Here is a 230686-nt window from a genome sequence, read left to right on the forward strand (position 1 = left end):
AGCGACAGCACCCCCACCCTCAGCGGCGGCGGCATGGAGCCCGGCTCCACCGTGGTGATCTCCGACGGCGACACCGAACTCGGCACCGCCACCGTGGACGCCGACGGCAGCTGGACCTTTACCCCTGACGCCCCGCTGGCCGACGGCGAGCACGCCCTTGTGATCGACGGCACCGACGCGAACGGCAACGCGGTGAACGACACCGTGAACGTGAACGTCGACACCAGCGAAACCGTACCGGGCCTGACCGACGACGCCGGCAACCCGGTCGCCGACGGCGCAAGCACCAGCGACAGCACCCCGACCCTCAGCGGCGGCGGCATGCAGCCCGGCTCCACCGTGGTCATCACAGATGGCAACACTCCGATCGGTGAAGCTACCGTAGACGCGGATGGCAACTGGACGTTTACGCCAGATACTGCGCTGGACGATGGCGAACACACGCTTATCACAGGTGGTATTGATGCCAGCGGCAACAACGTCAGCAATGCTGTAGACGTCATCATCGACACCAGCGCCACCGCGCCGGTCATGACCGACGACGCCGGTAACCCGGTCGCCGACGGTGCGACCACCAGCGACAGCACCCCGACCCTCAGCGGCGGCGGCATGGAGCCGGGTTCTACCGTAACCGTCTCCGACGGCGATGCTGAAATCGGCACCGCCACCGTGGACGCGGACGGCAACTGGACCTTTACGCCGGATGCACCGCTGGCAGACGGCGAGCATGCGCTGGTCATTGACGGTACCAATGCCAGCGGTAACGCGGTCAGCGACACCGTGAACGTGACGGTCGACACCAGCGCCACCGCGCCTGGCCTGACCGACGACGCCGGTAACCCGGTCGCCGACGGTGCGACTACCAGCGACAGCACCCCCACCCTCAGCGGCGGCGGCATGGAGCCGGGTTCTACCGTGATCGTCTCTGACGGCGACACCGAACTCGGCACCGCCACCGTGGACGCGGACGGCAGCTGGACCTTCACGCCGGATAGCGCACTCGCCGACGGTGAACACGCCCTTGTGATCGACGGCACCGACGCGAACGGCAACACGGTCAGCGACACCGTGAACATCACCGTTGACACCAGCGCCACCGTGCCGGGCCTGACCGACGACGCCGGTAACCCGGTCGCCGACGGCGCGACCACCAGCGACAGCACCCCGACCCTCAGCGGCGGCGGCATGCAGCCGGGCTCTACCGTGAACGTCTCTGATGGCGATGCTGAAATCGGCACCGCCACCGTGGACGCGGACGGCAACTGGACCTTCACGCCGGATGCAGCACTCGCCGACGGCGATCACGCGCTGGTTATTGACGGCACCGATGCGAACGGTAACGTCATGAGCGATACCGTGAACGTGACCGTCGACACCAGCGCCACCGTGCCGGGCCTGACCGACGACGCCGGCAATCCGATAGCCGACGGCGCGACTACCAGTGACAGCACACCGACCCTTAACGGCGGTGGTATGAAGCCCGGTTCCACCGTAACTGTCTCGGATGGCGACACCGAAATAGGCACCGCCACCGTGGACGACGACGGCAGCTGGACCTTCACGCCGGATACCGCACTGGCCGATGGCGAGCACGCCCTGGTTGTCGACGGTACAGACGCCAGCGGTAACCATGTCAATGACACCATCAATGTCGTGGTGCAAACCGCGCCGTCCATGGAAATCGTTGATGATAACGGTACCGCTATTCTGGATGGCGACACTATCAGTGACAGTACGCCAACGTTCAACGGTAAAAACTTCGAACCTGGAACCACTATTGTCATCGCTGACGGCGATACCACGCTGATCACTGTGACTGTAGGTGCGGACGGCAGCTGGACCTTCACACCAACCGCTGGATTGGCTGACGGTGCGCATGCCATCGAGGTCACCGTTACTGATCCACAAGGCGTCAGTGCCAGCGGAGTCTTCAACGTCACTGTCGATACCACACCGCCTGAAGGGGTTGATATCTCTACGGTCACAATGGTCGATAACGACGGTGCCACTATCACCGCAGCCGGTATCACAGCAGATAATACGCCAACCTTCAGTGGCACAGCGCTGGAGCCGGGAGCGACCGTGATTATTCGCGATGGTGAAACCGTATTGGGTGAAACCACGGTCAGCGAAGATGGCAGCTGGTCCTTTACGCCTTCAACCTCGCTTGATGATGGTGAACATCAGTTCACTTTCGAAGTCACCGATGAAGTCGGCAACAGCAGCGGTGCATCTGAAGCGCTGGACCTGTCAATCTCGGCAACCAAAGGCATCAACACGGGTGTTGTGGTGACAGATGATGCCGGCAATGTGATTGTGAATGGTGAAGCCATTAACGACAGCACACCGACCTTTAGCGGTCAGGATCAGACGCCGGATGTAACAGTCACCATCGCCGATGGCGAAACCGTGCTGGGCAGTGTCGTGGTTGCTGAGGATGGAAGCTGGAGCTTTACGCCTGACGCAGCACTGGCTGACGGTGATCATGCATTGATCGTCACCGTAACGGATGCGGAAGGAAACACCCGCAGCGATACCATTAACGTCGTGGTCGATACCGTTGCACCAGATCTGCTTGATGTGGCCACTGTGGTCGTCTCTGACGATGCTGGCAATACGTTCGCCGCTGGCAGTGCGATTAGTGATACCACGCCGACCTTTAGTACATCGGGGCAGGAAGCGGGCACCACTATTATTGTTCGCGATAATGGCACAGTACTGGGTGAAGCACAGGTTGCAGATGACGGCAGCTGGTCGTTCACGCCATCTGAAGCCCTGACTGAGGGTGATCACAGCTTTACGTTTGAGACTGTCGATGCTGCAGGTAACAGCAGCGGTGAGACTGCATCCGTAAGTTATCTCGTGGATTCTGTTGCGCCTGAAGGCGTGGACATTACTACGGTAGTGATCACGGATGAAGTGGGTGCGGCTATTAATACAGCCGAAACCCAGAGCGATAGCAAACTCACCTTCAGCGGCAGCGATCTTGAGCCTGGTGCCACCGTCACGATGTATGACAAAGGTCAGATCGTCGGCGAAACCACCGTCGACAAGGATGGTACCTGGACCATTACTGCCACTGACGGATTGTATGATGGCACCCATGAAGTGACCTTTACTGTCACGGACACGGCAGGCAACAGCAGCGATCCATCCGGCACGCTGGATCTGAATGTGCAGGCCATCACGCTGACGGCATCTGACAATGTCAGCTCAGGTGCTGCGGTAGGCTTTACCTATCCGGTTGATGTCAGTGAGGATCTGGGAACCATCCTGCAGGACGGCGGATTGATCGCGTTTAACAATAAGATCGTCAGCGATCCGATTGTGGTCGCAGACGGCACCATTATCGATCTTGATGTAACAGCGACCTCTTCTGCCTTCGTTAACGTCGCCAGTAACTCGACACTGGTGTTGCAGAAGTATGACTCGTCAACCAGCACATGGGTCACCGTGTCTGAAGAGAACAGCGGAAACCTGTTTGGCCTGTTCGGACTGGGCGCATCAACTTCCACCATCACGCTGACCGGTCTGACTGCCGGCCAGTATCAGCTGGTTTACACCACCAGCGGTATTAACGTTGGCGTAAGCTTTAATCTGGAAGCCTCTAAAACCGTCTATACGCTGGCTGAACAGGGCACACCGACCGACTACACCACAGCAACCGGCAATGTGATAACAGATGTCGACAACGTCTATGGGGCAGATGGTATTCCGCACAGTGCCTACACCTCAGTGAGCGCGGCGAGCGTGACCAACAGTGATGGCACCGTGACATCTGTCACGCTGGATGCCACCACCCAAACCGCCACGCTGGTCGGTCAGTATGGCACGCTAATCATCAACGCTGATGGCAGCTATGTCTACACGCCTGTTTCCGCTATGGAAAGCATCGGTAAGGTGGATACCTTTACCTACACCATTACCGACTCCGCTACGGGTCAGAGCTCATCGGCTCAGATTTACGTGCAGATTGGTACAACAAATGAGGCGCTGGATCTGAGCTGGGATGCTACCGATCCTTCTGCAACCGCCGTTACGGATATCGCTTCCAGCAACGAGGCGAATGCCAGCGTTACAGTGACTTATGAGTCATCCAGCGCGACGAATACCGACGTTAAGCTGGTCGCAGGCGGGACCGAGAACTACAGTTCCACCTTTACCCTGGCAGGGAATGATGACCTGGTTACCGGTTCGCTGTCGTTAAAAACCGAATGGGGAGCATTTGGCAACAACTTCTCCACACCATTAAACATCACTTACGCCGTGCAAATGCAGAACAGTGATGGCACGTGGACCACGGTGAAAACGCAGACTGCCGTCGTGGCAGCCGGACAGCATAACGATGAAGTTATCCAGAACCTGGAGATGTCGTCGCTGCTGGACGGCCTGGGTGAGGGAACCTACCGCGTAGCGATTTCAACCACAGGTGCAACAAACGTGGTGAAACTGGATATGTCAGTTCAGACAGTCAGTCCCACCGAATACGTTATCACCGCGAATGAGGTCGCAACCGGCAACGTTCTGACCGATGAAGGCACAGACGGTGCGGTTGATAAGCTCAGCTCCATCTATACACGGATGTATGCCAAAGCCGGTGACAGCACCAGCGATGTGACGGTCGATGACAGCTATACCTGGGTGACCGAAAGTGGCGTATCTATCGCGGGTCAGTATGGCACTCTGGTGATCTATAACAACGGTGCTTATACCTACACCCCTGCCACCACCACACTGCCAGCGGGCTCTGAAGACGTATTTACCTACGCGCTGAAAGGCGCAAATGGTGAAGTGGTTAACGCCACCGTCACGATCCATCTGGGCGTTGAGGTTGACGGCAGCAACGGCGGTGCACTGGTATTCCACGGCACCGAAGTCAACGATGTATTTGATGTGTATGACACGAGCTTTGCCTCAGTAGATGGCGCGGCTGGCGATGACACGCTGGCATGGCATGGCAATGGCAAGCTGGTCTTGAGCGACGTCGCGGCGAAAGTCAGCAACATCGAATCGATCATGCTGACCTCAACCACCAGCAGTGACAACCTGGTGCTGGATGCCCAGAGCGTAGAAGATGTGACCAGCGAAAGTAATGCGCTCTATGTTAAGGGCATCGCTGGCGACAGCGTGACGCTGGAAGGCACCTGGATCAACAGTGGCACGGTGATTGTCGACAGCATCACTTACACGCACTATACCAGCACCACCGCTGCCGGTACCCTGGTCGATATCTACGTGCAGCAGGGGGTTACTCTCTCCTCAACTCCCTATACGGATAGCCAGAATGGAACGGAATATACCGTTACCGCTGCGCAGGATGTCACAGGTACGGCGAGCGACGATATCTTCAACGTGAGCGACACCAGCTTTACCCACATTGATGGGGGTGAAGGTCTGGATACGCTGGTGTGGAGCGGTACCGGCACCCTGACGCTCAGCGAGCTGCAGTCGAAAATCAGCAACATCGAAGAGATCGAGCTGGTTAATGACAGCGCAGTGAATAATCTGGTGGTCACCGCACAAAACGTGGCGGACATCACCGATGCCGATAACACGCTGTTTGTTAAAGGTGCCATCACCGACACACTGACCCTCTCTGGCAGCTGGACGCTGGCAGGCAGCGAAGTGGTCAACAACGTGGATTACGTCCATTACGTCGGCACGACCGCTGATGGTCAGACGGTGAATCTCTACGTTGATCGCGACATGAAACTGAGCAGCACCGAAACCGCCTCTGAAAACAATGCGGCCGACGTGACCGGCGACGTTGCTCTGCTCAGTGACAGCGTGGCGCAGAGCACCACGATGAACACCGCAACCAGCAGCTTTACCAGTGAGAGCTTCACGGTTAACAGCATCAGCGATCTGCAGGAGATTAATGTCAGCGTGACCGGGACGTCGATCAATGCCAGCAATACTGTTTCGGTGAACTGGTCGTTGCAGGTTTACAACGAGCAGACGCTGCGCTGGGACAACGTGACCAGCGGCACGCAGGCGATCACCAGTGGCAGTCCGCTGAATGTCTCGCTGGAGGGTCAGAATGCGGGAACCTACCGCATCGTGGTCGACAGCACGCAGTCCGGACATCCCGGCTTCCTGTGGTCTACCAGCTATGACGCGCTCACCGTGAAAGTGGCAGTGAACATTGTCAGCACCACCGACTATAAAGTCAGCACCAGTTCCAGCGTCAATGGTTCGGTCTTTACCAGCGACAGCACCAGTGACAGTTCGCTGGTAGTGACGTCAATAACGGCGGGTATTGTGACCGGTGCCGCAAGCTATACGCTGGTTGCTGCTGCGGGAACCACTATCGCGGGGACTTATGGCTCGCTGACGATCAAAAACGATGGCAGCTATAGCTACACACTGAATAGTGACTCAGTGATCAAACTGACCGGCAGTGAAGATTCATTCACCTATGTTCTGGCGGATGGAAGCACCAAAAATCTGGTGATCACGCTGGGTGTCTCCGTGGATGGCTCTGAAGGTGGCGCGCTGATCTTTGCCGGTACCGTTGGTGATGACAGCTTCACCGTTCACGACACCCAGTTCACCTCGGTGGACGGGAAGTCGGGTCAGGATACGCTGGTCTGGAATGGCACAGGCGAGCTGAATGTCAGTGAGATTGCGGACAAAGTGAACAATATCGAAATCATCGATCTGCAGGATAACGCCCAGGCAACGGCGCTGCTGATTAGTGCCGATGATATTGAGAAAATCACGGATACCAACAATGTGCTGTATGTCAGGGGTGGCAGCAATGACTCCCTTTCACTGCAGGGCGTGTGGGCTGTTAACGGCGTGGAAACGCTGAATAACATCACCTACACCCTCTACACCAGCACGGCGCTGGATGGCACGGCAATCAAACTCTATGTTCAGCAGGGTCTGCAATTCAACGAAGTGGCAGAGCATCTTGCCGGCTCCATCGAGGATGTCTCCGCCGATCTGACCGTGGTATCGGTGAGCCAGAACGGTGAAACCACCGCGATCACTGACGATGCGGTGAGCTTCAAAGGTGCCTACGGCACGCTGGTTATCGATGAAGCGGGTCACTACAGCTACGTGGTGGATGATGCGTATGCGCACAGCGGAAACACTGACACCTTCACCTATGCCCTGTCAGACGGCAGCAATGCCTCTCTGAGCTTTAACCTGGGCGTTGATATTGATGGCAGCGAAGGCGGCGCAATTACCTTCACCGGCACCCGCGGTGCAGATGTTTTCGAAGTCTATGACACCGATTTCATCTCTATCAACGGTGCCGATGGTAACGATACGCTGGCCTGGCATGGCACGGGAACGCTGAACCTTAGCGATATCTCCGCCAGGGTCAGCAATATTGAAACCATCGACCTGATGACGGATGCCGGAAAAGACAATCTGGTAATAAGCGCAGAAAGTCTGCTGAAGGTCACTGATAACGATAATACGTTATATGTCAGAGGGGAAAATGGCGACACGGTGACGCTGAATGGTAACTGGGAGCAGGCAGACGGAATAGTGGCAAATGGGGTTAACTATAACCATTACACCAGTTCTGCAGCCGATGGCTCCGTGGTACAGTTATATATTGAAGACGATATCACCATCGGATAATTAATATCCGCATTAAAAGCAGGCTGGGTTATTTACACCAGCCTGCTACTTCCCCGCGATTTAATCCACCTTTTATGACGGAGATATATTTAATTATCTAAACATCATGAAAAAAATTATTATCATTTTGTACTGCATTCTTATTACCCAATATTCTTTTGCTGCCGATCAAAAACTTTTCTCAGGCAGCGAACCCGCCATTAATGAAGCACCGGCAGGTTTCTGGGGCGTATTTTCTAAAACACCAAATCCCGGCACCTTGCCTGCGGGCGGATCGGCGCTGGCAGACAAATTACAAATTAATCCGGCAGAAATTGAAATGCAGCCTGCGGCGTCGAACGGGGCTGAAAGCTTTCCGGCTGACTGGCAGGCGGCTATCCAGCTGGCGGTCAATCATCATCCCTCCATCAGCAGCAGCATTGCGACGCTGGAGTCATCAGGGTTCACCATTGATGCCGCAAAAGCGGGCTATCTGCCCTCTATAAAAGCGGGCATCACAACCGGTCGACAGCAGGATGAAGGCAGCGGCCATATCGCCACCGTCGGCCTCTCTCAGATGCTTTACGACTTTGGTAAAACTGGCAGCGCGGTCGATCAGGCCAGCGCGAAATATCTGCGCCAGCAGGCCACTGTTCTGATGCAGATCGACACCATTATTGAACAAACCGCACTGGCACTGAATGACGTTTATCGCTCGACGCAGCTGCTTGATAACTCCAGGAAAGAGGTGAAAGCCCTGCGGGATATCCTGGCGCTGACGCAAATGCGTGCCGATGCCGGAGCCAGCACACGGGTGGATCCGGTTCAGGCGCAGGCGCGGGTTGAAGCCGCCCAGGCAGAGCAACTGGATCTGGAAATCAAACTCCAGCAGCAGAAATACCATCTGCAATCCTTGCTGGGCCAGCCGGTTGCCGAAAAGAAAATATCCGCACCGATCTCGCTGCTGCCGCTGATTGAGCGTCAGAATGCCCGGATCGATTTAAACCGTAACCCGACTATTTTAGTCGCCCAGGCCGATGCCGCCGTGGCACTGGCTGAGTTACGTAATTACAAAGCGCAGCGCTATCCCACTTTATCGCTTGAAGCCAGCACCAATAAATATATCGGCGACATTGCGGATTATCAGCGCCATAGCCAGTACCAGAACGTTTATCTGTCTGTTAACAGTACGCTTTATCAGGGCGGCGCATTAGTGGCGCAGGAAAGTGCCAGTGCCCGCGCACTGGAAGCGGCCAGAACCACCATAGCCAGTAAAAAACTGGAGATCAGCGATCAGCAACGCAATTATTTCCAGAGCGTAAAGGGATTACAAAAAAATATCAGCCTGCTGACGCGCCGGATGAAAACGATTATGGAGACGCGATCCCTTTATCGTGAGCAATATTTATCGCTGGGTAACCGAAACGTACTCGACTTACTTAACGCCGAGCAGGAAATAAGCCGTGCTCAGCAGGATTTAATTAATGCCCGCTGCGATCTGTGGGCCTCCTCGGTTAATTATCTGGTAGTAACCGGTATGGCACGTGAAGCATTTGATTTAAATAATAAGGTCATTCAGGGACTGCGCATTGCGCCGTAATTCTGTCAGCAATTAAGAGAAGATGATAATGAACACGATATCTGACAGCGAAAATGCATCAGCACAGCCTCACGCGAAAAAGGCTTATACCCCCTGGCTCGACGCGCTGCTGCTGGTGGCGAAACATTACCGCCTTGATGGTTCACCTGAGCGGGTGAAAGGGGAAGCGGAATGGCACATGCAGCACCTTTCACAGGATGCCCTGATTGAAAATATGGCGCGCCAGCTCGGCCTGCTGGTCATTTTTGACGCGTTTGACCCGGATCAGCTCGATCCGTGGCGCATGCCGTTGATCGTCGATTTCGGTCCTCGCGGCGTCGGCGTCATCACCACGGTGGGCGAGGATGGCCAGGTCAGCGTGATGCTGAGTGGTGAAAAACAGCTGCAGACCACGCTGAGTATTGAAGATCTGTCGCAGCATGCACGGCGCGTACTGCTGGCTAAGCCGGAGTCTTCCGTGCCGGATGCGCGGGTGGATGACTATATTAAGCCACATCGTGCTGACTGGCTGTGGCAGACCATTCTTCGTGAGTGGCCAGCCTATTTAAACGTGATGTTTGCGTCGCTGATCTCCAACGTGCTGGGCCTCTCCGCGATGCTCTTTACCATGCAGGTGTATGACCGGGTGATCCCTTCCCAGTCGGTGCCCTCTCTCTGGGTGCTGTTTGGCGGCGTCATGATCGCCCTGACCTGCGTGTTTGTGATGCGTATCATCCGCACGCATATCTCTGATGCAGCCGGTAAAAGCGCGGATCTGCGCATCTCCGATCGCGTCTTTGGTCACGCGCTGCGGATCCGTAACGACCAGCGGCCCAAATCGACCGGATCGTTTATTGCCCAGATCCGCGAGCTGGAACAGATCCGTGAACTGATTACCTCGACCACCATTTCAGCAATTGCCGATCTGCCTTTTTTAATCATCTTCCTGTTTATCCTCTGGTTACTGGGTGGATGGCTGGTACTGGTTCCGCTGGCGGCGATTCCGCTGATTGTGATTCCGGGCCTGCTGGCGCAGGGTTCGCTGGCGAAGCTCTCCAAAGCGACCATGCGCGAGTCCGCAGTGCGCAGCGCTATGCTGGTTGAGACAGTACAGGGCATGGATGACATCAAGCTGCTGCGCGCAGAGCCCTACTTTCAGAACCAGTGGAATCACCTGAATGAGGTAATCAGTAAATCTTCACAGAAGCAGCGTTTTGTCAGCGGCCTGCTGATGAGCTGGACCAGTGAAGTCCAGACCGTTGCCTATGTCAGCGTGGTGCTGGTGGGGGCCTTTTTTGCCATGAGCGGTGACCTCTCTACCGGCGTGTTAATTGGCTGCTCGATGCTGGCGTCACGCATGATGGCACCGCTGGGCCAGCTGGCGATGATATTTGGCCGCTGGCAGCAGGCCAAAGTGGCGCGCGAAGGACTGGAGAACCTGCTCAACAGCGAGGTCGATCAGCCAGAGCGCAGCATCCGTATTCATCGCCCGCGCATTAACGGCGAATATGCGCTCTCTGACGTTATCTATCGCTACGACCCGAACTCCCCTGATCCGGTGCTGACGGTGAAAAAGCTGACCATTAAAGCCGGTGAGAAAGTGGCGCTGCTGGGGCGTAACGGGTCCGGTAAATCAACGCTGTTGCAGCTGATGGCAGGTCTGTTGCAGCCGGGTGAAGGTGTCCTGCTGCTGGATGGCGTGCGGCTTTCCTCCATTGACCCGCTGGATGTAAGGCGTGACGTCGGGCTGCTGACCCAGAACGCATCCCTGTTCTACGGCACAATTCGCGAGAACTTACGCCTGGGCATGCCGCTGGCGACAGAAGAGGAGATGCTTCAGGCCCTGGAGATCAGCGGCGCACTCGACTTTATTCAGCGCCTGCCGGAAGGCATGGATTATCTGTTACAGGAAGGCGGCAAAGGCTTGTCTGGCGGACAGCGTCAGCAGCTGTTGCTGGCACGCACCCTGCTCCGCCAGCCCAGCGTGCTGTTGCTGGATGAACCGACCGCCTGGCTGGATGATGCCGCTGAAAAACATCTGATTGAGCAGCTGATGACGTGGATGGGCAACCGTACGCTGATTATCGCCACGCATCGCCCGGCGGTATTGCAGCTGGTTGATCGCATCATGCTGATGGATAAAGGCAGGATTGCGCGGGATGGCTCAAAAGCAGAGATGCTGGTCACCCGGCCCGAAGCCAGTGCCGCGCCGCATCAGGGCAACGTCAATGTTAAACCGCAGGGAGCACAGGCATGAGTTTCTCCTTATTCCGTAAAAAGAAGCATCAGCGTTCCCGTCAGCGCGTCTCTTCCGGCGGCCTGATCATCATGTCGGTGCTGGTCATGCTGCTGCTGTTCTTTGTCTGGGCTTCTAACTTTGAACTGGATGAAGTCACCGTTGGTGTCGGCAAAGTGGTACCCAGCTCACACGAGCAGATCATCCAGTCACTGGAAGGCGGGATCCTCAAAGAGCTGAAGGTTCACGAAGGCGATGTGGTTGAGGCGGGCCAGGTGCTGGCCCTGCTGGATCCCACCCAGATTGACTCCGGTGTGCAGGAAAGCACGTCGCGTTTACGCGCAGCGCTCGCGACGGCGGCCCGCTTACAGGCTGAGACGGCAGGCACGCCGCTGACCTTTCCGCCGGAAGTTTTAGCGGATCCGTCCCTGGTGGCCGCTGAGACGGCGCTTTATCACTCGCGTCGTGAGAACTACAGCAAAACCATCAGCGGCCTGACTGAAGCGCTGAGTCTGATTAACCGCGAACTGCAGCTGACCTCTTCCCTAGTGGCAAAAGGCGCGGCAAGCAATGTGGAAGTGCTGCGCCTGAAACGTCAGGCTAACGACCTGCAAAGTAAGCTCAACGACGCGGAAAATAACTATATCGTGCAGGCCCGTGAAGAGCTGGCGAAAGCCAATGCCGAAGCGGCGTCTCAGCGCTCGATTATCATCGGGCGAGCGGACTCACTGAAGCGCACAGTCGTTGTCACGCCGGTCAGAGGGATCGTTAAAGATATCGAGGTGAACACCGTTGGCGGCGTGATTCCGCAGCGCGGCAATCTGATGGAAATTGTGCCGCTGGATGAGCAGCTGATGATTGAGGCGCAGATTGCCCCGCGCGATGTTGCCTTTATCACACCCGGCCAGCGTGCCGTGGTGAAACTCACGGCCTACGACTACAACATCTATGGCGGTCTGGAGGGCAAAGTGGCCTCTATTTCTCCCGACACCATTCAGGATGAAGTTCATCGCGACCAGTACTATTACCGCGTCTACATCCGCACCGATAAGGATTATCTGGTCAATAAAAAAGGGAAAAAGTTTCCGGTTTATCCGGGGATGATCGCGATGGGTGAGATCCACACCGGCAGTAAAACCATCATGGAGTATCTGATGAAACCGCTGAACCGGGCGAAGGAAGCGCTGCGGGAGAGGTAAACATAAGATTTGCTGCCCCTGCTGGTGGGGCAGCTAACCCCGGATTTCATGCACTGCCCCGCCCATCAGGCACCCACTCATCTTCCCCTTCCCTGTTCTGATATTCTTTAACCTCCTCTCAAAATATTTCGAAAATTCACTTTCAGGTGGTCAGCCTGACCGTCGGGTTGTGGCCATGTTTTAATATTTACATGGCATAGTGCCTTTGCTTAGATGATAACTGACAAGGTGAATAACTGATTAAGCGGACCCTGATGATGATGAAGGCGCTGACTGAGCGGCAACTGACGATTATGCGACAGCTTATTTCTCATAACAGTTATGTGAGCCTGAACGCTATTTCAGAGAAAACAGCCATCACCACCCGAACCTTACGCCGCGACATCGCGGATATTAATGAAAAACTCTCTGACCAGGGAATCAACCTCAGCGGAAAAAGTGGGAGAGGGATCACAATTAAATTCGCTGATGCGCAGTCAGAAATAGCCGCGCGCCGGATTTTTTCAACGGAAGTTGATGATTTCAGCAGTAACTTCAGGATGCTGAAAATAGCGTCTGATTTATTGATGCTATCACCCAAAAGTTCATCAATCAGTGAACTCGCAGATAAATATTTTATCAGCCGGGCTTCGATAGTGAATGATTTAAAAACATTAGAAGCCTGGTTGCATCAGTTTGATTTAACCTTATTAAAAAGTCGGGTCGGCACCAGCATAAAAGGCAGCGACCAGAATATTCGCATGGCGATGAAAGCGCTGGTATTAAAATCGATTTATAACCGTCAGGACATGATGGAAAGCCGCCTGGATGAAAGCACGTTGCAGGAGCTTTCAGAAAAATTTGGTCAGCAGGCTGTCCACTTTACCCTGCAATTAATTAATTTTATTGAACAGCAACTGCAATATACGATTAGCGATCCTTACTACATCAATTTATTTACCCATATTCTGGTGCTGATCCACCGGAGTCACTCGCCGATGCAAAGGACAGACGCCCGCGCGGTGACCATGAGCCGGGTCAGCGACCATCACGCCTGGCAGGTTTCGCTGGCGGTGATTGAACGCATCGAAACCGCTTACAACACGGTACTGGTGGCCGAAGAGTCGCACTCCATCTATCAGTATCTGGTCTCCTCCGGTAAGGCGGGCGGCGAGATGCCACAGCATGATGACTCGCTGATATCCGAACGTGAAACCCGCTTTGCGGAGGCGCTGATTGCCCGTGTAGCCCAGCGCATCAATATCGAAATCACCACGGACCAGAACCTGCAGGCTTCGCTGTCCTCGCATATCAAGCCGATGCTGAATCGCCTCCGATATCACATCCGGATTAAAAATCCGCTGCTGCATGATATCCGGACCGAGCTGGGAACGGTGTTCGCCGCCGTCAAAGCGGTCATCAGCCAGCTGACGCAGGAGTACAGCCTTGATGAGATCAGTGACGATGAGGTGGCGTACCTGACCGTGCATATTCAGGCCGCCATCGAAAACAGCATCAAGGTAAAACGGGTATTGCTGGTCTGCTCCAGCGGTCTGGGCACCTCACAATTGCTTTACGGACGGATTATCCGCGCCTTTCCTGACTGGAAGATTATCGACATCGTGCCAGGGAAAAACATCGCGGATTCCCTGAAACGACATGAGTGTGACGTGGTGATCTCCACCATCCGGCTGGAGCCGCTGGAAAAACCGGTGGTCTATGTCTCGGCCCTGTTTTCGGCGAAAGATATCGCAAGAGTAACGGAATGTCTGGTATCGAATTCGATTAATTAATAATGGAGAAGCAACATGACTACAGCCGTGGCTATTAATGAAGTCCTGAAAGAAGAGTGTATTATTCTCGATGTCGACTGCCAGACGAAAGAACAGATTATTTCTCAGCTGACCGACCTGCTCTGCCAGAGCGGCGCGGTCACCGATAAAGCCACGTTTCTGAACGATGTTTATCTGCGTGAAGAATTAGGCTCAACCGGATTTGAAAATCACATTGCTATTCCGCACGGTAAATCCGCTGCCGTCGCTAAAACCCGGATTGCCGTCGGGCGTTTACGCCGGGATATTCCGTGGGAGACCATCGATGGCACCAAAGTCCGGCTGGTTATTCTCTTCGCGGTGAAAGAGTCCGATAAAGATGTCGGCCATATCAAAATGCTCGCCAGAATATCTGTTGCGCTAGGTGATGAAGATGTGGTCGAGCAATTACTGAATGTGCAACACCGCGAAGAGATGTTTCATTTACTGTTATCCCGCTCGGGAGCCTGAATAAACCGGAGATATGTATGAAATAAAAAAACCAAAGGAGGTATTCCAGGTTGTAGCCATCCCTTCAGACCGAAAAACATAAATATAAAATTTTCACTGGAGAACGTTTATGAACATTATTGCCATTACCGCCTGTCCTACAGGTGTCGCCCACACCTACCTTGCCGAAAGTAATTTAAAAAAAGCGGCAAAAAAACTGGGCCTGAATGTATTAGTTGAAACCCAGGGCGCGATTGAAAGCGAATATATTTTCAGCGACGACGATATTCATCAGGCCGATGTGGTGTTAATCGCCGCGGATAAGAAAGTTGAGATGGCGCGCTTCCAGCACAAAAACGTGATCGAGGTCCCCGTCACCCGTGCCGCGAAAGACGCTGAAGGATTACTCAGCGCCATTGTGAACGGCGAGCTGGCGCCCAGGCTGATCGATTCCGCCCCACAGAACAATACGTCTGAACCGGCTAACAGCGCTCGCGAGGCGTCAGGTTCCCGTTCCTGGATCTCAGAGATTTATGTGCACCTGATCACCGGTGTGAACCTGATGATCCCGTTTGTGGTGGCTGGCGGCATTCTGATCGCCCTGAGCTTTTCATTCGGGATTACTGCGGCCACACCAGGGGACGCTAATTTCAGCCCGATAGCGAAGATGCTTTCGGACATCGGGGGCGGTTCGGCCTTTGCCCTGATGCTGCCGATTCTTGCGCTGGGGATCAGCCAGTCCATCAGCGGCAAAGCGGGCATTGTGGCGGGCGCTGTAGGTGGGATGATGGCAATTCACACCGGCTCCGGCTTCCTTGGCGCGCTGATTGCCGGCTTCCTGGCCGGGTACATCACGCTGCTGATCACCAACCATATTCACCTGCCCAAAGCCGTCGCCGGGTTAAAACCTATTTTAATCGTGCCGCTGCTGAGCGTGCTGCTGACAGGCGCACTGATGGTGCTGCTGATTGGTGAACCAATCAAAATGCTGCTCGGCTGGCTGACCGCCTTCCTCACTTCGCTGGGTAACACCAATGCGGCCATCCTCGGCCTGCTGTTCGGCATGATGGTGGCCTTTGATATGGGGGGCCCGCTCAATAAGACCGTCTGCATGTTTGCGATTGGCCTGATGTCGAGCGGGATTTACGGACCGATTGCGGCCTGTATGGCGGCGGGCATGGTGCCGCCGCTGGGCATCGCGCTGGCGACCACCCTCTTCCGCCGCAAGTTTACCGAGCAGGAGCGCGAGACCGGCAAGGTCACCTACATCCTCGGCCTGTCATTTATTACCGAAGGCGCGATTCCTTACGCGGTCGCCGATCCGCTGCGCGTCATTCCGGCCATTGTGGCGGGTTCCGGATTAGCGGGCGCCCTGTCGATGATGCTGGGCTGCGCTTCCCGCGCCCCGCACGGCGGCATTTTCGTCATCTTCATTCCTAACGTGATCAGCAACGTCATGGGTTATCTGTTTGCGATTGCCGCAGGCAGTCTGCTGACCGCGCTGATCCTGTTGTTCCTGAAAAAAGATATCTCCGTTCCTGCAAAACAAGGATAAAACCTATGCTTTACAACATGAAAGATCTGCTCAGCGTTGCCCAGCGTCATCAGTTTGGTGTGGGCGCGTTCAACATCGCCAGCGCAGAGTTTGGACGCGTGGCGGTTGAGACTGCCGAGCGACTGGATTCACCGCTGATTCTGGAGATCCATCCCGAAGAGATGGCGTTTACCGGCCCGGAGTTTATCGGCTATCTGCGGACGCTGGCGATTCAGGCGCGCGTGCCGGTGGTAATCCATCTGGACCATGGCCGCTCGCTGGAAGAGGTGATGAAAGCGATCTACGCCGGTTTTACCTCGGTGATGATTGACGCCTCGTCTCACCTTTTTGAGCAGAACATTGCGCTGACGAAGAAGATTGTCGAGATAGCGCACACGATTAATGTCTCTGTGGAAGCCGAGCTGGGCACCATCGGTGTGGCGGAAGGCAGCGGCGAAGGCGGCAGTAACGAGATTCTCTATACCGATCCGCAGCAGGCAGAGACCTTTGTGCGCGAGACCGGCACCGACACGCTGGCCGTCGCTATCGGCACCTCGCATGGTCTCTACCCTAAAGGGAAGCAGCCGAAGCTGGATATCGAGCGCTTGCAGCAGATCCGTAAAGTGGTGGATATCCCGCTGGTGCTGCATGGCGGTTCAGGCAACAAAGACAGCGAGGTCGCGGAGTCGATCCGTTATGGCGTCGGGAAAATCAATATCTCCAGCGATATGAAGAAGGCGTTCTTCGTGGCGCTGGAGCAGGAGCTGAAGCTTGGGGGTCACGAGCCTAATGCTCTGTTTGTTAAACCGATGCAGGCGGCAAGTGAAGTCGTCGCAGCGAAGATGGCGCTGTTTAGCTCGGTGGGGAAAGCGGGGCTGTATCGATAAAGGGTTGTTGTGAGTGGATGGCTGGGGTGAGGTTTAGTTACTCCCCAGCTGAAACGTCAGCTGGTGGCGCTGTTAGTTACTCCCCAGCTGAAACGTCAGCTGGTGGCGCTGAAAGAATAGCGCAGCGTTTATCCAGTAGCGACTCAACGGACGCCCGATTCCCCTTATCCCAGCCGCGCCGGGTGGTCAGCAGGATAAACCCTTTTTCTCCCGAGAAAGTCGACGGTATAAGCGCCACACCAGACTCCGCCAGCTGCGGCGAGGACAGATGGAAATAGCGCGCCACGGAGGAAACAGGATAGATCCCCATCGCCGTCGGCTGTATAACGCGACGGGCATAGTAGGTGTGATTCAGCAAACGGTCAGGCAAGGGCCGCCAGTCATTATGAATAAAGGGCCGCTCGGCCTGAAGCTGGCGATAGACATCTTCCCGCAGGCAGGTCAGATGAATATGTAGTTGATTCTGGCTGCGGCCATAAGCGGAATTCAGCGCCATGCCGAGCCGATCCTCAGGTACTTCAGCACCATAGGCCGCCATCAGACGATAGCGCATTAACCAGGCGTAGCCGAAATAATCGGGACGTCCGGGACGCGATAGCGCAATGCTCTCAATGCCGGACATCGCCACCGTGGGCACCAGAATAAAGTGCAGCTTATGGCGAGGATTCTGGATGATGCTGTAGCCCTGTGTGCTGTCCTGCGGCAGATAGATTTGCTGGCAGGGTGCCGGATCGCGACGATAGTGATAGTTATTCATGCAGAGGTCATGCGTGACCGTCCACAGCGCGTCAGAGCGGGCGCATCCTGTCAGTAGTAGCGCGATGATCAGCGGCAGAGATCGGCATCGCCACAACCATTTCCTGTTCAGTGGATCTCGTCCTGTCTGGCGACTCAATGCAGGTACAACCTCATCAGCAAGGGTTCATATTGGGGAGTTTTTATGCAGTTTAGCATGGAGCCGGTGGTGATCGGCTTCAACGGACGCAACTCACAGAATGTTCTCGTAAGCATGCATTGAATCTCATACTTTTTAAGAGCATGATCGCAATAATTATCCGTTGCTTAGCCCTGACTATGACTCCAGCCCAATCACTTCAGACTGCCATTTCCGATGTCGCGGTCTGGCGCAAAGGCGATCAATGCGCCCCTCATAAACCTCTATTGCTGCTCTATATATTATCCCAATACAGAAAAGGTCATTCGCGGCTATTTAACTATGGAAATGAGATTGACGAGCCGTTAACCAGGCTGCTGATTGAGTTTGGTCCGAAAAGGCGTGAGTACTATCCCAATATGCCTTTCTGGCGTTTGAGAACAGATGGATTCTGGACGCTGGAAAACACAGAGAATTGCAGACCTCGTAAAGGCAACATCCAGCCGACTAAGCGCGAGCTGATTGAAAATCAGGTTCGCGGCGGATTTGATGAGGAGAATTATCAAACGCTGCAAAAAAATCCAGCCCTGATCGACAAGCTAGCGCAGCAGATTCTGACTGAGCGCTTTCCAGAGAGTCTCCAGATTAAACTGGCCGAACTGTTAGGCTTCGATTTAGTCACGCTGATGAGAACTCGCGACCCTCGCTTTCGCGACATGATTTTACGGGCTTATCACTCGCAATGCGCCATTTGCGGGTATGACCTGCGACTGGATGGTGCGCTGGTCGGACTTGAGGCGGCGCACATACGCTGGAAGCAATATGGAGGCCCTTGTGAAGTCAATAACGGACTGGCCCTCTGCTCCGTACACCATTCTGCATTCGACAAAGGTGCTATCGGCATTGATGAAGACCTGAAGATTCAGATATCAGGTGGAGTCAATCGTAGCCCCATTGTGGACCAGCTTTTCTGGGCGCTTGAAGGACACAGGCTTCATCTGCCTAAAGATAAAATGCTGTGGCCTGCTGAGCGGTTTATTGAGTGGCATCAGACGCAGGTGTTTAAAACCTGAGGTGCATAAAGGTTTCCTCAGCCTCCCGTTAATTACGCGGATGGAAAATGTTGGCAGAGGCTGAATATTCGCTTTTATTAATAAATAGTATGCTGGCGCATTCGCTTTGTATGAAGTGGATATAACGTTGACGTCGGGGATGGTATTTCTTTGCAGTCGGGCATTGAGGCGTCAGGCTGCAATGCGTTAAGCGTGGCCAACAGTGAATAAAGTCCGGCAACGGATGCGCTGGTAGAAGTGTTCTGGTCCTGATAGTTAACCGCTCCCGATGTGATATCGGAAGCGGCTTTTCATTCAGACGACTTTCTGTTTACCAGATATAACCTGAATAAACTCCTGCACCTGCTTTTGTTTCCGCGCCGACAGCTTGCACACTTGGCGCAGAGACTGCATCAGTTCGCTCTCCTGTAGCGCGGTGAGCACAATACAGCCTTCCATTACCTTTACATCTACTGCTGTACCCGTAGCAAAACCGGCTGCTTCCAGCCATTGCCCTTTCATGGTAATAGCAGGGATCCGGCTGTAATCCGGATAGCGACTCGCGTAGCCAACCGTTAATTGACGGTTATTTGCCGGGGAGACTTCTGGTTCAATCTTTATTGACCAACTTAACGTAGAAAAAACCATTCTTAGGGAGGCGAGCCGACTTCATTTTAAGCATCACGCCGTAAAAAACAGTGATAACTGCGCTCATGAATCATCCCACTCACTGAGTAATCTTCCCCTCTTCAAAAGACATGTCATTATTAAGAGAAAAAATTCACATCCCTTAGATATATTACATTTCATCAATTTTACTTTTCCATTCATCTTCTTTTTTTTTCAGTTTTTCAGCTAATTTTGGATAATATATTTTACTGGAAAAATCAATTGGCCAACAAACTGATGTTGCATAGAAAAGTAATGCTAAAGAAACTAACAGACCAATAAGATAATGAGGTGTTGTTGGATCGCTATGCTTCGATTGTTCCCATAACCAATCAATGAACATTTTACTGGAACCATTTGACTTGGAAAAATACCACTCAATTGAAAAAACAAAAAAAGTCCCGAAAGCAATTATTTCCGATAATCGCCTATTTTTAAATTCTTCATGTCTTTTGTTTTTCTCTTCCGAGTAAATTTTAAATGACAGATCGTCTCCCTTACTTAAAGCATCATCCCGTAGCTCAGACATTGAAACTTCAGTTCGCGATTTTTGATAAATATTATCTTCGTTGAATGTTAATAATTTGCTATATTTTACTCTTATTAAAATAAGATTGAAAAACAAAGTTTTTATTTCCAAGACAACAGATGAAAATATCCCTAGAGCAATAATCATGCCTGCAAAATCTGCAATTGAGAGATCAAATTCCTTACCTAGCTTTATACCAAAAAGGCCATTTCCTTTTAGATAGAAAAAAAGAACATCAAAACATATAGTGAAATAAATAACCTTTGCTACTTTTGCTAAATCCCATAATCCATCAACAAAACTTAATACAGAAAGCGTAGAACCACTACTATTATTACTAGACGACATAAACCCTCTCTATACAATTTTATATACAATACATTTTAACAAATTAGTATCCTGCAAAAATTTTAGTGGCTAACATATTTTTATATTATCTCGGAGATTTAAATATGTTATGCGGGCTGTCGCCCGACACAACATATAAAAAATTATTTCGTTATTTAGGTAAGAAAATTCTCTTGTCTTATTATTCCTTTGATACTTCGGCCAAAATATCGTCCAAAGAACTCGCTACCACATAGCGCCCAGGATTCTCATAAAGAGTTCTACTATCCAAGGCAAGAGCCTGGAAATGCGCCTTGCCACATACGATCTTAGCGCTCTCTTTATCTCGCAGATCATCGGCAAACAGACTACTTTTGGTCTCCACCACAAAATACAGACGCTGCGCATCATCTTCCTCTACCAGCACAGCCCAGTCCGGATTGTAGCTACCCAGTGGAGTGGGGACCTTGAACCAGCCCGGTAATTTGGCATAGAGTTTGATCGCGTCGTTTTTCTCCAGCGCGTCGGCAAAGTCTCGTTCTGTGGTCGAGTCGTACACCACATGTTCGTATATCGACTTTTGGGTATCCATTAACATGTTCTGGAGATAACCAGTAAGTTCTTCTTTCTCGAACAACTCCTGCGCATACACGTGCTGATCACCTAACATCTGATACTTGATGCCATCGACCAAGGCTAGCCGTTTGCAGCGGTTTATAGTTTCGGCGGCCAATTCGATAAATTGCTGCGGGTTACGTTTGAAGTCATCCAGACGTCCGCTTCCGGTCAAGATACTAATGATAGTACGGCGGGTCAGTTGGGTACGATCCTGCAAGTCCGTCAGAATATCCGGAAGCTCAAGATCTGTTTCATCCAGCACTACCGTTGAAGCTCCAGCTTTCTCTGTCGCTTGAACACCGGCCTTACCAATAGCGATATCGGCCTTACGCCATTGCAGGCGTGCTTTGACAATCGTGGGGGCCTTTTGTAGGAGGCTAATACAGTCGGCGATCAACTTGGTGTTATCAAACTGCACGCGATAGGTGGTTTGATGCTTGATGCGGTCCCATAACGCCTTGAACTCGTCGCTGAGATAGATGGCTTTGCCATCCATGCCCTTGCGCAGCGGCACTGGCTTGCGTTCATCGGCATTTTTGATCTCAAGACGACCGGACACCTTACGCAACACCTCGGCAATTTGGCCTTTTTGTGCCTCAAACTCTGCCGGTAGTACCAAATTGCCCTCTTTCAGAGCCTTTTTCAAAGAGTCCTGAACTTTCCCCTTGGCGTCAATATGGCCAGCCGCTTTCAAGTGCTCCCATAGAACCTTAGATTGCTCGATACCCAATGGAACGGTCTGCCCATCGCTAGCCACCACAGCAATAACAGCAAACTGGTGCTGCTCGACAATGCCAAAACGTATACCTGTTTCTGCCTCTATTTCTTTCTGCAAGTTCTCAGCAAACTGCTCGTAGTTTTCAGTGGCCACCACGGTTAAAGTGTTAACCTCGAAACCACGTACCCGCTCTCCATGTTGGTTAACACATAAACGCAGTCCACGCCCAATGGTCTGGCGACGCTCACGTTCACTCTGTATGTCACGCAACGTGCAGATCTGAAATACATTGGGGTTATCCCAGCCTTCCTTGAGGGCTGAGTGAGAAAAGATGAATTTGAGCGGCGTATCAAAGGAAAGCAGTTTTTCCTTTTCCTTCATGATCAGGTTATAAGCACGCTCAGCATTCTCCCGGTTGCCTGCATTATTCTCGGCAGTGTCCGTCCACCGCCCTTTCTTGTCCCTAGAAAAATATCCGTTATGTACTTCTTCAGCGGCAGAGTTCAAGTCGATCTCGGCAAACAAACTCTGATAGGCCGGTAATCTGGCAGCCCGGCGGTATTCTTCTTCGAAGATACGAGCATAATCGCCTTTGACTGGATTGCCGTCCGTGTCGTACTGTCGATACTTGTCAACAGCGTCAACGAAGAACAGGCTCAATACCTTGATACCCAACGGACGCAAACGTTTTTCCTTATCCAGATGTTCGCGGATCGTACGTCGGACCATTTCACGCTGCACGGCCAATGCATCCACATCACCATGAGCTTGACCCTGTTTCAAAAACACTTCACCGCCAGGGTAGCGTAGTTCTATATATTCGCTCCCCTTAGCCGTGTTGATCTCACCGACGCGAAAATCCGCATAAATGGAACGTTTGGCAAGTTGCTCCAGATCGTCACCATCTGAAACGGTCAACTCTTGTCTCTTCACGCCACTGGCGGTGGTAACGTCCAGTTCGATCCTGGCACTAATGGTACCGCGCTTGTTGGCAACCGCCACTAACCGTACAAACGCTTTATTATGCGCGTCTTCAACTGTAGCAGAGGCTACCTCGATCTGTTTAACCAGCTTGCGTTCGTAGGCATCTACGGCATCAAGGCGAAACACCATGTGATGCTTATTCACATGAGTCGCTGAATAACGCAACGTGCACAGCGGGTTCATCGCATCCAGCGCTTCTTTTCCACGCCCTTCGAGACCGCCATCTACACTTTGTGGTTCGTCAACAATGACAACAGGCCGTGTTGCCTTAATCAGATCAATCGGTTTCTCACCGCCAGTCTTTTCACTTTCTTTGTAAAGGTTGTTCACATCCTTTTTATTGATAGCGCCTACCGTCACCACCATGATCTGGATGTTCGAACTGGTGGCAAAATTGCGCACTGGCCCAGGTTTGGTGGAGTCGTACAGAAAATAGTCAAAAGGGACACCGGCATAGAGCCCCTTAATATGATCCTCGGTGATTTGTAGGGTCTTGTAGACACCTTCTTTGATCGCCACCGAAGGCACCACAATCACGAACTTGCTAAAACCGTAGCGCTTGTTTAGCTCAAAGATGGTACGCAGATAAACATAGGTCTTACCGGTACCTGTCTCCATTTCCACGGTGAAGTCGCCAGAGGCTAATGTTTCAGATGGCGGCAGACCACCTCGAAACTGGATATCAGCCAAATTTTTGTGTAGCTCATCGTCAAGCAGGGTCAGGCGGTTACCAACGCCTAGATCAGACTCGGCCATACCCAATGTCAATTGCTCTGGCTGCGTTCCGGTAAGCAAGCCTGCGCCCGAGTGTGGGACCTTCATCGTCACAGTGAACTCGGTACGACAGATTTCCTGGCCACGAAACAAATCGCATACTGCTTCAATAGCCTGCATCTGATAATCGAGGTTAGGCTCGAAATGAAGTTTCATATATCTCCTCTCACAAACTGCGCACGTTCTGGATGCCATACTGTTCCAGAATGGCGGCGAGATTAGTTTTCGCCACATCATCAGCAAAAGCGCTATCGCGGAATACGCAAGTGGTATTACCAACTGGTGCCAACTCCTGATACCAACCGGTGATACCTTGAGCAAGGGCCTCCACTTGGTCCCGCTTGATTTGCTCTGCCAGGCAGGCCGTTAGCACACCACCACCGACGGTGTAAACCTCATGGCCAGCTATAGTACGCTGTTCGATAGGTACGCAAAGATCCAAGCCGAGTTTAAGCAGTAGCTCGTACAGTACATCGGCTTCGCTTCGACCCTCAAGCAAGTGATCTTCATAATCGAGCAATGTAGCTTCCAGATTTTCTGGATTAGGGTTCCAGGCACGGATATTGGAGCGATCAAGCTTGAAGACACGGAAACCGCTATCCCCTTGCCATTCTGGGTTGTCGGCTTTGATCTTGGCCGCGGAGCGGCGCAGACGTTCCTTGGTGATATCGGAGATACGCTGAAAAGAGTTATTAACTAATGGCTCAGGCAACTGAACTAAAATAAAACGCACAGGATTTTCAGAGCCCCCCCGTGAATAGGAAGCATGCCCTGTTGTTCCACTACCAGCAAAAAAATCAAGAACCAAATCATCTGGTGAGTCACAGCATAATTCAAGAATCCGTTTTATAAGCCTTACTGGCTTGGGAGAATCAAACACTTGGCTCCCATCAAACAAAGCCTTTAACTCTGTTGTCGCTTCCTGTGTATGGCCAACATCCTCATAATCCCAAACAGAACGTGGCACTACATCGTCCATTTCTGAAAGAAATAGCTTAGCTCTTGGAAACGCAGCTTTTCCATCAGCCCCCCAATACAATCTATTATCTGCCAGCTGTTCAGCTGTCACCTCTGGGCCATACTTCCAAACGGCCGTCTCTTTCGGCCAAACATCTTCACCAGTATTTGGATTTCGAATCGCATAAAAGAGGTTGGGTCGCTCATCCTTAGATTTATTACATGTATATGTTGCGGAATTCCATAGTCCCCGAGGGTCATTATCAGGATTCTTGTAGTTAGACAATTGTTGAGCATTTCTTGGTAACTTATTTGGCCGCCAAATATCTTTATTTTTCGCATAAACAATGACTAAGTCATGATCTGAACTAAACCATTTCGCATCATTTGCTGGAGAGACACGTTTTCTCCAAATTGCTGAAAGTACGAAGTTTTCCTCACCAAAAATCTCATTCATGATAAGCAGGAGATTCGCTGCTTCATTCTCGTCGATGCTTATAAAAATCGCACCATCTTCCTTAATTAGATTTCTGGCAAGCTTCAACCTCGGGTACATCATATTCAGCCAGTCAGTATGAAAACGCCCACTAGCTTCAGTATTGCTGCTGATCTTCTGCCCATCTTCTACCTGTCCGGTAAGTTCCAGATAATTTTTAATGTTGTCCTGGAAGTTATCCGGGTACACGAAATCCTTACCGGTGTTATAAGGCGGGTCGATAAAGATCAGCTTCACCTTCCCGGCATAGCTCTTTTGTATGAGCTTAAGAACTTCGAGATTATCTCCTTCGATCATCAGGTTCTGAGTGGTAGCCCAGTCCACGCTCTCTTCGGGGCATGGGCGCAGGGTGCCAGTGCTGGGCGTCAGTGCCAGTTGCCGTGCACGGCGTTTGCCATGCCAGTTGAGGCCATATTTCTCGTCGGCGTCATTGATACTTTTATCACCCACTAATGCTTTCAGCACATCTACATTCACAGCAACGCCATCAGGCCCTTCGGTAATCAGTTCAGGGAACAGAACCTTAAGCTGTGCAATATTGTCAGCCACCAAATCAGCAGACTGAGCCTCTGGGTTGTTGATGTCGACTTTCTTCATGGTCATAGCATGATTCTCAGTTAATTTAGTATTTTTAGGATCAAACATCCTGTGGGCCACCCATCTGGCGATCAAAGGACTGCCGAATCAGGCCCATGACATAGGGAAGTTGCTCAAAGCTGGACAATCCGATTTCCACATCGCCATTGCCCCAACGGCCAAGGTTTGTAACATCGGTACATAGCCCTTTAGGGTCATCTATCTCGCTGAACGGCATGTTAAGCGACAAGCGTAAACGCTTGGCCAGGGGAACAACATCTACAAAGTTGGTCTCTGCTTTGTAGGCAACGTAGAGCTTGAGATATTCTTCGTAAATGCATGGATCTAAATCTAAAATCGCTTTGCGCAAGGCATCAAATAAGGCGCTTACAGAGCCCTTGGCAAGGTATGGATGGTCAACAATGCTGTATTGCTGCCCTGTGTTAGTTACCGTGGAGCTATAGGCATTAAGGACGCTACTATCCAGCAATGGTAGCCCCCATACTTGGGTTGCGACTTTGGCAAGTCGCTCAGCACGTGCCTTGATTGTATTCTCGTCCCATCGACTCAGTTCACCCAGCCCCTCATTGATATTGAGGGCACTGTATTTGTAGCCAATCTTATTACCTTCGCTATTGGTGATCTGGTCACGCTTATAGGCGAATGAATAATCGCTGTATTCGCTGTTGTAGCCCGTTAAAGTGAGATTGCCCAAGGTATGTAACCATGTCTGCTGGATCGTTTGCCAATCTGGGCCGAGTTCTGCTTGCCACTCCGGTGACAACACTTTATTTTGCGGCAGGATGTGCTCGATGGTGTAATCCTCCAGCACAATTCGCTCCTTACGGCCGTGATTTTCCAAACGTCGTAACCAATAGCTGCGACTACGAAAATTATACAGATCTCGTTGTGTGATCTTGTGTTGGAATTCTTCATCATTAGGGAAGCGACGGTAAGATGGCAGTAGCAAAAACGCGGCCCGGACGCTCTCCAAGTAACGATCTTTCTTCAACGTGCGACTCAGGCTGGCAAAGGTTTTGTTGAGCGAGTTAGTGGGAATAGCGCAGATAGCGCGTCGAAACACATAACTTTCCACCAAACGAATGATGCTCACCAATTCGTCGGCTGACAGTCGAGCCATCTTGTAATCATGATAAGCATCAAGCAAGAAAGGATAAGCCACATCTACTTTGAGTTCACGCAGGTCATGGAAAGCTTGTTTTAATAGTGGCGCACTTTCTGCTCCAAGAGCCATAGCGCAGTAGTAACTTGCAAAGGCGTGTATATCGGCAACGAGTGCGGTAGTATCAACTTGGCTAGAGCGTGCGAAGGCCTTAAAGGCGATGTATACATCACGCACGTTCGGAATATCTCCCGTCTTAGCAGTGAGGTAGTGACGCATAAAAGGATCAAAATGCGTCACGTAGGCCGCCTGACCAAACGCCTTTTCCATTGGCCGCCAGTAACTCTGATAGAGCTCCGTCTGAAGCTTTGGCTCTAGCCCCATTAAGATGTAATTGCGAATCAGATCTGCCTGACTCAACTCAAGACCGGTGGAGTTCATGCTTTCGAAGATTAATTGCGGGTTATCCCGAGTACGATCAAGCGACACTTCTACAATGAGTAACTTGGCAAGGCCTTGGCAGATAGCTTCGAGCTCGCCCTGATGCTTTTCAATCAGCGCCTGGAAGAGCTTGTAATTCTGCTCAATGCGAGAACTCACCTCCATAGGCATCGGCGTTGATTTCAGGATTGCCAGCAGAGTTTCTTTGTCAGTTTCCGACAGGATGAGCTTATAGTGGCGTTCGCCGTCTTCATCTGGATTAAGTAAGTAGTAATTGCGCAACTTACGGGCGGAAAAGCTGTCGAGTAGTTCGGGAAGTTGATTAATTTCAAAGTGATTAGCTAACGCTGCAATCAGTAAAGTACTGGTGGTCAGGCGTTGCTGCCCATCGATGACCAACAGCGCTTCCTGAGTCGTCACAGTGGATAGACCTCGCTCCACATAGACGATAGATCCAATGAAATGGCCGTCGATATCCTTGTCACGGCCAGCGCGCGTTAAGTCAGACCAGAGCTGTTGACACTGAGCTTCCGTCCACGAATAGTTACGCTGATAAATAGGGATAACGAACTGTGGAGACTTGCGTAAGAACTTAAGCAGATTAGTTTCTGAGGCTTTCACTTCTTATTCCTTAGAGATATTGTGCGATCCGCTGACGCTCAGCCTGCAGTACTTGCAACCGAAGATTCACTTCAACTTGGCGTGCCATTTGTTTTTCTTTTACGGCTTGCCCCCGCAGACGGTTAATTTCGCCTTCGAGCCGTTCGTAATCGGCTAAAGCTTGCCGACGTGCCGCAGCCTGTTCCTGAGTTGTTGTCATCCGGTAGCTTCCCGTCAACCGAGCTGCCAGAAGTGCCTGTACGCAATCTATCCAGCCCTGGTAAAGGGTGTACAGCGTGACCTGTGGTTGACGTGTGACTGATAGAGACTGCATGAAGGCTTGCTCGACTTCCGAATATGTTAAATGAGTAGCCACCGTAGTTTCCGGCATAGCGCGGAATAGTGCGGCAGATACCAAGCCGCCTTCAAGTACGACTTTGCTGAACTCGTTTTGCGCCCAGCGTTTGTGAGCAAGAAAAAGGGTCTGCGTCTGCCCGTCAATCAGTTGCAGCAGTACCGGATAAGGCACTGCACGATGCACTAACTCAGCCAAGTGAGACCGATGTGTAGCTTTTACGGCCCCCTTTAAGGTCACAGCCAGTACCGCGACCTCGAGATATTCGCGCCGAGTATCCCGATAGCTTGGCACCCCGATGGTATTGGGTTTAAGTGCTGCAATCCACTGGATTTCTGCGATATTATCAATGATCAAACGCTTGTCCGCTACCGTAGCGGCACTGTTTTCAAGCAGCAATTTCTTGGGAACACGCTGACCCACTCGACAACTGTCGGGAAGGCCTAATGCCTGGATAAAGGTTCCCACGTCAATGACTGTCATGCTGACTCCCTCTCTGGCAAAATCACCATAAACGCTATTACCTCAAAATCATTGATCCCAGCAAACTCTCCTTTGATGGCGTGAGTCCCACCTGGAGTGAACAGGCTGGCGACTGCGCGCTCTTCATTTTTACCCGCTATTGAGGCAACCGCTGCAGCGAGTAGTTTTTGGGCATGGCTCATTTCTTCGCCTTGCCTAGTTTTTTTGTCAAAGCGTGAACAGGCCGTCTCGTCGGGAAGTTCACGCCCAAGCGCTAGACGCTTTAAGCTGTCAAGGATGCGTTTAGCCTGTAGGTAAGGAAGTAAAACGGCACCATCATCGCCAACGTGGACTAAGTAGTGTGGTGCGAGTGGGTAATCTGATGTTACTCGGTCAGTTTGTACCTTCTGCCCTACAGATTTACAGACTTGCAAACAGAAAATCACGCCGGGTGGAATTTCAGAGTCCAAGGTGGTGGTAACAGCATATACACCGAGAGGTTGGCTCTCCAACTTGCCTGGATGAGCTTTCATATACTCTGCTAAATCGATGCGGAAATCGGTTAGGGTTAGGTCGGTAATCGATACACCGTTTGAAAGGTCTTCCATATCGATAACCGTGTCCTGCAATTTGAGTAGCTGTTTGCGCCGATACTCTAAATCGTTCATAGGGTTACCTGACTGCTGCTCGATAAGATTCTCTTCGCCTGTGGCAGAGATATCAAGCAGCACCATACGGCCACTGACCCGCTGTTCCAGGTTTATATATTCCTCCAACTCCATGTTAGGCCAGAAATTTACAAGCTGGATACATTTGTTAGGTGAGCCAATACGATCAATACGACCAAAACGCTGAATAATACGCACCGGATTCCAGTGAATGTCGTAGTTGATTAGCCAGTCGCAGTCCTGCAGGTTCTGGCCCTCAGAAATACAATCAGTAGCTATCAGTAAATCGATTTCACCTTCACTAGTGAGATCCTCCGGGCGCTCCTTGGCTCTCGGAGCAAACGCGGACAATACTTCGCTCATGTTCTTACGTAAGCCCGGCAATGTAGTCTGTATGCCAGCACTCCCAGTGACCAATGCGGCATCGATCCCCAACCTGGCCTTGGCCCATGGGCCGAGTTGCGCATAAAGGTAGCTTGCGGTGTCAGAAAATGCAGTGAATACGATAATTTTTTGGTTACCGCTATTGATGGGATAGAGACATTTGTGTTCAATCATCTGACGCAGGGCTGCCAATTTAGCGTCACGGCCAGCATCAACCTGTTTGGCAGCTGACAAAAGAGTAGCCAAACGATTACGGTCCTCGATTAAGTCTTGCCTCCAGCGAATCAAGTCCACATCACCGAGCAATACCTTAACTTTGCGACCAACTAGTAGAGCTTCAAAGGAAGGATCGTCGATGTCTACATCAGTAATGTCGATTTCTTCAAGCTCGCTCGTATGGGATTCAATATGAGCCAAAGTTGCTTCAACATCCCTGAGTTGCCGTTGCACCGTCAGCGCGAATGACGTTACCGAACTTTCCATACGCTTCAGCACATTTACCCGCAGTAGGTTAATTAGGCTTTCTTCCCGGTCTGCTTGATGGAAAAAACTTTCCCCACCGCGAATCTGCGTACTGTACTTAGCATCGTAGGCCGCCTGCTTATGCGGCAAAACATAGCGAAGCGGGGCATAACTGGCCAGCGTGAGGCGGCGGATTTCATGATTAATCTCGCGAATAGCTCGGAATTCACCAGCAAGATCAACATCAGCCTTGATGTTTATCGGCGGTAAGCGATCAGGAAAGCGACCTGTCTCACTAGTGCCGTAGTATTTCTCCACATGCCTTCGCGAACGGGCGATAGTTAGATGGTCTAGAAGTGTAAAGTAATCAAAACCTAGCATCTCAACAAGTTTAGAAGGTTTTTTTTCAGACTCGTCCATTGCCAACCAACGGTTGAACTGAGCCTGGGCCTTTCGAGTAGTTGTCTCAACACTGGTTATTCCGTGTTCCTGTAGGGCCGCGTCATCACCTTCTGTAACAAATGCAATCTGATTACGCAAATCAGAAAGACGATTATTGACTGGTGTCGCTGACAACATGAGGACTCTGGTTTTGACGCCCTCCTTGATGATACGCCGCATCAAACGATCATATCGCGATTCTTTACCTTTATGCGTCACCTTATTACGGAAATTGTGTGATTCATCAATCACCACCAGGTCGTAGTTACCCCAGTTAATATGTGACAGGTCTATATCGCCCGAGCTCCCCCTATCGCGTGACAGATCTGTATGATTCAGCACATCATAATTGAAGCGATCAGCAGCAAGAATGTTACGTTTGTCATTAGTTTGGTAGAGAGTCCAGTTATCACGCAATCGCTTAGGTGCTAATACCAGAACACGATCATTACGCAGCTCGTGATATTTAATAATCGCCAGTGCTTCGAAGGTTTTACCTAGACCAACACTATCAGCAATGATACAGCCGCCAAAACGATTGAGTTTATCGATAGCACCTACTACGCCGTCGCGCTGGAACTTGAATAGCTTTTTCCAGACCACCGTATTTCGGATGCCGGTTGCAGATTTGACGATGCGCTCTTCGTCCATTCCATCATCGCTATCACGAAATAGGTTGTGCAATATGAGAGAATAAATGGTCGATGGATCACGGTGTTCACCGATGGAACGTAAAGCTGCAACCATTGCATCGCGATCACTTTCACCATTTACTGAATCACTATTTAACGCATCTTGCAAACTCAGCCATTGTTGATCGAACCACTGGGATAATATGGCAGCTTCACTGGAAGATTCTGAAGACTGAATCAAGCTAAGGGGGTTCCCTGGTGTCAGTCCAAGGCCAGCCGTAGTAAATGCGAATGAACCCAAGACCACTTGCTGAGGGGTAGCATCAGGTTTACGCATTACTATAGTACCCTGTGGCACCAGCCCATGTGCGCGGCGAAGCTCTACATTTTCACTTATCCATTCCGCACATTGATTGGCTAGCCAACGTGTCTGTAGGCAATTCCGCGCACCACGGTCACCTTCCTCTCCGAGGACGTCGAGTGCTTTATCGTCAGGTGATAAGATAAATTGAACCCTTTCAAGAACAGACAACGCATCACGTATCTCAGCAAAAGCATATAAAGAGAACGAAGGAGTTACGCAACCTAGTTGATTGCCACGCTTAATATGAGGTCGGATTAGGTCTATGACACGATCTGTACCTGAATTATGAATTATTTTCACGGACAAACTCCTTTATTACCTAACTCCCTTCGGTATTAGGTTATAATAATCATTATCGAGCACTGCATCACGGATTTTATATTTAGACCAAAGCTTTAAATCAAGACCATCTTTATCATACTATAATAAAATATGGGAACTTCAAGCTAATTTAATGAATTTAATAATATGACATTATCACACTTGTCATGAACTGCAATATTTAATGCATTTAGGTTGAAAATGAAACTAGCATTTTATTTTCCAGCAAAAAAAACCATATTAATCAAGTTCGCTAGCACAACAACTTCTGGATCTCACCTGACTTATAAACGCAATATCAATTTAAAAAATAACATAGAATTAAAATAATTACGTTATAGTTAATCAACTGCATTATTTCACGCCTACCATGTATAATCCAGCCAATTCAATATAACACTCTTAATGCTCTTACTCAGAAATGAAAATACTGATTAATTTAAAAGCTGACAGAAACCTATGACGTCTATAGAATGCATTAACGGTAACTGGTTGTTAAATGAATCAACGCTCTCAAATGAAATGTATTAATCATATTATTCCGTTTAGCACCCAGATAATTATACCACTACTACAACATTAGCACACGCTCTTAGCAGACTAAGTATTTCTATGCTTCACTTTTTTCAGTATGAAAATTAATATCATTCATACTCCTAGTTATCTTCTTTCAATATGCTTACGCTACTATATGTACATCATTGGACCAGCCTATATATTCAGCTCTGTATTCACAAGCATATTAATGTGTGAGGAACTCAAACTCACATCGGATAAATCAAAAGCAGACGTAATCCCTTGCAAGGTTTTAGATTTCAGACACAAAAAAAGCCGCCCTTAAGCGACTTTAATTTGCATATCTGGTGCCGAAGGCCGGAATCGAACCGGCACGCCTCGCGGCGGTTGATTTTGAATCAACTGCGTCTACCGATTTCGCCACTTCGGCACTGAAGGGTATGCGGAAAACGTTGAGGATTATACCGTTACCCCCTGTTTCCGCAACCCTTATCGGCAGGCAGTGGTGCAACTGCTGAAAAAACCGTCTTTCGGGTTCTAAGGGACACTGTGTGACACCCTTGTCAGAAATTCTTCACTCATCCTCGACCGCTGCAAAGCACTCACGTCACCCATCAAGTTTCACCGGCCTGACAAAAGCGCTAACCCGAAACAACCTTCACATCCGTCACCAGCGTCGGCAGATCCCACGTGCCGCCCGCATGGATATAACGACACATACCGGTCCCACCGTCATAGCTTTTGCGGAAAGCTTTGCCGTCCCATACCCAGCTTTCCTGGCTCATGCAGTCGCCGATGCCGCGGCCTTTCTGCACGCTGGTAATCTCGCCCTTGTCGTAATCGGACCCGGAAATGGTCACCAGTTCAGGCTTGCCTTTCAGCTGATTATCAATGACCCAGTAGCCATATCCTTCGTTATAAGCGGCACGCCAGCAGAGTGCTGAAAGCAAGGCGTGTGTGTCATCCAGTGGCGTAAGCGTGAGTCCGTCGGTTTCCGGATCGCTGTTTTCGGCCGGTGAATAGAGGCTGTCGCAGGTGTCATCGTCGTTATGATTGACCGTTGCAAGCAGTCGGGTTTTCAGCGCGTCGCTTTCTGCTGCAGTCAGCAAACGGGGTTCGCCGCCGAGGGTTTTAGCCGCCTGAATAACTGGTGCGGGCACAGCCTTAGCCACGCTGCTTTCCGGTTTATTGCCCTTTTTGGTGAGCGCGCCTGCCGTGCCGATACGGCCCTGCACGTCGTCCGCTTTCAGCAGCACGGCATACGCGCCCTCGCCGGAAAGCTGGAATGGCTTTGTGCCGCCTTTAAATTCCACTTTACCGCTGCCTTTCACGGCGCTGATTACCGCAGAAGTCTGACTGGCTGACATTCGCCAGTTGTCATCAGCCGCCACCAGATCGCCAGCGGATTTACCATTGATCCACAGCGTCAGATTTTCCGCCGGTTCGCTGTCATCTTCGGTGTCGCCCAGCGTCACTTCTCCCACTGTCTCCGTTCCCGGTCCAGCAGCACGGGTGAGCAGGATGGAGCCGGAGGGATCCTCTTCTTTGGCATAACCTGCAATGCGGCAGGTCCGAGTGTTATCACAGACAACTTCCCAGTCTTTGTGCTCAAGCGTTTTTCCACTCTGAGTGGCCTGAGCCGACAGGGAGAGCATCGCCAGCACGAAAAGCATCGGTTTACAGTTCACTTTAATCCCTCAGGTTTTATTTCTGTCCGGCCTGCACAGATAGCGCCTGATTATATCGAAGAGAATTTGACGTCGTTATCCGTTTTTATTGCCCTCCCCCACAACGCAAAAGAGCCAACCTCGCGGTTGGCTCTTCCTTGCATCTTCAGCATCGGGTATCAGCAATACCCATCAGCGCCTGTTGTTGTCAGGATGAGCGCCTCAATGCGTATGGTCATGATGCAGCTTGTTTTCGACCTTATCCTTCACTTCGCCAGCTTTATCCTTCACTTTCTCAGTCAGGCTCTCTTTGTGGTCATGGTTGTGCGCGCCGGGTGACTGTGTCGCTGCACCTGCTGCAGCAGGTTTTACCCCTGCTGTCGTACCCGGCAGCTCGCTCTCCAGACCACCGCGTGCATGGTCGATCTCCACTTCCTGACGACGCACCGTGTCATTAATGGTCTCGGTACGATCGCTGCCGTCGGTACGCACCACCACTTCTTCTTTCACGTGGGTCGTTTTGTTGATTACCGGCTGCTCATGCGTCTCAGCGACTTCGACGGTTTTCTCGGACCAGTCCACTTCACCGGCCAGCGCGGGTTCATTCACCGAGCGGCGGAAGATGTCAGCATGCTGCTCATGCAGCGAGATATCTTCAGAGACGGTATCGGTCACGGTATAGCGTCGTACGCGGGTGGAGCCTTCGCTCACCAGACGTTTACCCACTTCCACCTGCTCTTCGGCCAGACGCAGAATATCAGCCTCGCTCTCATCACCGGTCAGCGAGGTGCGTCGCGGCTCAGCCGGGCGGTCGTTGGTCTCACCGGCAAACTGCTTGCCTGCGGTCGGGTTAATGCCCGGTGCGGTGGTGCCGTTCCCGACTGAGCTTTGCATACGTGACGGCACATCTACCGAGTCATGAGAATGGAGAATCGTCATGGCGCGGGCCAGCTTCTCCTCCTCAGTACGGATGGTCAGCACGACGCCGCCCTTGTCCATTGCTCGGGTATACACATCCGCCTCATCTTTATCGACGTCGTGCCCAAACAGACGCTGCCACAGGCTCGGATGGCGGACAGACTGCCCTTCCTGCTGCAAACGTTCTCCACTGATAAGACTGATGTCCCGATCAGAAAAGCCTGCTTTCACGAGATTTCTTTTCGCGGCCTCTGCCTGAATTGCAGAATCGAACAGTGTTACGATTTTTTCCTGTGCCATGATAGGTTCCTCTCTGTTAGCTGATTTGATCGTCATCTCTCTCAACGTTCACCTGCTGCTCACGTCGGGTCACCACCTCCTGAAAAGGAACATTCTCCTGCACTTTTCGGATGTGGATTTCCTCTTTAAGCACCAGCTTTCTGACGATTTGGATTTCTTCCTCTACTACCGGGACAATCAGTACACCATTCTCTTCCCTGATTTCGGGCATCGTTTCAACGGGCTGCGCTTTCGCTACATGCTCAACCTCAACCTTCTCCTGGGTAAGCAGTGTACTGATGACCTCGTCATGTTCAGTTGTGGAACGGGTAACGCGGACATGTCCATCCACAATCTTTTGCTTCGTCAGGGCTATTTGCTCTTCAGCGAGTTTAAGCGTGACCTCTGCATTATTATTGTGCTCTGGCTGTCCAGCCATAATATCACTCCCGTTAAATTAAATATCTACCACAACTGCCTGACACAGTGATTAAGCATGAACACTCTCGCTGATTTCGCAAGCCGGAATAATAAAAACCCCCACCAACTCAATTTAATTACGGCACAGAAATCTGCATCAAAAAACAGCAAGTCGGCTTAAATCACCGCTACGCTAAAAATAAAAATAACTAAAAATACATGAGATTATATAAAAATAATTCCTCAGGTAAATATTACCAGACCAGACGCAATCGCTTAGAAAATACGCTATAAGCAAAGCGGTAACTTTAATTTAAACCAGGACGATTCCTGATAAATACCGTGAGAATATTAAAGAATGTTTCCGCGGGATGTGCTTATTACTGCCTTCAGTTAATCACTTCAAAGAATAATAACACCTACAAGCACCTGAATATTTTATCGCTCTTATTACAGAAGATTCCCAAAGTGCTATTTAAGACGCTTTTTATAAAAGGAAGTCAGGAACTTTCTGCCCGTCAGACTCTCTTAGCAAAACTGAATACGCAGATACTGAGGTTAAGATGAAACAGGCACAACGCAGTGCGTGGGGATGGGGACTGGCGGCACTTCTGGTGGCAGGCAGTGCATCAGCGGCAAGCTGGCAGGATCAGCTGAGCAGTGCAGCATCGCAGCTCAGCCAGCAGAACAACGGCAGCACCACCGGCACCACCCAGCAAAATGGCGGAATGTCACTGTCTGCTATTACCATCATGCTGGGCGGCGGCGACAAAGCGGTCAGCGCCAACAGCATGACCAACGCGGCCGGTGTGATGCAGTACTGCGTCGAACATAACGTGGTGAAAAACAATGTGCAGTCGGTTAAAGATCAGGTGCTGAGCAAGCTCGGTCTGAATACCACCACCGCGCAGGAACAGAAAACCGACTACACCCAGGGCGTGGCAGGACTGCTGAACACCGGGAACGGCCAGCAGTTGAATCTGCAAAGCCTGAGCAACTCGCCGATGGGGGAGAAACTGAAAACCAAAGCCTGTGACGTGGTGCTGAAGCAGGGCAAAAACTTTATCTCCTGATCTCCTTCCCTTCTCTCTCCCCTCTCTGCTCTGAGGGGAGCGTTAAACCCCGCTTTGCTGTGATGCCTGACATTCCCTTAACCTGGGGTTGAGCGCTATAGTGTTGTTTTGGTTTCTACAGGACAGCACGCATGAAAGGCATCAACATCGCACTTTACTTCGACCCCGATCAGATTCAGGCCTGCGTTCATGAACAGGACGGCAGCTATCTCAGCAAAAAATTCGAGTATGACGATGGCGTGATTGAAGAGATCTACCAGTGGCTGGAGCAGTACGAACCTAATCGCACCCACATCTGCCTGATTGAAAACGAAACCGCCGAGCTGCTGGCCGATGAGCTGGTCGACAGCGGTTATCGCGTCCATCAGGTCACCATGCACCAGCTGCTGAGCTGGTTCGCCGCTGAGCCGCCTTCCACGCCAGACGGCACGCCGATGCGCGCCATGCTGCGTTTTCTGGAAGATGAACATCCGCGTGAATATGAGTCGCGCACACCGCAGACCGAAGCGCTGATGGAGATGTTCGACGAGCTGGATGCGCTGGAGATGGTCGATGACGGCGATGACGAAGACGCGCTGCCAGGCGATCTGCTGCGCGCCATGAAGAAGCACAAAATCACCGCCAGCGCCGCGGCCCAGCGTCTGCTGCCGGACGTCAACGAACGTATCCGCGAGCATCTGATGCAGTACCCCGAACTGATGACGCCGGAAATCCTGCAGGACTTCTTCCCTGAGCTGTTAGAGGCGCTGGAGCGCCCGAAACACTAATCAGGGAGATCGGCTATGCTGGAACTGATTAAAGCGGTCAGCCTGGGGCTGGTGGTGATCCTGCCGCTCGCCAATCCGCTCACCACCGTGGCGCTGTTTTTAGGGCTGGCGGGTGACATGAATTTCGAGGAGCGCAACCGCCAGGCGCGCCAGGCTTCCATCTATGTCTTCGCCATCATGATGGTGGCATGGTACGCGGGCAGTGCGGTGCTGAATACCTTCGGTATCTCTATACCGGGTCTGCGCATGGCGGGCGGCCTGATTGTCGCCTTTATCGGCTTCCGGATGCTGTTCCCGGCTAAACCTGCCGGGCATTCAGTTGAAGCTAAGCAGAAACTGGATGAGCTGGATGGGGCTAAAGAGCCGGTGAATATCGCCTTTGTGCCGCTGGCGATGCCAAGTACGGCCGGGCCGGGTACCATTGCGATGATCATCTCTTCTGCCTCAACGGTAAGAAGTGGCGTCGATTTTCCCGCCTGGGTAATCAGCGTGGCACCGGTGCTGACCTTCCTGCTGGTGAGCCTGATTCTGTGGATCTCGCTGCGCAGTTCGGGTGCCATCATGAAGCTGGTGGGTAAAAGCGGTATTGAGGCGATATCGCGCCTGATGGGATTTTTACTGGTCTGTATGGGCGTGCAGTTCATCATTAACGGCGTGCTGGAAGTGGTACGCACCTTCCATTAATCCGGGTTTTCCCCTCCCCGGACAGGCAGAGGGGAAAGCGCGATTACTTCAGCGTTTTACGCACTTCAGCAACCTGATCTTTGCTCACCGCAGGCGCGGTGTTGCTCCAGCCCTGACGAACAAAGGTCGCCAGTTGCGCGACTTCATCATCATTCAGCCGCTGGGCAAAGCCTGGCATCGCCAGTTTAGACGGCGCTTTCGCGGTCGAAGGCTGCTGCGCACCGGCCAGAATGGTGTGGATCAAGCCGGTTGGATCCTTAGCATTCACGATGGTTGCGCCATCCAGCTCTGGGAAGATCCCGGGTGCGCCTTTGCCGGTCACGAAGTGACAGGCCCCGCAGTTATCCAGATAGAGACGCTCGCCTTCGCTGAGGTTCTTCGCGGCGGTGAGTTTCGCTTCCGTTGCCTGCTGCGCCTGCACGCTGAACGCCTGCAATGGCGGATTGCCGCCCAGGAACTTCAGGTAGGCCGCAATGGCTTTGAGATCGGCATCGGTCATGTGTGAGCTGCTGTGCTCGACCACCGAGGTCATCTCGCCGCCTACTGCCGCTTTATCGTTACGGCCGGTCTGCAGGTAGTCGATGACTTCCTGCTCGCTCCAGTGTGGCAGGCCACGCAGTGACGGCACATCCCAGTTGTTCAGGCTGCCGCCCGCCAGGAATTTATCATCACCGCTATCCAGCGCTTTCTCGTTCATGCCCAGACCGCGCGGCGTATGGCAGCTGCCGCAGTGACCCAGACTCTCCACGATATAGGCACCGCGGTTAACCTCGGCTGACGCGCCGCCAATCGGCTGGAACGGCTTATCGGACGTGAACGCCCAGTTCCAGAACCGCATGCCCCAGCGCTGACTGAACGGGAAGCTCAGATCGGTTTCCGGTGGCTGTTCCGCACTCGGCTGCACGCCTTTCATAAAGTAGACGTAGAGCGCGTGCATATCGGCATCGCTGATTTTGGCGTAGTCAGGATACGGCATGGCCGGATAGAGATGCGAGCCATCCGGTAATACGCCCTTGCGCACCGCGTCAGAGAACTGCTGCTCGCTGTAGTTACCGATGCCATGCTGCTTATCCGGCGTGATGTTGGTGGAGAAAATAGTGCCGAGGTTCGACTCAATCGCCAGTCCACCCGAATAGGCCGGTTTGCCGGGCAGCGAGTGGCACGCCATACAGTCGCCCAGGCGGGAGAGATACTCACCCTGCTTAATCAGTTGCGCTTCATCTTCGGCGTGAACCGGCAGCGCAAATCCGCTGGCCAGCAGCACCGCGTTGGCAAAAATAAAAGACTTCAGTTTCAGCTTATTCATGCGCTTATGCCTGTACCAGTGGACCGGGATTTTTCAGGTAGTGATCTTTGATCGCCTGCGCCGCCATCAGGGTAATCGCACCGATGGTATCGGTCGGGTTCGCCTGGAAGTTCTGCGGGAAGGCGTTGCCGCCGGGCACAAAGACGTTATGCACATCCCAGCTCTGCAGATACTTGTTCAGCGCCGAGGTTTTCGGGTTATCGCCCATCACCGCGCCGCCCACGTTGTGCGTAGAGACATATTTGGTGATATCGAAATCCGCGCCCATCGGCAGGAAGCTCATGCTCATGCTGTCCGGGTTCAGCTCTTTGGCGATGTTGCCGACGATGCCTTTCAGATGCTGCTGCAGCTTCAGCTCATTCTCTTTCCAGTTAAACGTCATGCGCAGCAGTGGCAGGCCACGGTGATCGTTGTAGTTCGGATCGAGATCCAGATAGATGTCGCGGTAAGACTGGCAGGTGGTGGTGATGCTGATCTTCATCGAATGACCGTACCACTCTTCCAGACCTTCCTTGTAGCCCATGCCCCAGGTCGGGGTGCCTTTTGGCAGCGCGGTGCTGATTGGCGTGCCGGTCGCCTGTGAGCTGTGGATCTTCGCACCGCCCAGGAAGCCGAGTGAAGGGCCGTCGAAGTTGCCTGGCGAGATATCGTTAAACATCTGGCCGGTCGCGCCCGCCGTCGCATACGGATTGAAGTTTTTATCTTTGAAGAACAGCGTTGCGCCGCCGTTCGACAGGAACGCGTAGTTACGGCCTACCACGCCCTCTTCGGTAATCGGGTTGTAAGGTTTGCCGATGCCGGAAAGCAGCATCAGACGCACGTTGTAGAGCTGGAAGCTGCTCAGCACCACGATTTTCGCGGGCTGGAAGCACTCGTTGCCTTGCGCATCGATGTAGATCACGCCTTTGGCGGTTTTCTTATCATCGTTCAGCACGACCTTAATCACTTCCGCATTCACTTCATAGGAGAAGTTCGGCATACGTTTCAGCGAATCCATCACCGCCGTCTGCGGCGACGCTTTGGAGTAGTTCAGGCACGGATATTTGCTGCAGTAGCCGCAGTAGTTACACGGGGCGATCTGGTTGCCGTACGGGTTTTTCCACGCACGCGACACACAGGCTGACGGATTCGGGAACGGGTGGTAACCGAGTTTCGTCGCTACCTCTTTGAACATCACGTTGTTCAGCGTGTCATCCAGCGCGGGCAGTGGGTAAGGTTCAGAGCGCGGGCCTTCAAACGGGTCGCCGCCTTCCAGGATTTTGCCGCGCAGGTTGCCGGTGTTGCCCGACTGGCCGCAAATCAGTTCGAATTTATAGTAATAGGGCTCGATCTCTTCCCAGCTGAACGGGAAGTCCATCACCCGCATATCATCCTGCAGAATGCCGGGCTTGTAAGCCTCGTCAACGTAGGTTTTAAGTTTGATGTCGGTCGGCGTCGGACGGATCAGTACCGCCGTCCAGTGCAGACCGGAACCGCCTACGCCGGTGCCCGGTGCAAACGCGCCCCATTTACGGGTTGGCAATGCCGTCTGGCTGCTGTTGTAGCGCACGGTGACCGCCACTTCGGCGGGTGTCGCAAACACTTTGTTGCGCACCGCATAGGCGTATTCATCCGCCGGTTTCGGGTAGGCGAACTCGTCGTAATCGCGATCGCCGCCGCGCTCCAGGGCGCGCACGTCCAGACCTGCCAGTGCCAGCTCGATGCTCATCAGCGAGCCTGCCCAGCCGAGGCCGCAGACCACGACGTCGACTTCTTTTTTAGTAACCTGTGCCATGATAATCCTGTTTACCTGATGTGGAAGCGCTTATGCGCGTTCACCTTTGATGCTGACCGGGCCGAGCGGATAAGGAACGTTGTGCTGTTTCACCCATTCGGTGAAGCTGGCACGCGCGCCGGGGAAGCCGATAGCGATCCAGGCTTTCATGCCTTTATTACCGCCGTACATCGGGTCGGCCAGGTAGCCATGCTTGGTATCGGAAAGCAGCTGGCTGAAGAAATGGGAAGGCTTAAGATCGGCTTCGCCCAGCGCGGCAAAGTCGATCTCGTTTTTGTTGACCTGGGTCAGCACCGCATCTTTCTCTTCCAGCGTCAGCGCATGAAACGCTTTCTGGTGCGTGTTCTGCGACCACTGATTGATCAGCCGGATACCGGTCTGATACATCTGCTGGGGACGGAACGGGATCTGATAACCCATCGTAGCGGGTGCTTTCGTGTTGAACGGCCCCTGCATATAGATTTCGCTGCCAAACGCTTCGCTGTGCAACTGCTGATCGATAAAGATCGGCACGTTAGTTTCCAGCGCGCCCGGTGCTTTGCCTTTGCCGCCCGCCGGAATCAGGCGGTCGGTGGCGGCCAGAATAAACTGCCACTCATCGGCACTAAAAAAGATCGGTTTGTAATCGGCTAACTCCGGTGCGGCCATCTCTGCAGCCTGTGCCGCAGTCATGCCTTTCAGGACCAGTTCACTTAATGGCAACGCCAGCAGTGAACCGAGCAAAAATTTACGCCTGGTGGTGGGTTTTTCTAAAAGCATATCCGCACGACTCTCATCTGCTAAATACCCGCTTACTGTGTTATGACGCTGAAAGGCCGGGTGCAGGCAGGAAACTCCCCGCAGAGATGAACGCACACAGCACAGACAACGGCAGAACAGAGAAGGCAGGTAGAATTATGGTTCGGTGACTAACGGAACATATCGGTTAATAACCTGGCAATATTAGGGATATAGATATGTCTGAATGTAAAAATTGAATTTAAAATGTGTCGTAGTGAAAGTTTATCATGGTGTTGCGGAAGGGTTGCGGATAGGTAAAAGATTTACAGCGAGGAAATTGCGTCTAAAACCGCATAAACATCGGGTATTTAGCCGTTTTAACGCAGGAGCGACGGATATTATTTTCGCCCTGTCATCATCACGCAGAATAACCGATAAAAAAATATCATACTTCCATACAAGAGAATCATTCTCATCGTTAACACTATAGTGACTTTGATGGTCATACAATCAGACAGTGCGCAAAGTGTGATCGCCTGAGTAAATCCTGCTTTATTCCGCCTGTTGTTAAATGACGCTGAAATAATTACTGACGGACATGACCTTAATTTGTCCTCTTGCCTGAATAACTAAGCATGTAATTGTGCAAAGCTCATAACAAACCGGCATTTTGAGATTATCCGGCGCCCGATAGAGTAGAGCGATCAACGACTCAGGATAACCCTCAATGCGCAAAACGCTACTCTCACTCTCTTTATTGACTGCACTGACACTGGTTCACCCGGCATACGCCGCGACGCCAGCGGACACGCTGGTAGTCGCCGTGCCACTCGATGGCATCATCAGTTTCGATCCGGCGGAAAGTTTTGAAACCGTCAGTAACAGCAGCCTGCGCAATATCTACCAGACGCTACTGGAACCGAATCATCAGAACCCACAGCAGCTCTCGCCACTCGCCGCCACTCGCTGGCAGGCCGGAAAAATGCCGCACAGCCTGGTATTTGACCTCAACCCGCAGGCCCGTTTCGCCAGCGGTCATCCGCTGACCGCGCAGGATGTGGTCTTCTCATTAACCCGCGCGGTAAAACTCAACAAAGCCCCCTCTTTTATCCTGGGTGAGTTTGGCTGGACGCCGGAAAATATCGATCAACAGTTCACGGTGATCAACGACCACCAGCTTGAACTGCGCTGGCCCGCTGAGATCGGCAGCGATCTGGCGCTGCGCCTGCTGACCGCGCCGGTCGCCTCCATCGTTGACAGTAAACTGGCCCGGGAACACGTCAGCAATAACGATTACGGCAATGCCTGGCTGAAAACGCACTCGGCTGGCAGCGCCGCCTATGCCATCAAACAGTTTGTCCCGCTGCAGGCGCTGGTGCTGGAAGCTAACTCTTACAGCACGCAGAAGCCGCATCTGAAGCGGGTATTGCTCAAGGGCGTAGCCGATGCCGGCAGCCGCCGACTGCTGCTCCAGCAGGGTGACGTGGATGTCGCCTATCAGCTTGGTCCGGACCAGATTGCCGCGCTGAAAACACAGGCTAATGTGCGGGTTGACGCCTTCCCGTCCAGCCTGGTTTATTACGTTGGCTTTAATACTCAGAGCGCGCAGCAACCGGCGCTGGGCAATCCGGCCCTGTGGCAGGCGGCACGCTGGCTGGTTGACTATGACAGCCTGGCGAACCAGCTGCTGAAAGGTCAGTATCGCATCCATCAGAGCTTCCTGCCGGATGGCTTCGATGGTGCACTGAACACCACGCCGTTCCATTACGATCTGAAAAAGGCGCAGGAAATCCTGCAGAAAGGCGGCATCAAACCGGGCACCCACATCGCGCTGACGGTGGTGAACCAGCCGCCTTATATAGACGTGGCGCAGGCGCTGCAGGCGAGCTTTGCCAAAGCGGATGTGCAGCTTGATATCCAGCCGGTGGCGGAATCGGAGCTGTGGAGCAAAATGCGCAGCCGCGACTTCCAGGCCATCTTCACTTACTGGGGCGCGGACTACATCGACCCTAACACCAATGCCAGCACCTTTGCTTCTAACGTGCCAGGTGGCGGCAAAACCCTGGCATGGCGTGTCGGCTGGACCATTCCGGCGCTGAGTGCACAGACCCGCGCCGCCGCCGGAGAGAGCGATGCGGCTAAACGCCGTAGCCTCTATACCGGGCTGCAAACCCGCATCCAGCAGGATTCGCCGTTTATCGTACTCTTACAGGGCGCGACCCAGGTGGCGGTGCGCAGCAATCTCAGTCACCTGCAGCAGGGCATCGGCGTCAGCCTGCTCAATTTCGAAGAGGTGCAGAAGTAATCCCGCGTTTCAGGCCGCTGCTCTGCGGGCAGCGGCCGCGTTTTTGACGAATTGTTCTCCTCCTGTCTATGCTCCGCTTGCTATCCTTCAGGCATAATCCTTTGACTGAGAGTGGAAAACCATGACTTCCCCGCTACTGATTGCCCGTACGCCAGACGTCGAACTTCATCTGTTGCCGCAAATGGCCAACCGCCACGGCCTCATTACCGGTGCGACCGGCACCGGGAAAACCGTTACGTTGCAGAAGCTGGCCGAATCGTTCTCCGCCAGCGGCGTACCGGTCTTTATGGCTGACGTCAAAGGCGATTTAACCGGCGTGGCGATGGCGGGCCAGTCCAGCGAAAAGCTGCAGGAGAGGCTGGCGAAAATCGGCGTCACCGACTGGCAGCCGCAGAGAAATCCGGTGGTGCTGTGGGATATTTTTGGCGAGAAAGGCCATCCGGTACGCGCCACCGTTTCCGATCTCGGTCCATTACTGCTGGCGCGGCTGCTGAATCTGAATGAAGTCCAGAGCGGCGTGCTGCAGATTATTTTCCGCATCGCCGATGACCAGGGCCTGCTGCTGCTGGACTTCAAAGATCTGCGCGCCATGACCCAGTACATTGGTGACAACGCCAAAAACTTCCAGACCCACTACGGCAATATCAACAGCGCCTCGGTCGGCGCGATTCAGCGCGGATTACTGACGCTGGAGCAACAGGGGGCGGAACACTTCTTTGGTGAGCCGATGCTGGATATCGCTGACTGGATGCGCGTCGACAGCAACGGCAAAGGCGTCATCAACATCCTCTCTGCTGAGAAGCTCTACCAGATGCCGAAACTCTACGCCACCAGCCTGCTGTGGCTGCTGTCGGAGCTTTATGAACATCTGCCGGAAGCGGGCGATCTCGATCAGCCAAAGCTGGTGTTCTTCTTTGATGAGGCGCACCTGCTGTTTACCGATGCGCCGCCGGTGCTGCTGGAGAAAATAGAACAGGTCATGCGGCTGATCCGCTCCAAAGGGGTCGGCGTCTGGTTCGTCACCCAGAACCCGGCGGATATTCCCGATCGGGTGCTGGGCCAGCTCGGCAACCGCGTTCAGCACGCCCTGCGCGCTTTCACGCCCAAAGATCAGAAAGCGGTGAAAACGGCCGCCGATACGCTGCGCGCCAACCCGGCGTTTGACAGCGTGGAAGCGATTCAGGCGCTGGGCACTGGCGAAGCGCTGATCTCCTTTCTGGATGCCAAAGGCAGTCCGTCGGTGGTGGAGCGCGCCATGGTCATTGCGCCAGTCTCGCGCATGGGTCCGGTCACCGGCGATGAGCGTAACGGCCTGATCAACCATTCGCCGCTCTATGGCAAATATGACACCGAAATCGATCGCGAATCGGCGTTTGAAAAGCTGCAAAAAGGCTTCCAGGCCGCCAGCGATGAGGCGAGTGCCCCCCCGGCCAAAGGCGACGCTGTGGCTGTCGACAATGGGATTCTCGGTGGTCTGAAAGAGATCCTGTTTGGTCACACCGGCCCGCGCGGCGGCAAACACGACGGCGTGGTGCAGACCATGGCGAAAAGCGCTACCCGCCAGATCACCAATCAGATCATCCGTGGGGTGCTGGGCAGCCTGCTGGGTGGCCGTCGCCGATGAACCCCGCTCTCTGCTAAGATCAGGTTATGGATAAACACTACGAACTGAAACGGATGAAACGCCTGGCGCTGCTGCTGCTGCTGCTCGCCGTCGCCACCTTTGTTGTCACCCTTTTCCTGCCGCCTGGCTTCTGGGTCAGCGGCGTCAAAGCGATTGCGGAGGCCGCGATGGTCGGCGCACTGGCGGACTGGTTTGCCGTGGTGGCGCTGTTCCGGCGCGTGCCGGTGCCTTTTATCTCGCGCCATACCGCCATCATTCCGCGCAACAAAGATCGTATCGGTGAAAACCTCGGGCGCTTTGTGCAGGAAAAGTTTCTTGATACCGACTCCCTGCTGAACCTGATTCGCCGTCACGATCCTTCAAACCTGCTGGCACAGTGGCTGAATGCACCGGGCAATGCCGACCGCGTTGGCCGCCATCTGCTGCAGGTGATGCGCGGCTTCCTGGATCTCACCGATGACGCGCGGATTCAGACCTTTATGCGCCGCGCGGTGCATCGTGCCATCGACAAGGTCGATCTCAGCCAGACCAGCGCCATGGTGCTGGAAAGCCTGACCAAAAATAACCGCCATCAGGCATTGCTGGACGCGGCCATCGACCAGTTGCTGAAGTTATTGCATAAGCCCAGTACCCGCGAGTTTATCGCCATGCAGCTGGTGCGCTGGCTTAAACGCGAGCATCCGATCAAAGCCAAAATGTTGCCGACCGAATGGCTGGGCGAACACAGCGCCGAGCTGGTGGCCAACGCGGTCGATTCTCTGCTGGATGATGTGGCGCTGGATCAGGGCCATGAGCTGCGCCTCGGCTTCAACCGGGCGGTTGATAAACTGATCGTTAAGCTGCAAAACGATCCGGAAATGGCCGAGCGCGCCGAAGAGATCAAGGGCTGGCTGAAAGAGGATGCCTCGTTTAACCGCTACATCGGCGAGCTGTGGAATGATATGCGCAACTGGCTCAAAGCGGATCTCAGCAGTGAGGATTCGCGGGTGCAGGAGAAAGTGCGCGGTGCGGCCCTGTGGCTTGGCGAAACCCTGGCCGCCGACCCGGCGCTGCGTGACTCCATGAACCAGCATCTGGAACAGGCTGCACGCAGTGTTGCACCAGAGTTTGCTGGCTTCCTGACGCGTCACATCAGCGATACTGTGAAAAGCTGGGATGCGCGCGACATGTCGCAGCAGATTGAACTCAATATCGGCAAGGATCTGCAGTTTATCCGCATCAACGGTACGCTGGTGGGCGGCACCATCGGGCTGATTCTCTATCTGCTGTCGCAGCTGCCCGCTGCCCTGCCCGCACTGTCAGGCTGGATAAATAGCGTGGCGTAACGCCGTTTCAGGCCACTGCAGTCACTCCTCCGGCTGGCAGACATAAAGCGATGGGCGTATACGCCTGTCGTAAAGCATTGCGGGTCATGGATAGCGTCTTTGTGTAAAGCGTATAATCCCTGAGCCTGCACTGTTAGCCAATAAAAAAGGCCGCTTGCGCGGCCTTTTCTTTTACTGCATTCATTGCGCTTAGCGCCGCTTAATCAGCATAAACAGACTGATCGCGAAGAACGCAAAGCTCGGCAGAATCGCCCCCAGAATCGGCGGTAAGCCGTAAACCAGACTCAGCGGACCGAAAATCTGGTCCAGCACGTAGAACAGGAAGCCGAAGCTGATACCGGTTACGACACGTACACCCATCGACACGCTACGCAGCGGACCGAAGATAAACGACAGCGCCATCAGCATCATCACCGCTACCGACAGCGGCTGGAAAATTTTGCTCCACATATTCAGCTGATAACGTCCCGCTTCCTGACCGCTCTGCTTCAGATACTTGCTGTAGCTATGCAGACCGCGAATCGACAACGCGTCGGGATCCAGCGCCACCACACCCAGCTTGTCCGGCGTCAGATTGGTTTTCCATTCACCATTCAGACTCTGTGAACCGGTAATCTGCTTCGGATCGGTCAGGTTTGACTCATCGACCTGAGACAGCATCCAGCGCTTCTTAGCCGCATCCCAGATCGCCGTCGCCGCGTAACGCACGCTCTGCAGACGACGCTGATCGTTAAAGTTATAGATGCTTACACCATCAATTTCATTGTCGCCTTTGATGCGCTCAATATAGATGAAGTTATTGCCATCTTTCGCCCACAGACCATTCTGCGTCGAGACCAGTGCGCCTCCATAAAGCTGCTGCGCCCGGTAGTTACGCGCCATCTGCTCGCCCGATGGCGCAACAAACTCACCAATCGCCATGGTCAGCAGCACCAGCGGAATTGCCGTTTTCATCACGGACAGCGCCACCTGCATGCGGGTAAAGCCCGCCGCCTGCATCACCACCAGCTCACTGCGCTGCGCCAGCGCGCCCAGTCCCAGCAGCGCACCCAGCAGGGCCGCCATCGGGAAGAAAATCTCAATATCTTTCGGCACGCTCAGCAGGGTGTAGTAACCGGCGCTCAGCGCGTTGTAGCTGCCCTGACCGGTCTTGCGCAGCTGATCGACGAACTTGATAATGCCGGAAAGCGACACCAGCATGAACAGCGTCAGCATGATGGTATTGAAGATAGTTTTACCGATATAGCGGTCAAGTACGCGAAACATCAGACCGACCCTCCGCGGGTAAAGCGGGCGCGAATCCGACGCATCGGCACCGTATCCCACAGGTTAAGGAGCACCGCCAGCAACAGATAGCTGATATTCACCACCCACATCCAGAGCGCCGGATCAAGCCGCCCTTTCGCCCCGCTCGACTTCAGCGAGCTCTGCAACAGGAAGAAGATCAGATAGAGCAGCATGGCGGGCAGCATCGACAGCACGCGACCCTGACGCGGGTTCACCACGCTGAGCGGCACCACCATCAGCGCCATTACCAGCACCGCGAACACCAGCGTCAGACGCCAGTGCAGCTCGGCCTGAAAATCCGGTGTCTTATTCGCGAACAGGTCGGTCATGCTGGCCTGCTCTGCATCGTTAGGATCGAGCGTTGCCGCTTTATATCCCACGGTGGCCTGATAGTTGGTGAAGTCGGTGATACGGAAATCACGCAGCAGTGCGGTGCCCTCAAAGCGGGTACCTTTGTCCAGCGTTACCACCTGCGAGCCATCTTTGTGCTGCTCCATGTGACCGCTGTCAGCCAGCACCACCGAAGGACGCGCGTTACCTTTTGGCCGTAACTGCGCCAGGAACACGTTACCAAAGTTGTTGCCCTTCACATCCTCGACAAACAGCACGGCGCTGCCGTCGCTGGAGGTCTGGAACTGCCCGGCAGCCATCGCTGCCGCACCTGGGTTTGCTTTGGCGTTCTGCGTCACCTCATCCTGATAACGGGATGACCACGGCCCCAGCCAGATGACGTTCACCGCAGCCACTATCGAGGTAAACAGCATCAGTACCATCGCCGCTTTCACCAGGACGGCCTTACTCAGGCCGCAGGCGTGCATCACGGTAATTTCACTTTCCGTGTAGAGACGCCCCAGCGTCATCAGGATCGCCAGAAACAGACTTAAGGGCAGTATAAGTTGTGCCATTTGAGGCACACCGAGTCCTAACAAGGTCAGAACGAGGTTTGTCGGCACTTCGCCATCCACCGCGGCTCCCAGGATCCTGACTAACTTCTGGCAAAAGAAGATGAGTAGCAGGATAAACAGGATAGCCAGCTGGCTTTTGAGCGTTTCCCGAACCAGATATCTAATGATGATCACGCTTAGTACGCCTGTGAAAACTTGTCTTTTTGCAGGAAAATCGCTAGTTTCAACGCTTATCAGCCATTTTTCTTCATCAATGGCCGTCGCCGTAGCTAAATTTGTATGAAAAACGCGTCCGGGTGGTGAAAAAACAACATCTTGTCACCCTGATTCATTATGACCTCCAGCGGCAGAATGTCATGCTGCGACGATGAATAAATGGGTCATGAGCGCGCTACATTCTAGCGGCAGCAGCGGCCGTTGTCTTTAAGATTCAGGAGAGTGCATGGAGTTCAGTGTAAAAAGCGGAAGCCCGGAAAAACAGCGCAGTGCCTGCATTGTCGTTGGCGTTTTCGAACCGCGTCGTCTGTCACCGATTGCCGAGCAGCTGGATAAAATCAGCGACGGCTACATCAGCGCCCTGCTGCGCCGTGGCGAGCTGGAAGGAAAAGTGGGCCAGACACTGCTGCTGCATCATGTGCCAAATATCCTGTCCGAGCGTATTCTGCTGATTGGCTGCGGTAAAGAGCGTGAGCTGGATGAACGCCAGTACAAGCAGGTCATTCAGAAAACCATCAACACGCTGAACGACACCGGCTCCATGGAAGCGGTCTGCTTCCTGACCGAACTGCATGTCAAAGGCCGCAATACCTACTGGAAAGTGCGTCAGGCCGTGGAGACCTCAAAAGAGGCGCTCTACAACTTTGATCAGCTGAAAAGCAACAAAGCAGAGCCGCGTCGTCCGCTGCGCAAACTGGTGTTTAACGTGCCGACCCGCCGTGAACTGACCAGCGGCGAACGCGCTATTCAGCATGGATTAGCGGTTGCTGCAGGCATGAAAGCCGCTAAAGATCTCGGCAATATGCCGCCAAACATCTGTAACGCTGCCTATCTGGCGTCGCAGGCGCGCCAGCTGGCCGACGCCTTCAGCAAAAATGTCACCACCCGCGTGATCGGCGAACAGCAGATGAAAGAGCTGGGCATGAACGCCTATCTCGCTGTCGGGGCCGGTTCGCAGAACGAATCGCTGATGTCGGTGATTGAATACAAAGGCAATCCGGATGCTGAAGCGCGCCCGATTGTGCTGGTGGGTAAAGGGCTGACCTTTGACTCCGGCGGCATCTCTATCAAGCCTGCCGACAGCATGGACGAAATGAAATATGACATGTGCGGCGCGGCCGCCGTCTATGGCGTGATGCGGATGGTGGCCGAGCTGAATCTGCCGCTGAACGTAGTGGGCGTGCTGGCGGGCTGTGAAAACATGCCGGATGGCCGCTCAATGCGTCCGGGCGACGTGCTGACCACCATGTCTGGCCAGACGGTTGAAGTGCTGAACACCGACGCCGAAGGCCGTCTGGTGCTGTGCGATGTGCTGACCTACGTGGAACGTTTCGACCCGGAAGTCGTCATTGACGTGGCAACGCTGACCGGAGCCTGCGTGATTGCGCTGGGACATCACATCAGCGGTTTGCTGTCGAATCACAACCCGCTGGCGCATGAGCTGATCAGCGCCTCGGAGCAGTCAGGCGACCGCGCCTGGCGTCTGCCGATGGCGGATGAGTTCCAGGAGCAGCTGGAGTCCAACTTTGCCGATATGGGCAACATCGGTGGCCGTCCTGGCGGCGCGATTACCGCTGCCTGCTTCCTGGCACGCTTTGCCCGCAAATATAACTGGGCGCACCTGGATATCGCCGGTACCGCCTGGCGTTCCGGCAAGGCCAAAGGCGCGACCGGACGTCCGGTGCCGATGCTGTCGCAGTTTCTGTTGAATCGGGCAGGATTGAACGGCGACGACTAAGCGCCCTCTTTTCTGACAGCAGGGGCGGATCTGATTCCGCCCTTGATCTTCTGATGAGCTAACCGATGAAAAACGCAACCTTCTACGTGCTGGAAACCGATGCCCCGAGCGATGGCCTGAGCGCCGTTGAAGCGCTGGTGTGCAATCTGGCGGAAACACGCTGGCGGGCCGGAAAGCGGGTGTTGATCGCCTGCGAAGATGAACAGCAGGCCATTCGTCTTGACGAAGCGCTGTGGCAACGACCGGCAAACGCCTTCGTGCCGCACAACCTGGCGGGTGAAGGCCCGCGCTACGGTGCGCCGGTCGAGCTGGCCTGGCCACAGCGTCGCGGCAGTTCACAGCGCGACCTGCTGATTAGCCTGCTGCCCCACTTCGCAGATTTTGCTACTGCTTTCCATGAAGTGATAGACTTCGTTCCTTACGAGGACGCTCTCAAACAACTGGCGCGCGACCGCTACAAAGCGTATCGCAGCGTTGGATTCCAATTGAATACGGCAGCGCCACCACAGCCGCAAACGACATAGCAGAAATGGAAAAGACATATAACCCGCAAGATATCGAGCAGCCGCTTTACGAGCATTGGGAAAAGCAGGGCTACTTCAAACCGAATGGCGATACCAGCCAGGAAAGCTTTTGCATCATGATCCCGCCGCCGAACGTCACCGGTAGCTTGCACATGGGTCACGCCTTCCAGCAAACCATCATGGACACCATGATCCGTTACCAGCGCATGCAGGGGAAAAATACCCTGTGGCAGGCCGGTACTGACCACGCGGGCATCGCCACGCAGATGGTGGTTGAGCGCAAAATTGCGGCTGAAGAGGGTAAAACGCGCCAGGACTATGGCCGCGATGCGTTTATCGAGAAAATCTGGCAGTGGAAAGCAGAATCCGGCGGCACTATTACCCGTCAGATGCGCCGCCTGGGTAACTCTGTCGACTGGGAGCGCGAGCGCTTCACCATGGACGATGGCCTTTCCAACGCCGTGAAAGAGGTGTTTGTTCGCCTCTATAAAGAGAACCTGATCTACCGTGGCAAACGCCTGGTGAACTGGGATCCTAAGCTGCGCACTGCGATCTCCGATCTGGAAGTGGAAAACCGCGAGAGCAAAGGCTCCATGTGGCATATCCGCTATCCACTGGCTGATGGCGCAAAAACCGCCGACGGTAAAGATTACCTGGTCGTTGCCACCACCCGTCCGGAAACCCTGCTGGGCGATACCGGCGTGGCGGTCAACCCGGAAGATCCACGTTACAAAGATCTGATTGGCAAATTTGTGATGCTGCCGCTGGTTGGCCGTCTGATTCCCATCGTTGGCGACGAACACGCCGACATGGAAAAAGGCACCGGCTGCGTCAAGATCACCCCGGCGCATGACTTCAACGACTACGAAGTCGGTCGTCGTCATAAGCTGCCAATGATCAACATCCTGACCTTCGACGGTGATATCCGCGACCGTGCTCAGGTGTATGACACCAACGGCGAAGCCAGCGATGCCTGTTCCGATGAGATCCCGGCGGCTTTCCAGAACATGGAACGCTTCGCCGCGCGTAAAGCCATTGTTGCCGCTGTCGATGAACTCGGCCTGCTTGAAGAGATCAAACCTCACGACCTGACCGTGCCTTACGGCGACCGTGGTGGCGTGGTGATCGAGCCGATGCTGACCGACCAGTGGTATGTGCGTACCGCGCCGCTGGCGAAAGTGGCGGTTGAAGCCGTTGAGAATGGCGACATCCAGTTCGTGCCGAAGCAGTACGAAAACATGTACTTCTCCTGGATGCGCGATATTCAGGACTGGTGTATTTCCCGTCAGCTCTGGTGGGGTCATCGCATCCCGGCGTGGTATGACGACAACGGTAACGTCTACGTCGGCCGCACCGAAGACGAAGTGCGCGCCGAGAATAACCTGGCCGCCGACGTCGCGCTGCGTCAGGATGATGACGTGCTGGATACCTGGTTCTCCTCAGGTCTGTGGACCTTCTCCACCCTGGGCTGGCCGGAAAACACCGAAGCGCTGCGTACTTTCCATCCGACCAGCGTGCTGGTCAGCGGCTTCGACATCATCTTCTTCTGGATTGCCCGCATGATCATGCTGACCATGCACTTCATCAAAGATGAAAACGGCAAACCGCAGGTGCCGTTCAAAACCGTCTATATGACCGGTCTGATCCGTGATGAAGAAGGTCAGAAGATGTCGAAATCCAAGGGTAACGTGATTGATCCGCTGGATATGGTCGACGGCATTTCGCTGGAAGCGCTGCTGGAAAAACGCACCGGCAATATGATGCAGCCACAGCTGGCTGAGAAGATTCGCAAACGTACCGAGAAGCAGTTCCCTGACGGCATCGAGCCATCAGGCACCGATGCACTGCGCTTTACCCTGGCGGCGCTGGCCTCTACCGGTCGCGACATCAACTGGGATATGAAGCGCCTGGAAGGCTATCGCAACTTCTGTAACAAGCTGTGGAACGCCAGCCGCTTTGTGCTGATGAACACCGAAGAGCAGGATTGCGGACAGAATGGCGGCGAAATGACGCTGTCGCTGGCGGATCGCTGGATCCTGACCGAGTTCAACAACACGGTGAAAGCGTACCGTGAAGCCCTGGATAGCTATCGTTTCGACATCGCGGCTAACCTGCTGTATGACTTCACCTGGAACCAGTTCTGCGACTGGTATCTGGAGCTGACCAAGCCGGTCATGAACAGCGGCAGTGAAGCTGAACTGCGTGGCACCCGTCATACGCTGGTTCACGTGCTGGAAGCGCTGCTGCGTCTGGCACACCCGATTATCCCATTTATCACTGAAACCATCTGGCAGCGCGTGAAGGGGCTGAAAAATATCAGCGACGACACCATCATGCTGCAGCCTTTCCCGCAGTACGATGCGGCGAAAGAAGATGCCGAAGCGAAAGCGGACATCGAGTGGATGAAACAGGCGATCGTGGCGGTGCGTAATATCCGTGCCGAAATGAACATCGCACTGAGCAAGCCGCTGGATGTGCTGCTGCGTGACTGCTCGCCTGCGGCACTGCGTCGCGTTGAAGCTAACCGCAACTTCCTGTCGCGCCTGGCGCGTCTGGAAAGCCTGACCATTCTGCCTGCGGGCGAGAAAGGTCCGGTGTCGGTGACCAAACTGGTTGAAGGCGCAGAGCTGCTGATCCCGATGGCGGATCTGGTGGATAAAACCGCCGAGCTGGAGCGTCTGGCGAAAGAGCTGGTTAAGCTGGATGTGGAAATCGAAAAGATCGAGACCAAGCTGGCGAACGAAGGCTTTGTTTCGCGTGCCCCGGAAGCGGTGGTGGCGAAAGAGCGTGAACGCGTGGCAGACCTGCAACAATCAAAAGCAAAACTGATTGAACAGCAGGCGGTCATTGCGGCATTGTAAGCGTCGTAGCTGACAGCTTATTCATAAAGCCGGGCTTGCCCGGCTTTTTTATTGACCTCGTACAAATCCGGAAGAGATGATGACGACCAGTACCATCCCGCATTTTGACCTCCAGGTGCGGCCAATTACGGCCGCCGATAATCCGCATATCGCCCAGGTGATCCGTGATGTTTCCGCCGAGTTCGGCCTGACGGCTGACAAGGGCTACACCGTTTCCGATCCGCAGCTCGACCAGCTGTTTGAGCTCTACAGTGCCGAACAGAGCGCCTACTGGATTGTTGAGTATCAGGGCAAGGTGGTCGGCGGTGGCGGTGTTGCGCCGCTCGCCTGCAGCGCGCCCGATATCTGCGAACTGCAAAAGATGTACTTTCTGCCAGAGGTGCGCGGTCGGGGTCTGGCGCGCGAACTGGCATTGCGGGCGATGGAGCATGCGCGCAACCACGGCTTCCGGCGCTGCTATCTGGAAACCACCGCCAGCCTGACGCGGGCGATTAAACTGTATGAGTCGCTGGGCTTTGAGCACATCGACAGTGCAATGGGCTGCACCGGCCATGTCGACTGCGAAGTACGGATGCTGAAGACCTTATAAACCGCGCTCCACGTAACGCATATCGTTGATGGACTCGATTTTGAACTGCCCGTTATCGGTGTAGCGCAGCAGCGTCACGCTGGCATTCTTAAGCTGCTCCCGTAATGAAGTATCGCCCAGCGCCTGCAGCAGAGTGGTGATAGCCATACCGTGGCTGACCACCAGCACATTGCCTCCGCCCTGCTGCTGCGCCTGCTTCGCGATTGTGGTGATACTCTTCATCATGCGCTTAGCTACCTGCTGATAGGTTTCGGCCTGGCCGGAGGATTTAATACCTGCCAGCGATGGCGTGCCTGCGGCTTCCGCCTCATGAATCGCGTCGATCATCCCATCCATATGAATTTTACCGGCGCTAAACGCTTCCAGAAGTGCGGTATCAGAAGCATAGCCCGCCTGATGCGCGGCAGCGTTAATCAGATTTTTATTCAGATCGCCTTCATAAAGGCCAAATCCCACCTCGCGCAGCCCTTTCAGCTCTTTCAGCACAGGCGGGTGTTTCCAGTTCTTCATTACCAGCTGCGCGGTTTCTCTCGCCCGTCCCGAATCGCTGGACCAGGCCGCGACGAAGGGTAACGGCTGCAATCCCCTTCCCAGTTGCTCTGCAACAGCTGCACCGGAAGCCGTCAGCGGCGTATCGGCCCATCCCTGCGCGCGATGTACCGTATTAAACATGGTCTTTCCATGCCGGGTAACATAGAGCATCACATCTGCGGCCCAGGCGGAGCCGGCAGTGCTGACGGAGATGACAGCTATTAACATGAGCGTTTTAAATTTTATCTTCATTTTTATTCTCCGGATCAAAAAAGATTGAATTTATATTGAACAACCACTTCAGCGGACAAACTGCGGGAACGCTGAGTTTTCCCCTGATTATTCAGATGCGGGGTCTCTTTACTGTTTTTATATGACCAGCCATAACCGGTCAGCGTGAATAGCGTCAGATTTTTGAAGGTGGGATGTTGATTACTGAATTGATTAATTAATGAAACCTCGCCGGTTCGCACAAGATTATTACGATAATGGAACTGGCCATAATTAAGCTGTATTCCAGTACTGATCCCCTTTGTAATTTCATACTGACTCAGAGAAACCAGTGCCAGCTCTCTATCGCGCATATAGTCTTTGCCCGCCGAAGTTAGTGACGTGAAACGTCCCCGGGTATTTTTAGTCAGGGGCCGGGCATAATATCCCACCGCCCTCTCCTTTGGAGCCGATGTCCAGCCAGCAGCCAGTCTCTGCGTCCAGGCGCCATGCTTCCAGGTCGTTTCCCCGACATAGTGCCACGCCTGTTTATCAAAGGTTCTCTTGCTGGCGGGCATCCTTCTATATTTCTCCAGCGCCTGGCTGCCATAGATTTGCGCGCCTAGTGACCAGTATGGCGAGAGGGTGTAGCCCGCCTCAATCACATGGCGGCGCTGATAGCGCTCAGCCTCGCCGAATGCGTAGGCAACCGCGTGACGTTCATCTTTGTAGCGCAGCGCAGCGGTGTAAATGGCGTCAATTTTTTGTCTGGCCTGGGTTTGCAACGCCAGCGTTTTTCCTGAATCATGCCGTATGGTTTTGTTAACGAAAGCAAGATCCAGCCGGGCATTCTGCCACGTCAGTGCTCCGCTATAGCCAGCATAGCTGTTGCGCGACAGGCGATCCGTGGTCGTCAGCACGCCGATATTTTTCAGTTCCTGCCAGCCTGCCTTTCCATCGAACCGTAGCCTGCGATTGCCGAGCTTTAGCTTAAGATAGCGCTGACTGAACTTGCTAAAGCCGTGGGCATCCCGCTTCTCCATGTTACCACCGCTGTCATAGAGCAGACCGCGCGTGGAGAAGTAGTCGCTTGACCCCAGGCGTACGGCGCGGGTATAAGTCGTATCAAATCCAAGCAGGTCCCACTGATAACCGGAACGAAAATCGACTGTCGCGGCCTGGCCCCAGGCATTGTGAACCGCGGTGGGCTGTGCTTCGTCCTCCTTGAGATACTTCCAATGGTTGCGCAGTTTGAAATCGAGCGCCGCGTCACCCCATAATTTATTCTGCGCGGAGGGGGCGTGAATGTCAGACGCCTTAACACTCCCCCCCAAAAAAAGCAGCAATAGTGAAAAAAATAAATGAAAATAGTATTTTTCTTTCATTTTTAAATCCTTCCCCTGGCGATAGTAAAAATCCGTCACGCCATGACAATAAGGGTGACCCGGTTCCGTTAACCCATAAAAAAACCCGACTCGCTGCCCTCTGTTAAAAAGGGTAGCGAGTCGGGTTTTGCTTAAAAAAATAACAATCCCGCACTGACTCCGGGACTATATTTATTTAACTTCAGAAAGTCAGCGTAAAAAAACCGTTATGTGATAGGTGGCACAAAATATCTTTGTACGTCAGTGTTACTTAAATTAAAGCGTTACACAGCACATTATATGAGACCACGCTGCACGGAAGAGAAATAAACGCGGTCAGGCATCCGGAAAAAGAGACACCCTGGCCAGGGCGTCCTCAGGGGTTTACCACGCAGGTACGCCGCTGTGAAAACGCAACTCCGTGTCCGGCTCGCTAATCAGCTTTGCTTCGACCCGGCCAATCGCCTGCACCCGCGGCGCAATATCCTTACCGGCAATCTGCGCCGCCAGCGTTAAATAGTCCTGATAATGCCGCGCCTCTGAGCGCAGCAGCGAAATATAGAACTTCGCCAGTTCATCATCAAGATACGGCGCCAGACTGGCGAAACGCTCGCAGGATCGCGCCTCAATGTAAGCACCACAAATCAGCTTATCCACCAGCGTCTCCGGCTCATGGGTGGTCACTTCGCGCAACAGCGATTTAGCATAGCGGCTGGAGGTGATCTTCTGATAGACCAGCCCGCGCGACTGCATAATTTCCCAGACCTGATAGAAGTGATGCAGCTCCTCTTTAATCAGTAGCACCATCTTCTCCACCAGCTCATCCGCCCACGGCAGCGCATTGCGCACAATGATGCGTTTCGTCAGGTTCTTATGGGCGTTGATAAAGTCGCTGTCGCCATCTTCCCGGAAGATAAAATCTTCATAGGGTTTCAGCCACGCCAGAATAGCGTCGCCGCTGGGTTTGTCGGCCACATATTTGCGGATCAGCCACACCGCAGTCTGGGCGGCTTTCAGCTCACACACCAGATGGTCGGTTAACAGCAGGGTCAGGTTTTCCGGCTTGCGCGCCTCATCAATCCAGGCCTGTGGCGTGCGGCAGTGCAGAAACTGATAGATCGGTTCGAGTAAGGGTGCGTAATTCATGATGTCAGAAAAGGGGTGGCAGAAGTGACAGGCGGAGAACTCTCCGCCCCGGCTACTTAGTGGCGAATACCATCATCATCTTCATCTTCGATGGCGTCGTCATCTTCGTCTTCATCTTCAGCATCAGGGTCTTCAAAATAGGTGCCCCAGCCGTCGTAGTCGACGTTGTACTTACCAATCAGGTTCACCAGCTGCTCAACCTGCACATCGATCAGTTCAGGCTTCAGCGCAGATTCGCTGATGATGTCGACGCACATCACGGTGGTACCATCTTCCAGCTCCAGCTCTTCCGGCTCGGTCACTTCATAACCCAGCTTGAACGCATCAACGGCCGCTTTTTCCAGCGAATCAAAATTATTGCATGAGAGATGATGCTCGATGGTATAGAGCGCATCAGGATCGCTGCCATCCTCCAGCAGCTCTTCGATAATCTGCCGCGTCTCTTCCTGCTGCTCTTCCAGTAATGCTTCATATGCCATGACAATGTCCTCTCTGAGTTCGGCAATAATCAATTATTTTCCCACACTGCCTGTCGCGCCACTACACAAAACGAAAAGTTTATTAGCTCCAGACTTGAAAATGAATATTCATACGGTTAAATTGAATTTTAATTCATTTTAATGATTACCGGAGTGTTGTATGAGCCAACTGTATCAACGCCATTTCCTCAGGCTTCTGGATTTTACTCCCGCCGAAATTGATCACCTGCTTTCCCTGTCCGCTGAGTTGAAACAGGCGAAAAAAAGCGCCAGAGAAATGCAGTATCTGAAAGGCAAAAACATCGCGCTCATCTTCGAAAAAGACTCGACCCGTACCCGATGCTCTTTCGAAGTTGCCGCTTACGATCAGGGTGCAAACGTGACTTATCTTGGCCCGAGTGGCAGTCAGATCGGCCATAAAGAGTCAATGCGCGACACCGCGCGGGTGCTGGGCCGCATGTACGATGGCATTCAGTATCGCGGTTACGGTCAGGAGCTGGTGGAGACGCTGGCAGAACACGCCGGTGTGCCGGTGTGGAACGGTCTGACCACCGAGTTTCACCCAACCCAGCTGCTGGCTGACCTGCTGACCATGCAGGAGCATCTGCCAGGCAAAAAACTCAGCGAAATGACACTGGTTTATGTGGGCGATGCGCGCAACAACATGGGTAACACCATGCTGGAAGCCGCCGCACAGGTCGGTCTGGATCTGCGTCTGGTGGCACCGAAGAGCTGCTGGCCAGAGGACGAACTGGTGGCGCAGTGCCGTGAAGCCGCACAGCAGACCGGTGGGAAAATTATCCTCACCGACAATATTGCCGACGGTGTGAAAGGCGCTGACTTTATCTACACCGATGTCTGGGTGTCGATGGGCGAAGCCAAAGCGGTGTGGGCCGAGCGTATTGCGCTGCTGCGTGACTATCAGGTTAACCGGGCGATGCTCGATCTGACCGGCAACCCGCAGGTTAAATTCCTGCACTGTCTGCCCGCCTTCCACGACGATCAGACCACGCTGGGCCAGCAGATGGCGGAACAGTACGATCTGCCCAACGGCATGGAAGTGAGCAACGAGGTGTTCGAATCACCACACAGCATTGTGTTCGACCAGGCTGAGAACCGGATGCACACGATTAAAGCGGTAATGGTGGCCACGCTGGGCCAGCGCTGACCGATCCGCTCCAGAGGCGCAAACGTTTTCCTCTTGCTGCCCCACCGCGAACGGGTATAATGCGGCCCAATTTGCCGGAGGAAATATGCGACAGCACAGCGGACAATTTGACGCTCAATCACGCCTGACCGCAGGCGGTGCTGCTGTTTCTTTCGGTCATCGACCCGATCTTAAAAAAGCCCCTTAAGCAGGGGCTTTTTTTTGTCCGCAATCCGGCCGCGCAGAGGAGAGAGCTATGCCTAACCCGCTATATCGCAAGCACATTATTTCAATCAACGACCTCAGTCGTGAAGAGCTGGAACTGGCACTGGACACCGCCGCAAAGTTGAAAGCTCATCCGCAGCCGGAACTGCTGAAGCACAAGGTGATCGCCAGCTGCTTCTTTGAGGCCTCAACCCGTACCCGCCTGTCGTTTGAAACTGCGATCCATCGCCTGGGCGCGTCCGCAGTGGGCTTTGCGGACGGCAGTAATACGTCGCTGGGCAAGAAAGGCGAAACCCTGGCCGACACCATTTCCGTCATCGGCACCTACGTTGATGCGATCGTGATGCGTCATCCGCAGGAGGGCGCGGCGCGGCTGGCGACCGAGTTCTCCGGCGGCATCCCGATTCTCAACGCCGGTGACGGCGCAAACCAGCATCCGACCCAGACGCTGCTCGATCTCTTCACCATTCAGGAGACGCAGAGCCGTCTTAATCAGCTGAATGTGGCGATGGTCGGCGACCTGAAATATGGCCGTACCGTCCACTCCCTGACGCAGGCACTGGCAAAGTTTGACGGCAACCGCTTCTTCTTCATCGCGCCCGATGCGCTGGCGATGCCAGCCTATATCACCGATATGCTGGATGAGAAGAACATCGCCTGGTCACGGCATGACAGCTTTGAAGAGGTGATGCCGCAGCTTGATATCCTTTACATGACGCGGGTGCAGAAAGAGCGGCTCGATCCCTCTGAATATGCCAACGTCAAAGCGCAGTTCATTCTGCGCGCCGCCGACCTCAGTACGGCACGCGACAATATGAAGGTGCTGCACCCGCTGCCGCGCATCGATGAAATCACCACCGATGTCGATAAAACCCCGTATGCCTGGTATTTCCAGCAGGCGGGTAACGGCATCTATGCGCGCCAGGCTCTGCTGGCACTGGTTTTAAACAGCGAACTCGCCCTGTAAGGAGACCCCCCATGACGCAGGACAACAAACTGCAGGTCGAAGCGATCAAACGCGGCACGGTCATCGACCATATTCCGGCGCAGATCGGCTTTAAGCTGCTTTCTCTGTTCCGGCTGACCGAAACCGATCAGCGCATTACCATCGGTCTGAATCTGCCGTCGGGCGAGATGGGCCGCAAAGATCTGATCAAGATTGAGAACACCTTTCTCACCGACGATCAGGTAAATCAGCTGGCGGTCTATGCGCCGCACGCCACGGTTAACCGCATCGACGACTACGAAGTGGTGGCGAAGATCGCCCCGACGCTGCCGGATCACGTTGAACGGGTGCTGACCTGCCCGAACAGCAACTGCATCAGCCGCAGCGAGCCGGTCTTCTCCAGCTTTGCCGTGAAGCAGCGCGCCGACGATGTGTATCTGAAGTGCAAATATTGCGAGAAAGAGTTCGCCCGCCATGTGGTGCTGGGTCACTGGTAATCGCCCTGCCCGACCTTATAATGGGCAATACCGGCGGCATCGCCGCCTGACGACATAATCAAAGGAGCCATGATGTCTCGTGAAATCAGTACTGAAAAAGCCCCTGCCGCTATCGGTCCCTATGTTCAGGGTGTCGATCTGGGCAGCATGATCATTACCTCTGGCCAGATCCCGGTGAATCCGGCGACCGGCCAGGTGGCAGATGACATTGCCGCACAGGCACGTCAGTCACTGGAAAATGTGAAGGCGATTGTTGAAGCCGCGGGTCTGAAGGTGGGTGACATCGTGAAGACCACGGTGTTCGTGAAGGACCTGAATGATTTCGCCACGGTCAACGCGACCTATGAAGCGTTTTTCACCGAGCATGAGGCTCACTTCCCGGCGCGTTCCTGTGTCGAGGTGGCGCGTCTGCCAAAAGATGTGAAGATCGAAATCGAAGCGATTGCCGTCCGTCGCTAAGCCTCACGCCGCCTCTGCCCGCGTAAGCCGGAGAGAGGCGGCGAATTCGTTACCGCTTAGCCGGTCGCCATAGCCACAGAACCGCAATCGCCAGCGCAAACAGTACGCCAAAACCGACGCCCGTCGCCACCGCAGGTGCACCCGCTTTTATCGCCAGCGTATAGAGCCCCAGCATGATCAACATGGCGCTGTTCTCACCCAGGTTCTGAACCGCAATCGCATTGCCTGACCCGACGCTCTCTTTGCCGCGCGCCTGCAGCAGCGCATTCAGGGGGACCACAAAGAAACCGCCCAGCGCACCAATCAGCATCAGCACTAAATAAGCATTCATCAGGGAGTGCTGCAGCGCGAAGACCACCACCATCACGCCAATCAGCACACCGGCCGGCATGCAGCGACGCACGGTCTCCAGCGTGACCAGCTTCGCCGCCGCTGCCGCGCCAATCACGATACCGATCGCGACCATGGCATTCAGCGTGGTTGGCGTGGTGTTGTCATTGATGCCCAGCGCCACCGGCACCCAGAGCACCAGCAGAAAACGTAACGTCACGCCTGCGCCCCAGAACAGACTGGTGCCGAGCAGCGAGAAGCGCGTTTCCGCATCACGCCACAGCAGCGTGGCGGCACTGAAGAAGCTGCGCGTCATCACGCCGAACTGCCAGCTCTGCCCCGGACGTGCCGCCTGCAGTTTCGGGATAAACAGGTTCGCGACTACGGCGATGCCGTAAGTCAGTGCACAGATCCCCAGCGCCGCCAGAATATGCCAGTCAGCCAGCATCCCGCCCGCCACCGAGCCAAGCAGAATGGCGGCGATGGTCGAGGCCTCCATCAGCCCGTTGGCTTTCACCAGCTTCTCGCCGTGGGTGATCTCACCGAGGATGCCATATTTGGCTGGCGAGTAGGCCGCTGCGCCCGCGCCCACCAGGGTGTAGCCGACAAAGGGATTGAAGCCGAAGCAGATCACCAGCGCGCCCAGCAGCTTCAGGCTGTTGGCGAGCATCATCACCCGCCCTTTCGCCATGCTGTCCGCCACCTGACCGACAAACGGCGCCAGCAGAATGTAGGCTGCGACAAACAGCATTTGTAATACCGGCTGGCTCCACTCGGGATAGAACTGACTTTTCAGCACAGCCAGCGTGGCAAACAGCAGCGCGTTATCGCCGAAGGCCGAAAAGAACTGGGCGATAATCACGGCGATCATGCCACGCGACATCAGCGGCGCATTACGATCAAGGCTCATGCCTGCTCCTCTTCCGCCATTTTTTTCAGGGTAACGTAGTCGGGTTTACCGCTGCCCAGCTGCGGCAACTGCTTCATGACACGGATATCACGCGGCAGTGCCAGCTCTGGCGCACCCAGCTCGCGGGCGGCTTTCTGCAGCCTGTCGCGCGCCAGCTCCGCATCGGTGGTAAACAGCACCAGTGCCTCACCACGCTGACCATCCGGGCGCAGCGAGGCGGCGTGCTGTTTGTCCGGTGACGCTTTCAGAGCGATCTGCTCGACGATTTCCAGTGATACCATCTCACCGGCAATCTTCGCAAAGCGTTTGGCACGACCCTGAATCTGGCAAAAACCGCCTTCATCGAAGCTGACGATATCACCGGTGTCGTACCAGCCCGCTTCCATGTTGCCTTCGCCATCGTCAGCGACCGGTGCTTCCAGCACGCCAGGATTTTCGACCCGCAGATAGCCTTTCATCACGTTCGGCCCGCGCAGTTGCAGACGTCCGCCGTGCTCAATGCCTGGCACCGACATCAGTCGTGAATCCATGCCCGGCAGAATGCGTCCCACGGTGTGCGTCTTCGCCGCCATCGGCACGTTAATCGCCACGACCGGCGCGCACTCGGTGACGCCGTAGCCTTCAAGGATACGAATGCCATACTTCTCAATGTAGAGCTGACGCGTGTTCTCCTGCAGCTTCTCCGCACCCGCTACCACATAGCGCAGGCGGGCAAAATCATAGGGTGCGGCAAAGCGCGCGTAGTTACCCAGGAAGGTTGAGGTGCCAAACAGCACGGTGCAGTTACGGTCATAGACCAGCTCTGGCACGATGCGATAGTGCAGCGGGCTGGGATAGAGGAACACCTGGGCGCCGGTCATCAGCGGCGTGAACAGCCCGACGGTGAGACCAAACGCATGAAACAGTGGCAGCGCAGACATAAAGCGGTCGCGCGGCGTGAAGTCGGCGATGGTGCGGATCTGCTCGACGTTCGCCAGCAGGCTTTTATGCGAATGCACCACGCCCTTAGGGTTGCCTTCAGAGCCGGAGGTAAACAGCACCATGGCGGCGTCTTCCGGCTGCTGAGGCAGCTGCGCACGATGCGGCATCAGCAGATGCGCGAGGATCCATAGCTTGTCTTTGCCGGTGACGGTATCTTTCAGATCTTCCAGGTAGATCCACTGTACATCGTCCAGCCCCTGCGGCAGATGCCACAGGTTGCCTTTTTCCAGGAACTGCCGCGACGTGAAGACGGTTTTGATCTGTGCGGCGGTCAGTGCCGCCCGCATGCCATTAACGCCCGCACTGTAGTTGAGCATGGCCGGAACGCGCCCGCGCAGGGTGGCCCCGAAAATCGCTGCCGCTGTCACGGTGGTATTCGGCAGCAGCAGCCCCACCACTTCTCGCGGCTGGCTGTAGCGTTCAAGAATACGGCCCACGCCCAGCGACTTTTTCAGCAGTCCGGTGTAGCTGTCAGGCTTGAAATTGACATCTTCGATGCAGCGCTTAAACGCGCCATAACGGGTACGCGCCGCCAGAAACGCCTCAAACAGGGTTTCACGCGGACGCACCGCCATGCGCGCTTCCATCATCACGTGATGCAGATGCTCACCGGCCAGCACGCGACGGTCGCGCGCCCGTTTCGCCTCCGGCATCGGAATGCGGGTCGCGGGCAGCACGGTCAGGGTGATGCGCGGGAACAGGCGACGTTTAAACACGCCAGCCAGACGACCAAACGGCGTGTATTCTGCGCCTTCAATGCGCATTGGCACCACATTCGCGCCTGAGCGCGCGGCGACAAAGCCGGCCCCGCTGTAGATTTTCATCAGCGAGCCGGTGACGGTAATGCGTCCTTCCGGGAAGATGACCACCGGACGGCCCGTATCAATCAGCCTTACCAGCTGCTTCAGCGCCATAGGCCGGGTCGGATCCAGCGGCACAAAGTCGATAAAGGGTTTAATCAGACGCATAAACCAGCTTTCGCTGATGGTCGAGTAGACGGCGAATACCGGTTTAATCGGTAAAAAGAACGCCAGCAACATGCCGTCGAGAAACGACATATGGTTCGGCGTGATTAATACCTTCTGCTTATGCAGTTCGGCTACGTCGCCACGCAGTTCGACCCGCCATAACAGGCGAAATATCAAACGTAAAATTTTGAAAGCCATGCCGGTTCCTTAGCATCGTGAAAATTAGCCCCTCACGATGCAGGATTTGACGCGGTTCGACAACCGAATTATCGGCAATCTGACGCGGCTTCAGGGGGCCTGCCAGCTACCGCCGAGCGCGGCAATCAGTGCCACGCTGCTGACCCACTGCGTGCTCTGCAGCGTCAGCAAACTCTGCTGCGCACTCAGGCTGCTGTTCTCCGTGGTCGCGACATCCAGGTAGTTAATCATGCCCGCCTCATACTGCAGACGCGTCACCCGCGCCGAGGTCTGTGCTGCATCGGTGGCGCGCTGCTGTGCGGCGATTTCGCCCTGCAGCGTGTTCAGCTCCACCAGCTTATCTTCCACTTCCTGCATCGCGGACAGCACCGTCTGACGATAGGTTGCAACGCTGGCATCCCAGCCTGCCCGCGCCTGATCGACTTTGGCAGAGGTCGCGCCCGCGTCAAGCAGCGTGCCGCTCAGCTCCGGCCCCAGCGACCAGACGCGATTCGGCAGCGAGAACAGCGAATGCAGCACGGAAGCGCTGACGCCCCCGCTGGCGCTGAGGGTCAGGTCGGGATAGTAACCGGCCACCGCCACGCCCACCGCAGCATTGGCCGCAGCCATGTTACGTTCGGCGTACGCAATGTCGGGACGGCGCTGCAATAGCTCGCCCGGCAGGGCCGCCGGAATGGCGGGCAGCGTGGCGGTCAGCGGCGCGGCGGCGAGACTGAAGTCGGCGGGGGCTTTGCCGACCAGCAGCGCAATGGCATGTTCCATCTGCGCGCGCTGCCACTGGTAATCCTGCGCCGAGGCGCTGGCACTCTCCAGCTGCAGCTGCGCCTGAGCCAGCGTGGCACGCGACGCAGTGCCCGCCTGATACTGGCTGTTAATGACGTTCAGGTAGCGCTGATAAGCGTCAACGCTCTGCTGATAGCGCGCGATTTTCTGATCCATGATGCGCAGCTGGAAATAATCCTGCGCCAGCTCAGACTGGGCGCTCAGGGTGATGTTGGCCAGTTCTGCCGCGCTGGCCGAGGCGCTGGCGCGGTTCTCCTCCAGCGTGCGTCGCAGTTTGCCCCACAGATCAGGCTCCCAGCTGGCACTCAGCTCCGCCTGATGGCTGCTGCTGGTAGTGCGAACGCTGCTGCCAGTCGCGTGGCTGCCGCTGCGCGTCACGCTGCCGTCATAGCCCAGTGAAGGAAACAGCGCCGCGCGTGACGCACTCGCCAGCGCCTGTGCCTGCCGGTACTGCGCGGCATAATTCGCCACGTTCTGATTCGAGATGCTCACCTGGCTCAGCAGCCCGCTGAGCGTGGCGTCATGATAAACCGCCCACCATTCGCCTTTGCTTTGCGCATCCAGCGGCGTCGCCTGCTGCCAGCCCCGGGCCTCTTTATAGTGGACCGGCATCGCCATCGCGGGGCGCTGATAGTCGGGACCGACGCTACAGCCGCCCAGCAGCAGCATCACAACAAAGGGAATAAGCGGTTTCATGGATCAGGATTCCGTAGGGCGCAGACGACGCCATTGACGTTGAGTGGCACGGCCCAGACGGTCGAGCCAAAGATAAACAACCGGTGTGGTAAACAGTGTCAGCAGCTGGCTGAGCGCCAGTCCGCCCGCGATAGCGATCCCCAGCGGACTGCGCAGATCGGCATCCCCGCCGCTGCCCAGCGCCAGCGGCAACGTGCCGAAAAAGGCGGCCAGCGTAGTCATCATGATCGGCCGGAAGCGCATCAGGCACGCCTGGGTAATCGCCTGCTGCGGCGACATACCCTGCCGCCGTTCCGCGTCGATGGCAAAATCGATCATCATGATGGCGTTCTTTTTCACGATGCCAATCAGCAGGATGATGCCAATCAGCGCGATCACCGTGAGCTGCGTGTTGGTCAGCAGCAGCAGTAACAGCGCGCCGACGCCCGCAGACGGCAGCGTTGAGAGAATGGTCAGCGGATGGATGTAGCTCTCGTAGAGCACGCCGAGCACGAGATAGACCGCCGCCAGCGCCGCCAGAATCAGCCACGGCATGGTGGCGGTCAGCTGGGAAAAGGCGGCGGCAGTACCGGCAAAACCGGCATGAAGGGTCGACGGCAGGCCCAGCTTCGCCATCGCCTGTTTAATGAGTAACTGCGCCTGCTCCAGCGAGACCCCCTCATTGAGGTTGAATGCTACGGTACTGGTCGCGGACTGGCCCTGATGCGCCACCGACAGCGGCACATTGCCGCCGCTGAAGCGGGCAAAGGCGGAAAGCGGCACGCGGTCACCGCTGTCGTTAATCACATAGAGCTGCTGAAGCGTCTCCGGATTCGCGGTGTCGCTGTCCTGCAGTGACATCACCACGTGATACTGATTCAGGGTGTTATAGAGCGTGGCGATCTGCCGCTGGCTGAACGCATTGTTCAGCAGCGTATCCAGCATGTTCACATTGACGCCCAGCCGGGTCGCGCGGTCGCGGTCGATGGTCAGCGCCACCTCCTGCCCGCCGGTCTGCGAGTCGGAGTCTACGCTGTTGAGCCCGGGGGTCGCCGCCAGCGCCGCCTGCACTTTCGGCGTCCAGATCCGCAGCAGATCAAGATCGTCTGCCTGCAGGCTGTACTGATACGTGGCGTTAGCGCTGCGTCCGCCAATGTGCAGATCCTGCGCCGCCATCAGGAACATCTGCGCCCCGGCGATGTGGCTGGTTTTACGCGTCAGCCGGTTGGCGACTTCGGTAGCCGTGGCATCGCGCTGGTCAAAATCTTTAAGTCGCACAAAGAAGTTGGCGCTGTTGCGGGAGCCAAACATCCCGCTGCCCATCGACGACATTACGCTATCGACCGCCGGGTCTTCCTGAATGATCTTCGTGAACATCAGCATTTTCGGCTTCATCGCCTGAAACGAAATGTTCTGATCGGCACGCAGCGCGCCCATCAGCAGCCCGGTGTCCTGATTCGGGAAAAAGCCCTTCTGCACCACGGTGAACAGAAAAACATTCAGCAGCACGGTCAGCAGCAGACTGAGCAGCGTCAGTTTCTGATGGCGCATCACCCAGGCCAGCCCGCGCCCGTAGGCGGCCAGCAGGCGGTTCAGCTGGTTTTCAATCAACTGATAAAGCGGATGCGGCCGCTGACTGACGGGCGGCTTTGGTTTCAGCAGGCGCGCGCAGAGCATTGGCGTCAGGCTGAGTGAGACAAACAGCGAGATCAGCAGCGACACGGTGAGCGTGACAGCAAATTCGCGGAACAGCCGACCGACAATGCTGCCCATCAGCAGAATCGGGATGAACACCGCGATCAGCGATACGGTCATCGACAGCACGGTGAAGCTCACCTCCTGCGCCCCGCGCAGCGCTGCCCGCAGCGGGCTCAGCCCGCGCTCAATGTGACGGGTGATGTTCTCCAGCACCACGATCGCATCATCCACCACGAAGCCGGTAGAGATAATCAGCGCCATCAGCGACAGGTTATCCAGGCTGTAACCCAGCAGGTACATCACCGCGCAGGTGCCGATCAGCGACACCGGCAGCGCCAGGGCCGGAATGATCACCGCCTGCAGATTGCGCAGGAAAACAAACACCACCGCGATGACCAGCAGCACCGCGATCAGCAGCGTCTCTTCGGTGTCATACAGCGAGGCGCGCACGCCCGGTGAGCGGTCAACCACCACCTTCAGCTGGCTGTCAGCGGGCAGGCTCTTTTCCAGCAGCGGCAACTGCGCTTTTATTGCGTCGATGGTTTCCAGCATATTGGCGCCCGCCTGACGTTTAATGCCGATCATTACCGCAGGCGTAGCATTCAGGAATCCCGCCTGATAGCGATCTTCCACCGAGTCATAGACCGTGGCGACGTCGCGCAGCCGCACCGCGTTGCCCTGCTGATAAGTGATGATCAGATCGCGGTAGCTGGCGGCCTTCTCAAGCTGGCCGTTGCTGTCCACCAGCCACAACTGGTCACTGCCCTGTAAGATCCCTTTGGGCAGATTGGTGGTGCTGTCGGCGACGGCGGCACGCACCGTCTCCAGCGAGATGCCGTAGTGGGTCAGCTTCAGCGGATGCAGATCAATCCGCACCGCGGGTAAGGCGCTGCCCATCAGCGACACTTCACCGACGCCCTGTACCTGCCCCATCGCCTGTTCGATTTTGCTCTCCGCCAGATCGTAAAGCTCGCCGGGCGTGCGGGTAGCAGAGGTCAGCGCCAGCATCACAATCGGCGCATCTGACGGGTTGGCTTTGCGATAAGTCGGCAGCGAGGCCATTGCGCTGGGCAGCAGGCTGCGCGCCGCGTTAATCGCCGCCTGCACGTCGCGCGCCGCGCCGTTGATATCGCGGTCCAGCTCAAACTGCAGAATAATACTGCTGGAGCCCTGCGAACTGCTGGAAGTCATCTCGCTGATACCGGCAATCTGCCCGAGCGAACGCTCCAGCGGGGTCGCGACGGTAGCCGCCATGGTCTCCGGGCTGGCCCCCGCCAGGCTGGCGCTGACCATGATGGTCGGAAAATCGACCTGCGGCAGCGGTGCCACCGGCAGCAGCCGGTAACCCAGCGCGCCGGGCAGCAGGATCGCCAGCGTCAGCAGCAGCGTCGCCACCGGACGAAAGATAAACAGCCGGGTCAGATTCATTGCCCGCTCCGCGCCTGCTGCTGACGGCGTTTCACCCAGGCACTGCCGCGCTGCGCCAGCCCGTCAAACCAGAGGTAGATGACCGGCGTGGAGAAGAGCGTCAGCACCTGACTGACAATCAGCCCGCCGACAATTACCAGCCCCAGCGGCTGTCGCAGCTCGGCACCCGAGCCGGAGGCGAGCATCAGCGGCAGCGCGCCGAGCAGCGCCGCCATCGTCGTCATCAGAATCGGGCGGAAGCGCAGCAGGCAGGCCTGATGAATCGCCTCACGTGCGCTGAGGTGCTGCTGATGTTCCGCCTCCAGCGCGAAGTCGATCATCATAATGGCGTTCTTTTTCACGATGCCGATCAGCAGGATGACGCCAATCAGCGCAATCAGGCTGAACTCCGTGCCCGCCAGCAACAGCGTCAGCAGCGCACCCACCGCCGCCGACGGCAGCGTAGAGAGAATCGTGACCGGATGGATAAAGCTTTCGTAGAGAATGCCGAGCACCACATACATGGTGATCAGCGCCGCCAGAATCAGCCACAGCGTGTTGCCGGTGGCGCTCTGGAATGCCGACGTTTCGCCCTGATAGCGCAGCGTGGTGCTCTCCGGCAGCTGCAGCTGCTGCCGCACGTCGGCAATTGCCCGCTGTCCATCCTCCAGCGAGTAGCCTGGATTCAGGTTGAAGGAGATCATCACCGCCGGGAACTGATTCAGCCGCATGTGCATCAGCGAACCGGTGCGCTGGTGGATAGTGGCGATAGAGGTAAGTTTGACCATGCCGCTGCTGGCAGAGCGGGTGTCAGAGGCTGAAGTGGACGTCGATGAAGACGAAGATGTTGACGAAGACGTTGACGCTGATGAAGTCGTGCTGGTGGATGATGACGCCGAACTGCTGCTGCCGGACGATTGCAGCCAGACATCATCAAACGACGCCGGACCCTGCCGGAAGGCCGGCGCCACTTCCAGCACCACCCGATACTGATTCGACTGGGTAAAAATCGTCGAGACCAGCCGCTGACCAAAGGCGTTATAGAGCGCGGTGTCCACGTCCGATGCGGTAATGCCAAAGCGCGCCGCTTTGTCCCGGTTCAGCTCCACGTAAGAGACGCGCCCCTGATCCTGCAGGTTACTCACCACGCCATTAAACTCGGGCCGCTGCTGCAACGCTGCCACCAGTTTCGGCGACGTGCGGACCAGATTTTCACTGTCGGCGTCGTCAAGGGTGAACTGATACTGACTCGGCGACACCTGGTCGTTGACGGTGAGATCCTGCGCCGGTTGCAGATAGAGCCGGATACCCGGCACATCGCTGGTCGCCTGGTTCAGCTGGCTGATCACCTCGCTGGCGCTGAGATCGCGGGCGCCAGAGGGCTTGAGGTTGATCTGCAGCCGTCCGCTGTTGAGGCTGCTGTTAGTGCCGTCGATGCCGATGGTCGATGAGACGCTCTCCACCGCCGGGTTTTTCAGGATCAGCGCAGAGAGCGCCTGCTGTCGCGTCGCCATTGTTTTAAACGAGACATCCTGGGAGGCGACGGTAATGCCCTGAATCAGCCCGGTATCCTGGGTCGGGAAGAAGCCTTTCGGCACCATCATGTAGAGCAGCGCCGTCAGTCCGAAGGTTGCCAGCGCCACCAGCAGCGTCAGTTTCTGATGGTTCAGCACCACGGTCAGCAGCCGGTCATAGCCGCGCACCAGCCGGTCGAACATCTCGCCGCCCTTGCGGGCAAAGGTTGACTGCTGCTCTGGCGGAATGTGCCGCAGCAGATACGCGCACAGCATCGGGGTCAGCGTCAGCGACACCCCCATCGACACCAGGATCGCCACCGCCAGCGTAATCGCGAACTCCCGGAAGAGTCGCCCGACCACATCGCCCATAAACAGCAGCGGGATCAGCACCGCAATCAGCGAAAAGGTCAGCGAGATAATGGTGAAGCCAATCTGCCGGGAGCCTTTCAGCGCCGCCTCCATCGGTGTCTCGCCCTGCTCCAGCCGCCGGGAAATGTTCTCCACCACCACGATAGCGTCATCGATAACAAAACCGGTGGCGATGGTCAGCGCCATCAGCGACAGGTTATTCAGGCTGAAGCCCGCCAGATACATCACGCCAAAGGTGCCAACCAGCGACAGCGGCACCGCCACACTCGGGATCAGCGTGGCGGCCACGTTGCGCAGGAACAGAAAGGTTACCATCACCACCAGCGCAATCGACAGCATCAGCTCAAACTGCACGTCGCTGATTGAGGCGCGAATGGTCTGGGTGCGGTCGGAGAGAATCGTCATCTTCACCCCGTCCGGCAGCGCCGCCTGCAGTGCAGGAAGCTGCGCCTTGATGTTGTCCACCACCTGAATCACGTTTGCGCCGGGCTGACGCTGCACGCTGATGACAATCGCGGGCTGGTTATTGGCCCATGCGGACTGGAAGCTGTTCTCCGGGCCCTGTTCGATGTGGGCGATATCTTTCAGGCGCAGCGCCGCGCCATTCTCATAGCTGAGGATCAGGTTGCCGTACTCGGTTGCGGTGCGCAGCTGGTCGTTGGCGTCGATGGTCACCGAATGATATTTACCGTCAAAGCCGCCTTTGGCGCCATTGACGTTGCTGTTGCCAATCAGCGTATTTACCGCCTCCAGCGTCAGGTGATGCGCCGCCAGCGCCAGAGGATTCATCTGCACCCGAATCGCCGGCTGATGCCCGCCCGCCAGCGTCACCATTCCGACGCCGGAGATCTGCGACAGCTTCAGCGCCACCTGGGTGTTAACCAGATCCTGCACCTCGGTCAGCGGCAGCGTGCCGGAGCTGGCCGCCAGCGTCACCACCGCGCTGTCCGCCGGATTGACCTTTTTGTACGTCGGCGGATTAGGCAGATCGTCGGGCAGCAGGTTATTTGCCGCATTGATCGCCGCCTGCACCTCCTGCTCGGCGACATCCAGCGACAGATCGAGGCTGAACTTCAGGGTTATGATCGACGAGCCGCTGGCGCTGGTGGAGCTCATCTGGCTCAGCCCCGCCATCTGCCCCAACTGGCGCTCCAGCGGTGAGGTGACCGACGACGCCATCACATCCGGGCTGGCGCCCGGATAGAGCGTGGTGACCTGAATGGTCGGATAGTCGACCTGCGGCAGCGCCGAGGTCGACAGGGATTTCCAGGCAAAAATCCCGGAGATCAGCACGCCGGCCATCAGCAGGATGGTGGCGACAGGACGCAGAATAAACAGGCGAGACGGGTTCATTTCGACACAGCACCGGCAGCGGGCGTCTCATCTGCCAGCGTGACTTTGCTGCCGCTGGTCAGACGATCGATCCCTTCCGTTACCAGCCGATCGCCCGGTGCAACGCCGCTGAGGATCGCCTGCTGATCGTCGCCGAAAGCCGGGCCGGTGGTGACCGCTTTACGCGTGACGGTATGATCTTTGTTGATCACAAAGACAAAGCTGCCGTCGCTGCTCAACTGCAGCGCCTGCGCCGGGATCACCGTCGCGCCTTTCAGCACCCGGGTCTGCAGCCGCAGATTCACAAACTGGTTAGCAAACAGCGACTCATCCTGGTTGGCAAACACCGCTTTCAGCGCCACGGTGCCGGTGGCGGTGTCGATCTGGTTGCTGATGAACTTCACTTCGCCGCTGGCGAGCGGATGCTGGTTGTCCTGATCAAACAGCGTGGCGGGCAGGCTCTGCCCCTGATGCAGCACGCTGACCAGCGCGGGGATGTCGCTTTGTGGCACGCTAAAGGTCACGGCGGCGGGCTGCATCTGCGTGATGGTCACCAGACCGGTGCTGCTGGAGCTCTGCACCATGTTGCCGGGATCGACCTGACGCAGGCCGACGCGCCCGCTGATCGGGGCGGTGATCCGGGCATATTCAATGCTCAGCTTTGCACTGGCAATCTGCGCCTGATCGGCGGCGACGGCACCGCGATACTGCCCGACGGTGGCAATCTGCGTGTCCAGATCCTGGCGCGCCAGCGCATCCTGCGCCGCCAGTTTGCGGTAGCGCGCCAGCGTCAGCTCGGCACTTTTCAGCAGCGCCTGGTTCTCGCTGAGTTCAGCCTGATACTGGTTCAGCGTCGCCTGATAGCTGCGCGGATCGATCTGCGCCAGCAGTTGACCGGCACTGACCTTCTGTCCTTCGGTGAAGAAAACCTGCTCCAGCTGGCCGTCAACGCGGCTGGTCACCGTCACGCTGGCGTTGGGGATCACCGTGCCGAGCGCATTCAGCCACACCGGCACATCCGCCGTGCTGGCAACCCCGCTGTGAACCAGCGTTGCACTGCCGCCCATCATGCCAGGCGAATCCGGTCTGCCCGGCGGCATTCCCTCACCCGGCCCGTGCCCCGAAGAGAGCAGACGCCAGATAACGCCCGCGACAATCGCCGCCACCAGCAACAGAAGCAGCCATTTAAGCCCAAAGGAACGCGCGGGGCGAGAAAGGTGAGTCATCGTCGAACTCTTCAGATAAGCAGAAAAAGAAATCCCGGAACGTGCGGAATGCGGCAGTGAGCGGCAGCGAGCAAAAAACCGCCAGGCTTCACGGCGGCCATTATCAGTGAAAGGCGACGCGCCTTTCTATTGGCAAACTGTCAGGGTTTCGTTAAGAACGATGTTGATTTAGCGGGAGTTTTTACAGCGGTAACGGCAGGCTCAGGCAAGCAGACAAAAAAAACCCACGCATCTGCGTGGGTCGGTGTAATAACAGGGTCTCACTGCCGAAGCAGTGTTGTTTTCACACCCATTAATACCTCTGGGACTGCTATCCTCGCACTGATTGACCGCGCGGAGACAGCGGGAAAACGCAACCGAATTCGGGGAAGTGCAACGAGGTGTGAATATTCCTCACGCCTCGCTTACACTCTGATTTAACTAAGATTTATCCGAAGGGCTGGCCGTGGGTTTAGTGTAGATGGCATCCGGTGCAACGTTCATGTGTTTCAGTACCGGCCCCATGATATTGCCGAACACCGGCGCAGCAACCGAACCACCGAAGTGATCGCCCGCCGTCGGATGGTTGATCATCACCACCAGCGCCACTTCAGGATGACTGGCGGGCGCAATACCGGCGGTGTAGTTGACGTAGCCGCCATCATACTTGCCGCTGGTACCCATCTTTTCCGCCGTACCGGTTTTGGTTGCCAGACGGTAGCCCGGTACCGCAGCTTTCAGTCCGGTTCCGCCCGGCAGGACGTCGCTCTCCAGCATATGCACCACCTCTTTCACCGTTTCCGGATTGGCGACCTGGCGTCCCATGACCGGCGGCGTGACGCGGGTGATCGACAGCGGACGGTAAACGCCATAAGAGCCGAGCGTGGCGTATTCGCGGGCAATCTGCAGCGGCGTGACGCGCAGACCATAGCCAAAGGAGAAGGTAGCCCGCTCGATATCCGCCCAGCGGGCGCGGTGCAGCGGGAAGTAGCCGACGCTTTCGCCGGTCAGCCCTAATCCGGTCGGTTTGCCCAGGCCAAACGCATGATAGGTATTCACCAGCGCCTCCGCGGGCATCGCCAGCGCCAGATGAGAGACGCCGATGTCGCTCGATTTTTGCAGAATGCCGGTCATGGTCAGGCGCGGCCAGTGGCCGACGTCGCGGATCAGGTGGCCGTTAACGCTGTAAGGCGTGGTGTCGATCACCGAGTCCGGACGCACCAGATGGCGCTCCAGCGCTTCCATTACGACTAACGGCTTAACGGTCGATCCCGGTTCGTAGCTGTCATTGATGGCCGAGTTACGCATCTGTGCCGGGGTGGCCCCTTCATAGTTGTTGGGGTTGAACGACGGATAGGAGGCCATCGCCAGAATCTCGCCGGTGTCGATTTTCACCAGCACGGCCGCACCCGAGTCCGCTTTGTTGATCAGTACGCCGTCGCGCAGTTTGCTGTAGAGCGTGTACTGGTCATATTTGTCGATGCTGAGCTGCACCGTGGGCGGCTGCGTCGGCGGCTGGTAGTTGATCATCGCGATGATATTGCCCGCCGCATCCTGACGATAGACCTCTTTGCCCGGCTCGCCCTGCAAGACTTTATCGAAGCCTTTTTCCAGCCCGTTCAGGCCGACATTATCCGCGCCAACGATACCGATCAGCGGCGCAGAGGCTTCGCTCATCGGATAGAAACGGCTGTCGTCATAAACTTCACTGATGCCTTTCAGCTTCAGCTCTTTAATGTCTTTGGCGATGCCCAGTTCGACTTTACGTCCCAGATAGAGGAAACGACGTTTCGGGTTGGCGGTGATCTGCGCCGCCAGCTCTTCGGGACGGGTGTTGAGCGCGGCCGCAAGATAGGCCCATTTGGCACTGGTAAAATCAGGGTTGCTCTCCAGCACGCGCAGTGGATCGGCAATCACATCGCGCGATGGCACGCTGAGCGCCAGCGCTTCGCCGTTACGATCCAGCAGGGTGCCGCGACTGGTGGGCAGCGTGACGGTTCGCAGCGATCGCTGATCCGCTTCGTGCTCCAGCATCGGCTGATTCAGGAACTGCAGGTCCGCGACGCGCGCCAGCAGCACCACCAGACAGGTTGTGACACCCAGACAGATCAGTCGAAAACGAAAAGGGTTGAATGGCGCTTTTATCTGGTCTTTTCCCAGTAGTTTTTTAATCCGGGGCATGGCATTCCGCTGCGCAAAATAAAGAGAAAGGGGCTGGTGCCAGCAGTTATAAAGAAAGCGCTGGCCGTATAACAGGAAAACTGTGTATCAGTTCGTTATTGGCAACGGATTTTTGGCAAAAAAAACCTGCGCATCTGCGCAGGTTGGTGTAATCAAGAAAATCTATTGATGTTCACCCATCAATACCTCTGGGACCCTGAATGTAGCAAAGGGAATTGATCGGCTGCCATCGCCTAAACGCAACAGTTACCCGCAAAATGTAACCAGCCATGAGAACCTTACGCTATTGTGCAATCCTGATGTTTTTTGATTTCCACCAGGCAACTCATGGCGTTTGGCCCCTGCGTCAGCGACGACGTACCAATATCGAGCGTCAGCACGTTGGGGTTACCGGCGCGATCAAAAGGCTGCCACGCCCTGCCAAAGCCAGGGTCAAACCACGCACCGGTAGCGATAATCACCACGCCCTGCGTCACGCCCTCGGTGATCTGCACACCCGCCAGCATCACACCACGTGCGTTGCTCACCTCAATCTCATCGCCCTCCACCAGTCCGCGCGCAGCTGCATCCACTGGATGCATGTAAAGCGTTTCATGTCCGGCCGTTTTATTGTCCTGCACCGTGTCGGTGGCATCCAGCTGGCTGTGTAACCGGTCGGAAGGCTGAATGGAGATCATGTGCAGCGGATAGTCGCGGCTGACTGGGGAACCAAGCCACTCCTGTGGTTCACGCCACTCCGGATGACCGGCGAAGTCGTCCAGCTGGTAGTCCGCAATGGTCTGACTGAACAGCTCGATTTTGCCGCTGGCGGTTTTGATTGGATTGGCCTGCGGATCGGCACGGAAATCCTCCATAAACTGATAAGGCTTGCCACCTTCCGGAATTTCCACAAAGCCGCGCTGCCAGAATTCATCAAACGCCGGGAAATCGATGCCTTTGCGCTGATGCGCGGTCGCACACTGCTGATAAAGATGCGCAATCCACTGCATCTCATTGCGCCCTTCGGTAAAGGTGTCGCGATAGCCGAGTCGCTCTGCTAAGTCGGCAAAAATATCGAAGTCGTTGCGCGCCTGATGCTGCGGCTTAATCGCCTGATGCATGGCCAGCACAAAGCGGTCACGTGAGGAGCCGCCGATGTCATTACGCTCCAGCGTGGTCGTCGCAGGCAGCACGATGTCCGCCATCTGCGCCGCTGGCGTCCAGACGATATCCTGCACCACCACCGTATCGGGCCGTTGCCAGCCCTCCACCAGCCGGTTCAGCTGCTGATGATGGTGGAAAGGATTGCCGCCCGCCCAGTGCACCATGTGGATATCGGGATAGTGCAGCGTTTCGCCCTGGAAGCTATATGGCTGGCCGGGATTGAGCAGCATATCGCTGATGCGCGCCACCGGAATCGACAACCCTGACGGATTGGGGCCGGTGCTCATCATCGGGGCAGGCCCCTCCTGACGGGGATTGCCGACGCTGTTCATTGAACCATGACCGAAAGAGAACCCCGCGCCCGGCAGGCCAGGCTGACCGAGCATTGAGGAGAGCGCAATCATCATCCAGTAAGGCTGCTCGCCGCGATGGGCGCGCTGCACGGAATAGGAGCAGGTAATAAAGCTGCGCTTGCCGGTCAGTTGCTGCGCCAGCTGCACGATGCGATCAGCCGGGATGCCGGTGATACGGCTGGCCCAGCCAGCGGTTTTCGCTACGCCGTCGGTTTCGCCCAGCAGATAGGCGCGCAGCTGCGGCCAGCCGGTGCAGTGGCTGGCGAGAAACGCCTCGTCAACCGCGCCGTGCTGGGTGATCTCATGCCCCAGCGCCAGCATCAGTGCCACGTCGGTATTGGGGCGAATCGGGATCCACTCGGCGTTCACAAATTCCGGGCAGTCATCGCGCATCGGGCTGATGTTGATGACCGGCGTGCCTTTGGCCGCCAGCTGCATCAGCGCCGGTTTCAGGCTGTGCTGCCCTGCGCCACCTGAGGCGACCTGGGCGTTTTTCAGCGCCAGCCCGCCAAAGGCGACAAAAATTTCGGCATGTTCCACTACCTGCGGCCACTCGGTGACGCGCCCGGTCAGCGGCATATAGGTGCCGATCACATAGGGCAGGAAGAACTGCGCCGCGCCCCAGCTGTAGTTACCCTGCTGATCGACGCCGCCGCCGCCCTGAAAGTAGAAACGACGCACCAGCGTGCGGGCGTGATTGACGCGACCGGCCGATGACCAGCCGTAGGAGCCGTTGAAAATGCCCGACGCACCATAGCGTTCGCGGACGCGGCGATTCTCTTCCGCCACCAGGTCCAGCGCGGTTTCCCAGTCGACGGCGACAAAATCTTCCCGGCCACGCAGCGTGCGGTCGCTCTTTTCGCGTGACTTCAGCCACGAGCGACGCACCATCGGCTGGCGAATGCGTTTGTCTGAGTAGACCAGCTCAGGAATGGTGTGGATCATCGGTGACGGATCGGCATCAGCGAAGAAAGGTTCGCAGCCAATCAGACGATCGTTTTCAGTGACGGCGGTAAACGCGCCCCAGTGCGCCAGATGTGGCACTTTGGTTTTCATCGTTGTTTTTTTCACGGTAGCCAGGTGGGGAACTGAGCATAACATGGGGCAACGTCTCAGCAGAAGATGTGCAGCAGCGGTCGTTTTTGCCCCTTTTTGCGACGACGCTGGCATTCTGTCGGGTTGATGTGTCCGCCCTTTTCCGTAACACTGATGCGATGTGTAAACGTTTTCCCCAAAGCAGGTCAACGCATGGCTACCATAAAGGATGTTGCGCGACTGGCGGGCGTTTCTGTCGCCACAGTCTCCCGTGTAATCAATAATTCTCCCAAAGCCAGCGACAGCTCCCGACAGGCCGTAGGCCAGGCGATGGAGCAGCTTCAGTATCACCCGAATGCCAACGCACGCGCGCTGGCGCAGCAATCGACCGAAACGCTCGGCCTGATTGTCGGTGACGTCTCCGATCCCTTTTTTGGCGCAATGGTGAAAGCCGTGGATGAGGTGGCAGGCGACACCGGTAACTTTTTGCTGATTGGTAACGGTTACCATAATGAGCAAAAAGAGCGGCAGGCGATTGAACAGCTGATGCGTCACCGCTGCGCGGCGCTGGTGGTGCACGCCAAGAAAATTCCCGACGCAGAACTGGAAGTGCTGATGAAGCAGGTGCCGGGTATGGTGCTGCTGAACCGCCTGATCAAAGGCTTTGAAAAGCGCTGTATTGCACTCGACGATCGCTACGGCGCCTGGCTGGCAACCCGTCATCTGATCCAGCTCGGCCATCAGAATATCGCCTTTATCTGCTCGACCCACACCATCTCCGATGCCGAAGATCGCCTGCAGGGTTACTATGATGCGCTGAAAGAGCACGGTCTGCCGTGCAGCGATCGGCTGGTGACCTGGGGCGAACCGGACGAAGTGGGCGGTGAGCAGGCGATGACAGAACTGCTGGGACGCGGCAGAAATTTCACCGCCGTCGCCTGCTACAACGACTCGATGGCGGCGGGCGCGCTGGCGGTGCTGAGCGATAACGGCGTCCGCGTGCCGGAAGAGATGTCGCTGATCGGCTTCGATGATGTGCTGGTGTCGCGCTATGTGCGACCACGCCTTACGACGGTCCGCTATCCGATTGTCACGATGGCGCAGCAGGCCGCTCAGCTGGCCTTGGCGCTGGCCAACGATCTGCCGCTGCCGGAAGTGACTCACATGTTCAGCCCGACGCTGGTGCGCCGTCATTCGGTCAGCGGCCCGGCCTGACGCAACGGAGGCCGGTTCAGCCGGCCACAGTACTTACTGAAAGGCGTGCAGCAGCGTCTCCAGCGGCCTGACCAGCGCTATCACCGTTTCATCCTGCACCTCTGCGGCGGCATCCAGTGTCGCCTGCATCTCCGCCACTTCACTGGCACCAAACGCCTGATTACGGACGTAAGCATTCACCAGCGCGAGGCCCATGGCGCTCAGCACCTCAACCTGCTGCACGCTGTGTGCCAGCGGCTTCAGCGTCGCGCTGCCGTTGACGATCGGCATCACCGCAGTCGTGTTGGCCTGCCAGCGCTGCAGCGGCGCGCGCACTGCGGAGGCGGCAGCCGGATTATTACGATTGGCGATTAATACGGCGACCTGTTGCTCCAGCTGGCGCACTGCCTCACTCTCTGCGGGCAGCACATCGGCCAGCCGGTTTAATGGCTCCTGATAGTTGTAATGCCCCGCCTGAAACTTCAGGTGCTGACGCGTGTAATACTGCGCCGGTTCCAGTACTTCGGCCAGCACTCGCAGCGGGGCGATATCGTGTCCGCTGGCCAGCCGCATCATCTGCTGCTCCGTCTGCGCATGTTGCAGCGTTCCCACGGACACCGTGCTCCAGCGATCCATCGCCGCCAGCCGTGAATACATCGAATCCATGTTCGTGACGTTTTCTGCCGACCATAACCGCTCGGCCACCACAAAGGCGCGCGGCCACAGTTTAGTATCAATGATCTGGCTGTTGATGTTTTCAGCCCACAGCGCCGCCTCGCCACCCAGCAGATTTTGCTGTACCTGTTCTGGCGTGGGCAGCACGGGTGCGATGCCCGCAGGCGGCTGCATCAGACGCTGACCGCTGGCGGGATAACGTACGTTGCCTACCCGCACATAGCCTTTGAGAGACTGCTGTTGCAGCGTGACCACCGGCTGGAACGGCCCCATCCAGCTATCCACCGTGAACTGCACCTGTTGCGTCGAGAGCCAGTTGATGTCGCTGATCATCCGCCGGGCTTTGCCGTCGAAGTCGATAAAACCGCGCCAGCCCTGCGCGCCCTGAATCAACGTAAAGCTGCCCTTCACCGGGCTGCCTTTCAGCCGTGGCATCGTGAATGACCAGCTCTGCGCCTGGTCGCCGGGCCGCAGACGGTCCTGACCGTTCAGCCCGCGTGGCGTGACCTCGTTGCGATAGTGATAGCTGGCAGTCTGGGGCTGATCGAGGTAGAAACCGGTGGAGAGGATGCCGCGATAATTTTCTTTTGCCAGCGCACTCAGCGCATCCTGGCCCTGCCAGGACTGGATCAGAATACTGCGTGGCAGATCGGGATGAGCGATCTCATCCCAGCCCACCATCTGACGCTGATGGGCTTCGAGGATCTTCTCCACCCGCTGATTGAAGTACGCCTGCAGCGCATGCGCGTCTTTCAGATCGTGCTCGCGCATAAACTGCTGAATCGCGGGTGAGTTTTTCCACTGCGTGGGATCGACTTCATCGCCGCCGATGTGCAGCCAGGGATCGGGAAAGATCGCCGCCATCTCTCCCACCAGCGTATCGATCACCTGATAAACCTGTTCATTAGCGGGATCAAGCAGCGGTTTAAAGACGCCCCAGCCGCGCGCCATCTGAAAGGGACCCGCTGCGCTGATCAGTTCCGGCATCGCCACCGCCAGCGCGGAGGCATGTCCTGGCATATCCAGCTCGGGCACCACACGCACCCCACGGTCGGTGGCATATTTCACGATTTCCCGCATCTGCTGCTGGCTGTAATAGTTGCCATCGCTGGCTTTCTGCTGCAGCTGGGGATAGTGGCTGGAGGCGAAGCGCCAGCCCTGATCGTCGGTGAGATGCCAGTGAAAGACGTTCATTCGTGCGGCGGCGATGCCGTCGATCTGACGCTTAAGCGTTTCTACCGGCATAAAGTGGCGTGCCGTGTCGATCAGCACACCGCGCCACGGAAAGCGCGGATGATCGTGAATGGTGACGTAAGGAATCGTCGTGCCCTGCTCACCGTTTTGTATCAGCTGCAGCAGGGTTTCCATGCCGCGCATCGCACCAAAACGGTTGGGTGCGGTTAATCGCACGCCATCGCCATTGACCTGCAACTGATAGCGCTCATCACTGTCGGGCAGCGGCAGTGGATCGACTGCCTTTGCAATCATGATGCGGATAGTCGGTGCAGCTACCGGCTGCGTGGCGGGCAATAGCGGCCAGCCGGTCTGATCGCTGATGCGCGCCAGCCAGCGTGCTTCGGCCCCCGCCAGATGATCGCCTGAGATTTGCAGCGTCAACTGCGGCGTCAGGGTAAGCGCACCGCCACTGGCGGGCTGCTCCACCTGTTGCGGCCAGGGCATTAGCGGCAGCGGATTGGCTATGACGATCGGGCTAAAAACAGCGAGCAGGAGCAGAGTACGGGGTAACCACATTGGCGGGCATCCTTGTAACGTCAATGGTTTGACAGGGCAGAACGTTGATTAAAGTTGCTGCACGCCGATTCGCCAGTGAATCCCGCAGGAAACCTGAACCATCACCCGATTTTTTACATTCGTCGGAATTTTCTGCCGGGTTGAGTCTTCCTTGCTTCAGGTCAAATCCTTGCGCAATAATTCACAGCAATCACTACATGTAGAGAATAGAATCCACCCAACCCCCATATGTAGTTAACGGAGAGAGGAATGGCGACGGTGGTAATCAAGCGCGATGGATGCCGGACAGGCTTTGATGCGCAGCGTATTGAGCAGGCTGTTGTGGCAGCGGCACGGGCAGCAGATGTCGACGATGCGGCCTGGTGCGCGCAGGTCGCTGAGCGCGTTGCCCTGCGGCTGGCCGATCGTCCGGAAGTGGCTATCCGCGAGATTCAGTGTGCGGTAGAAGAGACGCTGATGGCGGGTCCTTATCCACAACTGGCGCGCGCCTACATTGAGTATCGCCACGATCGCGATGTCGCCCGCGATCGTCAGAGCCAGTTACATCACGCCATTCGCGGTCTGGTCGATCAGACCAACGCGGCGCTGCTGAACGAAAATGCCAATAAAGACAGCAAAGTGATCCCGACGCAGCGCGATCTGCTGGCCGGGATCGTGGCAAAGCACTACGCACAGCAGCAGATCCTGCCGCGCGACATCGTTCTGGCGCATGAGCGCGGCGAGATCCACTATCACGATCTCGACTATTCACCCTTCTTCCCGATGTTCAACTGCATGCTGATCGATCTGAAGGGCATGCTGACCAACGGTTTTAAGATGGGCAATGCTGAGATCGAGCCACCTAAATCGATCGCCACCGCCACTGCTGTGACGGCGCAGATTATCGCCCAGGTCGCCAGCCACATTTACGGCGGCACCACCATTAACCGCATTGATGAAGTACTGGCCCCGTTTGTTGAGCAGAGCTATACCCGGCATCTGGCGATCGCCGAACAGTGGCAAATCCCGCAGGCAGAGCAGTATGCGCGCCAGCGCACAGATAAAGAGTGCTATGACGCCTTTCAGTCGCTGGAGTATGAGGTGAATACCCTGCACACCGCCAACGGCCAGACGCCGTTTGTCACCTTTGGTTTTGGTCTGGGGACTGACTGGGCGGCACGGCTGATCCAGCAGTCGATTCTGCGTAACCGGCTGGCGGGGCTGGGCAAGAATCGCAAAACCGCGGTGTTCCCTAAACTGGTCTTCAGCATTCGTGAAGGCGTCAACCGCCGGGCGGGCGATGTTAATTACGACATCAAGCAGCTGGCGCTGGAGTGTGCCAGCAAGCGGATGTATCCCGACATTCTCAATTACGACCAGGTGGTGAAAGTCACCGGCTCGTTCAAAACCCCAATGGGCTGCCGTAGTTTCCTTGGCGTTTATGAAGAGAACGGCGAGCAGATTCATGAGGGTCGCAACAATATCGGGGTGATCAGCCTGAACCTGCCACGCATCGCACTGGAAGCGGGCGGTGATGAAGCGCGTTTCTGGACGCTGCTCGATGCCCGCCTGCTGCTGGCTAAGCGGGCGCTGATGACGCGTGTGGCACGGCTGGAGAAGACCAAAGCGCGCGTTGCGCCCATCCTCTATATGGAAGGGGCCTGCGGCGTCCGGCTGAATGCCGATGATGAGGTAGGACCTATTTTCCGTAATGGTCGTGCGTCGCTGTCGCTGGGCTATATCGGCCTGCATGAAACCCTGAATGCGCTCAGCGGCGGTCATCAGCATCCTTACGATGATGCGGCGCTGCGCGCCAAAGGCGTAGAGATCATTGCGTACATGCGCGCCGCCACCGATTGCTGGAAAGCGGAAACAGGCTACGGCTTCAGCCTTTACAGCACGCCAAGTGAGAATCTGTGTGACCGTTTCTGCCGTCTTGATGCCGCGCAGTTTGGTCTGGTGCCGGGCGTCACAGACAAGGGCTACTACACCAACAGCTTCCATCTCGACGTTGAGAAGAAGGTGAATCCTTACGACAAAATCGACTTTGAAGCGCCCTATCCGCCGCTGGCGAATGGCGGATTCATCTGTTACGGCGAATACCCGAATGTGCAGCACAATCTCAAAGCGCTGGAAGATGTCTGGGATTACAGCTACGACCGCGTGCCCTATTACGGTACCAATACGCCGATTGATGAGTGCTACGAGTGCGGCTTCAACGGCGAGTTCACCTGTACCAGCCGTGGCTTTACCTGTCCGAACTGTGGCAATCACGATCCGGCGCGCGTCTCTGTTACACGGCGGGTCTGTGGCTATCTTGGCAGCCCGGATGCACGGCCCTTTAATGCCGGTAAACAGCAGGAAGTGCAGCGTCGGGTGAAGCATCTGTCTGAAGGACCGCTGGGATGATGCACATCCATCGCTACTATGATGTGGATATCGTGAATGGACCCGGCACCCGCTGCACGCTGTTTGTTGCTGGTTGCGAACATCAGTGTCGCGGCTGCTACAACCAGAGCACCTGGCGTATTGATTCCGGCGTGCCCTTTACGCTGGCGATGGAGGAGCAACTACTGGCGGATCTGCAGGACACACGCATTCCGCGCCAGGGCTTGTCGCTGAGCGGTGGCGATCCACTTCATCCGCATAACGTGCCGCACATTCGCCGTCTGGTGAAACGGGTGCGACAGATATGCCCCGGTAAAGACATCTGGCTCTGGACCGGCTACCGGATGCAGGAGCTGAATGCGGCACAGCGCGCCGTGCTGGACTATCTCGACGTGCTGATCGATGGCCGCTTTGTCGAAGAGGAGAAAGATGCCACGCTGCAATGGCGCGGCAGCCGTAATCAGATCGTCTGGCAGTTACGCTGAATGACGTGGGATGTCGCCCGACTCAATGATGTTGACGCTTTCACCACCCGGCGTGAACGCCTGCTGATGCAGACAGCGCGCCACGTCGCGTGCGTGAACCGCCCGCCAGTTGCCCGGCAGCAGCGAAAACAGCGGTCCCGCCAGGCTTTCGCCCTGACGTTTCTGCGCGCGATCCCCCAGCAGCAGTGAAGGTCGCACCAGCGTCAGGCGCGGCCAGCCCTGATGGCGCAACGCATTCTCCATTTCGCCTTTGACGCGATTGTACAAAAACGGTGAGTAACGGCTGGCACCGTGCGCGCTGACGACCAGCATCTGCTTCGCGCCCAGGCGTAATCCGCATAATCCGCTGTCCACTACCAGGGTGTAATCGACGTGGATGAATGCCTGTTTGCTGCCCGCCTGCCTGCGCGTCGTTCCCAGGCAGCAGAACACCGTATCCAGCGAACTTTCCAGCGGCCCGAGCACATCCGTCAGATCGGCTTCTACCGGATTCACCACTTTATGCATCGCAGGCAGTGGCCGGCGGGTGGGCGCGATGATTTCGTCAATGCGGGGATCCTCAATCAGTAAGCGCAGCAGATGCGACCCGACTAAGCCAGTGGCACCGGTCAGTAATACGCGATTCATCTCAGATTCGTCCTTATTTCACTGCTGACAGCTTAAAAGATAGCTGATCTTAACGGGCAGGCTTGCGTTCTCACGCTCAGCGACCAGGCTTACAGCGTGATCCGGAAAGCGCGCCACGCTCTCCACAACTTTAAGGAGGAAAAAAAGATGAGCAAGAAAGTTGCGGTTTTGATTACCGACGAATTTGAAGACTCAGAATTTACCTCACCTGCGGAAGCCTACAAAGGCGCGGGTTTTGAGGTCGTGACCATTGAGAAACAGGCCGGTAATGTCGTTAAAGGCAAGAAAGGCGAAGCGGAAGTGACCATCGATCGCAGCATTGATGATGTCAGCCCGGCGGAATTTGATGCCCTGCTGCTGCCAGGCGGTCACTCGCCTGACGCTCTGCGCGGCGACGATCGTTTTGTTGCCTTTACCAAAGAGTTTGTCGCCAGCGGCAAACCGATCTTTGCCATCTGCCACGGTCCACAGCTGCTGATTAGCGCGAACGGCGTGCGCGGTCGCAAGATGACCACCGTTAAAGCCGTTGCCATTGACCTGATCAATGCCGGTGCTGACTTCCATGACAAGGAAGTGGTGGTGGACGGCGATAAGCTGGTCACCAGCCGTACGCCGGACGATTTACCGGCCTTTAACCGTGAATCCCTGCGGATCCTCGAAGCGCTGTAATTCCGCCGCGCCCTTTTCAGCCGAAAGGGGCGTGTCTATTTTTCCCGCTGCCAGGCAATTTTCTTGCCGAATCCCAGCGCATTATCCGTCATCTTCACCTCATCCAGCTCAATCTCCCACAGCGGGGCCAACACTTTGCGTGAGACCGGAAAACGTTTCTGGTAAGCCGCTCTGGCGACCTGCTCTGTCGCTTCCTCCAGCCGTCTGACCCGGCCACGATACTGTACCCCTTTAATGAGCAGCACAGTTTTGGGCTGGCCATTGACAGTGCCTGCAACCTGCGGATTCTGTACCATTAATTCACCGTGGCGGGTAGCGGGTTCGGTCATAATCCAGAAGGCCATGCGTGTCTCATCAAAGACGTAGTAGCAGTTAGCGCACCAGAGTTGATCGTCGGCGGTACAGCAGAGAGAAAGTACATGCTGCTTTCTGAGGTAGCGAACCAGATGGGCGTGATCGGACAAGATAAACTCCTGGTGGTGCACCGGAGCGTGAAGCGCGCTACACTGCCCGGCACCTTTTTTTGGGAATAGTTTACGATGGGTCAGCAGTGGCAACTCTACATCGTCCGGACGGCGAAAGGGAGCCTGTACACCGGCATCACCACGGATGTGGTGCGCCGGGTTGCTCAGCACCAGAGCGGACGCGGCGCCCGCGCGCTGCGCGGCAAAGGCCCGCTGGACCTGGTGTTTCACTGTGAGGCGGGCGATCGCGCCAGCGCCTCCAGACTGGAGTATCAGGTTAAGCAACTGACCCATCAGCAGAAGTTACTGCTGGTGGCGGGTCAGCCGATCAGCCTGGAGAGCTGGCTACGTATTACGGCTGGCGATTAAAGGGTTCGGCGTAGTCGATCTGCCCTTCCGCGCCGTCAAAGGCATTGTCCGCCAGACGGTAGACCTGGAACGTTGCCTCTGTTCCCGGCCAGCGACTGCGCAGGCCATGACGTGCAGCCGGTTCAAAACCAAACCGGCTGAACAGCGCCGGATCGCCCAGCACGACAACCGCGCTGTAGCCAAATTCATTAAGTGTATCCAGCCCCTCATAAATCAGCTTGCTGGCAATGCCCTGACCGCGCAGCGTCTCATCAACGGCCAGCGGTGCCAGCGCCACCCAGCCGCGATCGTCGCCCTGAACGCTGACCGGACTGAATGCGGCATAACCCAGCACCTGTCCCTCGTCATCTGTGGCGACCACGCCTAAGGTCAGCAGGCCATCTTCACGCAACGCCTGAGTCAGTTCCGCCTCGGCGGAGTGACTGAAGCAGCGTCTGAGCAGTACGTCGATGCCTGCGGCATCAACACCAATTTCGCTACGGATCAACATGCGGCACCTGCGCGCGGCTGTGCGGCCTTCGCGTCCTGTTTCATGCCGGCGTCGACAAATGCCGCCATCTGCTCAATAGCCGTGCGTAACGCAGTGGGCATAGCCTCGGGTTCAATAGCATCCATTACGTTCTTCACCTCAAGTCCCAGTTCTGTGTCACCTTCAATCACCAGACGGCGTTGAAAGAACAGCATATCGGGGTCTGCTTTACGTGCTGCCACCAGCAACAGATCATTGGCATTGCTCCGAAACCAGACATCCGCTTCGGACTGTTGCAATACCGCCAGTCGGCCATCCTGCAGCGTGGTTATCCATTGCAGATTAAGATCGGCAATCTCGATACCCAGCAGGCGACCATTCAGAAAGTCTAACTCACCTTCAGCCAAAGCATGGCGAAATTGCCAGTTTAAGAGTTGTTGCAGCAGCAACTTTTTGACCGGGAATGGGGTGAGCGCTACAGGTAACCCTAAGATTTTTGGACCGGTCTTCACACAATGGGCATGTATCCGCTCTAACACTTTCGTCACTCCCTTCAGAAAATTTTACGTATATTGCCATATCCTTTTCTGCGCGCCTCATCCGGGATCAATAAAAAACGCGGCAATAGCGGGAAAAAACGCTGCCGGGAAAGATGAACTGAAATTTCACTGCCTTAAATCAACACACAGACCAGACCAGATGCCTAGACTCGACGCCCATCGCATGTTGAGAGGAACACCTATGGAACTGCTCTGCCCGGCAGGAAACTTACCCGCAGTGCGCACCGCCGTAGAAAATGGCGCGGATGCGGTCTATGTGGGACTGAAAGATGACACCAATGCTCGTCACTTTGCGGGCCTGAACTTCACTGATAAAAAGCTGGCTGAAGCGGCGCGCTATCTCCATCAGCATCAGCGCAAACTGCATGTGGCAATCAATACCTTTGCCCATCCCGATGGCATGGGACGCTGGCAGCGGGCGATTGATGTGGCGGCGCAAAACGGGGCAGATGCCCTGATTCTGGCTGATATCGCTACGCTGGAGTACGCCGCGAAGCACTATCCACAGGTTGAACGTCATCTCTCTGTACAGGCATCGGCAACCAATCTTGAGGCGATTCGCTTTTATCATCGCCACTTCAATCTGCAGCGGGTGGTACTCCCGCGCGTCTTGTCGATTCATCAGGTTAAACAACTGGCACGCAGCACGCCGGTGCCACTGGAGGTGTTCGCCTTTGGCAGTCTGTGCATTATGGCAGAAGGCCGCTGCTACCTCTCCTCCTGGATGACCGGCGAATCACCTAACAGCGCAGGTGCCTGCTCCCCGGCGAAATTTGTACGCTGGCAGCAGACGCCGCAGGGCATGGAATCATGCCTGAATGAAGTGCTAATTGATCGCTACGCCCCCGATGAGAGCGCCGGTTACCCGACGCTCTGCAAAGGACGCTATGAGGTTAACAATCAGCGTTATCACGTCCTGGAGGAACCGACCAGTCTCAACACACTGGAACTGCTGCCAGAGCTGCTGCGGGCAGGCATCGCCTCGGTGAAAATCGAAGGCCGGCAGCGCAGTCCCGCCTACGTCGCTGATGTGGCGCGCGTCTGGCGTCAGGCAATCGATCGCTGCAAGGCGCAGCCGGAGCAGTTTGACGTGGCGCCACAGTGGATGCAGACGCTGGGCGATCTCTCTGAAGGCACACAAACCACGCTGGGTGCTTATCACCGTGAATGGCAATAAGGAGTCATGATGCAATATGCTCTTGGACCGGTGCTCTGGTACTGGCCGACCGATACGCTGGACGATTTTTATCAGCAGGCTGTCCGCAGTAGTGCGGATATTATTTATCTCGGCGAAGCGGTGTGCAGTAAACGCCGCGCTACGCCCTATGCCCGCTGGATGGCGCTGGCGCGTGACGTGGCATCCAGCGGCAAACAGGTTGTACTCAGCACGCTGGCGCTGCTGCAATCACCCTCTGAGCTGAAAGAGCTGCAGCGCTACGTAGAAAACGGCGAGTTCCTGATTGAAGCCAATGATATCGGCACGGTCAATATGGCCGCTGAGCGCCATTTGCCCTTTGTCGCCGGTCCCACGCTGAATGTCTATAATGCCGACACGCTGCAGCTGCTGGTTAAAGAGGGCATGACGCGCTGGTGTATGCCGGTGGAGATGTCGCGTGACTGGCTGCTACAGCTGCTGGCGCAGTGCGAGACGCGGGGTATCCGCAAGCAGTTTGAGGTGGAGGTGATGGGTTACGGTCATCTGCCGCTGGCGCTGTCAGCGCGCTGTTTCACCGCCCGCTCGGAAAATCGCGCGAAAGATGACTGCGAAACCTGCTGTATCAACTATCCGACAGGTCGCCGCGTCAACTCTCAGGAGGGACAACAGGTGTTCGTCCTCAATGGCATTCAGACCATGAGCGGCTACTGCTATAACCTGGGTAACGATCTGGCGGGGATGCGTGGCCAGGTCGATTGCGTGAGACTCTCGCCGCAGGATACGTCGACGCTGGCAGAGATCGACCGTTTCCGCGCCAATGAAAACGGTCAGGCTCCGCTTATGGTCGCGAAAGGCTGCGATTGTAACGGTTACTGGCGCAAACTGGCGGGTATGACGCTGGCATCCTGAGTAAAAGCACATACCGGCTATATTCCTGCTGAGGTTAGCAGTTTTAATATAAGGAATGATGCGTAATACTAAATGGTGCAGGTTTTACGCCTGCGCCATACAACGGGAGTAGTCATGTCTGATAAAAAACCTCTTCGCCTGTCCGTGCTGGATCTTGCGCCGATTCCACAGGGTGCGACCGCACGGAATGCGTTCCATAATTCCCTGGCGCTGGCGCGTCAGGCTGAAAAACTGGGCTTCGAACGCTACTGGCTGGCTGAACATCACAACATGACAGGGATTGCCAGCGCTGCGACGTCGGTGCTGATCGGCTATCTGGCGGCGAACACCGAGACACTGAAGCTGGGCTCCGGTGGCATTATGTTGCCTAATCATGCGCCGCTGGTCATCGCCGAGCAGTTTGGCACCCTGGCCTCTCTCTATCCGGGCCGTATCGATCTCGGTTTAGGTCGCGCGCCCGGTTCTGACCAGCGCACCATGATGGCGCTGCGCCGTCACCAGTCCAGCATGCATGCGGACACCTTTCCCGAAGATGTGGCTGAACTGATTAACTGGTTCGATGCTGGCCCGGATGCGCAACTGCCGGTTCAGCCAGTGCCGGGTCTGGGGCTGAAGATCCCGGTCTGGCTACTCGGATCCAGCCTCTACAGCGCGCAGCTGTCAGCAAAAATGGGCCTGCCGTTTGCCTTTGCCTCCCACTTCGCGCCTGACCAGCTCTTCCAGGCACTGCACGTGTATCGTGAGAACTTCCAGCCCTCGGCGCGTCTCGACAAGCCCTATGCCACCGTCTGCATTAACGTGGTGGCCGCTGATAATGAGCGTGATGCGCGCTTCCTGTTTACCTCGCAGCAGCAGCAGTTTATTAACCTGCGCCGCGGCAAACCGGGCCCGTTACCGGCCCCGGTTGAGAATATGGATAATCTCTGGTCGCCGTCAGAGCAGTATGGCGTTCAGCAGGCACTCAGCATGTCGCTGGTGGGCGATACCGACAAGGTGCGTCATGGCCTGGCTTCGCTGATGCGTGAAACGCAGGCAGATGAAATTATGGTTAATGGCCAGATTTTTGACAGCGAAGCTCGTCTGCGCTCCTTTGCCATTGCGATGGAAGCGGCAAACAGCCTGTAATCAGTTTTGCGGTGGGCGCAGGGTATCCGGGCTCACCGCCAGCTGACGACTATCCCTGGCAGGAGATTGCCCATACAGGCGGCGATATTCACGACTGAACTGTGATGCGCTCTGATAGCCCACCCGATAGCCTGCCGTACCGGCATCCAGCTTTTCCACCAACATCAAACGCCGCGCCTCATTGAGCCGCAGTTGTTTCTGGTATTGCATCGGCGTCATAGCCGTTACGGCTTTGAAGTGATGATGCAGCGAAGAGATACTCATGCCGACACTGCTGGCAAGCTGATCGATCTTTAGCGGCTGGTGAAAATTCTCCCGCAGCCAGCGGGCAGCCTGCGCCACCCGGTTACCCGGCCGCTCAGCCAGCGCCATATTCAGGATGCGCGAGCCCTCCGGCCCGGTCAGCAGCCGGTAGAAAATCTCCTGCTCAATCAGCGGAGCCAGCGCCTCAATATCTTCCGGGTGGTCAAGCAGACGCACCAGCCGGATGACTGCATCCACCAGCAAAGGTGAAACCTTATGCACGGTGACACCCCGTTCATTGCCTGAGGTCACCAGCGGCAGCGCTGGCGGAAACTGTTCAAGGTAGCGCATAAGCCGGGATTCATTGATGGCGATACCTATCCCGAGATTGGGCTTTTCCGGCGTGGCGACAGTGACGCAGGCGCGCACTGGCATATCCAGCGTTACCAGCAGCAGATCCCCTGGTCCATAGTGCAGCACCTCATCACCCATATGCAGCGCTTTGCTGCCCTGCGCCACCAGCGCAAAACTGGCCCATTGAGCAAAGTGCATCGGCTCAGTAGGTGCTGAAACCCGGCCAAAAAACAGGCAGTCGATGGCGCTGGAATGCCGGCCATCCTCCGGCGCATGACGGGCAATTAACTGTGCCAGCGCCTGCCACTTGTTACTCTCTGTCACTGCGTTCTCCCCTTCCGCTCTGTGCCGATATTACCTGACGTCTGGCGGAATGCCTGTGCTGGTGCAGCGCTTTTGCAGGATCGTGCAAAAAGCTTGCAGGATTGCGCTACCCGCTTTTCGTCAGCCGCGCGCATAGTCTTTCGACGCAATCATTACGGCGGAGAATGACATAATGAAAGCATTGCAGAATAAAATTGCACTGGTGACCGGCGCGTCCAAAGGCATTGGCGCGGCCATTGCCATCGCATTTGCCGCAGCGGGCGCGCGCGTCGTGGTCAACTATCGTCAGGACGAGGTGGGAGCGGCTGACGTAGTCAGCGATATCGTCACGCTGGGCAGTGAAGCCGTGGCGGTACAGGCTGATATCTCTCATCTGCGGGATGTGGAACGGCTGTTCGCCACAACTGCAGAGTGTTTCGGCGCACCGGACATTGTGGTGAACAATGCGGGCAGCTTTCATCACGGCGAGTTTGCGGCGCTGACGCAGGAGGAGATGCAGCAGCAGATCAACATTAACCTGCTCGGCACGCTGATGGTCTGTCAGCAGGCGATTCGTCATTTCCCCGCGCATGGCGGCAGCATTATCAATCTTAGTGCCCTGAACAGTAAAAACAGCACGCCGGGTTCCGTACTCTGGGCGGCCACCAAAGGCGCGGTGGATACCCTGACTCAGGGGCTGGCGCGCGAACTGGGCGCCAGGAATATCCGGGTTAACGCGCTGGCTCCTGGGATGATCCTGACCGAGGGATTACTGGCTGCGAAGAGGATGAGTCCGCAGCTCAAGGCACAGCTGCTGGCGGCTACCCCGCTGGGGCGTTTTGGTCTGCCGGAGGATGTGGCGCAGGTCGCGCTATTTCTGGCCTCTGAGGAGTCCGCTTATGTCAGCGGCGAGCGCGTCATGATCAGCGGGGGTGCCTGACAGGCATAAAAAAAGGGAAGCCAGCGGCTTCCCTTTTTATTACGACGTTAAGTCGTTATGCATCACGACGACGTGGAGCGGCAGCTGCGCCTTCTTCACGACGTGGACCACGGCTACCTTCACGGTTGAAAGTACGTCCACCGCCTTCACGACCACCTTCACGGCGTTCAGAAGAGAAGCGACGACCACCTTCACGGTTAGCTGCGCCCGGACCGCTGCGACGCTCACCGCCAGCACCGGCTGGACGACGATCGCCACGGCCTTCGTTTGGCTGAGCATCACCCAGCAGCTGCATATTCATTGGTTTGTTCAGAATACGCGTACGGGTGAAGTGCTGCAGCACATCGCCTGGCATGCCTTTCGGCAGCTCGATAGTCGAGTGGTTACCGAACAGCTTGATGTTACCGATGTAACGGCTGCTGATGTCGCCTTCGTTAGCGATAGCGCCAACGATGTGACGAACTTCAACACCATCATCACGGCCTACTTCGATGCGGTACAGCTGCATTTCGCCAACGTCACGACGTTCGCGACGTGGACGATCGCCATCACGGCTGTCACGTGGGCCACGATCGCTACGCGCTTCACGGCTGTCACGACGGCCATCACGCTCGTCACGATCGCGGTATTCACGACGTGCAGGACGTGGTGCTTCTGGTGGCAGAATCAGAGGACGTTCGCCCTGTGCCATCTTAAGCAGTGCGGCGGCCAGCGTTTCCAGATCCAGTTCATCTTCCGGCTGCATTTTAGTCAGCAGAGCACGGTACTGATCCAGATCGCTGCTTTCCAGCTGCTGCTGAACTTTAGCGGCAAACTTGGCCAGACGACGCTCACCCAGCAGTTCTGCGTTAGGCAGTTCAACTTCAGGGATAGTCAGCTTCATCGTACGTTCGATGTTGCGCAGCAGACGACGCTCGCGGTTCTCAACGAACAGCAGCGCACGGCCAGCACGACCAGCACGACCGGTACGACCGATACGGTGAACGTAAGATTCTGCATCCATCGGGATGTCGTAGTTCACAACCAGGCTGATACGCTCAACGTCCAGGCCACGGGCCGCAACGTCGGTTGCAATCAGGATGTCGAGACGACCATCTTTCAGGCGCTCCAGCGTCTGCTCACGCAGAGCCTGGTTCATATCACCGTTCAGCGCGGCGCTGTTGTAGCCACTACGCTCCAGTGCTTCTGCCACTTCCAGCGTTGCGTTTTTAGTACGCACGAAGATGATGGCAGCATCAAAGTCTTCTGCTTCCAGGAAGCGAACCAGTGCATCTGTTTTACGACCGTAAGCGGTCCAGTAGCTCTGGCTGATATCAGGACGCGTTGTCATACTTGACTGGATACGCACTTCCTGTGGATCTTTCATGAAGCGTTTGGTGATGCGACGAATCGCTTCCGGCATGGTTGCAGAGAACAGTGCAGTCTGATGACCGGCTGGAATCTGAGCCATGATGGTTTCAACGTCTTCGATGAAGCCCATACGCAGCATTTCATCAGCTTCATCCAGCACCAGGCCGCGCAGGTTAGAGAGTTCTAACGTGCCGCGTTTCAGGTGGTCAAGCAGACGACCAGGGGTACCCACAACAACCTGTGGTCCCTGACGCAGAGCGCGCAGCTGCACGTCATAACGCTGGCCGCCGTAAAGGGCAACCACGTTCAGGCCACGCATGTGCTTAGAGAATTCGGTGATTGCTTCAGCAACCTGTACCGCCAGTTCGCGGGTCGGTGCCAGCACCAGGATTTGCGGTGCTTTAACAGTCGGGTCGATGTTGTTTAACAGCGGCAGAGAAAATGCCGCAGTTTTACCACTCCCGGTCTGCGCCATGCCTAACACGTCACGGCCCGCCAGCAGGTGAGGAATACACTCAGCCTGGATTGGGGATGGCTTTACGTAGCCCATGCCATTCAGTGATTCAAGGATGTCGGCGTTCAGGCCAAGGTCAGCAAAAGTGGTTTGAATATCAGTCATGTAGTACACGTGCCTCTTAGATTGCGGCGGCCAGTCTACATAACTCGTCGTGAAAACTTTCAGTCATTTTCATCAAAAAGTGTGAACCGGCTCAAATTAGAAGTTTTGACGAACAGAAAAGCCTTCATCCTTTAAGATGATGACTTAACAGGTTTTACAGGCAAATTAAGTTCGTCAGCTATTGCTGGTCAGATTCTGATAAATCGTCTTGTGCCTGGCCGAGTTGCGCCAGTTCCAACAATGCGTATCGGTGTTCAACAAAGTTGTTAACGTTGTTGGCCACCGCCAGTTTGAACAACGCTTTCGCGTCGTCCTTCTCCCCCAGACTTAGGTAGTACTTACCTAAATAGAAGTTGGTTTCACTGAGATGTTCAGCGAGCGAGGTGTTATCCGTTGCGTCCGCCTTGAGACTTTCCATCAACGTTTTCTCGTTGATATCTCCAAGGTAGAACTCGACAATATTCCATCCCCATTGGTCTCTGACCGCTTTGTCGTGACGCTGTTTAAGCGCGACTTTTGCCTTGTCGACATCCATCTCACGTTCAACGAGATAGAGCCACAGACTGCGGAAAGGATCGTTAGGATCGTCTTGATAAAACGCCAGCAGATCATCTTGCGCTAACTTGTATCGACCGCCGTAATAGAGGGCGATACCACGGTTTAAATGCGCATAGTTGTAAGTTGGATCAAGCTCAAGTACAGAATCAAACGCTTCATAGGCGGCATCAAAGTTGCCCGCCTGCGTTAAATATATGCCTAAGTAGTTAAACACTTCGGGCATATCTGGTCTTATAGACAGCGCTTGCGAAAAATCGTTCCGCGCTAATGCCCGCAGACCTAAACTATCATACAACACTCCGCGCTCATATAACAGCTGTGCGCGTTCATCATCGGTGAGAGCGCGACTGGCAAGAATTTGTTCCATGCGCGCCAGTATCACTTCCTGCTGCAGTGTGGGCTGTAAAGGCACTGCAAGAACGTCGTTCTTACGCCAATTGGAGTTGCTGCATCCTGCCAGCGTCAAAGCTGTCGCAACAAAACACCAGCGCAGAAAAGGCTTCATTTCCCACTCCCGAATACAAACATTGGGATAACCATCCTGTCATCCGCCTGCTGTGCACAAGGATTCCCGCCCTCGCGATGATACAAACGCCCCTCTCTGCCAGGCAAAGAGGGGCAAATCAGCAACGACTTATTCAGCGTCAGGCGTGGTCACCGCTGCAGCTTCTTCAGTCTGCGGCTTAGATTCTGTCGCTTCTTTGATGCTCAGGCGTACGCGACCCTGGCGATCAACTTCCATCACCTTAACCGGCACTTCCTGACCCATCTGCAGGTAGTCAGTCACTTTCTCAACGCGCTTATCAGCGATTTGTGAAATGTGAACCAGACCTTCTTTACCGCCGCCGATGGCAACAAAGGCACCGAAATCAACGATACGGGTCACTTTACCACTGTAAATGCGGCCCACTTCGATTTCTGCAGTGATCTCTTCAATACGACGAATGGCTTCTTTCGCTTTCAGACCATCGGTCGCAGCGATTTTCACGGTGCCGTCATCTTCGATTTCAATCGTGGTGCCGGTCTCTTCGGTCAGTGCACGAATCACTGAGCCGCCTTTACCGATCACATCTTTGATCTTGTCAGAGCTGATTTTGATGGTGTAGATGCGCGGTGCAAATTCAGAAATCTCAGTACGCGGTGTGCTGATAGCCTGTTCCATTACGCCCAGAATGTGCAGACGCGCACCCTTGGCCTGGTTCAGGGCTTCCTGCATGATTTCACGCGTGATGCCTTCGATTTTGATGTCCATCTGCAGCGCGGTGATACCTTCACGGCTACCGGCTACCTTGAAGTCCATGTCGCCCAGATGATCTTCGTCGCCCAGGATGTCAGACAGAACCACAAACTTCTCATCTTCTTTCACCAGACCCATCGCGATACCGGCAACGGCGGCTTTGATTGGCACACCTGCATCCATCAGCGCCAGTGAGGCACCACAGACAGAGGCCATTGAAGAGGAGCCGTTTGATTCGGTGATTTCAGACACGACGCGAACGGTGTAAGGGAAATCTTCCGCTTTAGGCATTACCGCTAACACACCGCGCTTCGCCAGACGACCGTGACCAATCTCACGACGCTTCGGCGAACCAACCATGCCGGTTTCACCGACAGAGTATGGAGGGAAGTTGTAATGGAACAGGAAGCTGTCGGTACGTTCGCCCATCAGCTCATCCAGGTTCTGCGCATCACGGGTAGTACCCAGCGTTGCCGTAACCAGTGCCTGCGTTTCACCACGGGTGAACAGTGATGAACCGTGAGTACGTGGCAATACGCCAGTACGCACGTCCAGACCGCGGATCATATCTTTTTCACGGCCATCGATACGTGGCTCGCCATTCAGGATGCGGGTACGAACAACGGTTTTTTCGAGGCTATGCACGATGTCGCCGATTTCTGAACCATCCAGCGTGTCATCTTCAGCCAGCAGCGCAGCAATGGTTTCGTCTTTGATGACGCCAACCTGCGCGTAACGCTCCTGCTTGTCAGTGATGCGGTAAGCATCACTGATGCGCGCTTCTGCCAGGGCAGCAACACGAGAAATCAGCGGGGTATTAGCCGCTTCTGGCTGCCAGTCCCAGCGCGGTTTGCCTGCTTCAGCAACCAGGGCATTGATGTTTTCGATAACGATCTGCTGCTGGTCATGGCCAAAGACCACGGCGCCCAGCATCTGCTCTTCTGACAGGATCTCAGCTTCAGATTCAACCATCAGAACGGCATTCTGCGTACCGGCAACAACCAGATCCAGACGAGACTGTTTCAGCTCATCTGCGGTTGGGTTCAGAACATATTGATCGTTGATGTAACCTACACGTGCAGAGCCAATCGGGCCATTGAACGGCAGACCAGAAAGCGCCAGTGCAGCAGAAGCACCGATCATCGCAACGATGTCTGGATGAACCTGTGGGTTGACAGACACCACGGTGGCAATAACCTGGACTTCGTTAACAAAGCCTTCCGGGAAAAGTGGACGAATCGGGCGGTCAATCAGACGCGAAATCAGGGTTTCGCCTTCGCTTGGACGGCCTTCACGACGGAAGAAGCTGCCTGGGATACGACCAGCAGCGTAAGTACGCTCCTGATAGTTCACGGTCAGTGGGAAGAAGTCCTGACCTGGTTTAGATTTTTTCTGACCTACAACAGTGACGAACACTGCAGTATCGTCCATGCTCACCATCACAGCGGCTGTCGCCTGGCGAGCCATCATGCCGGTTTCCAGCGTGACGGTATGTTGACCATATTGGAATTTGCGTACGATCGGATTCAGCAAAATCAAAGTCCTTAACTTCGGGGCAGGGCTATCTGTAGCCTGCCATTGATTACCAATCTTCAGCTGCATCCTCGCGACTAATGACAACCCTCGACCGCCCCTGCGGTAAAGCCTCTCATTAGCCGCGCGAAATTCTGCAAACTAAAGATCACACTAAGCAACAATACATCAGTTTGGCCCGGATTGCTGCCGATTGCTCGAAAAAAGGGGCCATAAAGGCCCCCTCTTCACGAAACTCGCACAAATCTGATCGTAAGCTGCACACAGTGCAAAAGTCCGCATAATGCCCCGACGATCAGATTCTTCAGACTTAGCGACGCAGACCGAGACTTTCGATCAGGCTGCTGTAGCGTGCAACGTCTTTACGCTTCAGGTAGTCCAGCAGCTTACGACGCTGTGATACCATGCGCAGCAGACCGCGGCGGCTGTGGTGGTCTTTTTTGTGCTCAGAGAAGTGACCCTGCAGATGGGTAATCTGCGCGGTCAACAGGGCAACCTGAACTTCAGTTGAACCGCTGTCGTTAGCACCACGGCCATATTTAGCAACGATCTCTGCTTTAGCTTCTACGCTTAGAGACATAATAAACTCCAGTAATAAATGAATGTATGGGTGCCGATCTCTAATTCAGCATCCCGCTTTAAAGCCGCGCTATTCTACTCTGCGCCTGATAGCAACGCAAATGCCCCATCAGCGAAAAGTGAACGCCTGGCTTAATCCTGATACTCAACCACTAAACGACGTGGCGCAAGACGGCCATCATCGGCAATTTCTGCCATACCGATAAACTTACGCGCTTCGCCTTCCGATACTCTGACCAGCCCCTGCGCAGGCGCGTTGCTGGCCTGTACCGGCTGTCCCTGACGGAAAAAATCTGCCACGGCGGGCGGGATATTCACTTCAGGGAAATCAGAGGCCGGGCTGTCCATCGGCAACAACAGCGGATCGAGCTGCGTTTCCAGTGGGGTGCCCGCTTCTGTGGCTTCCGCCAGCAGCGTGTTGAGCTGTTCCAGCGTCACCATCCGTTCATACGGATAACGGGCAACCTGTACACGTCGCAGCATGATGACATGCGCACCGCATCCCAGCTTTTCACCCAGGTCATCGATGATGGTACGGATATAGGTGCCTTTGGAGCAGTGAATTTCCAGCTCCAGCTCATTATCCTGCCAGCGAATAAATTGCAGTTCATAGACCGTGATGGGCCGCGGTTCACGCTCAATCACAATGCCCTGACGCGCATATTCATACAGCGGACGACCCTGATGCTTCAGCGCCGAAAACATCGATGGCACCTGCAGCGTATCGCCGCGGAAGCTCTCAAGGGCGCTATCCAGATCGGCCTGACTGAAGCTGACCGGACGCGTCTGCACGATATTGCCATCCGCATCTGACGTGTCAGTGCGCTCGCCCAGTCGGGCAATCACACGGTAGCGTTTGTCGGAATCGAGCAGATACTGCGAAAACTTGGTCGCTTCACCCAGGCAGATTGGCAACATGCCGGTGGCCAGTGGATCAAGCGCGCCGGTATGGCCTGCGCGATTAGCGTTAAAGATACGCTTCACTTTTTGCAGGACATCATTCGACGAAACGCCTTGTGGCTTATCCAGCAACAACACGCCATGGACGTCGCGACCGCGACGACGCGGACGACTCATTACGCCTCCTCGTCATCGCCGGTGGCATCCGGACCACGGCGCTCTGCATCGTTCTTAACAACGCTGGTGACGAGGTTAGACATGCGCATCCCTTCGACTAACGAGTTATCGTAGAAGAACGTCAGCTCAGGCACGATACGCAGACGCATCGCTTTGCCGAGCAGAATGCGAATGTAGCCTGACGCTTCTTTCAGCGCTTTCAGGCCATGCTTGATCGCATCTTCATCTTTGTCGTTGAGGAACGTAACGAACACTTTTGCGTAAGCAAGATCGCGTGACACTTCAACGCCGGATACGGTGACCATCATGCCAAGGCGCGGATCTTTAATCTCACGCTGCAGGATCATCGCAATCTCTTTTTGCAGCTCTTGTGACACGCGCTGCGGGCGACCAAATTCTTTCGCCATCATTATTTCTCCCAAATAATTCGGGAGGCCAGAGGCCTCCCAAATTGCAACACATCAGCAGTCTATTACTCGATGGTGCGTTTAATTTCGATGATTTCAAACACTTCGATCATATCGCCAACGCGAACGTCGTTGTAGTTCTTCACGCCGATACCGCACTCCATGCCGTTACGCACTTCGTTGACGTCATCTTTGAAGCGACGCAGAGATTCCAGCTCGCCTTCGTAAATCACCACGTTGTCACGCAGGACACGGATTGGATTGTGACGTTTGATGTTACCTTCCGTCACCATACAACCGGCAATCGCGCCAAACTTCGGTGATTTGAACACGTCGCGCACTGCAGCCAGACCAATAATCTGCTGTTTGTACTCTGGTGCCAGCATGCCGCTCATCGCTGCTTTAACTTCGTCAATCAGGTTATAGATGACAGAGTAGTAGCGCAGATCCAGGCTTTCTGCGTCAATGACGCGACGCGCAGAGGCATCGGCACGAACGTTGAAGCCAAGGAGGATGGCGTTAGAAGCAGCCGCCAGGGTTGCATCGGTTTCGGTAATCCCGCCCACGCCTGAACCCACAATCTTCACCTTCACTTCGTCGGTGGAGAGTTTCTGCAGGGAATCAGAGATGGCTTCCACAGAACCCTGAACGTCGGCTTTCAGAACGATATTCAGTTCAGACACTTCGCCTTCGGTCATGTTAGCAAACATGTTTTCGAGCTTAGATTTCTGCTGGCGAGCCAGTTTAACTTCGCGGAATTTGCCCTGACGGTAGAGCGCAACTTCACGTGCTTTCTTCTCGTCACGTACCACAGTCGCTTCATCACCTGCAGCCGGCACGCCGGACAGGCCCAGAATCTCAACCGGGATAGAAGGACCCGCTTCCATGACTTCGCGACCCAGTTCGTCACGCATTGCACGAACACGGCCATATTCGAAACCACAAAGAACGATGTCGCCTTTATTAAGCGTACCTTCACGAACCAGCACGGTAGCAACCGGACCACGACCTTTGTCGAGGAACGATTCAATCACCACGCCGCTCGCCATACCTTCACGGATAGCCGTCAGTTCCAGAACTTCTGCCTGCAGCAGGATTGCGTTTAACAGGTCATCAATGCCGGTACCCGCTTTCGCAGAGACATTTACGAACATGTTTTCGCCGCCCCACTCTTCCGGAATGATTCCGTACTGAGTCAGTTCGTTTTTAACACGATCCGGATCCGCTTCTGGCTTATCGCACTTGTTCACGGCAACCACAACCGGCACTTTAGCGGCTTTGGCGTGCTGAATAGCTTCGACAGTCTGTGGCATCACGCCATCGTCTGCGGCAACCACCAGGATAACGATATCTGTCGCCTGTGCACCACGTGCACGCATCGCGGTAAACGCGGCGTGGCCCGGGGTATCCAGGAAGGTGACCATACCGTTGTCGGTTTCAACGTGGTAAGCACCAATGTGCTGTGTAATACCGCCCGCTTCGCCAGAGGCGATTTTAGTGGAACGGATATAGTCCAGCAGAGAGGTTTTACCGTGGTCGACGTGGCCCATGATGGTCACAACCGGCGCACGAGACTCCTGTGCCGCATCGGTATCACGATCGTCCATTACCGCTTCTTCCAGCTCATTCTCACGACGCAGGGTCACTTTGTGGCCCATTTCTTCGGCTACGAGCTGTGCAGTTTCCTGATCGATGACCTGGTTGATAGTCGCCATGGCGCCCATCTTCATCATCGCTTTGATGACCAGAGAACCTTTCACCGCCATTTTGTTCGCCAGTTCGGCTACGGTGATGGTTTCGCCAATCACAACATCGCGGTTAACGGCCTGCGCTGGCTTGTTGAAGCCCTGCTGCAGTGCGCTAGGTTTGCGATGCTTACCGCCTTTACCGCCACGAACCTGCGCACGCGCTTCTTCACGGTCAGTTTTGGCTTCGGAATGTTTGTTGCCTTTTTTCGCCGGACGCGCAGCTTTAGCAGTAGTACGCGCACGCGCACGGCCTGCTTCAACCTGACGGTCGTTTTCGTCTTCTGCCTGACGGGCGTGGGTCGAAGTGGTGACGTGATAGTCGCCTTTATCCTCTTCTTCCGGTTTTTCCCATTCAGCTGATTTCTCTTCAGCCAGACGGCGGGCTTCTTCGGCTACGAGGCGGGCAGCCTCTTCAAGCTTACGGCGGGCTTCTTCTTCAGCTTTACGCTTCAGTTCAGCAGCTTCAGCTTCGCGACGGGCTTTGTCTGATTGCGCAGCCCTGGTCACTTCGTCGGTAGGTTGATTTGTCACTTTGTCATTTTCCGCTGCTGCACGTTTGGCCTTATCAGCGGCTTCGCGCCTGGCTTTATCTTCGGCTTCACGTTGCGCTTTCTGTTCAGCTTCGCGACGGGCTTTTTCTTCAGCCTCGCGTTGCGCCTGCTCTTCCGCTTCACGCTGCGCCTCGGCTTCAGCTTCTGCCTGAGCTTGCTCAGCCTCTGCATCACCCTTCACATAGGTACGCTTTTTGCGGACTTCGATTTGCACCGATTTACTTTTACCCCCGGTGCCTGGAATATTCAAGGTGCTGCGCGTTTTACGCTGCAGCGTCAGCTTAGCTGAACCGACCTGACCGTGTTCACGGTTCAGATGAGATAGTAAGGTTTCTTTCTCTTGCTGGGTCACCGCGTCATTTTCAGACTTAGGGATTCCCGCATCAGCAAATTGCTGTACCAGGCGATCGACCGGAGTCTGAATTTCTGCGGCCAGCGATTTTACGGTTACATCTGTCATGCTGTTCCTTCCTGTTATTACGCGTCATCGCCGAACCAGCAGATATTACGTGCGGCCATAATCAGCGCGCCGGCCTGTTCATCAGACATGCCTTCAATATCCGTCAGATCGTCAACACCTTGCTCAGCGAGATCTTCCAGCGTGCAAACGCCTTTTGACGCCAGGCGGAACGCCAGCGCACGATCGAGGCCTTCAAGATTCAGAAGATCCGCAGCGGGCTCCTGATTTCCAAGACTCTCTTCTTTCGCCAGTGCCAGGGTGGTTAACGCATTTTTTGCTCGTTCACGCAGGGCTTCAATGGTCTCTTCGTCGAGGCCGTCGACTTCCAGCAGCTCGTTGATTGGCACGTATGCCAGCTCTTCCAGCGAGGAGAAGCCCTCTTCCACCAGTACGGTGGCGAACTCTTCGTCGATGTCGAGATGTTTAGTGAACATATCGATCGCTGCATGCGCTTCAGCCTGATGCTTAGCCTGCAGATCATCGACGGTCATCACGTTCAGCTCCCAGCCACTCAGCTGCGAAGCGAGACGCACGTTTTGGCCGTTACGGCCGATCGCCTGAGCCAGATTGCCAGCTTCTACGGCGATATCCATGGTGTGATTATCTTCATCAACCACGATTGATGCCACATCGGCCGGAGCCATGGCGTTAATAACAAACTGCGCCGGGTTATCGTCCCACAGCACGATATCGATACGCTCGCCGCCCAGTTCACTGGAAACCGCCTGAACACGCGCGCCGCGCATGCCCACACAGGCACCCACCGGATCGATACGTTTGTCGTTGGTTTTGACTGCAATTTTAGCGCGGGAACCCGGATCACGGGCAGCGGCTTTAATTTCAATCAGTTCTTCGCCAATTTCTGGCACCTCAATGCGGAACAGTTCAATCAGCATTTCCGGTTTGGAACGCGTCACAAACAGCTGCGCGCCACGCGCTTCCGGACGTACAGAGTAGAGTACGCCACGAATACGGTCGCCTGGACGGAAGTTTTCACGCGGTAGCATATCTTCGCGCAGAATGACCGCTTCGGCATTGCTGCCTAAGTCGAGGGAAATGTTGTCGCGGTTAACTTTCTTCACCACACCGGTGATGATTTCGCCTTCCTGCTCACGGAACTGATCAACCACCATCGCGCGCTCAGCTTCGCGCACTTTTTGCACGATAACCTGCTTAGCGGTCTGGGTAGTGATACGGTCAAAGGTGACCGATTCAATCTGATCTTCGACATATTCGCCCAGATTGAATGCTTCATCTTCGAAGCGGGCCGCATCCAGCGTGATCTCGCGCGTCGGCTGTGTCACCTCTTCTACGATTTCCCAGCGGCGGAAAGTATCGAAATCGCCACTGCGGCGATCAATGCTGACGCGTACTTCAATTTCCTGCTCGTACTTTTTCTTGGTCGCAGTCGCCAGCGCGCTCTCCAGCGCTTCGAAGATTTTCTCACGCGGCAGGGCTTTTTCGTTAGAAACGGCTTCTACAACAGCTAAGATCTCTTTGTTCATCCTGGTTAGCCTCAATCCGGACTTTTAAAAGTGGGGGACCAGGTTCGCTTTCTGAATATTACTCAGCGCGAACACTTCATCGCTACCCTCAACGTGCACCGTGATCATCTCGCCATCAACTGACTTGATGGTTCCCTGCCATTTACGGCGGTTCTGAACGGCCATACGCAACACCAGACTCACTTCTTCACCCATAAAACGGGTGTAGTGTTCTGCGGTGAACAGAGGACGATCGAGTCCCGGTGAAGAGACTTCAAGGTTGTAAGGTACAGTAATCGGATCTTCAACATCCATTACCGCACTTACCTGGTGGCTGACATCGGCGCAATCATCGACATTGATGCCATCTTCACTATCAATATAGATGCGCAGGATAGATGTGCGACTACGAACGAATTCAATTCCAACCAGTTCGTAACCCAGCGCTTCTACGGGAGCCGATACCAACTCTGTCAATTTTTGCTCTAATGTGGACAAGCCCACCCCCAAGACATAAAAAAAGGGCCTATAGCCCAGTATTACGATTCGCTAATAACAAAAAACCCCGAATATTCGGGGCTTTTAGTCACTGGACCCTGTATGCCGCAACGCGGCCCGGACTCCATCCAAAGAATTTTCTTTCAAAAAATAGCCGTGAATGCGTCCGTCGATGCATACAGTATATTTGAAAAAGAACTCAAAGGGAAAGTGGTTGCGGGGGCCGGATTTGAACCGACGACCTTCGGGTTATGAGCCCGACGAGCTACCAGGCTGCTCCACCCCGCGTCCGAAAACGTGGCGAATAATACGCCAGACCTGCATAAAATGCAAGTGATACTACGATTTGGTACCGAGGACGGGACTTGAACCCGTAAGCCCAATCGGGCACTACCACCTCAAGGTAGCGTGTCTACCAATTCCACCACCACGGCACTGCACTGACCACAACGATTCGTTGTGCTGACGATCTTACTTAGGAATATCGCTGCCCGGTGTAACCGGTTGAGCTGGCTTTTCAGTCTGTTGAGAAGACTGCGCTGGCGCAGAAAGATTTTCCCACTCACTTCCTTTCGAGGCTTTATTGCTGTTCAGATTACCCAGAACCAGGCTGATGATGAAGAACAGTGCCGCTAGGATGCCAGTAGTACGGGTCATGAAATTACCTGAACCCGAAGAACCAAACACCGTACCGGATGCGCCTGCACCGAATGAGGCTCCCATATCAGCGCCTTTGCCTTGCTGCAGCATGATCATACCCACGAGGGCGATAGCTACAATAAGGAAAACAACCAAAAGAGCTTCGTACATATTCAACCTGTTCCTTGCACGATAATCGTACAGTTAAAGCTTCAACCAGTATTGATGGGGCGTCTCGTCATCACCCATCAGAAGCGGGTGTGAATACTAACCAAAGGCGCATATCTCTGCAAGTGCAATTTCTCTTACGCAAACTGATTGCAGAAAAAAGCGCCATCCCGGTGATTTTACAGGCGGTTCAGCATTCTGAGCACCGCCTTTAAGAGGTTTAAACCGCTTTGACCTGATCGGCAATACGATTAGCCAGTTCGGTGACCTGCGCCTCATTTTCGCCTTCGACCATCACACGAATTAGCGGCTCAGTGCCTGACTTACGCAACAGAACGCGTCCGCGACCCGCCAGCGCTTTTTCAACATCAGCGGTGACCGTTTTCACGGCGTCGTTTTGCAGCGGGTCATGCTCGCCCGCGAAGCGTACGTTGACCAGAACCTGCGGCAGCATCTTCATACCACTGCAGAGATCGTGCAGGCTCATGTGGTTACGCACCATCGCAGTGAGCACTTGCAAACTTGCAACGATACCGTCGCCGGTGGTGGTTTTATCCAGCAGGATCACATGACCGGAGTTCTCCGCGCCGAGACGCCAGCCCTTCTCCTGCATCTTCTCCAGCACATAACGGTCACCGACTTTGGCACGGGTAAACGGAATGCCGAGCTGTTTCAGCGCTAATTCCAGGCCCATGTTGCTCATCAGCGTACCCACTACACCGCCGCGTAACTGTCCCTGACGCAGCGCTTCACGTGCAATGATGTAGAGGATCTGGTCGCCATCTACTTTGTCGCCCAGATGGTCAATCATCATGATGCGGTCGCCATCGCCGTCGTAGGCCAGACCAATATCGGCCTTCTCCGCCAGTACGCGCTGCTGCAGCAGTTTAAGATCGGTGGCACCGCACTCTTTGTTGATGTTCATGCCGTCTGGCTGGACACCGATTGCGATGACGGTTGCGCCCAGCTCGCGCAGGACATTCGGCGCAATGTGGTAAGTCGCACCATTGGCACAGTCGACCACAATTTTCAGGCCATTCAGATTGAGTTCACTGGGGAAAGTCCCCTTACAGAACTCAATGTAACGCCCCGCTGCATCAACAATGCGGCTGGCGCGGCCTAACTGGGCTGATTCAACACAGGTAATCGGCTTTTCCATCTCCAGCTCAATCGCTTCTTCCACGTCATCAGGCAGTTTGGTGCCTTCGGACGAGAAGAATTTAATGCCGTTATCGTCAAACGGATTGTGCGACGCTGAAATAACGATGCCCGCCTCTGCGCGGAAGGTACGGGTCAGATAGGCGATGGCGGGGGTCGGCATCGGACCGGTAAACGCAGCGGTCAGGCCCGCGGCGGCGAGGCCTGCTTCCAGCGCAGACTCCAGCATATAGCCCGAGATACGGGTATCTTTGCCGATAATGATCTTTTTCGAACCGTGACGCGCCAGTACTTTACCCGCGGCCCAGCCCAGCTTCAGGACGAAATCAGGCGTGATAGGTGTTTCACCGACTTTGCCGCGAATGCCATCTGTACCGAAATATTTACGATTACTCATGATGCTCCTTTTGCTCTTCGGGTCGCTTCGACCACGCGCATCGCTTCGGCCGTCTCTTTTACATCATGCGCGCGAATAATCTGCGCGCCCTGCATGGCAGCAATCACCGCGCAGCTCAGGCTGCCGGTTAAACGCTGTGACGGGCCAACATTTAACAACTGGCCAATCATCGATTTACGCGACATCCCCACCAGCAGCGGCAGACCAAAGTGGTGAAAATCGCTGAGATGAGCCAGCAGTTCATAATTGTGGCTGAGATTTTTACCGAAACCGAAGCCCGGGTCGAGTATCAGCTGCTCTTTTTTAATTCCCGCCGCTTCGCAGCGCGCAATCTGCTGAGCGAAGTAAGTGTCCACTTCGCTTAAGATGTTTTCGTAAACCGGTGCCTGCTGCATGGTGCGCGGTTCGCCCTGCATATGCATTAAACAGACAGGAAGTCCGGTAGCCGCTGCGGCTTCCAGCGCACCCGGCTCAGAGAGTGAGCGGACATCGTTAATGATGTGAGCACCCACTCGTGCGGCTTCCCTGATTACGTCGGCTTTAGAGGTGTCTACTGAAATCCACACTTCGAAACGCTGGGCAATGGCATCGATTACCGGAATGACCCGCTCCAGCTCCTCCTCCACACTCACTTCATCTGCGCCAGGACGGGTTGATTCACCGCCGACATCGATAATGGTTGCGCCTGCGTTGACCATCTCATTGGTATGCGTCAGCGCATCGACCAGCGCGTTATGTTTACCACCATCTGAAAAAGAGTCCGGCGTGACATTCAGAATGCCCATCACATGAGGAAAAGATAAATCGAGATGGGAATCACGGGCAAACAACTTCATGGTGAAAACTCCTTGCTGATCAATATCTGGATGTAAAAAACCCCGGACCAGCCGGGGTTTTGTCTGACAATGATGCGTCTTATTTGTTGTACTGCTCTGACATGGTATTGCCTGGGTTCGGCGTACGCGGTTCATCAACCGGACGTGGCGCTTTTGGCGTACCGTTGCTGTCTGAGTTGCTGCCTGGATCTTCCCAGCCCGCAGGCGGACGCACTTCGCGGCGTGCCATCAGGTCGTCGATCTGCGGTGCATCAATGGTTTCATACTTCATCAGCGCGTCTTTCATGGCGTGAAGGATGTCCATGTTCTCACCCAGAATGCGGCGGGCACGCTGGTAGTTGCTGTCGATCAGGTGTTTAACTTCCTGGTCAATGATGCGGGCTGTTTCATCAGACATATGTTTCGCTTTCGCGACAGAACGTCCAAGGAACACTTCACCCTCTTCTTCTGCATACAGCAACGGACCCAGTTTTTCAGAGAAGCCCCACTGCGTCACCATGTTACGTGCCAGATTAGTCGCGACTTTAATGTCGTTGGACGCACCGGTAGAAACATGTTCCACACCGTAGATGATCTCTTCTGCCAGACGACCACCGTACAGCGTTGAGATCTGGCTTTCCAGTTTCTGACGGCTGGCGCTAATCGCGTCGCCTTCAGGCAGGAAGAAGGTCACACCCAGCGCACGGCCGCGCGGGATAATCGTAACTTTATGCACCGGATCATGCTCTGGCACCAGGCGGCCAATAATGGCGTGGCCCGCTTCGTGGTAAGCCGTTGACTCTTTCTGCGCTTCCGTCATCACCATGGAGCGACGTTCCGCACCCATCATAATTTTGTCTTTCGCTTTCTCGAACTCAACCATCGACACCACGCGCTTGTTTGAACGAGCGGCGAACAGCGCGGCTTCGTTCACCAGGTTGGCCAGATCGGCACCTGAGAAGCCTGGCGTACCACGTGCAATGATTGCGGCATCAATGTCGGTTGCCAGTGGCACACGACGCATATGCACTTTCAGGATCTGCTCACGACCACGTACGTCTGGCAGACCAACCACAACCTGACGGTCAAAGCGGCCTGGACGCAGCAGCGCAGGGTCCAGTACGTCAGGACGGTTAGTCGCGGCGATAACGATAATACCTTCGTTACCTTCGAAACCATCCATCTCAACCAGCATCTGGTTCAGCGTCTGCTCACGTTCATCATGACCACCGCCTAAACCGGCACCACGCTGACGACCCACAGCATCGATCTCATCGATAAAGATGATGCACGGAGCGGCTTTCTTGGCCTGTTCGAACATGTCGCGCACACGGGATGCACCGACACCGACAAACATTTCCACAAAGTCAGAACCGGAGATAGTGAAGAAAGGCACCTTGGCTTCACCGGCAATCGCTTTTGCCAGCAGGGTTTTACCGGTACCCGGCGGGCCCACCATCAGAACGCCTTTTGGAATTTTACCGCCCAGCTTCTGGAAACGGCTCGGCTCGCGCAGATATTCCACCAGCTCAGCCACCTCATCTTTCGCTTCGTCACAACCTGCTACATCGGCGAAAGTGGTTTTAATCTGGTCTTCCGTCAACATGCGGGCTTTGCTTTTGCCGAAGGACATCGCGCCCTTACCGCCGCCGCCCTGCATCTGACGCATAAAGAAGATCCACACACCGATCAGCAGCAGCATCGGGAACCACGAAATGAAGATGGAAGCCAGCAGGCTTGGCTCTTCCGGCGGTTCGCCAACCACTTTGACGTTTTTGGTCAAGAGGTTATCAAGCAACTTGGGATCGTTGACAGGAATGTAGGTCGTGTATTTATTGCTGTCTTTTTTAATGACGTTAATTTCACGCCCGTTAATACGTGCCTCGCGGACCTGATCCTGGTTCACTTCCGACAGGAAGGTTGAATAATCAACCCGACGGCCATTTGACTCGCTGGGCCCAAAGCTCTGGAATACTGACATCAGCACGACCGCGATGACTAACCAGAGAATCAGGTTTTTCGCCATGTCACTCAAGGGATTAACCTCATATTACATCGGTGTTAACAGATAGCGTAGGGTACTATAGATCCTGCATACATGGAATCGCAGCAAAGCTGCGGACGTCTCCAGCAATTTGGTTATAGTTTGCGCCCAGTCGCCACAATGTACACTTCACGTGAACGTGAACGTGAAGCGTCCGGCTTACGAATTTTCACTTTCGTAAACAGGGAGCGAATTTCCCGCAGGTATTCATCGAAGCCATCTCCCTGAAACACTTTCACTACAAAACTGCCGCCAGGTGCCAGGATATCCCGACACATCTCCAGCGCCAGTTCTACTAAATACATCGACCGGGGAATATCTACGGCAGGTGTACCACTCATATTCGGCGCCATATCGGACATGACAACCTGGACTTTCTGATCGCCAACGCGCTCAAGCAGCGCATTGATCACCGATTCTTCACGAAAATCGCCCTGAAGGAAATCGACACCGACTATCGGATCCATTGGCAGGATATCACAGGCAATGATGCGCCCTTTATTCCCGATTTGCTGAACCACATATTGCGACCAGCCACCAGGTGCAGCACCCAGATCTACCACGGTCATGCCGGGTTTGAAAAGCTTGTCACCCTGTTGTATTTCATCAAGTTTAAACCAGGCGCGCGAACGCAACCCTTTTTTCTGCGCCTGAAGCACATATTTATCGCTAAAGTGTTCCTGAAGCCAGCGGCTGGAGCTGGCCGAACGCTTTTTACCCGTCATAATAATTCCAGTTAAATCGTCATCGTAGCGATAAACCTGCACGCAATGGGTTGCGTCGATTTGGTGATATACCCGAGATGGCGGTAGAATGAACCGTTTTCAATCCCTGAGTAAGTAAAAAACTACGATGAATCTAAGTACCAAACAAAAACAGCACCTCAAGGGCCTCGCCCATCCGCTCAAGCCAGTTGTTATGCTGGGTGGCAATGGCCTGACTGAAGGCGTGCTGGCCGAAATCGAGCAGGCTCTGTCGCATCACGAACTGATTAAGGTAAAAATCGCCTCTGAAGATCGTGAAACGAAACAGCTGATCGTCGAGGCTATCGTGCGTGAGACCGGTGCCAGCAACGTACAGGTGATCGGCAAAACGCTGGTGCTGTATCGCCCCTCTAAAGAGAGCAAAATTTCTCTGCCACGCTAAGTGGGCAAAGAAAGTGACATGCTCTTACCTCAGATAAAAGGCCGCAATGCGGCCTTTTTCCTTTCTTTACATTGTGCTTCAGCGCTTTTCAAAGCGTAGCAACATCTTAAAGGTATTCCACCTTCAGAATCTCATATTCAACGTCGCCGCCCGGGGTTTTTACGATAGCCACATCATCGGCCTCTTTACCCACCAGACCACGCGCCATTGGCGAATTGACTGAAATCAGATTTTGCTTAAAGTCTGCTTCGTCATCGCCCACGATGCGATACGTGGCTTCTTCGTCGGTCTCGACGTTCAGCACGGTCACCGTTGCGCCGAAGATCACGCGGCCGGTTTTAGGCATCTGCGTAACATCGATAACCTGCGCATTGGAGAGTTTGGCTTCAATCTCCTGAATACGGCCTTCACAAAAGCCCTGCTCTTCACGCGCAGCGTGATATTCCGCGTTCTCTTTTAAATCGCCATGTTCGCGTGCGTCAGCGATAGAGGCGATAATGCGCGGGCGCTTCACGGTTTTCAGCTCGTTCAGCTCTTCGCGCAATCTTTCAGCGCCTCTTAACGTCATCGGAATCTGATTCATTTAAGCTCCTCGCCCTCTTTCCTGTTTAACGATGTCATCCTGACCGGTGACCGCAGAAAAAAGCGCTCTGCGGCGCATTAGCCCGTTTTTGCAAATAAAAGAATCCTGACCCGGAGATGCTTCCAGGCCAGAAAAGAGTTTTGCAATTTGATACGTATTTTACCCCAGAGTTCCCTGCGGGTCATCGTTTACTTTGCACCGTCCAGCGACGTAGTATTGACGCCCTCACCTGCCAGTTACCGCGAGATTATGCGATTTTCACGACTTGTTACCGGATTAAGCTGCGCATTTATGCTGCAGGCACACGCAGCGCCAGTTGATGAATACATGCAGTACCTGCCAGATGGCGCCAATCTGGCGCTGATGGTTCAGAAAGTGGGTGCATCAACACCGATCATTGATTACCACGGCAAACAGATGGCCCTGCCCGCCAGTACCATGAAAGTGGTGACGGCGCTGGCGGCATTGCTGGAACTGGGTGGCGACTTCCGTTTTCAGACCACGTTTGAGACCCGGGGTGCCATTATAGATGGCACCCTGAACGGCGACTTAGTCGCACGTTTCGGCGGTGATCCAACTTTAAGCCGTCAGGATCTGCGCAACATGGTCGCGGCAATAAAGAAGCAGGGTATTAACCATATCAAAGGCAACCTGGTTATCGACACCTCGGTTTTTGCCAGTCACGACATGGCACCGGGCTGGCCGTGGAACGATATGACCCAGTGCTTCAGCGCCCCGCCGGGTGCCGCGATTGTGGATAAAAACTGCTTCTCGGTGTCGCTCTACAGTGCCAATACGCCAGGTGAAAATGCGTTTGTGCGCATCGCCTCCTATTATCCGGCGCATATGTACAGCCAGGTCCGCACCATCGGCCGTAACAGCGGTGAAGGGCAATATTGCGAACTGGATGTGGTTCCAGGTGAGCTGAACCGTTACACCCTGACAGGCTGTATGCGCCAGCGTGCCGAACCTCTGCCGCTGGCCTTTGCGGTGCAGGATGGCGCGGCCTGGGCAGGTGAAATCCTTAAGGCAGAGCTGCGCTCGTCAGAGATTGACTACAGTGGCCATCTGGTGCGCCAGACGCAGGTCACGGAGCCAGGTACCGTACTGGCATCGACCCAGTCTGCGCCGCTGCACACGCTGCTGCACACCATGCTGAAGAAGTCAGACAACATGATAGCCGACACGGTCTTCCGCACCATTGGTCATCACTACTTCAACGTGCCCGGTACCTTCCGTGCCGGGCAGGATGCTGTCCGCCGTATCCTGAAAGCCAAAGCCAATGTCGATATGGGTAACAGCATTCAGGTTGATGGTTCCGGTCTGTCGCGCCACGATCTGATTTCGCCGCAAACCATGATGCAGGTGTTGCAGTTCATTGCGAAGAATGACAACACGCTGGATTATATTTCGATGTTGCCCCTGGCGGGTTACGACGGCACGCTACAGTATCGTGGCGGGCTGCATGAGGCGGGACTGGATGGCAAGGTCTCGGCGAAAACCGGTTCACTGCAGGGCGTCTATAATCTGGCGGGCTTTATTACCACTTCCAGCGGTGCAAGAGTGGCATTTGTTCAGTTCCTTTCCGGTTATGCAGTGCCGCCGGAAGATCAACGTACCCGCCGTATTCCACTGGTGCGTTTTGAAAGCCGACTCTACCGCGATATCAATCAGAACAACTGATTAAGCAGAAATAAAAACGCAGCAGGCGATCAACCTGCTGCGTTTTTTATGGCTGAACCGATCAGAAGCGGGTGTTCACGCTCATATAAAATGTGCGGCCCGATTCGTTAAAGGTATTGGCTCCTGCGCCGTAGAGGTAAGCGCCGGTGGTGGCATTGCCGGTAGTCTGCGCATTGCCCTGACGGAAATGACGCTTGTCGAAGAGGTTGTCGATACCCACGGTGACACTGGCATATTTATTAACGTCATAGGTGCCGCTCATGCCTACAACCGAATAGGGACTGACCTGATCGGTCGCGCTGCCGGTGACGGCGTTACCTTTATAGTCATACTTCTTCGGCACCTGTTTACCGTACCAGGTCAGGGTTGTCTGGAGAGAGAGATCCTGCATCGCCTGCCAGCTCAGCGTCGAATTGAGCGTATACGCCGGAATAATTGACAGGCGATCGCCGGTCTCTTTATTTTTGCTCTGCAGCATATACGTGAAGTTGTTGTTCCACGTCAGGCTGTCGGAGAACGGGACGTTAACCGTACCTTCGAGCCCCTCAACCACCGCTTTGGGCACATTTTCCCATTTGTAGATGTCGGTTTTGCCGTTAGACGCCGTGCCGGTGGGAGCCGTGCCTGCCTCAATCTTGTTCCGGTAGTCGTTGCGGAACCAGGTCAGACCCGCCTGATAGCCGTCGCGCTTCCATTCCAGTCCAATCTCTTTATTGATGCTGTTTTCCGCTTTCAGGTCATCATTACCCATCAGATAACAGGCACCGGCACTGGCCGCGCAGCCCTGGCCATTGCTGTAAAGCAGATAGTTCGGGTTAGTCTGGTAGAGGCTCGGCGCTTTATAAGCGCGCGCAATGCCCATTTTCAGCGTGAACTCATCGCCTAATCCCTGTGAGAGGTTGAGCGACGGGCTCCAGTTATCGCCGACAATCGAATGGTGATCGAAGCGCAGGCCGGGCGTCAGCATGGTGCTGTCAGTCAGCTCAATATTGTCTTCCGCAAACAGTGAGAAGATCTCCGCCTGCGAATAGGGAGAGCGTCCGGTGGTGGCGATACCCGGAATCGAACCGTAGCTGGCGGCCTGCGTCGTCGAGGACGGATCCTTCATCCGCTGCTGATTCCATTCCGTGCCAAAAGTTGCAGTCTGATTCACCAGCCACTCAAAGGGCACGCTGATCTCGCTGTGCAGCAACACATCATCCAGCTGGATAGTGTTGAAATTGCTGTTGGAAAAGATCCCTTCAGTGCCGCCCGCCAGCCCTTCATTCAGACGCGAGTTGCGGGTGTTTTCATACTGCGCATAGGTGTTGGTGCTGATGCCATTATCCCAGGCGCCGGTCCACTTAACTGAAAAGTTCTGCCGATAGAGCCGGTTGGTTTCGTCACCATATTTGCTTTTCACAAGCGCGTTGGTATTGGTGTTCTGGGTGTCGCCAGCATAGAGGTTGCCCTGACGGCTGTAACCGGCCCCCACTTCCAGCGCCTGCATTGGTGCAAACGCCCAGCGCAGCAGGCCATGAATATCTTTATTGACTGAACCTTCGCGGCCCGCCGGGTAGGATCCCGCGTAACTGCCGGTGCGGTCTGCGGCGTGCCCTTCATTGATATCGTAAGCATCAGCCTGCGTTTTTGCCAGACCGCCATAGAGCCGGAAACTGACATCATCGCCCAGCGGTCCTTCAAGACTGAAGTTAGTACGCCGCGTCGCGCCCTCCTCCTTGTGTTGCGGCACGTTGTAATAGGCGCTCCACGAGCCGTGCCACTGATTATCCATCTCTTTCCTGGTGATGATATTGACCACACCACCCGCCGCACCATTGCCGTAGCGGGCCGCTGCCGGACCCCGGATGACGTCAATGCGGTCAATGATCTCTGGCGGTACCCAGTTAGTGTCGCCGCGTGTGTCGCGCTCGCCACGCCAGCCAAGCCGCACCGCATTGCGGCTGGTCACCGGCAGGCCATCGATCAGGATCAGGGTATTTTCCGGCCCCATACCACGGATATCGATCTGACGGTTATTACCGCGCTGGCCGCTGGTGGAGTTACCGGTCAGATTGACACCGGGCATGGTGCGGATGATTTCGGCGACGTCGCGCGCAGGCGGATGTTTTTTGATTTCGTCGGCGGTAATCGTTGACACGCCAGGGGCCTGCAGCGTCTGCTCAGCGGCGGTGACCGTCATGGTGTCGTCGTGGAGGGGATCGGAGGTGCTGCTGTCGATAGCGGGTTCGCGGGTGGCTTCAGCAGCCACGGCACCGGCAGAAATGAGAGAGGCCGTGAGACCCAGTTCAATCATAATGGCTAACGAAAGCCGGGATATCTTTTTCATTTTTCTGTTCCTGGAGTGCCAGCGAGCATGCCACTGCCGGCGTACCGGTAAAAAGGTCATAACCTTGCCTGCAACGCATTAACCTTCCCGCCACACCGGCTTCAGAACCGCGTTGCGTCCGTCTGAAATCCGATGCGGCAGAGAGAATGCGCGCGCTCCCTGTCGAGCGGAAACACCCTATTGCAAATGCAAATAATTATCAATACTATTATCTGTAACATGCATGACTCTAAGCAAGTGTGATTGAATCATGGCGCGAATAGCGTGGTTAAACGAAGAGACCGGCAGCGAACGCTGGTGGCAGCAGCTGCAGCGACAGGGCATTCCCCTGATTGAACCCGCTGAAAAGGGGACCTGTCAGGTCACTTTTTTCTGGCGTGATCCGCAGGGTGACCCGCTGCACTCTGATACCCGGCGCGTCTGGATCAACATTACCGGTGTAACCGATCATCATCACACAGCCTCACCTTCCTCCTTAACACCTGTTCCTGATACCGATGTCTGGTGGTGGCAAACCACCCTGCCCGCTGACTGGCGCGGCAGCTACTGCCTGATCCCTGACAACCAGACAGAGACGTTTGCCGGGCAGGCTGATATGCAGGCGCTGCGCCAGTGGTGGAGTCAGAAATTCCGGCAGGCACAAAGCGACCCGCTGAATCCTTTGCGTAGCTGGGCAGGTGGACGCGGAATGAGGGTCTCGCCGCTGCACCTGCCACGCGCGCCGGATCAACAGGTGTGGCGTGCGGTTGATGAGGGCCGTGCCGCCGATATTCCGCTGCAACACTATTTGTGGCGCAGCGAACGGCTGGGAAACCAGCGTCAGATCTGGATCGCTGTCACCGGAGACGCCAGTGCAGGCGATCGTCCGCTGGCACTGCTGCTGGATGGTCAGTTCTGGGCGCACAGCATGCCGGTTGCCGGTCCGCTTCAGCAACTCACTGAGGCAGGCGAGCTGCCTCCTGCGGTCTATGTCATGATCGACATCATCGACCGCGAACACCGCACGCGTGAACTGACCTGTAACCCTGACTTCTGGCTGGCGATTCAGCACGAGCTGTTACCACAAATTCAGCAGTGGGCACCGTTTCGGGCCGACAGCACGCTGGTGGCCGGACAGAGTTTTGGCGGCCTTTCTGCCGCTTACGCCACCCTGAACTGGCCGGAAACTTTTGCGGGTGCCGTCAGTCTTTCCGGTTCGTTCTGGTGGCCCGCGCGCGGTGACCCGAATGGCTGGCTGCCGCAGCAGTTACAGCAGGGTTTGCTGCAGGCGCCCTCCCGGCGCTTTTATCTGGAGGCGGGGCGGCGCGAACGCCTGATTCTGGCAGCAAACGAACAGTTTCAGCGCGATCTGACTCTGGCAGGACATCAGGTCAGCTATCACCCGATTGAAGGCGGTCACGATGCGCTGTGCTGGCGCGGCGGAATGCTGGCAGGCCTCAACGCTATGTGGCAATCGTCATAACCCGCTGATATCCCGCCGTCTGTGCGCCATTAAAAGAAAAAGGATACCCAGGAGATCGGCGTTTATACGCCCGACGACTTCGGACAGGAGACCAACATGCAACAACGCAATCCTTTCGACGATCCCCAGCAGGATTGTCAGGTACTGAAAAATGCTCAGCAGCAGTACAGCTTATGGCCCGCCTTTTGTGCGGTTCCGCCAGGATGGCAGCCTGTTTATGGGCCCGAACCACAGGCCCGTTGCCTGAGCTGGCTGAATGAAAACTGGCACGATATCCGTCCGGTTATGACGCAGGACAGTGGGAGCCGCAATGTCTGAGACCACTCTGAACCCGCTGACAGAGCAAAAAACGTTGCCGCTGGTGGCCGCTCAGCCCGGAATCTGGATCGCTGACCAGCTATCGCCCTATTCCAATGCTTACGCCGTGGCGCATTTTGTCGAACTGCACGGTGTGCTGAACAGCGCGCTGCTGTCACGGGCCATAATTGCTGGCATGCAGGAAGCGGACACACTGAATATGGCCTTTGGCGAGCTGGAGGGTGAACCGCTACAGTGGCCTGCCCCCCAGGATTTCCGCGAGCCTGAGGTGATCGATCTGCGCGATGCCGCCGATCCTGAGGCATCAGCACGTGCGCTGATGCAGCAGGATATGTCCGGTGACCTGCGGATACTGAGCGGTGCGCCGCTCTATCATCACAGCCTGCTTCGGCTGGGCGAGGATCACTGGTACTGGTATCAGCGCTACCATCATCTGGTGGTCGATGGTTTTAGTTTCACCGCCCTGACCCGCCGCATCGCCCATCTCTACAGCGCCTGGCAGCACGGCGACACGCCGGAGCCGAGCCCCTTTGTCCCGTTCAGCGAGGTCGTCGACGAGTATCAGCGCTATCACAACTCTTTGGCCTGGCAGCGCGATCGCCAGTTCTGGCTGGAGAAAGGCGCGCAGTTACCTGCGCCCGCCTCGTTGTCCGCTCTGCCGCTGGCCGGTCAGAGCGCCAGTACCGACCTGCTACGCCATACGTTTGCCGTGGATCGCAACACTTTTCAGGCTTTGTTGACGCACACCGGGCAGCACAACCTCAGTGCTGCGGACACCGCCTTTGCGCTGGTGGCGTTATGGCTGGCGCGCCTCACCGGTCAGCATGCGTTCGCCGCCGGTTTCATCTTTATGCGCCGCATCGGCTCGGCCGCGCTCTGCGCCACCGGTCCGGTGATCAACGTTTTGCCTATGGCAATCCATTACGACCCGGCACAGCCGCTGACGGCACTGGCCGGGCGTCTGGCGGGCGAAGTCAGAAAAATGCGCCGTCATCAGCGTTACGACGCTGAGCAGGTGCAGCGCGATCTGGGCCGGTTTGGTGACAGTGCTCCGCTCTATGGGCCGGTGATTAACCTGAAGATATTCGACTATCAGCTCGATTTCGCCGGCATTGAAGGCATCACTCATCAGCTGGCGTCAGGCCCGGTTCGCGATCTGGAGATTGCTATCTACCTCAGCGAACAGGGCGACCTCACGCTGGAACTACTGGCTAATGCAGAGCGCTATAGTGAAACCGCGCTGAAGCAACATGCCAGTCGCTTTGGTCTGCTGCTTGAGCAGCTTGCCGTCCGGCCAGCGTGCGCCTGTGGCGAGCTGGATATGCTGATGCCGGAAGAACATCAACAGCTGGCAGCGGTCAATCAGACGGCTGTGATGCTGCCTGCAGAGACGCTAAGCAGCCTGCTGCTGCTGCAGGCGCAGCGTACGCCGCACGCTATGGCGCTGGCGGATGAGGCGCATCAGCTTAATTATCAGCAGATGCAACAGCAGGTCGCCGCGCTGGGACAACAGCTGATTGCGCAGGGTGTGACGCGGGGTGACATCGTCGCCGTGGCGCTGCCGCGCTCGGTCTTTTTATCACTGGCGCTGCAGGCGATTGTCAGCACAGGCGCAACCTGGCTGCCGCTTGATACCGGCTACCCGGACGATCGGCTGAAGATGATGCTGGAAGATGCCGCGCCGAAAATGCTGATCACCTGCCGCGAACTGGCAGACAGGCTGGCGGCTCTCTCACCGGCCGCGCCGCTGTTTTACGACGTGCTGTTAACTCCGGTGGATAGCGTGCTGACACAGGCTCCGCGTCCGCATGATGGCGCTTACCTCATCTATACCTCTGGTTCGACCGGTCGGCCAAAAGGCGTGCTGGTCAGTCATGAGGCGATCGTCAACCGGCTGCTGTGGATGCAGGATCGTTATCCGCTCGGCGGTGATGATGTGGTGCTGCAGAAAACGCCGAGCAGCTTTGATGTCTCGGTGTGGGAGTTCTTCTGGCCATTGATCGCTGGCGCACAGCTGGTGATGGCACCGCCTGATGCCCACCGCGACCCGGACGCGCTGCAGCAGCTATTTGCCCGCTACCGCGTGACCACCACCCATTTTGTTCCGTCGATGCTGGCTGCTTTTGTCGCCTCGCTGGAGGAAGGTGACGCGATAGCGCGTTGCGCCACCCTGCGCCGGGTTTTCTGCAGCGGCGAAGCGCTGCCCGCTGAGCTGTCGCGCCAGTGGCAGACGCTGACCCGGGTGCCCTTGCATAATCTTTATGGCCCGACCGAAGCGGCAGTGGATGTCAGCTTCTACCCGGCTTTCGGACCGGCGCTGGCGGCCGTCGACGGTGCCAGCGTGCCGATTGGCTTCCCGGTCTGGAACACCGGCTTACGGATTCTGGATGCGCGTCTGCAGCCGGTGCCACCGGGCGTGGCTGGCGATCTCTGGCTGACCGGCGTGCAGCTGGCGCATGGCTATCTTGATCGTCCCGACCTCACTGCCAGCCGGTTTGTCGCCGATCCGTGGGGTCACGGCTCCCGGATGTACCGCACCGGTGATGTGGCGCGCTGGCTGCCGGATGGTGCGGTGGAGTATCTGGGTCGCAGCGACGATCAGCTTAAAATTCGCGGACAGCGTATCGAGCTGAACGAGATCGACCACGCCATGGCTGCGCTGCCTGGCATTGTGCAGGCCGTGACGCATGCAGTGGTACTGGGCAGCAGCAGCGACCAGCAGGGTGATGCCCGCCAACTGGTCGGCTATGTGGTGGCAGAGGGCTCAATTGATGCCGACGTCATGCGCCAGACTCTGGCGACACAGTTACCGGCGCATATGGTGCCGGTGGCGATTGTTCAGCTGGCGGCATTACCGCTCAGCAGCAACGGCAAGCTGGATCGTAAAGCGCTGCCGCTGCCACAGACCCGAACAGCGGCTGCCGGTCGTGCACCGTACCCGGGTCTGGAAACGACGCTGGCGCAGGCGTTCGCCACGCTGCTGGAACGTGAGTCCGTCAGCGCACAGGATGATTTTTTTGCGCTGGGTGGTCATTCGCTGCTGGCGATGCGGCTGGCGGCGCAGCTGCGGCGGACGCTGAATCAGCCGGTGTCAGTGGGCCAGATTATGGTGGCAGCTACGGTAGAAAAGCTGGCCGTCCTGCTTAGTAGTGAACCCGCGGAGACAGCCCGCGCCGGATTTGAGGCGGTCTTGCCGCTGCGGCGTACTACCGGCCCGACGCTGTTCTGCTTCCATCCCGCCTCAGGTTTTGCCTGGCAGTTCAGCGTGTTGCAGCGCTATCTGGATGCCCGCTGGTCGCTGCTCGGCATTCAGTCACCTGATATCACCAGCCCGCTGAATCAGGCGCAGCACCTTGACGCGGTGTGTGAGGCGCATCTGGCGACGGTGCGCCAGCAGCAGCCAGAGGGGCCCTACTATTTCCTGGGCTATTCGCTGGGCGGCACGCTGGCGCAGGGTATCGCCGCGCGGCTGGAGGCCGAAGGTGAAACCGTTGCTTTCCTCGGACTGCTGGATACCTGGCCGCCGGAGACGCAGAACTGGGATGAACGGCGCGGCGAAAACGTGCTGGATCCGGCGGTGCTGGAAGAGGTTAATCGTGAGCGCGAGCAGTTTATCGCAGCACAGCGCGAGCAGGCCGGTGAAGGAATGGAGGCACTGTTTACCACCATTGAAGCCAACTATGCCAGTTCGGTGCGCCTGCTGGCCACGGCGCGCAGTGCCCGCTTTAGTGGGCACGCCACGCTGTTCCTGGCGCAACAGACCCAGTTGCCCGGTCAGGATGCACGCCGCGCCTGGGCGCCCTGGGTTGGCGGACTGACTATCTGGCCGCTGGACTGTGCGCACGTCGAGATCATCTCACCGCGCATGTTCGAGCAGATCGGCCCACGACTGCAGCAGTGTCTGGCAACGCTGATTTCCTGAGTCATCCTGACCTGCGCTTATTCACCGGAGAAGGCGCGGGTCAGCCTCTGCCCAGCGGTACAATCATCGGCGTACCGGCCACCGGATCGCTGATGATAAGGCAGCGCAGGCCGTAGATCGCGTCTATCAGTTCCGGCGTTACAATCTCCGCCGGTTTCCCTTCGGCAACGATTTTCCCGTCGCGCATCGCTATCAGGTGGCTGGCGTAGCGGCACGCCTGATTAAGATCGTGCAGCACCACCACCAGCGTTCGGCCATGCTGCTGATTGAGATCCTGCATTAATTCCAGCAGTTCAATCTGATGGGCAATATCCAGCCAGGTGGTCGGTTCATCCAGCAGCAATAGCGGTGTCTGCTGAGCCAGCACCATCGCAATCCACACCCGCTGCCGCTGACCGCCAGAGAGCGTATCAACCTGCTGCTGCGCTAAATCGGCCACGCCGGTGGCCTGCATGGCCTGCTGCACCGCTGCCTCATCTTCCTGTCGCCAGCGCCCGAACAGCGACTGGTGCGGATAACGCCCGCGCGCCACCAGTTCGCTGACGCTGATACCCGCAGGCGCGTTCGAGCTTTGCGGCAGCAGCCCCAGCCGGCGTGCCACCTCTTTGGTGGCGTAGTGAGCAATGGTATTGCCATCCAGCAGCACCTCGCCCTGCAGCGGCGAGACCAGGCGGCTTAAGGTACGCAGCAGCGTCGATTTTCCGCAGGCGTTGGGACCGATGATCACGGTCAGCTCACCGTCAGGGATCGCCACAGAGAGATTCTCCGCCACGATTTTTTTGTCATAGCCCAGCGTCAGCGCGTCGCCCTGCAAACGTGTTGTCACTTTCATTGACGTCGTGCCTCCCGCACCAGTAGTGCAATCAGATAGAGTCCGCCCAGGCTGACCGTGATTACGCCAACCGGCAGCTGATAAGGCAGGAAAAAGTGCTGCGCGGCGTAATCCGCGGCGATTAACAGCAGCGCGCCACACAAGGCCGCCAGCGGCAGCGCGCCTTTAGTGCCACCACTGAGCCGCCGCGCAATCTGCGGTGCCAGCAACGCAATAAAGGAGATCGGACCGGCCAGCGCCGTCGAGGCGGCGGTGAGGATAACACCCGTCAGCATCAGCATGAGGCGGCTGCGCTCAACCGGAACGCCCAGCGCACAGGCCGTGTCGTCACCCATCTCCAGTAGTCGCATGCGGCGGGCCAGCATGCCTGTTGCCAGCAGCGCCAGCAGCAGCACGATGATCACCGGCGTGGTTTTCGCCCAGGTAATACCGTTAAGTGAACCGGCGCTCCAGAGCCCGGCGCTCAGTGCCGCCTCCAGTGAAGCACTGATAATCAGCCAGCTGTTCAGCGCCATCAGCAGTGCCCGCACGCTGATGCCGACAATAATCAGCCGGAAAGTCTCCACGCCGTTGCGCCAGCTGAACAGCCAGACCACACCTGCAGTGAGCAGCCCGCCTGCCAGCGCCGCCAGCGTCATCCCTTCCATGTTTTGCTGGAACAGCACCAGCGCCACCAGTACACCGCTATAAGCGCCAGTGTTAAAACCCAGAATATCGGGACTGCCCAGCGGGTTGCGCAGCAGCGACTGGAAAATCGCCCCGCTGACGCCGAGCGCCGCACCAATCAGCAGCGCCATCATGACGCGCGGCAGACGCCACTCCAGTACAATCAGCTGAACATTGCGCGCTGCCTCGCCGTTGAGAAGTGCCCATAACTGGCTGGCGGAGATCGGTAAGGTGCCGCGCGTGATGCCCAGAAAAGCCAGCACCCCGCAGGCCATCAACAGCAGTAACGCATTGATCATCATCCGTGTCATATCTGCCCTTTTCCCAGCTTACGGCGCACCAGCACAATCAGCATCGGCGCACCGAGAATGGCCGTGACAATTGACACGCGCAGTTCACCCGGTATCAGCAGCCGTCCAAGAATATCGGCGGCCAGCAGCAGACAGGGCGTGATCACCAGGGTTCCCGGCAGCATCCAGCGATGATCGTTGCCCAGCAGCCAGCGGGCCAGATGCGGTGTCATTAACCCGACAAAGGCGATGGGTCCGACTGCCGCCGTCGCCGCACCGCTCAGCAGTGCAATCGCCAGCAATCCCACCAGTTGAGTACGCATCACACGGGTGCCCAGCGCGGTTGCCATATCTCCGCCCATACTCAGGCTGTTGAGCGAACGTGCCAGCAGCAGCGCCAGCAGGCTCCCGGCCACGACCGCCGGAAAGACAGTGCGCAGAATGGCGAAATTGCGGATATCCAGCGAGCCGCTGTGCCAGAAACGCAGATGATCGTAAATATCGGGATTAAGCAGCGACAGGCCAGATGTTAAGCCCTCCAGCACCGCACCCAGCGCCACGCCTGCCAGCGTCAGACGCAGCGGATTCACGCGGCCACCGCCGATCGCCCCCGTCAGGGCCACCAGCAGCGACGCCAGCAGTGCACCCGTAAAAGCAAAACCCAGCCATTCCGCAGGAGAATCGGCGCCAGAGAGCGCGATGCCGAGCACCACCGCAAAACCTGCTCCGGCATTCACACCAAGAATGCCTGGATCGGCCAGTGGATTGCGCGTCAGGCTCTGCATCAGTGCGCCCGACAGACCTAAACTGATCCCGGCCAGCAGTCCCGCCAGGGTTCGCGGCAGCCGGGCATCGCGCACGATCACGCAATCGATGCGGCTGCAGTCGGAGAGTAAGGCATGTGTGACATCATGAAAGGGGACAGGTCTGGCACCCAGCATCAGGCTGAGCGCAATAAGCAACAATAGCAGCATCCCTGAACCGGCTATTGCACGGAGTTGACGCATAACGTTTAAACCTTCACGAATTCAACATGGCCCGCAATTGCGAGTGTTTATGATAATGATACTTGTTATCGTTATTAACTGTTTTTTGTATGTTACCATGACTCTCAGATTCAATAATGAGGAAAATGGGTGCAAAAAAGCGACGCTATGAACAAACCCTCCCATTTTATCGATCTCACTCTGCTGAGAACCCATCCCGCCTTTCGCGCCCTGTTTATCGCCCGCTTTATCTCGATTGTCGCTCTCGGCATGCTGGCGGTGGCGGTCCCGGTTCAGATTCAGCAGCTGACGCAATCACCATTGCTGGTAGGACTGGCGGTGACGCTGGCCGGAGCCGGTATGTTTATCGGCCTGCTGACCGGCGGCGTGCTGGCCGATCGCTATGAGCGTCGTCGCCTGATCCTGTTTGCCCGATCCACCTGTGGCCTGGGCTTTGCCGCGTTGTGCATAAATGCCCTGCTCCCTTCACCGTCGGTCATCGCCGTCTTCGTGCTGGGACTCTGGGATGGCTTTTTCGGCGCGATAGGCGTCACGGCGCTGCTGGCGGCCACGCCGGCGCTGGTCGGGCGTGAGAATCTGATGAAGGCGGGTGCCATTACTATGCTGACGGTGCGCTTTGGCGCGATTCTGTCACCCGCGATTGCGGGTATGGTGATTGCTCAGGGCGGTGTGGCGTGGAACTACGGGCTGGCCGCGTTCGGCACGCTGCTGACGGTGTTAACCCTGTTGCGATTGCCGCCGCTTGCGCCACCGCAGCAGCCGCGTGAACATCCCATAAAGGCACTAAGCAGCGGCGTCCGCTTCCTGTTCGATACGCCGATTGTAGGTATGGCGGCGCTGACTGGCGCGCTGGTGACGTTAGCCAGCGCGGTGCGCGTGCTCTATCCGGCGCTGGCCCCTCACTGGCAGGTCGGTCTGACGGAGCTGGGGCTGATGTACGCCGCCGTGCCGTTGGGTGCTGCGACAGGCGCGCTGACCAGCGGACGGCTGGCGCAGTCGCCACAGCCGGGCCGCCTGATTCTGGTCAGTGCCATCGCGGCATTCGTCGCACTGGCTCTGTTCAGCCTGATGCCGTGGTTCAGCCTGAGTCTGATCTGCCTCGTGGCCTTTGGTTATTTCAGTGCCATCAGCAGCCTGGTGCAGTACGCGATGATTCAGACGCTGACGCCCGATGCACTGCTTGGCAGGATCAACAGCCTCTGGACAGCGCAGAATGTCACCGGCGATGCGATAGGTGCAGCAATCATTGGCGCGATGGGTTCACTGCTGTTGCCGCAGCAGGCAGCCGCCCTCTCTGGCCTGGCAGCCACCGTGCTGGGTCTCATCATGTGGCTGCTGATGGGCCGCCTGCGACGCTATCAACGGCCTGCCCCCGACGAAGCCACATCATGATTTCACGAACAGCGCTTCCAGCCGCGTCAGTAAATGACTGGCGCTGTAGTAGTCGAGACGAAAGCTATCCAGCCCCAGCGCATAGACCGCTTTAGCGCGCACCGCTGGGGTCTGCGCCAGAAAAGCATTGCTCATTACCTGCGCAGCCGTGTTATCTTCGGCGGCAAACAGCAGATAAGTCTGCCCATTCAGGCCTTCCGCCAGATTTTCGCCTGACAGCTGAAGAATATCTTTACGCTGTCCCATGCTGTGAGCGGACTGAAGCGTCGCCGGTGGCGTTGCCAGCGTGAAGCCCAGCGCCTGCAGTAACTTCCCCTGTGCCGATGCCTCCGTCCAGAGATTCACAGCCCGGCCATCTCCGTTCCACACCATTGCAGAAACCGGCTGCGGAGGCAGGGTCAGCTTTGCCTTCAGCGCCTTTTCACGCGCGTCGAACTCGCTTATCCGGGCAGCGGCATCCGCCTCATGCCCGGTCGCCTCACCCAGCAGCGTCACCAGCTGCTGCCAGCTTTTATCGTCATAGTTAACGACCAGTACCGGTGCAATCGCCGAGAGCTGATCGGCCAGTTTGATCGCTGAATCATTACCGGTGGCGCTGACCACAATCAGGTCTGGCGCTTCCGCAGCGATCGCTTCCGCATTGGGTTCACCAATATAGAGCCGCTTTACGCCACGCTGTTTCGCCACACGCCCCCACTGCCGGAAGAATCCCTGCTCATCAGCCAGCCGGCTGCCGGGTGCGGTTGCGCCACTGGCAACTACCGGCGCATCAATCGCCAGCAGCGATCCGGTCAGGGTGACACTGGTCGAGACAATGCGAGTCGGTGCCTGAGCCAGGGTGACCTGACCTTTTGCCCCCGCGAAGGTGCGCGGCCAGCCGGTCTGTGCAACAGCGGTCACGCTGAACAGAGTGATACTCAGCAAAAACAGCGCTAATGCCGACGTTACTCCCTGTTTAGTCATTTGTTTTCATCCTATTTCTCTCCGGTAATCCGGGCGACAACTTGTGCTGATTTAACCAACAAAACCAGCTGAATCACCGCGTATTTATTGACACCTTCGGCTATTCGACGTAGGTTACTGCAACATAATACAAATGATAATCATTATTAGTTATCTTATCATTTATAGGTGAAATTATGGTGGAATCGCTGGCATTTGAACATCCCCTGCTGCAGGATTTTCCGGCACTCTGCCGTGGCTTCCTGTTTACTTCTCCCTGGCGAAGCCTGACAACTCAGGGCTGTTTTACGACACTCACTGCCCCGGTAAACCAGGGTGAGCAGCTGACCGGAGAGTTTCAGCAACAACTGCAGCATCATTTTGCCTCGGCCAGAAAACAGGGCATAGCCCATCCCATTCTGGTGGGTGCGATCCCGTTCGATGTGGATCAGCCCGCAGCGCTGTTTATCCCTGAGTCATATCAGACCTTTCAACGTGACGATCTGAAAGCCCGTGCCTCATCGGCTGAAAGCGAGCTGCCAGAAGTTCGTCGCCGTACCGCGCTGCCGGATCACGACACCTTCACTGACATGGTTGCGCAGGCCGTGGCAGCCACGCGGCGCGGCGATCCGGATAAAGTGGTGCTGTCGCGGCTGATGGAAATCGTGGCGGAACAACCGGTCGATACGGCCGCCCTGATGCAGCGCATCGTGGCGCAGAACCCTGACAGCTATCACTTTCATCTGCCGCTGCCCGATGGCGGCGCGCTGGTGGGGGCCAGCCCGGAACTGATGATTCGTAAGCAGGGCCGACAGTTCAGCTCCTGTCCGCTGGCCGGTTCAGCGCCGCGCAACAACGATCCACAGCGTGACCAGGCCTCAGGTGACAGCCTGATGCAGTCAGCCAAAGACCGGCATGAACATAAACTGGTGACGGATGCGATGCGCATGACGCTGCAGCCTCGCAGTCGCCTGCTGTCGGTCCCGGAAACCCCTTCCCTGCTGACCACCGCCACGCTGTGGCACCTCGCTACGCAGATTCGGGGCGAAGTACTGGACGACCGCGAAAATGCACTGTCACTGGCCTGCCTGCTGCATCCGACACCAGCGCTCAGCGGATTTCCGCATCAGCGTGCTCAGGCGCTGATTCAGCAACTTGAACCGTTTGAGCGTCAGCTGTTTGGCGGCATCGTCGGCTGGTGTGACGATCAGGGCAACGGCGAATGGGTCGTCACCATTCGCTGCGGCACGGTGAATGGTCCGCGGGTCCGGCTGTTTGCTGGCGCGGGGATCGTGGCGGACTCACAACCTGAATCCGAGTGGCGCGAGACCGGCGTCAAACTCGACACCATGCTTCGCGCTTTTGGATTGCACTAAAGGAACCTGTATGACGATTTCTTACAGCCGCTGGCCGGACGATCTGGCTGCTCGTTACCGTGAAAAAGGGTACTGGCTGGATCTGCCGATGACCGACATCCTGGAGCGTCACCGCGACAGCGAATGCGTGGCGGTGATTGATGGCGACCGGCAATTTACCTATCGACAGCTGGCCTCACTGAGTGACAATCTGGCAGCGGCCCTGCAGCGTCGTGGCCTGAAACCCGGTGATACGGCGCTGGTGCAGCTTGGCAACGTGGCGGAATTTTACCTGACGCTGTTTGCGCTGTTCAAAATCGGCGTTGCCCCGGTTAACGCCCTGTTCAGCCATCAGCGTACCGAACTGGCCGCCTATGCCAGTCAGATCGCGCCGCGCCTGTTGATTGCCGATCGCAGCCACCCCCTGTTCGCCGATGACGCCTTTATTACGCAGCTTCGCCGTGAGCAGCCTTCACTGCAGCAGGTGATCCTGCGTAATGATGCTCATGCGGAAAACCGTCTCGACGCCCTGCTGGCAGAACCCGCAGGTGACTTCAGGGCAACCCCGACCGCAGGCGATGAAGTCGCCTTTTTCCAGCTTTCGGGCGGCAGTACCGGCACCCCGAAACTCATCCCACGTACCCACAATGATTACTACTACAGCATCCGGGAAAGCGATGTGATCTGCGGGGTCACCGCAGACACCCGTTACCTGATTGCCCTGCCCGCTGCGCATAATTTCCCGATGAGTTCTCCGGGCGCGCTGGGCGTCTTTTACGCGGGCGGCCAGGTGATCTTAGCGGCCGATCCCAGCGCGACCCTCTGTTTCCCGCTGATTGAAAAACATCAGGTAACTGATACCGGCCTGGTTCCACCCGCGGCCAGTCTCTGGCTGCAGGCGATTCAGGAATGGGGCAGCAATGCCGCGCTGGCCTCACTGCAACGTATTCAGGTCGGTGGCGCAAAGCTGGGCGAAACGCTGGCCGCGCGCATCCAGAACGAGATTGGCTGTACCCTTCAGCAGGTGTTTGGTATGGCGGAAGGTCTGGTGAATTACACCCGGCTGGATGACGATGAACAGACCATTCTCACTACGCAGGGACGCCCTGTTTCTCCGGATGACGAGGTATGGGTTGCAGACGAACAGGGACATCCGCTACCGGTGGGTGCCATTGGTCGCCTGATGACGCGCGGTCCTTATACGTTCCGTGGCTACTACAACAGCCCGGAACATAACGCCGCCAGCTTTGATGACCAGGGCTTCTACTGCTCTGGCGATCTGGTTGAGATCACCCCCGCTGGCAACATCATTGTGCAGGGTCGGGAGAAAGATCAGATCAACCGGGGCGGCGAAAAGATCGCAGCTGAAGAGATTGAAAACCTGCTGCAGCGCCATGCGGATGTGATCCACGCAGCGCTGGTCTCTATGAGCGACGAACTGATGGGTGAAAAGAGCTGTGCTTTTATTGTCACCCGTCAGCCGGTGAAACCGGTGGCGCTGCGTCGTCACCTGCGTGAACTGGGCGTCGCAGAATTTAAGCTGCCCGACCGTATTACCTGCGTAGATGCTCTGCCGCTGACCGCGGTCGGCAAGGTGGACAAGAAACGTCTGCGCCAACAACTTGCCGATCAACAAGCGCAAGCCTGATCTGTCCGGAGATTTTCAATGGCTATTCCACAACTGACCTCTTATCCGCTGCCAGCCGCCACCGAGTTGCCCAACAACAAAGTGAAATGGATGCTGGAGCCGGGACGTGCCGCCCTGCTGATCCACGATATGCAGCGCTATTTTCTCAACTTCTGGGGCGAAAATAGCCCGCTGGTTGAGCAGGTCGTTGACAATATTGTCCGCCTGCGACGCTACTGCAAAGCGCAGGGTATTCCGGTGTTTTACACCGCCCAGCCAAACGCGCAGAGCGATAAAGATCGTGCGCTGCTTAACGATATGTGGGGACCCGGACTGAATAAGCATCCCGATCAGCAGAAGATCGTGGAGGCGCTGGCACCGGATGAGGACGATCATGTTCTGACCAAATGGCGCTACAGTGCATTTCACCGCTCGCCGCTGGAGGCGATCCTGCAGGAGATGGGGCGCGATCAGCTGATTATCACCGGCGTCTATGCCCATATTGGCTGCCTGACCACCGCCACCGATGCGTTTATGCGCAATATTCAGCCGTTTATGGTGGCCGATGCGCTGGCTGACTTCAGCCGTGAGGAACATATGATGGCGCTGACCTACACCGCGGGCCGTAGCGGAAAAGTGGTGATGACCGCCGATCTGATGCCTGTGCCACTCAGCAAAGATGATTTGCGCGCGTTGATCCTGCCGCTGCTGGAAGATGATGAGGTGCCGGACGATGATGAAAACCTGATCGACTACGGGCTGGATTCGGTACGCGTGATGGCGCTGGCGGCACGCTGGCGTCAGGTACATCGTGACATTGATTTTGTCAGCCTGGCCAAAAACCCGAGCATTGATGGCTGGTGGGCGCTGCTGTCGCGGGAGCCGGCGAAATGAGCCACACATTCGACTTCAGCGGTAAAATCGTCTGGGTAACCGGTGCCGGCCAGGGCATCGGCTATCATACTGCGTTAGCCTTTCATCAGGCGGGCGCGCAGGTAGAAGCGTTTGATCTGCGGTTCCAGAGTGATGATTATCCGTTTCCCTGCCACACGATGGATGTGGCCGATCCGGCTCAGGTCAAAACGATCTGCCAGCGCGTATTAGCCGCCCAGCCGCGCATTGATGTGCTGGTCAACGCAGCCGGTATTCTGCGTACTGGTGCCACCGATGAGCTCTCGTTTGCCGACTGGCAGGCCTGTCTTAACGTCAATGCGGGCGGTGCATTTAATCTGTTCCAGCAGACGCTGCCACGCTTTCGTGAACAGCGCACCGGTGCCATCGTTACTGTCGCATCGAATTCAGCGCATGCCCCACGTATCGGCATGTCCGCTTATGGTGCGTCAAAAGCCGCGCTGCGCAGCCTCTGTCTGACCGTGGGTCTGGAGATGGCGCCTTACGGCGTGCGCTGTAATATCGTTTCGCCTGGCTCCACCGACACCGATATGCAGCGCAGTCTGTGGCACACACCGACCGGTGAGCAGGAGATGATTGCGGGCTTCCCGGATCAGTTCAAGCTGGGTATTCCGCTGGGCAAGATTGCGCAGCCGCAGGAGATTGCGGCCACCGTTCTGTTTCTCGCGTCGGATCTTGCCAGCCATGTGACGCTGCAGGATATTGTGGTCGATGGCGGCGCAACCCTGGGAGCATGATGATGACAGCGATCTGGAAACGATCCATTGATCTTCCTGCGCTGAACGCGCTGGGTGAGAACTCTCTGGTGGCCCATCTGGGTATCGTTTTTACCGCAATAGGTGACGATTATCTGGAAGCGACGATGCCGGTCGATGCCCGGACGCAACAGCCGTTCGGGCTGCTGCATGGCGGCGCCTCTGTGGTGCTGGCGGAGTCGATGGGTTCAATTGCCGGGTATATGGCGGTAGAGGAAGGCAGCAGCGTGGTTGGCGTAGAAGTGAATGCCAGCCATCATCGTGCGGTTTCTGCGGGTCTGGTGCGCGGAATTTGCCGTCCACTGCATCTGGGTAAACGCAGTCAGAGCTGGCAGATTGAGATTCGGAACGGTCGGGATCAGCTGTGCTGCAGTGCGCGACTGAGCGTAGCGGTCATGAACTAGCGGCAGAAAGAACGATGCCCCCTTTCAGCACTGAAAGGGGGCATCGCATATCACGCAGTAGCAGGCGATCGGTTAACGCTGATAGATAATTTCAACGCCTTCGTCGTCTTCATCATCCCAGTCGTCATCCCACTCTTCATCTTCCACTTCGACCGTGTTTTCAATGGTTTCTTTGTGGTAATCATCCCACATGAATTCCACTTTCTCCGGCTGCTTCTCTTCAAGCTCCGCTTCTTTCGGGTTAGCGTTGATGAAGCTCATCACGTCCCAGCAGAGTTCTTTGACGCCGGTCTGGCTTGCGGCAGAGATCAGGTAATACTTATCTTCCCAGCCCAGCGCTTCAGCAACCGCTTTAGCCCGTGACTGCGCTTCTTCTTCACTGATTAGATCAATTTTGTTGAAGACCAGCCAGCGTGGTTTGTTGAACAGCTTCTCGCTATATTTTTCCAGCTCGCCGAGGATGATACGGGCATTTTCAACCGGATCGCTTTCATCAATAGGGTCGATGTCGATCAGGTGAAGCAACACGCGGCAGCGTTCAAGGTGCTTCAGGAAGCGAATGCCGAGGCCTGCGCCCTCTGCTGCACCTTCAATCAGACCCGGAATATCGGCCACGACGAAGCTCTGCTCGCTGTCCATACGCACTACGCCCAGGCTTGGCACCAGGGTGGTAAACGGATAGTCCGCTACTTTAGGTTTGGCTGCCGAGACGGCACGAATAAAGGTCGATTTACCGGCATTCGGTAAGCCCAGCATCCCGACGTCCGCCAGCAGCATCAGCTCCAGCTGCAGGTCACGCTTTTCACCTGGGGTACCCATGGTTTTCTGGCGCGGACTGCGGTTCACTGACGATTTGAAACGGGTGTTGCCCAGGCCATGCCAGCCGCCTTTACCGACCATCAGTTTCTGGCCGTGGCGCGTCATGTCGCCGAGTGTCTCACCGGTACCCTGGTCGATAACCCGGGTGCCGACCGGCACTTTAACTTCGATATCTTTACCACGTTTACCGGTACAGTCGCGGCTCTGGCCGTTCTGTCCACGCTCGGCGCGGAAAGATTTTTCGAAACGATAATCGATAAGGGTATTGAGGTTTTCATCAGCGATCAGATAAACGTCACCGCCGTCACCACCATCACCCCCGTCAGGGCCGCCTTTCGGGATATATTTTTCGCGGCGGAAGCTTACGCAACCATTACCGCCATCACCGGCGACGACCAGAATTGTCGCTTCATCAACAAACTTCATTTTTTAAATCTCCGTCACACAATCGTCTGCAGCACTCTGCAGACGGGTCCGCCAGGGTCTTCTGCGCTGACCAGCGGCGGATAAATCAGGATTGGCTTTCGCCAGTGCGTACACAAAGTGTACAGCAAACTTTTGTGATGCGTCGCTTTTACCGCGACAGACCGCAGAATGTAAAAAGCCCCGCAGGAGCTGCGGGGCCTTCAATTCGTGCGTTCAGACGTCAGACGTCTGCGTCACGACAACCTTACTCAGCAACGATGCTGATGTATTTACGGTTGTTCGGACCTTTAACTTCGAACTGTACTTTGCCGTCTGCGGTAGCAAACAGGGTGTGGTCACGACCACAACCTACATTGGTACCGGCGTGGAATTTGGTGCCACGCTGACGAACGATGATGCTACCTGCCAGAACAGATTCACCACCGAAACGTTTTACACCCAGACGTTTTGCATTGGAGTCACGACCATTTCGAGTCGAACCACCAGCCTTTTTATGTGCCATTTGTCAGATCTCCTCTTACGCCGTGATACCAGTGATTTTCACATCAGTGAACCACTGGCGATGGCCTGCTTGCTTACGGTAGTGCTTACGACGACGAAACTTAACAATCTTAATTTTTTCGCCACGACCGTGAGCAACAACTTCTGCCTTGATCATTCCGCCTGAAACCAGTGGCGCGCCGATTTTCACGTCTTCGCCATTAGCAATCATCAGAACCTGGTCAAACTCAATCGTTTCACCGGTTGCGATGTCCAGCTTTTCCAGGCGAACGGTCTGACCTTCGCTTACTCGGTGTTGTTTACCACCACTTTGGAAAACCGCGTACATATAAAACTCCGCTTCTGCGCTTGCCTTTTAGTTCATCAGGCGGCGCGCTAAATATTCACAATAGGGCGCGAATTCTACGCAAAACTCCAGAAGAAGACAAGAGCACTTTGCACACTCTTGCAGAAAAAAAACACAGGCTGAATGCAACCGTTTCTCAGGCACAAAATTCAAGTACAATCAGTAACAGATTACCTGAACGCTGGCTGGGTAAACCACTTACCATGGCAGAGATAACGAGTCATAGCTGAAAAGACGAATGAACTTAGAACAGATTAATGAATTAACCGCACAGGATATGGCTGCCGTTAACCAGACCATCCTCGACCAGCTGAATTCGGATGTCTCGCTCATCAACCAGTTGGGCTACTACATCATCAGTGGTGGGGGCAAGCGTATCCGTCCCATGATTGCCGTGCTATCCGCACGTGCCATGGGCTACAAGGGCGACCTGCACGTGACCAATGCGGCGCTGATCGAATTTATCCACACCGCCACGCTGCTGCATGACGATGTCGTGGATGAATCCGATATGCGTCGTGGCAAAGCGACCGCGAACGCGGCGTTTGGCAATGCGGCAAGCGTGCTGGTCGGTGATTTTATTTACACTCGTGCCTTCCAGATGATGACCAGCATGGGGTCGCTGCGTATCCTGGCGCTGATGTCAGAAGCAGTAAACGTCATTGCTGAGGGCGAAGTCCTGCAGCTGATGAACGTTAACGATCCCGACATTACCGAAGAGAGCTACATGCGCGTGATTTACAGTAAGACCGCGCGCCTGTTTGAAGCAGCCTCACAGGCTTCGGCGATACTGGCTGAAGCCACGCCTGAAGAGGAAAAGGCGCTGCAGGATTATGGGCGCTATCTGGGTACTGCTTTCCAGTTAATTGACGATTTGCTGGATTACAGTGCTGACGGCGAGACGCTGGGTAAAAATACCGGCGATGACCTGAGCGAAGGCAAACCGACGCTGCCGCTGCTGCATGCCATGCAGCACGGCTCGCCTGAACAGGCGAAGATGATCCGTGAAGCTATTGAGCAGGGAAATGGCCGCCATCTGCTTGAGCCGGTGCTGGAGGCGATGAATCAGTGTGGTTCGCTGGAATGGACGCGCAGCCGCGCGGAACAGGAAGCGGATAAAGCGATTGAAGCCTTGCGGATTCTGCCCGAATCCCCCTGGCGCAGCGCGCTGGAGTCGCTGGCACACATGTCAGTTCAGCGCGACTTCTGATCCCTCGCGGAGCCTGCCGGGCTCCGTTTTTACGACCCTGCTCTCACTTCTTTTTGTTCCCTATTAGCTATTGCACTCCTGTTGCGTGCCACGACACAGACCAGAAGCTGGATCCAAATATTACTGGAAATTATCAGGAAACATTTGCTATAAAATTCTGACTATTTCCAGATAATGGTAAAAGGAAAACCAGCATCTCGCTGGACGATGCAATGACAAGGAAAAGGAGAACAGGTTATGCAAGAAAGAAAGGAAGACTGGCACCCGGCTGACATTATCGCGGCGCTGCATAAGCGTGGTATGACACTGGCGGCGCTGTCACGCGCAGCAGGCCTGAGTTCATCAACGCTGGCTAATGCACTGACGCGTCCCTGGCCCAAAGGCGAATGGCTGATTGCCGACGCGATTAAGGTTCATCCCAGTGAGATCTGGCCCAGCCGCTATTACGATCCCGATACAAACTGTCTGCTGGATCGCAGAAAACGTATCCGGACGCCTGCCGATCAGACGGATAATGCCTGAGATCTCAGGCGATCCTCAGGCGAAAAAAAACCAGCCCCCGCGGGGGCTGGCTATTTCAGCGCATCTGCAGAACTACTCTTCGCTGACGCGCTCGATGTTCGCGCCCATCGCTTTCAGCTTATCTTCGATGTGCTCATAGCCACGATCAATATGATAAATGCGATCAACGAACGTCGTTCCTTCCGCAATGCAACCTGCCAGAACCAGGCTGGCAGACGCACGCAAATCGGTCGCCATCACCTGCGCACCTGAAAGGGTTTCAACCCCGTGACAGATCGCTGTGTTGCTCTCAATCTCAGCATGTCCGCCCATACGAATCAGTTCCGGAATATGCATGAAACGGTTTTCAAAAATGGTTTCGGTAATCACGCCCGTGCCTTCCGCAACCATATTTAACAGAGTGAACTGCGCCTGCATATCGGTCGGGAAACCCGGATGCGGTGCGGTGCGCACATTGACCGCTTTTGGTCGCTTGCCATGCATATCCAGACTGATCCAGTCTTCACCGGTTTCGATATCGGCACCCGCATCACGCAACTTCGCCAGCACTGCATCCAGCGTATCGGGCTGAGTTTTATGACACATTACTTTACCGCCTGAAATAGCGGCAGCCACCAGGAAAGTACCGGTTTCGATACGATCGGGCAGGACGGTATAGACACCGCCACCCAGACGCTCTACGCCTTCGATAGTAATTTTGTCGCTGCCTGCACCACTGATTTTAGCGCCCAGGGTATTAAGGAAGTTGGCTGTATCGACAATTTCCGGTTCACGCGCCGCATTCTCGATTACGGTAGTACCAGTCGCCAGCGTTGCAGCACTCATGATGGTCACGGTTGCGCCAACGCTGATTTTGTCCATGACAATCAGCGCGCCCTTCAGGCGGCCATTGACTGACGCTTTAACATAGCCCTCTTCCAGCTTGATCTCGGCACCCAGCTGTTCCAGACCGGTAATGTGCAGGTCAACCGGGCGCGCGCCAATCGCGCAGCCACCCGGCAGGGAAACCTGACCCTGACCAAAACGTGCCACCAGTGGACCCAGCGCCCAGATTGAGGCACGCATGGTTTTGACCAGATCGTAAGGCGCACAGAATACATCTACCGCGCTGGCATCGACATGCACAGAACCGTTGCGTTCCACCTTCGCACCCAGCTGGCTCAGCAGCTTCATGGTGGTATCAATGTCGCGCAGCTTTGGCACATTCTGGATCTCAACCGGCTCTTCAGCCAGCAGGGCAGCAAACAGAATAGGAAGCGCGGCGTTCTTCGCCCCGGAAATGGTTACTTCACCACTTAAGCGGGTGGGGCCTTGCACACGAAATTTGTCCATTAACACGGCTCTCAATTAACTAGCTAAAGATTGGACTCGCCAGCGACGAGTTCACCACGCTGGGGATCAGAAACCGTTGAGTTTACGGTCACGCGCCCATTCAGCGGGAGTATAGGTTTTGATAGAGACAGCATGAATGCGGTTATCCGCAATAAATTCCATCAGCGGCGCGTAGACAGCCTGCTGCTTTTTGACGCGGCTCAGTTCGCCAAACAGTTCGCCTACGGCGATCACCTGAAAATGGCTGCCATCATTGCTCATCACGTGCACTTCGTCTAAAGGCAATGCTGCCATCAGCACGGCCTGAATTTCACTGTTTTCCATTGGGCTTAACTTCACTTAATAATAATAAGGCTGACATAGTAGAGGAAAGCGGCTGACTCTTAAATACGCAAAAGCCCCTGTTGAAAACAGGGGCTTAGCATAACAACCGGAAATCAGGCGCTTTTATCCGCAGAAACAATAATCTGTTGCAGATTGTAAAGCGTAATCAGCGAATGCAGTTTGTCGCTGATGCCCGTAAAGCGAGGGGTAATACCCTGTGCCCGTGCGATTTCCCGCAGGTGCACCAGCAGGGCAAGTCCGGAAGAGTCCACACGCTCCAGCGCCGCGACATCGATGGTATCGACATCTTTAATCAGCGTCTCACGTTGCTGCCACAGGCTCATTAACGTGTCGCGATCCAGTTCGCCTTTCAGCAATAGCGTGCTGGCTTCCCGCTCCCAGCGTAACGATTCGTGCATTATTTTTGTTTATCCAGCGTGATGGGCTGTGCCGCAGAGGATTTCAGTTGCGCTGTCAGACCATCGATACCTTTAGTACGCAACAGATCGCTCCACTCATTTTGTTTGGTGGTGATCATGCTGACGCCTTCAGCGATCATGTCATAAGCCTGCCAGTTACCGCTCTGGCTGTTTTTACGCCACTGGAAGTCGAGGCGAACCGGTGGGCGACCATTTGGATCGATAATGGAGACCCGAATGGCGACAATCTGAGCATCGCCCAATGGCTGCTCAGGCTGAATCTGGTAGCTCTGACCGTTGTAGAGTGCCAGAGCCTGACCATAAGCCTGTGCCAGATAGTCACCAAAGGCGCTGAAGTAGGCTTCACGCTGCGCCGGGGTCGAATCACGATAGTAGCGGCCCAACACTAACGCGCCCGCATATTTGATCTGTACATAGGGCAGCAGCTCCTGACGCACAATCTGACGCAGGTAGTTTGGATCCTGCTTGATTTTAGGCTGCTCATTTTTAAGACGGGTAAAGGTCTTTTCCGCCGCTTCGTTCATCAGCTTGTAGGGATTGCTTTGATCGGCCGCTGTCGCCGTTAGCGGTACGGCAACCACCAGCATGGCAATCATCAGTAAACGTTTAAACATGGTATACCCTCTTCTTTAAGGTTGAGCCGGTGCCGCAGGCGCAGCACTGTCGCCTTCCTGCGCATCCTTGTTGTCACTGTTTTGTTTGTTATCGCCGCTCTTGTAAAGGAACTGGCCAATCAGGTCTTCAAGCACCATGGCTGACTTGGTATCGCGTAGCGTATCGCCATCTTTCAGCATCGCCGAACCGAGTTCAGGATCGTCAAAGCCTAAGTTGAGCGCCAGAAACTGCTCACCCAGCAGTCCCTGCGTGCGTATCGCCAGCGAGCTGGTGTCTGAAATTTTATTCGCATACTGATCGCTGATCTCCATCGTGACACGTGGCAGCAGCGTTTTCGATTCAAGCTCAATGTCCGTTACCCGGCCAATCACTACACCGCCAATTTTGACCGGCGAACTGGCTTTCAGGCCGCCGATATTGTCAAACGTGGCGTAAAGTTTCCACGTTGGCTCTGTGCCCATCGACTTTAAATCGGCGACGCGCAGACAGAGAAACAATGCGGCGATCAACGCCATAATCATAAAAATGCCAACCCAGATTTCGCTTTTTTTGCTTTGCATTGCATCAATTCCCAAACATCAGTGCTGTCAGCACAAAATCCAACCCGAGCACCGCCAGTGAAGCATGTACTACGGTACGCGTTGTCGCGCGACTGATCCCTTCAGAAGTGGGAATCGCGTCATAGCCATTAAAAAGAGCAATCCAGGTAACCGTCACGGCAAAGACGGTGCTTTTGATGATGCAGTTAACAACGTCGGTGCGGAAATCGACCGCGTTCTGCATGGCTGACCAGAAGAAACCAGGATCGATTCCCTTCCAGCTCACGCCAACCAGTGCACCGCCAGCGATGCCAACGGCAGTAAAGATCAGTGCGAGTAGCGGCATGCTAATAAAACCGGCCCAGAAGCGCGGCGAAACAACGCGACGCAACGGATCCACCGCCATCATCTCCATGCTGGAGAGCTGTTCAGTGGCTTTCATCAGACCGATTTCAGCCGTGAGCGCCGAGCCTGCCCGTCCGGCAAACAGCAGCGCGGTCACGACCGGCCCCAGCTCACGCAGCAACGACAGCGCCACCAGCATACCCAGACTGGTTTCAGCACCGTATGTGGTGAGTACCAGATAACCCTGAAGTCCGAGTACCATGCCGATAAACAGGCCAGACACCACAATAATCAGTAACGACAACACGCCAACACTATAGAGCTGTTTAATCAGTAGCGGCGAATGTCTGCGAAACGCGGGTTTTCCTACCAGCGCGTGAAACAGCATTAATCCTGCGCGTCCAAAACTGGCGCACGTTTCAATTCCCTGACGACCGAATGACGCCAGCGCCTTCAAGACCATCTGTTTAGTTACTCCCTGAGCCGGTTAAATCAGCGAGATAGTCGCCGGCAGGAAAACGGAAGGGAACCGGACCATCCGCATCGCCATCAATAAACTGGCGGACGCGCGGGTCATTATTCTCTCGCAGTTCCGGCGTGGTGCCGTGTGCGATAATTTTTTGTCCGGCCACGATATAGGCATAGTCCGCGATACTCAGTACTTCCGGTACGTCGTGCGAGACCACAATACAGGTCAGGCCCAGAGCATGGTTAAGTTCGTCGATCAATTTTACCAGCACGCCCATAGTAATGGGATCCTGACCGACAAAGGGTTCGTCGAACATGATCAGCTCCGGTTCAAGGGCAATCGCGCGCGCCAGCGCCACACGACGCGCCATTCCGCCCGACAGCTCAGCCGGTTTAAGTTGAGCTGCACCACGCAGACCCACGGCTTCCAGCTTCATTAATACCGTGCTGTGCAGAATAGGTGCGGGAAGACGGGTATGTTCGCGCAGCGGCCAGGCGACATTTTCATAGACCGTTAAGTCAGTAAATAGCGCGCCAGACTGGAACAGCATGCTCATCTTTTTGCGCGCTTCGTACAATTTAGCGCGAGACAATGACGGAATGTTTTCGCCACGGAAAAAGATTTCCCCGCTAGTTGGCTGAAGTTGCCCCCCAATCAAGCGTAGCAGAGTGGTTTTTCCTATTCCCGACGGTCCCATTATCGCCGTCACTTTGCCTTTTGGCACGGTCAGCGAAATGTCGTCGAAGATGGTGCGATCTCCGCGCGAAAAACTCACGCCACGAACCTCAACCAGATTCGTTTGCTGCTGGATCATTATTACCTCTTGTAAGGATCGGGCGTAAACATGGGGTACGATGGTAGCCTGTTCGGTCCTGATTCACGATAGCTTTACAGAAACTTACCGCTAAGATTTGGCGAAAATGGTCATTAAATTTACTTTTGCCGTTCAGACGGTCAAAATCAGCGGCTGTCTCGCCAAACAGAACCTTAAACCGGTCGGGAAAGGCATTGCCGACCTGGGTTTTTACGCAAGGATTTTTCATGTTCGTAGCTTCTGCACTGCTGATTATCGGTTTGCTTTTACTGGCATATGGTGCCGATCGTCTGGTGTTTAGCGCCTCTATATTGTGTCGATCATTTGGCATCCCGCCACTGATCATTGGCATGACCGTTGTCAGCATAGGCACCTCGCTGCCAGAAATGATCCTCTCCTTTTCTGCGGCCCAGCATGGCCAGATGGATCTGGCTGTTGGTACCGCGCTTGGCTCGAATATTACCAACATTTTACTCATTCTCGGTGCCGCTGCGCTAATGCATCCACTCAGCGTTCATTCTAATCTGATACGTCGTGAACTGCCGTTGATGTTGCTGGTTACCCTGCTCAGCGGATTCATGCTGTTTGACAATCAGCTTAGTCGACTGGATGGAATTGGCTTGATCGCCATCGCCGCTATTTATCTGATGGTGGTGATTCGCATTGCGCGTAAAGCAGAACGGGACAACAACGACACCCTGACGCGCGAGCAGCTGGCCGAGCTGCCCCGCGAAGAGAGCGGAAATACGGTGGCCTTCCTCTGGCTGGCCGTCGCGCTGATTATCCTGCCGATGTCGACCCGGATGGTGATCGACAATGCCACCGCCTTTGCCGACTACTTTGGCGTCAGCGAACTGGTGATGGGCCTGACGCTTATCGCCGTGGGCACCAGCCTGCCCGAGCTGGCGACGGTGATTGCCGGGGCACTGAAAGGTGAAGATGATATCGCGATCGGCAACCTGATCGGCGCCAACATTTATAATATTGCTATCGTGCTGGGCCTGCCGGCGCTGATTCACCCCGGCAGTATCGACTATCACGCCTTTGCCCGTGATTACTGGGTGATGCTGGGGGTCAGCGTGCTGTTTGCCCTGCTCTGCCTGCTGCGTCGCCGACGCGTTGGCCGCATCGCCGGCCTGATTTTACTCTGTGGTTTCTTCGTCTGGGTGACGCTGCTGTGGATGCAGCCGGCATTCATGGACGGCTAACAAGGACAGACTCACTATGTCATATCAGCAACCAACAGCTTTTGATTTTCAGCAGGCGGGAAAAAACGTCCTGCGCATTGAGCGTGAAGGACTGGAACAGCTCGATCAATATATTAATGACGATTTCGCCCGCGCCTGCGCCCTGATCTACGCCTGCCAGGGGAAAGTGGTGGTGATGGGCATGGGCAAGTCTGGTCATATCGGCAAAAAAATGGCGGCGACCTTTGCCAGTACCGGCACGCCAGCGTTTTTTGTTCATCCGGCCGAAGCCAGCCATGGCGACCTGGGCATGGTGAGCAAAAATGATGTCGTGATCGCCATCTCCAACAGCGGTGAGTCGAACGAAATCCTCGCGCTGATTCCGGTGTTAAAACGCCAGCATATTGCGCTGATCTGCATAACCGGACGGCCTGACAGCGCGATGGGCCGGGTTGCCGATGTGCATCTGTGTGTCCATGTTCCCCAGGAAGCCTGCCCGTTAGGCCTTGCGCCAACCACCAGCACCACAGCCACACTGGTGATGGGCGACGCGCTGGCGGTTTCGTTACTTGAAGCGCGTGGATTCACGGCGGAAGATTTCGCCCTCTCCCATCCTGGCGGAGCGCTGGGCCGCAAACTACTGCTGCATGTATCCGATATCATGCACAGCGGCGATGAGCTGCCGCACGTCACCCGTGACGCCTCACTACGTGATGCGCTGCTGGAAATTACCCGCAAAAATCTGGGACTGACGGTCATTGTCGACGGTCTGATGAAAATTGAAGGTATCTTTACCGATGGTGACCTGCGCCGCATCTTTGATATGGGCATCGATTTTCAGCGCGCCACTATCGGGGAAGTGATGACGCCAGGTGGCATCCGCGTCCGGCCAAATATGCTGGCGGTTGAAGCCCTGAACCTGATGCAGACCAAAAACATTACCTCGATTCTGGTGGCCGATGACGACCATCTGCTCGGTGTGGTACATATGCATGACATGCTGCGCGCTGGCGTAGTCTGAACAGGAAAAGAAAATGCAACAGGCAATTCCCACGATTGACACCTGCTATGGACCGGTCAGTGCTGACGTCATGGCGCGCGCCAGCAACATTCGTCTGCTGATCTGCGACGTCGATGGCGTCATGTCCGACGGGGTGATCTACATGGGGAACAATGGCGAAGAGCTGAAAGCCTTCAACGTGCGGGATGGTTACGGTGTACGCTGTTTACTGACCGCCGATGTGGAAGTGGCTATTATTACCGGCCGCAATGCCCGTCTGATGGAAGATCGCTGCAAAACGCTCGGCATCCGTCATCTTTATCAGGGACAATCCGATAAGCTTTTGGCCTATCGTGAACTTCTGGATAAACTGTCTCTCTCTGATGAGCAGGTCGCCTATATCGGTGACGACCTGATCGACTGGCCGGTTATGGCGAAAGTGGGATTAAGCGTGGCAGTAGCGGATTCACATCCGATTCTGTTGCCGCGCGCGCAGTATGTCACGCGGATTGCGGGTGGACGCGGCGCAGTACGCGAAGTATGTGACCTGATCTTAATGGCGCAGAACAAATTTGAGGATGCCAAAGGGCAATCAGTATGAGTAAAAGCAGGCGTTGGATAACGCTGATTCTGACCTTGATTGCACTGGTTTTGATCGGCTGGAATCTTACCAACCAGGATGGCGATAGCACGCCAGTCGGGACGAATGGTCAGTCGCCGACCTATACCAGTGACGATTCTCACACTGTGGTGTATAACCCGCAGGGCGCGCTGTCATATAAACTGGTCTCTGACAAAGTGACCTATTTCTCGGATGACGAGCTGAGCTGGTTCGACAATCCGGTAATGACCACCTTTGATGAGAACAAAGTTCCCACCTGGACGTTACGCGCAGATAAAGCAAAGCTCACCAAAGATCGTATGCTTTATCTGTATGGCCATGTTGAGCTGAATACGCTGACGCAGGATTCCCAGCTTGAGCGGATCAAAACCGATAATGCACAGATTAACCTTGTCACTCAGGACGTTACCTCTGATGACCAGGTGACATTGTATGGCCGCAGCTTTAACTCCACCGGCATGAAAATGCGCGGCAATTTACGGACAAAAAACGCCGAGTTAATCGAGAAGGTCAAAACCTCTTATGAAATTCAAAATGAACAAAAATAGCCTGAAGATTTTACTGGCCAGTATGTTACTGGCAACCAGCGTTCCGGCGCTGGCCCTGACCGGTGACTCGGACAAGCCCGTCAATATTGACTCGCAGAATCAGGCGCTGGATTTGCAGGGCAATGTCGCGACCTTTACCGGCAATGTCATCGTGACGCAGGGCTCTATCAAAATCACGGCGGACAAAGTCGTGGTGACCCGTCCGGGCGGCGACAGCAAGAAAACCATCGTTGACGCCTACGGTAATCCTGCCACTTTCTATCAGATGCAAGACAGCGGTAAGCCGGTTCAGGGCCATGCCTCAAAACTGCACTACGAACTGGCTAACGATTTCGTTGAACTGACCGGCAATGCGTTCATTGAACAGCAGGACAGCAACATCAAAGGCGATCGTATTACCTACCTGGTAAAAGAGCAGAAAATGCAGGCTTACAGCCAGGGCCAGAACAAGCGCGTCACGACCGTCCTGGTGCCGTCGCAACTTCAGGATAAAGGTTCGTCCAACAGCGGAAAGAAGAGTAACTGATAGCTATGGCCACATTAATCGCAGAAAACCTGGCGAAGGCATATAAAGGCCGTCGCGTGGTAGAAGATGTCAGTCTGCAGGTAAAGTCCGGCGAGATTGTCGGCCTGCTCGGCCCGAACGGGGCCGGTAAGACCACCACCTTTTACATGGTGGTAGGTATTGTCCCGCGTGACGCGGGCCGCATTGTTATTGATGATGAAGATATCAGTATCCTGCCGCTGCATGCACGTGCGCGCCGTGGCATCGGCTATCTGCCGCAGGAGGCATCGATTTTCCGTCGCCTCAGCGTCTACGATAACCTGATGGCGGTACTGCAGATTCGTGATGACCTGACCGAAGAGCAACGTCAGGATCGCGCCCGTGAGCTGATGGAAGAGTTTCACATCGAGCACCTGCGCGACAGCATGGGTCAGGCACTGTCGGGTGGTGAACGACGTCGTGTTGAGATTGCCCGCGCGCTGGCTGCCAATCCAAAGTTTATTCTGCTGGATGAACCTTTTGCCGGGGTTGACCCTATCTCCGTTATCGACATCAAGAAGATCATTGAGCATCTGCGTGACAGCGGCCTCGGCGTTTTGATTACCGACCACAACGTACGCGAAACGTTAGCGGTCTGTGAGCGGGCCTATATCGTCAGCCAGGGCCACCTGATTGCGCATGGTACACCCAATGAAATTCTTGCGGATGAGCAGGTTAAGCGGGTTTATTTGGGTGAAGAGTTCAGACTCTGATAAGGTGTCGTTAATACCGATGTTTACCTGGGAACTACCATCCTGTCTATGAAGCAAGGTTTACAACTCAGGTTCAGCCAACAGCTGGCAATGACTCCACAATTGCAGCAGGCGATTCGTCTGCTGCAACTCTCCACGCTTGAACTCCAGCAGGAGTTACAGCTTGCACTGGAAAGTAATCCACTGCTTGAGCAGACCGATCTGCATGATGAGATTGACTCCCGGGAATCGTCGGAAGCCGAAGCGCTGGATACACGTGAAGCGCTTGAGCAGAAAGAGATGCCTGATGAGCTGCCGCTGGATGCCACCTGGGATGAAATCTACACCGCTGGCACCCCTTCCGGCACGGGTACCGATTATCAGGATGATGAGTTACCTGTCTATCAGGGTGAAACCACGCAGTCACTGCAGGATTACCTGATGTGGCAGGTCGAATTGACGCCTTTCAGTGATACCGACCGCGCAATCGCGACGTCTATCGTCGATGCTATTGATGACACCGGATATCTCACCGTCTCGCTTGAGGAGATCCTCGACAGCATTGGCAACGATGAGCTTGAAGCGGATGAGGTTGAGGCGGTGCTGAAACGTATCCAGCGTTTTGACCCGATTGGTGTGGGCGCACGCGATTTGCGTGACTGTCTGCTGGTTCAGCTTTCGCAGTATGCACCAGAGACACCGATGCTGGCTGAAGCGCGCCTGATTGTCAGCGAACATCTCGATCTGCTGGCCAATCACGACTTCCGCAGCCTGATGCGCGTCACGCGCCTCAAAGAAGAGGTGCTGAAAGAGGCGATGCTGCTGATTCAGTCACTGGACCCGCGTCCGGGTCAGTCGATCAACACTGGCGAGCCGGAATATGTTATCCCCGACGTGCTGGTACGTAAGGTTGGCAACCGCTGGACGGTTGAACTCAATGCCGACAGCCTGCCACGTCTGAAGATTAATCAGCACTACGCGGCAATGGGTGGCGCAACGCGCAATGACAGCGACAGTCAGTTCATTCGCAGTAATCTGCAGGAAGCGCGCTGGCTGATTAAGAGTCTGGAAAGCCGTAATGACACGCTGCTGAAAGTCACGCGCTGTATCGTTGAGCAGCAGCAGGCGTTCTTCGAGCAGGGTGAAGAATTTATGCGTCCGATGGTGCTGGCCGATATCGCCCAGGCCGTTGAGATGCACGAATCGACCATTTCCCGTGTTACCACGCAGAAGTATCTGCACAGCCCGCGTGGCATTTTTGAACTGAAGTACTTTTTCTCCAGCCACGTTAATACGGAAGGTGGCGGCGAAGCCTCCTCTACCGCGATCCGGGCTCTGGTGAAGAAATTAATTTCGGCGGAAAACCCAGCCAAACCCTTGAGCGACAGTAAACTGACCTCCATGTTATCTGATCAGGGGATCATGGTGGCACGGCGTACCGTCGCCAAATATCGTGAGTCTTTATCCATCCCGCCATCGAACCAGCGTAAACAACTGGTTTGAAAGAAATGAGAAGGAAGACCTATGCAGCTGAACCTGACCGGGCAACATGTTGAAATCACGCCACCTTTGCGTGAATTCGTCAACAGTAAATTTGCCAAACTGGAACACTATTTTGAACATATCAATCAGGTCTATATTGTCCTGAAGGTTGAGAAAGTCACACAGGTGGCTGACGCAACACTCCACGTGAACGGTGGCGAGCTGCACGCCACGTCCGAAGCGGAAGATATGTATGCGGCAATTGATGGGCTGATTGATAAACTCGCCCGTCAGCTGACCAAACACAAAGATAAACTGAAAAAACACTAACCTTCACGCTAGCTACGCGCGCATGGCGCGCAGAGCCGACAGTATGGGGCGGATAATCCGCCCCGTTTTGTCATCTGAGCAAGCGCCGTTTGTCGCACATATCAGGGCGCTGGCGGTGAATGGCCTGGTGAACACGCAAGTGAAACGATAATGAACAACGATCTTACACTGGAATTGAGCACAGTGCTTTCGCCAGACTGCACCCGCAGCGGCGTACACTGCCAGAGCAAAAAACGTGCGCTGGAAATCATCAGCGAACTGGCCGCTAAGCAGCTCAACCTGCCGCACCAGACGCTTTTCGAAGCGATTCTGACCCGCGAACGTATGGGCAGTACCGGTATTGGTAACGGAATAGCCATTCCTCACGGCAAGCTGGAAGAGGATACACTGCGTGCGGTAGGGGTATTTATCAGCCTCGAGCAGCCGATTGCGTTTGATGCCGTCGACAACCAGCCGGTCGATCTGTTGTTTGCATTGCTGGTTCCGGCTGACCAGTGCAAAACACACCTGCACACCCTTTCACTGGTGGCAAAACGTCTGGCAGATAAAACGGTTTGTCGTCGTCTGCGTGCTGCGCAGAGTGATGAAGAACTCTATGCCATTATTACGGAAGTCCAGACAGAGCAGTAACGCGTCTTTACCGGCCCGGTGCCGGTTTTAAAACGGGAGAGAAGGTCATGGTGCTGATGATCGTTAGCGGTCGTTCAGGCTCGGGGAAGTCAGTGGCGCTCCGTGCGCTGGAAGATATGGGGTTCTACTGCGTTGATAACCTGCCGGTCGTGTTGCTGCCTGAGTTAGCCAACTCGCTGGCGGAACGCAATATTTCGGCGGCGGTCAGCATCGACGTCCGTAACATGCCTGAATCCCCGGAAATTTTTGAAACCGCGCTGAATAATCTGCCTGACACATTTTCACCTCAGTTGCTGTTTCTCGACGCCGATCGCAATACCCTGATTCGTCGTTACAGCGATACGCGCCGTCTGCATCCCCTCTCCAGCAAAAACCTGTCACTAGAGAGCGCGATTGATGAAGAGAGCGACCTGCTGGAGCCGCTGCGTTCACGTGCCGACCTGATCATCGACACCTCAGAGATGTCAGTGCATGAGCTGGCAGAGATGCTGCGTACCCGCCTGCTGGGCAAGCGTGAACGTGAGCTGACTATGGTGTTTGAGTCGTTTGGCTTCAAGCATGGCATTCCGATTGACGCTGACTATGTCTTTGACGTGCGCTTTCTGCCCAATCCCCACTGGGATCCTAAGCTGCGCCCGATGACCGGCCTCGATCGTCCGGTCGCGGCATTCCTTGACCGCCACACTGAAGTGCACAACTTTATCTACCAGACACGCAGCTATCTTGAACTCTGGCTGCCGATGCTGGAGACCAATAACCGTAGCTATCTTACCGTGGCAATTGGCTGTACTGGTGGCAAACACCGCTCAGTGTATATTGCAGAACAGCTGGCGGATTACTTCCGTTCGCGCGGTAAGAATGTACAGTCACGCCATCGCACGCTGGAAAAGCGCAAATCATGACCGTCAGACAAACTGTAGAAATCAAAAATAAGCTAGGCATGCACGCCCGTCCGGCGATGAAGTTGTTTGAGCTGGTGCAGAGCTTCGATGCCGAAGTATTGCTGCGCAACGAAGCGGGCACAGAAGCCGAAGCCAGCAGCGTGATTGCGCTGCTGATGCTCGACTCGGCTAAAGGCGGACACATAGAGATTGAAGCCAGCGGCCCGGAGGAGATCCCGGCGCTGGCAGCAGTCATTGAGCTGTTTGAAGCGGGTTTTGATGAAGACTAAGGCTTAGTCGAGCTTATTACGCTGCAGGAAGCCCTCCCCGCCAAGCTGGCGCATCTGACGCATTATCCACTGCTGTCGCTCTCTGACGTAGCCTGAAGGTGCAGCAGCACGATAACGGATAGGATTAGGCAGAACCGCCGCCAGTAAAGCAGCATCGGCTGCAGTAAGCCGGCTGGCTGGCTTGTGGAAATAACGCTGTGAAGCTGCCTCAACGCCAAAGATACCCGGCCCGAACTCTGCAATATTAAGATAGACGGTCAGAATACGTCGCTTCGTCCAGACTGTCTCAATCCCTACTGTCAGCCCCGCTTCCAGACCTTTACGCACCCAGCTGCGGCCATCCCACAGAAACAGATTCTTGGCTGTCTGTTGTGACAATGTGGACGCCCCGCGCATCCGGCTATCGCTGTTATCCAGTACAGATTCAATCGCCGCGACATCGAACCCCCAGTGGTCCGGAAACTTTTGATCTTCGGAGGCAATAACGGCCAGCCCCATCCACGGCGAAATCTCATCATGTCCGACCCAGTCAGAATGGGCGACATAACTAAAGTCACCGTGTAACCAGGCACTAATTTGGCGTTCAGCCATCACCGCTGAAAACGGTACCGGTAAGAACGAAAAGAGTAATATTCCCGCCAGCCATACGCCCAGCCACACCAGCAGGATACGACCAATAATACGTCTGATACGCTGTCCGACGCTTCCTTTATGCTTGTTCATGCAATCTTCCCACACTTGTTTCAGACGTTAATCAATCACTCATGTAATCACTGCCAGAAAAGCAGCTTTTCCACAAATATCGCTGAAAACCTCACAACGGTTTCCAGACTTTATTCAATCATTTTGCATCAAAATGCTGCAACAGTTCGAAATAGTTCAAGGACTTCCAGAAAAAAGGAATCGGTTCCATTCATGGCTACTGCTTAGCATCTTTCCAGATAAACACTTAATAATGGATAATAAGCACCGGTTCAAATCATTCATTATGCTTAACTGTTATTATTTTATGAATGATGAGCCGCCCAAAGCTTAAACAGAATCATGCTTATAATGTATAAATAAACAGCGCTTAACAGCATCACTCAACGTTGCTATGGCCCTGGTGACTTTCAGCAAGCACAATGATGTCAGCGCAATGAAAGGGCAAAGTTTTAGATTCTTTTTTATCATTCCAAATCGTTTTGGATAATTCGTGTCATTTCAGGGCGGTCACTTGCAATATCAGCGCGTTAGCCTGCCTCAGGAGGCAGATGTTAATGCCAGCTTAATTTACTGCGGCTCAGCCTTTGCTTTGGAGCTGAGCCGCGTCAAAACCACACAAAAAACCGCAAATTTGATTAAAATATAAGCAACGCAGCAGAGAAAATGATTCCTTGCTTGACTGTGTTGCCAAATTAATGTTTTCTGTATTTAAACGCTGCTCAATATCACAAATTTTAATGAATCTTGTCGCATGAGAAGATGAATTTGCTAAGGTGATGTCAGTGTTAACCAATACCCTGCGGCTGCATTAATTATTCAAATCATAGCGGCCGCAATGCTTTCCCTGGTGTTGGCGCAGTATTCGCGCACCCCGGCCTCGGCTGGGGTCATTTTTTTCCGGGATATGACTGACCCTGCTCTGCCACCCAGTCGCGCAATACCTGCACATCGTGTCGCCACTCATGCTTCAGCTCGTCAATCCATTCAACAACGTTGTCCCACCACGCCGGTAATTCAGGACTCTGAATCTGTTTCGCCAGCATCTGCAAACGCTGCAGCCCGACCGAACCCGCCGCCCCTTTAATCTTGTGCCCCTCTTCAGCAATGCCTTTCTGATCGCGCGCCATCAGATTCGATTCCAGCACAGCAAGATAGTCCGGCATCATCTTTTCAAACATCGTCAGGCTTTGGGTAATCAGGCCCGGACCAACCAGCTCGATATACTGTTCGAGCATCGCCACATCCAGCAGCATCCGGGTTTTGTCGTCGCTGGCATCTGCGGTTTCCTCTTCCGAATCTGCCTGATAATCCCAGTATTTTTTGATCATTGCGGTCAGGGCCGGCACTGCAAGCGGTTTGCTCAGGACATCATCCATTCCCGCATCGAAATACTCTTTTTTGTCTTTAAGCACGTTGGCGGTCAGCGCAACCAGCGGTGGCAGATGCGTTCCCTGATACTGCTGGCGAATCGCACGCGAGACATCCAGTCCGGTCATATCGGGCAGTTGAATATCCAGCAGCACCAGATCAAACTCCAGTGGGTCGAACATCGCCAGCGCTTCGCTACCGGTCATGGCGACCTCGACGCTGCAACCCAGCTTCTCAAGCACCGAGCGCGCCACAATCACATTCAGCTCAATATCTTCCACCAGCAGCACGTGCAGCGCCGGGAGTGGCAGGCTGTCGTCCAGGCCTTCATCTTCCACCTCTTCAGCAATGCGTGGCGCTTTGATCTCAACCGTGAAGCATGATCCCTGTCCTGGTGAGCTGTGTACGCGGATGTCACCGCCCATCGCCTGCGCCAGACGACGTGAAACCGCCAGCCCGATACCGGTGCCGGTCGCCGGTTTACCGCCATGCTGATCTTTGACCTGATAGTACATCGCAAAGATCTTATCCTGCTCCTCCTGACGAATACCCATACCGGAGTCCTGCACCTCAAAGCGCAGCGTTTCGTCCTGCTCATAGACTACCCGCACCACGATTTCGCCCTGCTGAGTGAACTTCACGGCGTTACCAATCAGGTTCCACAGAATCTGACGCAGACGCGTTCCGTCCGTCGAAATCATATGCGGCAGCGGCAGTTGCGGCGCAAGCACAAACTTCAGCCCTTTTGGCTGGGCCAGCAGGCCGGAAAGATTTTCCAGATCGGCGAGGAAACCGGTAAAGTCGAGGGGCTGATTATCCAGTTGCACTTTGCGGCGCTCGATTTTGTCCACCTCAATCACATCATTAAAGATGTTGCCCAGCGTGATGGCAGAGACGTGGATGGTCTTCAGATATTTCAGCTGTTCCTGGTTAAGGTCGGTATCCAGCAGAATGCGACTCAGGCCGACAATGCCATTAAGCGGCGTACGAAGCTCGTGGCTGATCGTAGAGATAAAGGTGGTCTTCTCCCGGCTGGCGTTCTCTAGCGCGTCCTGATAGCGCTTACGCTCCGTTATATCGCGACCAAAACCCATCAGTCCGCTGCGCTTACCGACGCGGTCGTAATAAGGCACTTTACGGATCTCGAAACAGGCTTTGCGCCCGTCCGGATATTGCAGCCACTGTTCATAGGTCAGCGAGACGTTATGACGGAACACTTTCTCGTCCGTTTCCAGCACCTTCGTTGCCGCTTCATCGTCGTAGATATCGCGTGGCGTCAGGCCAATCAGCTGTTTTTCGCTTTTACCGGTCAGCAGTTCCATCGCGCGATTACAGCCGGAGAACTGCTTATCAATGTTGCGATAGAAAACCAGGTCAGGCGAAGCATCCAGGAAGGAGCGCAGGAAGGAGGATTGCTGCTCCAGTTCAATCTGTGCCTGCTCGCGACGCGTCACCTCTTCACGCAACTTGTCCATCACCTGTTCGCGAGCCAGCTCCGCCTTCTTACGATCGCTGATCTCCTGATTCAGCTGCGTGATGGTCTCTTTCATCTGCTGGTTCAGTTCCAGGTCGCGGGTTCGCATCTCTTCCAGCTTATCCACCAGCCGTGCCAGCCGTTGACGCGACTCCTCCAGCTGATCGACCACCACCGACAGAAAATAGACCGCCCAGGGCGTAATCAGCAACCCGAAGAAGACCGAACGCACCACGTCAATGCTCTCGACATGACCCCGCAGTACCATCGTAACCGCCATCTGGACAATCATCGCCAGCACCACCAGCGCAGATGCCAGCAGCAGCGAGAACCTCACCAGTCCAAGCTTGACCATTAAATCAACGTAGTACTGCGCCAACAGACGAATTTGTTTCATAACAACTCCCTGGAAGAGAAACAGCCTCATAATAGCGCAGTTAGCCTGCTGACGTCCCGGCACGTCGCGTGAAGATACGGGATCAAATGCGCTTTTATGGTGCATTCGCATAGCCGATCGGCGACGTTAAGGACAAAGCGGTTAAAACCCTTGACTGATTGTGCCAAATGAATAATCTGTAATGCCGCCATCGAATCCGTGATTTCTCCGTATGGCCTGTTTTCAATATCCTGGCAATGTCCTGTTGCGCAGGCACACCTTGTTTACATGCATACCCATTCAACTTAAATGCTGTTTTAAGCACGCCCGTGTTGATTAATTTTTCTTATAACCAACCGCTGTTTCATTCAAATAGACGGACATAAGAAAAACAGATACATGCTATGCATCAACGGTTCTGAACAGCATTTAATGCTGTCTAACACCCCGTCACCAGCATGGTGCAGAGATCTGACGCCTGCACTACAGTGAGTCAGTTCACATTTATGGGCCTATCGCCAGGCTACAGAGTGATACATTTTAAACCTTAAAAACCCATTAATTCATAAACTTAATCACATAAAACACCTATTTACCTTGTCTGACCGCCCTATTTGACCTGATTACGCTTTCCCGATAAGTTGGAAATCCGCTGAAAGCTTTCCAGACGGGCCATTGTCTCGGCATATCTATGCAACAAGAAGACTCCCGCGCGGTTTAAGTCATCTCCTTTAAGAGACCGGAAATCAGAGAGCAGCTCAATTAAGGACGTTTTATCGATGTCTGGAGAGAAATGCTCAGGGCTATGACGCGCGCTCGACAGAGCATGGCGATGAAATGATAGCGCTCGTTGCGCTCAGACCCTGAAACAGTGCAGGTAATGTCAAAGCAGTTAAGGAGACCCTCAATGTCCACTAAAAAACCTCAATCCTATGGCTTGTATGATCCGACAGCAGGCAGTGACAGCTGTGGTGTAGGTTTCATTACGCGCAAGGACGGCGAGCAGACCCACGAAATTCTGCAGATGGCGCATAGCGCCCTGTGCACGGTACCTCACCGCGGCGGTATGTCAGCGGAAGGCGTTGGCGACGGCGCGGGGGTCAACGTTGACCTTTCCCTGCACTTCTTCCGCAAGATTACCGGCCAGCCGCTGGAAGCAGGCCGCTTTGGCGTCGGCAACTTCTTTGTGCCGAAAGATGCTGCGCTGCGCGCGAATGCTGAACGTCTGGTAGATGAGACACTCAGCAGCTTTGGCCTGCCGGTGATCATGAAGCGTGACATGCCGCTCGACAGCAGCGTGACCCGTCCGGCCGCCGTACAGTTTCAGTTACCGATTCTGCAGTGGATTTTCACTGCGCCACAGGACGTGGTTGACCAGAACGACTTCGAACAACGCATCTACCGCGCCCTGTTAACGATTGAAGCCCGCGCGTTTACCGAAAGTGAATTTGGTGGCCTCTATCCGCTGTCGCTGTCGTCGCGTACCCAGGTGTTTAAAGCTCGTCTGAACTCCAATGAAGTGATCCCCTACTTCAAAGATCTGACCGATCCTGATCATCAGGTGCGCGGGCTGTTTTTCCATACCCGCTTCTCCACCAACACCGATCCGCATACCACGATGGCCCAGCCGTTTCGCCTGATGGCACATAACGGTGAGCTGAACACGGACCGTAAAAACCGCATCGCTGAGTCCGCGCTGGCACTGGCCCGTGGCAAGAAAATCGTGCGGCCGAAAGGTCAGTCCGACAGCTCACGTCTGGATCAGAGTATCCACAGCCGTCTGATGGAAGATAATCTCGATCTCATCACCGCCGTGGTTTCAATGATGCCGCCCGCCTGGGAAAACGACAGTTCACTGCCAGCAGAAGTGCGTGACATGCTGGAGTATTTCTCTCTTTATGAAGAGAAAAACGACGGGCCGGCGGCATTGATCTTCGGCAACGGCGAAGTAATTGGTGCCCGCCTTGACCGTCTTGGCCTGCGTCCACTGCGTTCAGTTGAAACGGCGGAGTATATTGGGGCGATGTCAGAAGCCGGCCAGATCGCCTTCCCACCGGAAAGCGTGTTGCGTCGTGGCCGTATCGAAGCAGGCGGCATGCTCTATTTCGATCATCGTGAAAAACGCAGCTACACCACGCTGCAGGCGCTGGAAAAACTGGCTGCAGAGAAAGATTATTCGGCGCTGCTGCGTGAAGCCCGCGTCGGTCTTGACGATCTGCCTGAGATCCCGGCTGAACAGCAGGGTTCACCACTTCGTTATCGCGGCGATCTGAAAACCTATCAGCGCTTTGTGGCTTACTACTACAACCAAGAAAGCTTCAAGTTCATGATGGACCCGATGCTGAATACCGGCGCAGAGAAAATCTCCGCGATGGGTTACGGTAACGCCATTAACGGTTTATCCGATCATGAAGGCGGCATGGCGCACTACTTCTCTCAGCGCTTTGCTCAGGTGACCAACCCACCGCTGGACTCAATCCGCGAAGTGGATGGCATGACGCTGCGTGTCGCGCTGGGTGCGAAACCCCATCTGGGCCGCAGCAAGGGGCGTCAGATTGTGGTACCGACCCCCATCCTCAGCCATCTTGATATGCTGCGTTTGCGCGAGCAGACCATCGCCCCTTATGCGCGCTTTGAAATGCTCTATGAGCCGGTAATCGGCAAAGATCTGCTGAGCACCACCGCGAACGCCAATGCGCTGGAAAAAGCGATTGATGACCTGGCGCAACAGGTAGTGGATTTTGCCCGTGCACAGGGTGGCATCGCCGTGCTTACCGATCGTCACATCTCGTCAACGCACGCCGCAATCCCGATGCTGCTGGTGGTTTCTGCCATCAACCAGCGCCTGGTGCAGGAAGGTCTGCGTCTGGATGTTTCTCTGGTAGTGGAAAGCGGCCAGAGCATCTCCTCGCATCACATAGCTGCCACCCTCGGCTTCGGAGCTTCCGCTATCTATCCACTGGGTGTACAGATGCGTGCAGAGGAGAAATTTGGTGAAGGTGAAGAAGGTAACAAAGCCTTTAAGCGCTATGCCAAAGCCGCTGAAAAAGCCCTGATGAAAACCATGGGCAAAGTCGGTCTCTGTACCGTTGAGAGTTACAGCAGCGGTGAATTCTTTGAGCCTAACTTCCTCAACACTGATGATCCGGTGCTGAAAAAGTATTTCCCGAATATCAAAACCCCGGTGGGTGGCGCAGGCTTTGCAGCCATCGCGGCAATGGCCGTTGACTGGCATCAGAGCGCGCTGAAGATTCAGGGCGAGTCTGAAGTGCCGTTGCTGGGCCTGTTCAAAGAGCGTGCCGAAGGCGCTGGTCACTCCTACGGTACCATCGCCGTGCGCACCTTCATCGACATGACTGAAGAGCCGATTCGCTTTGCCGACAAAGCGCGCGAAGAGGACAACTTCATCCGTCTGATGACGCTGGCAAAACTGGATAACGCCTTTGGCATCAAGCCAGAGACGTTTAAGGACAGCAGCTTCGAGCGCATTCCGGATGACGTGATCAACAACTTTGCGATTACGGCCGATTACCGCCAGTTCTCAAGTCTGATGTATGAAGAGCGTAAACGTCGCCCGGCGGCCCTGCGCGACATCCTGACCTTCCCGGCTGACCTGACCCACATCGACAGCGAAGCGGAGTTCCGCCGTAAGCTTGGGCGCTACTCACTGACCAACAACGGCTTTGCTATTCGCGGCATGGAGTGTGAAGCGGTAGATGGCAGCCTGAATCACTTTATGCTGCGTCTGACCGATGCGATTGAGGGGCTGAAGCCAGAGAGTGAACGTTTGCAGAACCTGTCCCGCGCCCTGAAATCCCGCTTCGGCGACGATATCGAGAGCAGCGACGTGGTCACTGGCGGTCTGAAAGTGACGGCGTACGGTAAAGCGGCAGATTATCTGTCACGTATTTTTACTACCCTGCCCTCACTGCCGCTAAGTGAAGTGCAGCCAGCCTGTGAAATTACCCGTACCTTTGCTTCCGGGGCAATGAGCCATGGTGCACTGGTCGCCCCGGCTCATGAAGCGGTCGCACACGGCACCAACATGGTCGGCGGCATGAGTAACTGCGGTGAAGGCGGCGAGCATTATTCCCGTCACGGTACCATCCGTGCCTCCCGTATCAAACAGCTGGCTTCGGGGCGTTTCGGCGTCTGGGCTGCCTATCTGGCGGATCCGATGCTGGAAGAGCTGGAGATCAAAATTGGTCAGGGTGCGAAACCTGGCGAAGGCGGTCAGTTACCGGCGGCCAAAGTGACCGTCGAGATTGCTGCGGCCCGTGGCGGTACGCCTGGCGTTGAGCTGGTCTCGCCGCCGCCGCATCACGATACCTACTCCATCGAAGATCTCGCGCAGCTGATCCACGACTGCAAAGCGGCGCGGGTACGCGTTATCGTCAAACTGGTCTCCTCTGAAGGGATCGGCACCATCGCGGTTGGCGTAGCCAAAGCCGGTGCAGACGTGATTAACGTCGCGGGAAACACCGGCGGTACCGGCGCTGCCTCGGTGACCAGCCTGAAATATACCGGACGCGTGGCGGAAATCGGCATCGCTGAAGTCCATCAGGCGCTATGCGCTAATGGCCTGCGCGATAAAGTGCAGCTGCGCTGCTCTGGCGCGCAGCAGACCGGCAGCGACGTGGTGAAATCTGCTCTGCTGGGCGGTGACAGTTTTGAGTTCGGTACGACGGCGCTGATGATGCTGAAATGCGTGATGGCGAAAAACTGCAACGTTAAGTGCCCTGCTGGTTTAACCACTAATGCCGAAGCCTTTGATGGCGATCCGCGTCAGCTGGCACAGTACTTCCTCAACGTGGCACATGAAGTGCGTGAGATTCTGGCTCGCATGGGCCTGCGTTCCCTGCGTGAGGCACGAGGTCGCTCTGACCTGCTGCACCTGATGGATCATCCACTGGAAGTCGGCAAACTCGACTTACGCGCCATGCTGACCGTGGTACCTGAGCTGAAAATCGACAAGCCGGTTTATCTGGAAAAAGATTTTGAGCTGGATGACGGCTGGGTTGAGCAGCTGAAATCAGCGCTGGTCGATCAGGCCAATACCGACGTCGCACTGGGCAACGGCATCGTGCTGAACAACCGCAACAAAAGTGTGGGCGGCCAGTTAGCGATCGACATTGAACGCATGCTGAACCATGAACTGAGTGCGGCGCAGTTGCAGGCGATGCCTGCGGTGATGACCGACGATCGCGGCCGCCGTTATCTGGCCCCTGAGAGCGTAAAAATTTCCACCACCGGTTCTGCTGGTCAGTCATTTGGCGCGTTCTGCAACGATGGCATGCAGCTGGCCCACTACGGCACCTGTAATGATGGCGTCGGCAAGGGACAGTGTGGCGGTGAGCTGATTGTCATGTCGCCGGGCGGCGGCGCGCAGGATGGCGACGGCAACGTGCTGATTGGTAACTTTGCGCTGTTCGGCGCAACTGGCGGACGTCTATTCGTGCAGGGTCAGGCCGGTGATCGCTTCGCGGTGCGTAACTCAGGCGCAACGGCCGTGGTTGAAGGCGTCGGTGACTTCTGCTGCGAATACATGACTAACGGTGCCATTCTTAACCTGGGCACCTTTGGTAAAGGATTTGGCAACGGCATGAGCGGCGGCTTTGCTTACCAGTACGATCCGTATGGATCGCTGGCCAGTCACGCTGCCGGTGATTCAGTGCGGTTCGGCTCGATTGCCGATCAGGATGAGATGGCGCAGGTTCACAAGCAGGCAGTGCTGACCATGCTGAACTGGCATCTGGAAGCGACCAAATCGCCGCGTGCCGCCTGGCTGCTGGAGAACTGGGAAACCGAGTGTCACCACTTTGTTTACGTGATGCCGCGCTCGCTGCTGCTCTATCAGGATGGCGGCGAGATCCTCAAAGCCAAGAGCCGTAAAGATCTGCTCGAAGAGCTGTCGACAGCACTGGCAGGCCATCAGGTAGCGAAATTCAAAGCCGCGTGGCGTCAGGGTAAAACCATCGCCAACGGTGCCGTCCCGGCTTATGGCGCAACCGATACGCAGGAGATGTTTGTCCTGCTGAACAACTACACCGTGCTGAGTTTTGCCCAGCAGCTGGCACTGGCGAAGTTGCCGAAAGGTACACCTGTTGAAGATGCGGCGGTGGAAAAAGCGGTGCGTAATCTGCTGATGACTGAAGACTTTTCGCTTGTGAGCAAGCTGCAGCGTCATGCCCGTTCGGCCATCGAGAGTTACAGCGATGACGAACTGGCGAGTCTGATCGGTACCAAACGCATGTCAGATTACAAAGCGGCGCTGACGCAACGTAACATCCGCTCCATGGACAGTCTGGCGACCTACGGCTGGATCATGTATCAGGATGCCTGTAACCGGGAAGTGCTGGGCCACCTGCCTGACTTTGAAGAGCTGTTTGCACGTGCGGCATTGCCGGAAATCGCCGCTGCGGTGGGTAAACTCTCCTGACAGTGATACTGATCAGGCTGAACTGAATATTATTAATTGATCATTGCCCGGATTAATCGTTGTACCGGACAGAGGCTGAACCGCTTTCCCATGCTGCACACGCTGCGGCGCGGGGAGGCGGAACCGCTTTCAGACCGGGGAACGCCACTGATATCGGGCGAGAACGGGATTGAGTAAAAGTACCCATGAAAATTCCTTATATTCCAGAAGATGCACCTTTTAATGGCGATCAGAAGTACTGGCTGGCTGGCTTTCTCGCGGGGCTTCACTCCCGTTTGCTGGTATTAGAAGACAAGCAGCAACCTGCCGCGGGTACAGGCGCAGCCGCGACCACGCAATTGCATATTCTTTACGGCTCCCAGACCGGCAATGCCGAAGCGCTGGCGCAGACTGCTGCAAAATCTGCCCGTGCGAAAGGCCTGGTGCCGGTGGTGCAGGCGCTGGGCGATGTCGATCTCGACGTGTTTGCCACCATGCGTCATGTGCTGATCGTCACCTCGACCTATGGTGAAGGTGAGATGCCGGACAACGCACAGCTGTTCTGGGATGCGATCTCTGCCAGTACCGCACCGCGTCTGGAGCAGATGCATTTCGCCGTACTGGCGATTGGCGATACCGGCTACGATGGCTTCTGTCAGGCAGGCAAGTTCATTGATATGCGCCTTGAGCAGTTGGGTGCGAAACGCGTGGTTGATCGTATCGATTGTGATATCGACTACGAAGAACCTTCCAGCGAGTGGCTGAACAGCTCAATGCCACAGTTTGCCGCCAGCGCAGGCAGCAGCGGCACTGTGCTGGAGAGCGCGCCTGAAGCGCCAGTCATCCCAGGCAGTAACAAATCGAATCCGTATGCCGCCGCGCTGATCACCAACAAGCGTTTGTCAGGCGAGCAGTCAGCCAAAGATATTCGTCATTTCGAATTCGACCTGTCGGACAGCGGCCTGAAGTATGAAGCGGGCGATGCGCTGGGCGTGATTCCGGTCAACGAGCCGTCACTGGTCAGCCTGCTGCTGACGCAGCTTAATGCTGATTACCAGACACCAGTACCTGGCTTTGACCGCAGCCTCGGCGACCTGCTGACCTATCAGTTTGAAATCTCTGAGCCGTCACGCAAGTTAATCGAATGGGTTGGGCAGAACACGACCAATCAGGAACTGCGTCATGTCTTACAGCATGATGATAAAGATGCACTGGGCGTCTGGCTGTGGGGCAAAGATACCCTCGACCTGCTGCAGCTTGAGCTGACACGCACGCTGGCGGTGCCTGAGTTTGTTGCCCTGCTGCGCCCGCTGCAGCATCGTGCTTACTCTATTTCATCCAGTTCTAAAGCACACCCTAACCAGGTACATCTGACCGTTGCCTCGGTGCGTTATCACAGTGGCGGCCGTAATCGCGGTGGCGTCTGCTCGACCTATCTGGCCGAGCGCGTGCGTCGTGGTGAGAAGCCCGCCATCTTTATCTCACCCAATAAAGCATTCCGCGTCCCTGCCAATAACAGCGCACCGTTGATCATGGTGGGACCGGGTACTGGTATCGCCCCATTCCGTGCCTTCCTGCAGGAGCGCCAGGCAACCGGCGCGCAGGGCAAAAACTGGCTGTTCTTCGGCGATCAGCATCAGGAACATGATTTTATCTATCAGGATGAGCTGCTGGCCTGGCGGGATAACGGCTTGCTGACCCGTCTGGATCTGGCGTTCTCGCGCGATCAGGAGAAGAAGATCTACGTACAGAGCCGGATGCTGGAACAGGGCGCAGAGCTTTATGCATGGCTGCAGGAAGGAGCGTACTTCTACGTCTGTGGTGATGCCTCACGTATGGCGAAGGATGTGGATAATGCGCTGTATGAAGTGGTTCGTCAGTTTGGTGGTCTCTCTACCGAACGTGCTGCGGACTATGTCGATCAGCTGAAGAAAGAGAAACGCTACCTGCGCGACGTTTACTGATCGCGAAGGTCTGCTGATAAAAATCCGGCTTGCGCAGGCAGCCGGATTTTTTTATGGCTGACAGGCAAAAAAATACCCGTCGCATGGACGGGTATTCACGATTATGTCACGGCTATTTCACGACGCGCAGTGAAGGCCGTCCGCCACGTGGTGGTGGATCGTCATCAGGCGGCGTCTCGTCATCGCTGGCATCGTCAGGACGGTCGCCATCAATCACGGACATCATAGTCTCTTCCTGACCCTCTGACGCTTCCTGCATTCCCAGCTCATAGGCTGGTTCCGGTTCAAACATCGTTCCGGCACCGTTTTCACGTGCATAGATCGCCAGAATCGCCGCCATCGGCACGTTAACCTGGCGAGGAACGCCACCAAAGCGGGCGTTGAACGACACCTGATCATTGGCCAGGTCGAGGTTACCGACAGCACGTGGCGCAATGTTCAGGACAATCTGACCATCACGCGCATACTCCAGCGGCACCTGCACACCCGGCAGATTAATGTCGACCACCAGATGCGGCGTCAGCTGGTTGTCGAGCAACCAGTCATAGAAGGCGCGCAGCAGATAGGGACGACGTGCAGTAAGTTGCGACATTTCCATACGTTAAGCCCGGGCTTGCAGGCGCATTTCACGTTCAGCTTCAGTCAATGAAGCAAGGAAAGAGTCACGCTCAAATACACGGTTCATGTAACCTTTCAGCTCTTTTGAACCCGAGCCGATCAGATCGATGCCCATTGACGGCAGACGCCATAACAGCGGCGCCAGGTAGCAATCGACCAGACTGAACTCTTCGCTCATGAAGTAAGGCGTACGGCCAAACAGTGGCGCGATGGCCAGCAGCTCTTCACGCAGTTGCTTGCGTGCGGCTTCGGCTTCCTGACCCGTGCTGTTCTCGACTTTCCGCATCAGGCTGTACCAGTCCTGCTCGATGCGATGCATCATCAGTCGGCTGTCACCACGGGCAACCGGATAAACCGGCATCAGTGGCGGATGCGGGAAGCGCTCATCCAGATATTCCATGATGATGCGTGATTCATACAGCGTCAGCTCACGATCTACCAGCGTTGGTACCGTGCGATACGGATTGAGGTCAATCAGATCCTGCGGCAGGTTATCCATTTCGACCTGCTCGATCTCTACGCTGACACCCTTCTCCGCCAGGACAATACGTACCTGATGGCTGAAAATGTCAGTAGGACCAGAAAACAGCGTCATTACCGAACGTTTGTTGGCAGCGACAGCCATGAAAACCTCCAAGTTTGTTCACAAAAAGATACTGCGAATAGCCAACCACACGGCGATTCACCAGCTTATCGAACTCGCACGCAACCTGGTTAGCCGCGTCACAGATACTGACGCCCCGACAGTGGGAAGGCGCATAACGCACCGGCCTGCGGGCGCAAAGTGACACAGAGTTTACCAGATTTTAGGCTGCTTGTGGGCGAGTAATGAATCTTTGCAGGTAAATTGAGCGCGACGTTACGGTTTTCGCGGGAAGTCGTGGGAAGGCAGAAAATAAAAAACCCGCCGAAGCGGGTTTTTTGAGCCAATTGCCACAGCCGGAGCTGCAAACAATTAACGCTTGGAGAACTGAGGACGACGACGTGCTTTACGCAGGCCGACTTTCTTACGTTCAACCTGACGCGCATCACGAGTAACGAAGCCTGCTTTACGCAGTTCGCCACGCAGTGATTCGTCGTATTCCATCAGAGCGCGGGTGATACCGTGACGGATCGCACCAGCCTGACCAGAAATACCGCCACCTTTAACAGTGACATAGAGATCGAATTTACCAACCAGGTCCAGCAGCTCAAGCGGCTGACGAACTACCATGCGGGCAGTTTCGCGACCGAAGTACTGTTCCAGAGAACGTTGGTTAATTACGATGTTACCGCTACCCGGCTTAATGAATACGCGAGCGGTAGAGCTTTTGCGGCGACCAGTGCCGTAGTTTTGAGTTTCAGCCATTGCCTTTAATCCCGATTAAATGTCAAGAACTTGCGGTTGCTGTGCCGCATGGGTGTGCTCGTTGCCTGCGTAAACTTTCAGTTTACGGTACATAGCACGACCCAGCGGGCCCTTCGGCAGCATGCCTTTAACCGCGATCTCAATCACACGCTCAGGACGGCGAGCAATCATCTCTTCAAAGGTCGCCTGTTTGATACCACCGATGTGACCAGTGTGGTGATAGTAGATCTTGTCAGTACGCTTGTTGCCGGTTACAGCAACTTTTTCTGCGTTCAGAACGATGATGTAATCACCCGTATCAACGTGCGGAGTATATTCCGCTTTATGCTTACCACGCAGACGGCGCGCCAGTTCAGTCGCCAGGCGACCCAAAGTTTTGCCCGTTGCGTCAACTACAAACCAGTCACGTTGGACGGTTTCTGGTTTAGCTGTAAAAGTTTTCATCGAAAAGCTTACCCAAATTAAGTTACACGTTGGTGAAATCCCAAACGCTTAAGTAAACGAATGAGGCTCACACGACCATTTTGACCAGCAAGCCACCCCTTCGGATAGAGTTACTGGAACACAGAGGATTTGGGAAAAAAATCCTTTGCTGTAACGTGGGGTCGCAAGATTATAGAGAAGTCGGTTACAAAAATCGAACCCTATTTCGGTATTTATCCTGTTTATTCTCACGGCAGGTGTGGCAAACGCAGATACTCTTCGCTCTGCATCTCCTGAAGTCGCGATAAACAGCGCTGGTATTCAAATTTCAGTCGCGTGCCCTGATAAATCTCGGTCAGGGACGTTTCTGCCGCGACCACCAGCTTCACATGACGTTCATAGAACTCATCGACCAGCGCCAGGAAACGGCGCGCCTGATCTTCGGTTTTATAAATCATCACCGGCACGTCATACAGCAGCACGCTGTGAAAACGGCGCGACAGCGCAATGTAGTCATGCTGGCTGCGGCCCTCTCCACACAGGGTCGTGAAATTAATCGCCAGTACGCCTTCGCTGACGCCCAGCGTCGGCATCTGGCGATGATTAATTTCCAGAACCGGTGCCGCTTCAGGCTGACTGCCTGACAGTGCTTTGAACATCCGGCCCATCTCGGCATGCGTCTCTGCGTTGAGCGGGAAGTTCCACAGATGTGCGGAGGTCAGCGTGCGTAACCGGTAGTCGATACCCGCATCCACATTCATCACATCACAGTGCCGTTTTATCTGCTCAATAGCAGGCAGGAAGCGTGCACGCTGCAAACCATTGCGATAGAGATCGTCCGGCGGAATGTTCGAGGTGGCGACCAGCGCAATACCGCGTTCAAACAGCGCTTCCATCAGCGTGCCCAGCAGCATTGCATCGGTGATATCGGAGACAAAAAACTCATCAAAACAGAGGATGTCGGTTTCGGCTTTGAATTTGTCCGCCACGATCAGCAACGGATCGCTCTGGCCCTGAAGCTGTGTCAGTTCTTCGTGCACCCGCAGCATAAAGCGGTGGAAGTGCAGGCGCAGTTTGCGATCGCCAGGAATAGACTGAAAAAAGAGATCCATAACCCAGGTCTTACCGCGACCGACACCGCCCCACATATAGAGCCCGCGTACCGGTTGTACCGTTTCGTTTTTCTCTTTGCCAATCAATTTAGAGAGGCGCCCCAGCAGGCCGGATGAGGAAGGCGCGGCGGATTGTTGCCGGGCAACCAGCGCCTGCTGCAGCGCGTCTAAACGGGTAATCGCTTCACGTTGTACGTCATCGGGCCTGAATTCGCCCTGCGACAGCGCCTGCTCATAGCGTGCAAGCGGAGTTGAGGTTTGCATTATTGTTTCAAAGTCCCTGAATGGTGTCTGATTGATACCACGGTTGCTGAAAAAAAGGCCGTTCTACACTAAGCCATGCTGCTCCGGAGTTCCACATCCATAAGATTAACGGGTATAGTGACTATTATTGAAATGGTGCAACGCCCTACGGAACAATGGAAAAAACACGGGAGTCATTATGACCTGGGAATACGGGCTAATTGGTTTAGTGGTAGGTATTATTGTCGGCGCAGTCGCCATGCGTTTTGGCAACAAAAAGCTGCGTGAGCAGCGCAGCATGCAGTACGAGCTGGAAAAATCGAAAGCGGAGCTGGCTGATTATCGCGAAGAGCTGACCAACCACTTCGCACAGAGTGCGGAGCTGCTGGACAACATGGCGCGTGATTATCGTCAGCTCTATCAGCATATGGCAAAAGGCTCGAATGACCTGCTGCCAAATCTGCCTGGCCAGAAAAATCCGTTTGCCTATCAGCTGACTGAAGCTGAAGCGGACAACGATCAGGTGCCGGTGCAGATGCCGCGCGACTACTCTGAAGGCGCATCCGGTTTACTGCGTGGCGAGCGCCCTGCCCGCGACTAATCTTTTTGGGGCGCAGCCTGTCTGCGCCCGCTGTTTTTGCGAACCCTGACCGCAAACGACTGTCACACTCATTAATTCTTCCCACCTTTTGCAGCGAGAGCGTTGTAGCAATGAAAAAACAAGCACGCCTGTTTAGCGCATTAGCCCTGAGTATTGGGATGACCCTTGCCGCCGCACCAGACGCGATGGCAACGCTACCAGCACAAATTGCGGGCCAGCCGCTGCCAAGTCTGGCACCGATGCTGGAAAAAGTGTTACCTGCCGTGGTCAGTGTTCACGTTGAAGGCACTGATTCGGGTGCACAGGCTCAGGATATTCCTGAACCCCTGAAGCGTTTTTTCGGCCAGATGCCTGGCGGAAATAGTCAGCCACAGCCGTTTGAAGGCTTAGGTTCTGGCGTCATCATTGATGCCGCGAAAGGTTACGTGCTGACCAACAATCACGTGGTCAACGGTGCGGATAAGATCAACGTACAGCTTGGCGACGGCAGCGAATATGAAGCCAAACTAATCGGCCATGATGAGCAGACCGATATCGCGCTGATTCAGATTCAGGGCGCTAAAAACCTCACGCAGGTGAAAGTCGCGGACTCTGACCAGCTGAAAGTGGGTGATTTCGCCGTGGCGATCGGTAACCCGTTTGGTCTGGGGCAGACCGCCACCTCCGGGATTATTTCTGCGCTGGGCCGCAGCGGCCTGAACCTGGAAGGGCTGGAAAACTTTATTCAGACCGATGCTGCGATCAACCGTGGCAACTCAGGCGGTGCGCTGGTCAACCTTAACGGTGAGCTGATCGGTATCAACACTGCGATTCTGGCCTCAAGCGGCGGTAACATCGGTATCGGCTTTGCTATCCCGAGTGATATGGCGATGAACCTCGCGCAGCAGCTGATTAAATTTGGTGAAGTGAAGCGCGGTCAGCTCGGCATCAAAGGCACTGAAATGACAGCCGATATGGCTAAAGCATTCAATGTCGATGCACAGCGCGGCGCCTTTGTCTCTGAAGTCTTACCGCAATCTGCCGCGCAGAAAGCGGGCGTGAAGTCAGGCGATATCATTACGTCGATCAACGATAAGCCGATTACCAGCTTCGCTGAGTTACGCGTCAAAGTGGGCACCACGCCGCCAGGCGAGCAGGTTAAACTTGGCCTGCTGCGCGAAGGTAAGCCGCTAACCGTTACCGTCACGCTGGAACAGAGCGCCCAGAGTACCGCCAGCGCTCAGCTGATGTCACCTGCACTTCAGGGCGCAACCCTGAGTGATGGACAGACCAAAACCGGTGATAAAGGCGTGAAGGTCGATACCATCGAAAAAGGTACGCCAGCCGAACAGGTTGGCCTGCAGAAAGATGATGTGATTATCGGCGTTAACCGCAATCGTGTTCAGACGATTGCAGAAATGCGTAAAATTCTGGAAGGAAAACCGCCGGTACTGGCACTGAATGTGGTGCGCGGCGATGAAAGTATCTATCTGTTGTTGAGATAAACCTCGCATTACGGCGGACACAAGCGCGTGTGTGTCCGCCGCTCTCATGTTATTCTCCCCTGCGATCTCCCCTGGCGTGATTTAACACCATGTTTCTTAAACTTTTGCGTGCCGTGGTGCTGGGCCTGATTGTGGCGGGTATTTTGCTCGCAGCACTGCCTGCACTGCGTATGGGCAGCGACGCCCTCTATAACCACGACAATATTACCGACGAAACGCCCTTTAGCTTCAATCAGGGGGTGCGCCGCGCCGTGCCTGCCGTTGTGAACGTTTACAACCGCAGCGCCCACGGCAACAACAATCGTGGCATCACCACCCTGGGCTCAGGGGTGATCATGAATACAAAAGGCTACATCCTTACCAACAAGCATGTGATCAACAATGCCGATCAGATTATCGTGGCATTGCAGGATGGCCGCTTCTTTGAAGCGACGCTGGTGGGTTCCGATGGCATGACCGATCTGGCCGTACTGAAGATTACGGCTTCTGGCCTGCCTGTTATCCCGATTAATCCCAACCGGCAGCCGCATATCGGCGATGTGGTAATGGCAATCGGTAACCCCTATAACCTCGGTCAGACGGTAACGCAGGGCATTATCAGCGCCACAGGCCGCGTAGGCCTGAGTTCGTCAGGCCGGCAGAACTTCCTGCAGACCGATGCCTCAATCAATCAGGGTAACTCCGGCGGTGCGCTGATTAACTCACTCGGCGAGCTGATGGGCATTAACACCCTGACGTTTGATAAGAGCAATGATGGTGAAACCCCGGAAGGGATTGGCTTCGCCATTCCAACCGTCTTAGCCTCAAAAATCATGGACAAGCTGATTCGTGATGGCCGGGTGATCCGCGGCTATATCGGCATTACCGGGCGTGAGTTACCGCCGCTGCATGGACAGGGCAGCAATCTGGATCGGGTTCAGGGCATTATTGTCAGCGTGGTCACGCCAGATGGGCCAGCGGATAAAGCCGGGATTCAGGCCAACGATGTGCTGCTCAGCGTTAATGGCAAGCCGGCCATCTCCGCGCAGGAGACCATGGATCAGGTAGCAGAAATTCGTCCGGGTTCAGTAATTGATGTGCAGGTGCTGCGAAACGATCAGAAGCTGACGCTGCCGGTCACCATTCAGGAGTTTCCTGACAGCAGCAGCTGATTGGCGGGGTTTTAGACTATCAGCAATGCCTTAGCCTGACGGGCAGGGGTGGCCCATCTGAAGAGCAAAGCGTCCGAGTCAGGATGGCGAGGCCGCCCTGCAGGGATGCAGGATTCCTTTGCGGTCAGATGGGCCATCCCTGCCCTTTTCATCCGGACTTTTAGCAACGATCCACCGGAAACGCGATCACTTCACTCAATGACTCCGCTTTCAACGCCAGCATGATCAGGCGATCAATACCCAGCGCGACCCCGGAACAGGCTGGCATACCATGCGCCAGCGCATCCAGCAGATAAGTATCAATAGGATGCACAGGCAGGCCGCGCGCCGCACGGCGGCGGTTATCCTGCTCAAAGCGCTGACGCTGCTCACGGCTGTCGGTCAGTTCACGGAAACCGTTCGCCAGCTCAATGCCCTTGTAATAGACCTCGAAACGTTCAGCCACACGGTGATCTTCCGTACTGATCTCCGCCAGTGCCGCCTGGCTGGCCGGGAAGTGATAAACGAAGCAGGGTTTATCCTGACCAATCTTTGGTTCCACACCCAGCATAAACAGCAGCATCAGCAAGGTATCGCGATCCTCTTCTGCGCGCGCCAGCTCGCCTTCACCCAGCTTTTCAGCAGCTTCTCGCAACTGCGCTTTATCCGCTGACAGCGGATCCAGCTCCAGATGGCGGATAAATGCCTGCTGATAAGAGAGCGACTCGGCGCTGTCACACTCCAGCACCTGCTGCATCAGATCATCGACTTCGTTCATCAGACGGTACATATCGTAATGCGGCCGGTACCACTCCAGCATGGTAAATTCGGGGTTGTGGTGACGCCCCGCCTCTTCATTGCGGAAGCTGCGCGCCATCTGGTAGATCGGGCCACTGCCCGCCGCCAGCAGGCGTTTCATATGATATTCCGGGCTGGTCATCAGCCAGAGATCGCGACCCTGCGCTGCACCAGGCCCGACAAAACGCGTCTGGAACGGCACCAGATGGATATCGGTAATCGTTGCCTGGCTCATCGCCGGCGTATCGACTTCCAGCACGCCGCGATCGGCAAAGAAACGACGCACTTCGGCTAAAATAGCGGCGCGTTTTAACAAATTGGCGATGGGTGCGCTTGGTTGCCAGCTTGCCGTTTCGCTCATGGTGATGACTCCTGATACAAATTAGGGGGGGAAGTCTACCTGCAATGCCTGCGGCAAACAATCTCGTGCCCGTGCTGCCAAAAACAGCGTTTCGGCTTCTATACTTAAGCGGTTAAATCACAAAGGAATCCCACTATGTCTCCATGGAAAACAGTTGTTGCCAGCCTGAGTGCTTTTCTCTCTGTTGCCTGTAGCACCACGCCGCCAAAGAACGTCACGGTCGTTGATAACTTTGACAGCCAGCGCTACCTCGGTCAGTGGTATGAGATTGCCCGCCTTAACCACCCCTTTGAGCGTGGCCTTGAGCAGGTGACGGCAAACTACAGCCCGCGTGAAGATGGCGGTCTGAAAGTGATCAATCGTGGCTATAACGTCAAAAAGCAGCGCTGGCAGGAGAGCGTCGGTAAAGCCTACTTCACTGGTGAACCCCAGCGTGCGTCACTGAAAGTCTCTTTCTTTGGCCCCTTCTACGGCGGCTATAACGTTATCGCACTGGATCCCGACTATCGCTATGCGCTGGTGTGCGGCCCGAATCGCCACTATCTCTGGATACTGTCACGGACACCCCAACTGGAGCCGGGCGTGAAAGAGAAACTGGTTGAACAGGCGCGTCGGGATGGTTTCCCGGTCGAAGAGTTAATCTGGGTAAAACAGAAATAGTGCAGAATATGACAAGCCGGTACGAAAAGTCTTTCGTACCGGTTGGAATAACAGGTTACTTCGTGCTGTTCTGAATCGCCTGGCCACCCGCTTCAACATCTTCACCGACGCCACGCGTGGTATTACACGCCGTCAGCAGAGAAGAGAGCACCAGTACAGAGAAGATTGCGGCAATACTTTTCTTTAACATAACAATGTCCTTTTTGATGGATGTAAAGTACAGCGCTTTAAGCATAGCCGGATTTCAGGCAGTTGCTGCTAGCGGGACTCTAAAAAGGACAATCAGTTAAGGTCATTTTGCCGCACGCGAAATGGCACCGCCTAAGTGGGAGACATCTTCGCCAAAACCGTGGAATGTGTTGCAGGCGCTAAGCGCAGAAGAGACCAGCAACGCGAATGCGATTAATTTTGCCAGCTTGATCATTTTTTTCTCTCAGACAAGAAAAAGGCGCATCAGAAGATGCGCCTGCGAATCTTATTTTACGCGTGACACGTATTCGCCAGAGCGGGTGTCAACTTTGACCACTTCGCCTTCCTGAACGAACAATGGCACTTTCACCACGGCGCCGGTAGACAGCTTGGCTGGCTTGCCGCCAGTACCCGCCGTATCACCTTTCAGGCCTGGATCGGTTTCGATAACTTCGGCTTCGATAAAGTTCGGCGGCTGAACGGCAATTGGACGACCGTTCCACAGCGTAACGATACATTCAGCGTTATCCTGCAGCCATTTTGCTGCATCGCTTACCGTCTTCTCTTCAACCTGGAACTGCTCAAAGCTTTCCGGGTGCATGAAGTGGTAGAACTCACCGTCGTTGTACAGGTAGTTCAGGTTGGTATCTACTACATCTGCGCCTTCGGCGGAGTCGGTAGATTTAAAAGTTTTCTCAACGCGAGAACCCGTCAGCAGGCGACGCATTTTAACGCGTGCGAATGCCTGACCTTTACCCGGTTTAACGAACTCACTGGATTCGATGGCATACGGCTCGCCTTCGAACATGATTTTAAGACCGGGACGGAAATCGTTGCTAGAATAAGTCGCCATGAAGGCCCTCTACGAAAATTGACACTGGTACTAAGCCAAAAAAATGGCACACATTGTAACCCTAAAAACACCTTCCAGAGAAGATTGGTTGCAGCAACTTGCGGATGTTGTCACTGAACCTGATGAATTACTGCGGATTTTAGCCCTTGATCAGCACACTGAGCTGGCTGAGGGCGCGGATGCGCGGCGTCTTTTCGCCCTGCGTGTTCCGCATGCGTTCATCCGCCGGATGAAAAAAGGCGATGCGCACGACCCGCTGCTGCTTCAGGTGCTGACCCGCCGCCAGGAATTCATCGATGCGCCAGGTTATAGCACCGATCCGCTCGATGAACAAAGCAACGTTGTACCTGGATTGCTGCATAAATACCGAAACCGGGCATTATTACTGGTAAAAGGCGGCTGCGCCGTCAACTGTCGCTACTGCTTCCGTCGTCATTTTCCCTATCAGGACAATCCCGGCAACAAGCGTAGCTGGCAGGCTGCGCTGGACTATATCGCCGATCATCCTGAGCTGGATGAGATCATTTTTTCCGGCGGCGATCCGTTGATGGCGAAAGATCATGAGCTTGCCTGGCTGCTCGCGGCGCTGGAACCGATCCCGCACGTGAAGCGTCTGCGCATCCACAGTCGTTTACCGGTAGTGATACCGGCGCGCATCACCGATCAGCTTTGTCAGATGCTCAGCGAAACCCGCCTGCAGGTGCTGATGGTGACGCACATCAACCATGCGCAGGAGATTGATGATGAGCTGCGTGAGGCGATGAGCAGCCTGAAGCGTGCCGGTGTCACCCTGTTGAATCAGAGTGTGCTGTTGCGTGGCGTCAATGATAATGCCCGGACGCTGGCCACGCTGAGCAATGCGCTGTTTGATACGGGTATCCTGCCTTATTATCTGCACGTACTGGATAAGGTACAGGGTGCTGCGCACTTCTTTGTGTCTGATGAGGAAGCCCGTCAGTTGGTGCGTGCGCTGCTGTCACAGGTCTCGGGTTATCTGGTGCCAAAGCTGGCGCGAGAAATTGGTGGGGAGCCAAGTAAAACACCGCTGGATTTACAGTTACGTCAGGAATAAAAACGGCCAGCGAAAAGCTGGCCGGTTCAACAAAGCAGGCGCCCGAGTCACATTATGGGCACTTATATACCTGGCCGGTCATTTTGCTGTCGAGTGGCGCGAACGCGGACAACAGATTCTGCGTCGGGCTGGTTGCACCGTAAATGACGTTGCCGCCCATATCCGCTGCGCGATTGCGCAGGTCATTGGCTGCACCGCGCAGCGCGCTGGTTTCGCCGCCAGCCCCGCTCAGCCAGTTGCTCTGTGAGCCGGTGATATTGCCCAGAAGCTGGCAGTTATTGCCAGGCTGCTGATCGGTAAACGTCACGCGCTGTCCTGCTGAAGAGAGTTGCGTAGAGCTGCTGCAGCCCGCCAGCAATAACGCGCCAGCCGTCAGTCCGAGCAAGAGGTTAATCCGCATTGTAATCCCCATTTATTATCATCAGAGTCGGGTGGCAGCGTAGCAGAAAAAGATCGCTTTTTTCTGAACATTCATTGCCTTAATCCCGTTATATCACCTCAATATTTCATACTGTGTTCAGGCTGACAGCTTTGCGCTTTCCGATGAGCTTACGGCCGTAAGTCAATCTGGCAGGGCGGTAACAGTCAGCGAGCAGACAGCGGGAGATATCAAGAGGAAAGACGAACGATTGCGCCACTACTTATACTATTTTCCTGCCCAAAAGAAAAACCCCCGACCGTTTCCGATCGGGGGTTCTGTGATGACTTAAGCAGTCAACGGCAATTACATCATGCCGCCCATACCGCCCATGCCACCCATACCGCCAGCGCCGCCGCCTAAATCAGGTGCGTCGCCTTTTGGCAGGTCAGTGACCATACATTCGGTGGTGATCATCAGACCCGCAACAGAGGCCGCGTACTGCAGAGCAGAACGGGTCACTTTGGTTGGGTCCAGGATACCGAAGTCGATCATGTTGCCGTACTCTTCAGTCTGCGCGTTGTAACCGTAGTTACCGTCGCCCGCTTTCACGTTGTTAGCAACAACGGATGGCTCTTCACCGGCGTTAGAGACGATCTGACGCAGTGGAGATTCCATTGCGCGCAGCGCAACTTTGATACCGACGTTCTGATCTTCGTTCTGACCACGCAGATCGGCCAGCTGTGCGGCAACGCGAACCAGCGCCACACCACCACCAGCAACCACGCCTTCTTCGACAGCAGCACGGGTTGCGTGCAGCGCATCTTCAACGCGGGCTTTCTTCTCTTTCATTTCAACTTCAGTGGCTGCGCCAACTTTCAGAACGGCTACGCCGCCTGCCAGTTTCGCTACGCGCTCCTGCAGTTTTTCTTTGTCGTAGTCAGAGGTTGCTTCTTCGATCTGCTGACGAATCTGGGTGACACGGCCCTGGATTGTCGCCTCTTCACCCACACCGTCGATGATGGTGGTGGTGTCTTTGTTGATCACAACGCGTTTAGCCTGACCCAGATCTTCCAGCGCCGCTTTTTCCAGCTCCATACCGATCTCTTCAGAGATCACGGTACCACCGGTCAGGATAGCGATATCCTGCAGCATAGCTTTACGACGGTCGCCGAAGCCTGGTGCTTTAACCGCGGCCACTTTCACGATGCCGCGCATGGTGTTAACCACCAGTGTTGCCAGCGCTTCGCCTTCAACATCTTCCGCGATGATCAGCAGTGGTTTGCCCGCTTTCGCAACGGCTTCCAGCACTGGCAGCATTTCACGGATGTTAGAAATTTTCTTGTCAGCCAGCAGGATGAACGGCGATTCCAGTTCAATCGCACCAGTTTCTGGCTTGTTGATGAAGTAAGGAGACAGGTAGCCACGATCAAACTGCATACCTTCAACCACATCCAGCTCGTCCTGCAGGCCGGTGCCTTCTTCAACGGTGATCACGCCTTCTTTACCGACTTTTTCCATCGCCTGAGCAATCAGCTGGCCTACGGTTTCATCGGAGTTAGCAGAGATAGTACCAACCTGCGCAATTGCTTTAGAGTCTGAGCAAGGTACAGACAGCGCTTTCAGTTTCTCAACCGCAGCGATAACTGCCTGGTCGATACCGCGCTTCAGGTCCATCGGGTTCATACCCGCTGCGACCGCTTTCAGGCCTTCAGTGATGATTGACTGTGCCAGTACGGTTGCCGTGGTGGTACCGTCGCCCGCAGCGTCGTTCGCTTTAGAGGCCACTTCTTTCACCATCTGCGCGCCCATATTCTCGAACTTGTCTTCCAGCTCGATTTCACGTGCGACAGAAACACCATCTTTAGTGATGGTCGGTGCACCAAAAGATTTATCCAGAACCACGTTACGGCCTTTAGGGCCCAGGGTAACTTTTACTGCATCTGCCAGTACGTTCACGCCACGCAGCATTTTTACGCGAGCGTCATTACCGAATTTTACGTCTTTAGCTGCCATTTCAATTGTCCCTTAAATTCGTTTCGTTCAGTGAGTTACGCGAAAAAATTACGCTTCAACAATCGCCAGAATGTCGCTTTCAGAGATGATCAGCACTTCTTCGTTGTCGATCTTTTCGGTTTTAGCACCGTAACCTTCATTGAAGATCACGACGTCACCAACCTTCACGTCCAGCGGCTTAACGTCGCCACTCTCAAGGATGCGGCCATTGCCGACAGCCAGAACTTCACCACGGGTGGATTTACCGGCTGCAGAACCGGTCAGCACGATGCCGCCAGCTGATTTAGCTTCAACTTCTTTACGTTTGACGATGACGCGATCGTGCAATGGACGAATTTTCATTTGATAGCTCTCCTTTGAGAAGTCCAATCATTCAGTTTTGGGGTTGAACACCGGGCTGCATGGCTTCCGGCCTCGTGACCAGAGAGATAGGGCCGCTGCCACCCACTTTCAAGGGGACGGACAATAAATTTTTTACCCGCGAGTAATAAGTGATGGCTTTTTGAACAGAGGATGAGGCAAATAAAAAACGCAACCCGAAGGTTGCGCTTTCAGAAGCTGGGGCTGCAGTTAACGATCCTTGTGATCGTCATGATGCTCAAGGCGATTGCTGTCTTTACGCTCGAACTCGCCATCCATAGTGTAGCCGCTGTCAGGCCCGGCTCCCGGCCCGCGCCAGACGCGCAGATGAGGCATCAGTTTCAGCGTCAGATGCTTCTGCACCGGTGGCAGCAGCAACAGCAGGCCCAGCAAGTCAGTAAAGAAACCAGGCAACAGCAGCAGGAAGCCCGCGATGATCAGTGATACGCTTTTGATCATCTCATTGGCCGGGCTTTCGTTACGCGCCAGCTTCTCCTGCATCAGCATGAAGTTCTTCATGCCCTGATTTTTAACCAGCGAAACCCCGATGCACGAGGTAAAGACCACCAGCAGCATGGTCAGCAGCACGCCCATGACGTGTGCAACCTGAATGAAGAGCGAAATCTCGATCCAGGCCAGAATAAAAAAGACTAATAACGGTATCCAGCGCACCGTACTCTCCTGTAAGTAGGGGCTGAACGGCAGCGTGCCGGTCAGCAGAAAGCGTTCATCCTGAGGATGATAAGAAAAGAGATGGGCACCCGCGCCGCCATTTTCAACCGATCCTGTCAAATTTATCCTGCAGGGTTAATTTTGTAACCAACTTCACATATCGTTAACCAGACGGCAGCATTAAGTGATCTGCATGCGTGCTTTTCTTATGCATCAGAATATGATCGCACATGCCACTGTGAAGACGGATAATATGTCGGCACGGGCACACCACAACAAAATAAACACATCCTTTGTGATGGTTAGCGGCAACAACAAGAAGGTTATCATGGCGAACAACATTCGTATCGAAGAAGACCTGTTAGGTATGCGCGAAGTTCCGGCGGATGCCTATTATGGCGTTCATACTCTGCGTGCGATTGAAAATTTTTATATCAGCAACAGCAAAATCAGCGACATACCTGAATTTGTCCGCGGTATGGTTATGGTAAAAAAAGCGGCGGCGATGGCCAATAAAGAGCTGCAGACCATTCCGCGTAATATTGCCGATACCATCATTAAGGCCTGCGACGAAGTGCTGAACAACGGCCGCTGTATGGACCAGTTCCCCGTGGATGTTTATCAGGGCGGTGCCGGGACCTCGGTCAACATGAACACCAATGAGGTGCTGGCAAACATCGGCCTGGAGCTGATGGGCCATCAGAAAGGGGAATATCAGTATCTTAACCCTAACGATCATGTGAACAAGTGCCAGTCCACTAACGACGCCTACCCGACCGGTTTTCGTATCGCAGTTTACAGCTCGCTGCTGAAGCTGCTTGATGGCATCAGCCAGCTGGCCGAAGGCTTCCAGCGCAAAGCCGATGAATTCCAGACCATCCTGAAAATGGGCCGCACCCAGTTGCAGGATGCCGTGCCGATGACCCTCGGCCAGGAGTTTCACGCCTTCAGCGTGCTGCTGAATGAAGAGACTAAAAGCATTCTGCGCACCGCTGAACTGCTGCTGGAAGTGAACCTGGGCGCGACCGCCATCGGCACCCGCCTCAATACACCGGAAGGCTACCAGCATCTTGCGGTTCAGCGTCTGGCGGAGGTCAGCAACCTGCCGGTGGTGCCGGCGGAAGATTTGATTGAAGCGACCTCTGACTGCGGTGCTTATGTGATGGTCCATTCATCGCTGAAACGTCTGGCGGTGAAGCTTTCTAAAATCTGTAACGACCTGCGCCTGCTCTCCTCCGGTCCCCGCGCTGGCCTGAACGAAATTAACCTGCCAGAGCTGCAGGCGGGTTCCTCTATCATGCCGGCCAAGGTCAATCCGGTCGTGCCAGAGGTCGTTAACCAGGTCTGCTTCAAAGTGATTGGCAACGACATTACCGTGACGATGGCCTCTGAAGCGGGACAGTTGCAGCTCAACGTGATGGAGCCGGTAATTGGCCAGGCGCTGTTTGAGTCAATCAGCATCCTGACGAATGCCTGCTACAACCTGCTGGAGAAGTGCGTTAACGGCATCACCGCCAACCGCGCGGTGTGCGAAGCCTACGTCTTCAACTCGATTGGTATCGTCACTTACCTTAACCCGTACATCGGCCACCACAACGGCGACATCGTTGGCAAAATTTGCGCAGAGACCGGTAAAAGCGTGCGTGAGGTGGTGCTGGAGCGCGGCCTGCTGACGGAAAGTGAGCTGGACGATATCTTCTCGGTGCAGAACCTGATGTACCCGGTTTATAAAGCGAAACGTTATACCGATGAAAATGAACAGTAAGGCTTAATCGACGCTGGTTAACCAAAGGCACACCGCGATCAACACGGTGTGCCTTTTTTTTTGTTACACAGCACACCCAGGTTTTACCGGTTTACTTTTCAGGAGTGATTCATGTTTGTGGTTGAGCTGCTTATCGTCTTAATGGCGATCTGGTTGGGTGCCCGTCTTGGCGGCATTGGTATCGGGTTCGCCGGCGGCATGGGCGTGCTGGTGCTGACGCTGGGATTTGGCATGGTGCCCGGTGCTATCCCGTTCGATGTGATTGAAATCATCATGGCGGTGATCGCCGCAATAGCCGCCATGCAGGTAGCGGGCGGCATGGATTATCTGGTGAGCCTGGCGGAACGCCTGCTGCGCCGTCATCCGCGCCACGTCACGCTGCTGGCCCCGCTGGTGACCTACCTGATGACGCTGCTGGCCGGAACCGGGCACACCGCGTTCTCAACGCTGCCGGTGATTGCCGAAGTCGCGAAAGAGCAAGGCGTTCGCCCTTCCCGACCGCTGTCGATTGCGGTGGTGGCTTCGCAGATTGCGATTACCGCGTCACCGATTTCCGCTGCGGTGGTCTTCTTCGCCACGCTGCTTGAACCGCATGGCGTCAGCTATATCACGCTGCTGGCGATTGCCATCCCCTCAACCATGGTGGGTCTCTTCCTGGCGGCACTGGTGACGAACTTCCTGGGCAAAGAGCTGAAAGATGATGAGGTCTATCAGGCGCGTCTCGCCAAAGGCGAAGTCACGCTGCGCGGTACCAGCGTCTTCCAGGCAAAACCGGGCGCGAAAAAATCGGTGCTGCTATTTCTGATTGGTATTGTGGCCGTGGTGCTCTATGCCACCGCGACCAGCGCCAGTGTCGGGCTGATCGTCAATCCGCCGCTGCCACGCAACGAAGCGATTGTAGTGTTTATGCTGACCATCGCCACACTGATTAGCCTGACCTGCAAGCTCGACACCAGCGAGATCCTCGGCGCCAGTACCTTTAAATCCGGCATGAGCGCCTGTATCTGCGTGATGGGCGTCGCCTGGCTGGGCGATACCTTTGTCAAAGCGCATCTGGCAGATATTCAGATGCTGGCGGGCGACACGCTGAAAACCTATCCGTGGATGCTGGCGCTGGTGCTGTTCTTCGCCTCGATGCTGCTCTACTCACAAGCCGCCACCACCAAAGCATTGATGCCCGCCGCGCTGCTGCTGGGCGTGACGCCGCTGACGGCCATCGCTTCCTTCGCGGCGGTGTCCGCGCTGTTTGTGCTGCCGACCTACCCGACCCTGCTGGCCGCCGTGGAGATGGATGACACCGGCTCAACCCGGATTGGCAAGTTTGTCTTTAACCACGCCTTTATCATTCCCGGGGTAATCGCCATTGCGTTGTCGGTACTCTCTGGCTTCGTCTTTGGCGGATTGCTGCTATAGCGCACTCCTCGTGTTACGGATGGAGCGTGCTATCATCGGCGCTCTTTTCAACAGGAGTCACAGGATGAACGCTGTCGTGATCCTCTGCACTGCGCCCGATCAGGCCACGGCAGAGCACCTTGCTGGCTTAGCGCTGGAAGCCCGACTGGCGGCCTGCGTCACCATGCTGGCGGGCGCCACCTCATGGTATCTCTGGCAGGGCAAAATGGCGCAGAGCAGCGAAATTCAGATGCTGCTGAAGTGCGACAGCGATCATCAGCAGGCACTGTGTGATCTGCTTAAAGAGGCCCACCCTTACGACGTACCCGAATTGCTGGCGCTGCCGGTTCAACATGGAGACAGTGAATACTTGTCATGGCTGCACGCATCTCTCGCTTAATTACGCTTCTGCTGACGCTGTTTATCTGCCTGCAGACGCACGCATCGCTTTTTTCAAACCCGGCGACCAGCCGTTTTGTGCCGGTCGATCAGGCGTTTACGTTTGACTTCGATCAGCAGGGCGCGCAGCTCAACCTGCACTGGAAAGTGAAATCGGGTTACTACCTCTATCGCCAGCAGATCCACATCACGCCGCAGAACGCGACGATGACGCCGCTGACGCTGCCCGCCGGTCAGCCGCATGAGGATGAGTTCTTTGGCAAAAGTGAGATCTATCCGCAGGACCTGACGCTGCCGGTGACGCTGCAACAGGCAGGCCCTGATGCCACGCTCAGCGTCACTTATCAGGGCTGTGCCGCCGCTGGATTCTGTTATCCGCCGGAGACGCGCAGCGTGCCGGTAAGTGAGATTGCAGCCAGCAGCGCGCCAGCACCGGTCAGTGCTCAGCCCGCGCCCGCCAGTCCGCTACCCTTTTCTCCGCTCTGGGCGTTATTAATCGGCATCGGCGTGGCGTTTACCCCCTGCGTACTGCCGATGTATCCACTGATCTCCGGCATCATCCTTGGCGGACAGCGCCACTATTCGCTGGGCCGGCTGTTCGCGCTGGCGATGGTCTATGTGCAGGGGATGGCGCTGACTTATACGCTATTGGGACTGGTGGTTGCGGCAGCGGGTCTGCGTTTTCAGGCCGCATTACAGCATCCTTACGTTCTTTTCTCGCTCTCACTGCTGTTTATCGTGCTGGCGCTGTCGATGTTCGGCCTGTTTACGCTGCAACTGCCCGCCAGCCTGCAAACCCGTCTGACCCTGTGGAGCAATCGTCAGCAGGGTGGCTCGCTGCCCGGCGTCTTCCTGATGGGGGCACTGGCGGGTTTGATCTGCTCGCCCTGCACCACGGCCCCGCTCAGCGCCATTCTGCTTTACATCGCGCAGAGCGGAAATCCGTGGGCCGGTGCCGGAACGCTGTGGCTCTATGCGGTGGGAATGGGATTACCGCTGATCGCCGTGACCCTGTTTGGTAACCGGTTGCTGCCGAAAAGCGGCCCGTGGATGCAAACTGTTAAAGAGGGCTTTGGTTTTGTCATCCTGGCGCTGCCGGTGTTCCTGCTGGAACGGGTGCTGGGCGACGCGTGGGGAGTGCGGCTCTGGAGCCTGCTCGGCGTGGCGTTCTTCGGCTGGGCGTTCAGCGTCAGCCTGCGCGCCAGCAGCGGTAAGTGGCGCGTCGTGCAGATTATCATGCTGGCCGCTGCGCTGATCAGTGCACGCCCGTTGCAGGACTGGGCCTTTGGTGGCCCGGCGGCGCAGCAGGCTGTGGCACCGCTGCCGTTTCATACCATCCAGACACCGCAGCAGCTCGATAGCGCGCTGCAGCAGGCCCGCGGCCGCATCACCATGGTCGATCTCTACGCTGACTGGTGCGTCGCCTGCAAAGAGTTTGAAAAATATACCTTTAGTGACAGCGCCGTGCGCGATAGCCTGAGTCAGGTACAGTTGCTCCAGGCCAACGTCACCGCCAACAACGCCAGCGACAACGCGCTGTTGCAGCATCTTCAGGTGCTGGGTTTACCGACGATTTTGTTCTTCGATGCGCAGGGCCGTGAAATCCCCGGCTCGCGCCTCACCGGATTTCTCAATGCCGCCGACTTCAGAGCGCATTTGCAGAAACTTACCCCGTAAACAACACTGGAGTCAGGTCATTGCCCGGTGAATGACCGGGCCTGCATACCAGAGGAGAGTCACTTGCAGCGTGAACAGATACTCGAGCATGCATTGAATGTGCTTGAACAGAACGGCCTCGCCGCCACCCTCTCATTGGAAACCCTGGCGGGACAGACTGAATTAACCCTTGAGCAGCTTCAGCTGTTCTGGCCCGATCGTGACGCTCTGCTCTATGATGCGCTGCGCTATCATGGCCAGCAGATCGAAACCTGGCGACGCCAGATCCTGCTGGATGCGTCGCTGTCACCGGATCAGAAACTGATGGCACGCTACGAAGTCCTGAGTGAGCAGGTCAGTAAAGGACGCTTTCCGGGCTGCCTGTTTATCGCCGCCTGCAGCTTCTACCCGCAGCCCGATCAGCCCATCCATCGACTGGCCGAACAGCAGAAACGCGGCTCATGGCAGTTCACCCACGACATTCTGGTTGAGCAGGCGCTGGACAACCCCAGCATGGTGGCCGATCAGATGGAGCTGATTCTTGAAGGCTGCCTGAGCAGGCTGCTGGTGAAACGCAATGTGCAGGATGTCGCCACAGCCCAGCGTCTGGCCGAGGATGTCTACAGCATCGCGCTGTGCCGCAAAAATGGCGCGCTGGCCTGATGTTTTGCCCGTTTTGACTGAAAATCAGGCAATCAGTCACGTTTCCAGGGGTTTTTTAGTGAAAGCCGTTGACGACCCGCGGCCTTTACGGTTTAATGCGCCCCGTTGCCCGAATAGCTCAGTCGGTAGAGCAGGGGATTGAAAATCCCCGTGTCCCTGGTTCGATTCCGGGTTCGGGCACCAAAATTTAAAGAACCCGCCTCTGGCGGGTTTTTTGCTTTTGTGGTGCGAACCCGTTATCGAAGGTTCGATGCACTCGCCACATCCTGTGGCTCACCCTCCGGGTCGCGCGAAGCCGCGCGATGCAAAAATGCTCCCGGCATTTTTGTCCGGGTTCGGGCACCAAAATTTAAAGAACCCGCCTCTGGCGGGTTTTTTGCTTTTGTGGTGCGAACCCGTTGTTATCGAAGGTTTGATACATGCGCCACCTCCTGTGGCTCGCCCTGTGCTTTAGCACGCCACCCACACCGCCCCGGCATCCGCTGATTTCACGCACTGCGCCACCCAGCGCACGCCCGCTAATCCGGCATGCACATCGGGATACCAGAAATCCTCCAGGAAGGCGGTGTCACGGCGATCGGTGGCATCCATCGCCAGCGCGAAGCGGCGATAGAGATTCGACCAGGCTTCAAATAACCCTTCGGTATGGCCTCCGCCAATGCGATCCTCTTCCAGCGCGCGCGGGCTGAGATAACCCATGCCGCGCTCCAGAATGCGAACCGGCTCGCCCTGCACTTCGTAACGCAGCTGGTTTGGCTGCTCATCCCACCACTCCAGACTGGCTTTCGATCCGACCACGCGAATCTTCTGTCCGTGCATGGAACCCGCATTCACCGCCGAGGCCCAGAGCGTACCCACCGCGCCGTTATCATACTCCATCATCACAAAGGCGTTATCCTCCAGCGGCGCACGCGAGGCGACAAAACTCTGGCGCGAACAGAGCAGACGCGTCACCTTCAGCTTCGGCAACATCGTTTCGGCGATAAACAGCGGATGTGTTGCCAGATCGCCTAACACGTAGCTCGGGCCGACAAAGCGCGGATCGACCCGCCAGCGGGTGCTTTCACTCTGCAACTCCACCGCCTCATTATGGAAGCCGTGAGCAAACTGCATATTTACAATGCGGATCTCACCCAGTATGCCTTCAGCGATCATCTCTCTGGCCTGATGAATCAGCTGATGCCCGGCATAGCCGTAAGTGACGCCGACAATCTTCTGCTTCTCCCGGCTAAGCTGCTCCAGCTCATCGGCCTCTTCGACCGTAAAACAGAGCGGCTTCTCGCACACCACATGCAGCCCGGCATTCAGCGCCGCACGGCAGATGGCGAAATGGGTATTGTTAGGCGTGGCGATCGACACCGCCTCAATGCCATCTTCACGCCCAGCTTCTTCGGCGAACAGGCTGGCGTAGTCGGAATAGCAGCGTTCAGGTGCCACACCCAGTGCCTGACCAAACTCGCGGCCGCGCGCCGCGTCGATATCAAATGCCCCCGCCAGCAATGCAAAATTGCCGTCACGCTGCGCCGCCGAACGATGAATATAGCCAATCTGACTGGTGCCGCCGCCGCCGATCATGCCCCAGCGCAGCGAGCGGTTAACTGCTTTTTTACCGTTAATCATGCTGTTGTCCTCAGAATCCTGTTGATCGGAGATAGTCCAGGCTGGCTTTCACATCCTGCAGGCTGGTGTCGGCATGACGCGGATCGCGCTCCTGCTCGATGGTGATCCAGCCCTGATAATGACGTTCATTCAGCAAGCTGCGCACTGCCGGATAGTCGATTGCGCCCTGCCCCAGCGGACACATCACCCCCTGTGCGCAAGCAGTGAAAAAGTCGAGTCCCTGCGAGAGGGCATCACGCCAGACCCGTGGGTTAACGTCTTTAAAGTGGAGGTAATCAATGCGCGACCAGTACTGCTCCAGCGACGCGACCGGATCCATCCCGGCGTAATAGAGATGGCCGGTATCCAGGCACAAACCTGCAACCTCATGCGGAATGTCAGAGACCAGCTGTGCCAGCTCATCGGCAAACTCAATGCAGCCACCCGCATGCGGATGGATCACTGGCCGCACGCCATACTCCTGCCAGGCGATCTCACTAAGAATGGTGATGTGCTGCATCATGCGCTGCCAGTCGTCAGCGGAAAGCCGTGGTGCTTTTTCAGACTGACCGGCATATTTCGCCCGCTCCGGATTGCCGAAATCAATGATCACCAGATAAGGCGCGCAGGCACCGGGCGTTTTAGTCGCGACTGGTACGCTGGACAGCGTGCGGCACAGATCGTGGGTCAGCGTTACCAGCGCAGGAAAATGTGCCTCACTGACTAAATCATCGAAAATCGTGCCTGCCACCAGAGAAAGCTGATGTGCATTAAGCTGCCGGGTCAATTCGGCGGCATCGGTTGGCAGATAGCCCCAGGGACCGAGTTCAATACTGGGATAGCCGGCCTGCGCGGCTTCGGTCAGGACTTTCTGCCACGGCGGCAGAAAGGGATTAGCGGGATCATCCACGCCCCAGCTACAGGGGGCATTCGCAATATGAAAGGTCATGATATCTGCCTGTGCAGTGAAAACTGCTGGCAGTATCAAATAAAAATTTCATCTCAGACAACAATGAAAGTTTCATTTTTTGATAGAGATCGCGTTTAAAAATCCCGTTAAATGATAGATTACTATCAAATAATAGCTAACCTGTTATTTCTACAGGTTTTCAAGCGTTACGATCTCAAATGGTACGGTCACCTGTGCAAAATGGTCAGGCTGATCCCTCCGGCTGCTGAGACAGGTAGCGATCACCGCCTCCGCCATCGCATCAATACGGTGCCGCACCATCAGCGTGATGGTGCCGTCAATCAGCGCCAGTTCATCGCCAGGCAGCGGGCCGTGGCACAGCAAATCAATCTGCGTGCGACCGCTCTCACGCAGCGCCTGTATCACGCCCTCTATGCCGCCGCAGGGCGCATAAATCATGACCAGATCGTCGTGGGCTTCCAGCATTTGCCGGGTCGCCTGATAGCCTCCTTCACCCGACTCATGCGTTTTTAACGGTTCCAGTACCCGCTGACTGATGCCCGACTCGCGCAGGTAGGAGCGGAAACTGATTTCGCTGCTCTCCTGGCAGGTGAAACGGTGGTCGCCCAGCAGCACACCGACACATCCCGGCTCACGCAGCAGATGATGTGCCATCCAGGCCGCAGTGCGTCCTGCTTTCTGATTATCGATGCCAATAAATCCGGCATGGTCACAGGGCGAGAAATCGGAGAACAGCGCGTAAACCCGCACGCCCAGCCGTGAAACATCCTGGATTGCGTGACGGATCAGCGGGTGATCCAGCGCCACCAGCGCAATCACATCACTGCGCTGTGCCAGCTGACGCAAGGAATGCGCGACGGCTTCAACCTCGTGAATATCATGCCAGCAGAATTCAGGTTCGCTACCCTGTGGCTGCTGCGCCCTGAGCTGCTGCTTCAGCGCCTCGCCCAGCTGCTGATAAAACGAATAGCGGGCAGGCAGCAGGATAAAGCTCACGCGGAGTGCGGCTGCAGCCAGTGGCGCGGTGGTCTGGCTGTGCGCCTGGGTCAGGCGATAGCCCAGTTCACGGGCCGCAGCCAGCACCTTCTGCTCGGTCACACTGCGTACCGGCGCTCGGCGGTTCAGCACCCTGTCTACCGTCGCCACACCCACGCCCGCCGCCTGCGCAATGGCCGTCATCGTCACTTTTGACATCACCCTTCTCCTGCTTTTCCTGTTCCCATTAACTAACGGCTACGTCTTTATGTTCTGTTGTTTAAAACAGCACTACCTTATCGCGACAGGGCCATTTCCTCTCATTTATTTGATAGAAAATCAGAGCTAACTTTGATCTTTCTCTCAAAATGAAACATTCATTTCTTTTCGCATTCTCTTTAAAACGTTCATTTGCTAAAAAGGGTAAAAATCCCGAACCGATCCGACCGATCCGGTTGATGGGATCACATCATTAAAAGGTTAGAGCGGTGACGGTGAGCTTTTTATAGTGGAGACCTGAGCCCCCCCAGCCTGCACGTAAAAAAGGAAAAGTAATGTTCCCATCAACGCTTCCGGCTCCACGCACAACCGATGCCCGCCAGGTTCCGCAACTGCGCTGGGGCATTATCGGGCCAGGTTGGATCGCCGACCATTTTGCCCATGCGCTGCACCAGCATACCCACCAGCAGATCACGGCGGTGGCTGCGCGCGACCCGGCAAAAGCACAGGCCTTTGCTGACAAATGGTCAATCGGCCATGCCACAGGCGACCTCAATGCGATGCTGGCACGGGATGATGTGGATGCGGTCTATATCTCGACACCCCACAACCACCATTTTCCCGATGGCCTGCGCGCGATTGCCGCCGGAAAGCATCTGCTGATCGAAAAACCGCTGGCGCTGAATGCGCAGCAGGCGATTCAGCTTAAACAGGCCGCTGCGGCCGCGAACCGGCTCTGTATGGAGGCGATGTGGTGCAACTTTGCACCGAAGTATGACGTCATTCGTCAGCTGCTGGCGGATGGCGTACTCGGTGACGTCCACACCCTGATTGCCGATCACGGTGAGTTTTTCACCCCGGATCACCGCATCTTCAATGCCGATCTGGCGGGCGGTCCGATGCTCGATCTCGGCAGTTATCTGGTGGCGCTTAGCGTATTTGTTGGCGGCAGTGCACCTGACACGATCGTCGCCCGTGGTCAGCCCGTCCCGGATGGCCGCGTCAACGGTCAGACGTCGATGCTGTTTACCCATCAGCACGGCATGCAGTCGGTGCTGAATACTACCCTGTTCAGCAATACGCCGGGCGGCGCCGTGATCGCCGGTCGTGACGCCACCCTGGAGCTGGCAGGCCAGTTCTATGCGCCCGGTGACTTTACCCTGACCTCCAGCGACCGGCGTCACCGCCTGCAATGGCAGGAACCCACTAACCGCTATGAACAACTCTGTCATGAGATTAACCACTTCGCCTGGTGTATCGGCCAGAGCCTGATCGATTCGCCTGTCCATTCGCTTGACCAGGCGATCATCACCCTGGCCACGATGGATAACGTCAGGCAGCAGATTGGCGTGACCTTCAATGAAGAACAGCAACCTTAACGTGCCTGGAGCAGAAAGATGAAAATCGCTTTTGATGTGGATGTGATTAAAGATTTAGGTATCACCCGTATGGTTCATCAGGTGGCCGACTGGGGCTACAAATATATCGAACAGTCGCCGCATCCGCAGATCAACCCGTTTTATAAACATCCCAAAGCCAGCCGTGAAATTATCACCGAGTATAAGAATGCATTGAGCGCCACCGGGCTGGAAATCTCTTCTTTTATCGTGGTCTATCGTTGGTCCGGCCCGGATGAGCTGCGCCGTCAGGCGGCGGTGAAGAACTGGAAGCGGATGATTGAGATTGCGGTTGAGATGGGTGTGCAGGTCATTAACACCGAACTCTCCGGCACGCCTAACGAGCCGGAAATCTGTGAAGAGATGTTCTATCGCTCAATGGAAGAGTTGCTGCCGATTATCGAACGTGAAGGTATCCGCGTCGAAATTCAGGCCCACCCGTGGGATTTCTGTGAAGAGAACAATGAAACCGTGGATATCGTGAAGTCGTTCCGCAGCGATAACGTGAAGTATATCTACAGCGCGCCGCACACCTTCTTCTATGACAAAGGCAAAGGCGATGTGAAACCGATGCTGGAGTATGCAGGTGACGATCTGTCCCACATGCTGATCGCCGACACCATGAACCATACGAAACACTGTCGCTATATCGTTAACCCGCCAGGCGTGGATGCCACTATTCACCAGCACGTTGGCGTTGGCGAAGGTGAAGTCGACTTCGATACCCTGTTTAAAACCCTGCGCGACACCGGTTTTGCTACCCGCAGCCATAAAGTCGGTGGTGAACCGATTATCGCGGCGTCACTGTTTGGTTACCCGGAAAAGATGAAGGTGCAGGCGATTGAAACCCGCGAACTGATTGAGCGCGAACTGCTGTAAACCTGCCTGCCGTGCAGTCGTTGCTGGCTGCACGGTGATGTCCGCGCAGGACAAACATCGCCCCGTCTGACACACTTTTGATCACTTTTCCCCTGGGCCGCTCCCCGCCTGACATCGGCCCGTCACAACACGCCCTCGCGCAGCCAGCAGAGTTAAACCGCCTTCGCAGCACCTGCTACACTCCAGACCAATATCACATCACAAGGCGAACTTTCATTATGTCGGAAAATGCATATCAGCCCGCAAAAGTCTGGACCTGGGACCCTGAAGCCAAAGGTAACGGCGCTAAAACTAATCGTCCGTTCGCTGGTCCCACCCATGAAAAAGCGTTGCCGGTCGGCAAACACCCTCTGCAGCTCTATTCGCTCGGCACGCCTAACGGCCAGAAAGTCACCATTTTGCTGGAAGAGCTGCTGGCGCTTAACGTCAACGATGCCGAGTATGATGCCTGGCTGATCCGTATCGGCGACGGCGACCAGTTCTCAAGTGGTTTTGTCGACGTGAACCCGAACTCAAAAATCCCGGCGCTGAGCGACCACTCAGCAACACCGCCGATTCGGGTATTTGAATCAGGTAATATCCTGCTCTATCTGGCAGAGAAATATGGTTACTTCCTGCCGAAAGATATCGCTGGCCGCACTGAAACGCTGAACTGGCTGTTCTGGCTGCAGGGCTCAGCGCCTTACCTTGGGGGTGGTTTCGGCCATTTCTATCACTACGCGCCAGAAAAAATTGAGTACGCCATCAACCGCTTCACCCTGGAAGCGAAGCGCCAGTTTGACGTGCTGGATCGTCGACTGGCCGATAACCGCTATCTGGCCGGTGATGACTACACTATTGCCGACATCGCCACCTGGCCATGGTACGGCAACATGGTGCTCAACGATCAGTATGGCGCTGCCGAATTCCTGGATGTGCAGTCCTATAAAAACGTGGTGCGCTGGGCGAAAGAGATCGCACAGCGTCCTGCCGTCATCCGTGGCCGCAAGGTTAACCGCGTTATGGGTGACCCGGCCGATCAACTGCATGAGCGTCATGATGCAGCCGATTTTGACATTAACACTGAAGATAAACGCCAGGCGTAAAGGAGCCCACAATGAGCGCATATGTCATCTTTATTCGCGACAAAATTACTAACCCTGAGGAATTCGCTATTTACGGCGAGAAAGCGGGCAAAGCGCGCGGCGACCATCCCATTACGCCGCTGGCGTTTTATGGACAGCTTGAGACGCTGGAAGGACCGGAAGCGGACGGCGTAGTCGTGCTGGAGTTTCCGACGGCTGAAGCAGCGCACGGCTGGTATGACAGCCCGGAATATCAGGAAGCGAAACAGCATCGCCTGAAAGGTGCAGAATACCGTGTGGTGCTGGTCCAGGGTGTAGAACAGTCATAGCATGTCATGACTGTGAGAACAGTAAGCCGTAGCCATTAAGGTGCGGCTTAAATTCTCATTCGCCAACAGGTTACTGAGATAACTGCACAAAAAATCCGCAACGTCGGAACGTTACGGATTTGATTAAACTCTCTGAGTATTCGAATATCGTCCCTGATTTTTTTTTCAAAAACGTTAGTAAAAATCCATCGCTAACATTATGGATAAATAATAGCGCTATCGTACAACTCAGATCATGTTTTGTTCAGAAAATATTAAACGATAGCTGTGCTGCCGTTGGTGCCGTAATTCTGACGGAAGTCAGCTGCGTAGGCGGCCACAGTGTCCTTACCCCACAGCGCACCCATCACGGCACCTACAACCGGACCGATAATGCCGCCCAGAATAGCACCAACGCCCTGAGCGATAGGACCGAACACGGCGCTACGGCTGGCACTGCCGCCGACTGTTACGCCTGTAGCCAGACCTTCAATGATACCCCAGACCGCACCTTCCGCAGCGTCAGCCAGAGTAGTCACTAATGCACCGCCGCTTACGGTTTCCATTTCGATCAAAGATAATTCACGCATGATAAAGTTCCTTTTATTTAAAAATAACACTGTTAATAAACTTCATTAAAAAAAATATTTTTAATAAAGAGGGTATGACGCAACGCTTGCAGTTAGCTGGCGTATTGCTTTCTGAAGTCAGCCGCATACGCTGCGACTGCGTCTCTGCCAACCATTGCGCCCATAATCGCGCCCGCTATTGGGCCAATAATGCCACCTAATATCGCTCCGACTCCCTGTGCAATAATGCCGAATACTGCATCACGGCTTGCGCTTCCACCGACAGTAACACCGGTTGCTAATCCATCCAGTGCACCCCAGACAATACCTTCAAAAAAAGCGTTAACCTCATCGGCCGTCGCTGGAGCGCCACCGCTTACGACACTAATCTCGTATTCCTTTAGCTTTCTCATTATTTTCACTCCGGCTATTTAATGTTAATTTATAAGCCCTTTTATTTCAGTAAATGTAAAATTCATTTACTGGAACAATACAGCAGCAGAAGGCTAAAAAAAATAGTAAAAAAATCCATTTTCTGGAAAAATATAAATATAACAAAATCACTTTCCAGATATTATGGAATAATCAAAAAAACCGGAATAACATTGGAATGATAATAATAAAAAATCCAGCCACCTGGTTATATAGTTAATCTTTTGACAACATTAACCCCAGAATGAATATCAAAAACCGTTCCCCAACCCGTGAAATAGGTTTATGCAAAAAGACAAGAAACATTTTTACTAATAATTAAAAGCAAAAATTGAAATTGAAAATCAGATAAAATCATTAAGACGGCCTGCGGCCGCCATTTATTAACTTAATTCAGCTGAATACGTGCTACGCCGTCCCGCTCTTTGCTGCTGTAATGCTGATTAAAGTCAGGCCTGGTGGTGACATAGAGCGTCTGCCCGTCGGGTGAGACCAGCAGGCTGTCAGGGTGACGATCAAATGACCAGCTGTTTTTCACTTCATAGGTCGTGCCATCCAGTTGCAGCACCTTCTTCGACTCGCGCTGGCTGATATAAATCTCATTGCGCTTGCCGTTAAACTTAATCCCCATCGAATCACCCACATCAAGACGCTTAATCACCTTGCCGCTGCGCTCATCAAACACCAGGGTGATTTTCGCCTTGGAATTATCCGTGACAAACAGGCGTCCTGTCGCCGGATCTTCGGCCATGTTCAGGAAAAGATAATTCTGCCCGTCACCGGCTGTCAGACGCTGTTCGATCTTGTGATTACGCGGATTGATTACCAGGATTTCACCGCTGCCGTTCGCCGCGTAAATCCGGTCGCTGACCGGCGAGAAGATAATGCCTGTGACCCACTTGCCGGCATTTTTAATCCGGGTTTTCAGGGTCAGCGTTTTGGCATCGACCACCCAGATTACACCCGGATCGCCTGTGCCGCCGACATAGAGCAGCCCGTCATGCAGAAAGATTTCACGCGTGCCAACCGGTAACCCTTTCTCGTTTTTATCGTCAAACATCAGGCGTTTCAGCACCTTTCCGTTCTTCGGATCGATCTTAGCGATGCCGCCATCCAGTGAGTTGGTGGCGTAGAGTGCGCTGCCGTCCGGCTCGCTAATCAGCCCAAAGTTTTTCAGGTCGAAATGCCCCGTCCCGGTGCTCTGCAGCGTGGTGCCATCAAGACGGTAGATCATGCCGCCACTGATATCGTTGCCTTCCGGCGCACTGGCAACATAGAGCGCATTCCTGGCGGGCAGGTACGCCATCTCATACAACCCTTCACCCAGCTCGCGCTCAATCAGGTTATCGGGGCTGGAGGGCTGCATCACTACGGCGCCACCATCCACTTTTTTCACCGCGGTCTGGCACGCCGCCAGGCTGAAGGTGGTGACCATCACCAGTGCGAGTGCCTTTTTATGCGGGCTGAACAACGCTTTCATGCTTGACTCCCCTATCGACCTGCTCTCCCGGCTGGCCGCAACGCAGAGGACAGGCAGGGAAGAAAAATGAATGAAAATCATACGCATCAGAAAAAAGACTGTAAACGCAGCGTCAGTCTGAAACGACCGAATCAGTTTAATGCGGTATGCTACTTGTCCGCAGATGCTTTTTCAGGCCCGCCCATCCATATAAAATCACTGTTTTTCAACAGATTGCAGATTTTTCTGCAGAAACGCTACAAACGCGGTGATGCGCGCCGGAAGCTGGCGCTGCGCCTGCCAGACCGCAAAAATATCGCCATCAGGGGCCTGCCAGTCGGGTAGCACCTGCAACAGTTCGCCTGTCGCCAGACTGTGCTGCGCGTCCCACCAGGAGCGCAGCAGAATGCCATGCCCATCCATCGCCAGCCGCATCGCCACTTCACCATCGTTGGTAATCAGGCTGCCGCGCACTTTCTGGCTGATGCTCTGTTCGCCGCTGGTCAGCCGCCATAACGTAAAATCGCTGTCGTGCTGACGCAGTAAAATGCAGTTGTGCTGCGCCAGATCGCGCACCGTAGCGGGCAGGCCGTGACGGGCAGCATAGGCGGGTGAGCAGCAGAGGATGCGCGGATTGGTGCGCAGTTTACGCGCTACCAGCCGCGAGTCGGGCGGTTCACCGACGCGGATATCAATGTCCATGTGCGCATCCAGAAAATTAAGCGGCTGGCTGCTGAGCGACAGCGATAGCGAGAGCTGCGGATGCAGTGCGGCAAAGGCAGAGACGCAGGGCGCAATGTGCCGACGACCAAAACCAAATGAGGCATTGATGTTAAGTGTGCCGCGCAACTGAGCCGTTTCACCGCTGACCGCCTCTTCCAGCGCCACCAGCTGATCCAGCAACGGGCGCGCACCTGCCAGATAACGACGGCCTTCCGGCGTCAACTCCAGCCGTCGCGTGGTGCGGCGCAGTAGCTGCACGCCAAGCCGTTGCTCCAGCTGGCTCAGACGCTTGCTGACCGCCGCCAGCGACAGGCCCAGTTCACGCGCCGCCGCGGTCAGACTGTCCAGCGCGGCCAGGCGAACAAAGAAGGCTAAGTCATCGGTGGAGGTGCGGGATTCTCTACTTTGATTCAACAATGGATTGCCTTTGAGGCTCATTATTTCCCCGGAATCGACAGTTATACTGCGTACACAATTCGAACATCAACCGGAAAGGTGCCCTGTGACTGACAAAATTCACCGCATTGCCGTTATCCCTGGCGACGGCATCGGCAAAGAAGTGATGCCGGAAGGCGTCCGCGTAATGAATGCGGCCGCAGAGAAATTTAACATTCCGCTGCGCTGGGAGTGGTTCAATTACGCCAGCGCCGACTACTGGCAGCAGCATGGCAAAATGCTGCCTGACGACTGGTTCCTGCAGCTCAAAGCCTTTGATGCGATTTATTTTGGCGCGGTCGGATGGCCTGATGTCGTGCCCGACCACGTTTCGCTGTGGGGCTCGCTGCTGCAGTTCCGGCGGGAGTTTGATCAGTATGTCAATCTGCGCCCGGTGCGGCTGATGCCTGGCGTCAAAGCGCCGCTGGCGAATCGTCAGCCCGGCGATATCGACTTCTATGTGGTACGCGAAAACACCGAGGGTGAATACTCCAGCGTTGGCGGCACCCTGTTTCCCGGCACTGACCGTGAAGTGGTGATTCAGGAGACGGTGATGACGCGCACTGGCGTCGATCGCATCCTGAAGTTTGCGTATCAGCTGGCGCAGAGCCGGCCGAAGAAACACCTGACCTCTGCCACCAAATCGAACGGCATCGCCATCACCATGCCTTACTGGGATAGCCGCGTCGAAGCGATGTCCGGCCAGTTCCCCGAGGTTCGCGTCGATAAGTATCACATTGATATTCTCACCGCCAACTTCGTGCTGCACCCGGACTGGTTTGATGTGGTGGTCGCCAGTAACCTGTTTGGCGATATCCTCTCCGATCTCGGCCCGGCCTGTACCGGCACTATCGGCATTGCGCCTTCCGCCAATATCAACCCGGAAGGGCTGTTCCCCAGCCTGTTCGAGCCGGTTCACGGTTCTGCGCCCGATATCGCCGGTAAAGGCGTCGCCAATCCTATCGGGCAGATCTGGTGCGGGGCGATGATGCTGGAGCACCTCGGCTACAAAGCGGCGGGTGATGCGGTGTTAGATGCGATTGAACGCACGCTGGCGGCGGGACAGCATCTGACGCGCGATCTCGGCGGCAGCGCCAGCACCGAACAGCTCGGTGCAGCCATCGCCGCCGCGCTGTAAATCAATCCGGCAACTGCACCACGCACTCAGGGTGCCAGCCTGACGGTAACGGCTCCGGCCGTGTTATCACCAGGCTGTGCAGTTGCAGGTTCTCCACCCCACGCGCGAACAGGCCCGGCAGTCCGCCGGGATAGCGCTCGACACCAAAGGCTTCGCCGGTTTTCGGGTCAAGCCTGTAAGCGTTATCCAGCCCCATGCCGGTCGGCGAGTCCGGATTACAGGGCGGCCGCACGTCGTAGTGTCCCTGTGTCATCGGCGACACGCTCTGCCGCATCTGTAGCTGGCTGATGACCACATCGCGTATCCAGCCCGGTTCTGCCGCATGCAGGTTAATCGCCCCTTCCGCCACGCCCGTAACGTTACTGAACTGCACCTGCTCCACGATGCCGGGCATGATGGCAGGATCGCGGCGGCGTACCGAAATATGCAGCGGATCGGCTTTACCCCAGTGACAGGGCGGCGCGTGATGACAGGCAAAGGTCAGATTGCTGAACAGCAGACGCCGCATCGCGCCGCCGTCACGCGACAGGATGCCGATGCCGCGGTTGGAATCAAAAATGGTGCAGCCGGTTACCGTGACATCTTCGACGTCATCCCAGGTTTCGGTGCCGATCTTAAAGGCGCAGCTGTAGCTGCGCAGCAGACAGTTGGTGATCATGATCTGTCGCGCCGGACGCCGTAGCGCGGCCGGTTTATGGGTGGTTTTGATGCAGATGGCATCATCAGCGGCGCTGAGGTAGCTGTTGCTGACAAACACGGCTTCGCAGCTGTCGATGTCGAGCGCATCGGTATTTGGCATCGTCATGGCGTTGTCGATGGTGAGGTGGTCGATATGCACATGGCGACAGCTCACCAGATGCACTGTCCACATCGGTGCCTGCACTATGGTAAAGGCGGTCAGCGTCACCTGTTCGCAATCTTCAAACACAATGATGCGCGGCCGGTCGGCACGCGGCAGACGATAGCCCTGCTCATCCCGCTCAGCGGCAAACCAGGCTTCACCCTCGCCATCGATGCGGCCGGTGCCGCTAATGGTGATATTGCGCTGGCCCAGCGCATAGAGCAGCACGTTGTGGGACTTTTCCGCGCAGCTCAGCGCCTGTACCGCCTGGTAGTCAGCCAGCCGCGGACTGGCGATCAGCACCGCACCCGCTTCAAGGTGCAGCTCAAAATCAGAGGGCAGGTTCAGGCAGCCGCTGCGATAACGTCCGGCTGGCAGCGTCAGACGGCCACCGCCTGCCGCCGCAATCTGATCCATCGCGCGTTGCAACATGGCCGTGTCCGGGGTTTCGCCATCGGCGACAGGGTGAAAATCAGCAAGGGAAAGGTGCATCATGCGTCTCCCGCAGGGTTGAGGAGGAGGAATTGCAGCACGATACGGCGCGGCAAACCTTTGTCTGGCCGCCAGTGCGCCGTTTCGTGCGGAACTTCACAAATTACTTCACGGCCCCTTCGGTGACGCCGCTGATGAACTTGCGCTGGAAAATCAGGAACACCACGATCAGCGGCATAATCACAATCATCGCGCCCGCCATCAGCACCGGAATGTCGATGGTGTTTTTGTTCTGGAAAAACATCATGCCAATCGGCAGCGTGCGCAGCTCATCCTTGTTGACCAGAATCAGCGGGATCAGGAACTCATTCCAGGTCCAGATAAACAGCAGCAGCCCCAGCGTTGACAGGGTCGGCCAGATAGCGGGCACCAGAATGCCCCACAGAATTTTGACCCGCGATGCCCCATCCATCACCGCCGCTTCCACCAGTTCTTTCGGCACCTGCTGAAAAGCACTGGCGATCATCAGCGTGGTAAAGGGCAGCGACAGGGCAATTTGCGGCAGGATCAGCGCCAGATAGGTGTTGGTCAGCCCCATCCAGCGCAGCTCGTGATAGAGCGGAATGATAAAGGCTTCACTCGGCAATACCATCCCCAGCGCCAGCATCGCTCCGATGACTTTTTTACCGGGGATTTTCAGCCAGGCGAAACCGAACCCGGCCAGAATGCCGAGCAGCACGCTGAACAGCACTACCGGAATGACCACCAGTACTGAGTTGAGGAAGTAGACGTTAAAGTGACCCTGCTGCCAGGCGGTCAGGTAGTTTTTGAAATTCAGCGAGGCGGGCAGCGTGAAAACACCCTGAAACAGCTCCATCTGGGTTTTAAACGAGGTCATCAGCGCCATCAGAAAAGGCAGAATCGTCATCAGCGCCACGATCCAGATCAGCGCGCGTGAAATCACCGGCGTGCTTCGCATCAGTAACGCTCCTTTAAGGCCAGGTGGATCAGATAGTTAATCCCTAAAACAATGATCATGCTGAACACCGCGACCGACGAGGCGTAGCCAAAGTAGTGCAGGTCAAAGCCCTGCTTATACATAAAGATGTTGGTCACCATGGTGGAGGTGCCCGGCCCGCCCTGGGTCATCACATAGACCAGGTCAAAGGCTTTCAGGCTGGCGATCACCGTCAGCAGCAGGGCAATCCGCAGTTCGGGCCGCAGGCCAGGCAGCGTGATGCGCATAAACTTCTGGCGACGTGACGAGCCATCCAGATCGGCGGCTTCCAGCAGTGATGGGTCCATACGCTGCAGGCCCGCCATAAACAGCACCAGACAGAAGCCAAAAAAGTACCAGGTGGCGACCAGCCCCACGGCGGGCAGCGCCCAGGTAAAATCACCCAGCCAGGAGAGCGCCAGCTGTGGCAGCCCAATCGCGCGTAATATCTGGTCGATCGGCCCGAAGGCCGGATTATAAAGCCAGCGCCACACCACGCCCAATACCGCCATCGGCATAATGTAGGGCAGGAAAAAGAGAATGCGCAGCACGCTGCGTTCGTTGTTGTTGCGCGTGTCATAGAGAAAGCTGCAAAGCAGCAGGCCGACGCCAATCGGCAACAGGGTATAGAACAGCATCAGGATGGCGTTGTTGCCCAGCGCAATCCAGAAAACCGGATCGCTGAACATCCGCAGGTAGTTACTGATGCCACTAAACACCGGCAGCGAGGTGCCGTCCCATTCAGTAAAACTGATACCCAGTGAGGCCAGCAGCGGGAACAGCAGAAACACCGCATAGACCAGCACCGCAGGCAGAACATAGAGAAAATTACGCCAGCCGCTTAAATTCAACATAACCCTACTCGTGGTTCAGAACGATGCTCAGGCCCGGCTGTGCGCCGGGCCTCCGGCTTAATGCTTCAGGGTTTTCAGGTAACGCTGATAGTTATTATCAAAATTGGCCACCATCTGATCGGCAGTCTGACGACCCGCCAGCAGCAGCTGGACGTTCTGATTCAGCTCGGCATTCATGGTCGGCGTGGCCCAGTCCACATAGTGGCCTAAACCGTCATAGTCGTTGAGCGTCAGCCAGACCTGATACGCCTCCGCCAGCAGCGGATTGTCCGCCGGCATTTTGGCCGCCTTGTTAGTACTGGCCGGCAGGAAGCCCACTTTCAGCCAGCGGTTCGCCATAGCATCCGAGACCATATAGTTGATGAACTTCGCCGCGCCCTCCTGCTGATCTTTGCCTTTGGCGGTGCTGGTAATCGAGAACGCCAGATCGGTCCCGCCCACCATCAGCGGCTGCTTCACGCCTTCACCGGCAGGCATTGCGGCAAAGTGAATATCCTTGTTGTCTTTAAACTGGCCGAGATACCAGGTGCCACTGACGAGGAACGCGGCCTGGCCGTTCTGGAACAGCGTCGCCGCATCGTCGTGACCAATGCCCTGGAAGCCAGGGAAGAAGTACCCTTTGTCGGTCCAGCTCTTCATCATGGTGGCGGCATTGACCAGCTTGCTGTCTTTGAAGGTACCGCCCACATCGTAAATCAGATTATCCAGCGTCTTGCGGTCGTGGCTCTCAATCTGCGCCTGCCACAGGGTGCTGAGCAGCTGCTGGCCCATGTTGCCATCGAGCAGGCCCAGCATCATCGGTGCGGTGCCCTGCTGTTTCAGCTTCGCCATGGCACTTTCCAGCTCGGCCAGCGTTTTCGGTACCGCAATGCCCGCTTTATCCAGCAGCGCTTTGTTGTAATAGAGCCCGACCATTTCGCCCAGGCTGGCGATGCCATACAGCTTGCCGCTGCCAAACTCGCCACTGTCTGACCAGCGATTACGTTTCAGAATCGAGTCCGGGAAGCGCGTGGTCCAGCCGTAGCTGGCGGCATAGCCGTCGAGCGGCAGCAGCAGCTTATCTTTAACCAGCGACCCCATATCACCGCCGCCCTGATTGACCTGGGCGATCTGCGGGCCATCACCGGCAGTCAGTGCCAGCTTCAGCGGAATGCGGGTATCTTCAAAAGAGTGAACTGAGCGGTTGATCACGATGCCGGGATTCTGCTGTGAGAACTCTTTAATCCCTTCATCCACCGCGGCAGTCTGCTCCGGGTAGTTGTAGATATCCCACTCATTCAGAGTAACAGCGGCGTGAGCGGCATGAGAAACGCTGCCCGCCAGCAGGCCTGCTGCCAGCAGCCGACCCACATTGCGAATTCGGAACGAACGAACGGAGGAAACAGACATTATGCTCACCTTCTTCAGACCAGGATCGGCATCCTTTCATCTCACCGCCTGACATCCTGCAGGCTGCAGCCGCACACAAACGCACCCACTCATACTTACTTTAATAGAAAAATAAAGTCAAACAGCCTGCAGTGGGAATTGCAACGCTGTGAGCACGCGCAAATAAACAGCGACATGGCGTGAAATTCAGCACACCGCGCTGGCTTTCAGACGATTAACCCTGGCGGCACGTCGCCAGTCACGTTTTCAATAGCAGGAGATACCAGTACAATAATCGCAAAATAACGTCCTGATAAAACATATGAAAATCCTATCACGCTCACACTTTTCCCTTCCGGACGGCCTTAAAACGCTGGCCAGCCGCGGCGCTCCTGACGTGTTGGCGATCACAGTTGTGCATCCTGACGCCGCTAAACATTGCCGAACCGCCTGCGTTAGTGCGATAAGGTAATTATTCTATCTTGAAAACTAAGTCCACTTTCATTAACGTAACTTTCATCTGCGGATCTGTTCAATCCCTGACCGGTTCCCTCACTCACGAGAATTCACCATGGCGAATCAAAGTGTCATTCGTCCGGCCACGCCGGCGGACTACCCGGCGCTCTACCGCATCTGCCTGGAAACAGCCGATGCAGGCAGCGATGCCCGCGCGCTCTACTCCGATCCCGACTATCCCGGCCAGCGTTTTGCCGTGCCCTATGCGCGCTTCGCGGCTGACTTTGCTTTTGTGCTGGAGCGGGACGGTGAGGTGCAGGGTTATGTCGTCGCCGCGCCCGATACCCGCGCGTTTGAAGCACAGCTTCAGGCCGAATGGTGGCCGCAGCTGCAGGATAAGTATCGTGATCGCAGCGCCAGCGCCCCGCTCGACAGCAAAGTGCTCGACGCAATACGCCATCCCGACCAGGCTGCTGACACGCTGGTGACGCAGTGGCCCGCGCATCTGCATATCAACCTCCTGCCGGCGGCGCAGAAAGGCGGCTGGGGTCGCCGGATGATTGAGCATGAGCTGGCGGCGTTGCGGGCGGCGGGCGTCAGCGGTGTCCATCTTGGCGTCAGCCTGCAGAACGAGCAGGTCTGTGCCTTCTATGCGCGCATGGGGTTTACCCCTATCCTGCGCAGCAATGCCATCTACATGGGCCAGTTACTCTGAGTGAGGTAGCCGATGACCAGCCTGCGCTTGCAGAATGTGAAGAAGTCGTATGAACACGTTAATGTCATTCATGGCATCGACCTGACGATTAACAGCGGTGAATTTGTGGTGTTTGTCGGGCCATCCGGCTGCGGCAAATCGACGCTGCTGCGGATGATCGCCGGGCTGGAGGAGATCAGCAGCGGACAGTTGCTGATTGAGGAGCAGGACATGACGCAGCAGCCCGCCACCGAGCGTGGCATCGCGATGGTGTTCCAGTCTTATGCGCTCTACCCCAACATGACGGTGCGCGGCAATCTGGCCTATCCGCTGGAGGTGATGAAAAAGTCCAGAGCGGAGATCAACGAGGCGATCACTCAGACGGCAGCCCGTCTGCATCTCACCGAACTGCTTGATCGCCTGCCGCGTGCGCTCTCTGGCGGACAACGGCAGCGCGTGGCGATAGGCCGGGCGATTATTCGTCATCCGCGTATCTTCCTGTTCGATGAACCGCTCTCTAACCTTGATGCTGAACTGCGCCTGCAGATGCGCATTGAGATCGCCCGGCTGCACGCCTCGCTCGGTAACACGATGATTTATGTGACCCACGATCAACTGGAGGCGATGACGCTGGCTGACCGCATTGTGGTGCTGCGTCAGGGCCGCATTGAGCAGGTCGGCGCACCGCTGACGCTCTATCACGATCCGGATAATCTGTTTGTCGCTGGCTTTATCGGCTCACCGAAAATGAACTTCCTGCGGGCGGAAATCAGCGCCACCGGCGAGGGTGAAGTGCAACTGCGGGTGCCGGAACTGAAAATTGAGGGCCTGGTGCTGAAAATCGCCGCAGACTGTCGTGAGGGCCAGACCGTGACGCTGGGCATTCGTCCTGAGCATTTCCAGCCCGCCGCGCAGACGCCGGACGCACTGCGCTTCCACGGCGAGCTGGCCTATGGCGAGATGCTGGGCCACACCAACTATCTCTACCTGGATATCGGGCGCGAGCAGATGCTGGTGGTGGAAGAGCGCGAAGCAACCACGCGCGATATGGGCACACAGGTAGAACTGGGCTTTTCTGCCGCGCATTGCCTGCTGTTTGATGAGCAGGGATTGCGCCTGCGCTAAGGCAAACGCGGAAATAAAAACGGGCGCCGAAGCGCCCGTGAGATTGTTGACAAAGTCCAGCTCGATAGCGGTAAGACCGAGCCTGCGAAGGGAACACGGTCAGATCGGAAAGACGCAAAAACCGCCATCCATGGCATGCCCGGCCCGCGCGATTACGCACCTCATCCCTGAGGTGCGCCCGTAACCGGGCCAACGCGTTGCGTTGTTCAAAAACGCTCCCGGCGTTTTTGTCCCTGCCGCGGGACGCTTTCCTCCTCTGACCGTGCTCCCTGCGCATTGCGCTTATTCATTGCTGCCAGACTCACCCTGACTTGGGTTTGTCAGCAGTCTGGCGGGCGCTTAGCGCCCGTTTTTATTCCAGGGATAACTCAGGTGACCGGCTCTTCATCGGCCTGCGCCGCCAGCAGATCCAGCAGCCGGTTGACGGCAAAACCCGCCGCGCCCAGCGCCCACATCCGGTTCGATTCCGTCAGGAACTGCAACGGCGTCATGTGCGGCGTCAGTTTGAGCCGGTATGCCTGGAAGCTCTGAGTGATGTGATCGAGCAGAATGCGTGATGCCATGTGCGGCTCCATCGCCAGATAAACCACGTCCGGATCGTAGGCCACTGACAGGTTCGCCAGCGAAATCCCCAGCTCGCGCCCTGCCTCTTCCAGCACCGCCAGCACCTCGGGCGTTGGTCGCTGATCCAGCGCCTGCAACGTAAGGCCCTCCATCGGTTCCTGCTCCGCCAGCCGCTGCAGAATGGCGCGCGATGAGGCGACATCTTCCAGCAGACGCAGCGAGCCATCACCCACCAGCCCGTTGCCGATCTCGCCTGCCTTGCCATGACGACCGCGATAGAGCTGACGATTCAGGATGATGCCTGCACCGATCCCTTTACCGTAGGTGGCGATTACCGCTGACTGGGCATTACCGAGCTGCCCAAACACCAGCGCCGCCATCGCCATCGCGTTGGCGTCGTTCTCGATAAAGACCGGCAGCGAGAAACGCTCTTCCAGCAGACGTGCAATCGGGACATTATCCCAGTCGAGCACTTTGGAGCGGATGCAGTAGCCGTTTTCAGCATCAACCAGGCCCGACAGCGCCAGGCCAATCGCCCCGACCCGCTTCTCCTCGACACCTCGCAGGAACTTCGCCAGCGCATCGCCGAGCTGGCGCGGTGTCAGCGTGCCTTTCGGCATCTGCTGCTCGCCCAGCAGATTGCCGCTGAGATCGGTCATGACGATCAGGTTGCGTTCTGCATTGAGCTGAATGCCAATCACGCTGGCGCGATCGGGATTGAGTCCAAGCAGCGTTTTTGGCCGTCCCATCGACACGCGACGCAGCCCCAGCTCCTGCACAATCTCCTGTGCCAGCAGCCGATTAGTCGCCTGCGACACGGTCGACATGCTCAGTCCGCTGCGGACTTTCAGGTCTGACTGGCTGATCGGCGCATTTTCAACAATCAACCGCAGAATGCGCGCGGTTACGTTGGGAGCGGTCATAAATTCCTCGGGTTATCTGGCAGAAGAGGTTCAGCCAGTTTCAGATCGGGTATCGGACAGGCGTCAGCTGCTGCGCCAGTATCAGCGCCCCGCTCAGGGCATCGCCCTGCGGCGTGACCAGCCGGGCCTGAATATCGTCATCCAGCCAGCGCTGTATTGGCGTCGCCACGCCCCCCATCAGCGCCACCCGTCCGCTGCTCAACGCAATCAGACGGCAGACCATCAGACCGATATCTGCTGCGGTCTGATGCAGCAGATCCTGAGCGTGACCATCGCCCGCGTCGGCGGCCGCAAAAACCTGTGGCACCACGCGTGCCCAGTCAGCAGGCGTCGCTGAGCGCGTCCAGAGCAGCATCGTTTCCGGGCTGTCACTGAATTGCGCCATCAACTGCCGGGTAAAGGCAGTCGGCATAATAATTGACTCATGGGCCAGCAGCGCCAGACGCAGCGCACGACGGCCCAGTTCTGCGCCCGAGCCCTGGTCAGACAGGGCAAAGCCCCAGCCGCCAAGCAGCGTAAAGCGTTCGCCATCCCAGGCCGCGCCCTGACTACCTGTGCCGATGATAAAGACAGCGCCAGGAGCGCCACCATGCGCACCCGCACAGGCGATCTCCACATCGCTGACCACTTGTAACGCCGCGCAGGCGGGCTGCCAGCTGGCGAGCCGCGCCTGCACCGAGGCGACATTCGCACCCGCTAATCCGGCCACCAGCGCGGTCTGCGTTAGCGCCTCCGGGGCTAATCCCGCCTGTGACAATACCCGGTCAATCAGTTGTCCGACACAGGTCAGCGCCGCGTCATAGTCTGACCAGACGTTGGCTGGCCCGCCAGTGGCTTCCGCCAGCACGTGGCCCTGCAGGTCGGTTAACCGCGCGCGACACTGTGTACCGCCGCCATCAATGCCAAGAAGATAGTGTGGTTGCACGCGCTTCCTTCCCAATTTTGGGTTATAGCCATAATGAGCGAACGATAGGATAAAAAAACTTAAATCGCAATAACAAATAAATATAGCAAAATCATATCTGAATTTTATTCTTAATTTACATAACGATAACAAAAACCACCTCGCAAAACGCGCAGTGCGTTATTGACATTAGTTTTTCTGTCGTAATAAGTTGGTGGTCAGATTATCAACAGGCGCGCCCGATCACAGGCGGGCTATGCATCATGCGATTTCAGGAGCAGGGGTTTAACATGAAAGTAGGCATTATCGGTCTCGGCTTTCGACTGTCCCACGTGATCAAAGAGTTCAGCAAAGCCGACGACGCCTTCTCGGTAGTGGGTTATTACGATCCGGCACCCGCCGGACTGCCTAATCTGCACAGCTTTGGTATCGCGCCCGGCCAGGCCTTTGCGTCCATCGACGCGCTGCTGGAGCACGGCGGAATGGATGTGGTGCTGGTGGGCTCTCCCAACTTTCTGCATCTGGAGCATGTGGGTCAGGCGCTGGCAGCGGGTTACACGGTGTTTACCGAAAAGCCGGTGGTGATCAATGAAGAGCAGACCATGGAGATGGCGAAGCTGGTGCGTCAGTATGGCGAAGCGCGCATTCTGGTCGGCCTGGTGCTGCGCTACTCCCCGCTCTATCACGATCTGCTGGCGGCACGCGATGCGGGCCAGTTGGGTGAGATCACCTCGATTGAGGCGACAGAACATATCAAGCCTTATCACGGCGCATTCTTTCAGCGCGACTGGCGCCGTCTGGAGAAATATGCCGGTCCGTACATTCTGGAAAAATGCTGTCACGACATCGATCTCTATCAGGGCCTGTTGCAGGAGCGCCCGATCCGCGTCGCCAGCTTTGGTGGCCGGAAATCCTTTACCCCGGCGCATGCACCACAGGGAGCGATCACCGCTGAGTCAGAGCTTTATCACGTGAAGCCTAGTGGCTGGTCGAGCACCGATGCGGTCTTCGACAGCGACGCCGATATTGTTGACTACCAGACCGCCCTGATTGAGTACGAAGGCGGCGCGACGCTGGCTTTCCATGCCAACCTGAACGTTCCGGATGAGTTCCGCCGTTTCTGTGTGATGGGCACGGACGGCATGGCAGAAGGCGACTTTGTACGAAACTACTTCCGCGTACATAACGCGCGCAGCGGTGAAAAAGAGGTCGATACCGCCTACAGCGGCAATGCGTATGACGGTCACTACGGCGCAGATGCGCTGATGGCAGAAGAGATTGTTAAACATATTAAACAGGGAACACCGCTGAAAGTTTCAGTGGTGGACGCGCTGGAAGCGGGCCTCACCGCCATAAAAATCGATGAGGCGCGCAAAACCCGCAGCGTTGTGGACATGCGTGAAAGCTGGCTAACATTTGACGCCAACCTGGGAAAAACCGGGACCTGATGGGCCCATCCTGCGGGTCAGACTCCCCCTCTGACTCCGGGTTTTGAATGGCAGTATGACTGGTAACTTCCTGTACTGGCCTCCGGGCCAGTGACATTATTGATGGTGAGCGCCACCGTAATAACTCTGCCCAACGCTCAACCAACGTCTTTTCCCTTCTCTCCAGCCTGAGGCTACTTGCATTCTTAAAGCGATGGGGACATACGCCTGCGCGCAATTCAACAACCGCACAATTCCCTCCAGTGACCCAATCATCCTCACCTACCTGCTCCACAGCCTGAGGCGACGAGCAGACTCAAAGCGATGGGAGCATACGCCTGTAGCAAAAAAGCATAGCGGGCCAGGGATGGCCCGCGCTGAGCGTGCACCGCAGTCCATAACCGCACAAATCCCCTCAGCCAATCCAACCAGCCCCGACGCCAGTCCTAAACTGGATCCACCTCATTCTCCAGCTTCTGACGCCGCCGCAGATGCGGAAACAACGTCATCCACAACGCCACCACAATCAGCGTACCGATGCCGCCAATCGCTGCCGCGGGTGCCGCTCCCATCCAGGCTGCCAGCAACCCAGACTCAAACTCGCCCAGCTGATTCGACGTATTGATAAAAATCGCGTTAACCGCATTCACCCGTCCCCGCATAGCATCCGGCGTATCCAGTTGCACCAGCGCACCCCGGATCACCATACTCACCATATCAAAGCCCCCCAGCGCACAGAGGGCAATCAGCGACAGCCACAGCTGCGTGGACAGCGCGAACACCAATGTGGCAACGCCAAATCCCGCCACCGAGCCAAACATAATCATCCCGACATGCTTGTCCAGCTTGTGACGGCTCAGCCAGATGCCGACCAGCAAGGCGCCCACCGACGGCGCACCGCGCAACATTCCCAATCCCCACGGCCCGGTATGCAGAATATCTTTGGCAAAAATCGGCAACAGTGCCGTCGCGCCACCCAGCAGCACCGCAAACAGATCGAGCGAAATCACCCCAAGCACATCCTTGCGCTCACGGATAAAGTGAATCCCGGCAAACAGATTCTTCATATTCATTGGCAGACGAGCCTGCACCGGACGCTCATAGCGCAGCAGACTCACCAGCGTCAGCGAAATCAGATAAAACAGTCCGGAAACGCCATATACGACATGCGGCCCGGCAACATAAAGCAGCCCGCCCATCGTCGGCCCGACAATCACCGCCGCCTGGCCCCCTACCGAGTTCATCGCCATGGCGCGCGCCAGAATCGAAGGCGGCACCAGCGACGGCAGCATTGAGGACATTGCAGGCCACTCCAGCGCCTTCGCCACCGCAATCATAAACACCAGTCCCCACAGCGCGGTCTTGTCAGCGGTATGGAATAAGGTAAGCACCACTAATGCCACCAGCGCAGCAAATTCCACCAGCTGCCCCAGCAGCACAATGCGCCGCCGGTCATATTGATCCGCAAGATGACCTGCAGGTAGCGCCAGCAATACCGACGGCAGAAACTGCATCAGGCCAATCATCCCCAACGCCATTGCGCTGTTGGTCAGCGCATAGATCTGCCAGCTGATTGCTACCGAGAACATCTGAAAACCAAATGATGAGCAGGTGCGCGCCAGCCAGAACGCGACAAATGTCCGATGTCGCCACAGCGACTCTTCTGCTGTTGATGCCATAAATCCCATGTCTTATCCCAAATCAGGTGAGGAAGCCCGCATCGTTGCGCGGTGTTATTGGTGTGGTTATTGATGATGTTAAATTAACAGACCGGATGAGACCTGAATGGCTGCGGCTCCAGCCCTGGCTCTCTGCACAACAAAACGCATACCTGTCCGGCACAGGCGCATCCGACCTCTCCTGACTATTACCAGCCTATTGGTCCCGACTATTGAATATATTCCAGCACATCATCAGACGCCAAAGGAATTATGTTCTCTTTGCTAATGGGTTTATTTACTTTCGCAGGCAACAAAAGGATGATTTGGATTAAGCAGATGATCTATATTTATTCACGCGTTTAAAAAAATGCGACTTTTTATATGATCAATTATCAAAAAATCCTTTTTTATTGCATTTCATAGAGATAATGAAAAACAGTTTATATAACCCCTATGTTACTGAACCTATCCATCACGTTAAGCGTAATGTCTCTGGCATTTGCTATAGCGTGCCTTATCTTCAGCAAAATCAGGAAAGCAGAAATACACTTAATACAAACAACATTATTTCATTACACAATCAAATTGCCACTGAAGCAGCATTAATGATTATTCCCATCGATGATATGCGATTACGGGGAATGATTGCGGTACCGGACGCTTATTCACATTTACAGAATGGGCGAATCCGGATTGGAATTAATTATTCCAGTTTAGCGGCACATTATGCGCCACTACTTGAATTAACTAAGAAATTTGATTTCTGGCTTTATGATTTTGCGCCGCCGGGAGCAGACTGGCGACTGCTGGAATCTTTCCCTTTTTCAGGGATTGTTTTAAACGAAGCGTTCTTTAATGACAATTATGAAAAATTTACCTTTCCCTTTTTTATGGCGACATTTCGTGAAAAAGGGGCAGAGGTCATCGTACGAAGTCATACGCCGACTTTAACGGCTGAGCAGTTTGCTGAGATAAATATCAGCGGCTGGCAACAGCAACGCTCGGATGGCGATCTTATTAGCTGCTGATTCACAAATCCTGCCTTCCGGCGTTAAGGGCACACGGCGGTGCGCTTAACGTCCTTTAATCCCCCATAAAATGTCGTATTATTCCGGTTGTTAAGCGATTTAAGCTAAAAAAATCAAATCTTGATCTGATTTTGCTATAACATTTAACACAAAGGGACCGTCTGTCTTAACGGAAGAGATACTTCAGAACACCCTAATCATTTGTACTTGATAACTGGAAACAGCCTATCTGGTTGTTTTCGTGTGTTTTATGGCAACGAAACGAGGTCGATATTATGGGGAAAAACTCCTCATCTTTTGGCGTAATTCGTTTCCTGACAGTGCTGTTCGCAGTACTGACGGGCGCGTTTATGCTGATTGGCGGTGGCTGGTTAGCCGCCATTGGTGGTTCCTGGTATTACGTTTTCGGCGGTGTGGTGATGCTTATCACCGCCTATCTGCTTTCCCGTCGCAAAAGCACCGCGCTGGTTCTCTATGCGCTACTGCTGATCGGCACCCTGATCTGGGGTGTATGGGAAGTGGGTACAGACTTCTGGGCACTGGCACCGCGCACCGATGTGCTGGTGATTTTTGGTGTCTGGCTGATCCTGCCGTTTGTTTATCGCAGCTTCAACGCGGGCAGTAAAGCCGCGCTGGGGACCATGGCTGTAGCGCTGGTTGCCAGTGCTATCGTGCTGACCTATGCGGTGTTTAACGATCCGCAGGTGATAAACGGTTCAGTGCCAGAAACCGCTGACAACGCCCCGCAGGCTGCGCCGCTGAGTAACATTCCTGATGCTGACTGGCCCGCTTATGCGCGCGATCAGCAGGGAACCCGTTTCTCGCCGCTGAAGCAGATTAACCACCAGAACGTGAAAGAGTTGCAGGTTGCCTGGCAGTTCCAGACGGGCGACATGAAAGGGCCTGACGACCCAGGTGAAATCACCGATGAAGTCACCCCGATTAAAATCCGCGACACGCTTTACCTCTGTTCGCCACACCAGATTCTGTTTGCGCTGGATGCGGCCACCGGTAAGCAGAAGTGGAAATTTGATCCGGGCATGAAGGTGAATCCAACCTTCCAGCACGTGACCTGTCGCGGTGTTTCTTACCATGAAGTGCCGGCAGCAGCCGATGCAGCGAATACGCAGCCTGCTCTCTGCTCTCGTCGTATCTATCTGCCCGTCAACGATGGTCGTCTGTTTGCGCTGGACGCAGAGACCGGCGAACGTTGCCCGACATTTGGCGTCAATGGCGAGCTGGATCTGCAACACAAACAGCCTGTTACGACTGCGGGTATGTATGAGCCGACCTCGCCGCCAATCATTACAAACACCACCATCGTAATGGCCGGTGCAGTAACCGATAACTTCTCAACCCGCGAGCCGTCAGGCGTGATCCGTGGTTTTGATGTGAATACCGGCAAACTGCTGTGGGTATTTGATCCAGGCGCGAAAGACCCAAATGCCATTCCGGCTGATGAACACACCTTCACCATGAACTCACCGAATTCATGGGCACCGGCAGTTTACGATCCGAAACTGGATACCGTTTATCTGCCAATGGGCGTGACCACACCCGATATCTGGGGCGGTAACCGCACTCCAGAGCAGGAGCGCTATGCGAGCAGCGTGCTGGCTCTGAATGCCACCACCGGTAAGCTGGTCTGGTCTTATCAGACTGTCCATCACGACCTGTGGGATATGGATCTGCCGTCGCAGCCGACCCTGGCTGACATCACCGATAAAGATGGCAACACCGTACCGGTGGTTTACGCGCCAGCGAAAACCGGCAACATCTTTGTCCTGGATCGCCGTACCGGCAAGCCAGTGGTCCCTGCGCCAGAAACGCCAGTGCCACAGGGTGCTGCAAAAGGCGACCACGTTGCCGCTACTCAGCCCTACTCTGAGCTGACCTTCCGTCCGAAACAGAACCTGACGGACAAGGACATGTGGGGCGCGACGATGTTCGACCAGCTGGTGTGCCGCGTGATCTTCAAGCGCCTGCGCTATGAAGGTCCGTTCACCCCGCCATCAGAGCAGGGCACGCTGGTGTTCCCGGGTAACCTCGGTATGTTCGAATGGGGCGGTATTGCCGTCGATCCACATCGTCAGATTGCGATTGCTAACCCAATGGCGCTGCCGTTTGTCTCGAAGCTGATTCCACGTGGCCCGGGCAATCCGATTGAGCCGCCGAAAGGCGCAGAAGGTGGTTCAGGTACGGAAACCGGTATTCAGCCACAGTATGGCGTGCCATATGGCGTCGAGCTGAATCCGTTCCTGTCACCGTTTGGTCTGCCATGTAAACAGCCTGCCTGGGGTTACATCTCCGCGGTAGATCTGAAGACCAACGATGTGGTGTGGAAACAGCGTATCGGTACCGTTCGCGATAGCGCACCGGTTCCGCTGCCGTTCAAAATGGGTATGCCGATGCTGGGTGGTCCTATCACCACTGCCGGTAAGGTGTTCTTCATTGGTGCGACAGCAGATAACTACCTGCGTGCGTTCAGCACCGATACCGGCGAGCTGTTATGGCAGGCGCGTCTGCCAGCAGGCGGCCAGGCGACCCCAATGACCTATGAAGTAGATGGCAAGCAGTACGTTGTCATCGCGGCAGGCGGTCACGGTTCGTTTGGTACTAAGCTGGGCGATTATGTGATTGCTTACGCACTGCCAGACCAGAAATAATTCACGACGCTGTGAATAGCCTAAGGCGGACTCCGGTCCGCCTTTTTTGCGCTATTTTTTCATCTCACGCCAGTTGAGCCACGCGCAAAACAGCATCACTACACAGGTTGCCAGAAACACTGGCCGCATCCCGAACGTCCCACCTATCAGCCCACCAAACAACGGACCGCTGACCTGGCCGATATACTGCGCCGACGTCGAATACCCCAGCATCCGCCCGACCTGTGAACCCGGCACGTTATGACGGATTATCGCCGTAATGCACGGCATCAATCCGCCCAGCGCCATCCCCATCAGAAAACGCAGCAGCACCAGTTGCCAGGCCGCTGTGATAAACGCCTGGGGGATCAGCAACAGCCCACTGACCAGTAATCCGCCGGTCAGAACCCGCCAGTGCCCTACCCGATCGGCCAGACGACCCAGTCGGGGTGCTGCCAGCACTGTGCCCAGCGCCGCCGCAGACATCACCAGGCCGGCGATCATCGTGATTTGATGGTCACCCTGCACGAACTCGCCCACGTAAAGCGTAATAATGGGTTCAATCGACATGCTGGCGAAGATCAGCAACATGCCGGAGAGCCACATCAGCCGCACCAGTGTGTGATTCACCGGTTCTGCTTCAGGATGCGGTTGCTGGCTGGCACGCGACGTCGCAGCAGCACGTGGCTGCTCTTTGAGTAAAAAGGTGGTCGCGAGGAAGGCGAGAAAGATGACCGCACCGGTCAGCCAGAATGTCTGACGAATGCCGATCAGCGGCGGTAAAGCGCCACCCAGCAGCGGTCCCACTACGTTGCCTGCCATAATACCGGATGACAGGATGCCCAGCGCCCAGCCGGTCTGCGCTTTTGGCGTCTGCGCCGCCACCAGAATGGTCGATCCCGATGCGTAGCCACCCAGCAGCCCGGCCAGCAGCCGCAGCGCCACCAGCTGCCACGGCGCGGTTGCCATGCCAATCAGCGACATCGCAATCGCCATTCCCAGGCTGGCCCGGATCAGCATCAGCTTACGACCGTAGCGATCAGCCAGCCTGCCCCACAGCGGCGCAGTCAGCGCGGCGCTGAAAAAGGTCGCGCCATAGGCCAGCCCGGACCAGCGGGCAATAGCGGCGGGTTGCTCAACGCCGAGTTGCTGCACATAGAGCGGCAGAAACGGCAGCAGCAGCGTCATCGCCACGATGGTGGTAAAAGAGCCGACGACGCAGACCGCTAAGTTACGTCGCCAGTGCTGAAACTCTGCCGTTTCAGGTGACTGTTGCATGGGGATATCCGTTGAATGATCAGGGATACAGGCTAACCGGAGTCGCAGAGTAACAACAGTCGTGGCGGAATAGTTACTCTGTGGCGCTCATTGTTGTCAGCAGGCAACAGTCAGCCCGGATTGAGCGCCGTAATCAGGGCATCGCACAGCAGTGTCACCGGCGACGCCGGTTCAGGCGTGTTGTGCAGCAGCAGATAGCTTTGCAGGCGATCCATCTGCCACTCCGGCAGCAGTTGCTGAATGTCGCCACGCGCCATCGCCTCCTGTGCCATGTAGGACGGAAGATAGGCGATACCGCTGCCCGCCAGTGCGGCATTGAGCAGCGCCATGCTGTTATTGGCGCGAAAGCGGCTGCGCACGTCCAGTGCCAGCCGCTGTTTATCGCGGCGGAACGGCAGTGCGGCGGTGTGCGCCGGACCATGAAACAGCAGCAGGTCGTGGCGCGGCAACATCTCAGGATGCGTGATGGCGGGTCGCTGCGCCAGGTAAGCGGGCGCGGCATAAAGTCCCCACTCGATATCGCTCAGTACCCGGAAATTGCCCTGCTGCGGCGATCGGGATCGGATCACAATCGCCAGATCGACCTGATCGTCCAGCCGATCGTGATTGCGATCGGTCAGATCGAGATCGACGTTAATATGCAGATGGCGGCGCAGAAAACGATTGAGAACGGGAACCACGCACTGGCAGCCAAAAGTGACGGGCGCCTGTAGCCTGGCATGCCCAGTGGGCTGCTGATGCACCTGCTGCACAAACGCCTCGGCGCGCTGCACTTCAGCCAGCATCCTCACACAGTAAGGATAGTAAGCCTGACCCAGCTCAGTCAGTGCCAGCCGCCGGGTAGTACGCTGCAGCAGCCGGATACCGAGCCGCAGCTCCAGACGGGCAATTTCCCGGCTGACGTGAGATTTGGACAGGCCAAGTGCGCGTGCCGCCTCGCTGAAACTCTGTAATTCCACAACCCGTGCAAATACCAGCATAGCGGTTAAGTTCGCGCCATTTTCCATGTTTCCCGACTCCGGCAGTAAGGGGGGCTGGCAACAAACTAACATGTTCGGGCGGGATCGCTGTGGCTGACCGGCAAAAAAAGCGAGGCGAAGTTCAGGAGAAGAGCGGCGCAGAGCGCGGGCCGACCTTCCCGTCTGTGTGCGATGACGGGAAGGCCTTATCAGGCATCAGCTGGCCATCGCCAGAGGGAACAGCAGCCGATCCGGCTCGACGCGACGCTGACGGCGCAACTGGCCTGGCGTCATCATAAAGTAGTTTTTAAAGGTGCGGGTATAGGCCTGCTGGGTATCGAAGCCGTAATTCATCGCCACCTGTAATATCGCTTCGTTGCTGCTTAGCAGACTGAGTGCAGACTCGGTTAAGCGACGCTGGCGGATATATTCTGCCAGTGAAAAGCCGGTATGCTGGCGAAACAGGCGTTGCAGATGCCAGCGCGAATAGCCCGAGCGGCGTGCCACCTCATCCAGATGCAGATCGTGTCCTAAGTTGTTCTCAATCCAGTCCAGCAAACTCCGAATAAACTCGCGCTGATTCATGGTTCCTCCTGTTGATGCTGATGTGCAGTGGAGCCACTCTACCCGCTAAAATTTATCCCTTAATTAGCAGAAAATTAGCGCAGAATTAGCAACGGCGGAAACGGGAGCGGAAAGGCGCGGCCAGCGGGGCTTTGGGGGGAATCAGTCGTGAGATCGTTGAAGAAAAAGAGGTGAGATGTTTTCAAAAAACTGAGTCAGCCAGGAGATTTTTTTATGCGGGATGTGATGTGGTGATGAGTTCCTGGGAGCATCTAAAATTTTACGTTATCAATAAATTTCTGCTCAACACACAAATCCTCTATTTCTGAGCAAATCCTGTTAAAGCATCGCTGTTGAACCATTTATAGTTCCAGGTGAAATGTATTAGCCTCCTGCTCTACTGATTTTGTTAAATAATCACAGGGGCCGAAGCCCCTGCAGATTTAATATCCACGCTTAAGTTTTTTTACTGCTGCCAGATGTACTGAAAAACCATGAACACAAAGAAATGGCAGTTTTAACAAACGTAGTCAATGTAGCGATTGTAACCACCATTTTTGATGCATTTTCTGGCATAGCATACCAGCCTATATAGGAGACGCCTGCGCCACTCAAAAACATTGCGCCTACTAATATGCTGCTTAGTATAGATAGATAACAGACTATTTTTTGCATAAGACCCTCAGCTGTCATTAGTCGTGGAGACTAACTTCACCAGGTACATTGCCCACCAAAACTATTCCCAGCATTGCTGTTTCCAGAATTATTAAAACATGAACCGATACCACCCCCAATGGCACTTGCCACAGCTGAGCCCGGCCCACCTGCTGAACCAGCAATCATCCCGCCCAGAATACCATTGAGGCAGTCCGCAATTTCAGGATGAGCAGCCACGACCTGTACTACGCCATTACTCGGCCCAAATAGATTACTGGAACCACCCGACTTATTACCATGCTGGCTAGCATGAGAAGACGCTCCGGCATAAGCAGGGTCATATGCACCGCTTGCACCAGTAACTAAAAGCCATTGATTATTTTCTAAGTTCTTCATTTAACAAACTCCTTCTGTTCTTTATCTATTGATAGCAAACTCTATTGCCAGCACGTTTATATCAATTGATATTCCTATGAGCAAATAGTTATTATCCTTGCCGAAATTTAGAAAAACGAATCATATCAAACAGATTGACAGAAAAATATAGTTATGAGATTTTTTATGCTTATTAGTCTTAATAAAATTTTTAATATTTATGTGATTTTGTGACAGTTAGCACAATTCATTCGCAGAGTTAATTTTCATTGCATAATTTTAACATTTCCTATTCATTGTCAGATTAGCGGAAGTGAAGCCTCTATCGAATAACAATTATTTTTAACACGTATTATTCATATAATGGTGTAGTTACATAATTCCTGCAGATTCAGGATAGCGTTTACTTATTCCTGAAAGCATCAACATTTTCACCCCTAAGCCATTAGTTTTATTCTCGTTTAATTTGAAGAATGCGGGTAGGGTTCTGATTGAGCACTGCAGATGCAGCCAGCGCCGCCACAGTGCGGAGTATGACGGCGGATAATTCTGGCCTAACAATTGGTGAGTACACTCTCCCCCCATCTTTGCAGAGGAGATCAGCCATGCGCGTGTTACTGGTTGAAGATGATGAAATGATCGGCGCGAACCTGCAGCAGGCACTGGAGGGCGCGGGCTGGTCGGTAGATTGGGTGCGCGATGGCGTCTATGCCCAGAATGCCTGGAGCGAAGGCGGCTACAGCTGCGTGCTGCTCGATCTCGGCTTACCGCGCGATGACGGTCTGCAGGTGCTGCGCCGGGCGCGCGGGCGCGGCGATGCCACGCCAGTGCTGATTCTTACCGCACGCGACACGGTGGCGCAGCGGATACAGGGACTCGACAGCGGGGCGGATGACTACCTGCTTAAGCCGTTCGATCTCCAGGAAGTCATGGCCCGGATGCGCGCCATTACCCGACGCAGCCACGGCGCAGCAGACTCGGTGCTGGGCAGCGGTGATGTCCAGCTGGATATGATGACCCGCGAGGTACTCTACAAAGGACAGCGCGAGCAGCTGACTGCGCGGGAATATGCCCTGCTCTATGCCCTGCTGGAGCGGCCAGGTGCCATCTTGTCGCGCGAGCAGCTGGAAAACCGCATTTACGGCTGGGGCGATGAAGTCAGCAGCAACGCGGTCGATGTGCTGATCCACGGGATGCGTCGTAAGCTCGACAACGACGTGATCCGTAACGTGCGCGGACTGGGCTGGCGGGTTCCGGCAATATGAAACCTTTCACCTTTATGCGGTCATTACGCAACAAACTTCTCTCTACGCTGCTGATCATTCATTTGCTGATGATAGGCGGCGTCACCTGGTATTTCTTCAGCTGCTATGGCGATATGGTCGGCACAATGAAGGACGATCAGCTGGCGAAAATCGCTGATGCCTGGTCTACCAATAAACAGATGCCCGCCCTGATGCCGATGCTTATCGCGCCGGATAAAGCAAAGAGCGCCTTTGTAGTCCAGCTCTGGGACGATCAGGGCCAGTTGCGGGCCAGCTCATGGCCGGAGTTGCAGGCCCCGCTGCAAAATCAGCGCGGGTATCACGATGTGCATGTGGGTCAGTGCGACGACTGTGAATGGCGTATTTTTACCCGGCCCGGCATGCCCGGCAGCGAGATCAAAACCATCCAGGTGATGCACAACCTCAGCTACATGAAAGCCTCGATGGTTAAGCGGGCGCTGTCGGCGATCATTCCGATGATCCTGATGATGCCGCTGTCGCTGCTGGTGATCTGGCTGGTGGTGCGCAAGATCACCCGGGATCTGCAGGTCGCTTCACGTCAGATTGCGGCGCAGGAGACACATCATCCGCACAATGTTTCACCTGAGGGCTTACCGGATGAGATCCTGCCGCTGGTAGCCGCTTACAACTCGCTGCTGAGTAAGCTGCGTGACGCCTGGTCGTCGCAGCGTCAGTTCCTGGAAGATGCTGCCCATGAGCTGCGTACGCCGGTAACAGCGGTGACGTTACAGCTGGAAAACCTGCGTCAGCATATTCAGCCAGGCGAAGCGAGCCGTCAGTTCAGCCAGCTGGAAGCGGGCGTCACGCGCACCCGTCACCTGGTCACACAGTTACTCAATGTCTCACGCCAGGATGACCAGAGCGTGGTGTCCAGCGTGGAGCATATTGAACTGGACGATCTGCTGAAAGAGAGCATTGAGCAGCTGATGGTGGTGGCGGACAAACGCGGCATTGATATCGGCTTTAATGGCTCCACGCAGTACCGTCTGCAGGCCAGCCGTTCTGAATTGCGCAGCCTGTTCGACAACCTGATTGGTAACGCTATGTTGCACACGCCGGAAGGCAGCCTGGTCGATGTGCTGCTGCATCGGGTGGCGGGCAAAACGGTGGTCGATATTGTCGATAACGGACCGGGCATGCCGGAATCCTTTATCGAACGCGCGTTCGACCGTTTTACCCGTTCGCCTGACGTTAAAGCCCAGGGCAGCGGGCTGGGACTCTCCATTGTGCGTAACGTCGCACAGAAACATCAGATCCACGTTGCCCTTACCAACTGCCTGACACCACAGGGTGCTGTTTGTGGTTTGCAGGTTCGCGTCACCCTTCCCTGATCCCGCCTGTTTGATCACGAACCAGACAACGTAAACGGTTGCCTGGTTCCGTTCGATCCACATCGTTATTGTGAAGTTCGTCACATTTTAGCTGAATTGTAATGCAACACTTTTTGACAAACGTGAGCAAAATCTATTTTCTATCGATCTGTTACAGGCACGCTACGCGGGCTGAAGAACGGGTTGTTATTCGCTGTGAAACCCTCATTCCCATCAAGGGACCGATTTCTCTCTGACTGCGTCTGGTGTGCGGCGGTCAAAAGCATGTGGCTGATAATAATGAAATATAAAACGTTGATAGCAGGTGCCGTGCTGGCATGTTCATTGAGTGGTGCTGCGCAGGCCGCTGAAAGCGATCCACAGTATGTCTCCGACTGGTGGCATCAGAGCGTGAACGTGGTAGGCAGCTACCACACGCGTTTCGGACCGCAATTTAATAACGACGTTTATCTGGAATATGAAGCGTTTGCGAAGAAAGAGTGGTTCGATTTCTACGGCTATCTGGACGTGCCTAACTTCTTCGGCGTGGGCAACAGCAATGCCAACGGCGTGTTCGACCACGGTTCACCGATGTTTATGGAGATTGAACCGCGCTTCTCTATCGATAAGCTAACCGGCACCAGCCTGGCCTTTGGCCCGTTCAAAGAGTGGTATTTCGCCAATAACTATATCTACGATATGGGCCGCAACAGCGACAACCGCCAGAATACCTGGTATATGGGTCTGGGCACCGATATCGATACGCACAGCGATGTCGGCCTGTCGCTGAACGTCTACGCCAAATATCAGTGGGAAAATTACGGCGCGGCAAACGAAAACAGCTGGGATGGCTATCGCTTCAAGGTGAAATACTTCGTGCCAATCACCACGCTGTGGGGCGGTAATCTGGGCTATGTGGGCTTCACTAACTTCGACTGGGGTTCTGACCTCAACGAGAAAGGCGGTTCATCACGCACCAGCAACTCTATCGCCTCCAGCCACATTCTGTCACTGGGTTACGATCACTGGCATATTTCTGCAGTGGCGCGTTACTTCCACAACGGCGGACAGTGGGCGGATGGTCAGGAGCTGAACTTCGGCAAAGGGCCATTTGAAGTGAAATCGACTGGCTGGGGTTACTACCTGGTAGCGGGTTATAACTTCTGATAATGATGACGGGCGGCTGAAAAAACGCCCGTTGCACAGGAGAGCTGGCCTGGGGCATTAACGCCTCCAGGCCAGCTCTCCTCCAGGCCAACTTTTGAGAGGCAGGTTTAGCCACTCAGTCCTGCATCTGAACGTCGTTTATTCCTGCGGCTTCTCAACGTTGATGCGCCATGGAATGTTGAACTTATCGATAAACATCGCGAATCCATTCGACCAGAATGTCTCCTGCCACTCAGTTGTCACCTTGCCGCCTGCCGACAGTTTCTCAAACCAGGCTTTACCCTTTTCGACATCAGTGGTGGAAAGGCTGACCGCATAACCGGCATGTTCAGACGCGGGCGGCTTCTCAGTATTGCCGTCGCTCAGCATCAGCTCACCGTCACCGATACGCAGCTGGGCATGCATGATCTTTTCTGGCGGCTGCGGCGCGGCAGACTGATCGCCGACCTGCTCACCCTGATCCGGCATATCACCAAATTTCATTTTAGAGAGCAGCTCTCCCCCGGTCGCCTGCAGATAAAAGTCGATAGCCTCTTCACAACGGCCATAGAGAAACAGATAAGGACTGACTTGCATCGTAACCTCTATTTGTCGGGTGGATTTTTACAGTACCTCTATAGTGTAGACGATCGACTTTACCCACTGATTTCATTGACAATAACGCCGAAAGAGTTGTGCCATATAACTGCTCATCGGCGTCAGCGCGGTGTCTTTGCGCTGGATCAGATAGAAGATCGCTTTCGGTAAGGGCTCGTCGAGCGTCAGCGCCACCAGCGACCGGCCCAGAATCGGGTCGTCAATGACGTCGACCGACAGAATACTGATGAAATCGCTTTGCGCCACCAGGCTGGTGCAGGCCATAAAGGTTTCACAGGTCACCACGATTTTGGGTGCCATGCCGCGCTCGCCAAACAGATCGTGCAACAAGCGGTAGTAACTGCCTTTAGGCGTTGGCATCGTCCAGTCCGCCTGCTGTAACTCCGCCAGAGAACGCGCCTTTTCCAGCGGATGGCCTTTGCGCACCACTACCTTGTACTCGCGCTCCATCATCCGCTCATACATCAGCTCCTGATCGAGATGGCTCTGATCGTAGGTATTAATGGTGAAATCGAGTGCCCCCTGACGCAGTTCATGCACCATCGACACCAGCTGACCTTCGACGATGCGCACCTTCACCAGCGGATATTCGCGATGAAACTGGTTTATCACCTGCGGCATGATAGTGCGCGCCACGCTGCCACCGACGCCGATGTTCACCTGACCGCCGCCCAGTCCCAGCCGCTGCTGGATATCCTCTTCAGCGACCCGCAGCTCAGCCAGCACCAGGCTGGCATGGCGAAAAAAGTTATCACCGATATCGGTCAGTACCACGCCCTGCTGACGGCGGATAAACAGCTTTGCGCCCAGCTCGCGCTCCAGTTCCTGAATCGCTTTGGTTAACGCCGGTTGCGACAGCCCGGAAAGACGGCTTGCCGCCCGGATACTGCCCTGTCGCGCCACGTCAGTGAAGGCACGCAGCTGATGAAGTTTGAGATTGGCAGACATAGTTTTGCGATAACCGTTGTTTATCAGTCACAAGATATTCGCATCTTATGCCGCCCAGTACCATTGTGTAGATTCGACGCAATGCATAAAAAATCAACAATGAGGAGAGAGCCGATGAAACCCCTTTCAGACCACGTCAGCGCCCTGCTGCCACAGCTGCAACAGTGGCGTCGCGACTTCCATCACTACGCCGAATCGGGCTGGCTGGAGTTTCGTACCGCGACGTTAGTCGCAGAAGAACTGCATAAGCTCGGTTATCAACTGAAGCTGGGCCGTGAGGTGATCGATGCCGATGCGCGGATGGGCTTGCCTGACGAAGTCGTGCTGAAACAGCAGGAGGCGCGCGCGCTGCAACAGGGCGCGCTGCCGCAGTGGATCAATCACTTCTCTGGCGGATTCTGCGGCATCGTGGCGACGCTTGAGACCGGCCGTCCCGGCCCGGTGATGGGCTTTCGCGTCGATATGGATGCACTGGATCTCAACGAGAGCCAGGCTGACGATCATCTGCCGCAACGTGAAGGGTTCGCCTCCTGCAACGCAGGCATGATGCACGCCTGCGGGCATGACGGCCACACCACTATCGGGCTGGGTCTCGCCTCGGTGCTGATGGCGATGAAAGATCAGCTCAGCGGTACGATTAAACTGATCTTCCAGCCCGCCGAAGAGGGTGTGCGCGGCGCAAAAGCGATGGTGGCGGCGGGCGTGGTCGATGACGTTGATCGCTTCACCGCGATTCATATCGGCACCGGCGTACCGGCAGGCGAAGTGGTGTGCGGCAGCGACAGCTTCCTCGCCACCACCAAGCTGGATGTTCACTTTACCGGCGTCGGTGCCCATGCGGGCGGTCGCCCTGAAGAGGGTCGCAATGCCCTGCTGGCCGCCGCACAGGCGACGCTGGCGCTGCATGGCTTAACCCAGCACAGCGGCGGCGTGGCGCGGGTCAACGTGGGCGTGCTGCAGGCCGGAACCGGCCGTAACGTGGTGGCCGACTGCGCCCTGCTGAAAGTCGAAACCCGTGGCGTGACCAATCAGGTTAACGACGATATTTATCAGCAGGCGCTGCGGGTGATTGCCGGTGCAGCGGCGATGTATGGCGTTGAGCAGCAGGTTTCACTGATGGGTGCCGCGCGCAGCTGTACGCCGACGCAGCCGTGGGTCGATTTCATCCATCAGCAGGCAGACGCGCTCGGTATCTTCGACTCGGTGGTCGATCGTAAAGCGCAGGCGGCAGGGTCAGAAGATGCGACTTACATGATGGAGCGAGTCAAAGAGCGCGGCGGCCAGGCCTCTTACGTTATTTTTGGCTGCGCGCTGGCGGCGGGCCATCACAACGCGAAATTCGACTTTGACGAGCGGGTCATGCCGGACGCTATCACACTGCTGGCCACCCTGGCGCTGAACCAGGCGCAGTATAGGGGCTCACGATGATGGAAGACTTTATTGCCGACTATATCCATCGTCATCAGCTTCGTTTCAGCACGCTCAGCGACGCCATCTGGGACACACCGGAGACCCGCTTTGCCGAAACCCGCTCGTCAGCCCTGCTTTCTGATGCGCTGGCAGAAGAGGGATTCAGAGTGGAACGCGGCGTGGGTGGCATCGATACGGCGTTTATCGCCAGTGCGGGCAGCGGCAAGCCGGTGATTGCCATCTTTGGCGAGTTCGATGCGCTGGCGGGCCTGAGTCAGCAGGCGGGCTGCGCCCGGCCACAACCGCTGGAAGCCAACGGCAACGGCCATGGCTGCGGTCACAACCTGCTCGGCACGGCAGGTGTTGCAGCGGCCTGCGCCGTGAAAGCCTGGATGGAACAGCATCACACGGGTGGCACGGTGCGCTTTTACGGCTGCCCTGGCGAAGAGGGCGGTTCGGGCAAGACTTTTATGGTGCGCGAAGGGCTGTTTGACGACGTTGATGCCGCCGTGACCTGGCATCCGGAGGGGTTCAGCGGCATGTTCAATCTGCGCACCCTCGCCAATATTCAGGCGGCGTTCAGCTTCAAAGGGGTTGCGGCGCACGCGGCCAATTCTCCCCATCTGGGCCGAAGCGCCCTGGATGCCGTCACGCTGATGAATACCGGGGCCAATTTTCTGCGCGAGCATATTGTTCAGGAGGCACGTCTGCACTACGCCATCACCAACAGCGGCGGTGTATCGCCGAACGTGGTGCAGGCCGATGCGGAGGTGCTCTACCTGATCCGCGCCCCGGAACTGCCACAGGCGCAGGCGATTTATGAACGGGTGATCAATATCGCCAGGGGTGCAGCGCTGATGACCGACACCACGCTGACCGTACGTTTTGACAAAGCCTGCTCGGATTACGTGCCGAATCGCGCGCTGGAAGCGGTCATGGAGCGCTATTTGCATCAGTTTGGTTTGCCCGACTACAGCGACGAAGAGCGCGCGTTTGCGGCCGAACTGCGTGCCACCCTGACCGATGACGATCTGCGCAATGCCCGGCTCAATGTCGCCCGCACCGGTGGCGAAGCCGGGTATGCCTGGGCTGAACAGCTGGGCGACAAACTGTTTATGGATGAGGTTGCGCCCTATGCGGTCACGCGTGAGCTGCTTTATGGCTCCACCGATGTCGGCGATGTCAGCTGGGTAACGCCGACCGCACAGTGCTTTGCGCCCTGCTTTACCTTCGGCACGCCGCTGCACACCTGGCAACTGGTGGCGCAGGGTCGCACCAGTATCGGGCATAAGGGGATGTTTCTGGCGAGTAAAGTGATGGCGGCCACGGTGTTAACGCTGTTAACGGATCCGCAGGCACTGGCTGGCTGCAGGGCCGAGTTTGAACGGGTACGCGCCGCGCAGCCTTATATCTGCCCTATCCCGGCGGGGATCATACCCACAAAACTGGCCGAATGAGCCAACGGCCGTGTCTCTGACGCGGACCACTATAAAAAATAGTGCAAACACTTCCCTGATTCAGCGGAGCCGACTCTGAACTCACCGCCTGTTGTATATCACGACGGGCGTCAGACCGGGCCTCCACCGATAAGGGGAACACAAGACGAGAATCAATACCATGGAAGCAACATCCGGGAACCGCAGCCCTGGCCGGCTTTTCAGCTGGATCGAGCGTGTGGGGAATAAAGTCCCCAACCCGTTTTTACTGTTTGTCTATCTGATCGTGGTGCTGATGGTGGCGACCGCCATTATCAGCGCGCTGGATCTGGCTGTGAAGAACCCGAGCAACGGCGAAATCGTGCGGGTGAATAACCTGCTGAGCGTCGCAGGCATTCAGTGGATCCTGCCCAATATCATCAAAAACTTCAGCAGCTTTACACCGCTGGGATCGATTCTGGCGCTGGTGATTGGTGCCGGACTGGCGGAAAAGGTCGGCCTGCTCCAGTCGCTGATGGTGAAGATGGCGTCACGCGTCAGCCGCCGTTATGCCAGCTACATGGTGCTGTTTATCGCTTTCTTCAGCCATATCTCCTCGGATGCCGCGCTGGTAGTGATGCCGCCGCTGGGTGCGCTGATCTTCCTGGCGGTAGGGCGTCATCCGGTGGCGGGCCTGCTGGCCGCGATTGCCGGTGTGGCCTCTGGCTTTACCGCCAACCTGCTGATTGTCACCACCGATGTGCTGCTCTCGGGGATCAGCACCGAAGCAGCTAAAGCGGTCAGCGATACGGTACACGTCAGCGTCATCGATAACTGGTTTTTTATGGCCACGTCGGTGATTGTGCTGACGGGTGTGGGCGCGTTGCTGACCGATAAGTTTGTCGAGCCGCGCCTGCCAAAGTGGCAGGGCAACGGCGAGAAGCTGGCGGCACTGACGCCGCTGGAGAACCGCGGCCTGCGGGCTGCCGGGATCGCCGCGCTGCTGTTTATCGGCCTGATGGCGCTGCTGGTGGTGCCGGAACATGCGCCGCTGCGCAATCCCGCTACCGGCGCCATTATTCCCTCGCCCTTTATTCAGGGCATTGTGCCAATCATCATTCTGTTCTTCTTTGTGGTGGCGATTGCTTATGGCGTGGTCACCCGACAGATCCGCCGTCCGGATGATATCCCGCAGCTGCTGGTCGATCCGATGAAGGGCATGGCGGGTTTTATCGTGATGGTGTTTCCGCTGTCGCAGTTCGTGGCGTTCTTCAACTGGAGCAACATGGGCAAATTCATGGCGATCGGGCTGACTGATGTGCTGGAGAGCGCAGGCGTCAGCGGCGCGCCCGCTTTTCTCGGCCTGATGTTCCTGTCGGCGTTTCTCTGCATGTTTATCGCCAGCGGTTCAGCCATCTGGTCGATTCTGGCGCCGGTCTTTGTGCCGATGTTTATGCTGCTCGGCTTCCATCCCGCCTTTGCCCAGATGATTTTCCGCATCGCCGACTCCGCCGTGCTGCCACTGGCACCGATGTCGCCGTTTCTGCCGCTGTTTCTCGCCTTTTTGCAGCGTTACCAGAAAGATGCGCAGCTCGGCACCTATTACGTGCTGATCTTCCCCTATCCGCTGGTGTTCTTTATCAGCTGGATAGCGCTGCTGCTGGTGTGGTATCTGCTGGGTCTGCCGATTGGACCCGGCGTCTGGCCGAAATTGCCTTAAGGCACCGTGCCACCGATGCGGGCATTATCGGTGGCGCTTTCTCGCTTTTCCGGCTGGCGGGATATCTGGGCATGGATTGAGTGCCCGGATAGTCTTCACGTCGGCCACCGCATAGCGGGTAACACGACCTGGCTCTTTGGCACCGTTTTTGATCTCAACAGCTTCTTTCAGCGATGCTTTCAGCTCGTCAAAAAACTCACGTTACACCTTATCTTTCCCTGATTGTGTCAGCTTCTTCAGCTCAGCTTTTCTGCATCCATGAAGAAGAGGTAACAAAGCAAGGCTATGCTAGCGCAGTTACGTCATTTGCATCCATACGGGCCTGCTACCGCGTTACCGGGCTGAGAGACAGCTCTGAGTTTCATACAGATCCTGGCCTGATCACAACTGCCGGAGTTGATCTGCGATGAATGGCAAAACCTGCAACGTATGTTGCTAAATCGTCAGCAACGACGCTCTCGGCATTGGCGGATGAATTGACTATTCTGCTCTTTCTTCGCTTGCTAACGGTTAACTATTTTAATAAGCCTCCGACCGGCTGCGAGTCGTCTCCACACTGCCTGAGGTTCACGCTGACATGACCACCTCCTCCACCAGCCTGCCGCCGATGCACGCTTCATCGGCGGCCCGTAACAGCTTAGCCGCACGCGTTGATGCGCTGCCCTCCTCCGCCGGATTGTGGCGCTTTATTACGCTGCTGGCGCTGGGCGGCTTTTTTGAGCTTTATGATCTGTTTGAAACCGGCTACATCAGTACCGGCCTGCTGTCGGCCGGCGTATTTCACACGGGTGCGGCAGGCGTGCTGGGCTTCTCCGATCAGGCGGCCTTCGCCTCAGCCACTTTTCTCGGTCTGTTTTTCGGGGCCAGCCTGCTGGCCCCCTACGCTGACCGCTTTGGTCGCCGTCTCACCTTTATGTGTGCGCTGCTGTGGTATGGGCTGTTTTCGCTGCTGATGGCGTTCCAGCAGAGCGCGGAGATGATCATTCTGTTCCGCTTTCTGGTGGGGATCGGGCTGGGCGTCGAGCTGGTGACTATTGATACTTACCTGTCGGAATGGGTGCCGAGCCATCTGCGAAGCCGCGCTTTTGCCTTCTCCTTTTTCGTGCAGTTTTTGTCGGTGCCTGCGGTGGCGCTGATGTCCTGGTGGCTGATTCCGCAAACGCTGCTCAGTCTGGAAGGCTGGCGCTGGGTAGTGATCGCGGGCGCGGTCTGTTCGCTGGTGATCTGGCTGGTGCGCAGAAATCTGCCGGAGTCAGCACGCTGGCTGGCGCAGCAGGGTCGTCATCAGGAGGCACATGACGTGCTGTCAATGATGGAGCAACGCTGCGGCATCCCGGCCGGACCCGCGTTTTCAGCTGAGGATGCAGCGGCAAAACTGCCCAGAAAGGGACGCTTCAGCGAGATCTGGTCTCCTGCTTACCGCAAGCGCACTCTGATGCTGGTGGTGATGAATTTTTTTCAGGCAATCGGCTTTTTCGGCTTTGGTAACTGGCTGCCTGCGCTGTTGTCAGGCCGTGGAGCCACGGTGACGCACAGCCTGCTCTATGCTTTCTTCATCACCCTGGCCTATCCGCTGGGATCGCTGATTTGCAGCCGCTACGCTGACAAAATGGAGAATAAGTGGCAGATCGTCCTGTCGTCGCTGATGACGGTGGTGTTCGGTACGCTCTTTGCTTTCCAGACGCAGCCGGTATTGCTGATTCTGTGCGGCTTCCTGATCACCTGGTCCAACGCCTGGCTGACCTTCAGCTTCCACGCCTATCAGACCGAGATTTTCCCCACCCACATTCGGGCGCGGGCAGTCGGCTTCTGCTACTCCTTCAGCCGCCTCTCAACGGTCTTCAGCAGTATTCTCATCGGGATGATATTGCAGTACGCAGGAACGCCAGGTGTAATTACCTTTATCGTGCTGAGCATGGTGATGGTGATGCTGTCAGTAGGGATTTACGGGCCGAAAACGCGCGGAATCGATCTGGAGAATATCTAAAAGAAAAGGCCGTCATCCTGATGATGACGGCCTCTATTACTGCCGGTTATTTGCCTTCGAGTACGTTGATATCCGCACTGCCCAGCCGGTCTTTCTCATCTTTACGCAGCGCCGCGACCTGTTTCGCGCTGACCTGCTCTGTCGCCTTATTGCCCCAGCTGTTGCGCACGAAGTTCACTACGTCTGCCACCTGCTGATCGTCAAGACGCCAGCCAAATGCTGGCATGGTAATCGTCGACGGCGCGCCATTGACACCAGGCAACTGTCCGCCCACCAGCACGATATGGATCAGTGAGGTCGGATCGTCCGCCAGCACCACCGGATTACCGCGCAGTGCCGGATAGAAACGTTTATAACCGCTGCCATCGGTTTTATGGCACGCCGCACAGCTGTCGACGTAGGTGGCTGCCCCCGTCGCACTGTCGTCACCTTTCCACAACGCTTTGGCGGTGGCGTCATCGACGCTGAAGGCTGCCTGATGGGGATCTTTCGCGCCCAGCGACTTCAGATAGCGCGCAATCGCCGTGATATCGGACTCGCTCAGGTGCTGCAGGCTGTGTTCCACCACGTCGGTCATGCCACCGAAAGCGGCGGTCTGATCGTTGCGGCCATAACGCAGAAACTGACGCAGGTCCTCTTCGCTCCAGCGACCCAGCCCGTCACGGTTGTCACCGCGCAGGTTGCTGGCGGTCCAGCCATCAATCGGCGCGCTGCTACCCGCCAGATAGTCGCTGCCCTCCTCGTTGGTCAGCGCCTTCTCCTGCATGGTGATGCTGCGCGGCGTGTGACAGGCTCCGCAGTGACCCAATCCTTCAACCAGATAGCGACCCCGCGCCAGCACCGGATCTTCCTGGGCGGCAGGCTGGAACGCTTTTACATCGGGCGCAAAAATGCCGCGCCAGATCGCCAGCGGCCAGCGCATCGACAGCGGCCAGGGAATGTCGCTCTCCCGGTTTGGCTGCTTAACCGCCGCAACGCCATGCATGAAATAGGCATAAAGCGCCTTCATATCCTCATCGCTGACCACCGCGTAGGAAGGAAATGGCATCGCCGGATAGAGCGTATCGCCATTTTTCGCCACGCCGTGACGCACCGCTTTCTGAAAGTCGTCGTAGCTGTATTCACCAATACCGGTGTCGCCATCGGGCGTGATGTTGGTGGAGTAGATGGTGCCAATCGGTGTTGCCATCGGCAGACCACCGGCAAACGCTGCGCCGCCTTTGCTGGTGTGGCAGGCCACACAGTCACCGGCGCGCGCCAGATACTCACCGCGTTTAACCAGATCGTCCTGGCTGCTATCCGCCAGTACGGCGAACGACAGGGAGCCAAGAATCAGAGCCAGAATGCCATTTTTCATCGCCATCTCCTTATGCCTGCACCAGTGGACCAGGGTTTTTCAGGTAGTGCTCGCGAATCGCTTTGGCTGACCAGTAGGTCAGCGCCGCCACCATGCCGGTCGGGTTATAACCCAGTCCCTGCGGGAAGGCGGATGCGCCCGGTACAAACACATTTGGCACATCCCAGCTTTGCAGATAACGGTTCACCGCACTGGTTTTGGGATCGTCGCCCATGATCGCCCCGCCACTGATGTGGGTGGTCTGATACACCGTAGAGTCAAAATGGGTGCCCGGCTTTTTCGCGCCGCCGATGATCATCTTCGGGTTCATCGCTTCGGCGATGTTGCGCATCTTACCGACCATAAACTGCGCCATCTTGATGTCGTTCTCCTGCCAGTCAAAGGTCATGCGCAGCAGCGGCTGTCCATAGGCATCTTTATAGTGAGGATCGAGATCGAGGTAGTTAGCGCGATAGGACTGGTGTGCGCCGTGCGCATCCATCGACAGATGGTGGGTGTAAGTATCCGCCACCGCCGCTTTCCATTGGCTGCCCCAGTTAGGTGTGCCCGCTGGCACCGGCAGACCGGAGATCGGTTTGGTACCCGCCTGGTTGACCCAGAATGGCGAACCGCCGACAAAGCCCAGCGGCCCGTGGTCGAAGTTATCCGCATTGAAATCATCAATGCCGACGCCCGCGCCACCCGCACCGATGAACGGATTGGTGGTGGTGTTTTTATCAAACAGCGCCTTGAGCGTGGAGAGGTTCTGATAGGCGAAGTTGCGGCCTACGGTGCCTTCGTTAGTGATCGGATTGTACGGTTTACCGATGCCCGACAGCAGCATCAGATGCACATTATGGAACTGGAAGGCGGAGAGGATCACCAGGTCAGCGGGCTGGACCTGCTCGCGACCCTGCCCATCCACATAGGTCACGCCGGTCGCGCGCGTTTTGTCATCGCTGAGATTAACCCGCAGCACATAAGAGTTATTGCGCAGCTCGAACTTCGGCTCCTGACGCAGCGCGGGCAGGATGTTCACATTAGGCGACGCTTTGGAATACATGTAGCAGGCGTAGCCGCTGCAGTAACCGCAGAAGTTGCATGGCCCCATCTGCGCGCCATAGGTGTTGGTATAAGGGCCCGATGTGTTGGCGGACGGCAGATCGTAAGGATGATAGCCGACCGACTCAGCGGCCTGAGCAAACAGCTGCGCTGAATAAGTACGCTTCTGCGCGGGCAGCGGGAAGTTATCGGAGCGATCCGGCGCAAACGGGTTGCCGCCTTTATCTTTGCCGACCACCTTCCCCTTAATGCTCCAGGCGCTGCCGGAGGTGCCAAAGACTTTTTCTGCCTTGTCGAAGAACGGCTCAAGCTCATCGTAGCTGACGCCGAAATCCTGAATCGTCATGCCCTCCGGGATAAAGTTCTTACCATAGCGCTCTTCGTAATGGCTGCGCATCCGCAGTTCAACCGGATCGACACGGAAATGAACGCCGGACCAGTGCAGACCTGCGCCACCTGTGCCGGTGCCTGGCAGAAACGCCGCCAGCTGGCGATAGGGAACAGCCGTCTGCGAGGCGTCATGACGAATGGTTACGGTGCTTTTAGAGAGATCCTGGAACAGTTTTTTGCGAACGTTATAGGTCAGCTCATCAATGGACTGCGGATAGGAGCCATCAGGATAGGTATCGCGATGCGGTCCGCGCTCCAGCGCCAGCACGTGAAGGCCCGCTTCGGTCAGCTCTTTCGCCATAATCGCGCCTGCCCAGCCGAAGCCGACAATCACCGCATCCACTTTTTTCATTTCGTTAGCCATGCTTAGCTTCTCTCCCCGCGAATCGACACTGACGGGAACGGATACCGTTCGCCGCGCTCTACCCAGTCCATAAAGTCGGCGCGTGCGCCAGGGAAGTTAATCAGCTTCCAGCCGACCATGCCCTGATTCCCGCCGTGGATGGGATCGCTGAAGAAGCCTTCGCGTGTGTTCTGCAGCAGGAAGCTGAAGAAAACTTTTGCTGGCAGCTGGCTGAATTCCGCACTGCCACTCTCCATCGCCTGCAGTAAGGCATCCTGCTGCTCGCCGCTGAGCTCGGCGAACACCTTGCCGTGCTGCTTTTTACTGTAGTTGTCGGCATCGGCCAGCCCGAGACGGTAGATCTGCTGTGGCACCAGCGGCAACTGATAGCCCAGCTCTTTCGGCAGATCGGGATTAAACGGCCCCTGCATATACCAGTTCGAGCCTGTGGCATACGGCGTGTTCATCTGACGATCAATAAACTCCGGCACGCCGGCTTCCAGCGCACCCGGCCCGCGTTCATCACTGGGGATCAGACGCGCTACGGCGGCCGTGATAAAGGCGAACTCTTCGGCGGTGAACCAGTTCGGCTGGTAATCACGCGCCTGCTGTGGCGCGGCCGGGGTTTCAGCCGCCTGTGCGGCGAGCGGCAGAGAGAGCGCGCCCATCGCCGTGGAACCTACCGCCATTGCAGGCGCCAGGGTAATCGTCTTCAGCAAAAAATCCCTGCGTGAATGACCTTTTTTTTGTTCTGACATGACATTGCCTCATTCCCGCCCTATCCGGCGGTATGAAAAATAAATGGTTGCGTTGTAATGGTTTTTATCAGCAAATTCAGGGTAGCATCTGGCTTGTTACCGGTAACAAGCCAGCGTATTGTAACACTGCCATTCACAAAGATTTAGTTCCACGAAACAAAACCGCACAATTTCATTAACATCTATCACCGTCCTGTCATGAGCAGAAACAACAGACTACAGACAGCGCCACGTCAAAAACGTTATAACAGGCAACACACAACAGCGGAGTGCCTATGTTTAAGTCTTTTTTTCCGCGGCCAGCGCTGTTTTTCAGCTCTGCGGCTGTCTGGAGCTTAGTAGCGATTTTTGCCTGGTTCGGCTTTGCCGCGCATCTGCCCGGCATGTGGCCGACTTTTGAAGCGGCAATGAAAGAA

General features: G+C 55.6%; 190 protein-coding genes, 4 tRNA genes and 1 pseudogene (1 of these 195 cut by a window edge). 87 read left to right on the top strand and 108 right to left on the bottom strand.

The features are described from left to right. The 8 genes from N1689_RS11925 to N1689_RS11960 all read left to right on the top strand — a co-directional run. On the top strand, positions 1-7599 hold a 7599-nt coding region (locus N1689_RS11925), incomplete at its 5' end, for a BapA/Bap/LapF family large adhesin (protein WP_260058982.1). 106 nt (positions 7600-7705) lie between these two features. Next, complete coding sequence (locus N1689_RS11930; protein ID WP_260058984.1) at positions 7706-9178, top strand: TolC family outer membrane protein; 1473 nt, start codon at positions 7706-7708, stop codon at positions 9176-9178. Positions 9179-9206: 28 nt separating this feature from the next. After that, on the top strand, positions 9207-11414 hold the full coding sequence (locus tag N1689_RS11935) for a type I secretion system permease/ATPase (RefSeq protein WP_260058986.1): 2208 nt from the start codon (positions 9207-9209) through the stop codon (positions 11412-11414). After that, positions 11411-12592: an HlyD family efflux transporter periplasmic adaptor subunit gene (locus N1689_RS11940; protein ID WP_260058988.1), complete on the top strand. Its 1182-nt coding sequence runs from the start codon at positions 11411-11413 to the stop codon at positions 12590-12592. Before N1689_RS11935 ends, N1689_RS11940 begins: the two co-directional genes overlap by 4 nt. Positions 12593-12852: 260 nt before the next feature. Further along, positions 12853-14364: a transcription antiterminator gene (locus N1689_RS11945; RefSeq protein WP_260059117.1), complete on the top strand. Its 1512-nt coding sequence runs from the start codon at positions 12853-12855 to the stop codon at positions 14362-14364. A 15-nt stretch (positions 14365-14379) separates the two neighbouring features. Continuing rightward, positions 14380-14853, top strand: coding sequence for a PTS sugar transporter subunit IIA (locus N1689_RS11950; protein ID WP_260058989.1), 474 nt, complete (start codon positions 14380-14382; stop codon positions 14851-14853). 109 nt (positions 14854-14962) lie between these two features. Continuing rightward, entirely contained in the window at positions 14963-16387 is a 1425-nt protein-coding gene (locus tag N1689_RS11955) for a PTS fructose transporter subunit IIC (protein ID WP_161736824.1), read from the top strand. Between the two features lie 5 nt (positions 16388-16392). Then, positions 16393-17253 carry a ketose-bisphosphate aldolase gene (locus N1689_RS11960; RefSeq protein ID WP_260058992.1) on the top strand — a complete coding sequence of 287 codons (861 nt, stop codon included), beginning with the start codon at positions 16393-16395 and terminating at the stop codon, positions 17251-17253. 76 nt (positions 17254-17329) lie between these two features. Here the strand turns inward: N1689_RS11960 and N1689_RS11965 are convergent, their stop codons facing one another. After that, positions 17330-18106 (bottom strand): CDP-diacylglycerol diphosphatase, encoded by a 777-nt coding sequence (locus N1689_RS11965; protein WP_260058994.1) that lies wholly within the window; start codon positions 18104-18106, stop codon positions 17330-17332. Positions 18107-18327: 221 nt separating this feature from the next. On the opposite strand from N1689_RS11965, the gene N1689_RS11970 reads away from it, so the two are divergent. Further along, a complete protein-coding gene (locus tag N1689_RS11970) occupies positions 18328-19200 on the top strand; it encodes a phosphorothioated DNA-binding restriction endonuclease (RefSeq protein WP_260059118.1) in 873 nt (290 codons plus the stop codon). Between the two features lie 294 nt (positions 19201-19494). Here the strand turns inward: N1689_RS11970 and symE are convergent, their stop codons facing one another. The 11 genes from symE to N1689_RS12025 all read right to left on the bottom strand — a co-directional run bounded on the left by symE (position 19495) and on the right by N1689_RS12025 (position 35899). Then, entirely contained in the window at positions 19495-19827 is a 333-nt protein-coding gene (gene symE, locus N1689_RS11975) for an endoribonuclease SymE (protein WP_260058995.1), read from the bottom strand. Between the two features lie 151 nt (positions 19828-19978). Next, positions 19979-20725: a hypothetical protein gene (locus N1689_RS11980; protein WP_260058997.1), complete on the bottom strand. Its 747-nt coding sequence runs from the start codon at positions 20723-20725 to the stop codon at positions 19979-19981. A gap of 181 nt (positions 20726-20906) precedes the next feature. Next, on the bottom strand, positions 20907-23954 hold the full coding sequence (locus N1689_RS11985; RefSeq protein ID WP_260058998.1) for a type III restriction-modification system endonuclease: 3048 nt from the start codon (positions 23952-23954) through the stop codon (positions 20907-20909). Between the two features lie 10 nt (positions 23955-23964). Continuing rightward, positions 23965-25848 carry a site-specific DNA-methyltransferase gene (locus tag N1689_RS11990; RefSeq protein WP_260059119.1) on the bottom strand — a complete coding sequence of 628 codons (1884 nt, stop codon included), beginning with the start codon at positions 25846-25848 and terminating at the stop codon, positions 23965-23967. Between the two features lie 40 nt (positions 25849-25888). After that, positions 25889-28012 (bottom strand): DUF262 domain-containing protein, encoded by a 2124-nt coding sequence (locus N1689_RS11995; RefSeq protein ID WP_260058999.1) that lies wholly within the window; start codon positions 28010-28012, stop codon positions 25889-25891. 10 nt (positions 28013-28022) lie between these two features. After that, on the bottom strand, positions 28023-28829 hold the full coding sequence (locus tag N1689_RS12000; protein WP_260059000.1) for a DUF4391 domain-containing protein: 807 nt from the start codon (positions 28827-28829) through the stop codon (positions 28023-28025). Beyond that, on the bottom strand, positions 28826-32059 hold the full coding sequence (locus N1689_RS12005) for a helicase-related protein (protein ID WP_260059002.1): 3234 nt from the start codon (positions 32057-32059) through the stop codon (positions 28826-28828). The genes N1689_RS12000 and N1689_RS12005 overlap by 4 nt, the downstream gene beginning before the upstream one ends. A gap of 882 nt (positions 32060-32941) precedes the next feature. Continuing rightward, positions 32942-33026, bottom strand: a tRNA-Leu gene (locus N1689_RS12010). 211 nt (positions 33027-33237) lie between these two features. Beyond that, positions 33238-34269, bottom strand: a complete 1032-nt coding sequence (locus N1689_RS12015; protein WP_260059120.1) for a DUF1176 domain-containing protein — start codon at positions 34267-34269, stop codon at positions 33238-33240. 216 nt (positions 34270-34485) lie between these two features. After that, the gene (locus N1689_RS12020) at positions 34486-35481 is read right to left on the bottom strand and encodes a YsnF/AvaK domain-containing protein (protein WP_253420938.1); all 996 of its coding nucleotides are present in this window, start codon (positions 35479-35481) and stop codon (positions 34486-34488) included. A gap of 16 nt (positions 35482-35497) precedes the next feature. Beyond that, positions 35498-35899, bottom strand: coding sequence for a DUF2382 domain-containing protein (locus N1689_RS12025; RefSeq protein ID WP_161731920.1), 402 nt, complete (start codon positions 35897-35899; stop codon positions 35498-35500). Positions 35900-36443: 544 nt separating this feature from the next. Between N1689_RS12025 and N1689_RS12030 the strand changes: the two genes are divergently transcribed. From N1689_RS12030 to N1689_RS12040, 3 genes are all read left to right on the top strand, one after another. After that, a complete protein-coding gene (locus N1689_RS12030) occupies positions 36444-36953 on the top strand; it encodes a DUF2501 domain-containing protein (RefSeq protein WP_260059006.1) in 510 nt (169 codons plus the stop codon). A 131-nt stretch (positions 36954-37084) separates the two neighbouring features. Then, positions 37085-37720, top strand: coding sequence for a hypothetical protein (locus tag N1689_RS12035; protein WP_161731918.1), 636 nt, complete (start codon positions 37085-37087; stop codon positions 37718-37720). A 15-nt stretch (positions 37721-37735) separates the two neighbouring features. Further along, positions 37736-38404: a MarC family NAAT transporter gene (locus N1689_RS12040; RefSeq protein ID WP_161731916.1), complete on the top strand. Its 669-nt coding sequence runs from the start codon at positions 37736-37738 to the stop codon at positions 38402-38404. A 43-nt stretch (positions 38405-38447) separates the two neighbouring features. On the opposite strand, the gene N1689_RS12045 is transcribed toward N1689_RS12040, so the two are convergent. From N1689_RS12045 to N1689_RS12055, 3 genes are read right to left on the bottom strand one after another with little or no spacing between them, the layout of a single operon-like run. Further along, entirely contained in the window at positions 38448-39710 is a 1263-nt protein-coding gene (locus N1689_RS12045) for a cytochrome c (RefSeq protein WP_253420930.1), read from the bottom strand. Between the two features lie 4 nt (positions 39711-39714). Continuing rightward, positions 39715-41484: a GMC family oxidoreductase gene (locus N1689_RS12050; protein ID WP_033731366.1), complete on the bottom strand. Its 1770-nt coding sequence runs from the start codon at positions 41482-41484 to the stop codon at positions 39715-39717. A gap of 30 nt (positions 41485-41514) precedes the next feature. Then, positions 41515-42243 (bottom strand): gluconate 2-dehydrogenase subunit 3 family protein, encoded by a 729-nt coding sequence (locus N1689_RS12055; RefSeq protein ID WP_095706284.1) that lies wholly within the window; start codon positions 42241-42243, stop codon positions 41515-41517. A gap of 688 nt (positions 42244-42931) precedes the next feature. On the opposite strand from N1689_RS12055, the gene N1689_RS12060 reads away from it, so the two are divergent. The 3 genes from N1689_RS12060 (at position 42932) to N1689_RS12070 (ending at position 47458) form a co-directional block, all read left to right on the top strand. Next, positions 42932-44509, top strand: coding sequence for an ABC transporter substrate-binding protein (locus N1689_RS12060; protein ID WP_260059007.1), 1578 nt, complete (start codon positions 42932-42934; stop codon positions 44507-44509). A 121-nt stretch (positions 44510-44630) separates the two neighbouring features. Beyond that, positions 44631-46133, top strand: a complete 1503-nt coding sequence (locus tag N1689_RS12065) for a helicase HerA-like C-terminal domain-containing protein (protein WP_260059009.1) — start codon at positions 44631-44633, stop codon at positions 46131-46133. A gap of 26 nt (positions 46134-46159) precedes the next feature. Next, positions 46160-47458, top strand: coding sequence for a DUF445 domain-containing protein (locus tag N1689_RS12070; RefSeq protein WP_253420925.1), 1299 nt, complete (start codon positions 46160-46162; stop codon positions 47456-47458). A 189-nt stretch (positions 47459-47647) separates the two neighbouring features. On the opposite strand, the gene lptG is transcribed toward N1689_RS12070, so the two are convergent. Both lptG and lptF read right to left on the bottom strand, forming a co-directional pair. Continuing rightward, entirely contained in the window at positions 47648-48724 is a 1077-nt protein-coding gene (lptG, locus tag N1689_RS12075) for an LPS export ABC transporter permease LptG (protein WP_260059011.1), read from the bottom strand. Then, positions 48724-49824 (bottom strand): LPS export ABC transporter permease LptF, encoded by a 1101-nt coding sequence (lptF, locus tag N1689_RS12080; RefSeq protein ID WP_161731904.1) that lies wholly within the window; start codon positions 49822-49824, stop codon positions 48724-48726. Before lptF ends, lptG begins: the two co-directional genes overlap by 1 nt. Positions 49825-50092: 268 nt before the next feature. Between lptF and pepA the strand changes: the two genes are divergently transcribed. The 4 genes from pepA (at position 50093) to N1689_RS12100 (ending at position 55578) form a co-directional block, all read left to right on the top strand. Continuing rightward, a complete protein-coding gene (gene pepA, locus N1689_RS12085) occupies positions 50093-51604 on the top strand; it encodes a leucyl aminopeptidase (protein ID WP_260059012.1) in 1512 nt (503 codons plus the stop codon). A gap of 65 nt (positions 51605-51669) precedes the next feature. Next, positions 51670-52128 carry a DNA polymerase III subunit chi gene (locus N1689_RS12090; protein WP_090963995.1) on the top strand — a complete coding sequence of 153 codons (459 nt, stop codon included), beginning with the start codon at positions 51670-51672 and terminating at the stop codon, positions 52126-52128. Between the two features lie 5 nt (positions 52129-52133). Beyond that, positions 52134-54989 carry a valine--tRNA ligase gene (locus tag N1689_RS12095; protein ID WP_161731898.1) on the top strand — a complete coding sequence of 952 codons (2856 nt, stop codon included), beginning with the start codon at positions 52134-52136 and terminating at the stop codon, positions 54987-54989. A gap of 79 nt (positions 54990-55068) precedes the next feature. After that, positions 55069-55578 (top strand): GNAT family N-acetyltransferase, encoded by a 510-nt coding sequence (locus N1689_RS12100; RefSeq protein WP_374206938.1) that lies wholly within the window; start codon positions 55069-55071, stop codon positions 55576-55578. On the opposite strand, the gene N1689_RS12105 is transcribed toward N1689_RS12100, so the two are convergent. The 4 genes from N1689_RS12105 to rraB form a co-directional block, all read right to left on the bottom strand. Beyond that, a complete protein-coding gene (locus N1689_RS12105) occupies positions 55573-56361 on the bottom strand; it encodes a histidine phosphatase family protein (protein ID WP_260059013.1) in 789 nt (262 codons plus the stop codon). The genes N1689_RS12100 and N1689_RS12105 overlap by 6 nt on opposite strands. Positions 56362-56375: 14 nt before the next feature. Continuing rightward, positions 56376-57704 (bottom strand): OprD family porin, encoded by a 1329-nt coding sequence (locus N1689_RS12110; protein WP_260059014.1) that lies wholly within the window; start codon positions 57702-57704, stop codon positions 56376-56378. Positions 57705-58067: 363 nt separating this feature from the next. Further along, complete coding sequence (locus N1689_RS12115) at positions 58068-58829, bottom strand: tRNA isopentenyl-2-thiomethyl-A-37 hydroxylase MiaE (protein ID WP_161731892.1); 762 nt, start codon at positions 58827-58829, stop codon at positions 58068-58070. 56 nt (positions 58830-58885) lie between these two features. After that, a complete protein-coding gene (gene rraB / locus N1689_RS12120; RefSeq protein ID WP_013359940.1) occupies positions 58886-59308 on the bottom strand; it encodes a ribonuclease E inhibitor RraB in 423 nt (140 codons plus the stop codon). Positions 59309-59468: 160 nt separating this feature from the next. On the opposite strand from rraB, the gene argF reads away from it, so the two are divergent. From argF to ridA, 4 genes are all read left to right on the top strand, one after another. Beyond that, on the top strand, positions 59469-60476 hold the full coding sequence (gene argF / locus N1689_RS12125) for an ornithine carbamoyltransferase (protein ID WP_260059015.1): 1008 nt from the start codon (positions 59469-59471) through the stop codon (positions 60474-60476). Positions 60477-60711: 235 nt separating this feature from the next. Further along, positions 60712-61647: an aspartate carbamoyltransferase gene (gene pyrB, locus N1689_RS12130; protein ID WP_061061474.1), complete on the top strand. Its 936-nt coding sequence runs from the start codon at positions 60712-60714 to the stop codon at positions 61645-61647. Positions 61648-61658: 11 nt separating this feature from the next. Beyond that, positions 61659-62123 carry an aspartate carbamoyltransferase regulatory subunit gene (pyrI, locus tag N1689_RS12135; protein WP_161731886.1) on the top strand — a complete coding sequence of 155 codons (465 nt, stop codon included), beginning with the start codon at positions 61659-61661 and terminating at the stop codon, positions 62121-62123. A 72-nt stretch (positions 62124-62195) separates the two neighbouring features. Then, a complete protein-coding gene (gene ridA, locus N1689_RS12140; protein WP_260059121.1) occupies positions 62196-62582 on the top strand; it encodes a 2-iminobutanoate/2-iminopropanoate deaminase in 387 nt (128 codons plus the stop codon). Between the two features lie 49 nt (positions 62583-62631). Here ridA and lplT read toward each other — a convergent pair whose 3' ends face one another. The 8 genes from lplT to N1689_RS12180 all read right to left on the bottom strand — a co-directional run bounded on the left by lplT (position 62632) and on the right by N1689_RS12180 (position 79688). Further along, positions 62632-63822 carry a lysophospholipid transporter LplT gene (lplT, locus tag N1689_RS12145; protein ID WP_260059016.1) on the bottom strand — a complete coding sequence of 397 codons (1191 nt, stop codon included), beginning with the start codon at positions 63820-63822 and terminating at the stop codon, positions 62632-62634. Continuing rightward, entirely contained in the window at positions 63819-65969 is a 2151-nt protein-coding gene (gene aas, locus N1689_RS12150) for a bifunctional acyl-ACP--phospholipid O-acyltransferase/long-chain-fatty-acid--ACP ligase (protein WP_260059017.1), read from the bottom strand. Before aas ends, lplT begins: the two co-directional genes overlap by 4 nt. Positions 65970-66059: 90 nt before the next feature. Continuing rightward, positions 66060-67448 carry an efflux transporter outer membrane subunit gene (locus N1689_RS12155; RefSeq protein WP_260059018.1) on the bottom strand — a complete coding sequence of 463 codons (1389 nt, stop codon included), beginning with the start codon at positions 67446-67448 and terminating at the stop codon, positions 66060-66062. A gap of 3 nt (positions 67449-67451) precedes the next feature. Further along, the gene (locus N1689_RS12160) at positions 67452-70553 is read right to left on the bottom strand and encodes an efflux RND transporter permease subunit (protein WP_260059019.1); all 3102 of its coding nucleotides are present in this window, start codon (positions 70551-70553) and stop codon (positions 67452-67454) included. Then, complete coding sequence (locus tag N1689_RS12165; RefSeq protein ID WP_260059020.1) at positions 70550-73771, bottom strand: efflux RND transporter permease subunit; 3222 nt, start codon at positions 73769-73771, stop codon at positions 70550-70552. The genes N1689_RS12160 and N1689_RS12165 overlap by 4 nt, the downstream gene beginning before the upstream one ends. Beyond that, positions 73768-74976 (bottom strand): efflux RND transporter periplasmic adaptor subunit, encoded by a 1209-nt coding sequence (locus tag N1689_RS12170; RefSeq protein WP_260059021.1) that lies wholly within the window; start codon positions 74974-74976, stop codon positions 73768-73770. The genes N1689_RS12165 and N1689_RS12170 overlap by 4 nt, the downstream gene beginning before the upstream one ends. Before the next feature lie 420 nt (positions 74977-75396). Beyond that, the gene (locus N1689_RS12175) at positions 75397-77136 is read right to left on the bottom strand and encodes a penicillin-binding transpeptidase domain-containing protein (protein ID WP_161731872.1); all 1740 of its coding nucleotides are present in this window, start codon (positions 77134-77136) and stop codon (positions 75397-75399) included. A gap of 278 nt (positions 77137-77414) precedes the next feature. Continuing rightward, a complete protein-coding gene (locus N1689_RS12180) occupies positions 77415-79688 on the bottom strand; it encodes a molybdopterin guanine dinucleotide-containing S/N-oxide reductase (protein WP_260059022.1) in 2274 nt (757 codons plus the stop codon). Between the two features lie 192 nt (positions 79689-79880). Here N1689_RS12180 and galR point away from each other — a divergent pair, with 192 nt between their 5' ends. Further along, positions 79881-80882, top strand: coding sequence for an HTH-type transcriptional regulator GalR (gene galR, locus N1689_RS12185; RefSeq protein WP_003851033.1), 1002 nt, complete (start codon positions 79881-79883; stop codon positions 80880-80882). 33 nt (positions 80883-80915) lie between these two features. Here the strand turns inward: galR and N1689_RS12190 are convergent, their stop codons facing one another. Further along, entirely contained in the window at positions 80916-83288 is a 2373-nt protein-coding gene (locus N1689_RS12190) for a beta-N-acetylhexosaminidase (RefSeq protein ID WP_260059023.1), read from the bottom strand. 249 nt (positions 83289-83537) lie between these two features. Between N1689_RS12190 and nrdD the strand changes: the two genes are divergently transcribed. After that, positions 83538-85676: an anaerobic ribonucleoside-triphosphate reductase gene (nrdD, locus tag N1689_RS12195; RefSeq protein ID WP_161731866.1), complete on the top strand. Its 2139-nt coding sequence runs from the start codon at positions 83538-83540 to the stop codon at positions 85674-85676. Beyond that, on the top strand, positions 85673-86140 hold the full coding sequence (gene nrdG, locus N1689_RS12200) for an anaerobic ribonucleoside-triphosphate reductase-activating protein (protein ID WP_161731864.1): 468 nt from the start codon (positions 85673-85675) through the stop codon (positions 86138-86140). Before nrdD ends, nrdG begins: the two co-directional genes overlap by 4 nt. Here nrdG and N1689_RS12205 read toward each other — a convergent pair. Beyond that, positions 86132-86767: an NAD-dependent epimerase/dehydratase family protein gene (locus N1689_RS12205; protein WP_253420877.1), complete on the bottom strand. Its 636-nt coding sequence runs from the start codon at positions 86765-86767 to the stop codon at positions 86132-86134. The genes nrdG and N1689_RS12205 overlap by 9 nt on opposite strands. 147 nt (positions 86768-86914) lie before the next feature. Between N1689_RS12205 and N1689_RS12210 the strand changes: the two genes are divergently transcribed. Then, positions 86915-87436: a type 1 glutamine amidotransferase domain-containing protein gene (locus tag N1689_RS12210; protein ID WP_033731332.1), complete on the top strand. Its 522-nt coding sequence runs from the start codon at positions 86915-86917 to the stop codon at positions 87434-87436. A 35-nt stretch (positions 87437-87471) separates the two neighbouring features. On the opposite strand, the gene N1689_RS12215 is transcribed toward N1689_RS12210, so the two are convergent. Further along, on the bottom strand, positions 87472-87900 hold the full coding sequence (locus tag N1689_RS12215; RefSeq protein WP_260059024.1) for a YhbP family protein: 429 nt from the start codon (positions 87898-87900) through the stop codon (positions 87472-87474). A 75-nt stretch (positions 87901-87975) separates the two neighbouring features. On the opposite strand from N1689_RS12215, the gene N1689_RS12220 reads away from it, so the two are divergent. Continuing rightward, positions 87976-88269 carry a GIY-YIG nuclease family protein gene (locus tag N1689_RS12220; RefSeq protein WP_161731858.1) on the top strand — a complete coding sequence of 98 codons (294 nt, stop codon included), beginning with the start codon at positions 87976-87978 and terminating at the stop codon, positions 88267-88269. Here the strand turns inward: N1689_RS12220 and N1689_RS12225 are convergent. Both N1689_RS12225 and N1689_RS12230 read right to left on the bottom strand, forming a co-directional pair. Further along, a complete protein-coding gene (locus N1689_RS12225; protein ID WP_161731856.1) occupies positions 88253-88759 on the bottom strand; it encodes a GNAT family N-acetyltransferase in 507 nt (168 codons plus the stop codon). The genes N1689_RS12220 and N1689_RS12225 overlap by 17 nt on opposite strands. Continuing rightward, positions 88753-89277, bottom strand: coding sequence for an SCP2 domain-containing protein (locus tag N1689_RS12230; RefSeq protein WP_161731854.1), 525 nt, complete (start codon positions 89275-89277; stop codon positions 88753-88755). Before N1689_RS12230 ends, N1689_RS12225 begins: the two co-directional genes overlap by 7 nt. Before the next feature lie 202 nt (positions 89278-89479). Here N1689_RS12230 and N1689_RS12235 point away from each other — a divergent pair, with 202 nt between their 5' ends. From N1689_RS12235 to N1689_RS12245, 3 genes are all read left to right on the top strand, one after another. Beyond that, a complete protein-coding gene (locus tag N1689_RS12235) occupies positions 89480-90475 on the top strand; it encodes a peptidase U32 family protein (RefSeq protein WP_260059025.1) in 996 nt (331 codons plus the stop codon). Between the two features lie 9 nt (positions 90476-90484). Beyond that, the gene (locus N1689_RS12240; protein WP_161731938.1) at positions 90485-91363 is read left to right on the top strand and encodes a U32 family peptidase; all 879 of its coding nucleotides are present in this window, start codon (positions 90485-90487) and stop codon (positions 91361-91363) included. 114 nt (positions 91364-91477) lie between these two features. Then, positions 91478-92488 carry a luciferase-like monooxygenase gene (locus tag N1689_RS12245; RefSeq protein WP_253420874.1) on the top strand — a complete coding sequence of 337 codons (1011 nt, stop codon included), beginning with the start codon at positions 91478-91480 and terminating at the stop codon, positions 92486-92488. Here N1689_RS12245 and N1689_RS12250 read toward each other — a convergent pair whose 3' ends face one another. Then, on the bottom strand, positions 92489-93409 hold the full coding sequence (locus tag N1689_RS12250; protein WP_253420871.1) for an AraC family transcriptional regulator: 921 nt from the start codon (positions 93407-93409) through the stop codon (positions 92489-92491). It lies immediately after the preceding gene. Between the two features lie 172 nt (positions 93410-93581). Here N1689_RS12250 and N1689_RS12255 point away from each other — a divergent pair, with 172 nt between their 5' ends. Then, positions 93582-94328, top strand: a complete 747-nt coding sequence (locus tag N1689_RS12255) for an SDR family NAD(P)-dependent oxidoreductase (RefSeq protein WP_222924681.1) — start codon at positions 93582-93584, stop codon at positions 94326-94328. A 55-nt stretch (positions 94329-94383) separates the two neighbouring features. Here N1689_RS12255 and N1689_RS12260 read toward each other — a convergent pair whose 3' ends face one another. The 17 genes from N1689_RS12260 to rlmE form a co-directional block, all read right to left on the bottom strand. Further along, positions 94384-96297, bottom strand: coding sequence for a DEAD/DEAH family ATP-dependent RNA helicase (locus N1689_RS12260; RefSeq protein WP_260059026.1), 1914 nt, complete (start codon positions 96295-96297; stop codon positions 94384-94386). Between the two features lie 16 nt (positions 96298-96313). Further along, positions 96314-96370, bottom strand: coding sequence for a protein YrbN (gene yrbN, locus N1689_RS22115; protein ID WP_098053093.1), 57 nt, complete (start codon positions 96368-96370; stop codon positions 96314-96316). 105 nt (positions 96371-96475) lie between these two features. Continuing rightward, on the bottom strand, positions 96476-97360 hold the full coding sequence (gene nlpI, locus N1689_RS12265; protein WP_161731844.1) for a lipoprotein NlpI: 885 nt from the start codon (positions 97358-97360) through the stop codon (positions 96476-96478). 129 nt (positions 97361-97489) lie between these two features. Then, positions 97490-99625 carry a polyribonucleotide nucleotidyltransferase gene (pnp, locus tag N1689_RS12270; RefSeq protein ID WP_222924682.1) on the bottom strand — a complete coding sequence of 712 codons (2136 nt, stop codon included), beginning with the start codon at positions 99623-99625 and terminating at the stop codon, positions 97490-97492. 310 nt (positions 99626-99935) lie between these two features. Then, positions 99936-100205 (bottom strand): 30S ribosomal protein S15, encoded by a 270-nt coding sequence (gene rpsO, locus N1689_RS12275; RefSeq protein WP_003851063.1) that lies wholly within the window; start codon positions 100203-100205, stop codon positions 99936-99938. A 131-nt stretch (positions 100206-100336) separates the two neighbouring features. Further along, complete coding sequence (gene truB, locus N1689_RS12280) at positions 100337-101281, bottom strand: tRNA pseudouridine(55) synthase TruB (RefSeq protein ID WP_260059027.1); 945 nt, start codon at positions 101279-101281, stop codon at positions 100337-100339. Beyond that, positions 101281-101688 (bottom strand): 30S ribosome-binding factor RbfA, encoded by a 408-nt coding sequence (rbfA, locus tag N1689_RS12285; protein WP_033731320.1) that lies wholly within the window; start codon positions 101686-101688, stop codon positions 101281-101283. Before rbfA ends, truB begins: the two co-directional genes overlap by 1 nt. Before the next feature lie 65 nt (positions 101689-101753). Continuing rightward, positions 101754-104447: a translation initiation factor IF-2 gene (gene infB / locus N1689_RS12290; protein ID WP_161731840.1), complete on the bottom strand. Its 2694-nt coding sequence runs from the start codon at positions 104445-104447 to the stop codon at positions 101754-101756. 17 nt (positions 104448-104464) lie between these two features. Beyond that, entirely contained in the window at positions 104465-105952 is a 1488-nt protein-coding gene (nusA, locus tag N1689_RS12295; RefSeq protein WP_061061455.1) for a transcription termination factor NusA, read from the bottom strand. A 24-nt stretch (positions 105953-105976) separates the two neighbouring features. After that, positions 105977-106429 (bottom strand): ribosome maturation factor RimP, encoded by a 453-nt coding sequence (gene rimP, locus N1689_RS12300; RefSeq protein WP_010251795.1) that lies wholly within the window; start codon positions 106427-106429, stop codon positions 105977-105979. A gap of 211 nt (positions 106430-106640) precedes the next feature. Next, positions 106641-106717: transfer RNA gene (locus N1689_RS12305), tRNA-Met, on the bottom strand. A 59-nt stretch (positions 106718-106776) separates the two neighbouring features. Then, positions 106777-106863 (bottom strand) — tRNA-Leu (locus N1689_RS12310). 37 nt (positions 106864-106900) lie between these two features. After that, positions 106901-107239: a preprotein translocase subunit SecG gene (gene secG / locus N1689_RS12315; RefSeq protein WP_003851074.1), complete on the bottom strand. Its 339-nt coding sequence runs from the start codon at positions 107237-107239 to the stop codon at positions 106901-106903. 217 nt (positions 107240-107456) lie between these two features. After that, entirely contained in the window at positions 107457-108791 is a 1335-nt protein-coding gene (glmM, locus tag N1689_RS12320; protein ID WP_161731838.1) for a phosphoglucosamine mutase, read from the bottom strand. Next, complete coding sequence (gene folP / locus N1689_RS12325; protein WP_033731317.1) at positions 108788-109627, bottom strand: dihydropteroate synthase; 840 nt, start codon at positions 109625-109627, stop codon at positions 108788-108790. Before folP ends, glmM begins: the two co-directional genes overlap by 4 nt. Positions 109628-109706: 79 nt before the next feature. Continuing rightward, positions 109707-111632, bottom strand: a complete 1926-nt coding sequence (gene ftsH / locus N1689_RS12330) for an ATP-dependent zinc metalloprotease FtsH (protein WP_161731836.1) — start codon at positions 111630-111632, stop codon at positions 109707-109709. Between the two features lie 113 nt (positions 111633-111745). Further along, positions 111746-112375, bottom strand: coding sequence for a 23S rRNA (uridine(2552)-2'-O)-methyltransferase RlmE (gene rlmE, locus N1689_RS12335; protein ID WP_013359905.1), 630 nt, complete (start codon positions 112373-112375; stop codon positions 111746-111748). A gap of 127 nt (positions 112376-112502) precedes the next feature. Between rlmE and yhbY the strand changes: the two genes are divergently transcribed. Beyond that, the gene (gene yhbY / locus N1689_RS12340) at positions 112503-112796 is read left to right on the top strand and encodes a ribosome assembly RNA-binding protein YhbY (RefSeq protein WP_010251809.1); all 294 of its coding nucleotides are present in this window, start codon (positions 112503-112505) and stop codon (positions 112794-112796) included. Between the two features lie 106 nt (positions 112797-112902). Here yhbY and greA read toward each other — a convergent pair whose 3' ends face one another. Beyond that, positions 112903-113379, bottom strand: a complete 477-nt coding sequence (greA, locus tag N1689_RS12345; protein WP_010251811.1) for a transcription elongation factor GreA — start codon at positions 113377-113379, stop codon at positions 112903-112905. 249 nt (positions 113380-113628) lie between these two features. Here greA and dacB point away from each other — a divergent pair, with 249 nt between their 5' ends. Continuing rightward, positions 113629-115062 (top strand): serine-type D-Ala-D-Ala carboxypeptidase, encoded by a 1434-nt coding sequence (gene dacB / locus N1689_RS12350; RefSeq protein WP_010251813.1) that lies wholly within the window; start codon positions 113629-113631, stop codon positions 115060-115062. Between the two features lie 61 nt (positions 115063-115123). On the opposite strand, the gene N1689_RS12355 is transcribed toward dacB, so the two are convergent. Then, positions 115124-117391 carry a TonB-dependent siderophore receptor gene (locus N1689_RS12355; protein ID WP_260059029.1) on the bottom strand — a complete coding sequence of 756 codons (2268 nt, stop codon included), beginning with the start codon at positions 117389-117391 and terminating at the stop codon, positions 115124-115126. Positions 117392-117641: 250 nt separating this feature from the next. Here N1689_RS12355 and fes point away from each other — a divergent pair, with 250 nt between their 5' ends. The 3 genes from fes (at position 117642) to N1689_RS12370 (ending at position 123093) form a co-directional block, all read left to right on the top strand. Further along, positions 117642-118853 (top strand): enterochelin esterase, encoded by a 1212-nt coding sequence (fes, locus tag N1689_RS12360; protein ID WP_260059031.1) that lies wholly within the window; start codon positions 117642-117644, stop codon positions 118851-118853. Positions 118854-118949: 96 nt separating this feature from the next. Continuing rightward, on the top strand, positions 118950-119171 hold the full coding sequence (locus N1689_RS12365) for an MbtH family protein (protein WP_161731830.1): 222 nt from the start codon (positions 118950-118952) through the stop codon (positions 119169-119171). After that, positions 119164-123093: an enterobactin synthase subunit F gene (locus tag N1689_RS12370; protein WP_260059033.1), complete on the top strand. Its 3930-nt coding sequence runs from the start codon at positions 119164-119166 to the stop codon at positions 123091-123093. Before N1689_RS12365 ends, N1689_RS12370 begins: the two co-directional genes overlap by 8 nt. Positions 123094-123133: 40 nt before the next feature. On the opposite strand, the gene N1689_RS12375 is transcribed toward N1689_RS12370, so the two are convergent. Genes N1689_RS12375 through fepD form a run of 3 tightly spaced genes read right to left on the bottom strand, consistent with a single transcriptional unit; the run spans position 123134 to position 125888 of the window. Continuing rightward, positions 123134-123925, bottom strand: a complete 792-nt coding sequence (locus N1689_RS12375) for an ATP-binding cassette domain-containing protein (protein WP_161731825.1) — start codon at positions 123923-123925, stop codon at positions 123134-123136. Continuing rightward, on the bottom strand, positions 123922-124902 hold the full coding sequence (gene fepG, locus N1689_RS12380) for an iron-enterobactin ABC transporter permease (RefSeq protein WP_260059036.1): 981 nt from the start codon (positions 124900-124902) through the stop codon (positions 123922-123924). The genes N1689_RS12375 and fepG overlap by 4 nt, the downstream gene beginning before the upstream one ends. Further along, positions 124899-125888 carry a Fe(3+)-siderophore ABC transporter permease gene (gene fepD / locus N1689_RS12385; protein WP_260059037.1) on the bottom strand — a complete coding sequence of 330 codons (990 nt, stop codon included), beginning with the start codon at positions 125886-125888 and terminating at the stop codon, positions 124899-124901. The genes fepG and fepD overlap by 4 nt, the downstream gene beginning before the upstream one ends. 147 nt (positions 125889-126035) lie before the next feature. On the opposite strand from fepD, the gene entS reads away from it, so the two are divergent. After that, positions 126036-127280, top strand: a complete 1245-nt coding sequence (gene entS, locus N1689_RS12390) for an enterobactin transporter EntS (protein ID WP_161731818.1) — start codon at positions 126036-126038, stop codon at positions 127278-127280. Here the strand turns inward: entS and fepB are convergent. Further along, a complete protein-coding gene (gene fepB, locus N1689_RS12395) occupies positions 127275-128243 on the bottom strand; it encodes a Fe2+-enterobactin ABC transporter substrate-binding protein (RefSeq protein WP_110331232.1) in 969 nt (322 codons plus the stop codon). The two genes, entS and fepB, sit on opposite strands and share 6 nt — an antisense overlap. A gap of 176 nt (positions 128244-128419) precedes the next feature. Here fepB and N1689_RS12400 point away from each other — a divergent pair, with 176 nt between their 5' ends. From N1689_RS12400 to N1689_RS12420, 5 genes are read left to right on the top strand one after another with little or no spacing between them, the layout of a single operon-like run. Next, positions 128420-129598 carry an isochorismate synthase gene (locus N1689_RS12400; RefSeq protein WP_161731816.1) on the top strand — a complete coding sequence of 393 codons (1179 nt, stop codon included), beginning with the start codon at positions 128420-128422 and terminating at the stop codon, positions 129596-129598. Between the two features lie 10 nt (positions 129599-129608). Then, complete coding sequence (locus N1689_RS12405) at positions 129609-131225, top strand: (2,3-dihydroxybenzoyl)adenylate synthase (protein ID WP_260059043.1); 1617 nt, start codon at positions 129609-129611, stop codon at positions 131223-131225. A gap of 18 nt (positions 131226-131243) precedes the next feature. Next, entirely contained in the window at positions 131244-132098 is an 855-nt protein-coding gene (locus tag N1689_RS12410; protein WP_161731812.1) for an isochorismatase family protein, read from the top strand. Continuing rightward, complete coding sequence (gene dhbA / locus N1689_RS12415; protein ID WP_222924692.1) at positions 132095-132853, top strand: 2,3-dihydro-2,3-dihydroxybenzoate dehydrogenase; 759 nt, start codon at positions 132095-132097, stop codon at positions 132851-132853. Before N1689_RS12410 ends, dhbA begins: the two co-directional genes overlap by 4 nt. Before the next feature lie 2 nt (positions 132854-132855). Beyond that, the gene (locus tag N1689_RS12420) at positions 132856-133275 is read left to right on the top strand and encodes a hotdog fold thioesterase (RefSeq protein WP_202604844.1); all 420 of its coding nucleotides are present in this window, start codon (positions 132856-132858) and stop codon (positions 133273-133275) included. Between the two features lie 72 nt (positions 133276-133347). Here the strand turns inward: N1689_RS12420 and cgtA are convergent, their stop codons facing one another. From cgtA to rplU, 3 genes are all read right to left on the bottom strand, one after another. Beyond that, a complete protein-coding gene (gene cgtA, locus N1689_RS12425) occupies positions 133348-134520 on the bottom strand; it encodes an Obg family GTPase CgtA (protein ID WP_260059046.1) in 1173 nt (390 codons plus the stop codon). 244 nt (positions 134521-134764) lie between these two features. Next, complete coding sequence (gene rpmA, locus N1689_RS12430; RefSeq protein ID WP_003851093.1) at positions 134765-135022, bottom strand: 50S ribosomal protein L27; 258 nt, start codon at positions 135020-135022, stop codon at positions 134765-134767. Between the two features lie 15 nt (positions 135023-135037). Further along, positions 135038-135349, bottom strand: a complete 312-nt coding sequence (gene rplU / locus N1689_RS12435) for a 50S ribosomal protein L21 (RefSeq protein WP_008925416.1) — start codon at positions 135347-135349, stop codon at positions 135038-135040. Positions 135350-135605: 256 nt separating this feature from the next. On the opposite strand from rplU, the gene ispB reads away from it, so the two are divergent. Then, complete coding sequence (gene ispB / locus N1689_RS12440) at positions 135606-136577, top strand: octaprenyl diphosphate synthase (protein ID WP_008925415.1); 972 nt, start codon at positions 135606-135608, stop codon at positions 136575-136577. A 237-nt stretch (positions 136578-136814) separates the two neighbouring features. Continuing rightward, the gene (locus N1689_RS12445) at positions 136815-137099 is read left to right on the top strand and encodes a helix-turn-helix transcriptional regulator (protein ID WP_161731808.1); all 285 of its coding nucleotides are present in this window, start codon (positions 136815-136817) and stop codon (positions 137097-137099) included. A 72-nt stretch (positions 137100-137171) separates the two neighbouring features. On the opposite strand, the gene murA is transcribed toward N1689_RS12445, so the two are convergent. The 8 genes from murA to N1689_RS12485 all read right to left on the bottom strand — a co-directional run bounded on the left by murA (position 137172) and on the right by N1689_RS12485 (position 142206). After that, a complete protein-coding gene (gene murA, locus N1689_RS12450; RefSeq protein ID WP_161731806.1) occupies positions 137172-138431 on the bottom strand; it encodes a UDP-N-acetylglucosamine 1-carboxyvinyltransferase in 1260 nt (419 codons plus the stop codon). Between the two features lie 66 nt (positions 138432-138497). Continuing rightward, positions 138498-138755, bottom strand: coding sequence for a BolA family iron metabolism protein IbaG (gene ibaG / locus N1689_RS12455; protein WP_010251880.1), 258 nt, complete (start codon positions 138753-138755; stop codon positions 138498-138500). Positions 138756-138868: 113 nt separating this feature from the next. Then, complete coding sequence (gene mlaB / locus N1689_RS12460) at positions 138869-139174, bottom strand: lipid asymmetry maintenance protein MlaB (RefSeq protein ID WP_010251883.1); 306 nt, start codon at positions 139172-139174, stop codon at positions 138869-138871. Beyond that, positions 139174-139809 (bottom strand): phospholipid-binding protein MlaC, encoded by a 636-nt coding sequence (gene mlaC / locus N1689_RS12465; RefSeq protein WP_161731804.1) that lies wholly within the window; start codon positions 139807-139809, stop codon positions 139174-139176. The genes mlaB and mlaC overlap by 1 nt, the downstream gene beginning before the upstream one ends. Positions 139810-139824: 15 nt before the next feature. Continuing rightward, positions 139825-140370, bottom strand: coding sequence for an outer membrane lipid asymmetry maintenance protein MlaD (gene mlaD / locus N1689_RS12470; protein WP_161731802.1), 546 nt, complete (start codon positions 140368-140370; stop codon positions 139825-139827). A 4-nt stretch (positions 140371-140374) separates the two neighbouring features. Then, positions 140375-141157: a lipid asymmetry maintenance ABC transporter permease subunit MlaE gene (gene mlaE / locus N1689_RS12475; RefSeq protein ID WP_161731800.1), complete on the bottom strand. Its 783-nt coding sequence runs from the start codon at positions 141155-141157 to the stop codon at positions 140375-140377. Between the two features lie 4 nt (positions 141158-141161). Continuing rightward, entirely contained in the window at positions 141162-141977 is an 816-nt protein-coding gene (gene mlaF, locus N1689_RS12480) for a phospholipid ABC transporter ATP-binding protein MlaF (RefSeq protein ID WP_150011839.1), read from the bottom strand. Continuing rightward, on the bottom strand, positions 141949-142206 hold the full coding sequence (locus N1689_RS12485; protein WP_222924694.1) for a hypothetical protein: 258 nt from the start codon (positions 142204-142206) through the stop codon (positions 141949-141951). Before N1689_RS12485 ends, mlaF begins: the two co-directional genes overlap by 29 nt. Between N1689_RS12485 and N1689_RS12490 the strand changes: the two genes are divergently transcribed. From N1689_RS12490 to npr, 11 genes are all read left to right on the top strand, one after another. Then, positions 142205-143185, top strand: a complete 981-nt coding sequence (locus N1689_RS12490) for a calcium/sodium antiporter (RefSeq protein WP_033731280.1) — start codon at positions 142205-142207, stop codon at positions 143183-143185. The genes N1689_RS12485 and N1689_RS12490 overlap by 2 nt on opposite strands. A gap of 16 nt (positions 143186-143201) precedes the next feature. Next, a complete protein-coding gene (kdsD, locus tag N1689_RS12495; protein WP_161731794.1) occupies positions 143202-144185 on the top strand; it encodes an arabinose-5-phosphate isomerase KdsD in 984 nt (327 codons plus the stop codon). A 13-nt stretch (positions 144186-144198) separates the two neighbouring features. Continuing rightward, complete coding sequence (kdsC, locus tag N1689_RS12500; protein WP_222924695.1) at positions 144199-144765, top strand: 3-deoxy-manno-octulosonate-8-phosphatase KdsC; 567 nt, start codon at positions 144199-144201, stop codon at positions 144763-144765. Beyond that, on the top strand, positions 144762-145334 hold the full coding sequence (gene lptC, locus N1689_RS12505; protein WP_161731790.1) for an LPS export ABC transporter periplasmic protein LptC: 573 nt from the start codon (positions 144762-144764) through the stop codon (positions 145332-145334). Before kdsC ends, lptC begins: the two co-directional genes overlap by 4 nt. Further along, complete coding sequence (lptA, locus tag N1689_RS12510; protein ID WP_033731276.1) at positions 145309-145860, top strand: lipopolysaccharide ABC transporter substrate-binding protein LptA; 552 nt, start codon at positions 145309-145311, stop codon at positions 145858-145860. Before lptC ends, lptA begins: the two co-directional genes overlap by 26 nt. Before the next feature lie 5 nt (positions 145861-145865). After that, positions 145866-146591 (top strand): LPS export ABC transporter ATP-binding protein, encoded by a 726-nt coding sequence (gene lptB / locus N1689_RS12515; RefSeq protein WP_009092467.1) that lies wholly within the window; start codon positions 145866-145868, stop codon positions 146589-146591. Between the two features lie 48 nt (positions 146592-146639). Beyond that, positions 146640-148073, top strand: coding sequence for an RNA polymerase factor sigma-54 (rpoN, locus tag N1689_RS12520; protein WP_161731788.1), 1434 nt, complete (start codon positions 146640-146642; stop codon positions 148071-148073). Between the two features lie 21 nt (positions 148074-148094). Further along, entirely contained in the window at positions 148095-148382 is a 288-nt protein-coding gene (gene hpf / locus N1689_RS12525) for a ribosome hibernation promoting factor (RefSeq protein ID WP_161731786.1), read from the top strand. Positions 148383-148532: 150 nt separating this feature from the next. Then, positions 148533-149012: a PTS IIA-like nitrogen regulatory protein PtsN gene (ptsN, locus tag N1689_RS12530; protein ID WP_013359876.1), complete on the top strand. Its 480-nt coding sequence runs from the start codon at positions 148533-148535 to the stop codon at positions 149010-149012. Between the two features lie 47 nt (positions 149013-149059). Beyond that, on the top strand, positions 149060-149914 hold the full coding sequence (gene rapZ / locus N1689_RS12535) for an RNase adapter RapZ (RefSeq protein WP_010251920.1): 855 nt from the start codon (positions 149060-149062) through the stop codon (positions 149912-149914). Next, complete coding sequence (gene npr / locus N1689_RS12540) at positions 149911-150183, top strand: PTS phosphocarrier protein NPr (RefSeq protein ID WP_010251923.1); 273 nt, start codon at positions 149911-149913, stop codon at positions 150181-150183. The genes rapZ and npr overlap by 4 nt, the downstream gene beginning before the upstream one ends. Before the next feature lie 3 nt (positions 150184-150186). Here npr and mtgA read toward each other — a convergent pair whose 3' ends face one another. Together mtgA and arcB are read right to left on the bottom strand one after the other, a co-directional pair. Then, the gene (gene mtgA, locus N1689_RS12545; RefSeq protein WP_161731784.1) at positions 150187-150906 is read right to left on the bottom strand and encodes a monofunctional biosynthetic peptidoglycan transglycosylase; all 720 of its coding nucleotides are present in this window, start codon (positions 150904-150906) and stop codon (positions 150187-150189) included. A gap of 869 nt (positions 150907-151775) precedes the next feature. Then, positions 151776-154127, bottom strand: coding sequence for an aerobic respiration two-component sensor histidine kinase ArcB (gene arcB, locus N1689_RS12550; RefSeq protein ID WP_260059052.1), 2352 nt, complete (start codon positions 154125-154127; stop codon positions 151776-151778). An 886-nt stretch (positions 154128-155013) separates the two neighbouring features. Between arcB and N1689_RS12555 the strand changes: the two genes are divergently transcribed. Continuing rightward, positions 155014-160545: a glutamate synthase-related protein gene (locus N1689_RS12555; protein WP_222924698.1), complete on the top strand. Its 5532-nt coding sequence runs from the start codon at positions 155014-155016 to the stop codon at positions 160543-160545. A gap of 185 nt (positions 160546-160730) precedes the next feature. Then, positions 160731-162488 carry a sulfite reductase subunit alpha gene (locus N1689_RS12560; RefSeq protein ID WP_222924699.1) on the top strand — a complete coding sequence of 586 codons (1758 nt, stop codon included), beginning with the start codon at positions 160731-160733 and terminating at the stop codon, positions 162486-162488. A 112-nt stretch (positions 162489-162600) separates the two neighbouring features. Here N1689_RS12560 and sspB read toward each other — a convergent pair whose 3' ends face one another. The 5 genes from sspB to zapE all read right to left on the bottom strand — a co-directional run bounded on the left by sspB (position 162601) and on the right by zapE (position 166253). Continuing rightward, entirely contained in the window at positions 162601-163086 is a 486-nt protein-coding gene (gene sspB, locus N1689_RS12565; protein WP_013359871.1) for a ClpXP protease specificity-enhancing factor, read from the bottom strand. 3 nt (positions 163087-163089) lie between these two features. Continuing rightward, on the bottom strand, positions 163090-163731 hold the full coding sequence (gene sspA, locus N1689_RS12570; RefSeq protein ID WP_003851135.1) for a stringent starvation protein SspA: 642 nt from the start codon (positions 163729-163731) through the stop codon (positions 163090-163092). Between the two features lie 330 nt (positions 163732-164061). Next, the gene (gene rpsI / locus N1689_RS12575) at positions 164062-164454 is read right to left on the bottom strand and encodes a 30S ribosomal protein S9 (RefSeq protein WP_008925401.1); all 393 of its coding nucleotides are present in this window, start codon (positions 164452-164454) and stop codon (positions 164062-164064) included. A 15-nt stretch (positions 164455-164469) separates the two neighbouring features. Further along, complete coding sequence (gene rplM, locus N1689_RS12580; RefSeq protein WP_008925400.1) at positions 164470-164898, bottom strand: 50S ribosomal protein L13; 429 nt, start codon at positions 164896-164898, stop codon at positions 164470-164472. 227 nt (positions 164899-165125) lie between these two features. After that, positions 165126-166253, bottom strand: coding sequence for a cell division protein ZapE (zapE, locus tag N1689_RS12585; protein WP_161731776.1), 1128 nt, complete (start codon positions 166251-166253; stop codon positions 165126-165128). A 178-nt stretch (positions 166254-166431) separates the two neighbouring features. On the opposite strand from zapE, the gene zapG reads away from it, so the two are divergent. The 3 genes from zapG (at position 166432) to degS (ending at position 169468) form a co-directional block, all read left to right on the top strand. Continuing rightward, positions 166432-166833: a Z-ring associated protein ZapG gene (gene zapG / locus N1689_RS12590; protein WP_003848291.1), complete on the top strand. Its 402-nt coding sequence runs from the start codon at positions 166432-166434 to the stop codon at positions 166831-166833. Between the two features lie 110 nt (positions 166834-166943). Beyond that, positions 166944-168317: a serine endoprotease DegQ gene (degQ, locus tag N1689_RS12595; RefSeq protein ID WP_260059054.1), complete on the top strand. Its 1374-nt coding sequence runs from the start codon at positions 166944-166946 to the stop codon at positions 168315-168317. Positions 168318-168406: 89 nt separating this feature from the next. Further along, the gene (gene degS, locus N1689_RS12600) at positions 168407-169468 is read left to right on the top strand and encodes an outer membrane-stress sensor serine endopeptidase DegS (protein ID WP_161731774.1); all 1062 of its coding nucleotides are present in this window, start codon (positions 168407-168409) and stop codon (positions 169466-169468) included. A gap of 160 nt (positions 169469-169628) precedes the next feature. Here the strand turns inward: degS and epmA are convergent, their stop codons facing one another. Continuing rightward, positions 169629-170606, bottom strand: a complete 978-nt coding sequence (epmA, locus tag N1689_RS12605; RefSeq protein WP_161731772.1) for an elongation factor P--(R)-beta-lysine ligase — start codon at positions 170604-170606, stop codon at positions 169629-169631. Between the two features lie 135 nt (positions 170607-170741). On the opposite strand from epmA, the gene N1689_RS12610 reads away from it, so the two are divergent. After that, on the top strand, positions 170742-171266 hold the full coding sequence (locus N1689_RS12610) for a lipocalin family protein (RefSeq protein ID WP_061061424.1): 525 nt from the start codon (positions 170742-170744) through the stop codon (positions 171264-171266). 55 nt (positions 171267-171321) lie between these two features. Here N1689_RS12610 and N1689_RS12615 read toward each other — a convergent pair whose 3' ends face one another. The 3 genes from N1689_RS12615 to efp form a co-directional block, all read right to left on the bottom strand. Further along, positions 171322-171456, bottom strand: coding sequence for an entericidin A/B family lipoprotein (locus N1689_RS12615; protein ID WP_003848302.1), 135 nt, complete (start codon positions 171454-171456; stop codon positions 171322-171324). Between the two features lie 102 nt (positions 171457-171558). Further along, positions 171559-171690 carry an entericidin A/B family lipoprotein gene (locus N1689_RS12620; protein ID WP_003848306.1) on the bottom strand — a complete coding sequence of 44 codons (132 nt, stop codon included), beginning with the start codon at positions 171688-171690 and terminating at the stop codon, positions 171559-171561. A gap of 51 nt (positions 171691-171741) precedes the next feature. Continuing rightward, positions 171742-172308 (bottom strand): elongation factor P, encoded by a 567-nt coding sequence (gene efp / locus N1689_RS12625; protein WP_010251979.1) that lies wholly within the window; start codon positions 172306-172308, stop codon positions 171742-171744. A 43-nt stretch (positions 172309-172351) separates the two neighbouring features. On the opposite strand from efp, the gene epmB reads away from it, so the two are divergent. Further along, positions 172352-173380 carry an EF-P beta-lysylation protein EpmB gene (epmB, locus tag N1689_RS12630; protein WP_222924700.1) on the top strand — a complete coding sequence of 343 codons (1029 nt, stop codon included), beginning with the start codon at positions 172352-172354 and terminating at the stop codon, positions 173378-173380. 52 nt (positions 173381-173432) lie between these two features. On the opposite strand, the gene N1689_RS12635 is transcribed toward epmB, so the two are convergent. The 4 genes from N1689_RS12635 to N1689_RS12650 form a co-directional block, all read right to left on the bottom strand. Beyond that, positions 173433-173780: a DUF4156 domain-containing protein gene (locus N1689_RS12635; protein ID WP_260059057.1), complete on the bottom strand. Its 348-nt coding sequence runs from the start codon at positions 173778-173780 to the stop codon at positions 173433-173435. Positions 173781-174104: 324 nt separating this feature from the next. Next, positions 174105-175754 (bottom strand): chaperonin GroEL, encoded by a 1650-nt coding sequence (gene groL, locus N1689_RS12640; RefSeq protein ID WP_003848314.1) that lies wholly within the window; start codon positions 175752-175754, stop codon positions 174105-174107. A 48-nt stretch (positions 175755-175802) separates the two neighbouring features. Continuing rightward, positions 175803-176096 carry a co-chaperone GroES gene (locus tag N1689_RS12645; RefSeq protein ID WP_009092502.1) on the bottom strand — a complete coding sequence of 98 codons (294 nt, stop codon included), beginning with the start codon at positions 176094-176096 and terminating at the stop codon, positions 175803-175805. 228 nt (positions 176097-176324) lie between these two features. Then, positions 176325-176786 carry an FxsA family protein gene (locus N1689_RS12650; RefSeq protein WP_222925504.1) on the bottom strand — a complete coding sequence of 154 codons (462 nt, stop codon included), beginning with the start codon at positions 176784-176786 and terminating at the stop codon, positions 176325-176327. Between the two features lie 328 nt (positions 176787-177114). Here N1689_RS12650 and aspA point away from each other — a divergent pair, with 328 nt between their 5' ends. The 6 genes from aspA (at position 177115) to N1689_RS12680 (ending at position 182844) form a co-directional block, all read left to right on the top strand. Next, on the top strand, positions 177115-178551 hold the full coding sequence (gene aspA / locus N1689_RS12655) for an aspartate ammonia-lyase (protein WP_150011885.1): 1437 nt from the start codon (positions 177115-177117) through the stop codon (positions 178549-178551). A gap of 111 nt (positions 178552-178662) precedes the next feature. Further along, complete coding sequence (locus tag N1689_RS12660; RefSeq protein WP_161731767.1) at positions 178663-179964, top strand: anaerobic C4-dicarboxylate transporter; 1302 nt, start codon at positions 178663-178665, stop codon at positions 179962-179964. 64 nt (positions 179965-180028) lie between these two features. Next, a complete protein-coding gene (gene cutA / locus N1689_RS12665) occupies positions 180029-180343 on the top strand; it encodes a divalent cation tolerance protein CutA (protein WP_161731765.1) in 315 nt (104 codons plus the stop codon). Next, on the top strand, positions 180319-182019 hold the full coding sequence (locus N1689_RS12670; RefSeq protein WP_260059059.1) for a protein-disulfide reductase DsbD: 1701 nt from the start codon (positions 180319-180321) through the stop codon (positions 182017-182019). The genes cutA and N1689_RS12670 overlap by 25 nt, the downstream gene beginning before the upstream one ends. 63 nt (positions 182020-182082) lie before the next feature. After that, positions 182083-182661, top strand: coding sequence for a transcriptional regulator (locus N1689_RS12675; RefSeq protein ID WP_260059060.1), 579 nt, complete (start codon positions 182083-182085; stop codon positions 182659-182661). Between the two features lie 107 nt (positions 182662-182768). Beyond that, a tRNA-Phe gene (locus tag N1689_RS12680) sits at positions 182769-182844 on the top strand. 267 nt (positions 182845-183111) lie between these two features. On the opposite strand, the gene N1689_RS12685 is transcribed toward N1689_RS12680, so the two are convergent. The 3 genes from N1689_RS12685 to N1689_RS12695 form a co-directional block, all read right to left on the bottom strand. Continuing rightward, positions 183112-184281, bottom strand: a complete 1170-nt coding sequence (locus N1689_RS12685; RefSeq protein ID WP_260059062.1) for a Gfo/Idh/MocA family protein — start codon at positions 184279-184281, stop codon at positions 183112-183114. Between the two features lie 10 nt (positions 184282-184291). Beyond that, positions 184292-185209 (bottom strand): sugar phosphate isomerase/epimerase, encoded by a 918-nt coding sequence (locus tag N1689_RS12690; protein ID WP_260059064.1) that lies wholly within the window; start codon positions 185207-185209, stop codon positions 184292-184294. A gap of 150 nt (positions 185210-185359) precedes the next feature. Further along, the gene (locus N1689_RS12695) at positions 185360-186385 is read right to left on the bottom strand and encodes a LacI family DNA-binding transcriptional regulator (protein WP_260059066.1); all 1026 of its coding nucleotides are present in this window, start codon (positions 186383-186385) and stop codon (positions 185360-185362) included. 335 nt (positions 186386-186720) lie between these two features. Here N1689_RS12695 and N1689_RS12700 point away from each other — a divergent pair, with 335 nt between their 5' ends. The 4 genes from N1689_RS12700 (at position 186721) to N1689_RS12715 (ending at position 190054) form a co-directional block, all read left to right on the top strand. After that, positions 186721-187764, top strand: coding sequence for a Gfo/Idh/MocA family protein (locus N1689_RS12700; protein ID WP_260059068.1), 1044 nt, complete (start codon positions 186721-186723; stop codon positions 187762-187764). 18 nt (positions 187765-187782) lie between these two features. Further along, complete coding sequence (locus N1689_RS12705; RefSeq protein ID WP_150011911.1) at positions 187783-188661, top strand: sugar phosphate isomerase/epimerase family protein; 879 nt, start codon at positions 187783-187785, stop codon at positions 188659-188661. A 218-nt stretch (positions 188662-188879) separates the two neighbouring features. Then, positions 188880-189746 (top strand): glutathione-dependent disulfide-bond oxidoreductase, encoded by an 867-nt coding sequence (yghU, locus tag N1689_RS12710; protein ID WP_260059071.1) that lies wholly within the window; start codon positions 188880-188882, stop codon positions 189744-189746. Positions 189747-189757: 11 nt separating this feature from the next. Next, a complete protein-coding gene (locus tag N1689_RS12715; protein ID WP_161736375.1) occupies positions 189758-190054 on the top strand; it encodes a DUF1330 domain-containing protein in 297 nt (98 codons plus the stop codon). A 254-nt stretch (positions 190055-190308) separates the two neighbouring features. On the opposite strand, the gene N1689_RS12720 is transcribed toward N1689_RS12715, so the two are convergent. The 4 genes from N1689_RS12720 to N1689_RS12735 all read right to left on the bottom strand — a co-directional run bounded on the left by N1689_RS12720 (position 190309) and on the right by N1689_RS12735 (position 193654). Then, the gene (locus N1689_RS12720) at positions 190309-190623 is read right to left on the bottom strand and encodes a hypothetical protein (RefSeq protein WP_161736374.1); all 315 of its coding nucleotides are present in this window, start codon (positions 190621-190623) and stop codon (positions 190309-190311) included. A 92-nt stretch (positions 190624-190715) separates the two neighbouring features. Beyond that, positions 190716-191015 (bottom strand): hypothetical protein, encoded by a 300-nt coding sequence (locus tag N1689_RS12725; protein ID WP_161736373.1) that lies wholly within the window; start codon positions 191013-191015, stop codon positions 190716-190718. Positions 191016-191422: 407 nt separating this feature from the next. Then, positions 191423-192514, bottom strand: coding sequence for a YncE family protein (locus N1689_RS12730; protein WP_260059074.1), 1092 nt, complete (start codon positions 192512-192514; stop codon positions 191423-191425). Between the two features lie 195 nt (positions 192515-192709). Further along, complete coding sequence (locus tag N1689_RS12735) at positions 192710-193654, bottom strand: LysR family transcriptional regulator (protein ID WP_161736371.1); 945 nt, start codon at positions 193652-193654, stop codon at positions 192710-192712. A gap of 64 nt (positions 193655-193718) precedes the next feature. Between N1689_RS12735 and N1689_RS12740 the strand changes: the two genes are divergently transcribed. Further along, positions 193719-194789, top strand: coding sequence for a tartrate dehydrogenase (locus N1689_RS12740; protein ID WP_260059076.1), 1071 nt, complete (start codon positions 193719-193721; stop codon positions 194787-194789). A 1-nt stretch (position 194790) separates the two neighbouring features. Here the strand turns inward: N1689_RS12740 and N1689_RS12745 are convergent, their stop codons facing one another. The 4 genes from N1689_RS12745 to N1689_RS12760 all read right to left on the bottom strand — a co-directional run bounded on the left by N1689_RS12745 (position 194791) and on the right by N1689_RS12760 (position 199302). Then, positions 194791-196122, bottom strand: a complete 1332-nt coding sequence (locus tag N1689_RS12745; RefSeq protein WP_260059122.1) for a glycoside hydrolase family 28 protein — start codon at positions 196120-196122, stop codon at positions 194791-194793. 103 nt (positions 196123-196225) lie between these two features. Further along, on the bottom strand, positions 196226-197041 hold the full coding sequence (locus N1689_RS12750) for a carbohydrate ABC transporter permease (RefSeq protein ID WP_010252038.1): 816 nt from the start codon (positions 197039-197041) through the stop codon (positions 196226-196228). Next, positions 197041-197913, bottom strand: a complete 873-nt coding sequence (locus tag N1689_RS12755) for a carbohydrate ABC transporter permease (RefSeq protein WP_161736369.1) — start codon at positions 197911-197913, stop codon at positions 197041-197043. The genes N1689_RS12750 and N1689_RS12755 overlap by 1 nt, the downstream gene beginning before the upstream one ends. 57 nt (positions 197914-197970) lie before the next feature. Next, positions 197971-199302 (bottom strand): extracellular solute-binding protein, encoded by a 1332-nt coding sequence (locus N1689_RS12760; protein WP_161736368.1) that lies wholly within the window; start codon positions 199300-199302, stop codon positions 197971-197973. A gap of 550 nt (positions 199303-199852) precedes the next feature. Between N1689_RS12760 and N1689_RS12765 the strand changes: the two genes are divergently transcribed. Both N1689_RS12765 and N1689_RS12770 read left to right on the top strand, forming a co-directional pair. Next, positions 199853-200452 (top strand): GNAT family N-acetyltransferase, encoded by a 600-nt coding sequence (locus N1689_RS12765; RefSeq protein ID WP_260059079.1) that lies wholly within the window; start codon positions 199853-199855, stop codon positions 200450-200452. A 12-nt stretch (positions 200453-200464) separates the two neighbouring features. Continuing rightward, positions 200465-201556, top strand: a complete 1092-nt coding sequence (locus tag N1689_RS12770; RefSeq protein WP_161736366.1) for an ABC transporter ATP-binding protein — start codon at positions 200465-200467, stop codon at positions 201554-201556. 368 nt (positions 201557-201924) lie between these two features. On the opposite strand, the gene N1689_RS12775 is transcribed toward N1689_RS12770, so the two are convergent. Together N1689_RS12775 and N1689_RS12780 are read right to left on the bottom strand one after the other, a co-directional pair. After that, complete coding sequence (locus N1689_RS12775; protein WP_161736365.1) at positions 201925-203043, bottom strand: ROK family transcriptional regulator; 1119 nt, start codon at positions 203041-203043, stop codon at positions 201925-201927. 40 nt (positions 203044-203083) lie between these two features. Next, the gene (locus tag N1689_RS12780; protein ID WP_222924709.1) at positions 203084-203968 is read right to left on the bottom strand and encodes a BadF/BadG/BcrA/BcrD ATPase family protein; all 885 of its coding nucleotides are present in this window, start codon (positions 203966-203968) and stop codon (positions 203084-203086) included. A gap of 269 nt (positions 203969-204237) precedes the next feature. Here N1689_RS12780 and N1689_RS12785 point away from each other — a divergent pair, with 269 nt between their 5' ends. Continuing rightward, on the top strand, positions 204238-205395 hold the full coding sequence (locus N1689_RS12785; RefSeq protein ID WP_161736363.1) for a Gfo/Idh/MocA family protein: 1158 nt from the start codon (positions 204238-204240) through the stop codon (positions 205393-205395). A gap of 425 nt (positions 205396-205820) precedes the next feature. On the opposite strand, the gene N1689_RS12790 is transcribed toward N1689_RS12785, so the two are convergent. Next, the gene (locus tag N1689_RS12790) at positions 205821-207062 is read right to left on the bottom strand and encodes an MFS transporter (protein WP_222924710.1); all 1242 of its coding nucleotides are present in this window, start codon (positions 207060-207062) and stop codon (positions 205821-205823) included. Positions 207063-207463: 401 nt separating this feature from the next. Here N1689_RS12790 and N1689_RS12795 point away from each other — a divergent pair, with 401 nt between their 5' ends. Both N1689_RS12795 and N1689_RS12800 read left to right on the top strand, forming a co-directional pair. Further along, positions 207464-208063 carry a hypothetical protein gene (locus tag N1689_RS12795; protein WP_033781586.1) on the top strand — a complete coding sequence of 200 codons (600 nt, stop codon included), beginning with the start codon at positions 207464-207466 and terminating at the stop codon, positions 208061-208063. A 275-nt stretch (positions 208064-208338) separates the two neighbouring features. Beyond that, positions 208339-210729, top strand: coding sequence for a glucose/quinate/shikimate family membrane-bound PQQ-dependent dehydrogenase (locus tag N1689_RS12800; RefSeq protein ID WP_260059081.1), 2391 nt, complete (start codon positions 208339-208341; stop codon positions 210727-210729). Positions 210730-210780: 51 nt separating this feature from the next. On the opposite strand, the gene N1689_RS12805 is transcribed toward N1689_RS12800, so the two are convergent. The 4 genes from N1689_RS12805 to N1689_RS12820 form a co-directional block, all read right to left on the bottom strand. Continuing rightward, a complete protein-coding gene (locus N1689_RS12805) occupies positions 210781-211986 on the bottom strand; it encodes an MFS transporter (protein ID WP_260059083.1) in 1206 nt (401 codons plus the stop codon). A 110-nt stretch (positions 211987-212096) separates the two neighbouring features. Further along, on the bottom strand, positions 212097-212993 hold the full coding sequence (locus N1689_RS12810) for a LysR family transcriptional regulator (RefSeq protein ID WP_260059084.1): 897 nt from the start codon (positions 212991-212993) through the stop codon (positions 212097-212099). A 168-nt stretch (positions 212994-213161) separates the two neighbouring features. Further along, on the bottom strand, positions 213162-213530 hold the full coding sequence (locus tag N1689_RS12815; RefSeq protein WP_013359828.1) for a helix-turn-helix domain-containing protein: 369 nt from the start codon (positions 213528-213530) through the stop codon (positions 213162-213164). Between the two features lie 690 nt (positions 213531-214220). Further along, on the bottom strand, positions 214221-214562 hold the full coding sequence (locus N1689_RS12820; protein WP_161733606.1) for a hypothetical protein: 342 nt from the start codon (positions 214560-214562) through the stop codon (positions 214221-214223). A gap of 584 nt (positions 214563-215146) precedes the next feature. Between N1689_RS12820 and N1689_RS12825 the strand changes: the two genes are divergently transcribed. The 3 genes from N1689_RS12825 to N1689_RS12835 all read left to right on the top strand — a co-directional run bounded on the left by N1689_RS12825 (position 215147) and on the right by N1689_RS12835 (position 218304). Further along, a complete protein-coding gene (locus N1689_RS12825; protein WP_111141873.1) occupies positions 215147-215806 on the top strand; it encodes a response regulator in 660 nt (219 codons plus the stop codon). Then, positions 215803-217158: a HAMP domain-containing sensor histidine kinase gene (locus N1689_RS12830; protein WP_260059088.1), complete on the top strand. Its 1356-nt coding sequence runs from the start codon at positions 215803-215805 to the stop codon at positions 217156-217158. Before N1689_RS12825 ends, N1689_RS12830 begins: the two co-directional genes overlap by 4 nt. 279 nt (positions 217159-217437) lie before the next feature. Beyond that, positions 217438-218304, top strand: coding sequence for a nucleoside-specific channel-forming protein Tsx (locus N1689_RS12835; protein ID WP_161733602.1), 867 nt, complete (start codon positions 217438-217440; stop codon positions 218302-218304). 138 nt (positions 218305-218442) lie between these two features. On the opposite strand, the gene yjdN is transcribed toward N1689_RS12835, so the two are convergent. Then, positions 218443-218880 carry a VOC family metalloprotein YjdN gene (gene yjdN, locus N1689_RS12840; RefSeq protein WP_013359825.1) on the bottom strand — a complete coding sequence of 146 codons (438 nt, stop codon included), beginning with the start codon at positions 218878-218880 and terminating at the stop codon, positions 218443-218445. Positions 218881-218952: 72 nt separating this feature from the next. Continuing rightward, complete coding sequence (locus N1689_RS12845; RefSeq protein ID WP_161733598.1) at positions 218953-219849, bottom strand: LysR family transcriptional regulator; 897 nt, start codon at positions 219847-219849, stop codon at positions 218953-218955. 114 nt (positions 219850-219963) lie between these two features. On the opposite strand from N1689_RS12845, the gene N1689_RS12850 reads away from it, so the two are divergent. From N1689_RS12850 to abgT, 3 genes are all read left to right on the top strand, one after another. Continuing rightward, entirely contained in the window at positions 219964-221277 is a 1314-nt protein-coding gene (locus N1689_RS12850) for a M20 family metallo-hydrolase (RefSeq protein ID WP_260059089.1), read from the top strand. Then, positions 221274-222716, top strand: a complete 1443-nt coding sequence (locus N1689_RS12855; protein ID WP_260059091.1) for a M20 family metallopeptidase — start codon at positions 221274-221276, stop codon at positions 222714-222716. Before N1689_RS12850 ends, N1689_RS12855 begins: the two co-directional genes overlap by 4 nt. A gap of 160 nt (positions 222717-222876) precedes the next feature. Beyond that, positions 222877-224394 carry a p-aminobenzoyl-glutamate transporter gene (abgT, locus tag N1689_RS12860; protein ID WP_253420774.1) on the top strand — a complete coding sequence of 506 codons (1518 nt, stop codon included), beginning with the start codon at positions 222877-222879 and terminating at the stop codon, positions 224392-224394. Positions 224395-224475: 81 nt separating this feature from the next. On the opposite strand, the pseudogene N1689_RS22120 reads toward abgT, so the two are convergent. Next, positions 224476-224577: pseudogene (locus N1689_RS22120) on the bottom strand (hypothetical protein); the annotation flags it as partial. 394 nt (positions 224578-224971) lie between these two features. Between N1689_RS22120 and N1689_RS12865 the strand changes: the two are divergent. Continuing rightward, on the top strand, positions 224972-226381 hold the full coding sequence (locus N1689_RS12865) for an MFS transporter (protein WP_161733590.1): 1410 nt from the start codon (positions 224972-224974) through the stop codon (positions 226379-226381). 46 nt (positions 226382-226427) lie between these two features. On the opposite strand, the gene N1689_RS12870 is transcribed toward N1689_RS12865, so the two are convergent. The 3 genes from N1689_RS12870 to N1689_RS12880 are packed head-to-tail and all read right to left on the bottom strand — an operon-like array spanning position 226428 to position 230270. Continuing rightward, positions 226428-227738 carry a cytochrome c gene (locus N1689_RS12870; protein WP_260059093.1) on the bottom strand — a complete coding sequence of 437 codons (1311 nt, stop codon included), beginning with the start codon at positions 227736-227738 and terminating at the stop codon, positions 226428-226430. Positions 227739-227748: 10 nt separating this feature from the next. Then, positions 227749-229533 (bottom strand): GMC family oxidoreductase, encoded by a 1785-nt coding sequence (locus N1689_RS12875; RefSeq protein WP_253420768.1) that lies wholly within the window; start codon positions 229531-229533, stop codon positions 227749-227751. 2 nt (positions 229534-229535) lie between these two features. Then, positions 229536-230270, bottom strand: a complete 735-nt coding sequence (locus N1689_RS12880) for a gluconate 2-dehydrogenase subunit 3 family protein (protein WP_161733584.1) — start codon at positions 230268-230270, stop codon at positions 229536-229538. Between the two features lie 275 nt (positions 230271-230545). Here N1689_RS12880 and sbmA point away from each other — a divergent pair, with 275 nt between their 5' ends. Beyond that, positions 230546-230686 carry the start of a peptide antibiotic transporter SbmA gene (gene sbmA / locus N1689_RS12885; protein WP_161733582.1) on the top strand. The gene runs 1101 nt beyond the window's last position, so 141 of the gene's 1242 nt are visible here — the first part of the coding sequence; it begins with the start codon at positions 230546-230548; the stop codon falls past the right edge of the window.

Source organism: Pantoea sp. XY16 (assembly GCF_025153065.1).
In the GTDB taxonomy this organism is placed as follows: Bacteria; Pseudomonadota; Gammaproteobacteria; order Enterobacterales; family Enterobacteriaceae; genus Pantoea; species Pantoea alfalfae.

Bases quoted from the DNA above. Each gene is read 5' to 3' on its own strand.
- N1689_RS11930 (WP_260058984.1), top strand. From the start codon at position 7,706: ATGAAAAAAATTATTATCATTTTGTACTGCATTCTTATTACCCAATAT.
- N1689_RS11935 (WP_260058986.1), top strand. From the start codon at position 9,207: ATGAACACGATATCTGACAGCGAAAATGCATCAGCACAGCCTCACGCG.
- N1689_RS11940 (WP_260058988.1), top strand. From the start codon at position 11,411: ATGAGTTTCTCCTTATTCCGTAAAAAGAAGCATCAGCGTTCCCGTCAG.
- N1689_RS11945 (WP_260059117.1), top strand. From the start codon at position 12,853: ATGAAGGCGCTGACTGAGCGGCAACTGACGATTATGCGACAGCTTATT.
- N1689_RS11950 (WP_260058989.1), top strand. From the start codon at position 14,380: ATGACTACAGCCGTGGCTATTAATGAAGTCCTGAAAGAAGAGTGTATT.
- N1689_RS11955 (WP_161736824.1), top strand. From the start codon at position 14,963: ATGAACATTATTGCCATTACCGCCTGTCCTACAGGTGTCGCCCACACC.
- N1689_RS11960 (WP_260058992.1), top strand. From the start codon at position 16,393: ATGCTTTACAACATGAAAGATCTGCTCAGCGTTGCCCAGCGTCATCAG.
- N1689_RS11970 (WP_260059118.1), top strand. From the start codon at position 18,328: ATGACTCCAGCCCAATCACTTCAGACTGCCATTTCCGATGTCGCGGTC.
- symE (WP_260058995.1), bottom strand. From the start codon at position 19,827: ATGGTTTTTTCTACGTTAAGTTGGTCAATAAAGATTGAACCAGAAGTC.
- N1689_RS11980 (WP_260058997.1), bottom strand. From the start codon at position 20,725: ATGTCGTCTAGTAATAATAGTAGTGGTTCTACGCTTTCTGTATTAAGT.
- N1689_RS11985 (WP_260058998.1), bottom strand. From the start codon at position 23,954: ATGAAACTTCATTTCGAGCCTAACCTCGATTATCAGATGCAGGCTATT.
- N1689_RS11990 (WP_260059119.1), bottom strand. From the start codon at position 25,848: ATGAAGAAAGTCGACATCAACAACCCAGAGGCTCAGTCTGCTGATTTG.
- N1689_RS12000 (WP_260059000.1), bottom strand. From the start codon at position 28,829: ATGACAGTCATTGACGTGGGAACCTTTATCCAGGCATTAGGCCTTCCC.
- N1689_RS12015 (WP_260059120.1), bottom strand. From the start codon at position 34,269: ATGCTTTTCGTGCTGGCGATGCTCTCCCTGTCGGCTCAGGCCACTCAG.
- N1689_RS12020 (WP_253420938.1), bottom strand. From the start codon at position 35,481: ATGGCACAGGAAAAAATCGTAACACTGTTCGATTCTGCAATTCAGGCA.
- N1689_RS12025 (WP_161731920.1), bottom strand. From the start codon at position 35,899: ATGGCTGGACAGCCAGAGCACAATAATAATGCAGAGGTCACGCTTAAA.
- N1689_RS12030 (WP_260059006.1), top strand. From the start codon at position 36,444: ATGAAACAGGCACAACGCAGTGCGTGGGGATGGGGACTGGCGGCACTT.
- N1689_RS12035 (WP_161731918.1), top strand. From the start codon at position 37,085: ATGAAAGGCATCAACATCGCACTTTACTTCGACCCCGATCAGATTCAG.
- N1689_RS12040 (WP_161731916.1), top strand. From the start codon at position 37,736: ATGCTGGAACTGATTAAAGCGGTCAGCCTGGGGCTGGTGGTGATCCTG.
- N1689_RS12045 (WP_253420930.1), bottom strand. From the start codon at position 39,710: ATGAATAAGCTGAAACTGAAGTCTTTTATTTTTGCCAACGCGGTGCTG.
- N1689_RS12050 (WP_033731366.1), bottom strand. From the start codon at position 41,484: ATGGCACAGGTTACTAAAAAAGAAGTCGACGTCGTGGTCTGCGGCCTC.
- N1689_RS12055 (WP_095706284.1), bottom strand. From the start codon at position 42,243: ATGCTTTTAGAAAAACCCACCACCAGGCGTAAATTTTTGCTCGGTTCA.
- N1689_RS12060 (WP_260059007.1), top strand. From the start codon at position 42,932: ATGCGCAAAACGCTACTCTCACTCTCTTTATTGACTGCACTGACACTG.
- N1689_RS12065 (WP_260059009.1), top strand. From the start codon at position 44,631: ATGACTTCCCCGCTACTGATTGCCCGTACGCCAGACGTCGAACTTCAT.
- N1689_RS12070 (WP_253420925.1), top strand. From the start codon at position 46,160: ATGGATAAACACTACGAACTGAAACGGATGAAACGCCTGGCGCTGCTG.
- lptG (WP_260059011.1), bottom strand. From the start codon at position 48,724: ATGTTTCGCGTACTTGACCGCTATATCGGTAAAACTATCTTCAATACC.
- pepA (WP_260059012.1), top strand. From the start codon at position 50,093: ATGGAGTTCAGTGTAAAAAGCGGAAGCCCGGAAAAACAGCGCAGTGCC.
- N1689_RS12090 (WP_090963995.1), top strand. From the start codon at position 51,670: ATGAAAAACGCAACCTTCTACGTGCTGGAAACCGATGCCCCGAGCGAT.
- N1689_RS12095 (WP_161731898.1), top strand. From the start codon at position 52,134: ATGGAAAAGACATATAACCCGCAAGATATCGAGCAGCCGCTTTACGAG.
- N1689_RS12100 (WP_374206938.1), top strand. From the start codon at position 55,069: ATGACGACCAGTACCATCCCGCATTTTGACCTCCAGGTGCGGCCAATT.
- N1689_RS12105 (WP_260059013.1), bottom strand. From the start codon at position 56,361: ATGAAGATAAAATTTAAAACGCTCATGTTAATAGCTGTCATCTCCGTC.
- N1689_RS12110 (WP_260059014.1), bottom strand. From the start codon at position 57,704: ATGAAAGAAAAATACTATTTTCATTTATTTTTTTCACTATTGCTGCTT.
- N1689_RS12115 (WP_161731892.1), bottom strand. From the start codon at position 58,829: ATGAATTACGCACCCTTACTCGAACCGATCTATCAGTTTCTGCACTGC.
- rraB (WP_013359940.1), bottom strand. From the start codon at position 59,308: ATGGCATATGAAGCATTACTGGAAGAGCAGCAGGAAGAGACGCGGCAG.
- argF (WP_260059015.1), top strand. From the start codon at position 59,469: ATGAGCCAACTGTATCAACGCCATTTCCTCAGGCTTCTGGATTTTACT.
- pyrB (WP_061061474.1), top strand. From the start codon at position 60,712: ATGCCTAACCCGCTATATCGCAAGCACATTATTTCAATCAACGACCTC.
- pyrI (WP_161731886.1), top strand. From the start codon at position 61,659: ATGACGCAGGACAACAAACTGCAGGTCGAAGCGATCAAACGCGGCACG.
- ridA (WP_260059121.1), top strand. From the start codon at position 62,196: ATGTCTCGTGAAATCAGTACTGAAAAAGCCCCTGCCGCTATCGGTCCC.
- lplT (WP_260059016.1), bottom strand. From the start codon at position 63,822: ATGAGCCTTGATCGTAATGCGCCGCTGATGTCGCGTGGCATGATCGCC.
- aas (WP_260059017.1), bottom strand. From the start codon at position 65,969: ATGGCTTTCAAAATTTTACGTTTGATATTTCGCCTGTTATGGCGGGTC.
- N1689_RS12155 (WP_260059018.1), bottom strand. From the start codon at position 67,448: ATGAAACCGCTTATTCCCTTTGTTGTGATGCTGCTGCTGGGCGGCTGT.
- N1689_RS12160 (WP_260059019.1), bottom strand. From the start codon at position 70,553: ATGAATCTGACCCGGCTGTTTATCTTTCGTCCGGTGGCGACGCTGCTG.
- N1689_RS12165 (WP_260059020.1), bottom strand. From the start codon at position 73,771: ATGAACCCGTCTCGCCTGTTTATTCTGCGTCCTGTCGCCACCATCCTG.
- N1689_RS12170 (WP_260059021.1), bottom strand. From the start codon at position 74,976: ATGACTCACCTTTCTCGCCCCGCGCGTTCCTTTGGGCTTAAATGGCTG.
- N1689_RS12175 (WP_161731872.1), bottom strand. From the start codon at position 77,136: ATGCCCCGGATTAAAAAACTACTGGGAAAAGACCAGATAAAAGCGCCA.
- N1689_RS12180 (WP_260059022.1), bottom strand. From the start codon at position 79,688: ATGAAAACCAAAGTGCCACATCTGGCGCACTGGGGCGCGTTTACCGCC.
- galR (WP_003851033.1), top strand. From the start codon at position 79,881: ATGGCTACCATAAAGGATGTTGCGCGACTGGCGGGCGTTTCTGTCGCC.
- N1689_RS12190 (WP_260059023.1), bottom strand. From the start codon at position 83,288: ATGTGGTTACCCCGTACTCTGCTCCTGCTCGCTGTTTTTAGCCCGATC.
- nrdD (WP_161731866.1), top strand. From the start codon at position 83,538: ATGGCGACGGTGGTAATCAAGCGCGATGGATGCCGGACAGGCTTTGAT.
- nrdG (WP_161731864.1), top strand. From the start codon at position 85,673: ATGATGCACATCCATCGCTACTATGATGTGGATATCGTGAATGGACCC.
- N1689_RS12205 (WP_253420877.1), bottom strand. From the start codon at position 86,767: ATGAATCGCGTATTACTGACCGGTGCCACTGGCTTAGTCGGGTCGCAT.
- N1689_RS12210 (WP_033731332.1), top strand. From the start codon at position 86,915: ATGAGCAAGAAAGTTGCGGTTTTGATTACCGACGAATTTGAAGACTCA.
- N1689_RS12220 (WP_161731858.1), top strand. From the start codon at position 87,976: ATGGGTCAGCAGTGGCAACTCTACATCGTCCGGACGGCGAAAGGGAGC.
- N1689_RS12225 (WP_161731856.1), bottom strand. From the start codon at position 88,759: ATGTTGATCCGTAGCGAAATTGGTGTTGATGCCGCAGGCATCGACGTA.
- N1689_RS12235 (WP_260059025.1), top strand. From the start codon at position 89,480: ATGGAACTGCTCTGCCCGGCAGGAAACTTACCCGCAGTGCGCACCGCC.
- N1689_RS12240 (WP_161731938.1), top strand. From the start codon at position 90,485: ATGCAATATGCTCTTGGACCGGTGCTCTGGTACTGGCCGACCGATACG.
- N1689_RS12245 (WP_253420874.1), top strand. From the start codon at position 91,478: ATGTCTGATAAAAAACCTCTTCGCCTGTCCGTGCTGGATCTTGCGCCG.
- N1689_RS12255 (WP_222924681.1), top strand. From the start codon at position 93,582: ATGAAAGCATTGCAGAATAAAATTGCACTGGTGACCGGCGCGTCCAAA.
- N1689_RS12260 (WP_260059026.1), bottom strand. From the start codon at position 96,297: ATGACTGATATTCAAACCACTTTTGCTGACCTTGGCCTGAACGCCGAC.
- nlpI (WP_161731844.1), bottom strand. From the start codon at position 97,360: ATGAAGCCTTTTCTGCGCTGGTGTTTTGTTGCGACAGCTTTGACGCTG.
- rpsO (WP_003851063.1), bottom strand. From the start codon at position 100,205: ATGTCTCTAAGCGTAGAAGCTAAAGCAGAGATCGTTGCTAAATATGGC.
- truB (WP_260059027.1), bottom strand. From the start codon at position 101,281: ATGAGTCGTCCGCGTCGTCGCGGTCGCGACGTCCATGGCGTGTTGTTG.
- rbfA (WP_033731320.1), bottom strand. From the start codon at position 101,688: ATGGCGAAAGAATTTGGTCGCCCGCAGCGCGTGTCACAAGAGCTGCAA.
- infB (WP_161731840.1), bottom strand. From the start codon at position 104,447: ATGACAGATGTAACCGTAAAATCGCTGGCCGCAGAAATTCAGACTCCG.
- nusA (WP_061061455.1), bottom strand. From the start codon at position 105,952: ATGAACAAAGAGATCTTAGCTGTTGTAGAAGCCGTTTCTAACGAAAAA.
- secG (WP_003851074.1), bottom strand. From the start codon at position 107,239: ATGTACGAAGCTCTTTTGGTTGTTTTCCTTATTGTAGCTATCGCCCTC.
- glmM (WP_161731838.1), bottom strand. From the start codon at position 108,791: ATGAGTAATCGTAAATATTTCGGTACAGATGGCATTCGCGGCAAAGTC.
- folP (WP_033731317.1), bottom strand. From the start codon at position 109,627: ATGAAGTTGTTTGCCCGTGATTCCCATCTCGATTTATCTTTTCCTCAT.
- ftsH (WP_161731836.1), bottom strand. From the start codon at position 111,632: ATGGCGAAAAACCTGATTCTCTGGTTAGTCATCGCGGTCGTGCTGATG.
- rlmE (WP_013359905.1), bottom strand. From the start codon at position 112,375: ATGACGGGTAAAAAGCGTTCGGCCAGCTCCAGCCGCTGGCTTCAGGAA.
- yhbY (WP_010251809.1), top strand. From the start codon at position 112,503: ATGAATCTAAGTACCAAACAAAAACAGCACCTCAAGGGCCTCGCCCAT.
- greA (WP_010251811.1), bottom strand. From the start codon at position 113,379: ATGAATCAGATTCCGATGACGTTAAGAGGCGCTGAAAGATTGCGCGAA.
- dacB (WP_010251813.1), top strand. From the start codon at position 113,629: ATGCGATTTTCACGACTTGTTACCGGATTAAGCTGCGCATTTATGCTG.
- N1689_RS12355 (WP_260059029.1), bottom strand. From the start codon at position 117,391: ATGAAAAAGATATCCCGGCTTTCGTTAGCCATTATGATTGAACTGGGT.
- fes (WP_260059031.1), top strand. From the start codon at position 117,642: ATGGCGCGAATAGCGTGGTTAAACGAAGAGACCGGCAGCGAACGCTGG.
- N1689_RS12365 (WP_161731830.1), top strand. From the start codon at position 118,950: ATGCAACAACGCAATCCTTTCGACGATCCCCAGCAGGATTGTCAGGTA.
- N1689_RS12370 (WP_260059033.1), top strand. From the start codon at position 119,164: ATGTCTGAGACCACTCTGAACCCGCTGACAGAGCAAAAAACGTTGCCG.
- N1689_RS12375 (WP_161731825.1), bottom strand. From the start codon at position 123,925: ATGAAAGTGACAACACGTTTGCAGGGCGACGCGCTGACGCTGGGCTAT.
- fepG (WP_260059036.1), bottom strand. From the start codon at position 124,902: ATGACACGGATGATGATCAATGCGTTACTGCTGTTGATGGCCTGCGGG.
- fepD (WP_260059037.1), bottom strand. From the start codon at position 125,888: ATGCGTCAACTCCGTGCAATAGCCGGTTCAGGGATGCTGCTATTGTTG.
- entS (WP_161731818.1), top strand. From the start codon at position 126,036: ATGAACAAACCCTCCCATTTTATCGATCTCACTCTGCTGAGAACCCAT.
- fepB (WP_110331232.1), bottom strand. From the start codon at position 128,243: ATGACTAAACAGGGAGTAACGTCGGCATTAGCGCTGTTTTTGCTGAGT.
- N1689_RS12400 (WP_161731816.1), top strand. From the start codon at position 128,420: ATGGTGGAATCGCTGGCATTTGAACATCCCCTGCTGCAGGATTTTCCG.
- N1689_RS12405 (WP_260059043.1), top strand. From the start codon at position 129,609: ATGACGATTTCTTACAGCCGCTGGCCGGACGATCTGGCTGCTCGTTAC.
- N1689_RS12410 (WP_161731812.1), top strand. From the start codon at position 131,244: ATGGCTATTCCACAACTGACCTCTTATCCGCTGCCAGCCGCCACCGAG.
- dhbA (WP_222924692.1), top strand. From the start codon at position 132,095: ATGAGCCACACATTCGACTTCAGCGGTAAAATCGTCTGGGTAACCGGT.
- N1689_RS12420 (WP_202604844.1), top strand. From the start codon at position 132,856: ATGACAGCGATCTGGAAACGATCCATTGATCTTCCTGCGCTGAACGCG.
- cgtA (WP_260059046.1), bottom strand. From the start codon at position 134,520: ATGAAGTTTGTTGATGAAGCGACAATTCTGGTCGTCGCCGGTGATGGC.
- rpmA (WP_003851093.1), bottom strand. From the start codon at position 135,022: ATGGCACATAAAAAGGCTGGTGGTTCGACTCGAAATGGTCGTGACTCC.
- rplU (WP_008925416.1), bottom strand. From the start codon at position 135,349: ATGTACGCGGTTTTCCAAAGTGGTGGTAAACAACACCGAGTAAGCGAA.
- ispB (WP_008925415.1), top strand. From the start codon at position 135,606: ATGAACTTAGAACAGATTAATGAATTAACCGCACAGGATATGGCTGCC.
- N1689_RS12445 (WP_161731808.1), top strand. From the start codon at position 136,815: ATGCAAGAAAGAAAGGAAGACTGGCACCCGGCTGACATTATCGCGGCG.
- murA (WP_161731806.1), bottom strand. From the start codon at position 138,431: ATGGACAAATTTCGTGTGCAAGGCCCCACCCGCTTAAGTGGTGAAGTA.
- ibaG (WP_010251880.1), bottom strand. From the start codon at position 138,755: ATGGAAAACAGTGAAATTCAGGCCGTGCTGATGGCAGCATTGCCTTTA.
- mlaB (WP_010251883.1), bottom strand. From the start codon at position 139,174: ATGCACGAATCGTTACGCTGGGAGCGGGAAGCCAGCACGCTATTGCTG.
- mlaC (WP_161731804.1), bottom strand. From the start codon at position 139,809: ATGTTTAAACGTTTACTGATGATTGCCATGCTGGTGGTTGCCGTACCG.
- mlaD (WP_161731802.1), bottom strand. From the start codon at position 140,370: ATGCAAAGCAAAAAAAGCGAAATCTGGGTTGGCATTTTTATGATTATG.
- mlaE (WP_161731800.1), bottom strand. From the start codon at position 141,157: ATGGTCTTGAAGGCGCTGGCGTCATTCGGTCGTCAGGGAATTGAAACG.
- mlaF (WP_150011839.1), bottom strand. From the start codon at position 141,977: ATGATCCAGCAGCAAACGAATCTGGTTGAGGTTCGTGGCGTGAGTTTT.
- N1689_RS12490 (WP_033731280.1), top strand. From the start codon at position 142,205: ATGTTCGTAGCTTCTGCACTGCTGATTATCGGTTTGCTTTTACTGGCA.
- N1689_RS12485 (WP_222924694.1), bottom strand. From the start codon at position 142,206: ATGAAAAATCCTTGCGTAAAAACCCAGGTCGGCAATGCCTTTCCCGAC.
- kdsD (WP_161731794.1), top strand. From the start codon at position 143,202: ATGTCATATCAGCAACCAACAGCTTTTGATTTTCAGCAGGCGGGAAAA.
- kdsC (WP_222924695.1), top strand. From the start codon at position 144,199: ATGCAACAGGCAATTCCCACGATTGACACCTGCTATGGACCGGTCAGT.
- lptC (WP_161731790.1), top strand. From the start codon at position 144,762: ATGAGTAAAAGCAGGCGTTGGATAACGCTGATTCTGACCTTGATTGCA.
- lptA (WP_033731276.1), top strand. From the start codon at position 145,309: ATGAAATTCAAAATGAACAAAAATAGCCTGAAGATTTTACTGGCCAGT.
- lptB (WP_009092467.1), top strand. From the start codon at position 145,866: ATGGCCACATTAATCGCAGAAAACCTGGCGAAGGCATATAAAGGCCGT.
- rpoN (WP_161731788.1), top strand. From the start codon at position 146,640: ATGAAGCAAGGTTTACAACTCAGGTTCAGCCAACAGCTGGCAATGACT.
- hpf (WP_161731786.1), top strand. From the start codon at position 148,095: ATGCAGCTGAACCTGACCGGGCAACATGTTGAAATCACGCCACCTTTG.
- ptsN (WP_013359876.1), top strand. From the start codon at position 148,533: ATGAACAACGATCTTACACTGGAATTGAGCACAGTGCTTTCGCCAGAC.
- rapZ (WP_010251920.1), top strand. From the start codon at position 149,060: ATGGTGCTGATGATCGTTAGCGGTCGTTCAGGCTCGGGGAAGTCAGTG.
- npr (WP_010251923.1), top strand. From the start codon at position 149,911: ATGACCGTCAGACAAACTGTAGAAATCAAAAATAAGCTAGGCATGCAC.
- mtgA (WP_161731784.1), bottom strand. From the start codon at position 150,906: ATGAACAAGCATAAAGGAAGCGTCGGACAGCGTATCAGACGTATTATT.
- arcB (WP_260059052.1), bottom strand. From the start codon at position 154,127: ATGAAACAAATTCGTCTGTTGGCGCAGTACTACGTTGATTTAATGGTC.
- N1689_RS12555 (WP_222924698.1), top strand. From the start codon at position 155,014: ATGTCCACTAAAAAACCTCAATCCTATGGCTTGTATGATCCGACAGCA.
- N1689_RS12560 (WP_222924699.1), top strand. From the start codon at position 160,731: ATGAAAATTCCTTATATTCCAGAAGATGCACCTTTTAATGGCGATCAG.
- sspB (WP_013359871.1), bottom strand. From the start codon at position 163,086: ATGGAAATGTCGCAACTTACTGCACGTCGTCCCTATCTGCTGCGCGCC.
- sspA (WP_003851135.1), bottom strand. From the start codon at position 163,731: ATGGCTGTCGCTGCCAACAAACGTTCGGTAATGACGCTGTTTTCTGGT.
- rpsI (WP_008925401.1), bottom strand. From the start codon at position 164,454: ATGGCTGAAACTCAAAACTACGGCACTGGTCGCCGCAAAAGCTCTACC.
- rplM (WP_008925400.1), bottom strand. From the start codon at position 164,898: ATGAAAACTTTTACAGCTAAACCAGAAACCGTCCAACGTGACTGGTTT.
- zapE (WP_161731776.1), bottom strand. From the start codon at position 166,253: ATGCAAACCTCAACTCCGCTTGCACGCTATGAGCAGGCGCTGTCGCAG.
- zapG (WP_003848291.1), top strand. From the start codon at position 166,432: ATGACCTGGGAATACGGGCTAATTGGTTTAGTGGTAGGTATTATTGTC.
- degQ (WP_260059054.1), top strand. From the start codon at position 166,944: ATGAAAAAACAAGCACGCCTGTTTAGCGCATTAGCCCTGAGTATTGGG.
- degS (WP_161731774.1), top strand. From the start codon at position 168,407: ATGTTTCTTAAACTTTTGCGTGCCGTGGTGCTGGGCCTGATTGTGGCG.
- epmA (WP_161731772.1), bottom strand. From the start codon at position 170,606: ATGAGCGAAACGGCAAGCTGGCAACCAAGCGCACCCATCGCCAATTTG.
- N1689_RS12610 (WP_061061424.1), top strand. From the start codon at position 170,742: ATGTCTCCATGGAAAACAGTTGTTGCCAGCCTGAGTGCTTTTCTCTCT.
- N1689_RS12615 (WP_003848302.1), bottom strand. From the start codon at position 171,456: ATGTTAAAGAAAAGTATTGCCGCAATCTTCTCTGTACTGGTGCTCTCT.
- N1689_RS12620 (WP_003848306.1), bottom strand. From the start codon at position 171,690: ATGATCAAGCTGGCAAAATTAATCGCATTCGCGTTGCTGGTCTCTTCT.
- efp (WP_010251979.1), bottom strand. From the start codon at position 172,308: ATGGCGACTTATTCTAGCAACGATTTCCGTCCCGGTCTTAAAATCATG.
- epmB (WP_222924700.1), top strand. From the start codon at position 172,352: ATGGCACACATTGTAACCCTAAAAACACCTTCCAGAGAAGATTGGTTG.
- N1689_RS12635 (WP_260059057.1), bottom strand. From the start codon at position 173,780: ATGCGGATTAACCTCTTGCTCGGACTGACGGCTGGCGCGTTATTGCTG.
- groL (WP_003848314.1), bottom strand. From the start codon at position 175,754: ATGGCAGCTAAAGACGTAAAATTCGGTAATGACGCTCGCGTAAAAATG.
- N1689_RS12645 (WP_009092502.1), bottom strand. From the start codon at position 176,096: ATGAAAATTCGTCCATTGCACGATCGCGTCATCGTCAAACGTAAAGAA.
- aspA (WP_150011885.1), top strand. From the start codon at position 177,115: ATGGCGAACAACATTCGTATCGAAGAAGACCTGTTAGGTATGCGCGAA.
- N1689_RS12660 (WP_161731767.1), top strand. From the start codon at position 178,663: ATGTTTGTGGTTGAGCTGCTTATCGTCTTAATGGCGATCTGGTTGGGT.
- cutA (WP_161731765.1), top strand. From the start codon at position 180,029: ATGAACGCTGTCGTGATCCTCTGCACTGCGCCCGATCAGGCCACGGCA.
- N1689_RS12670 (WP_260059059.1), top strand. From the start codon at position 180,319: ATGGCTGCACGCATCTCTCGCTTAATTACGCTTCTGCTGACGCTGTTT.
- N1689_RS12685 (WP_260059062.1), bottom strand. From the start codon at position 184,281: ATGATTAACGGTAAAAAAGCAGTTAACCGCTCGCTGCGCTGGGGCATG.
- N1689_RS12690 (WP_260059064.1), bottom strand. From the start codon at position 185,209: ATGACCTTTCATATTGCGAATGCCCCCTGTAGCTGGGGCGTGGATGAT.
- N1689_RS12695 (WP_260059066.1), bottom strand. From the start codon at position 186,385: ATGTCAAAAGTGACGATGACGGCCATTGCGCAGGCGGCGGGCGTGGGT.
- N1689_RS12700 (WP_260059068.1), top strand. From the start codon at position 186,721: ATGTTCCCATCAACGCTTCCGGCTCCACGCACAACCGATGCCCGCCAG.
- N1689_RS12705 (WP_150011911.1), top strand. From the start codon at position 187,783: ATGAAAATCGCTTTTGATGTGGATGTGATTAAAGATTTAGGTATCACC.
- yghU (WP_260059071.1), top strand. From the start codon at position 188,880: ATGTCGGAAAATGCATATCAGCCCGCAAAAGTCTGGACCTGGGACCCT.
- N1689_RS12715 (WP_161736375.1), top strand. From the start codon at position 189,758: ATGAGCGCATATGTCATCTTTATTCGCGACAAAATTACTAACCCTGAG.
- N1689_RS12720 (WP_161736374.1), bottom strand. From the start codon at position 190,623: ATGCGTGAATTATCTTTGATCGAAATGGAAACCGTAAGCGGCGGTGCA.
- N1689_RS12725 (WP_161736373.1), bottom strand. From the start codon at position 191,015: ATGAGAAAGCTAAAGGAATACGAGATTAGTGTCGTAAGCGGTGGCGCT.
- N1689_RS12730 (WP_260059074.1), bottom strand. From the start codon at position 192,514: ATGAAAGCGTTGTTCAGCCCGCATAAAAAGGCACTCGCACTGGTGATG.
- N1689_RS12735 (WP_161736371.1), bottom strand. From the start codon at position 193,654: ATGAGCCTCAAAGGCAATCCATTGTTGAATCAAAGTAGAGAATCCCGC.
- N1689_RS12745 (WP_260059122.1), bottom strand. From the start codon at position 196,122: ATGCACCTTTCCCTTGCTGATTTTCACCCTGTCGCCGATGGCGAAACC.
- N1689_RS12750 (WP_010252038.1), bottom strand. From the start codon at position 197,041: ATGCGAAGCACGCCGGTGATTTCACGCGCGCTGATCTGGATCGTGGCG.
- N1689_RS12755 (WP_161736369.1), bottom strand. From the start codon at position 197,913: ATGTTGAATTTAAGCGGCTGGCGTAATTTTCTCTATGTTCTGCCTGCG.
- N1689_RS12760 (WP_161736368.1), bottom strand. From the start codon at position 199,302: ATGTCTGTTTCCTCCGTTCGTTCGTTCCGAATTCGCAATGTGGGTCGG.
- N1689_RS12765 (WP_260059079.1), top strand. From the start codon at position 199,853: ATGGCGAATCAAAGTGTCATTCGTCCGGCCACGCCGGCGGACTACCCG.
- N1689_RS12770 (WP_161736366.1), top strand. From the start codon at position 200,465: ATGACCAGCCTGCGCTTGCAGAATGTGAAGAAGTCGTATGAACACGTT.
- N1689_RS12775 (WP_161736365.1), bottom strand. From the start codon at position 203,043: ATGACCGCTCCCAACGTAACCGCGCGCATTCTGCGGTTGATTGTTGAA.
- N1689_RS12785 (WP_161736363.1), top strand. From the start codon at position 204,238: ATGAAAGTAGGCATTATCGGTCTCGGCTTTCGACTGTCCCACGTGATC.
- N1689_RS12790 (WP_222924710.1), bottom strand. From the start codon at position 207,062: ATGGGATTTATGGCATCAACAGCAGAAGAGTCGCTGTGGCGACATCGG.
- N1689_RS12795 (WP_033781586.1), top strand. From the start codon at position 207,464: ATGAAAAACAGTTTATATAACCCCTATGTTACTGAACCTATCCATCAC.
- N1689_RS12800 (WP_260059081.1), top strand. From the start codon at position 208,339: ATGGGGAAAAACTCCTCATCTTTTGGCGTAATTCGTTTCCTGACAGTG.
- N1689_RS12805 (WP_260059083.1), bottom strand. From the start codon at position 211,986: ATGCAACAGTCACCTGAAACGGCAGAGTTTCAGCACTGGCGACGTAAC.
- N1689_RS12810 (WP_260059084.1), bottom strand. From the start codon at position 212,993: ATGGAAAATGGCGCGAACTTAACCGCTATGCTGGTATTTGCACGGGTT.
- N1689_RS12815 (WP_013359828.1), bottom strand. From the start codon at position 213,530: ATGAATCAGCGCGAGTTTATTCGGAGTTTGCTGGACTGGATTGAGAAC.
- N1689_RS12820 (WP_161733606.1), bottom strand. From the start codon at position 214,562: ATGAAGAACTTAGAAAATAATCAATGGCTTTTAGTTACTGGTGCAAGC.
- N1689_RS12825 (WP_111141873.1), top strand. From the start codon at position 215,147: ATGCGCGTGTTACTGGTTGAAGATGATGAAATGATCGGCGCGAACCTG.
- N1689_RS12830 (WP_260059088.1), top strand. From the start codon at position 215,803: ATGAAACCTTTCACCTTTATGCGGTCATTACGCAACAAACTTCTCTCT.
- N1689_RS12835 (WP_161733602.1), top strand. From the start codon at position 217,438: ATGAAATATAAAACGTTGATAGCAGGTGCCGTGCTGGCATGTTCATTG.
- yjdN (WP_013359825.1), bottom strand. From the start codon at position 218,880: ATGCAAGTCAGTCCTTATCTGTTTCTCTATGGCCGTTGTGAAGAGGCT.
- N1689_RS12845 (WP_161733598.1), bottom strand. From the start codon at position 219,849: ATGTCTGCCAATCTCAAACTTCATCAGCTGCGTGCCTTCACTGACGTG.
- N1689_RS12850 (WP_260059089.1), top strand. From the start codon at position 219,964: ATGAAACCCCTTTCAGACCACGTCAGCGCCCTGCTGCCACAGCTGCAA.
- N1689_RS12855 (WP_260059091.1), top strand. From the start codon at position 221,274: ATGATGGAAGACTTTATTGCCGACTATATCCATCGTCATCAGCTTCGT.
- abgT (WP_253420774.1), top strand. From the start codon at position 222,877: ATGGAAGCAACATCCGGGAACCGCAGCCCTGGCCGGCTTTTCAGCTGG.
- N1689_RS12865 (WP_161733590.1), top strand. From the start codon at position 224,972: ATGACCACCTCCTCCACCAGCCTGCCGCCGATGCACGCTTCATCGGCG.
- N1689_RS12870 (WP_260059093.1), bottom strand. From the start codon at position 227,738: ATGAAAAATGGCATTCTGGCTCTGATTCTTGGCTCCCTGTCGTTCGCC.
- N1689_RS12875 (WP_253420768.1), bottom strand. From the start codon at position 229,533: ATGGCTAACGAAATGAAAAAAGTGGATGCGGTGATTGTCGGCTTCGGC.
- N1689_RS12880 (WP_161733584.1), bottom strand. From the start codon at position 230,270: ATGTCAGAACAAAAAAAAGGTCATTCACGCAGGGATTTTTTGCTGAAG.